The sequence below is a fragment of the Methylobacterium sp. Leaf399 genome (genome assembly GCF_001424525.1).
In the GTDB taxonomy this organism is placed as follows: domain Bacteria; phylum Pseudomonadota; class Alphaproteobacteria; order Rhizobiales; family Beijerinckiaceae; genus Methylobacterium.
This window is the reverse complement of record NZ_LMQK01000032.1, coordinates 1-219,071: the sequence shown is the minus strand read 5'-3', so window position 1 is coordinate 219,071 and position 219,071 is coordinate 1. Positions and strand designations below refer to the sequence as shown.

At 69.2% G+C, this 219,071-nt stretch carries 224 protein-coding genes, 1 tRNA gene and 3 pseudogenes (1 of these 228 running past the window's edge); 95 read left to right on the top strand and 133 right to left on the bottom strand.

Annotated elements, in window-relative coordinates:
* Nucleotides 1-568 carry the 3' portion of an EAL domain-containing protein gene (locus ASG40_RS17330; protein ID WP_156387791.1) on the top strand. It extends 251 nt beyond the left edge of the window, so the window shows 568 of its 819 coding nt (coding positions 252-819); the start codon falls outside the window, past its left edge; it ends in the stop codon at nt 566-568.
* Between the two features lie 96 nt (nt 569-664).
* On the opposite strand, the gene ASG40_RS17325 is transcribed toward ASG40_RS17330, so the two are convergent.
* From ASG40_RS17325 to ASG40_RS17315, 3 genes are all read right to left on the bottom strand, one after another.
* Nucleotides 665-1,165, bottom strand: coding sequence for a hypothetical protein (locus ASG40_RS17325; RefSeq protein ID WP_055888511.1), 501 nt, complete (start codon nt 1,163-1,165; stop codon nt 665-667).
* 124 nt (nt 1,166-1,289) lie between these two features.
* A complete protein-coding gene (locus ASG40_RS17320; protein WP_055888509.1) occupies nt 1,290-2,498 on the bottom strand; it encodes an acetyl-CoA C-acetyltransferase in 1,209 nt (402 codons plus the stop codon).
* 200 nt (nt 2,499-2,698) lie between these two features.
* Nucleotides 2,699-4,483, bottom strand: a complete 1,785-nt coding sequence (locus ASG40_RS17315; RefSeq protein WP_055888507.1) for an acyl-CoA dehydrogenase C-terminal domain-containing protein — start codon at nt 4,481-4,483, stop codon at nt 2,699-2,701.
* A 288-nt stretch (nt 4,484-4,771) separates the two neighbouring features.
* Between ASG40_RS17315 and ASG40_RS17310 the strand changes: the two genes are divergently transcribed.
* Nucleotides 4,772-8,458: a tetratricopeptide repeat protein gene (locus ASG40_RS17310; protein WP_055888505.1), complete on the top strand. Its 3,687-nt coding sequence runs from the start codon at nt 4,772-4,774 to the stop codon at nt 8,456-8,458.
* 138 nt (nt 8,459-8,596) lie between these two features.
* A complete protein-coding gene (locus ASG40_RS17305; protein ID WP_055888503.1) occupies nt 8,597-9,034 on the top strand; it encodes a DUF3429 domain-containing protein in 438 nt (145 codons plus the stop codon).
* Nucleotides 9,035-9,039: 5 nt separating this feature from the next.
* Here ASG40_RS17305 and pdeM read toward each other — a convergent pair whose 3' ends face one another.
* The 3 genes from pdeM to ASG40_RS17290 form a co-directional block, all read right to left on the bottom strand.
* Complete coding sequence (gene pdeM / locus ASG40_RS17300; protein ID WP_055888496.1) at nt 9,040-9,753, bottom strand: ligase-associated DNA damage response endonuclease PdeM; 714 nt, start codon at nt 9,751-9,753, stop codon at nt 9,040-9,042.
* A 61-nt stretch (nt 9,754-9,814) separates the two neighbouring features.
* Complete coding sequence (locus ASG40_RS17295) at nt 9,815-12,349, bottom strand: ligase-associated DNA damage response DEXH box helicase (RefSeq protein WP_055888495.1); 2,535 nt, start codon at nt 12,347-12,349, stop codon at nt 9,815-9,817.
* A complete protein-coding gene (locus tag ASG40_RS17290) occupies nt 12,342-13,304 on the bottom strand; it encodes an alpha/beta hydrolase (RefSeq protein ID WP_055888494.1) in 963 nt (320 codons plus the stop codon). The genes ASG40_RS17295 and ASG40_RS17290 overlap by 8 nt, the downstream gene beginning before the upstream one ends.
* A 230-nt stretch (nt 13,305-13,534) precedes the next feature.
* Here ASG40_RS17290 and ASG40_RS21360 point away from each other — a divergent pair, with 230 nt between their 5' ends.
* Entirely contained in the window at nt 13,535-13,864 is a 330-nt protein-coding gene (locus tag ASG40_RS21360) for a DUF6460 domain-containing protein (protein WP_055888493.1), read from the top strand.
* Between the two features lie 15 nt (nt 13,865-13,879).
* Nucleotides 13,880-15,244: an MATE family efflux transporter gene (locus tag ASG40_RS17280; RefSeq protein ID WP_055888492.1), complete on the top strand. Its 1,365-nt coding sequence runs from the start codon at nt 13,880-13,882 to the stop codon at nt 15,242-15,244.
* Here ASG40_RS17280 and ASG40_RS17275 read toward each other — a convergent pair.
* Together ASG40_RS17275 and ASG40_RS17270 are read right to left on the bottom strand one after the other, a co-directional pair.
* Nucleotides 15,210-16,232, bottom strand: coding sequence for a DUF2336 domain-containing protein (locus ASG40_RS17275; protein ID WP_055888491.1), 1,023 nt, complete (start codon nt 16,230-16,232; stop codon nt 15,210-15,212). The genes ASG40_RS17280 and ASG40_RS17275 overlap by 35 nt on opposite strands.
* 93 nt (nt 16,233-16,325) lie before the next feature.
* The gene (locus ASG40_RS17270; RefSeq protein WP_156387790.1) at nt 16,326-16,718 is read right to left on the bottom strand and encodes a hypothetical protein; all 393 of its coding nucleotides are present in this window, start codon (nt 16,716-16,718) and stop codon (nt 16,326-16,328) included.
* 309 nt (nt 16,719-17,027) lie between these two features.
* Here ASG40_RS17270 and ASG40_RS17265 point away from each other — a divergent pair, with 309 nt between their 5' ends.
* The 5 genes from ASG40_RS17265 to moaD all read left to right on the top strand — a co-directional run bounded on the left by ASG40_RS17265 (nt 17,028) and on the right by moaD (nt 21,727).
* Nucleotides 17,028-17,912 carry an HpcH/HpaI aldolase/citrate lyase family protein gene (locus ASG40_RS17265; protein ID WP_055888487.1) on the top strand — a complete coding sequence of 295 codons (885 nt, stop codon included), beginning with the start codon at nt 17,028-17,030 and terminating at the stop codon, nt 17,910-17,912.
* A 116-nt stretch (nt 17,913-18,028) separates the two neighbouring features.
* Nucleotides 18,029-18,544 carry a hypothetical protein gene (locus tag ASG40_RS17260; protein WP_055888485.1) on the top strand — a complete coding sequence of 172 codons (516 nt, stop codon included), beginning with the start codon at nt 18,029-18,031 and terminating at the stop codon, nt 18,542-18,544.
* Nucleotides 18,545-18,720: 176 nt separating this feature from the next.
* Complete coding sequence (uvrC, locus tag ASG40_RS17255) at nt 18,721-20,772, top strand: excinuclease ABC subunit UvrC (protein WP_055888483.1); 2,052 nt, start codon at nt 18,721-18,723, stop codon at nt 20,770-20,772.
* 77 nt (nt 20,773-20,849) lie between these two features.
* Nucleotides 20,850-21,449: a CDP-diacylglycerol--glycerol-3-phosphate 3-phosphatidyltransferase gene (gene pgsA, locus ASG40_RS17250; protein WP_055888481.1), complete on the top strand. Its 600-nt coding sequence runs from the start codon at nt 20,850-20,852 to the stop codon at nt 21,447-21,449.
* A 26-nt stretch (nt 21,450-21,475) separates the two neighbouring features.
* Entirely contained in the window at nt 21,476-21,727 is a 252-nt protein-coding gene (gene moaD / locus ASG40_RS17245) for a molybdopterin converting factor subunit 1 (RefSeq protein ID WP_055888479.1), read from the top strand.
* A gap of 4 nt (nt 21,728-21,731) precedes the next feature.
* Here the strand turns inward: moaD and ASG40_RS17240 are convergent, their stop codons facing one another.
* Nucleotides 21,732-22,688, bottom strand: a complete 957-nt coding sequence (locus tag ASG40_RS17240; RefSeq protein ID WP_055888477.1) for a metal ABC transporter solute-binding protein, Zn/Mn family — start codon at nt 22,686-22,688, stop codon at nt 21,732-21,734.
* Nucleotides 22,689-22,842: 154 nt separating this feature from the next.
* Between ASG40_RS17240 and ASG40_RS17235 the strand changes: the two genes are divergently transcribed.
* Together ASG40_RS17235 and ASG40_RS17230 are read left to right on the top strand one after the other, a co-directional pair.
* Nucleotides 22,843-24,621, top strand: a complete 1,779-nt coding sequence (locus ASG40_RS17235) for an ABC transporter ATP-binding protein (RefSeq protein ID WP_055888475.1) — start codon at nt 22,843-22,845, stop codon at nt 24,619-24,621.
* 153 nt (nt 24,622-24,774) lie between these two features.
* Entirely contained in the window at nt 24,775-26,070 is a 1,296-nt protein-coding gene (locus ASG40_RS17230; protein WP_055888473.1) for an alpha-hydroxy acid oxidase, read from the top strand.
* A 99-nt stretch (nt 26,071-26,169) separates the two neighbouring features.
* Here ASG40_RS17230 and ASG40_RS17225 read toward each other — a convergent pair whose 3' ends face one another.
* From ASG40_RS17225 to tesB, 5 genes are all read right to left on the bottom strand, one after another.
* Nucleotides 26,170-28,815, bottom strand: coding sequence for a DNA translocase FtsK (locus ASG40_RS17225; RefSeq protein ID WP_055888471.1), 2,646 nt, complete (start codon nt 28,813-28,815; stop codon nt 26,170-26,172).
* Nucleotides 28,816-29,017: 202 nt separating this feature from the next.
* Nucleotides 29,018-29,977, bottom strand: a complete 960-nt coding sequence (locus ASG40_RS17220; protein WP_244472456.1) for a TorF family putative porin — start codon at nt 29,975-29,977, stop codon at nt 29,018-29,020.
* 345 nt (nt 29,978-30,322) lie between these two features.
* Nucleotides 30,323-31,822 carry an ammonium transporter gene (locus tag ASG40_RS17215; protein WP_055888469.1) on the bottom strand — a complete coding sequence of 500 codons (1,500 nt, stop codon included), beginning with the start codon at nt 31,820-31,822 and terminating at the stop codon, nt 30,323-30,325.
* Nucleotides 31,823-31,925: 103 nt separating this feature from the next.
* Complete coding sequence (locus ASG40_RS17210; RefSeq protein WP_055888467.1) at nt 31,926-32,264, bottom strand: P-II family nitrogen regulator; 339 nt, start codon at nt 32,262-32,264, stop codon at nt 31,926-31,928.
* Between the two features lie 290 nt (nt 32,265-32,554).
* Nucleotides 32,555-33,424 (bottom strand): acyl-CoA thioesterase II, encoded by an 870-nt coding sequence (gene tesB / locus ASG40_RS17205; RefSeq protein ID WP_055888465.1) that lies wholly within the window; start codon nt 33,422-33,424, stop codon nt 32,555-32,557.
* Nucleotides 33,425-33,585: 161 nt separating this feature from the next.
* Between tesB and ASG40_RS17200 the strand changes: the two genes are divergently transcribed.
* Nucleotides 33,586-34,875 carry an FAD-dependent monooxygenase gene (locus ASG40_RS17200; protein ID WP_055888462.1) on the top strand — a complete coding sequence of 430 codons (1,290 nt, stop codon included), beginning with the start codon at nt 33,586-33,588 and terminating at the stop codon, nt 34,873-34,875.
* A 55-nt stretch (nt 34,876-34,930) separates the two neighbouring features.
* On the opposite strand, the gene ppa is transcribed toward ASG40_RS17200, so the two are convergent.
* From ppa to ASG40_RS17185, 3 genes are all read right to left on the bottom strand, one after another.
* Nucleotides 34,931-35,467, bottom strand: a complete 537-nt coding sequence (gene ppa / locus ASG40_RS17195; protein ID WP_055888460.1) for an inorganic diphosphatase — start codon at nt 35,465-35,467, stop codon at nt 34,931-34,933.
* A gap of 131 nt (nt 35,468-35,598) precedes the next feature.
* Nucleotides 35,599-35,913 carry a hypothetical protein gene (locus tag ASG40_RS17190; protein WP_055888458.1) on the bottom strand — a complete coding sequence of 105 codons (315 nt, stop codon included), beginning with the start codon at nt 35,911-35,913 and terminating at the stop codon, nt 35,599-35,601.
* A gap of 76 nt (nt 35,914-35,989) precedes the next feature.
* Complete coding sequence (locus tag ASG40_RS17185) at nt 35,990-36,496, bottom strand: GNAT family N-acetyltransferase (RefSeq protein ID WP_055888456.1); 507 nt, start codon at nt 36,494-36,496, stop codon at nt 35,990-35,992.
* 223 nt (nt 36,497-36,719) lie between these two features.
* On the opposite strand from ASG40_RS17185, the gene ASG40_RS17180 reads away from it, so the two are divergent.
* Nucleotides 36,720-37,445, top strand: a complete 726-nt coding sequence (locus ASG40_RS17180; RefSeq protein WP_055888454.1) for a fused DSP-PTPase phosphatase/NAD kinase-like protein — start codon at nt 36,720-36,722, stop codon at nt 37,443-37,445.
* A gap of 36 nt (nt 37,446-37,481) precedes the next feature.
* On the opposite strand, the gene ASG40_RS21930 is transcribed toward ASG40_RS17180, so the two are convergent.
* From ASG40_RS21930 to ASG40_RS17170, 3 genes are all read right to left on the bottom strand, one after another.
* A complete protein-coding gene (locus ASG40_RS21930) occupies nt 37,482-37,772 on the bottom strand; it encodes a hypothetical protein (protein ID WP_210168797.1) in 291 nt (96 codons plus the stop codon).
* Between the two features lie 325 nt (nt 37,773-38,097).
* Nucleotides 38,098-38,955 (bottom strand): prephenate dehydratase, encoded by an 858-nt coding sequence (locus tag ASG40_RS17175; RefSeq protein ID WP_055888452.1) that lies wholly within the window; start codon nt 38,953-38,955, stop codon nt 38,098-38,100.
* A gap of 5 nt (nt 38,956-38,960) precedes the next feature.
* Nucleotides 38,961-39,704 (bottom strand): 3-deoxy-manno-octulosonate cytidylyltransferase, encoded by a 744-nt coding sequence (locus tag ASG40_RS17170; RefSeq protein WP_055888450.1) that lies wholly within the window; start codon nt 39,702-39,704, stop codon nt 38,961-38,963.
* 363 nt (nt 39,705-40,067) lie between these two features.
* Between ASG40_RS17170 and ASG40_RS17165 the strand changes: the two genes are divergently transcribed.
* The 4 genes from ASG40_RS17165 to ASG40_RS17150 all read left to right on the top strand — a co-directional run bounded on the left by ASG40_RS17165 (nt 40,068) and on the right by ASG40_RS17150 (nt 44,333).
* A complete protein-coding gene (locus ASG40_RS17165) occupies nt 40,068-40,616 on the top strand; it encodes a c-type cytochrome (RefSeq protein ID WP_055888448.1) in 549 nt (182 codons plus the stop codon).
* A 207-nt stretch (nt 40,617-40,823) separates the two neighbouring features.
* Nucleotides 40,824-42,359 (top strand): phytoene desaturase family protein, encoded by a 1,536-nt coding sequence (locus tag ASG40_RS17160; RefSeq protein WP_055888446.1) that lies wholly within the window; start codon nt 40,824-40,826, stop codon nt 42,357-42,359.
* Between the two features lie 85 nt (nt 42,360-42,444).
* Nucleotides 42,445-43,203: a lysophospholipid acyltransferase family protein gene (locus ASG40_RS17155; RefSeq protein ID WP_082524129.1), complete on the top strand. Its 759-nt coding sequence runs from the start codon at nt 42,445-42,447 to the stop codon at nt 43,201-43,203.
* Nucleotides 43,203-44,333, top strand: coding sequence for a glycosyltransferase (locus ASG40_RS17150; RefSeq protein ID WP_055888437.1), 1,131 nt, complete (start codon nt 43,203-43,205; stop codon nt 44,331-44,333). Before ASG40_RS17155 ends, ASG40_RS17150 begins: the two co-directional genes overlap by 1 nt.
* Here the strand turns inward: ASG40_RS17150 and cutA are convergent.
* Nucleotides 44,312-44,656: a divalent-cation tolerance protein CutA gene (gene cutA, locus ASG40_RS17145; protein ID WP_055888434.1), complete on the bottom strand. Its 345-nt coding sequence runs from the start codon at nt 44,654-44,656 to the stop codon at nt 44,312-44,314. The two genes, ASG40_RS17150 and cutA, sit on opposite strands and share 22 nt — an antisense overlap.
* Before the next feature lie 84 nt (nt 44,657-44,740).
* Between cutA and ASG40_RS17140 the strand changes: the two genes are divergently transcribed.
* A complete protein-coding gene (locus ASG40_RS17140; protein WP_055888432.1) occupies nt 44,741-45,517 on the top strand; it encodes an NAD kinase in 777 nt (258 codons plus the stop codon).
* A gap of 19 nt (nt 45,518-45,536) precedes the next feature.
* On the opposite strand, the gene ASG40_RS17135 is transcribed toward ASG40_RS17140, so the two are convergent.
* Nucleotides 45,537-46,985: a DUF2336 domain-containing protein gene (locus ASG40_RS17135; protein WP_055888430.1), complete on the bottom strand. Its 1,449-nt coding sequence runs from the start codon at nt 46,983-46,985 to the stop codon at nt 45,537-45,539.
* Nucleotides 46,982-48,064 carry a hypothetical protein gene (locus ASG40_RS17130; protein WP_055888428.1) on the bottom strand — a complete coding sequence of 361 codons (1,083 nt, stop codon included), beginning with the start codon at nt 48,062-48,064 and terminating at the stop codon, nt 46,982-46,984. The genes ASG40_RS17135 and ASG40_RS17130 overlap by 4 nt, the downstream gene beginning before the upstream one ends.
* 173 nt (nt 48,065-48,237) lie before the next feature.
* On the opposite strand from ASG40_RS17130, the gene ASG40_RS17125 reads away from it, so the two are divergent.
* Nucleotides 48,238-48,834 carry an aldolase/citrate lyase family protein gene (locus tag ASG40_RS17125; protein ID WP_055888426.1) on the top strand — a complete coding sequence of 199 codons (597 nt, stop codon included), beginning with the start codon at nt 48,238-48,240 and terminating at the stop codon, nt 48,832-48,834.
* Here the strand turns inward: ASG40_RS17125 and ASG40_RS17120 are convergent.
* Both ASG40_RS17120 and ASG40_RS17115 read right to left on the bottom strand, forming a co-directional pair.
* Nucleotides 48,806-49,417 (bottom strand): flavin reductase family protein, encoded by a 612-nt coding sequence (locus ASG40_RS17120; protein ID WP_055888424.1) that lies wholly within the window; start codon nt 49,415-49,417, stop codon nt 48,806-48,808. The two genes, ASG40_RS17125 and ASG40_RS17120, sit on opposite strands and share 29 nt — an antisense overlap.
* Before the next feature lie 99 nt (nt 49,418-49,516).
* Complete coding sequence (locus tag ASG40_RS17115) at nt 49,517-50,080, bottom strand: nitroreductase family protein (protein WP_055888418.1); 564 nt, start codon at nt 50,078-50,080, stop codon at nt 49,517-49,519.
* Between the two features lie 260 nt (nt 50,081-50,340).
* Between ASG40_RS17115 and ASG40_RS17110 the strand changes: the two genes are divergently transcribed.
* A complete protein-coding gene (locus ASG40_RS17110; RefSeq protein ID WP_055888542.1) occupies nt 50,341-51,264 on the top strand; it encodes a hypothetical protein in 924 nt (307 codons plus the stop codon).
* 6 nt (nt 51,265-51,270) lie between these two features.
* Here the strand turns inward: ASG40_RS17110 and ASG40_RS17105 are convergent, their stop codons facing one another.
* The 3 genes from ASG40_RS17105 to thrS are packed head-to-tail and all read right to left on the bottom strand — an operon-like array spanning nt 51,271 to nt 53,856.
* Nucleotides 51,271-51,549 (bottom strand): virulence factor, encoded by a 279-nt coding sequence (locus tag ASG40_RS17105; protein WP_055888416.1) that lies wholly within the window; start codon nt 51,547-51,549, stop codon nt 51,271-51,273.
* Nucleotides 51,549-51,812 carry a DUF5397 family protein gene (locus ASG40_RS17100; protein ID WP_244480651.1) on the bottom strand — a complete coding sequence of 88 codons (264 nt, stop codon included), beginning with the start codon at nt 51,810-51,812 and terminating at the stop codon, nt 51,549-51,551. The genes ASG40_RS17105 and ASG40_RS17100 overlap by 1 nt, the downstream gene beginning before the upstream one ends.
* Before the next feature lie 16 nt (nt 51,813-51,828).
* A complete protein-coding gene (gene thrS, locus ASG40_RS17095) occupies nt 51,829-53,856 on the bottom strand; it encodes a threonine--tRNA ligase (protein WP_055888414.1) in 2,028 nt (675 codons plus the stop codon).
* A gap of 250 nt (nt 53,857-54,106) precedes the next feature.
* Between thrS and ASG40_RS17090 the strand changes: the two genes are divergently transcribed.
* The gene (locus tag ASG40_RS17090; protein WP_055888411.1) at nt 54,107-55,456 is read left to right on the top strand and encodes a 2-hydroxycarboxylate transporter family protein; all 1,350 of its coding nucleotides are present in this window, start codon (nt 54,107-54,109) and stop codon (nt 55,454-55,456) included.
* Between the two features lie 85 nt (nt 55,457-55,541).
* Here ASG40_RS17090 and yidD read toward each other — a convergent pair whose 3' ends face one another.
* A complete protein-coding gene (yidD, locus tag ASG40_RS17085) occupies nt 55,542-55,868 on the bottom strand; it encodes a membrane protein insertion efficiency factor YidD (protein WP_055888410.1) in 327 nt (108 codons plus the stop codon).
* A gap of 66 nt (nt 55,869-55,934) precedes the next feature.
* Entirely contained in the window at nt 55,935-56,381 is a 447-nt protein-coding gene (locus tag ASG40_RS17080) for an iron-sulfur cluster assembly scaffold protein (protein ID WP_055888408.1), read from the bottom strand.
* A gap of 248 nt (nt 56,382-56,629) precedes the next feature.
* Between ASG40_RS17080 and folE the strand changes: the two genes are divergently transcribed.
* The 3 genes from folE to ASG40_RS17065 are packed head-to-tail and all read left to right on the top strand — an operon-like array spanning nt 56,630 to nt 58,894.
* Nucleotides 56,630-57,427: a GTP cyclohydrolase I FolE gene (folE, locus tag ASG40_RS17075; protein WP_055888406.1), complete on the top strand. Its 798-nt coding sequence runs from the start codon at nt 56,630-56,632 to the stop codon at nt 57,425-57,427.
* A 19-nt stretch (nt 57,428-57,446) separates the two neighbouring features.
* Nucleotides 57,447-57,869: a phosphoribosyl-AMP cyclohydrolase gene (hisI, locus tag ASG40_RS17070; protein WP_055888404.1), complete on the top strand. Its 423-nt coding sequence runs from the start codon at nt 57,447-57,449 to the stop codon at nt 57,867-57,869.
* A gap of 11 nt (nt 57,870-57,880) precedes the next feature.
* A complete protein-coding gene (locus ASG40_RS17065; RefSeq protein WP_055888538.1) occupies nt 57,881-58,894 on the top strand; it encodes a patatin-like phospholipase family protein in 1,014 nt (337 codons plus the stop codon).
* A gap of 56 nt (nt 58,895-58,950) precedes the next feature.
* Here the strand turns inward: ASG40_RS17065 and bchO are convergent, their stop codons facing one another.
* The 6 genes from bchO to ASG40_RS17035 form a co-directional block, all read right to left on the bottom strand.
* The gene (gene bchO / locus ASG40_RS17060; RefSeq protein WP_055888402.1) at nt 58,951-59,865 is read right to left on the bottom strand and encodes an alpha/beta fold hydrolase BchO; all 915 of its coding nucleotides are present in this window, start codon (nt 59,863-59,865) and stop codon (nt 58,951-58,953) included.
* Nucleotides 59,862-61,661 carry a magnesium chelatase subunit D gene (locus ASG40_RS17055; RefSeq protein WP_443136631.1) on the bottom strand — a complete coding sequence of 600 codons (1,800 nt, stop codon included), beginning with the start codon at nt 61,659-61,661 and terminating at the stop codon, nt 59,862-59,864. Before ASG40_RS17055 ends, bchO begins: the two co-directional genes overlap by 4 nt.
* Before the next feature lie 5 nt (nt 61,662-61,666).
* Nucleotides 61,667-62,683 carry a magnesium chelatase ATPase subunit I gene (gene bchI, locus ASG40_RS22280; RefSeq protein ID WP_244480649.1) on the bottom strand — a complete coding sequence of 339 codons (1,017 nt, stop codon included), beginning with the start codon at nt 62,681-62,683 and terminating at the stop codon, nt 61,667-61,669.
* 321 nt (nt 62,684-63,004) lie between these two features.
* Nucleotides 63,005-64,222 carry a 5-aminolevulinate synthase gene (hemA, locus tag ASG40_RS17045; RefSeq protein WP_055888398.1) on the bottom strand — a complete coding sequence of 406 codons (1,218 nt, stop codon included), beginning with the start codon at nt 64,220-64,222 and terminating at the stop codon, nt 63,005-63,007.
* Nucleotides 64,223-64,730: 508 nt separating this feature from the next.
* A complete protein-coding gene (locus tag ASG40_RS17040) occupies nt 64,731-65,381 on the bottom strand; it encodes a hypothetical protein (protein ID WP_055888396.1) in 651 nt (216 codons plus the stop codon).
* A complete protein-coding gene (locus ASG40_RS17035; protein ID WP_055888394.1) occupies nt 65,378-66,604 on the bottom strand; it encodes a hypothetical protein in 1,227 nt (408 codons plus the stop codon). The genes ASG40_RS17040 and ASG40_RS17035 overlap by 4 nt, the downstream gene beginning before the upstream one ends.
* 276 nt (nt 66,605-66,880) lie before the next feature.
* Between ASG40_RS17035 and ASG40_RS17030 the strand changes: the two genes are divergently transcribed.
* Nucleotides 66,881-68,701, top strand: a complete 1,821-nt coding sequence (locus tag ASG40_RS17030; protein WP_055888392.1) for a cation:proton antiporter domain-containing protein — start codon at nt 66,881-66,883, stop codon at nt 68,699-68,701.
* A gap of 46 nt (nt 68,702-68,747) precedes the next feature.
* Here the strand turns inward: ASG40_RS17030 and ASG40_RS17025 are convergent, their stop codons facing one another.
* The gene (locus ASG40_RS17025) at nt 68,748-69,212 is read right to left on the bottom strand and encodes a hypothetical protein (RefSeq protein ID WP_055888390.1); all 465 of its coding nucleotides are present in this window, start codon (nt 69,210-69,212) and stop codon (nt 68,748-68,750) included.
* A 326-nt stretch (nt 69,213-69,538) separates the two neighbouring features.
* Here ASG40_RS17025 and ASG40_RS17020 point away from each other — a divergent pair, with 326 nt between their 5' ends.
* Entirely contained in the window at nt 69,539-70,714 is a 1,176-nt protein-coding gene (locus ASG40_RS17020) for a vWA domain-containing protein (protein WP_055888388.1), read from the top strand.
* An 11-nt stretch (nt 70,715-70,725) separates the two neighbouring features.
* On the top strand, nt 70,726-71,184 hold the full coding sequence (locus tag ASG40_RS17015; RefSeq protein ID WP_443136630.1) for a bleomycin resistance protein: 459 nt from the start codon (nt 70,726-70,728) through the stop codon (nt 71,182-71,184).
* On the opposite strand, the gene ASG40_RS17010 is transcribed toward ASG40_RS17015, so the two are convergent.
* Together ASG40_RS17010 and ASG40_RS17005 are read right to left on the bottom strand one after the other, a co-directional pair.
* Nucleotides 71,153-71,473, bottom strand: coding sequence for a 2Fe-2S iron-sulfur cluster-binding protein (locus ASG40_RS17010; RefSeq protein ID WP_055888384.1), 321 nt, complete (start codon nt 71,471-71,473; stop codon nt 71,153-71,155). The two genes, ASG40_RS17015 and ASG40_RS17010, sit on opposite strands and share 32 nt — an antisense overlap.
* Before the next feature lie 179 nt (nt 71,474-71,652).
* The gene (locus ASG40_RS17005; protein WP_055888382.1) at nt 71,653-71,994 is read right to left on the bottom strand and encodes an Hpt domain-containing protein; all 342 of its coding nucleotides are present in this window, start codon (nt 71,992-71,994) and stop codon (nt 71,653-71,655) included.
* 282 nt (nt 71,995-72,276) lie between these two features.
* On the opposite strand from ASG40_RS17005, the gene ASG40_RS17000 reads away from it, so the two are divergent.
* Nucleotides 72,277-79,959 carry a hypothetical protein gene (locus ASG40_RS17000; RefSeq protein WP_055888380.1) on the top strand — a complete coding sequence of 2,561 codons (7,683 nt, stop codon included), beginning with the start codon at nt 72,277-72,279 and terminating at the stop codon, nt 79,957-79,959.
* A 156-nt stretch (nt 79,960-80,115) separates the two neighbouring features.
* Here the strand turns inward: ASG40_RS17000 and ASG40_RS16995 are convergent, their stop codons facing one another.
* The 6 genes from ASG40_RS16995 to ASG40_RS16970 form a co-directional block, all read right to left on the bottom strand.
* On the bottom strand, nt 80,116-80,556 hold the full coding sequence (locus ASG40_RS16995) for a DUF1489 family protein (RefSeq protein WP_055888378.1): 441 nt from the start codon (nt 80,554-80,556) through the stop codon (nt 80,116-80,118).
* Nucleotides 80,557-80,568: 12 nt separating this feature from the next.
* Nucleotides 80,569-81,147, bottom strand: a complete 579-nt coding sequence (locus tag ASG40_RS16990) for an ABC-type transport auxiliary lipoprotein family protein (RefSeq protein WP_055888376.1) — start codon at nt 81,145-81,147, stop codon at nt 80,569-80,571.
* Nucleotides 81,148-81,258: 111 nt separating this feature from the next.
* Nucleotides 81,259-82,341: an MlaD family protein gene (locus ASG40_RS16985; RefSeq protein WP_055888374.1), complete on the bottom strand. Its 1,083-nt coding sequence runs from the start codon at nt 82,339-82,341 to the stop codon at nt 81,259-81,261.
* Between the two features lie 74 nt (nt 82,342-82,415).
* The gene (locus ASG40_RS16980; protein ID WP_244472460.1) at nt 82,416-83,135 is read right to left on the bottom strand and encodes an ABC transporter ATP-binding protein; all 720 of its coding nucleotides are present in this window, start codon (nt 83,133-83,135) and stop codon (nt 82,416-82,418) included.
* Nucleotides 83,136-83,332: 197 nt separating this feature from the next.
* Nucleotides 83,333-84,478 carry an ABC transporter permease gene (locus ASG40_RS16975; protein ID WP_055888372.1) on the bottom strand — a complete coding sequence of 382 codons (1,146 nt, stop codon included), beginning with the start codon at nt 84,476-84,478 and terminating at the stop codon, nt 83,333-83,335.
* Between the two features lie 67 nt (nt 84,479-84,545).
* Nucleotides 84,546-85,760, bottom strand: coding sequence for an MFS transporter (locus tag ASG40_RS16970; RefSeq protein WP_055888533.1), 1,215 nt, complete (start codon nt 85,758-85,760; stop codon nt 84,546-84,548).
* A 145-nt stretch (nt 85,761-85,905) separates the two neighbouring features.
* Between ASG40_RS16970 and ASG40_RS16965 the strand changes: the two genes are divergently transcribed.
* From ASG40_RS16965 to rimM, 5 genes are all read left to right on the top strand, one after another.
* A complete protein-coding gene (locus ASG40_RS16965; protein WP_055888371.1) occupies nt 85,906-86,919 on the top strand; it encodes a hypothetical protein in 1,014 nt (337 codons plus the stop codon).
* 216 nt (nt 86,920-87,135) lie between these two features.
* Nucleotides 87,136-87,354 carry a hypothetical protein gene (locus ASG40_RS16960; protein ID WP_055888369.1) on the top strand — a complete coding sequence of 73 codons (219 nt, stop codon included), beginning with the start codon at nt 87,136-87,138 and terminating at the stop codon, nt 87,352-87,354.
* Between the two features lie 24 nt (nt 87,355-87,378).
* Nucleotides 87,379-88,953 (top strand): signal recognition particle protein, encoded by a 1,575-nt coding sequence (gene ffh / locus ASG40_RS16955; protein WP_055888367.1) that lies wholly within the window; start codon nt 87,379-87,381, stop codon nt 88,951-88,953.
* A gap of 105 nt (nt 88,954-89,058) precedes the next feature.
* Complete coding sequence (gene rpsP, locus ASG40_RS16950; RefSeq protein WP_018042769.1) at nt 89,059-89,421, top strand: 30S ribosomal protein S16; 363 nt, start codon at nt 89,059-89,061, stop codon at nt 89,419-89,421.
* A gap of 196 nt (nt 89,422-89,617) precedes the next feature.
* A complete protein-coding gene (gene rimM / locus ASG40_RS16945) occupies nt 89,618-90,304 on the top strand; it encodes a ribosome maturation factor RimM (RefSeq protein ID WP_055888365.1) in 687 nt (228 codons plus the stop codon).
* 73 nt (nt 90,305-90,377) lie between these two features.
* Here rimM and ASG40_RS16940 read toward each other — a convergent pair whose 3' ends face one another.
* From ASG40_RS16940 to ASG40_RS16890, 12 genes are all read right to left on the bottom strand, one after another.
* Nucleotides 90,378-91,175 (bottom strand): bestrophin-like domain, encoded by a 798-nt coding sequence (locus ASG40_RS16940; protein ID WP_055888364.1) that lies wholly within the window; start codon nt 91,173-91,175, stop codon nt 90,378-90,380.
* Between the two features lie 79 nt (nt 91,176-91,254).
* Nucleotides 91,255-91,995, bottom strand: a complete 741-nt coding sequence (locus ASG40_RS16935) for a class I SAM-dependent methyltransferase (RefSeq protein ID WP_055888362.1) — start codon at nt 91,993-91,995, stop codon at nt 91,255-91,257.
* A gap of 106 nt (nt 91,996-92,101) precedes the next feature.
* Nucleotides 92,102-92,788: a DUF6875 domain-containing protein gene (locus tag ASG40_RS16930; RefSeq protein WP_055888360.1), complete on the bottom strand. Its 687-nt coding sequence runs from the start codon at nt 92,786-92,788 to the stop codon at nt 92,102-92,104.
* Between the two features lie 297 nt (nt 92,789-93,085).
* Nucleotides 93,086-93,328, bottom strand: coding sequence for a hypothetical protein (locus ASG40_RS16925; protein ID WP_443136629.1), 243 nt, complete (start codon nt 93,326-93,328; stop codon nt 93,086-93,088).
* A gap of 64 nt (nt 93,329-93,392) precedes the next feature.
* Entirely contained in the window at nt 93,393-94,004 is a 612-nt protein-coding gene (locus ASG40_RS16920; RefSeq protein ID WP_055888358.1) for a glutathione S-transferase family protein, read from the bottom strand.
* Nucleotides 94,005-94,051: 47 nt separating this feature from the next.
* Complete coding sequence (locus ASG40_RS16915; RefSeq protein ID WP_055888356.1) at nt 94,052-95,233, bottom strand: alpha/beta hydrolase fold domain-containing protein; 1,182 nt, start codon at nt 95,231-95,233, stop codon at nt 94,052-94,054.
* Between the two features lie 150 nt (nt 95,234-95,383).
* The gene (locus ASG40_RS21350) at nt 95,384-95,593 is read right to left on the bottom strand and encodes a hypothetical protein (RefSeq protein WP_156387786.1); all 210 of its coding nucleotides are present in this window, start codon (nt 95,591-95,593) and stop codon (nt 95,384-95,386) included.
* Between the two features lie 122 nt (nt 95,594-95,715).
* Nucleotides 95,716-96,153 (bottom strand): response regulator, encoded by a 438-nt coding sequence (locus tag ASG40_RS16910; RefSeq protein WP_055888354.1) that lies wholly within the window; start codon nt 96,151-96,153, stop codon nt 95,716-95,718.
* Between the two features lie 146 nt (nt 96,154-96,299).
* Entirely contained in the window at nt 96,300-97,193 is an 894-nt protein-coding gene (locus tag ASG40_RS16905) for a dienelactone hydrolase family protein (RefSeq protein ID WP_055888352.1), read from the bottom strand.
* 114 nt (nt 97,194-97,307) lie between these two features.
* Nucleotides 97,308-97,730, bottom strand: a complete 423-nt coding sequence (locus ASG40_RS16900; protein ID WP_156387785.1) for a hypothetical protein — start codon at nt 97,728-97,730, stop codon at nt 97,308-97,310.
* 178 nt (nt 97,731-97,908) lie between these two features.
* A complete protein-coding gene (locus ASG40_RS16895) occupies nt 97,909-98,379 on the bottom strand; it encodes a DUF192 domain-containing protein (RefSeq protein WP_055888349.1) in 471 nt (156 codons plus the stop codon).
* A gap of 24 nt (nt 98,380-98,403) precedes the next feature.
* On the bottom strand, nt 98,404-99,021 hold the full coding sequence (locus tag ASG40_RS16890) for a cold-shock protein (RefSeq protein ID WP_055888347.1): 618 nt from the start codon (nt 99,019-99,021) through the stop codon (nt 98,404-98,406).
* Between the two features lie 294 nt (nt 99,022-99,315).
* Between ASG40_RS16890 and ASG40_RS16885 the strand changes: the two genes are divergently transcribed.
* Nucleotides 99,316-100,356, top strand: a complete 1,041-nt coding sequence (locus ASG40_RS16885; protein WP_443136628.1) for a DUF1624 domain-containing protein — start codon at nt 99,316-99,318, stop codon at nt 100,354-100,356.
* A 66-nt stretch (nt 100,357-100,422) separates the two neighbouring features.
* Here the strand turns inward: ASG40_RS16885 and efp are convergent, their stop codons facing one another.
* Entirely contained in the window at nt 100,423-100,989 is a 567-nt protein-coding gene (efp, locus tag ASG40_RS16880; protein WP_055888343.1) for an elongation factor P, read from the bottom strand.
* A 220-nt stretch (nt 100,990-101,209) separates the two neighbouring features.
* Between efp and epmA the strand changes: the two genes are divergently transcribed.
* From epmA to ASG40_RS16865, 3 genes are read left to right on the top strand one after another with little or no spacing between them, the layout of a single operon-like run.
* A complete protein-coding gene (gene epmA / locus ASG40_RS16875) occupies nt 101,210-102,202 on the top strand; it encodes an EF-P lysine aminoacylase EpmA (protein WP_244475710.1) in 993 nt (330 codons plus the stop codon).
* 10 nt (nt 102,203-102,212) lie between these two features.
* Nucleotides 102,213-103,271 carry a lysine-2,3-aminomutase-like protein gene (locus ASG40_RS16870; protein ID WP_055888339.1) on the top strand — a complete coding sequence of 353 codons (1,059 nt, stop codon included), beginning with the start codon at nt 102,213-102,215 and terminating at the stop codon, nt 103,269-103,271.
* A 37-nt stretch (nt 103,272-103,308) separates the two neighbouring features.
* Nucleotides 103,309-104,136 carry a YdcF family protein gene (locus ASG40_RS16865; RefSeq protein WP_055888337.1) on the top strand — a complete coding sequence of 276 codons (828 nt, stop codon included), beginning with the start codon at nt 103,309-103,311 and terminating at the stop codon, nt 104,134-104,136.
* On the opposite strand, the gene ASG40_RS16860 is transcribed toward ASG40_RS16865, so the two are convergent.
* The 8 genes from ASG40_RS16860 to ASG40_RS16830 form a co-directional block, all read right to left on the bottom strand.
* A complete protein-coding gene (locus ASG40_RS16860; protein WP_055888335.1) occupies nt 104,076-104,387 on the bottom strand; it encodes a DUF3253 domain-containing protein in 312 nt (103 codons plus the stop codon). The two genes, ASG40_RS16865 and ASG40_RS16860, sit on opposite strands and share 61 nt — an antisense overlap.
* Nucleotides 104,388-104,397: 10 nt before the next feature.
* The gene (locus ASG40_RS16855) at nt 104,398-105,132 is read right to left on the bottom strand and encodes a DUF599 domain-containing protein (RefSeq protein WP_055888333.1); all 735 of its coding nucleotides are present in this window, start codon (nt 105,130-105,132) and stop codon (nt 104,398-104,400) included.
* A 195-nt stretch (nt 105,133-105,327) separates the two neighbouring features.
* Nucleotides 105,328-105,612: an acylphosphatase gene (locus tag ASG40_RS16850; protein ID WP_055888331.1), complete on the bottom strand. Its 285-nt coding sequence runs from the start codon at nt 105,610-105,612 to the stop codon at nt 105,328-105,330.
* Between the two features lie 28 nt (nt 105,613-105,640).
* Entirely contained in the window at nt 105,641-106,069 is a 429-nt protein-coding gene (locus ASG40_RS16845) for a gamma-glutamylcyclotransferase family protein (protein WP_055888329.1), read from the bottom strand.
* A gap of 30 nt (nt 106,070-106,099) precedes the next feature.
* Nucleotides 106,100-106,222 (bottom strand): hypothetical protein, encoded by a 123-nt coding sequence (locus ASG40_RS22450; protein WP_274533838.1) that lies wholly within the window; start codon nt 106,220-106,222, stop codon nt 106,100-106,102.
* Nucleotides 106,219-106,449 carry a hypothetical protein gene (locus ASG40_RS16840; RefSeq protein ID WP_055888327.1) on the bottom strand — a complete coding sequence of 77 codons (231 nt, stop codon included), beginning with the start codon at nt 106,447-106,449 and terminating at the stop codon, nt 106,219-106,221. Before ASG40_RS16840 ends, ASG40_RS22450 begins: the two co-directional genes overlap by 4 nt.
* 13 nt (nt 106,450-106,462) lie before the next feature.
* Entirely contained in the window at nt 106,463-108,466 is a 2,004-nt protein-coding gene (locus ASG40_RS16835) for an acetyl-CoA carboxylase biotin carboxylase subunit (protein WP_055888325.1), read from the bottom strand.
* A 236-nt stretch (nt 108,467-108,702) separates the two neighbouring features.
* Nucleotides 108,703-109,167 carry a hypothetical protein gene (locus ASG40_RS16830; RefSeq protein WP_055888324.1) on the bottom strand — a complete coding sequence of 155 codons (465 nt, stop codon included), beginning with the start codon at nt 109,165-109,167 and terminating at the stop codon, nt 108,703-108,705.
* Nucleotides 109,168-109,525: 358 nt separating this feature from the next.
* Between ASG40_RS16830 and ASG40_RS16825 the strand changes: the two genes are divergently transcribed.
* Nucleotides 109,526-110,161, top strand: coding sequence for a DUF2155 domain-containing protein (locus ASG40_RS16825; RefSeq protein ID WP_200938245.1), 636 nt, complete (start codon nt 109,526-109,528; stop codon nt 110,159-110,161).
* An 8-nt stretch (nt 110,162-110,169) separates the two neighbouring features.
* Entirely contained in the window at nt 110,170-110,802 is a 633-nt protein-coding gene (locus ASG40_RS16820) for a LysE family translocator (RefSeq protein ID WP_055888320.1), read from the top strand.
* 9 nt (nt 110,803-110,811) lie between these two features.
* On the opposite strand, the gene aat is transcribed toward ASG40_RS16820, so the two are convergent.
* The 6 genes from aat to ASG40_RS16790 form a co-directional block, all read right to left on the bottom strand.
* On the bottom strand, nt 110,812-111,492 hold the full coding sequence (gene aat / locus ASG40_RS16815) for a leucyl/phenylalanyl-tRNA--protein transferase (protein WP_055888317.1): 681 nt from the start codon (nt 111,490-111,492) through the stop codon (nt 110,812-110,814).
* Nucleotides 111,493-111,603: 111 nt separating this feature from the next.
* Nucleotides 111,604-111,942 carry a hypothetical protein gene (locus tag ASG40_RS16810; protein ID WP_156387784.1) on the bottom strand — a complete coding sequence of 113 codons (339 nt, stop codon included), beginning with the start codon at nt 111,940-111,942 and terminating at the stop codon, nt 111,604-111,606.
* A 338-nt stretch (nt 111,943-112,280) separates the two neighbouring features.
* Nucleotides 112,281-113,189 (bottom strand): response regulator transcription factor, encoded by a 909-nt coding sequence (locus ASG40_RS16805; protein ID WP_055888315.1) that lies wholly within the window; start codon nt 113,187-113,189, stop codon nt 112,281-112,283.
* Complete coding sequence (locus ASG40_RS16800) at nt 113,182-116,538, bottom strand: hybrid sensor histidine kinase/response regulator (protein WP_055888313.1); 3,357 nt, start codon at nt 116,536-116,538, stop codon at nt 113,182-113,184. The genes ASG40_RS16805 and ASG40_RS16800 overlap by 8 nt, the downstream gene beginning before the upstream one ends.
* Nucleotides 116,539-116,664: 126 nt before the next feature.
* Nucleotides 116,665-117,069, bottom strand: a complete 405-nt coding sequence (locus ASG40_RS16795; RefSeq protein ID WP_055888311.1) for a type II toxin-antitoxin system VapC family toxin — start codon at nt 117,067-117,069, stop codon at nt 116,665-116,667.
* Entirely contained in the window at nt 117,066-117,299 is a 234-nt protein-coding gene (locus ASG40_RS16790; RefSeq protein ID WP_055888309.1) for an antitoxin, read from the bottom strand. The genes ASG40_RS16795 and ASG40_RS16790 overlap by 4 nt, the downstream gene beginning before the upstream one ends.
* A 178-nt stretch (nt 117,300-117,477) precedes the next feature.
* Here ASG40_RS16790 and urtA point away from each other — a divergent pair, with 178 nt between their 5' ends.
* From urtA to ASG40_RS16745, 9 genes are all read left to right on the top strand, one after another.
* Nucleotides 117,478-118,737 (top strand): urea ABC transporter substrate-binding protein, encoded by a 1,260-nt coding sequence (gene urtA / locus ASG40_RS16785; RefSeq protein ID WP_055888307.1) that lies wholly within the window; start codon nt 117,478-117,480, stop codon nt 118,735-118,737.
* A 239-nt stretch (nt 118,738-118,976) separates the two neighbouring features.
* Nucleotides 118,977-119,903: an urea ABC transporter permease subunit UrtB gene (gene urtB, locus ASG40_RS16780; protein WP_055888305.1), complete on the top strand. Its 927-nt coding sequence runs from the start codon at nt 118,977-118,979 to the stop codon at nt 119,901-119,903.
* A 25-nt stretch (nt 119,904-119,928) separates the two neighbouring features.
* On the top strand, nt 119,929-121,089 hold the full coding sequence (urtC, locus tag ASG40_RS16775) for an urea ABC transporter permease subunit UrtC (protein ID WP_055888304.1): 1,161 nt from the start codon (nt 119,929-119,931) through the stop codon (nt 121,087-121,089).
* A 12-nt stretch (nt 121,090-121,101) separates the two neighbouring features.
* A complete protein-coding gene (gene urtD, locus ASG40_RS16770; RefSeq protein WP_055888303.1) occupies nt 121,102-121,887 on the top strand; it encodes an urea ABC transporter ATP-binding protein UrtD in 786 nt (261 codons plus the stop codon).
* 14 nt (nt 121,888-121,901) lie between these two features.
* Complete coding sequence (gene urtE / locus ASG40_RS16765; RefSeq protein WP_055888302.1) at nt 121,902-122,663, top strand: urea ABC transporter ATP-binding subunit UrtE; 762 nt, start codon at nt 121,902-121,904, stop codon at nt 122,661-122,663.
* A gap of 9 nt (nt 122,664-122,672) precedes the next feature.
* The gene (locus tag ASG40_RS16760; protein ID WP_055888300.1) at nt 122,673-123,689 is read left to right on the top strand and encodes an alpha/beta fold hydrolase; all 1,017 of its coding nucleotides are present in this window, start codon (nt 122,673-122,675) and stop codon (nt 123,687-123,689) included.
* Nucleotides 123,690-123,758: 69 nt separating this feature from the next.
* Nucleotides 123,759-124,988: a formamidase gene (fmdA, locus tag ASG40_RS16755; protein ID WP_055888298.1), complete on the top strand. Its 1,230-nt coding sequence runs from the start codon at nt 123,759-123,761 to the stop codon at nt 124,986-124,988.
* A gap of 62 nt (nt 124,989-125,050) precedes the next feature.
* A complete protein-coding gene (locus ASG40_RS16750) occupies nt 125,051-125,368 on the top strand; it encodes an FmdB family zinc ribbon protein (protein ID WP_055888296.1) in 318 nt (105 codons plus the stop codon).
* 171 nt (nt 125,369-125,539) lie between these two features.
* The gene (locus tag ASG40_RS16745; RefSeq protein WP_055888294.1) at nt 125,540-126,568 is read left to right on the top strand and encodes an aliphatic amidase; all 1,029 of its coding nucleotides are present in this window, start codon (nt 125,540-125,542) and stop codon (nt 126,566-126,568) included.
* A gap of 12 nt (nt 126,569-126,580) precedes the next feature.
* On the opposite strand, the gene ASG40_RS16740 is transcribed toward ASG40_RS16745, so the two are convergent.
* The 3 genes from ASG40_RS16740 to ASG40_RS16730 form a co-directional block, all read right to left on the bottom strand.
* Nucleotides 126,581-128,422: a hypothetical protein gene (locus tag ASG40_RS16740; protein ID WP_055888293.1), complete on the bottom strand. Its 1,842-nt coding sequence runs from the start codon at nt 128,420-128,422 to the stop codon at nt 126,581-126,583.
* 65 nt (nt 128,423-128,487) lie between these two features.
* Nucleotides 128,488-130,371, bottom strand: a complete 1,884-nt coding sequence (gene flgK / locus ASG40_RS16735; protein WP_055888291.1) for a flagellar hook-associated protein FlgK — start codon at nt 130,369-130,371, stop codon at nt 128,488-128,490.
* A gap of 148 nt (nt 130,372-130,519) precedes the next feature.
* Nucleotides 130,520-131,929 carry a flagellar hook protein FlgE gene (locus ASG40_RS16730; RefSeq protein ID WP_055888289.1) on the bottom strand — a complete coding sequence of 470 codons (1,410 nt, stop codon included), beginning with the start codon at nt 131,927-131,929 and terminating at the stop codon, nt 130,520-130,522.
* A gap of 254 nt (nt 131,930-132,183) precedes the next feature.
* Between ASG40_RS16730 and ASG40_RS16725 the strand changes: the two genes are divergently transcribed.
* Together ASG40_RS16725 and ASG40_RS16720 are read left to right on the top strand one after the other, a co-directional pair.
* Entirely contained in the window at nt 132,184-132,651 is a 468-nt protein-coding gene (locus ASG40_RS16725; RefSeq protein WP_055888287.1) for a BLUF domain-containing protein, read from the top strand.
* A gap of 73 nt (nt 132,652-132,724) precedes the next feature.
* Nucleotides 132,725-133,177: a response regulator gene (locus ASG40_RS16720; RefSeq protein ID WP_055888285.1), complete on the top strand. Its 453-nt coding sequence runs from the start codon at nt 132,725-132,727 to the stop codon at nt 133,175-133,177.
* Nucleotides 133,178-133,251: 74 nt separating this feature from the next.
* Here ASG40_RS16720 and ASG40_RS16715 read toward each other — a convergent pair whose 3' ends face one another.
* The 5 genes from ASG40_RS16715 to ASG40_RS16695 form a co-directional block, all read right to left on the bottom strand.
* Nucleotides 133,252-134,583 (bottom strand): UDP-glucose dehydrogenase family protein, encoded by a 1,332-nt coding sequence (locus ASG40_RS16715; RefSeq protein WP_055888283.1) that lies wholly within the window; start codon nt 134,581-134,583, stop codon nt 133,252-133,254.
* Nucleotides 134,584-134,867: 284 nt separating this feature from the next.
* The gene (locus ASG40_RS16710) at nt 134,868-135,773 is read right to left on the bottom strand and encodes a LysR family transcriptional regulator (protein WP_055888281.1); all 906 of its coding nucleotides are present in this window, start codon (nt 135,771-135,773) and stop codon (nt 134,868-134,870) included.
* Nucleotides 135,774-135,966: 193 nt separating this feature from the next.
* Nucleotides 135,967-136,329 (bottom strand): YciI family protein, encoded by a 363-nt coding sequence (locus ASG40_RS16705; protein ID WP_055888276.1) that lies wholly within the window; start codon nt 136,327-136,329, stop codon nt 135,967-135,969.
* Between the two features lie 64 nt (nt 136,330-136,393).
* Entirely contained in the window at nt 136,394-137,707 is a 1,314-nt protein-coding gene (locus tag ASG40_RS16700; protein WP_055888274.1) for an MFS transporter, read from the bottom strand.
* A 249-nt stretch (nt 137,708-137,956) separates the two neighbouring features.
* On the bottom strand, nt 137,957-139,486 hold the full coding sequence (locus ASG40_RS16695; RefSeq protein WP_055888272.1) for a glucosamine inositolphosphorylceramide transferase family protein: 1,530 nt from the start codon (nt 139,484-139,486) through the stop codon (nt 137,957-137,959).
* Between the two features lie 415 nt (nt 139,487-139,901).
* Here ASG40_RS16695 and ASG40_RS16690 point away from each other — a divergent pair, with 415 nt between their 5' ends.
* Nucleotides 139,902-140,099: a DUF2735 domain-containing protein gene (locus ASG40_RS16690; RefSeq protein ID WP_055888271.1), complete on the top strand. Its 198-nt coding sequence runs from the start codon at nt 139,902-139,904 to the stop codon at nt 140,097-140,099.
* Between the two features lie 63 nt (nt 140,100-140,162).
* Here ASG40_RS16690 and ASG40_RS16685 read toward each other — a convergent pair whose 3' ends face one another.
* The 7 genes from ASG40_RS16685 to ASG40_RS16655 form a co-directional block, all read right to left on the bottom strand.
* On the bottom strand, nt 140,163-140,924 hold the full coding sequence (locus tag ASG40_RS16685; protein WP_055888270.1) for an NUDIX hydrolase: 762 nt from the start codon (nt 140,922-140,924) through the stop codon (nt 140,163-140,165).
* On the bottom strand, nt 140,863-141,363 hold the full coding sequence (locus tag ASG40_RS16680; protein WP_055888527.1) for a DUF983 domain-containing protein: 501 nt from the start codon (nt 141,361-141,363) through the stop codon (nt 140,863-140,865). Before ASG40_RS16680 ends, ASG40_RS16685 begins: the two co-directional genes overlap by 62 nt.
* Nucleotides 141,364-141,407: 44 nt before the next feature.
* A complete protein-coding gene (rnr, locus tag ASG40_RS16675; RefSeq protein ID WP_055888268.1) occupies nt 141,408-143,717 on the bottom strand; it encodes a ribonuclease R in 2,310 nt (769 codons plus the stop codon).
* 124 nt (nt 143,718-143,841) lie between these two features.
* On the bottom strand, nt 143,842-144,420 hold the full coding sequence (locus ASG40_RS16670) for an NADPH-dependent FMN reductase (protein WP_055888266.1): 579 nt from the start codon (nt 144,418-144,420) through the stop codon (nt 143,842-143,844).
* A 70-nt stretch (nt 144,421-144,490) separates the two neighbouring features.
* Nucleotides 144,491-145,129 (bottom strand): VOC family protein, encoded by a 639-nt coding sequence (locus ASG40_RS16665; RefSeq protein WP_055888263.1) that lies wholly within the window; start codon nt 145,127-145,129, stop codon nt 144,491-144,493.
* Between the two features lie 292 nt (nt 145,130-145,421).
* Nucleotides 145,422-146,834, bottom strand: a complete 1,413-nt coding sequence (glnA, locus tag ASG40_RS16660) for a type I glutamate--ammonia ligase (RefSeq protein ID WP_055888261.1) — start codon at nt 146,832-146,834, stop codon at nt 145,422-145,424.
* 272 nt (nt 146,835-147,106) lie between these two features.
* On the bottom strand, nt 147,107-147,445 hold the full coding sequence (locus ASG40_RS16655; RefSeq protein WP_055888259.1) for a P-II family nitrogen regulator: 339 nt from the start codon (nt 147,443-147,445) through the stop codon (nt 147,107-147,109).
* A gap of 204 nt (nt 147,446-147,649) precedes the next feature.
* Between ASG40_RS16655 and ASG40_RS16650 the strand changes: the two genes are divergently transcribed.
* Entirely contained in the window at nt 147,650-149,158 is a 1,509-nt protein-coding gene (locus tag ASG40_RS16650) for an NAD(P)H-hydrate dehydratase (protein WP_055888257.1), read from the top strand.
* Nucleotides 149,159-149,173: 15 nt separating this feature from the next.
* Here ASG40_RS16650 and ASG40_RS16645 read toward each other — a convergent pair whose 3' ends face one another.
* Genes ASG40_RS16645 through ASG40_RS16635 form a run of 3 tightly spaced genes read right to left on the bottom strand, consistent with a single transcriptional unit; the run spans nt 149,174 to nt 151,172 of the window.
* Nucleotides 149,174-149,662: a hypothetical protein gene (locus ASG40_RS16645; RefSeq protein WP_055888255.1), complete on the bottom strand. Its 489-nt coding sequence runs from the start codon at nt 149,660-149,662 to the stop codon at nt 149,174-149,176.
* The gene (locus ASG40_RS16640; RefSeq protein ID WP_055888254.1) at nt 149,649-150,053 is read right to left on the bottom strand and encodes a rod-binding protein; all 405 of its coding nucleotides are present in this window, start codon (nt 150,051-150,053) and stop codon (nt 149,649-149,651) included. Before ASG40_RS16640 ends, ASG40_RS16645 begins: the two co-directional genes overlap by 14 nt.
* A gap of 45 nt (nt 150,054-150,098) precedes the next feature.
* Nucleotides 150,099-151,172: a flagellar basal body P-ring protein FlgI gene (locus ASG40_RS16635; RefSeq protein WP_056286497.1), complete on the bottom strand. Its 1,074-nt coding sequence runs from the start codon at nt 151,170-151,172 to the stop codon at nt 150,099-150,101.
* A gap of 301 nt (nt 151,173-151,473) precedes the next feature.
* Between ASG40_RS16635 and ASG40_RS16630 the strand changes: the two genes are divergently transcribed.
* From ASG40_RS16630 to ASG40_RS16605, 6 genes are all read left to right on the top strand, one after another.
* The gene (locus tag ASG40_RS16630) at nt 151,474-151,896 is read left to right on the top strand and encodes a flagellar assembly protein FliX (protein ID WP_055888252.1); all 423 of its coding nucleotides are present in this window, start codon (nt 151,474-151,476) and stop codon (nt 151,894-151,896) included.
* A gap of 323 nt (nt 151,897-152,219) precedes the next feature.
* Nucleotides 152,220-153,593, top strand: a complete 1,374-nt coding sequence (locus tag ASG40_RS16625; RefSeq protein WP_055888250.1) for an MBOAT family O-acyltransferase — start codon at nt 152,220-152,222, stop codon at nt 153,591-153,593.
* Nucleotides 153,594-153,602: 9 nt separating this feature from the next.
* The gene (locus ASG40_RS16620) at nt 153,603-154,628 is read left to right on the top strand and encodes a hypothetical protein (protein WP_244480648.1); all 1,026 of its coding nucleotides are present in this window, start codon (nt 153,603-153,605) and stop codon (nt 154,626-154,628) included.
* A 144-nt stretch (nt 154,629-154,772) separates the two neighbouring features.
* A complete protein-coding gene (gene dksA / locus ASG40_RS16615; RefSeq protein WP_055888248.1) occupies nt 154,773-155,192 on the top strand; it encodes an RNA polymerase-binding protein DksA in 420 nt (139 codons plus the stop codon).
* A gap of 115 nt (nt 155,193-155,307) precedes the next feature.
* The gene (locus tag ASG40_RS16610) at nt 155,308-155,706 is read left to right on the top strand and encodes a hypothetical protein (protein WP_244480647.1); all 399 of its coding nucleotides are present in this window, start codon (nt 155,308-155,310) and stop codon (nt 155,704-155,706) included.
* A 197-nt stretch (nt 155,707-155,903) separates the two neighbouring features.
* Nucleotides 155,904-159,287, top strand: a complete 3,384-nt coding sequence (locus ASG40_RS16605) for a hypothetical protein (protein WP_055888247.1) — start codon at nt 155,904-155,906, stop codon at nt 159,285-159,287.
* A 112-nt stretch (nt 159,288-159,399) separates the two neighbouring features.
* Here the strand turns inward: ASG40_RS16605 and ASG40_RS16600 are convergent, their stop codons facing one another.
* Both ASG40_RS16600 and ASG40_RS16595 read right to left on the bottom strand, forming a co-directional pair.
* Entirely contained in the window at nt 159,400-160,902 is a 1,503-nt protein-coding gene (locus ASG40_RS16600; RefSeq protein ID WP_055888245.1) for a phosphomannomutase/phosphoglucomutase, read from the bottom strand.
* Nucleotides 160,903-161,079: 177 nt separating this feature from the next.
* On the bottom strand, nt 161,080-162,111 hold the full coding sequence (locus tag ASG40_RS16595; RefSeq protein WP_338011783.1) for an ABC transporter permease: 1,032 nt from the start codon (nt 162,109-162,111) through the stop codon (nt 161,080-161,082).
* Between ASG40_RS16595 and htpG the strand changes: the two genes are divergently transcribed.
* From htpG to ASG40_RS16555, 9 genes are all read left to right on the top strand, one after another.
* A complete protein-coding gene (gene htpG, locus ASG40_RS16590; RefSeq protein WP_055888242.1) occupies nt 162,043-163,872 on the top strand; it encodes a molecular chaperone HtpG in 1,830 nt (609 codons plus the stop codon). The two genes, ASG40_RS16595 and htpG, sit on opposite strands and share 69 nt — an antisense overlap.
* 61 nt (nt 163,873-163,933) lie before the next feature.
* Nucleotides 163,934-164,989 carry a glycosyltransferase gene (locus tag ASG40_RS16585; protein WP_055888240.1) on the top strand — a complete coding sequence of 352 codons (1,056 nt, stop codon included), beginning with the start codon at nt 163,934-163,936 and terminating at the stop codon, nt 164,987-164,989.
* A 100-nt stretch (nt 164,990-165,089) separates the two neighbouring features.
* Nucleotides 165,090-165,179 (top strand) — tRNA-Ser (locus tag ASG40_RS16580).
* Nucleotides 165,180-165,204: 25 nt separating this feature from the next.
* The gene (locus ASG40_RS16575; RefSeq protein WP_244480646.1) at nt 165,205-165,912 is read left to right on the top strand and encodes a hypothetical protein; all 708 of its coding nucleotides are present in this window, start codon (nt 165,205-165,207) and stop codon (nt 165,910-165,912) included.
* A 258-nt stretch (nt 165,913-166,170) separates the two neighbouring features.
* Complete coding sequence (locus ASG40_RS16565) at nt 166,171-166,749, top strand: hypothetical protein (RefSeq protein WP_055888236.1); 579 nt, start codon at nt 166,171-166,173, stop codon at nt 166,747-166,749.
* Entirely contained in the window at nt 166,746-167,180 is a 435-nt protein-coding gene (locus ASG40_RS16560; protein ID WP_055888234.1) for a hypothetical protein, read from the top strand. The genes ASG40_RS16565 and ASG40_RS16560 overlap by 4 nt, the downstream gene beginning before the upstream one ends.
* A 171-nt stretch (nt 167,181-167,351) precedes the next feature.
* Nucleotides 167,352-167,522: a hypothetical protein gene (locus tag ASG40_RS21345; protein WP_156387783.1), complete on the top strand. Its 171-nt coding sequence runs from the start codon at nt 167,352-167,354 to the stop codon at nt 167,520-167,522.
* The gene (locus tag ASG40_RS21340; protein ID WP_156387782.1) at nt 167,522-167,812 is read left to right on the top strand and encodes a hypothetical protein; all 291 of its coding nucleotides are present in this window, start codon (nt 167,522-167,524) and stop codon (nt 167,810-167,812) included. The genes ASG40_RS21345 and ASG40_RS21340 overlap by 1 nt, the downstream gene beginning before the upstream one ends.
* 83 nt (nt 167,813-167,895) lie before the next feature.
* A complete protein-coding gene (locus ASG40_RS16555; protein ID WP_156387781.1) occupies nt 167,896-168,147 on the top strand; it encodes a hypothetical protein in 252 nt (83 codons plus the stop codon).
* 196 nt (nt 168,148-168,343) lie between these two features.
* Here the strand turns inward: ASG40_RS16555 and ASG40_RS16550 are convergent, their stop codons facing one another.
* The 5 genes from ASG40_RS16550 to ASG40_RS16530 form a co-directional block, all read right to left on the bottom strand.
* Complete coding sequence (locus ASG40_RS16550) at nt 168,344-168,799, bottom strand: hypothetical protein (protein ID WP_055888230.1); 456 nt, start codon at nt 168,797-168,799, stop codon at nt 168,344-168,346.
* Entirely contained in the window at nt 168,796-169,143 is a 348-nt protein-coding gene (locus ASG40_RS16545) for a hypothetical protein (RefSeq protein ID WP_156387780.1), read from the bottom strand. Before ASG40_RS16545 ends, ASG40_RS16550 begins: the two co-directional genes overlap by 4 nt.
* 50 nt (nt 169,144-169,193) lie before the next feature.
* Nucleotides 169,194-169,895, bottom strand: coding sequence for a hypothetical protein (locus ASG40_RS21335; RefSeq protein WP_156387779.1), 702 nt, complete (start codon nt 169,893-169,895; stop codon nt 169,194-169,196).
* Nucleotides 169,896-169,934: 39 nt separating this feature from the next.
* Nucleotides 169,935-170,819 (bottom strand): hypothetical protein, encoded by an 885-nt coding sequence (locus ASG40_RS16535; RefSeq protein WP_210168796.1) that lies wholly within the window; start codon nt 170,817-170,819, stop codon nt 169,935-169,937.
* A 278-nt stretch (nt 170,820-171,097) separates the two neighbouring features.
* Nucleotides 171,098-171,973, bottom strand: a complete 876-nt coding sequence (locus ASG40_RS16530) for a WcbI family polysaccharide biosynthesis putative acetyltransferase (RefSeq protein WP_156387778.1) — start codon at nt 171,971-171,973, stop codon at nt 171,098-171,100.
* A gap of 314 nt (nt 171,974-172,287) precedes the next feature.
* Here ASG40_RS16530 and ASG40_RS16525 point away from each other — a divergent pair, with 314 nt between their 5' ends.
* On the top strand, nt 172,288-173,439 hold the full coding sequence (locus tag ASG40_RS16525; protein WP_156387777.1) for a hypothetical protein: 1,152 nt from the start codon (nt 172,288-172,290) through the stop codon (nt 173,437-173,439).
* Between the two features lie 6 nt (nt 173,440-173,445).
* Here ASG40_RS16525 and ASG40_RS16520 read toward each other — a convergent pair whose 3' ends face one another.
* The 33 genes from ASG40_RS16520 to ASG40_RS16365 form a co-directional block, all read right to left on the bottom strand.
* Nucleotides 173,446-177,900: a hypothetical protein gene (locus ASG40_RS16520; protein WP_055888220.1), complete on the bottom strand. Its 4,455-nt coding sequence runs from the start codon at nt 177,898-177,900 to the stop codon at nt 173,446-173,448.
* 89 nt (nt 177,901-177,989) lie between these two features.
* Complete coding sequence (locus tag ASG40_RS16515) at nt 177,990-178,544, bottom strand: hypothetical protein (RefSeq protein WP_156387776.1); 555 nt, start codon at nt 178,542-178,544, stop codon at nt 177,990-177,992.
* Nucleotides 178,545-178,684: 140 nt separating this feature from the next.
* Nucleotides 178,685-180,781, bottom strand: coding sequence for a hypothetical protein (locus ASG40_RS16510; RefSeq protein WP_156387775.1), 2,097 nt, complete (start codon nt 180,779-180,781; stop codon nt 178,685-178,687).
* The gene (locus ASG40_RS16505; protein ID WP_244480645.1) at nt 180,774-181,139 is read right to left on the bottom strand and encodes a DUF6950 family protein; all 366 of its coding nucleotides are present in this window, start codon (nt 181,137-181,139) and stop codon (nt 180,774-180,776) included. The genes ASG40_RS16510 and ASG40_RS16505 overlap by 8 nt, the downstream gene beginning before the upstream one ends.
* Before the next feature lie 17 nt (nt 181,140-181,156).
* On the bottom strand, nt 181,157-181,714 hold the full coding sequence (locus ASG40_RS16500) for a hypothetical protein (protein WP_156387774.1): 558 nt from the start codon (nt 181,712-181,714) through the stop codon (nt 181,157-181,159).
* 10 nt (nt 181,715-181,724) lie between these two features.
* Entirely contained in the window at nt 181,725-183,767 is a 2,043-nt protein-coding gene (locus ASG40_RS16495) for a tape measure protein (protein WP_156387773.1), read from the bottom strand.
* A gap of 158 nt (nt 183,768-183,925) precedes the next feature.
* Nucleotides 183,926-184,507, bottom strand: coding sequence for a gene transfer agent family protein (locus ASG40_RS16490; protein ID WP_055888208.1), 582 nt, complete (start codon nt 184,505-184,507; stop codon nt 183,926-183,928).
* Nucleotide 184,508: 1 nt separating this feature from the next.
* Nucleotides 184,509-184,958, bottom strand: a complete 450-nt coding sequence (locus ASG40_RS16485) for a phage tail tube protein (protein WP_055888206.1) — start codon at nt 184,956-184,958, stop codon at nt 184,509-184,511.
* A gap of 11 nt (nt 184,959-184,969) precedes the next feature.
* Nucleotides 184,970-185,380, bottom strand: a complete 411-nt coding sequence (locus ASG40_RS16480; protein ID WP_055888204.1) for a DUF3168 domain-containing protein — start codon at nt 185,378-185,380, stop codon at nt 184,970-184,972.
* Entirely contained in the window at nt 185,377-185,838 is a 462-nt protein-coding gene (locus ASG40_RS16475; protein ID WP_055888202.1) for an HK97-gp10 family putative phage morphogenesis protein, read from the bottom strand. Before ASG40_RS16475 ends, ASG40_RS16480 begins: the two co-directional genes overlap by 4 nt.
* 144 nt (nt 185,839-185,982) lie before the next feature.
* On the bottom strand, nt 185,983-186,339 hold the full coding sequence (locus tag ASG40_RS16470) for a phage head closure protein (RefSeq protein WP_055888200.1): 357 nt from the start codon (nt 186,337-186,339) through the stop codon (nt 185,983-185,985).
* A complete protein-coding gene (locus ASG40_RS16465; protein ID WP_055888198.1) occupies nt 186,339-186,884 on the bottom strand; it encodes a hypothetical protein in 546 nt (181 codons plus the stop codon). The genes ASG40_RS16470 and ASG40_RS16465 overlap by 1 nt, the downstream gene beginning before the upstream one ends.
* Before the next feature lie 288 nt (nt 186,885-187,172).
* Complete coding sequence (locus ASG40_RS22275; protein WP_055888196.1) at nt 187,173-187,394, bottom strand: hypothetical protein; 222 nt, start codon at nt 187,392-187,394, stop codon at nt 187,173-187,175.
* A gap of 237 nt (nt 187,395-187,631) precedes the next feature.
* Nucleotides 187,632-188,102: a hypothetical protein gene (locus tag ASG40_RS21805; protein WP_055888194.1), complete on the bottom strand. Its 471-nt coding sequence runs from the start codon at nt 188,100-188,102 to the stop codon at nt 187,632-187,634.
* 18 nt (nt 188,103-188,120) lie between these two features.
* Nucleotides 188,121-188,330 carry a hypothetical protein gene (locus ASG40_RS16450; protein WP_055888192.1) on the bottom strand — a complete coding sequence of 70 codons (210 nt, stop codon included), beginning with the start codon at nt 188,328-188,330 and terminating at the stop codon, nt 188,121-188,123.
* Nucleotides 188,331-188,384: 54 nt separating this feature from the next.
* Nucleotides 188,385-189,680: a phage major capsid protein gene (locus ASG40_RS16445; protein WP_082524123.1), complete on the bottom strand. Its 1,296-nt coding sequence runs from the start codon at nt 189,678-189,680 to the stop codon at nt 188,385-188,387.
* A 32-nt stretch (nt 189,681-189,712) separates the two neighbouring features.
* Nucleotides 189,713-190,384, bottom strand: a complete 672-nt coding sequence (locus tag ASG40_RS16440) for an HK97 family phage prohead protease (protein ID WP_055888190.1) — start codon at nt 190,382-190,384, stop codon at nt 189,713-189,715.
* Between the two features lie 9 nt (nt 190,385-190,393).
* The gene (locus ASG40_RS16435; protein WP_244480644.1) at nt 190,394-191,635 is read right to left on the bottom strand and encodes a phage portal protein; all 1,242 of its coding nucleotides are present in this window, start codon (nt 191,633-191,635) and stop codon (nt 190,394-190,396) included.
* 23 nt (nt 191,636-191,658) lie between these two features.
* Nucleotides 191,659-193,224: a terminase large subunit gene (locus tag ASG40_RS16430; protein ID WP_055888187.1), complete on the bottom strand. Its 1,566-nt coding sequence runs from the start codon at nt 193,222-193,224 to the stop codon at nt 191,659-191,661.
* Entirely contained in the window at nt 193,181-193,597 is a 417-nt protein-coding gene (locus tag ASG40_RS16425) for a hypothetical protein (protein ID WP_055888185.1), read from the bottom strand. Before ASG40_RS16425 ends, ASG40_RS16430 begins: the two co-directional genes overlap by 44 nt.
* A gap of 742 nt (nt 193,598-194,339) precedes the next feature.
* Complete coding sequence (locus tag ASG40_RS16415; protein ID WP_055888183.1) at nt 194,340-194,903, bottom strand: hypothetical protein; 564 nt, start codon at nt 194,901-194,903, stop codon at nt 194,340-194,342.
* A complete protein-coding gene (locus ASG40_RS16410; protein ID WP_055888180.1) occupies nt 194,903-195,103 on the bottom strand; it encodes a hypothetical protein in 201 nt (66 codons plus the stop codon). The genes ASG40_RS16415 and ASG40_RS16410 overlap by 1 nt, the downstream gene beginning before the upstream one ends.
* The gene (locus tag ASG40_RS21330) at nt 195,100-195,423 is read right to left on the bottom strand and encodes a hypothetical protein (RefSeq protein ID WP_156387772.1); all 324 of its coding nucleotides are present in this window, start codon (nt 195,421-195,423) and stop codon (nt 195,100-195,102) included. The genes ASG40_RS16410 and ASG40_RS21330 overlap by 4 nt, the downstream gene beginning before the upstream one ends.
* Nucleotides 195,424-195,426: 3 nt before the next feature.
* On the bottom strand, nt 195,427-196,074 hold the full coding sequence (locus ASG40_RS16405) for a hypothetical protein (protein WP_156387771.1): 648 nt from the start codon (nt 196,072-196,074) through the stop codon (nt 195,427-195,429).
* The gene (locus tag ASG40_RS20780; RefSeq protein WP_082524121.1) at nt 196,016-196,960 is read right to left on the bottom strand and encodes a DUF1376 domain-containing protein; all 945 of its coding nucleotides are present in this window, start codon (nt 196,958-196,960) and stop codon (nt 196,016-196,018) included. Before ASG40_RS20780 ends, ASG40_RS16405 begins: the two co-directional genes overlap by 59 nt.
* Before the next feature lie 190 nt (nt 196,961-197,150).
* The gene (locus ASG40_RS16400) at nt 197,151-197,474 is read right to left on the bottom strand and encodes a hypothetical protein (RefSeq protein WP_055888177.1); all 324 of its coding nucleotides are present in this window, start codon (nt 197,472-197,474) and stop codon (nt 197,151-197,153) included.
* Nucleotides 197,475-197,610: 136 nt separating this feature from the next.
* The gene (locus ASG40_RS16395; RefSeq protein ID WP_055888175.1) at nt 197,611-198,294 is read right to left on the bottom strand and encodes a DNA-methyltransferase; all 684 of its coding nucleotides are present in this window, start codon (nt 198,292-198,294) and stop codon (nt 197,611-197,613) included.
* Nucleotides 198,295-198,309: 15 nt separating this feature from the next.
* Nucleotides 198,310-198,825 carry a hypothetical protein gene (locus tag ASG40_RS16390; RefSeq protein WP_055888174.1) on the bottom strand — a complete coding sequence of 172 codons (516 nt, stop codon included), beginning with the start codon at nt 198,823-198,825 and terminating at the stop codon, nt 198,310-198,312.
* Nucleotides 198,822-199,076 (bottom strand): hypothetical protein, encoded by a 255-nt coding sequence (locus tag ASG40_RS16385; protein WP_156387770.1) that lies wholly within the window; start codon nt 199,074-199,076, stop codon nt 198,822-198,824. Before ASG40_RS16385 ends, ASG40_RS16390 begins: the two co-directional genes overlap by 4 nt.
* A gap of 39 nt (nt 199,077-199,115) precedes the next feature.
* Nucleotides 199,116-199,478 (bottom strand): hypothetical protein, encoded by a 363-nt coding sequence (locus ASG40_RS16380; RefSeq protein WP_156387769.1) that lies wholly within the window; start codon nt 199,476-199,478, stop codon nt 199,116-199,118.
* A 312-nt stretch (nt 199,479-199,790) separates the two neighbouring features.
* On the bottom strand, nt 199,791-200,321 hold the full coding sequence (locus ASG40_RS16375) for a helix-turn-helix domain-containing protein (protein ID WP_055888168.1): 531 nt from the start codon (nt 200,319-200,321) through the stop codon (nt 199,791-199,793).
* Between the two features lie 198 nt (nt 200,322-200,519).
* Nucleotides 200,520-200,897 (bottom strand): DUF2312 domain-containing protein, encoded by a 378-nt coding sequence (locus ASG40_RS16370; RefSeq protein ID WP_082524119.1) that lies wholly within the window; start codon nt 200,895-200,897, stop codon nt 200,520-200,522.
* Between the two features lie 29 nt (nt 200,898-200,926).
* Nucleotides 200,927-201,202, bottom strand: a complete 276-nt coding sequence (locus ASG40_RS16365; protein ID WP_055888166.1) for a hypothetical protein — start codon at nt 201,200-201,202, stop codon at nt 200,927-200,929.
* A gap of 73 nt (nt 201,203-201,275) precedes the next feature.
* Here ASG40_RS16365 and ASG40_RS20775 point away from each other — a divergent pair, with 73 nt between their 5' ends.
* The 20 genes from ASG40_RS20775 to ASG40_RS20765 all read left to right on the top strand — a co-directional run bounded on the left by ASG40_RS20775 (nt 201,276) and on the right by ASG40_RS20765 (nt 210,080).
* Complete coding sequence (locus tag ASG40_RS20775; RefSeq protein WP_162243328.1) at nt 201,276-201,959, top strand: XRE family transcriptional regulator; 684 nt, start codon at nt 201,276-201,278, stop codon at nt 201,957-201,959.
* A gap of 87 nt (nt 201,960-202,046) precedes the next feature.
* On the top strand, nt 202,047-202,466 hold the full coding sequence (locus ASG40_RS16355; protein WP_055888162.1) for a hypothetical protein: 420 nt from the start codon (nt 202,047-202,049) through the stop codon (nt 202,464-202,466).
* Nucleotides 202,466-202,696 carry a hypothetical protein gene (locus ASG40_RS16350; protein WP_055888160.1) on the top strand — a complete coding sequence of 77 codons (231 nt, stop codon included), beginning with the start codon at nt 202,466-202,468 and terminating at the stop codon, nt 202,694-202,696. The genes ASG40_RS16355 and ASG40_RS16350 overlap by 1 nt, the downstream gene beginning before the upstream one ends.
* Nucleotides 202,696-202,818, top strand: a complete 123-nt coding sequence (locus ASG40_RS22445; protein WP_274533837.1) for a hypothetical protein — start codon at nt 202,696-202,698, stop codon at nt 202,816-202,818. The genes ASG40_RS16350 and ASG40_RS22445 overlap by 1 nt, the downstream gene beginning before the upstream one ends.
* Nucleotides 202,815-203,057, top strand: a complete 243-nt coding sequence (locus tag ASG40_RS16345; protein WP_055888158.1) for a hypothetical protein — start codon at nt 202,815-202,817, stop codon at nt 203,055-203,057. Before ASG40_RS22445 ends, ASG40_RS16345 begins: the two co-directional genes overlap by 4 nt.
* The gene (locus tag ASG40_RS16340) at nt 203,054-203,824 is read left to right on the top strand and encodes a hypothetical protein (RefSeq protein WP_055888156.1); all 771 of its coding nucleotides are present in this window, start codon (nt 203,054-203,056) and stop codon (nt 203,822-203,824) included. The genes ASG40_RS16345 and ASG40_RS16340 overlap by 4 nt, the downstream gene beginning before the upstream one ends.
* Nucleotides 203,821-204,492, top strand: a complete 672-nt coding sequence (locus tag ASG40_RS22270; RefSeq protein WP_055888154.1) for a hypothetical protein — start codon at nt 203,821-203,823, stop codon at nt 204,490-204,492. The genes ASG40_RS16340 and ASG40_RS22270 overlap by 4 nt, the downstream gene beginning before the upstream one ends.
* Nucleotides 204,489-205,064 carry a hypothetical protein gene (locus ASG40_RS16330; RefSeq protein ID WP_055888152.1) on the top strand — a complete coding sequence of 192 codons (576 nt, stop codon included), beginning with the start codon at nt 204,489-204,491 and terminating at the stop codon, nt 205,062-205,064. Before ASG40_RS22270 ends, ASG40_RS16330 begins: the two co-directional genes overlap by 4 nt.
* Nucleotides 205,061-205,309: a hypothetical protein gene (locus tag ASG40_RS16325; RefSeq protein WP_055888149.1), complete on the top strand. Its 249-nt coding sequence runs from the start codon at nt 205,061-205,063 to the stop codon at nt 205,307-205,309. The genes ASG40_RS16330 and ASG40_RS16325 overlap by 4 nt, the downstream gene beginning before the upstream one ends.
* A complete protein-coding gene (locus tag ASG40_RS16320; RefSeq protein WP_156387768.1) occupies nt 205,306-205,752 on the top strand; it encodes a hypothetical protein in 447 nt (148 codons plus the stop codon). Before ASG40_RS16325 ends, ASG40_RS16320 begins: the two co-directional genes overlap by 4 nt.
* A 187-nt stretch (nt 205,753-205,939) precedes the next feature.
* Nucleotides 205,940-206,398: a dCTP deaminase gene (gene dcd / locus ASG40_RS16315; protein ID WP_055888145.1), complete on the top strand. Its 459-nt coding sequence runs from the start codon at nt 205,940-205,942 to the stop codon at nt 206,396-206,398.
* The gene (locus ASG40_RS16310; RefSeq protein ID WP_055888143.1) at nt 206,395-206,889 is read left to right on the top strand and encodes a hypothetical protein; all 495 of its coding nucleotides are present in this window, start codon (nt 206,395-206,397) and stop codon (nt 206,887-206,889) included. The genes dcd and ASG40_RS16310 overlap by 4 nt, the downstream gene beginning before the upstream one ends.
* Entirely contained in the window at nt 206,889-207,104 is a 216-nt protein-coding gene (locus ASG40_RS21325; protein WP_156387767.1) for a hypothetical protein, read from the top strand. The genes ASG40_RS16310 and ASG40_RS21325 overlap by 1 nt, the downstream gene beginning before the upstream one ends.
* Nucleotides 207,101-207,739, top strand: a complete 639-nt coding sequence (locus tag ASG40_RS16305; protein WP_055888141.1) for a hypothetical protein — start codon at nt 207,101-207,103, stop codon at nt 207,737-207,739. Before ASG40_RS21325 ends, ASG40_RS16305 begins: the two co-directional genes overlap by 4 nt.
* On the top strand, nt 207,739-207,993 hold the full coding sequence (locus ASG40_RS16300) for a hypothetical protein (RefSeq protein ID WP_055888139.1): 255 nt from the start codon (nt 207,739-207,741) through the stop codon (nt 207,991-207,993). Before ASG40_RS16305 ends, ASG40_RS16300 begins: the two co-directional genes overlap by 1 nt.
* Nucleotides 207,990-208,451 (top strand): hypothetical protein, encoded by a 462-nt coding sequence (locus ASG40_RS16295; protein ID WP_055888137.1) that lies wholly within the window; start codon nt 207,990-207,992, stop codon nt 208,449-208,451. Before ASG40_RS16300 ends, ASG40_RS16295 begins: the two co-directional genes overlap by 4 nt.
* Nucleotides 208,452-208,654: 203 nt before the next feature.
* Nucleotides 208,655-208,900 carry a hypothetical protein gene (locus ASG40_RS21540; protein ID WP_055888135.1) on the top strand — a complete coding sequence of 82 codons (246 nt, stop codon included), beginning with the start codon at nt 208,655-208,657 and terminating at the stop codon, nt 208,898-208,900.
* On the top strand, nt 208,887-209,270 hold the full coding sequence (locus ASG40_RS16285; protein WP_055888133.1) for a hypothetical protein: 384 nt from the start codon (nt 208,887-208,889) through the stop codon (nt 209,268-209,270). Before ASG40_RS21540 ends, ASG40_RS16285 begins: the two co-directional genes overlap by 14 nt.
* A gap of 239 nt (nt 209,271-209,509) precedes the next feature.
* The gene (locus ASG40_RS16280; RefSeq protein ID WP_055888132.1) at nt 209,510-209,815 is read left to right on the top strand and encodes a hypothetical protein; all 306 of its coding nucleotides are present in this window, start codon (nt 209,510-209,512) and stop codon (nt 209,813-209,815) included.
* Nucleotides 209,808-210,080: a helix-turn-helix domain-containing protein gene (locus ASG40_RS20765; RefSeq protein WP_082524117.1), complete on the top strand. Its 273-nt coding sequence runs from the start codon at nt 209,808-209,810 to the stop codon at nt 210,078-210,080. The genes ASG40_RS16280 and ASG40_RS20765 overlap by 8 nt, the downstream gene beginning before the upstream one ends.
* On the opposite strand, the gene ASG40_RS16275 is transcribed toward ASG40_RS20765, so the two are convergent.
* Entirely contained in the window at nt 210,038-211,234 is a 1,197-nt protein-coding gene (locus tag ASG40_RS16275) for a tyrosine-type recombinase/integrase (RefSeq protein WP_055888130.1), read from the bottom strand. The genes ASG40_RS20765 and ASG40_RS16275 overlap by 43 nt on opposite strands.
* Nucleotides 211,235-211,549: 315 nt before the next feature.
* Between ASG40_RS16275 and ASG40_RS22265 the strand changes: the two genes are divergently transcribed.
* From ASG40_RS22265 to ASG40_RS22255, 4 genes and pseudogenes are all read left to right on the top strand, one after another.
* Nucleotides 211,550-212,122, top strand: a complete 573-nt coding sequence (locus tag ASG40_RS22265) for a tyrosine-type recombinase/integrase (protein WP_244480643.1) — start codon at nt 211,550-211,552, stop codon at nt 212,120-212,122.
* Between the two features lie 21 nt (nt 212,123-212,143).
* Complete coding sequence (locus tag ASG40_RS22260; protein ID WP_338011784.1) at nt 212,144-212,701, top strand: tyrosine-type recombinase/integrase; 558 nt, start codon at nt 212,144-212,146, stop codon at nt 212,699-212,701.
* A 131-nt stretch (nt 212,702-212,832) separates the two neighbouring features.
* A pseudogene (locus ASG40_RS16265) lies at nt 212,833-213,096 on the top strand (transposase); the annotation flags it as partial.
* Nucleotides 213,071-213,304 (top strand): annotated as a pseudogene (locus tag ASG40_RS22255) (IS481 family transposase); the annotation flags it as partial. The pseudogenes ASG40_RS16265 and ASG40_RS22255, both read left to right, overlap by 26 nt.
* Before the next feature lie 73 nt (nt 213,305-213,377).
* On the opposite strand, the gene ASG40_RS16260 reads toward ASG40_RS22255, so the two are convergent.
* Complete coding sequence (locus ASG40_RS16260; RefSeq protein WP_055888127.1) at nt 213,378-215,354, bottom strand: putative bifunctional diguanylate cyclase/phosphodiesterase; 1,977 nt, start codon at nt 215,352-215,354, stop codon at nt 213,378-213,380.
* A 372-nt stretch (nt 215,355-215,726) separates the two neighbouring features.
* On the opposite strand from ASG40_RS16260, the gene ASG40_RS16255 reads away from it, so the two are divergent.
* On the top strand, nt 215,727-216,812 hold the full coding sequence (locus tag ASG40_RS16255) for a class I SAM-dependent methyltransferase (RefSeq protein ID WP_244480642.1): 1,086 nt from the start codon (nt 215,727-215,729) through the stop codon (nt 216,810-216,812).
* Between the two features lie 168 nt (nt 216,813-216,980).
* Nucleotides 216,981-217,372: pseudogene (locus ASG40_RS20760) on the top strand (transposase); the annotation flags it as partial.
* Between the two features lie 330 nt (nt 217,373-217,702).
* Here ASG40_RS20760 and ASG40_RS16250 read toward each other — a convergent pair.
* On the bottom strand, nt 217,703-219,055 hold the full coding sequence (locus ASG40_RS16250) for an IS701 family transposase (RefSeq protein ID WP_055888519.1): 1,353 nt from the start codon (nt 219,053-219,055) through the stop codon (nt 217,703-217,705).
* Between the last annotated feature and the right edge of the window lie 16 nt (nt 219,056-219,071).

The window sequence follows — 219,071 nt, the reverse complement described above, 5'->3', positions numbered from 1 at the left end:
CGACGAGACCAAGCTCTCGATCAACTTCATGCCCAACGCCGTCTACGAGCCGGCGGCCTGCATCCGTTCGTCCCTGGAGGCGGCGCGCCGCTTCGGGTTCGCCCACGACCGGATCATGTTCGAGTTCACCGAGAACGAGAAATTCCGCGATACCGCCCACGTCCAGCGCATCGTCACCGAGTACCGCAAGCAGGGCTTCCTCACCGCGCTGGACGATTTCGGCGCCGGCTTCGCCGGGATGAGCCTGCTCGCCAACTTCCGGCCCGACCTCATCAAGATCGACATGGACCTCCTGCGCGGCATCGACACCGACAAGGGCCGCCAGATCATCACGGGCGGGATCATCGCCATCGCGCGCCAGCTCGGCGTGGCGGTGATCGCCGAGGGCGTCGAGACCCGGGCGGAACTCGACACCCTGCGCGAACTCGGAGCGACGCTGTTCCAGGGTTACCATTTCGCCAAGCCCCAGATCGAAGCCCTGCCGGCCGTGGCGGGGTTCGAGACGCAGGCCGCCCCGGTCCCCACGGGCTTCGAGACGCCGGCCGTGCGCGTCGCCCCGGTCCACTGAGGCGGCGCGAGGTCGCGCCGCCCGGTTCTGCGCCACCGCGGCGGGGGGGCGGCCCGGTCGTATGGTCGTCGCCGCCCGGCCGCGGGGCATCGCGGCTCAGCGGGCCGGTGCGGGAGTCGGTGCCGGGCCCGGCGCCTGCCCGGGCAGGCCCGGAGCGTCGGCCGCCGCGGCGACGGTGAGCATGTTGACGAGCTTGGTCACCGCCGCCTGCGAGATCAGCGTGATGGTCGAACCCGGATCGGCGTTGATCGCCTGGAACTTCTGGTAGATCTTGTCGTCGTAGATGCCCGAGAGATGCTTGATCTCGTCGAGGGTGAACTTGTCGGCGTATTCCTTCGACAATCCCTCGATCAGCGCGGTGCGCTGGCGGTCGAACTCGGCGCGGACCTCCTGGCGGACCTTGTCGCTCTTCTCGGCGGGCATGGCGGCCACGGTCTTCTCCAGCGCGCCGGTGAAGCCCGTCTCGAGGTTCTTGATCACGGTCTTCTGGACCAGCGCCTTGGCGGCCTCGATCCGGTCGGAGGCCTCGTCGGCGCGGGCCGCCATCGGCAGGCCGAGCAGGGCGGCCAGGGCCAGGGTGGGAAGCAGTCTCGTCATAGGGGCGTTTCCTCCGCAATGTTGGCTCGAACCGCGCCGCTCCAGGCGGCGTCGGGCGCGGGCCCGCGTCTATCAGGCTTTGGTACGGCCGGGCAGAGCGGCCGCCGGGTCGGCGGGCCGATCCTCAGACGCGCTCGATGATCGTGGCGGTGCCCATGCCGGCACCGATGCACAGGGTGACGAGCGCCCGCTCCTTGCCGGTGCGCTCGAGTTCGTCGAGCACCGTGCCGAGGATCATCGCGCCGGTGGCGCCGAGCGGATGCCCCATGGCGATGGCGCCGCCGTTGACGTTGACCTTGGCCGGATCGACGTCGAAGGCCTGGATGAAGCGCAGGACCACGGCGGCGAAGGCCTCGTTGACCTCGAACAGGTCGATGTCGGACAGGCTCAGGCCCGCGCGGGCCAGCACCTTCTTCGTCACGTCCACCGGGCCGGTGAGCATCAGGGCCGGATCGGAACCGATGTTGGCGAAGGCGCGGATGCGCGCACGCGGCCTCAGCCCGGCGCGGTCGCCCGCCTCCTTCGAGCCGAGCAGCACCGCGGCGGCACCGTCGACGATGCCCGACGAATTGCCGGCGTGGTGGACGTGCTCGACCATCTCCACGTCCGGATGGGCGTCGATGGCCACGGCGTCGAAGCCGCCCATCTGGCCCATCTGGACGAAGGAGGCCTTGAGCTGCCCCAGCGACTGCATGTCGGTGGAGGGCCGCATGTGCTCGTCGGTGGCGAGCAGGGTGATGCCGTTGATGTCCTTTACCGGCACGACCGAGTTCTTGAACAACCCGTCCGCCCAGGACTTGGCCGAGCGCTTCTGCGATTCGACGGCATAGGCGTCGCAATCGTCACGGGAAAAGCCGTACTTGGTGGCGATGAGGTCGGCCGAGACGCCCTGGGGCATGAACCACGACTTGATCGCGATCTGCGGGTCCACCGGCCAGGCGCCGCCCGAGGCGCCGAGCCCGACGCGGCTCATCGATTCGACGCCGCCGCCCACCGTCATGTCGTGCTGGCCGGCCATGACCTGGGCGGCCGCGAAGTTGATCGCGTCGAGGCCCGAGGCGCAGAACCGGTTGATCTGGATGCCCGGCACGTGGGTGCCGTAGTCGGCCACCAGCGCCGCGGCGCGGGCGATGTCGCCGCCCGCCTCGCCGACCGGATCGACGCAGCCGAGGACGACGTCGTCCACCTGTCGCGTGTCGAGGTGGTTGCGGTCCTTGAGCGCGCGCAGCGCGACCTCGGCCAGCCGCAGGGCGGTGACCTCGTGCAGCGCGCCGTCGGGCTTGCCGCGGCCGCGCGGGGTGCGGACGTGATCGTAGATGAAGGCCTCGGTCATGTGCGCGTCCCAGGTTGTCCCCGCCGACGAGCGGGCTGTGTCTTGCCGACCTGATCCCGTCGTTCCGGGGCTGCGCAGCAGAACCCGGAAGCCATCAGCCGAGGTCGTGCCTCGGTCTGAACCGACGGCTGTCATGGCGTCCGGGGTCGCTCTGCGAGCGCCCCGGAACGACCCGTGTCGAACGGCTCGGTCCGAGCGCTCTAGAACGCCTCGACCGGCAGCGCCATGGTCGTCTCGGAACCCGCCTTGATCCGCACGAGGCGCATCGCCGTCTCGGGCAGGATCCGCTCCATGTAGAAGCGGCCGGTGACGAGCTTGGCCTCCATGCGCTCGGGCGCCGAGGCCTTCGCGGCGATGGCCGCCTTGGCGATCCGGCCCCACATGTAGCCCATGGCCACGAGGCCGAGCAGGTGCATGTAGTCGGTGGCCCCCGCGCCGGCATTGTCGGGCTTGGAGAACGCGTTCTGCATGAACCACATGGTCGCGGCCTGGAGGTCGTTCAGCCCGGCCTGGAGCGGCGCGGTGAACGGCGTCATCGCTTCGTCCTCGCCGTGGTCCTTCACGAAGGTCTGGACCTCGCCGAGGAAGGCCATCATCGCGCGGCCGCCGTCCTTGGGCAGCTTGCGGCCGATGAGGTCCATCGCCTGGATGCCGTTGGCGCCCTCGTAGATCATGGCGATGCGGGCATCGCGCACGAACTGCGACATGCCCCATTCCTCGATGTAGCCGTGCCCGCCGAACATCTGCTGGGCGGCCACCGCGTTGTCGAAGCCCTTGTCGGTGAGCACGCCCTTCACCACCGGGGTCATCAGGCCCATGTGGTCCTCGGCGGCCCGGCGCTGGGCCTCGTCGTCGGACCGGTGGCCGATGTCGGCCTGCAGGGCGGTCCAGAGGATCAGCGCGCGCCCCGCCTCGTTGAAGGCGCGGATGCCCATCAGCGTGCGGCGCACGTCGGGGTGGACGATGATCGGGTCGGCCGCCTTCTCGGGCGCCTTTACCCCGGTGAGCGACCGGCCCTGGAGCCGGTCCTTCGCGTAGGCCACCGCGTTCTGGTAGGCGACCTCCGACTGGCCCAGCCCCTGGATGCCCACCGCCAGGCGCGCCTCGTTCATCATCACGAACATGGCGTTGAGGCCGCGATTCTCCTGGCCGACCAGCCAGCCCGTGGCACCGTCGTAGTTCATGACGCAGGTCGAATTGCCGTGGATGCCCATCTTGTGTTCGAGGGAGCCGCAGGAGACGCCGTTGCGCGCGCCCAGCGAGCCGTCCGCGTTGACGAGGACCTTCGGCACCACGAACAGCGAGATGCCCTTGGTGCCGGCCGGCGCGCCCTCGATCCTCGCGATGACGAGGTGGATGATGTTCTCGGCCATGTCGTGCTCGCCGGCCGAGATGAAGATCTTGGTGCCGGTGAGGCTGTAGGAGCCGTCGCCGTTGGGCACGGCCTTGGTCTTGAGGAGGCCCAGGTCCGTGCCGCAATGGGGCTCGGTGAGGTTCATGGTGCCGGTCCAGGCACCCTCGGCCATCCGGGGCAGGTAGGTCTGCTTCTGCGCGTCGGAGCCGTGGACCAGCAGGGCCGCCATCGCACCCTGCGTCAGGCCCGGGTACATCCCGAGGGCGAGGTTGGCCGACGAGGCGAACTCCTGGATCGCGCAGTTGAGCGTGTGCGGCAGCCCCTGGCCCCCGTAGGCCTCCGGTAGCGAAAGGCCCATCCAGCCGCCCTGGGCATAGGCGTCGTAGGCGGCCTTGAACCCGGTGGGCGTCGTGACGCTGCCGTCGGGATGGCGCTTGCAGCCCTCGCGGTCGCCCACCGCGTTGAGGGGGGCGAGCACCGTCTCGGCGAGCTTGGCGCCCTCGTTCAGCACCGCCTCGACCACGTCGGGCGACGCATCCGAGAAGCCGGCGAGGTTGTCGTAGCGGTGGAAGCCGAACACGTCGTACAGCAGGAACAGCGTGTCCTCGACAGGCGCCCGATAGCTCGGCATCTCGCATCCTCCAGGATCTGGGGTCGCCGTTTCGGCCCGTCGAGACCGCCGGCTCCCTCGATGGTTCATATGTAAACTATCAGACGGCACAAACGTCAAGGGGGCCGTGAACCGCTGCCGCCGGACGGGGCCGGTCGGAGCCCGCTTTCCCATTTCGGCATAGTCCTTAACTCGCTGTTTACCAAGAACGCCAAATGTCGAGCGCAATCGAACCCTTCCGTCCCCGTCGCCGCGAGGCGCCTCGGAGACGTCGGGGCGAAGTCCGGACCTCGCCGCTCAGGTTTGACGATGAAACGCAACGCGACGCTGAACCTCAAGGGCCTCGATCCGGACGTGCTCGACGCGGCCCGCGACGTGGCGCGCCGGGCCGGCATTCCCCTGGAGACCTGGATCGCCTCCGTGGTCGAGCAGGAGGCCGAGCCGCATGCGCGGCGCAAGCGCGGTCCCGGAAGCCTGCCGACCGCGACCGTCCCGTCCCCAGGTCCGGCTCCCGCAAGCCTGCCCCAGCGATTCGCCTCGTCCACCGCCGCCATCGCCGAGCCGCGCCTGCCCGCATCGCGTGTGCCCGATCCGGGCTTCGCGTTCGCTCGCGCCGCCGATGCGCCGCCGGCCCCGCTCGTCGCCGACCGTCCGGCCGAGGCGAGCAGCCTTCCCCCCGTTTCCCCGCCCGTGGAGGCACCTGCGCCCGCGGTCTCTGACGAGGCGCCCGCTTCCGTCGAAGCGGCCGTCGCCGCCCCGGCGGAGCCGCCGGTCCCGCTCGACGCCTTCGCCGCATCCCTCGCGCAGATGTTCCAGCGCCTCGACGCCATCGACAGGAAGATCGACGGCACCCACGAGGCGGCGCGCGACGCGGCCACCACGAGCGTCGCCGGCATCGAGGCGCGGCTGTCCACGGTGCTCGACGGCGGGCTTCCGCCCGTCGCCGAGATGACCGAGCGCCTCGCCACCATCGAGCGCCGGATGGCGGAGCTCGGCGAGCAGCTCGCCCAGCCGCGCGCCCTCGGCCGGCGCGGCCGGTCCGCCGCCCTCGAGATGGCCGACGCGGTGGGCGAGATCCGCCAGCGCCAGCGCGAGCTCGAGGAGCGCGGCGAGGGCCAGGCCTCCGCGCATCGCTCGGTGGCGGCGCTCCAGCACGAGGTGGCCGCCGCCATGGAGGCGACCTTCGGCGGCACGCCGTCCTCGACGATCGGCGAATTGCAGCGCGAGACGAGCCGCCTGCGCGATTCCATCGGCGGCCTCGCCACCGGCCAGGACGTCAACGCCCTCGAACAGGCGGTGCTCAGCCTCGCCAGCGGCGTCGGGCAGGCGCAGAAGCCCGCCGACCTCGCCGCGATCGTCAAGCCCATCGAGATGATCCAGGTCCAGGTCTCGCGGCTGGCCGAGGACGTCGCCGAGAACGTCCACGCCCGCGTGGCGGGGGACGTCGAGCGCCTGGCCGACCGGTTCGACCGGGTGCTGAGCGTCGCGCCCTCCGACCATGCCGACCGCGACGCCCTCGGCAGGCTGTTCGGAGAGATCGAGGAGATCCGCCACCTCATCGCGGCCCTGGCCGGCCCCGAGCGCATCCAGAGCCTCGCCCAGGGCCTTCAGGCCCTGAGCGCCCAGATCGCCAAGCTGCAGGGCGACGCCGACCAGGACGCCACCCGCATGGCCGAGATCCGGCCGCTGCTGGAGGAGATCCGCAGCGACCTCAAGGCGCCCAAGGACGACGGCATCGGTCGCCAGATCCAGGCGATGGGCGAGATGCTCGACGTCCTGCGCACCCGGCCCCTGTCCGACGCCTCCGGGTCGGATGCGATCATCGACCGGATCGACGCCCTGGCCGACAAGGTCGACCGGGTCGGCGTCAACCCGGTCGGCGACCTCATCGGCCGCCTCGAGGACCTCGGCGAGACCCTGCGCCGGCCGGCCGTCCCCGGCGGCGACCTCGCCAGCATCCATTCCATGCTCCACGACCTCGCCGACAAGGTCGACCGGGTCCAGGGCCCCGGCGCCGGCTCTTCCGGCGAAGGGCTCGACGCCCTCGAGAAGCAGATCGTCGCCCTCTCGCAGCGGATCGAGACCCGCGGCTCCGACCCGGCGATCCTCGGCCTCGAACGGTCGATGAGGGACCTCCTCGCCCAGGTCGGCACGCCCGAGGCGCCGGTGGCCGGCCGCACCGAGATCGGCTCGCTCAAGGCGGATCTGGAGGAGTTGCGGACCCATCAGGCGGCGTCCGAGCAGCGCATGCAGGCGACGCTCAACGGCGTCCATGCCGCCCTCGACCGGCTCGCGGGCCAGTTCGGCGGCCCGACCGCGCAGGCGCCTGCGGCGTCCCCTCAAGCGCCTGCGGCGTCCCCTCAAGCGCCTGCGGCGTCCCCTCAAGCGCCTGCGGCGTCCCCTCAAGCGCCCGCCGCGTCCTCTCCGGCGCCCGCCGCGCCTCAGGCCCGCATCGCCATGCCCGAGGCGCCCACGCCGGCGGCCGCACCCCGCCCGCAGGGCGCCGCGCCCAAGCGGCCGGAGCTTCCGAAGAGCGCCGTGGTGCCGACCCCGGATTCCCCCTCGGAGTGGTCGCGGGCCAAGGACGAGATCCTGGAGCCTGGCGCCGGCCGGCCGACCCGCGCACGGCCGGGCGCCACGCCGATCGAGCCCGAGCCTGAGGCGCCCGCCCCGTCGAGCAGCGAGATCAAGTCGAACTTCATCGCCGCCGCCCGCCGCGCCGCCCTCGCCGCTCAGGCCGAAGCGGCCGAGACCGCGAGCCCCAAGAGCCGCTTTCGCGAAGGCCTCGGCAGCGTCCGCCCGGCGTCGGAGGAGGCCGGCGACGTCGCCGGCGAGCCGACGCCCTCGCGCACCGGCCAGATGCGCGCGGCGATCGACAAGCGCCGCAAGCACCTGCTGCTCGGCCTCGCCGCCGTGATCCTGGCGCTGGGCGGCCTCCAGGCCATCCGCGCGTTCTCGCCGGCCCAGGCGCCGGTGCAGGAGGTCGGTGCATCGGCCGACGCGACGGCTCCCTCGAACGCCGCGCCCGTCGATGCCGGCACCAAGGCCCTCGGTTCCGACAAGCCTGTCGATGCCGAGAAGTCCGTCGCCCTCGACAAGCCGGCGGCCCTCCCCCCGGATGCCGGGCGTGCCGATCCCCTGACGACGCAGTCGATCTCGACCGCGCCCGACACCGCGGCGAGTGCGTCCCCGCCGCCCGCCGCCCCGGTCGATCCGGCCGAGGGCGCCAAGCCGGCGCCGTCGCCCGCCCGCAAGGCCGTGCCCAAGGTCGCCGACATGGGAAGCCTCGCGGGAGTGCTGAACGGCCTGCCCGCGAGCCTCGCCTCCGTGAAGAAGGCGGCCCTCGACGGCGACGGCGCCGCCATCTACGACCTTGCCGCGCGCCAGGCCGAAGGCCGCGGTGTCACCCGCGACATGGTGCTGGCGGCCAAGCTGTTCGAGAAGCTCGCCGCGGCGGGCTACGCGCCGGCGCAGTACAAGCTCGCCGGCCAGTACGAGAAGGGCCTGGGCGTCACCCGCGACATCGCCCTGGCCAAGATCTGGTACGGTCGCGCCGCCGACCAGGGCAACATCCGCTCGATGCACAACCTGGCGGTGATCTTCGCCGAGAACCCGAGCGCCACCGGCAAGCCGGATTTCGTCACGGCGGCGCAATGGTTCCGGCGCGGTGCCGATCACGGCGTGCGCGACAGCCAGTACAACCTCGCGGTGCTCCACGCCCGCGGCCTCGGGGTGCCCCAGGACCTCGTGCAATCCTACCTCTGGTTCTCCGCCGCCGCCGCCCAGGGCGACGAGGACGCCGGCAAGAAGCGCGACGATGTCGCCGGCAAGCTCGCGCCCAAGGATCTGGCCACCGCGCGCAGCCTGGCGGCCGCCTTCAAGCCAAAGGCCGTAGACCTGCCCGCCAACGAACCGCCGGCGGTCGCCGCGTCGGCGGCGATGACGCTGCTGGGAGCCCCCGCCCCCGCTCCGATCTTAGCTCCGAAGCGTAGCTGACACTGGGTCTCGGGGTGCGGCGGCGCGATCCGCCGCACCCCGGCGGCTCATGGCCGCCTTGCGGGAACCTCGATCCGCGGTGCGAATAGACCGGTCTGCCGATCCCGCAGTGGCGCGCGATCGCAGCCGGATGACACGATGCCTTTCGGAAAGCCGGTTCCCCTGATCGCCGTCGTCCTGGGCCTGGGCGGCCTGATCCCCTTCATCGGGTTCGCCGCCCTCTCCCTGAGCGGCAACGACGGCGGGCTCGGCACCATCGGCCTCTCGCCCCGACTCATCCTCTCGGCCTACGGCGCCGTCATCGCCTCGTTCCTGGGGGGCATCCGCTGGGGTGCCGCGGCGGCGCGCGAGGGCGGCAACGCCGATTACGTCATCGCCATCGTGCCGTCCCTGGTCGCCTGGGCGGCGCTCGCCATACCCGCCCCCTGGGACCTGCGGGTGCTCGGCCTGCTCGTCCTCGGCTGGGGCCTCGTCGACCAGGACCTCGTCCGGCGCGGGCTGGTGCCGCTCTGGCTCGGACGTCTCCGGCTCGTGCTGTCGAGCGTCGCCGGGGTGTCGCTGCTGGTGGCGGCCTGACGCCCCTAATCCCGCGCCAGCATCGCCTTGCCGATCGCGAAGATGCGGCCGTCGCCGAGCAGATGCGCATTAAACCCTTTCGGGAACAGCGGCTCGAAGGCCGGGTCTCGCACGTTGAGGCCGCCGGCGTAGGCGCCGAAGGCCGGCATCACCATCCGATGGCCGTCGGTGACGAAACAGCGCCGCCGCACGGCGCGCCCGCGCATGGCGACCTTGCCGCAGGGGTGGAGGTGGCCGGCGACCTCGCCCTCCTTCGCGCCCGGCAGCGGCTCGTGGCGAAGGGTCAGGCCGCCCAGTACCAGGACCTCGGCGTAGCGCCCGCCGACGCCCGATTGCACCGCCTGGTCGTGGTTCCCCGCGATCCAGACCCAGTCGCGCCCCTCCTGCAGCACGGCGATGAGGGCGCGGTCGCCCGGTTCCAGCCGCTCGGGGCCGCGCGCGTCGTGAAAGGAATCGCCCAGCGCCACGACGCAGGCCGGATCGAGCCGCGCGATCACCTCGTGCAGGCCGGCCAGGGTCTCGCGGGTGTCGTAGGGCGGCAGGAACTGCCCGGACTGGGCGGCGAAGGACGAGCCCTTCTCCAGGTGCAGGTCCGAGACCACCAGAGTGCGGTGGGCGGGCAGCCACAGGCCGCCGCACAGGTCGAGGACGAGGGTTTCGCCGGCCAAACTCAGGCCGGGGATCTTCGCGGTTCGTTCAAGTCTCTGGCCGAGCGCCAAGGCGGCATCCTTGCTGTTGTGGTCTGGCTGGTGTGGTCTCTGTGAGGCGCGCTCCACCCCGTTACCCCAGCGCCTCGTCGAGGAGCTGGGCTTCGGCTTCCGCCAGGATCTCGTCGGCCCCCTCGCCGTAGACCCGTTCGCGCCCGATCTCCAGCATGACAGAGACGGAGAGCGGCGAGACCCGGTCCAGAGCCCGGTGGACGATGCGCCCCTGAACGCGCTCCAACATCACGCCGAGGCGTACCACGTCGAGGAGTCCGGTTGCCGCATCCTGCCGCGCGGCCCGCATGAGGAGGTGGTCGGGCTGGTGCTTGCGCAGGACGTCGTAGACGAGGTCGGTGGAGATAGTGACCTGCCGGCCGGTCTTCTTCTTGCCGGGATGGCGCCGCTCGATCAGTCCGGCGATCACCGCGCACTGGCGGAAGGTGCGCTTCATCATCGCCGATTCGTCGAGCCAGGCCTCGAGGTCGTCCCCGAGCATGTCCTGCGCGAACAGGGCGTCGAGGAAGCCCGGCTCCATGGCGATGCGCTCGCTGAGATCGCGGGTCATCCAGATCGCGATGCCGTAGTCGTTGGCGGCGAACCCCAGCGGTCGCAGCCGCGCCCGCTCCATCCGCCGGGTGAGCAGCATGCCCAGGGTCTGGTGCGCCAGCCGTCCCTCGAAGGGGAACGCGGTGAGATAGTGGCGCCCGCCCCGCGCGAAGGTTTCGACCAGAAGGTCGCCCGCGCCCGGCAGCACCGAGCGGTCGCGCTGCTGGCCGAGGTAGGTCGACACCTGCGCCGGCAGCCGGTCCCAGCTCGACGGATCGGCGATGATCGCCCGCACCCGCGCCGCCAGGAAGGTCGAGAGCGGGAACTTCGAGCCGGCATAGGAGGGGATCGCCGGATCGGTGCCCGGACCGGCCCGGCTCGTCAGCGCCTCGTCCTCCGACAGGCCCTCGAAGCGCAGGACCTCGCCCGCGAACAGGAAGGTGTCGCCCGGGGTCAGGCCGTCGGCGAAATCCTCCTCGATCTCGCCGAGCACCCGTCCGGTCCTGGGCACCACCGTGCCGGGCTTGCCCCGCATGGCGCGCCCGAGGCGGACCTTCACCGTCGTCGCCTCGATGATGGTGCCGATGTTCATGCGGTACTGCTGCGCGACCCGCGCGTCGCGCACCCGCCAGAGACCGTCCGGCCCGCGAAGGATCTTGGCGAACCGCTCGTAGGCGCGAAGCGCGTAGCCGCCGGTGGCGACGTAATCGACCACGCCCTCGAAGTCCTCCCACGACAAGCCGGCATAGGGTGCGGCCGAGACGATCTCGTCGTAGAGCGACAGGGGATCGAAGGCACCCGCGCAGGCCATGCCGAGCACGTGCTGGGCGAGCACGTCGGGGGCGCCGAGCCGGGCGTCGGGGGTGTCCTGGGCGGCGGCCTCCACCGCTTCCAGCGCGGCCTGGCACTCGAGCATCTCGAACTGGTTAGCCGGCACGAGATAGGCCTTCGAGGGCTCGTCCATCCGGTGGTTGGCCCGGCCGATGCGCTGCATGATCCGGCTCGCGCCCTTGGGCGCCCCGATGTTGATCACGAGGTCGACGTCGCCCCAGTCGATGCCGAGGTCCAGTGTCGCGGTGCAGACGATGGCGCGCAGCTGCCCGGCGGCCATCGCCGCCTCCACCCGCCGCCTCTGGCTCGCGTCGAGGGAGCCGTGGTGAAGGGCGATGGGCAGCGCGTCCTCGTTGATGCGCCAGAGTTCCTGGAAGGTGTATTCGGCCTGCAGGCGGGTGTTGACGAAGACCAGCACCATCCGGTGGGTCCCGATCAGCTCGTAGATCGCCGGCATGGTCTGGAGGGCGGTGTGGCCGGCCAGCGGCAGCCGGCGCCCCGTGACGAGCATGCGCAGGTCGGGGGCGGCGCCGCCTTCGACGACGACGAGGTCGGCCATGCGCACCGCCCCCTCCCCACACGGGGGGGAAGAGCATCCCTGCGGCACCAGATACCGCCTCAGCGCGTCCGGTTCGCGCACCGTCGCCGACAGGCCGATCGCGGTGAGCCCGGGGCTCAGGCGATGCAGGCGGGCGAGGCCCAGCGACAGCAGGTCGCCGCGCTTGGAGGTGACCAGCGCGTGCAGCTCGTCGAGCACCACGCAGGCCAGGGTCGAGAACAGCTCCTCCGCCTCGCGGTGGGCGATGAGCAGGGCGAGCTGTTCCGGCGTGGTGAGCAGGATGTCGGGCGGCCGCTCGATCTGGCGGGTGCGCTTGTGCGAGGGCGTGTCGCCGGTGCGGGTCTCGACCCGCACGGCGAGGCCCATCTCGGCGATGGGGGCCTCGAGGTTGCGGGCGATGTCCACCGCCAGGGCCTTGAGCGGCGAGACGTAGAGGGTGTGCAGCCCACGCGGTTTCCGGCCCGAGGGCCGTTGCGACAGGGCGACCAGGGTCGGCAGGAACCCGGCCAGGGTCTTGCCCGCGCCGGTGGGCGCCACGAGAAGCGCCGAGCGTCCGGCCCCGGCCAGGGCGAGGAGGTCGAGCTGGTGCGGCCGCGGCTGCCAGCCGCGCGCCGCGAACCAGGCGGCGAAGCGCTCCGGCAGCCCCTCCGGCTTCGGCGGGGCGGGATCAGGCAAGCGCTGCGAGGAAGCGGTCGATCAGTTCGAGGGCCCGCTCGCTCAGGGCGCCGGGGTAGCGGATGAAGACGTGGCAGCCGCCCGGGTAGATCGCGGTGTGGCCGCCGTTGCCCGCCGCCGCCCAGCGCGAGGACATGTAGAGGGTGTCGTCGAGGAGGGGGTCGTGGGTGCCCACCGAGAACAGCGCCGGAGGCAGTCCCCTGAGGTCGGCATAGAGCGGCGAGACGTCGGGGCGACGCCGGTCGATGCCGTCGCGGACGTAGTCGTTGGCGAAGGTGGTGAGGTCGCGGGTGTTCACGACGAGGCGTTCCTCGCCCCAGTTGCGCACGCTCGGCGTCAGCCCGAGGTCGAAGAAGCCGGCGTTGAGGTTGGCGCCGCGGAAGGCGTTCGGCATGGCGTGCCTGTCGCGCAGGCGCAGCAGCGTCATCACCGCCAGGTGCGCGCCGGCGGATTCACCGCCGATCGTCAGGGCCGAGATGCCGAACTCGGCCCGGCCCGGCCCGGCCAGCCACAGGGCCGCCGCCTCGCAATCCTCGAGGGCGGCCGGATAGGGATGCTCGGGCGCGAGGCGGTACTCGACCGACAGGCAGACGAAGCCGCAGCGGTCGGCGATGCGCTCCAGCCACGGGTCCTGCTCGTCGGCCGCCCCCCAGACCCAGCCGCCCCGGTGGATGTGCAGGTAGGCGCCGCGCAGCTTGCCCCACTTCGCGGCGAGGGGGCGGATGACGCGCAGGGAGAGGGGCCCGCCCGGTCCATCGATGGTCATGACCTCGGCGCGCGCGCTGCGCGGCATCGCCGGCGAGGCCTGGGTGCCGCGGCGGCGGCGGGCGCGGACCTCGGCGATCGGCAGCGACCACGGGTCGTCCTGCGCCGCATGGGCCGCGATGACCTCGGCGTTGAGGCGCTTGGTCTCCGGATCGATCGTCGCCGGGTCGAACAGGGCGTGGTCGATCATGAAAGCGTTCGTTTCGTTGTCGGATGGCCGAGGGAGTGGGTGGGGCCGTCGCCTATGGGGAATCGCCCACGCGCGACGGCGCAGCCGTGGAGGATGCCAGTCCGGCCCTTGCCACGGAACCGCGTAACGCTCCAGTGCCGGTGCAGTTTCACACGCCTGTGGCGCGCCGGTCACGCTTCCGCCGGTTTCGCAGGGCTTCGAGGGCCCCGAACCGTTGAGGACCTGACCCGATGATCGTCGACCACGACCCGCGCCGCGAGGGCCCGGCCTATCCCGGCATCCACCCCGCCCGCCCGCGCTCCGCCCTGCACCGGTTCCTCGGCGGCTCGCCGGTGGCGGTGTTCGTCAAGCTCCTGCTCCTGTCCGTCCTGGTGGGCGCGGGCATGGCGATGCTGGGCCTGACCCCCGGGCGCCTGTTCTGGAGCGTCTACGACACGGTCCGGGACCTGATCGACCTCGGCCTCGTGACCTTCCAGGATTTCGGCGGCTGGATCCTGGCCGGGGCCGTGGTGGTGGTGCCGCTGTGGTTCCTGTCGCGGCTGCTGTCCGTCTCGAAGTAGGCCGCGAACCGCCGCATGGCCGCCTCCCTGCCGCCCACCAGCCGCAGCGTCCTCGCCCTGGCGCTGCCGATGACCCTCGCCCATGTGACGACGCCGCTGCTCGGCCTCGTCGGCGCGATGGTGATCGGGCGGCTCGGGGAGGCGGCGCTGCTCGGCGCCATGGCGCTGGGGGCGGTGATCTTCGATGCGATCTTCTGGTCGTTCGGTTCCCTGCGCATGGCCACCGCCGGGCTCACCGCCCAGGCGGTGGGGGCGCACGACCGTGACGACGTCGACCGCACCCTCGCCCGGGCGCTGGCCGCCGCGGTGCTGGTCGGGCTCGTCATCGTGCTGGCGCAGGTGCCGATCGCGGCGCTGGCCTTCCGGATCAGCGGGGCGAGCCCCGAGGTGCTGGCGGCCCTGGCGGCCTATTTCCACGTGCGCATCTTCGCCGCGCCGTTCACGCTGGCCAACTACGCCATCCTCGGGTCGGTGCTCGGGCGCGGCCGTACCGACCTCGGCCTGGTGATCCAGGTCGCGATCAACCTCGCCAACATCGCCCTGACCCTCGCCCTGGTGCTCGGCGCCGGCCTCGGGGTGACGGGGGCCGGGATCGCGACCCTCGTCGCCGAGGTCGCGGGCACGGGCCTGGGGCTCTTCGTCCTCGCCCGCCTCGGGTCGCGGCCGTTCCGCGTGCCCCTGGCGGCGATCCGCGACCCCCTGGCGCTGGCGCGCATGCTCAGCGTCAACGCCGACGTGATGATCCGCACCCTGCTCCTCGTCGGCGCGATCGTGCTGTTCTCGGCGCTGGGGGCGCGGGCCGGGGACGTGACCCTGGCGGCCAACGCCGTGTTGTGGAATCTCTTCCTCGTGGGCGGGTTCTTCCTCGACGGCTTCGCCACCGCCGCCGAGACCCTGTGCGGCCAGGCGGTGGGGGCGCGCGACGAGACGGCGTTCCGACGCGCCGCCCGCCTCAGCCTCGCCTGGTGCCTGGTGTTCGGTGCTGCGATCTCCGGCCTGTTCCTCCTTGGCGGGGAGCGCTTCATCGACGGCGTCACCACGAGCCCGGAGGTGCGCGAGGCCGCCCGGCTCTACCTCGTGCCCGCGGCCCTGGCGCCATTCGTCGCCGGCCTGCCCTTCGCCTTCGACGGGATCTACATCGGCGCCACCTGGACCCGGGCGATGCGCGACCTGATGCTGGCGGCGACCCTGGTCTATGCGGTGCTGATCGTCGCGACATGGCAGGCGGGCGGGGGCAACCTCGGCCTCTGGCTCGCCTTCTTGGGGCTCCTGGGCGCGCGCGGGATCGGGCAGGCGCTGGCCTATCCGGGCCTCGTGGCGCGCACCTTCGGCACGCCGCTCGCCGTCAGGGGCGACGGTAGCGCGCCGCGGCGGCTCTGACCTGGGCCTGGGCCGCCACCACGCTGAGGCCCTGGAAGGCCTGCATCACGTCGTGCATCATCTCCGGCGGCGGCTCGTCCGCGGTCCTGGCGGTGGTGAGGCTCGACAGGATGCGCCAGCCGAACCGGATCGAGCGCACGATCGGCAGCAGCGGCTCGTAGCTCCCGCTCTCGTAGGCATCCACCGCCATCTGGCTCGGAACGCCGGCGAGGCGCGCGAGGCCCACCAGCGCCTCCATCACCCTGCCCGCCCTGATCCAGGCGATCAGCACGCCCTCGTCGATGTCGACCCGGCGGGCCTGGGTGCTCACGAACACCTCGGCCGCCAGGAGGGCGTTGCTGCGAACCGGCGGGAGCGGCGTCGGCGTCGGCTCGGCGGCGCGCACCCTCGCGAAATTGGCCAGGCGCAGCCGCAGGTCGGCCGGCAGGTCGCCGCGGCGTGCCAGCATCTGCCCGAGGTCCGCATCGGCGAAGGCGCGGTCGCCGAGCGCCATGAACCCCTGCGGCGTGAACTGGGCGCCCGGGTTTCCGGCGACGAGGCGCACCACCTCGGGCTCCCCGCGCGCCACCAGGATGTCGGCCACGGCCGGTTTCAGCACCAGGCGCCGCGCCATGGCGAGGAGGTGGCCCTGGCCGCGCCGCGAGGCCAGGGCGGCGAGGTCGGCGTCGACCAGCCGGCGCGAGCGCGCCAGGACCGGCCGGGCCACCGCCAGCACCGCGTCGAAGGCGAGGTCCCGCACCACCCCGCGCGGGGCGTTGGGAATGTCGGCGAGCCGTTCGGACAGTTCGGCGCGCGCCGCATCCTCCATCTCGCGGGCCAGATGCAGGATCACGGCGTCGAAGGCCGCGACCTGATCTTCCGCGAGGCGGGGCGCCTCGTCGGTGAAGAGGGTGGTGAGCCCGCGCAGCAGGCCGTCACGACGACCGAGCCCGCCGCGGGCGACGGAATCCTCGATGTCGGTGAGGAGCGAAGCGAGCGCGGCCACCATGGAAGAAGCAATCCCCGCCGGAGGACCCCAGCCCTCGCTCACGGTCCTGGGCGCGCGACTTGGTCTCGAAGGTAGGAGAGTGGGCGAGAAGGATTAAGACTCTCCTGATCCCGCCGGTCGGGCCGCAGCCGGCTCTCGGACCGGGCAGCCCTCCGGGGCGATCCCGACCCTGTCCGCGTCGGCATTGGCACGGCCGTGGGCGTCGATCGCCGCCTCCATCTCGGCCAAAGCGGCCAGGAGGTGCCGGCGCGCGACGCGGTTCACGATCCCGCCCGTGTTCGTCTCGATCTCGACGACGGCGTCGGCGCGCTCGTGGACGCCGCGCCGCGCGGCCGTGACGGCGGGGTGGGGGGCGATGAAGCGCGTGGCGCCGTCGAGCCAGCGCATCAGGGCGACGGCAAGGCCCGCATCGCCCGGGGGATGAGCGACCACCCGCTCCTGCGCCCCCGAGAACGTCCCACGGATGTCTTTGCGAAGCTGCGTCACGGCCCTTGCCCCTCGGCCACGCCGCGGGCCGGCGCCCCCACGCGCCCGTCCCGGCCGGGGACGAGGCCTCGCGCCCAGGGTGTGTCGGCGTGCGAGACCCGTTCCGCTGCGGGAGGATCGGACGATGGCGGCAACCGGTTAAGGCTTCGTGCGCCCCGCCTCCCGGCGTCGGCAACCGGGGATGTCGCCCGTGTCCGGCGCCTCCGCGATGGTATCAAACCGGTGGGATCGACAGGTTTTCGCAGCTTGGCAGGGTGTCGCGGCAGGCGCTGTGCATTAAGTTCCGCGGCCTCACCAGGGGAATGCCCGATGTCCGACCTCCGCCTTCGCCGCAGCGTCCTCTACATGCCCGGCTCGAACGCCCGGGCGTTGGAGAAGGCCAAGACGCTGCAGGCGGATTCGCTGATCCTCGACCTCGAGGACGCGGTCGGGCCCGACGAGAAGGAACTGGCCCGCCAGCAGGTCTGTGCCGCGGTGGAATCGGGCGGCTACGGCGAGCGCGAACTCGTCATCCGCGTCAACGCCCCCCAGACCCCATGGGGCGAGGCCGACCTCAAGGCGGCGATCCAGGCGCGGCCCAACGCGATCCTGATGCCGAAGGTCTCCTCGCCGGCGGTGCTGGAGAGCATCGCCAACCACCTGGAGGCCCTCGACGCCCCCGAGCACATCGCCATCTGGGCGATGATCGAGACCCCGGCCGCCATCCTCAACATCCAGGAGATCGCCAAGGCCCGGCGCGACCGGCGCACCCGCCTCACCTGTTTCGTGCTCGGCACCAACGATCTGGCCAAGGACACCTGGGCCCAGCTCGTGCCCGGCCGGGTGCCGATGCTGCCCTGGATGATGCTGACCCTGGCCGCGGCCCGTGCCGAGGGCCTGACCATCCTCGACGGCGTCTGGAACGACATCGCCGACGTCGAGGGCTGCCGCGTGGAGTGCCGCCAGGCGCGCGACCTCGGGTTCGACGGCAAGACCCTGATCCACCCCAACCAGCTCGAGCCCGCCAACACCTCCTTCGCCCCCACCGAGGAGGAGGTCCGCCGCGCCCAGCTCGTGATCGACGCCTTCGACAAGCCCGAGAACGCCCGCCGCGGCGCCATCAAGGTCGAGGGCCGCATGTACGAGCGCCAGCACATCGGCATGGCGCGGCGCGCGGTGAACTGGTCGGAGGCGATCGCCGCGCGGGGGTATTGAGGGGGCCAACGCGCTCTCCCGGCCGCGGCGATCCTGCGGCGGCGGGTCCGCTCGCGGGGACCGGCTTCCTGTCGTAGGCTGACCCCTCGAGCAATGGCGGCGGAGGGCCGGACGTCGTGCGACGCCTCCTGAAATTCCTGCACACGATGGGCGCCATCGGCATGATGGGGGCGATGGCCTGCCTCGTCGTGATGCTGAGCTTCACCCCGCCCCCGGCCGCGCTGCCCGGCTACGCCCTGATGCGCGGTGCCATGGGGGCCGTCGCCACCTGGGTGTTCCTCCCGTCCATGGCGCTGACCCTGCTGGCGGGCCTGCTGGCGATCGCCCAGCGCGCCTTCCACAACGCCGGCTGGGCCTGGGCCAAGCTCGCCACCGGCGTCCTGATCTTCGAGGGCGGGCTCGTCTACATCCAGGGGCCGATGCGGCAGGAGGCCGACCTCAGTGCGGGCGCCCTCGCCGGCCGGGTCGACCCCGCGATGCTGGCCGACCTCGGCTCGGAGCGCGGCGTGCTGTGGACGCTGCTGGCGGTGGCGACGGCCAACGTGGTGCTCGGCGTCTGGCGCCCGCGGCTCGTCCGGCGGCCGGCGAGCCCGCCCGCCGACGAGCGGATCGTGGTCGAGGCCGTGCGCTAAGCATCATTCTGCGAAGTGGTCTGCGGTTCGCAGGAAAAAATGATGCCCCATCAAGGAGATTGAAGCAGGCCTTCGTGGGGCGACCCACGAAGGCCTGCTTAGGATCGAGGACGTCGGCCGGGCGTGACACGCGCCCGGCCCTTCCCTCGCTCGGCGCCGCGGCCTAAGTCTCCGGCATGAGCCGCGTGCCCGCGAAAGACCGTTCCTTCCAGAAGGACCTGCCGCCGGACGGCTTCGACGAGCGCGAGGAGGTCGACGAGCCGCCCGAGCGTGCCGACGACAGCCCCGAGATCGACTTTGATTTCGAGGAGGGCGCGGTCAAGGCCGGCACCGAGATCATCCGCCGGTTCTGGACGACGCTGCCCTCGGGGCCGGGCGTCTACCGGATGTTCGACGACAAGGGCGACGTGCTCTACGTCGGCAAGGCCAAGAACCTGAAGGCCCGCGTCGGTTCCTACGCGCGGGGCCAGGCGCATTCCAACCGCATCGCCCGGATGATCTCGCAGACGGCGGCGATGGAGTTCGTCACCACCGCCACCGAGACCGAGGCGCTGCTGCTCGAGGCCAACCTCATCAAGCAGCTCAAGCCGCGCTTCAACGTGCTGATGCGCGACGACAAGTCGTTCCCCTACATCCTGGTGACGGCGGATTCCGAGGCGCCGCAGATCGTCAAGCACCGCGGCGCGCGCCGGCGCAAGGGCAGCTACTACGGGCCCTTCGCCAGCGTCTGGGCGGTGAACCGGACGGTGAACGCGCTGCAACGCGCCTTCCTGCTGCGCACCTGCTCGGACAGCTACTACGAGAACCGCACCCGGCCCTGCCTGCTCTACCAGATCAAGCGCTGCGCCGGCCCCTGCACCGGCGAGATCGCCCTCGACGATTATGCCGGCATGGCCGAATCCGCCCGCGCCTTCCTCTCGGGCAAGTCGAACGCGGTGAAGGACCGCATGCGCGAGGAGATGCAGGCGGCCTCCGAGGCCCTCGAATTCGAGCGCGCCGCCCGCTTTCGCGACCGGATCGCCGCGCTCTCGGCGATCCAGGGGACGCAAGGCGTCAACACCCAAGGGGTCGAGGAGGCCGACGTCTTCGCGCTCGACGAACAGGCCGGCCAGTTCTGCATCGAGGTGTTCTTCTTCCGCAATTTCCAGAACTGGGGCAACCGCGCCTATTTCCCCAAGGCCGATCGGACCATGACGCCCGACGAGGTGCTCGCCTCCTTCATCGGGCAGTTCTACGACGACAAGCCCGCGCCCCGGATCGTGCTGGTCTCGCATCCGATCGAGGACGCCGAGCTGCTCGGAGCCGCCCTGTCGAGCCGCACCGAGCACCGGGTCGAGATCCACATGCCCCAGCGCGGCGAGCGCAAGAACCTCGTCCTCTACGCCCAGCGCAACGCCAAGGAGGCCCTGGCCCGCCGGCTGGCCGACACCGCTTCCCAGGGCAAGCTGCTGGTGGCGCTCGGGCAGTCGTTCGGGCTCGCCAGCAGTCCGCGCCGGGTCGAGGTCTACGACAATTCGCACATCATGGGCACGAACGCGGTCGGCGGCATGATCGTGGCCGGACCCACCGGCTTCATGAAGACCCACTACCGCACCTTCACCATCAAGTCGGAGGAAATCACCCCCGGTGACGACTACGGCATGATGCGCGAGGTGCTGCAGCGGCGCTTCAAGCGCCTCGTCAAGGAAGCGCCGCGCAACGCCGTCGAGCCCGTGGTGGCCGCCGATGCCTCCGCTCCCCCGGCCGATCTGCCCGACGAGGTCGAGACCTTCCCGGCCTGGCCGGACCTCGTCCTCGTCGACGGCGGCAAGGGCCAGCTCGACGCCGCGCGCACCGCCCTCGAGGAGATCGGCGTCACCGACGTGACGCTCGTGGGCATCGCCAAGGGCCGCGACCGCGACGCCGGCCGCGAGACCTTCTTCGTGCCGGGCAAGCCGCCGTTCAAGCTGCCGCCGCGCGACCCGACCCTGTACTTCGTGCAGCGCCTGCGCGACGAGGCCCACCGCTTCGCCATCGGCACCCACCGGGCCAAGCGCAAACGCGAACTCGTGCGCAACCCCCTCGACGAGATCGGCGGTATCGGCCCGAGCCGCAAGCGCGCCCTGCTCAACCACTTCGGGACGGTCAAGGCCATCGAGCGCGCCGCCTTCGAGGACATCGCCAAGACCCCGGGCGTCAACGCCGCCACCGCGCGGGCGGTGTACGATTTCTTCCATGCGAACGGGTGAGGATGGCGCGGCCTCGCCGCATGGGATGGCCTAGCGGACCGGTTGACCCCCGCGACCCAGCGTGGTTCACCGCGCCCATGAACGCCGTCCTCCCCCGACGCCGGTCGCCGGCCTGGAACCTGGCGAATTGCCTGACCTACGGGCGCCTGGCGGCGGTGCCCGTGATGGTCGCCCTGCTGTACTGGCCCGACGAGCCGGCGGCCCGCTTCACCGCGCTAGGCGTCTTCGTCCTGGCCGCGATCACCGACTATCTCGACGGCTACGTCGCCCGCACCTATGCCCAGAGTTCGGCGCTGGGTCGCATGCTCGACCCCATCGCCGACAAGCTCCTGGTGGCCGCCTGCCTGCTGATGCTGTCGGCGGACGGGTCGATCTCCGGCTGGACCCTGTGGGCCGCCATCGTGATCCTGTGCCGCGAGATCCTGGTGTCGGGCCTGCGGGAATACCTCGCCGAGCTCAAGGTCGGTGTACCCGTGAGCAAGGTCGCCAAGTGGAAGACCACGCTGCAGCTCGTGGCGATCGGCTTCCTGGTCGCAGGCCCCGCCGGCGAGACGCTGCTGCCCGGCACCATGGCGGCCGGGATCGGCCTGCTCTGGCTCGCCGCGGCCCTCACGCTCTACACCGGCTACGACTACATGAGAGCCGGCATCAAGCACGTGATCGACGATCCGCGCTGATCGGGGCAGGGCTGAGGAGCCGGACAATGAAGCTCGTCTATTTCGCCTGGGTGCGCGAGCGCGTCGGCAAGGCCGAGGAGATTGTGGACCTGCCCGCCGGCATCGCCACGGTCGCCGACCTCGTCGGCTGGCTGCGCGGGCGCGGCGAGGAGTATGCCGCCGCCTTCGCCGATGCCGGCGTGGTGCGGGCGGCCATCGACAAGGTCCACGCCAAGCCGGATTCCGCCCTCGCCGGGGCCAGCGAGATCGCCTTCTTCCCGCCGATGACCGGCGGCTGAGCGCTCAGGGCGGCGTCAGGGCCGAGCCGAACGCCGCCAAGTTGTTGGTCATCATGTCGATGTAGCTGGCCGCCGGCCCGTCCGGCTTCGAGAGGGCGTCCGAATAGACCTTGCCGCCGATGCGGGCGCCGCTCTCCTTGGCGATCTGCTGCATCAGGCGCGGATCGGCGATGTTCTCCAGGAAGACGGCGGGGATCTTGTCCTTGCGGATCTGGCGGATGATCCGGGCGACGTCGCGCGGGCTCGCCTCGCTGTCCGACGAGACCCCCTGGGGGGCGATGAAGCGAAGGCCGTAGGCGGCACCGAAGTAGCCGAAGGCATCGTGCGTCGTGATGACCCGACGCTGGTCGGCCGGGATCGCCGCGATCGCCGCCCTGGCCCGCGCATCGAGGGCGTCGAGCCTGACGAGATAGGCGGCGGCGTTGGCCGCATAGGCCGCGGCATGGGCGGGATCGACCCTGGCGAGCCCGTCCCGGATGTTGGCGACGTAGCGTTTGGCATTGGGAATGCTCTGCCAGGCATGCGGATCGACCGCGTGGTCTTTTCCGTGATCATGCCCGTGATCCTGATCCGCAATGGTGGCGACCCCCGTCGAGGTCGTGATCACCGGCGCCTTGCTGCCCGAGGCCTTGATCAGCCGGTCGATCCAGCCCTCGAACCCGATCCCGTTGACGAACACGATCTGCGCCTCGAGCAGGGTGCGGGCGTCGCCGGGGGCCGGATTGTAGCCGTGGGCGTCGGCATCCGGCCCCACCAGGGTCGAGACGACGACCCAGTCGCCGCCGACCTGGCGCACGAGGTCGCCGAGGATGGAGAAGGTGGCCACCGCCCGGATCGGGGCCACCTCCTGGCTCGTGGCGGACCCGAGGGCCAAAGCGGATCCGAGCCCGGAGAGCAGGACCGTCAGGAACACGATCGCGCGTGAGCGCCGGTCCGGGCGGGAGGGAAATCGGGGTCGCATGCGGGGCCTCGTCCTCAACGATCGCGACGTCTTAGTGTAACACTATCACATTGCCAATCCGCCCCATGATCTTGATCTCGGGACCGGGCACCGCCAAACAGCGGGCGACGCGGCGGCGACCGGCCTTCGCGTCGGGCACCACGAACGGATCAGCATGGCGCGTCGGCCGCTCCCGAGGGGCGATACCCTCCCCCTCCTCGGCCGCGTCTGGCGGGAATGGCTGGCGCCGCACCGGGCGACGCTGGCCGTGGTGCTGGTGCTCATCGCCGTCGTCGGCGCCGCCACCGGCCTCTATCCGGTGCTGATCAAGTCCGCCTTCGACGCCTTCGACGCCAAGGACGTCGGCGCGCTGTCCTACGGCCCGATGGTCGTGGTCGCCATCACCGCCATCCGCGGTTTCGCGCTGTTCGGGCAGACCGTGCTGACCAACCGGGTGGTGACGCGGGTGGAGGCCGACATGCAGGTGGCGCTCTATTCCCACCTGATCGAGGCGGACCTCGCCCAGCTCGGGCGCGAGAGCCCGGCCGCCTTCACGCAGCGCTTCACCACCGACTTCGCCTACATCAAGGAGGCGCTGACCCGGATCTCGACGGTGCTCCTGCGCGACATCGCCATGCTGGTGGCGCTGGTGGCGGCGCTGGTCTGGATGGACCCGGTGCTGACGCTGGTGGCGGCGGTGACGGTGCCGTTCGTGGCCGGGCCGATCGCGCGGATCGGGCGCAAGCTCAGGCGGGTCTCGACCTCGACCCAGGAGCAGATGGGAGCGGCCGCCAGCCTCATCAACGAGAGCCTGCAGGGTGCCCGCATCGCCAAGACCTACGGCCTGGAGGGCTACCTCAAGGGCCGGGCCAGGCAGGCCTTCGACGAGGTCCGCCGCCTCAAGATGAAGACCGCCAACGCCCGCGGACGGCTCGATCCGCTCCTCGAGGTCGGCGGCGGCCTGGCGGTGGCCGCCGTGCTGGTGCTCGTGGGCCAGCGCGTCATGTCCGGCGAGCGCACGGTGGGCGATTTCACAGGCTACGTCGCCGCGCTCCTGCTGGCGGCCCAGCCGGCCCGGGCGCTCGGCACCCTCAACGCCATCCTGCAGGAGGCTGCGGCCGCCCTGCAGCGCTACTTCGCCCTGATGGACGAGGCCCCGCGGGTCCGACAGGCGGCCGACGCGACGCCCCTGCGTCTGGATCGCGGCGAGATCCGGTTCGAGGGCGTGCGGTTCCGCTACCGCGACGACGCCCCGGCCCTGGAGGGGATCGACCTGACCGTGCCGGCGGGCTCGGTCACCGCGCTGGTGGGGCGCTCGGGCTCCGGCAAGTCGTCGCTGCTCAACCTGGTGCCGCGCCTCTACGACGTCACCGCCGGACACGTCGCCATCGACGGCCAGGACGTGCGCGCGGTGACGCTCGCCTCCCTGCGCGAGGCGGTGGCCGTGGTCTCGCAGGAGATCGTGCTGTTCGACGACACCATCGCGGCCAACATCGGCTTCGGCCGGGCCGGTTCGACCCGCGCCGAGATCGAGGCCGCCGCCGAAGCCGCCGCGGCGCACGGCTTCGTCTCGCGCCTGCCGGAGGGCTACGACTTCCGGGTCGGCCCCGGCGGCGGACGCCTCTCGGGCGGCGAGCGCCAGCGCATCTCGCTGGCCCGCGCCTTCCTGCGCGACGCGCCGATCCTCCTCCTCGACGAAGCCACCAGCGCCCTCGATTCGGAATCCGAGCGCCTGGTCCAGGCGGCTCTCGCCAGGCTGATGCGCGGCCGCACCACCCTGGTCATCGCCCACCGCCTCTCCACCGTGCGCGACGCCGACCTCATCGTGGTGATGGAAGCCGGCCGCGTGGTCGAGACCGGAACCCACGAGGCCCTCATGGCATCGGGCGGGGCCTACGCCCGCCTCCACCGCGTCCAGCTCACGGGCGACGCCGAGACGCTGCCCGAGCCCTGAGCGGCCCCGACCGCCGCCGGCCGCGTGCCCCGGCGGCGACGGCCGTCAATTTATTTGCGGTGCGACGTAAAAATTTTGCGCTGCGGCATAGTAGGCCGGTCATCGGTGATGATAGACGACATCATTGCCGATGACCGAACTGCGAGACCGATCATGCATGAAAATTCAGTTTCCGAGGGTAAATCCGAGTCCGAGACGTCGTTCAACCGGCGCCGATTGCTTGAGTATCTGACCGCCAGCCCGCTCCTCGCCCCGAGCGGCGCCAGGGCCGTGGCCGGATTGCTGGCGCTCGGCACATCCGAGGCCATCGCCCAGAGCTACGACGTGCTGCGGCAAGCCCCCGTCATGAACGGCGACCTCATCGCCTCGCCGGCCCAGGCGCTCAACGTGTTCGACTTCGAGCCGGTGGCCAAGAAGGAATTGCCCCCGGCCCATTACGGTTACCTCGCCAGCGGCGTCGACGCGGACAAGACCCTCAGGGCCAACCGCGACGACTTCGACAAGATCACCATCCGCACCCGCCGCCTGATCGACGTGCGCAAGATCGACACCTCGGTGAAGATCTTCGGCGAGACCTGGGCGAGCCCTATTGCGCTGGCCCCCGTGAGCAGCGTCGGCGCCTTCCATCCCGAGGCCGAGGCGGCGGCCGCCCGCGCCTGCAAGGTCAAGGGTCACCAGATGATCCTCTCGACGGTGGGCAGCACCTCGATCGAGGACGTGATCAAGGAGCGCGGCGCCCCGGTCTGGTACATGCTCTACCCCACCGACGACTGGGCGGTGACGGAACTGCTGGTGGCGCGGGCCGAGATGGCCGGCGCGCCCGCCATCGTCCTGACCGTGGACCGCCAGGGCGGCCGCAACACCGAGACCCTGTTTCGCGACCGTCGCGGCGACACCCGCACCTGCACCGATTGCCATACGCCCGGGTTCAAGAACGAGGTCAGCCGCAAGCCGATGTTCGACGGCATCGACGTGTCCAAGGTGACCAACCTCTACGGCACCGGCATGACCTGGGACTACGTGAAGCGCCTGCGCGGCATCGTGAAGGGCAAGCTCGTCCTCAAGGGCATCGTCACCCACGAGGACGCCAGGACCGCGCTGGACTACGGCGTCGACGCCATCATCGTCTCGAACCACGGCGGCCGTGCCGAGGAGAGCCTGCAGTCGACCATCGGTGTGTTGCCGGAAGTCGTCGGGGCCGTGAACGGGCGCATCCCCGTGCTGGTCGACGGCGGGTTCCGCCGCGGCACCGACGTCCTCAAGGCGCTGGCCTCGGGCGCCACCGCCGTCTGCATCGGTCGGCCCTACGTCTGGGGTCTAGCCGCCTTCGGCCAGCCCGGCGTCGAGATGGTGCTCACCATCATGCAGCGCGAGTTCGAGACCATCATGCGCCAGGTCGGTGCGACCAGGCTCGCCGAGATCACCGGCGCCAGCATCCACCGCGCCTGAGCCGACAGCGATCCCGGATCTTCGTGAGGTCCGGGACGATCGTGGGCGATCAGGCGACTTGAGCGATCAGGCGACTTGAGCGATCAGGCGACTTGGCGCTCAGGAGACCTGAGCGTCCGCTTCCACCAGGATCTCGCGCTTGCCGGCGTGATTGGCCGGCCCGACGATACCCTCGACTTCCATCTTCTCCATCAGCGAGGCGGCGCGGTTGTAGCCGATCTGCAGACGGCGCTGGATGTAGCTCGTCGAGGCCTTCTTGTCCCTGAGCACCACCGCCACGGCCTGGTCGTAGAGTTCGCCACCGGCCTCGCCGAAGCTGCCCTGGTCGAACACCGCGATGTCGGCCTCGGGCTCCCCCGGCTTGGCCGGATCGCCCGCGCCGTCGTCGGCGGTGACGGCGTCGAGGTAGGACGGCCGGCCCTGCCGCTTGAGGTGGGCGACCACGCTCTCGACTTCCGAATCCGAGCAGAACGGTCCGTGCACGCGAGTGGTGCGCCCGCCGCCGGCCATGAACAGCATGTCGCCCTGGCCGAGCAACTGCTCGGCGCCCATCTCGCCCAGAATCGTGCGGCTGTCGATCTTGCTCGTCACCTGGAAGCTCATCCGGGTCGGGAAGTTCGCCTTGATCGTGCCGGTGATGACGTCGACGGACGGGCGCTGCGTCGCCATGATCAGGTGGATGCCGGCGGCGCGCGCCATCTGGGCGAGACGCTGGATCGCGCCCTCGATGTCCTTGCCCGCCACCATCATCAGATCGGCCATCTCGTCGACCACGATCACGATGTAGGGCAGCGGGTTGAGGTCCATCTCCTCGGTCTCGTAGACGGCCTCGCCGGTGTCCCGGTCGAACCCGGTCTGGACGGTGCGGGTGAGGACCTCGTCGCGGTCGCGGGCTTCCGTCAGGCGCGCATTGAAGCCGTCGATGTTGCGCACGCCGAGCTTCGACATCTTCTTGTAGCGCTCCTCCATCTCGCGAACGGCCCACTTGAGGGCGATGACCGCCTTCTTGGGGTCCGTCACGACCGGGGAGAGCAGGTGCGGGATGCCGTCGTAGACCGAGAGTTCGAGCATCTTGGGGTCGACCATGATGAGGCGGCACTCCTCCGGCTTCATCCGGTAGAGCAGCGACAGGATCATGGTATTGATGGCCACCGACTTGCCCGAGCCGGTGGTGCCGGCCACCAGCAGGTGGGGCATCTTGGCGAGATCGGCGATGATCGGCTCGCCGCCGATGTTTTTCCCTAAGCACAGGGCGAGCTTGTGCGGCGTCTCGGCGAAGTCGGCCGAGGCCAGGAGTTCGCGCAGGTACACGGTCTCGCGCTTGTCGTTGGGCAGTTCGATGCCGATGGCATTGCGGCCGGGCACCACGGCGACGCGGGCCGAGACCGCCGACATCGAGCGGGCGATGTCGTCGGCGAGCGAGATCACCCGGCTCGACTTGGTGCCCGGCGCCGGCTCCAGCTCGTAGAGGGTCACCACCGGGCCGGGGCGCACCGCCAGGATGTCGCCGCGCACGCCGAAATCGCTCAGCGTCGCCTCCAGCAGCGTTGCGTTCTGCTCCAGCGCATCGGAGGAGATCAGGCTGGACGCCGACGGACCCTTGGGCTCGGCCAGCAGCGTCAGGGCCGGATGCGCATAGGCGCCGTTGCGCGGGGCGGGCGCTGCGGCGGCCGGGCGCACCGTCGGCGGTACCGACGACGGCGGCTGGCTGACCCGCGAGCGCACGGGCGCGGGCTTCTCGTGCAGGGGCTCGTCGACGACCGTGTCGTCGTCGCCCTCGTCGTCGTGCAGGACCGGCGGCAGGCTGGCCCTGCGCGCCGCGACCGGTGCAGGCGCCGCGGGCCGATCCGACACGTCGAAGACGGGCTCGCGCCGACCGTCGTGCCCGGCGGCTCCGGTCCAGGCCGGCTCGTCCTCGTCCGCGAAGGCCCGCTTGGCGGCGAGCGCCGGCGAGTTGCCCGTGTAGACGGCCGCCGTGGCGGCGGCGGTCCGTTGCGCCCGCCAGTCGCGCACCCAGGTCCCGATGCCCTCCCGCCCGGCCATGACGCCCTGCGCCACCGTACCCAGCGACAGGATGCCGAAGCTCGGCTCGTCGGCGGCCTCCCGCTCCGCCCGGCCGGGCTCGCGCCGCACGGGGCTGCGCACGGCCGGATAGGGCTCCTCCTCGATCTCGTCCGCCGGGCCCACCCGGCAGGCGGCGGTGAGCGCCAGGATCGCCACGACCGCGAAGCCGAAGCCGCACAGGGAGGCCGCAGCGGTCGAGACGACGCCGACCAGGGTGCGGGCGGCATGCATCAGCGCGTCGCCGGCGACCCCGCCGAGCCCGGTCGGCAGCGGCCAGCGCGTGGTCGGCGGCAGGGCGCTGGCGACGGCGCTGGCCGCGAAGAACCCGATGATCCACAGGGTGATGCGCAGGCCGCCGTTCGGCAGGTCGCGCGAGCGCATGAGGCGGATGCCCCACAGGGTCGGCGGCAGGGCGAAGGCCAGCGAGCCGAGCCCGATCAGCTGCATGGCGAGATCGGAGACCACGGCGCCGGGCGCGCCGAGCACGTTGTGGGCGGCATGGTTGGTGGCGTGGTTGAGGCTGGGGTCGTCGATCGACCAGGTGGCCAAGGCCACCGTGAGCGCCGTGGCGCCCGCGAACAGGACGAGGCCGCCGAGTTCCGTCATCCGCTTGGCCAGGAACGGACGCAGGGATTCGACGAAGGTCTCGTAGGGCGATGCGGAACGTCGGAGCGAGCGCATGCGGGACCAGACACAATGAGAACTGTCCGGTAACGCTAACGGCCGTCGAGTTAACGGCCGTTTAAGGATGCCGCCGTGGCCGCCAAATGCCTGTGGGCGGCGGCCGAACACCCGTCGCGAACCTCTGCGGCGCAATGGGACGCGCCCACGAAAAAGGGCCCCGGATCGCTCCGGAGCCCCAAGGCAGTCGCGTCGGCTGAGATCAGCGGAAGAGGTTCAGCAGGCCGCCCGGCTCGGCGTAGATGCCGGGAGCCGCGGTGGAGGTCTGGAAGGTGATCGACCCGATGAAGGAGTCGCCGCACCACTTGGAACGGCCGCCGGTCACCAGTCCGCGGAAGTCGCCCGAGACCGTGCCGCACTGGACCTGGTTCAGGTTGGTGGTGTGGTAGCGGGCGTCGAGGACGATGTTCTTGTAGGTGTAGGAGATGCCGACGTTGCCGTAGGCGTAGCTCGGCAGGTCGATCACGTTGAAGCGACCGATGGCGGGGTTGAAGCCGCTGGCCGAGTTCTTGAGGGCGCCGAGGAAGTAATGGCCGCCTTCACCCGAGATCGAGAAGCCGCCGGCATAAGCCTCGGGCAGGAAGGAGAACAGGGTCGCGGGAAGCGTGTAGGCGAGCGTGCCCGAAGCGTAGGTGCCGTTGGTGTGGGTGCCGAGGTAGTTCGGCGCGAAGAACACGTTGGCGCCGACGGTGAGCGAGTCGGTCAGGGGGTAGGTGACCTTGCCGGCGTACTCGATGAAGTCGGTGTTTTTGGTGGTGAACGGCACGCCCGGGGCGGCGAACAGCTGCGTCTCGTTGGGGTAGAAGTAGTAGATCACGCCGAAGTCGAAGGCGAGCTTGTCGAAGGTCGGGCGGATACCGGCGACGAGATCGAACTCCATGTCCGGGCGCGTCGGCAGGCGGGTCTGGTAGGTGGCGAAGCCCGTGTAGGCGAAGCCGCCGAAATACTGTGCCTCGAAGAAGGTCTGGTAGCTGCCCTGGCGATTCGACTGGGAAATACCGCGGAAGTTATAGTCCGTCTGGTAGCGCGAACCGAACGAGAAGCCGATCAACGGATCCGGAGCCTTGGCTTCGATCGGCATGACCTTGGGGGCTGCGAGATCTGCTGCATGAGCCTGGCCCAGGCTCAGCAGGGCCGCGACGGAAGCAGCAACTCCGCGCATGGACATCTTCGACTTCATAGACCTCAGCCCCTTTTTCGACGTTGACTGACGGTGCCGGAAACGGGGGGAGACAGCAAAACTAACTTTCGGGCAAATGCCCAATTCTTGGGCAGATAACCCCTCTGCATGGGGGTTCCCGCCGCGATGTTGTTTTCGCGACACAATTTCGCCGTCGGATCGCCCTCGCCGGACGCGTCTGCTCGCCGGTTCGACCGGTGGCGACTTCGCCGCGCGGCAGCGGCGGGCAATGAAAAAGGGCTCCGGTTCGATGAACCGGAGCCCTTTGACGTCGGCTCGCCGCGATCGACGGTCTCGGCGGAGACCGCCGATCCCGTCGTCGGCCGGTCAGTAGTTGTAGGCGCGCTCGCCGTGGTCGGCGATGTCGAGGCCTTCGCGCTCCTCGTCCTGGGTGACGCGCAGGCCGATGGTCAGGTCGACGAGCTTGTACAGGATCGCCGAGCCGATGCCCGACCACAGGATGGTGAAGCCCACCGCCTTGGCCTGGGCCAGCATCTGCGTGGCCATGTCGTAGCTGCCCACCACGAGCTCACCGGGCTTGGTGGTGTAGTCCGGCAGGCCCGCGCCGCCGAAGTCCTGGCTGACGAGGATGCCGGTGGCCAGGGCACCGAGGATGCCGCCGACGCAATGGACGCCGAACACGTCCAGGGAGTCGTCGTAGCCGAGCGCGTTCTTCACCGTGGAGCACATGATGAAGCAGAGCGCGCCGGCCACGAGGCCCAGCACGATCGAGCCCATCGGGCCGGCGAAGCCCGCCGCCGGCGTCACCGCGACGAGACCGGCGATGGCGCCCGAGAGCATGCCGAGCAGCGACGGCTTGCCCTTGAGCAGCCACTCCACGAACAGCCAGGAGACGGCGGCCGCGGCGGTGGCGACGAAGGTGTTGATCATGGCCAGGCCCGTGGTGCCGTTCGCCTCGAGGTTGGAGCCGGCGTTGAAGCCGAACCAACCCACCCAGAGCAGCGAGGCGCCGATGGCGGTCATGGTCAGGGAGTGGGGAGCGAGCAGGTCGCGGCCGTAGCCGATCCGCTTGCCGAGCATGATGCAGCCCACCAGGCCCGCGACGCCGGCGTTGATGTGCACGACGGTGCCGCCGGCGAAGTCGAGAGCGCCCCACTTGAAGATCATGCCGGCGTCGGCGTTGACCGCGTCGAGCGCCGCCTGGGCCGTGGCCTTGGAGGCCTCGTCCGTGGCTGCGGCCACCGCCGCGGCGGCGTTGCCGACCAGGTCCGGACCACCCCAGTACCAGACCATGTGCGCCATCGGGAAGTAGATGAGCGTGGCCCACAGGACCATGAACACGACCAGCGCCGAGAACTTCATCCGCTCGGCGAAGGCGCCGACGATGAGGCCGGGGGTGATCATCGCGAACGTCATCTGGAAGCAGATGTAGACGTATTCCGGGATGACGACGCCGTTGGAGAAGGTGGCCACCGTGGTGGTCGGGTCGACGCCCTTGAGGAAGGCCTTCGAGAAGCCGCCGACGAAGTCGTTGAGGCTGCCGCCGTTGGTGAAGGCCATGCTGTAGCCGAAGCAGACCCACAGCAGGCAGACGAGGCAGGCGATGGCGAAGACCTGCGTCAGGACCGAGAGCATGTTCTTGGTGCGCACGAGGCCGCCGTAGAACAGGGCCAGGCCCGGCAGCGTCATCAGCAGCACGAGGGCGCTCGACATGAGCATCCAGGCGGTGTCGCCCTTGTTCGGGACCGGTGCCGGCGGTGTCGCGGCCGCGGCGGGCGTCGGCGTCTGTGCGAGGGATGGCTCGATGATGAGAAGGGCCAGTGCGGCGCCTCCCATCCCGAGCGCCAGGGCATTGCGAAGTTTCATGGAAACGAGACTCCCGATCGGGGTGCGATGCTGATGTGAAGGGGTGAAGGGTGGGGGCTGCCCGCGGCGGGCCGTCCTGCCCGTGAGGGGCGGCTGCGACGTCCTAGAGGGCGTCGGCGTCGGTCTCGCCGGTGCGGATGCGGACGGCCTTCTCGAGGGGCAGCACGAAGATCTTGCCGTCGCCGATCTGGCCGGTGCGGGCGGCGGCGGCGATGGCGTCGATCACGGTTCCGGTGACGTCCGCGGAGACGGCGACCTCGATCTTGAGCTTGGGCAGGAAGCTGACCGCGTATTCGGCGCCGCGGTAGATCTCGGTGTGGCCCTTCTGCCGGCCGTAACCCTTCACCTCGGTCACGGTGAGGCCGTGGACGCCGATGCCGGTCAAGGCGTCGCGCACCTCCTCCAGCTTGAACGGCTTGATGATGGCCATCACGATTTTCATGGGCGGCGCCCCCTTGTCCGATGTTGGCCCGGACCCCCGTCCCGCTCGAGGGCGGGACCGGACGCGATCCGGACGATGTCGCGGGGGCCGGCATGGCTCCGCTCGGGCCGCCGTCATTCAAGGACTATGCCAAGCGGAACCTTTTGTGTCCGGGCGTATCTGCCCGCCCGGCAGCCTGTTCTGGCGCCCAAAGCGGCTGGGCGATGCGCCCGTGGGCGGCGCGCCGGGGGCTTCAGATCATCGAAGTCGCATATTGGCGACAAAATAGGCAAACCGGGCTGTGCGACGGCTCAGCTTTCGCTGCGGCGAGGGCGAATCATCCCCTCCTGCGCCACCGATGCCACGAGCCGGCCGTCCTGCGTGTAGATCAGCCCCCGCGCGAAACCGCGCGCACCGCCCGCACTCGGGCTGTCCTGCGCATAGAGCAGCCACTCGTCGGCGCGGAACGGCTGGTGGAACCACAGGGCATGGTCGAGGGAGGCCGACTGGATGGCCCCGTCGAACACGGTCTGGCCGTGGGCGATCAGGGTGGCGTCTAGCAGCGTCATGTCGGAGGCGTAGGCCAGCACCGCCTGATGGATCGCCGGATCGTCGGGCAGGGGAGCCACGGCGCGCAGCCAGACGTGGAAGCGCGGCTCGCGCGGTTCGCGCCGAAGATAGCGCTCGATCTCCACCGGCCGCAGCTCGATCGGGCGCTCGCGCCCGAAATAGGCCAGGACGGGGCTCGGCATGCCCCCTCCCCCCTTGGCGGCGACCTCGCGGGAATCGGGCAGGCCCTCCGGGCCGGGCACGTCCGGCATCGGCAACTGGTGGACGACGCCGGTCTCCGGGTCGTGGTAGGACACCGACATCGCGAAGATCGCCCGGCCGTGCTGCTTTGCCACGACCCGCCGGGTGGTGAAGCTGCGCCCGTCGCGGATGCGCTCGACCTCGTAGAGGATCGGCTCCTTCGGGTCGCCGCCGAGCAGGAAGTAGGCGTGCAGCGAGTGGGGCGGACGCGTCGCAGGCACGGTCCGGGTCGCCGCCACGAGGGCCTGGGCCACCACTTGGCCCCCGAACACCCGGGGCCAGCCGACGGTCGGGCTGATCCCGCGATAGGCATCCTCGGCGATCGCGTCGAGATCGAGGACGTGGAGGAGTTCGGTGACGATGCCAGTCATGCGGCCGGGGTGCCCTTCATGCGGTCGCGATCCCGTGGGAAGGTGATCCGGACCGATGGCCGCGTTGCGGCCGTTGGACGGGGGACATAGCAGTCCCGGTGCCGCGATCCAGACGGTTCGCGACACCGATGCAGGATGGGACGCAGGAAGGAATGAGCGGAATGGACGGCGTGACGACGGACCCGGCCGAGAGACGCCTGCCGCGACGGACCATCCTCGTGGCCGGCGCGGGCATCCCCGGTCTCGTCCTGGCGCTGGCCCTCAAGCAGGCGCACGGCGAATCCCTCGACGTCCTCGTCTGCGATCCCGCCCTGCCGGCGGGAGCCCACCGCCATCGCGGGCGCGCCTACGCCGTCGCCAGCGCGGGAAGGCGCCTGCTGACGCGCCTCGGGCTCTGGTCCGGGATCGCGGGTGCGGCCGAGCCGATCCGCGACATGACGATCAGCGACAGCCGCCTGTCCGACCCCGTGCGTCCTGTGTTCCTCACCTTCGCGCAGGATGCGGATGCGGGCGAGACCGCACCCTTCGCGCACATGGTCGAGGCCGAGCCCCTGGTGGCGGCGCTGCTCTCGGCCTGCGCCGCCGCCGGTGTCCGCCTCGAGGCCTCCGGCGTGGTGGAGGCGGTCCCGGCCGGGGGCGCCCTGTCGGTGCGGCGCGACGACGGCAGCGTCGTCGCCGCGTGCCTGGTGGTGGCGGCCGACGGTGCCCGCTCGCGCCTGCGCGAGGCCGCCAAGATCGGCTGGGTCGGCTGGTCGTACCCGCAGGTGGGGATCGTCGCCACGGTGGCGCACGAGCGCCCGCACCACGGCCGGGCGATCGAGCATTTCCTGCCGAGCGGCCCCTTCGCGATCCTGCCCCTCGTGGACGGCGGATCCCTCGGGCACCGCTCCTCCATCGTCTGGACGGAGCGGAGCGCGGATGCCACCGCTCTCCTGGGCGGCACGGACGAGGACACCCTGGACGAGGTCGAGCGTCGTTTCGGCGCCGGTCTCGGACGGATCGCGCTGGAAGGAGCGCCGCGCCCCTACCCCCTCGCCTTCGGCATCGCGCGGGCGTTCCAGGCGGAGCGGCTGGCGCTCCTGGGCGACGCCGCCCACGTCATCCACCCGATCGCCGGCCAGGGCCTCAACCTCGGCCTCGCCGATGTCGCCGCCCTCGCCGAGGCGGTCACCGACGCCCTGCGGCTCGGCATGGACCCCGGCGGGCGCGACGTGCTGCTGGCCTACGAGCGCAGCCGCCGGTTCGACACGCTCGCCATGGCGACCGCCACCGACGGGCTCAACCGCCTGTTCTCCAACGACATCCTGCCGCTGCGTCTCCTGCGCGACCTCGGCCTCGGCCTCGTCGACAGGCTGCCCCGCCTCAAGCGCCGGTTCATCGGCCAGGCGTCGGGCGAAGCGTCCGGCGAGGGCAAGGCCCTGCCGCGGCTCCTGCGCGGCGAGCCGCTCTGAACCCCGCGTCCGGCCGGCGAGGCCGGATGCGGACCTTTGCCCGCTCCGGGCGGCCTCAGGCCTTGCGGGCCTTCTCCCGCTCGATGCCCTCGAGGATGAGGCGGTGGGCCTCCGCCTTGTCGCCCCAGCGCAGGATCTTGACCCACTTGCCGGGCTCCAGGTCCTTGTAGTGCTCGAAGAAGTGCTGGATCTGGTGGATCGTGATGTCGGGCAGGTCGGTGTAGTTCTCGATGCGGTCGTAGCGCATGGTGAGGTTGCGCGAGGGCACCGCGATGATCTTCTCGTCCTCGCCGGCATTGTCCTCCATCACGAGGACGCCCACCGGGCGCACGCTGATGATGGCGCCGGGCGCGATGGCGCGGGTGTTGGCCACGAGCACGTCGCAGGGGTCGCCGTCGCCCGACAGGGTGTGGGGGATGAAGCCGTAGTTCCCCGGGTAGTGCATGGCGGTGTAGAGGAAGCGGTCCACCACCAGGGCGCCGGCCTCCTTGTCCATCTCGTACTTGATGGGCTCGCCGCCGATCGGCACTTCGATGATCACGTTGACGTCGTGGGGCGGGTTCTTTCCGATCGAGACGGCGTCGATGATCATGGTTCGTTATCTCCCGGGCATCGAGGGCCTGTGGCCCCGTTGCCCGTGTCTTTAAGGCGCCCGCGCCGCGAAGCAAAATCGTCCGCGGCGGTTTCCCGTGACAATCCGGGCGTTTCGACCGGAGCGAAGGGTCAGGCGCCCGGCTTGCGCCAGCGCGCGGCCAGGCGCTCCCAGGTCCGCTCGATCCAGCGGGCGGAGCGTTCGAGGGGCACCTTGAGGCCCGGGACGTCCTGGCTGATGAGGGCGAGGCCCACGGGCAGCATCCACAGCCCGAGGACCGGCAGGATCGAGAACACCCCGCCGAGTATGAACAGCGCCGCCGCGACGATCCGCACCGGACGCCGGGACGGCTCGCGCAACCAGTCGAGGCCGGCGCGCAGGCGATCCGGCAGCTTCGCGCTCAACCGGTCGACGCGGGAATCCCAATCGGCGGCCGTGACGTCCATGGTCGTTCGCTCCTCGGGCGACCGCGACAGGATGGCGGCCCCTTACGGACGTGAACGAACGAACGCGCGTCGGCGTTCAACCGAACCGATAGCCGACCTTGGGCAGGAGCGCGCCGGCCAGCCGCTCCACCGACTGCCCGACCACGATCCCGCCCTGGCCGACATAGAACGCCAGGGCCCGCTCGTTATCCGCCAGCGACCACACGCCCACCCGGCCCATGCCGCGGTCGGCCAGGTCGTTGCGGATCGCCCGGAACAGGCGCCGGCCGAGGCCGAGGCCCTGGTAGGCGGGGGTGATGTAGATCTCGTCGACCTCGCCGGCCGTGCGCAGGATGCTGCCGCGGGTCCGGCCGTAGCTGGCGTATCCGACGATGGTGTCGGCCGCCTCCACCACCACGAGCGGGCGGCCGCGCCGGGCGGCGGCGCACCACCAGGCCGGGCCGCGCCGGGCGATCATCTGCTCCAGGCAGATGCCGGGGATGATGCCGCGGTAGGCCTCGCGCCAGGTCTCGTCGAACACGTCGGAGAGACGATCCGCGTCCTCGGTGCGGGCCCGGCGGATGCTGATCGTGCTCGTGCTCATGACGTGTCCCCGCGGCGGATGGGAAGAGCGAACCGGCATCGAAGACCACGATGTCGGCAAAGACAAGGCCGGTCGCGCAAGGCAAGCCCGATGCCGGACGCGCAGCACGCGCCCGGTCCGACGTGGCACCCGTCCCCGATGCCGGCCACGTTGCCGCCCCGTTGGCCGACTGGTAGAGCCGGATGGATCGTTCCTCGAAGACCCCGGCTGGCCCCTCCCCCTCGTGTTCAAGCGCTTCCTGAAGCCAGAGACCCGCTATGCCCGGCGCATGGCGCGCATCGCCCGGTTCGAGCAGCCGATCGCAGGCCCGGTCTCGCGGGCCAAGGCCTGGGCCAACATGCTGCTGGTGGATCACGGCATCTTCAGGCTGGCCTACCTCAACCGTCACAGGCTCGGGCAAGGCAAGATCTGGCGCTCGGCGCAGCCGACCCCGCACCAGCTCGCCTGGTTCCGCCGCCAGGGCGTGAAGACCGTGGTCTCCCTGCGCGGCGGCCGCGAGCACGGCTCGTGGCCGTTGCAGCGGGAAGCCTGCGAGCGCGAGGGGCTGGTGCTGGTGGAATTCGTGCTGCGCTCGCGCGAGGCGCCCTCCCGCGAGACGATCCTGGCCGCCAAGGCCTTCTTCGACGGTATCGCCTATCCGGCGGTCATGCACTGCAAGTCCGGCGCGGACCGGGCCGGCCTCGGCTCGGTGCTCTACCTCATCCTGCACGAGGGCCGGCCGGTGGCCGAGGCGATGGGGCAGCTGTCGGCCCGCTACGGCCACTTCCGCTTCGCCAAGACCGGCATCCTCGACGCATTCTTCGACCTCTACCGGCGCGAGGGCGAGGCGAAGGGCATGGATTTCCTGACCTGGGTCGAGACCACCTACGACCCCGAGCGGCTCACCCGCGAGTTCCGGGCCGGGTTCTGGTCGGACCTCCTGGTCGACCGGGTGCTCAAGCGCGAGTAATATAAAATTGAATTTACAAAGTTAGATAATAATATTTCATTTTATGATCCAGATCCCGATATTTTCATCCCATTTATATTCTTGTTGTTTTTCTACTTTAACAATTTTATTATAATGAGTATATTCATACCCAATAGTTAATGTAGTTTCAGGAGATTCTAATATTTGATCTGATGTAATATTATGTTTCTTAAATTCTTCGATATTATCGAAAATTCTTTGCCTTTCATCTTTTGCGGGGAGCAAAAAGTTTTTTCGGAAAAGGCCTGAATAGTCGTATTTTTGGTCTCCAACTTCAACTGTAATATGTACGGTTACGTTTCTCATGTCGTGGTTGGTCGTATTTCTATAATCGATCCATGATCTAGAAATTCCATTTTCTCTTACAGATTTTAATCTAAATAAAACTGACGGCTGCATTGCTCCTTGAAATGTTTTCCAAGCTAAATGATTATTTATTAGAGAGTACATCGTTGAAATTATTGCGCCAACACTCGTAATAATTAACAAATTTATTTTGATAATATCATCAATATGAGAATTTTTATTTGATATAGTATATATAAAACATACAAAAATGGCGCATATAAATATTAATAAGGATATAACGTGAAATATCTTTGGCCCGAATCGCATCTTCGCAGTATTCCGCTTATTCGAGAATATCTACCCGCGACGCCTCGCGGAACGGATGCGCCGGATACGTCCCGATGATGCGCAGCTCCCGCGAGAAGTAGCCGAGCTCCTCCAGCGCCCTGGCGAGTCCGGCGTCGTCTGGCCGGCCGTCGACCTCGGCATAGAATTGCGTCGCCGAGAACTGGCCCTCGATCATGTAGCTCTCGAGCTTCGACATGTTGACGCCGTTGGTGGCAAAGCCCCCCAGCGCCTTGTAGAGCGCGGCCGGCAGGTTGCGCACCCGGAACACGAAGCTCGTCACCGCGGCGACATCCGCCGCCGGCGCTTCCGGCTCGGGCGAGAACACCACGAAGCGGGTGGTGTTGTGGCTCTCGTCCTCGACGTCGCGCGCCAGGATGTCGAGGCCGTAGACCTCCGCCGCCAGGGCCGGCGCCAGGGCGGCGCGGCTCGGGTCGCGCGCCTCCATCACCTCGCGGGCGGCACCCGCTGTGTCGCCTGCCACCACCGCCTTGAGCCCGAGCCGGCGGATCAGGCGCCGGCACTGGCCCAGCGCGTGGACGTGGCTGTGGACGCTGGTGAGCGCCGACACCGGCGTGCCGGGCAGCGCCATCAGCTGGAAGTGGATCGGCAGAAAGTGCTCGGCCACGATGTGGAGCGGCGAGGTCGGGATCAGGTGGTGGATGTCGGCGACCCGCCCCGCGATTGAGTTCTCGATCGGGATCATCGCGCGGGCGGCCCGCCCCTCGATCACCGCCGCGAAGGCGTCCTCGAAGCTCGGGCACGGCAGCGGCGTCCAGTCCGGATAGGCCTGCGAGCAGATGATGTGCGAGTTGGCGCCGGGCTCGCCCTGGTAGGAGATCGTCGTCTGGGTCATGCGGCTCAGTTCAGGCGGCGGGCGGTGAGGAGCGCGCGGGCGCGCTCCAGGTCGGCGGGGGTGTCGACGCCCAGGGGCAGGTCCTCGACGACGACGGCGTCGATGCGCATGCCCGCCTCGAGGGCGCGCAGCTGCTCGAGTTTCTCGCGCTGCTCCAGTTCGCCCGGCGGCAGCGCCATGAAGCGTCGCAGCGCCTTCCGGCGGTAGGCGTAGAGGCCGATGTGGTGGAACAGCGGCCCGTCGCCCCAGGGCGCCTGGGCCCTGGTGAAGTAGAGCGCGCGCAGGCGGTTGGGCCCGACGCTGTGGCCGATGAGCTTGACCACGTTGGGGTCGCGCGCCTCCTCGTCGCGGGTGATGACCGCGCAGAGGGTGGCGATGTCGACCGTGCGGTCGGCCAACGGCGTGATCGCCGCGCCGATGACCGCCGGGTCGATGGTCGGCAGGTCGCCCTGCACGTTGACGACCACGTCGTGGTTGCCCTCGGGGTCGATGATCTCCAGGGCCTCCGCCAGCCTGTCGGAGCCGGAGGGGTGGTCCGCCGCGGTGAGCACCGCGAGCCCGCCGGCCGCCTCGATCACCGCGACGATCTCCTCGGCGTCGGTGGCCACCACCACCGGACCGATCCCCGCCTCCACCGCCCGGCGCCAGACGTGGAGGATCATCGGCTCGCCGGCGATGTCGGCGAGCGGCTTGTTCGGCAGACGGGTGGCCGCCAGACGGGCGGGGATCAGGACGAGGGGATCCGACATCGATGCCCAAAAAACCCTGCGTGGCGCGGCGGCCCGCCGCGGATCGGCGACCTTCGCGGCCGACCGGTCGAAGGCGAAGCGGCGGCCCGCGCCGCGTGCTTACCAGGGGGGTCGGCACTTGTCATGGTCGGGACTCTTGTCATAGTCGGGACTCTTCCAAGCCGGGACCGCAGCGGTTTCCGGCGCTTCCTCCGTCCCGTCCCGGCAAAGCGGCGACTGCGACGCCGAGGAATTTCGATCCGGCATTGTCAAGATCGACCCCGAGCGGCTAAGCACCCTCAACCCTTTTTAAAAGTCCGGCGTGCAACGACCGCCGGACGTGCCCGCGCGCCATCGCGGCTGGTCGCACCGGAGTTGTCGAGAATGGACTCGTTCGAGCTGAACAAGGTTGCTGGCGCGGTGCTCGGCACCCTCCTGTTCGCCATGGGTTCGGGGTTCGTGGCCGAGCTGATCTACAGTTCCAAGCCCGCCGGCGGTGCGGGCTACGCCCTGCCCGAGCCCGTCGCCGCCACCGGCGCCCCTGCGGCGGCGGCCAAGGTGGAGCCGATCGCGGTTCGCCTGGCCAGCGCCAGCGCCGAGAAGGGCCAGGCCGGCAGCAAGGCCTGCCAGGCCTGCCACAGCTTCGACAAGGCCAGCGCCAACAAGGTCGGCCCCGGCCTCTGGGAGGTGGTCGATCGCAAGCTCGGTTCGCACGCCGGCTTCGAGTACTCGGCCGGCCTGAAGGAGAAGGGCGGCGTCTGGGACTACGCGCAGCTCGACGGCTTCCTCGAGAACCCGAAGGGGTACATCAAGGGGACCAAGATGGCCTACGCCGGCATCTCCTCGCCGCAGGAGCGGGCCAACGTCATCGCTTACCTGCGTACCCTCGCCGAGAGCCCCAAGCCGCTTCCGGCCGCCGAAGCCAAGCCCTGATCGCAAGCCCCGATCGCGCGACGGTCGGGCGGACCGGGCCGGGCCCGGCCGCCGCCGGCCGGATTTTCATAACCTCCGCAAGCGCGCGGCGCGGGACCGATGGACCCCGACGGGGCGCGACCGGGTAGCGCGTTGACCGTCCGGTGATCCGGCCTAGCTTGCATCCGGGCAGCGGTGGGTCATGCTGCCCGCGGGAGCGTCAAGAACATGGGTGTCGAGTCTTCGGTTGCCGTCATCGGCTCGGGGTTGGGCGGGTTGGCAGCGGCCTGCGTGAGTGCGGCGCGCGGCCATAAGGTCACGCTCTACGACAAGAACGATTGGCTCGGCGGCAAGGCGGCGGTGCTGCACGAGGGCGGCTTCCGCTTCGACATGGGGCCGACCATCCTCACCGTGCCGAAGGTGCTGGAGCGCATCTTCCAGGAGGCCGGGCGCGACATCACCGACTACCTCGACCTGCGCCGGCTCGACCCGCAGTGGCGCTGCTTCTTCGACGACAACACCCAGATCGACCTGATGGCCGACGTGCCGACCATGGCGGCGTCCATGGACCGCTTCGCGCCGGGCACCGGCTCCGGCGAGGGCTACAAGAAGTTTCTCGAAATCTCCGAGCATCTCCACGGCGTCTCCGAGAAGTTCTTCTTCTGGAAGCCGGTGGAAGACCTGTTCGACACCATCAACATTCGCGCCAACATGAATCCCGGCACCCTGCGGGACGTCCTATCCCTGCGCATGGGTTCGTCGGTGGCCGGCACCATCCGGTCCAAGGTCAAGGACGAGCGCCTGGCGCAGATGCTCGACCACTTCGTGCAATACGTCGGCTCCTCGCCCTACGGTGCCCCGGCCGTCCTCTGCGCCATCGCCCACATGCAGACCGCCGAGGGCGTCTGGTATCCGATGGGCGGCACCCGCGCGGTGGCCGAGGCCCTGGCCAAGCTCGCCGGCGAACTCGGCGCGACCCTGCGCCCCGGCGACGAGGTGACCGGCCTCGCCATCGAGAACGGCGCGGTCAAGGGCGTGAAGACCGCCACCGGCGTCACGCCGTTCGACGCCGTGATCTCCAACATGGATTCGGTCCGCACCTACCGCGAGCTGGTGGGTGGCGACGTCGGCCGATCCTACGAGAAGAAGAGTTTCGAGCCGGCCTGTTCGGGCGTGGTGCTCTACCTCGGGCTGAACAAGCGCTACGAGCACCTGAACCACCACGACTTCGTCTTCTCCCGCGATCCGGAGGAGGAGTTCGACTACATCTACCACAAGGGCGAGCCGGCCCCGGACCCCACCGCCTATCTCGCGGCCCCCTCCTCCACCGACCCGAGCGTGGCGCCCGAGGGCGGCGAGGCGCTCTACGTCCTCGTCCACACGCCCTACCTGCGGCCCCACCACGACTGGAACGCGATGTTCCCGGCCTACCGGCAGGTGATCCTCGACAAGCTCAAGCGTACCGCCGGCATGCCGGACCTGGAGGAGCGCATCGTGGTGGAGCGGCACCTGACGCCCCAGGACATCCACGAGCGCTACAAGGTCCTGAACGGCGCGATCTACGGTCTCGCCTCCCACGGCAAGTTCATGGGCGCGTTCAAGCCGGGCAACCGCTCGCGCCAGGTGCGCGGCCTCTATCTCGCCGGCGGCGCCGCCCATCCCGGCCCCGGCATGCCCATGGTGATGATGTCGGGCTGGATCGCGGCCGATGCCCTCGATACCGACATCCAGGGTGGCGCCAGGGCCGGCAAGAGCGCGGCGTGATGCGCATGTCCCGGGTTCGAGCGTGAGCCGGCGACCGGCGGCGGACGATCCGGGCGCCGCGCGTTCGGCCCTCGCCTGGGCGTTCATGGTCGCCTATTTCACCCGGTTCACCCGCCGCCACCTCAACGCGGTACGGCTGGCGGACTGGGGGCGCCCGGCGATCGCCGATCACCCCGGGCCGGTGGTGGTCTACTGCAACCACCCGGCCTGGTGGGATGCGGCCGTCGTCGTCCTCCTCGCCGACCGCTTGTTCCCCGCCCGTGTCAGCTTCGCGCCGTTCGACGCCAAGATGCTCGAGCGCTACGGCATCTTCTCCCGCATCGGCGCCTTCGCGGTGGACATCGACTCGCCGCGCGGGGCGGCCCAGTTCCTGCGCGCCGCCCGCCTGCTCCTGGCGCGGCGCGACGCCATGATGTGGATCACCGCACAGGGGCGCTTTTCCGACGTCCGGGTGCGGCCCCTCGGCCTCAAGGCCGGCGTCGCCCATGTCGCCGAGATCGCCCCGGACGCCGTCCTGGTGCCGCTCGCCCTCGAATACGCGTTCTGGGAGGAGCGGGGGGGCGAGGCCTTCGCCGCCTTCGGTGCGCCGATCCTCGCCCGCGACCTCCTCGCCCTGCCCCGGGGTCAGCGCCTGTCACGCCTGGAGGCCGACCTGATCGCGACCCTCGACCGGCTGAGCGGTGACGTGATCGCCCGCGATCCCGCCCGCTTCGACGATCTCGTGGCGGGGACGAAGGGCGTCGGGGGCGTCTACGACGGCTGGCGTCGCCTGCGCGGCCTCGTCACGGGACGCCGCTTCGACCCCGCCCACCGCGCTGCCGCGCTCGGGAAACCCGCCCCGTGATGCTCGCCCTCTCGCTGGCCGCCTTCGCCCTCGCGTTGCTTCCCGCCGTCCTCGCCGCCATCAATCTCACCCTGCTGCGGACGCCCGAGCCCGATGCGGCCAGCGGCGACCTCGTCTCGATCCTGATCCCGGCGCGCGACGAGGCGGCGACCATCGCAGGCACTGTCACCGCCGCCCTGGCCAGCACCGGCATCGCCGTCGAGGTTCTCGTCGGCGACGATCACTCCACCGACTCCACCGCCGCGATCGTGCGGGACATGGCGAACGCCGACCCGCGCCTGCGCCTCGTCGCGATCCCGGCCCTTCCCGAGGGCTGGACGGGAAAGAACCACGCCTGCGCCAAGCTCGCCGCCGAGGCCCGCGGCGACCGCCTGCTGTTCATCGATGCCGACGTGGCCCTGGCGCCGCGGGCCGCCGCCGGTCTGGCCGCACACGCCGCCCGCAGCGGCGCCGCCCTCGTCAGCGCCGTGCCGCGCCAGCGTATGGAGACGCTCGGCGAACGGCTCACCGTGCCGATGATCAACTTCCTGCTCGTCGGTTACCTGCCGATCGCGATGATGCGCGCCTCGCTGCGTCCGTCCCTCGGCGCGGCCTGCGGGCAGCTCGTCCTCGTCGACCGGTCCGTCCATGCCGCCACCGGCGGCCACGGCGCCATCCGGGCGCGGCTGCACGACGGCGTCTTCCTGCCGCGCCTCCTGCGCGAGGCCGGACACCGGACCGACCTCGTCGCCGGCCATGCGCTGGCGACCTGCCGGATGTATCGCAGCTTCAGGGAATCCTGGGCCGGGTTCTCGAAGAACGCCCACGAGGGGCTGGCCACCCCCCGGGCCCTGCCGGTCTGGACGCTGCTGCTCGCCGGGGGGCACATCCTCCCGTGGCTGCTGCTGGCCGCCGCCGCGGTGGGCGCCTCATCCGGTGCCGCCACCTTCGTGGCCTTCGCCGCCCTGCTGGTGTCCCTGGGCACCCGCATGGCGATCACGCTGGTCACCCGCGAGCCGGCGGCGACCATCCTGCTCCATCCGCTCGGCGTCACCGTGGCGCTGGCGATCCAATGGAACGTGCTCCTGCGCAAGAAGCGGGCGGGCGCCGCCCTGTGGAAGGGCCGGAGCTACCCCGTCGGCGGAGCCTGAGGCTCGTCGCCCGTCTCGGCCACGATCCAGGCCATCGTGTCCGGGTCGGCCTCCAGCACGGGCAGATGCAGGACGATCGGCGTCTCGTAGGGATGGCGCGCCTTGAGCGCCGCGGCCAGGGCGGGCCCCAGGCTCTCGCGGGTCTTGAGGATCGTCACGACCTCGTTCCCGCGCTCCACCGTGCCCTTCCACGCATAGACCGAGGTCATGCCGGGCAGCACGTTGACGCAGGCGGCGAGCCTGGCCCGGACCAGTTCCTCGCCGATGGCCAGCGCCGTGCCGGCGTCGGGGAAGGTGGTGTAGACGAGGAGCGGACGCTCCATGCTAAGAGCCTTTCGTCGGACCCGCCGATACGGCGGCCCCCGATGGAGAGGTGCGGGAAGCCCCCGCGTCAAGAAGGCGGACGCATGCTGAACCCGCGGCGCTTCCACCGGCTCGCCTTCATCGCGAGCCCGACGCCGGATGCGCGCCAGGCCGCCGCGACGCTGATGCGCCGCTACGACCACGTGGCGCCCGAGGAGGCCGATGTGGTGGTGGCCCTGGGCGGCGACGGCCTGATGCTGCAGGCGCTGCACCGCTTCATGGCCGCCGGCACCCCGATCTACGGCATGAACCGCGGCACCGTCGGCTTCCTGATGAACGAATTCCGGGAGGACGGGCTGATCGAGCGGCTGGAGGCGGCGCAGGTCAGCATCATCCATCCCCTGCTGATGGAGGCGGTGGACACCGAGGGGCGGTCGCACCGGGCGCGCGCGCTCAACGAGGTCTACATGCTGCGCCAGACCCACCAGACCGCCAAGCTGACGATCGCGGTGGACGGTCATGTCCGCCTGCCCGAACTCATCGCCGACGGCGTGCTCGTGGCGACCCCGGCCGGATCGACCGCCTACAACCTCTCCGTGGGCGGGCCGATCCTGCCGCTCAACGCCCAGCTCCTGGCCCTGACCCCGATCTCGGCGTTCCGGCCCCGGCGCTGGCGCGGGGCGCTGCTGCCTGATTACGCCCGTATCCGCATCGAGGTGATCGACGCCGAGCATCGGCCGGTCTCGGCGGTGGCCGACCACACCGAGTTCCGCCGCGTCGCCACGGTGGAGACCTGGCTCGACCAGGAGACCGACCTCGTCCTCCTGCACGACCCCGACCACAGCCTCGACGAGCGTATCCTGCGCGAGCAGTTCGGGTGAACCGGCTCCGCCGGCTCATTCAAGCGGCGAGCCGCACCCGGTCGGCGCGGTAGCTCGCCACGAGGGTGTCGGGGATCGTGTCCTCGGTGGTAGCCGTGGGGGGCGTCCGCTCGACCCCTTGCGCGAATTCCCGCATCAGCGCGTCGGACAGGCCGTCGAGGATGGCGGCCACCGATCCGGGCGCGGCCACGTCGGCGGCCACGTCGGCGGCGGGGGCTGCGGTCGCCTCCAGGTCGGCGTAGTCCGGCGCCTTGGCGATCCGGGCCTGCGCGTCGCGCCATTCGGCATCGATCACCTCGGCCTCGATACGGGCCTTCTCCTCGGCCTGGGCGACCTCGCCCAGCGCCTTGGCCACGAGGCGGGCCTCGTCGCGGGCGGCTTCGGCCTCGTAGCGCGCCAGCAGCGCCACGATGCCGGACGCCTCGGCGAAGGGCATCGCCTCGCAGGCGGTGAGCGCCCGCTCGATCATCCGCCGCGACAGTGCCGCGTCCGAGATCTCGACGCGGCCGCGGCTGGCCTCCCGCCACGCCGAGAGGGCGCCGGAGAAGGCCGGCAGCAGCGCCTCCGGCAGGCCGGCGCGGCGATGGAGGGCGGTGAATCCCGCACCCGAGGAATCGAGCATCAGCCCGGCGACGCGGTTGCCGCCGAGGCCCGTGAGATCGCAAAGGGCCGCTTCCACGAAGGCCATCCGCCCCGACAGGATCGCCCGCAGGATCAGGCCGGCGTTGAGTTCGCCCTGGCGGCGCAGGTGCGTCACGAGGCGGGCGAGGTCGATGGGGTGGGCGTCGACGCTGAAGGTGAGGGTGGCGCGCTCGCGGGCCTCGCGGCTCGCGCGCTCCGAGCGCACCGGCGTCAGCCAGCCGGAATCCACCGCGAAGGCGGCGAGCGTCTCGGCGAGGCGGGCGGTGATCGCCTGGCGCACTTCGAGGGGCAGGTCCGGCCGGGCGAGCAGCGCCTCGCGCAAGGGCGCCGCGTCGCCGTGCCGGCCCACCATGCGCAGGAGGCTCCCGGTGGTGATCTCGGCCTCGTGGTTGGTCGCGAGCGCCACCAGGGACGGCACCTCCCCGAGTTCGGCCAGGGCGCCGGCCACCGCGTAGCTGAGGCGGTCGCGCGCGGCGATCGCCGAACGGACCGTCTCGCAGCCGATGGCGATGCCGTCGACGAGGTCGGCGTCGCTCAGCACCGGCGACCGCGCCAGCACCACCGCGGCGATGTCGGCCTGGTCGGAGGCCAGGGCGATGATGAGCGCGCGCGGCGCTTCGGGCGCACTGGCGCAGGCCAGCGCCAGCGCCAGCCGAACCTGGCGCGAGGGATCGTCGAGGAGCCCGATCAGGGCGGTCCTGGCGTTCCAGGTCTCCTCCGCGTCGAGGCCGCCGTAGAGGAAGGCCCTGGCGAGATGCGTCGCCGCCTCCGCCCGCCGGGCCGTCGAATCGTCTTGGGTCCAGGCGAGGAACTGGCGGATGATCATGGACCGCTCCGGGTCGTGGAGAGGAAAGGAACGAGGCTGCCCGCCTGGCGGCTCGGCGGCACGACGAATTCGGCCGGGCGCGGCGGCGGCGCCGGTGCCCCGACGAGGGCGACGGAGACGGTCGAGACCCGCGCCGTCTCGGCCTGGACCGCGGTGGCGGCCGGCGCCGCCACCGTCTCGGTGCCGGTGCCGTCCGAGCGCGGGAAGTAGCTCGGCGCGCTGCGGGTCGCCTCGATGGTGCCGCGCGCCTGCCAGAGCTTGGCGACGCCGTCCGAGACGGCGCCCTGGCGACGGTCGGTCTGGAACATCGAGCGCAGGCCGCCGCCCTCGAGGGCGGCATAGGCGGTGGGGGCGCCGGGCAGGTCGGTGACGGTGGAAGCGGCCGGCCGTGCCGCCCCGGCCTGGCCCGCGGCCTGGGCGGTGCCCAGCAAGGCATAGAGTTCGGCGGCGCCGCGCGGCCGCCCGGTCCTGTCGTAGAACAGGGAGCGGTTGGCGGCCGCGGCCTCGGGCATGTCGAGGGCTGCGGCGCGGGCCGGGCTCGCCTGCGCCGTGCCGATGAGGGAGGCCGCCCCGCGCGCGCCGAGCACATGGGCGGCGTAGAGGTCGCCCGAGGTCGGCTCGCGCCCGAGGCTGGTGGTGAGGGCGTCGCGGTTGGCCTGGGTCAGGGCACCGGCCATGGTGGCGGCGATCCTGGGGTCGCGGCGCAGGTCGAGGATCGCCTGGCGGGCGGAGGCATCCGCCACCGCGAAGGTACCGTCGGCGCGCGCGGTGATGGCGTCGGCATAGGTGGCGAGGCCGAGCTTGGGTCCGGCGGTCTTCATGACCCCGAGCCAGGTCTGCTCGATGAACTGGAACAGGCCGGTGGCCGAGGAGGTCCCGGCCTTGGCCGAGGGATCGAGCCCGGATTCGCGCTTGGCGGTGGCCAGGAGATAGTCGAACCCCGTCCCCGAACTCTGCGCACCCTCGCGGATGGCGTCCACCACCGCGCCGCCGCCCGTCCCGGCCGTGGCGCGCGCACCGGCGTCCCGGCCGGTGCCGGTCTCCCTGGTGGTCGCGGTGGGCGTGGTGAACAGGTACATGCGCCGTCCGGGTGAGGGCGCCGCGCCGGATGGGACGCCGCGCCGGAGGGATGGCGTCGGCCCTCCCTCGGTCGCGCGATTTTGTCTTGCCTATGGTAAAGGAAGCTTGAAGGCGGCCCCGCGCCGTTCACCCTTCCCGCAGGCCGGCGCCCGCCGATGCGAGCGATTCCCTCATGCGAGCGATTCTCCTGGGCGACGCAGGCCAGGACCGGTTCGGTCCCACCGGGGTGGACTGGCCCGCCGGGGTGGACTGGCTCGCGCCGGCTCCCACGCAGGACGGCGACGGCGGGGCCCCGATCGCGACCGGTGCCGCCGGCCTCCTGCTACCGGTGCAGGACGGGCGTGACGTCGCGCGCCTCGGCGTCCGGCTGGCGGTCCATGAGGCGCGGGCCGGGCTCGGCGACGGGTCCATCCGGATCGTGGCGATGATCGCCGACGCCCGCGGCGTCCTCGGCCTGCCGAGCCTCGTCGGAGCCGGTCCGCGGCTGTCGGGCATCGCCTGGGACGCTCAGGCCCTTTGCGCCGAGATGGGGCTGCCGGCCTGTCGCGACGCGGCCGGCGGGCTCGTCGCGCCGCTCGCCCGGATCAGGGGGCTCGTGCGGATCGCGGCCGCCGCCGCCGGCATCTCGGCGATCGATACGGCCTGCCCCGACGATCCGGAGCTGGCGGGCGATGTCGCCGCCGCCAGGGCCTATGGGTTCGCGGCCAAGATCGCGGCCCGACCCGGCCAGGTCGCGGCGATCACTGCCCCGCCCCAGGCGGACGCTTGAGTTCAAACCGGCTCTCGGGCGTGACCGTGAAGTAGTCGGTATGGCCGCCGCGCATGATCGGGCCCATGGCGGCGGTGTCGACCTGGCCGTCCCTGACGAAGGCGTCGTCGATATAGACCGACACCACCTGCCCGATCACCATGAAGTGGCTGGCCTCGCCGCCCTCCAGGGGCACCAGCGGCACGGTGCGCACCCAGCGGCACTCGATCGCCGCCGGCGATTCGGCCACCCGCGGCGGCCTCACCTTTCGCGACGGGGCCGGGGTCAGGCCCGCAAAGGCGAACTCGCTGCGGCCGCGCTCCAGCGGCGCCGAGGTGGCGTTCATGGCATCGCGCAGGGCGTAGGTGGCGAGGCTGCACACGAACTCGCCGCCCTCCTCCGCGAAGGCCAGCGCGTCCTTGCGGCCGTAGGAGGAGAACATCACCATGTCCGGGTCGCTGGCGATGGCGTTGAAGTAGGAATAGGGGGCGAGGTTGAGCGCGCCCGCCTTGTCCATGGAACTGATCCAGCCGATCGGCCGCGGCGCGACGAGGGCCTTCAACGGGTTGTGGGGCAGGGTCCGGTCGGTCGAATCGTAATGCATGCGGGCCTCGGGGCTCCCACGGAAACAGGGACTTCGTGTCGCGACGTGAATTCTGCTGCAAGTCCGGTGGCTCGAAGTCCGTCGTTTCGGTGGGGACCCTCAGAGCCGGGTGACGATCGAAGCCGGATCCGGCCGCGGCCGGTCGCTCGGGATGTCCGTGGGGTGTCCGATGTGGACGAAGCCGGCCATCCGCTCCTGCGGCGCCAGCCCGAGCGCATCGAGGACGCGCCGGTCGTAGGCGAACCATTCGGTGAGCCAGGCGGTGGCGAAACCGGCCGCATTGGCCGCCACCACGAGGTTCATGGTCGCCGCCCCTGCCGAGAGCACCTGCTCCCACTCCGGGATCTTGATATGCGGCCCGGCCCGCGACACCACCGCCACGACGCAGGGGGCGTGCGACAGCCGTCTGCGTTCGAGCTCGAGGCGGCCGGCATCGGCCTGGGGATGGTCGGCGCCGTAGGCCTCGGCGATCACCTCCCCGATGCGCGCCCGCGCCTCACGCTCGATGACGATGAAGCGCCAGGGGGCGAGCTTGCCGTGGTCGGGCACCCGCGCGGCGATGGCGAGGATGGCGTCGAGCGTCTCCTCGCTCGGACCCGGTTCGGCGAGGTTCACCGGGGGCACGGAGCGGCGGGTGCGCAGGAGGTCGAGGGTGGCGGTCATCGGGGCTCTTCGCGGCTGGCGGTCGGCGGCGGCCGCCTTCGGTCCCGCCGACGGTGCGACACCCCCTATAGGCGAAGCGGCCCATCCGCCGGAATGGAGACGGACGCGGCAAAGGGTCCATAAATGCCCCCATAAATGCCCTTAAGAGTGCATGGATGCGGACGGGCGTCCACGCCGGCATCGGCTTTCGTCACGGAGCCGCCACGGTCGCGCGGCATGGCCGGTGGATGCGGGCTTTCGGGAGGCGTGGGATGAATGCGATGCGGCTGACCTGCCGTCGATCCGGACGGTGCGGTTCGATCCTCGCCGTGATCCTCACGATCGCCGGCCCGGCCCCGGTTCGGGCCGAGGAGCCCCCGGGCCGCAACCAGGGCCTGCCGACCCCGTCCATCACCGGCGGGCAACTGCCCCTCCCCTCCACCCAGGGCGAGACCGCGTTGAGTCTCACAGCGCTTCTCGCCGGGAGCGACCGGGCCCTGCGCTCGGGCCTCACCTGGCGCATCTACGAGGATCGCAGCGATGCCGGCCGGCCCGCCATCGTCGCCCGCTCCACCGACGCCGACCCGCGCTTCTCCCTCGCGCCGGGGGCCTACGTCGCCACCGTCACCTACGGCTTCGCCAGCGCCTCCAGGCGCATCGTCGTCTCCGGCGCCGCCATGACCGAGCAGGTGCGGATCAACGCCGGTGCCCTGCGGCTCTCGGGTGCCATCGGCGACGTGCGGATCGCGCCCGCCGACCTCGCCTTCTCGATCTTCGTGCCGATCGGGGCCAATTCCGAAGGGCGCCTGGTGCGCAGCGCCGTCAAGGCCGGCGACCTGATCCGCCTGCCGGAGGGGACCTATCACGTGGTCTCCACCTACGGGGAATCGAACGCGATCCAGCGGGCCGACCTCAAGGTCGACGTCGGCAAGGTCACCGACGCCACCCTCAACCACCGTGCCGCCACGGTGACCCTCAAGCTCGTGGCGGCACCCGGCGCCGAGGCCTTCGCCGGCACCGCCTTCAGCGTGCTGACCCCGGGCGGCGACACCATCCGCGAGGCGATCGGCGCCTTCCCGGCGGTGACGCTGGCGGAGGGCGACTACGTGCTGATCGCCCGCCACGACGGTCAGGTCTACACCCGCGAGTTCAAGGTCGAGAGCGGGCTGAACCGGGATATCGAGGTTCTGGCCAAGGCGGGGTGATAGCGGTCAGGATTGCACGAGCGTCGTGAAATCTGACCATTGTTCGATCCGAAAGGCACGGATGTCGCGTACCGACCGTGGAAACCAGGGAAGCGCTTTCAATGCCGTGATCGCCGAGAAGAGGACCGCGAGATCCTCGTCGGAGCTGACGTAGAGACTTCCCTGAATCCACGCAAAACCGTAACGATCGAGCGTAGAACGGATATCGGCGTAGGCCTGCGGGACACCTTTGGGGTGATGGGCTTGGGTGTCGGCGACGACCAGATCGAAGGCAATGGCGAACATCAGCCTTCGATCGGATCGTCGAGGAGGTCCTTCAGGCGGTAGTCGACCTCTTCGTTCGTCTCGACGACCCGAACCCGCATGGCTGGATCACCCGCGGACGATGTCGTTCCGACACCGACGATTTCATAGACCGGGCCGATCTCCCCGAACCGGCGCCATGTGCCGATCAGGCTCTGCGGGGACGGGCGTGATTCGATCGCGGCTTGGCTCATGTCCGGAAGGTACCAAACGCGGCCCTGAAAGACGACATCGAACAGGGGCACACGTCCAAACTTCGGCTCAGGGCGCCGGAGCCACCGCATGCCGCCCGTCGAGCGTCACGTCCTCGCTCGGCACGCTCTCGGCGACGGCATTTGCCCGCCTGCGATCCGGCGAGGTCGCCTCCGCCACGAGGTCGGCCAGCGCCTGGTCGAGGCCCACGGTCCGGGTCTGCTGGCTGCCCATGCGGCGGATCGAGACGGTGCGCTCCTCGCCCTCCTTGCGGCCCACCACCAACATCACCGGCACCTTGGCCAGCGAATGCTCGCGGACCTTGTAGTTGATCTTCTCGTTGCGCAGGTCCGCCTCCACCCGCATCCCCGCCCGGTCGAGGGCGGCGACGACCTCGCGGGCGTAGGGGTCGGCATCCTGGGTGATTGTGGCCACCACCACCTGGACCGGTGCGAGCCACAGCGGGAAATGCCCGGCGAAATGCTCGATCAGGATGCCGGTGAACCGCTCCAGCGAACCGCAGATGGCGCGGTGGACCATGACGGGCGCGGTCTTCTGGCTCTCGGCGTCGACGTAGAAGGCGCCGAACCGTTCGGGCAGGTTGAAGTCCACCTGCGTCGTGCCGCACTGCCAGTCGCGCCCGATGGCGTCGCGCAGGACGTATTCGAACTTCGGCCCGTAGAAGGCGCCCTCGCCCGGGTTGATCGACGTCTTGATCCGCCCGCCCGACTGCGCCTCGATCTGCGCCAGGACGCGGGTCATCACGTCTTCGGCGTGGTCCCACAGGGCGTCCGAGCCGACGCGCTTCTCGGGGCGTGTGGAAAGCTTCACGACGATGTCGCCGAAGCCGAAGTCGGCGTAGGTGGACAGGATCAGGTCGTTGATCGCCAGGCACTCGGCGGCGAGTTGGTCCTCGGTGCAGAAGATGTGCGCGTCGTCCTGCGTGAAGCCGCGCACCCGCATCAGGCCGTGCATGGCGCCGGACGCCTCGTAGCGGTGGACCACCCCGAACTCCGCCATGCGCAAGGGAAGGTCGCGGTAGGACTTCAGGCCGTGCTTGAAGATCATCACGTGGCCGGGGCAGTTCATCGGCTTCAGGGCGAACCAGCGCTTGTCCTCGGCCTCGTCCCCGGCCGATTGGGCCGCGAACATGTTCTCCCGGTACCAGTCCCAGTGGCCGGAGGTCTCCCACAGCGACTTGTCGAGGATCTGCGGGGCGTTGACCTCGGCGTAGTCGCCCTTCAGGCGCCGGCGCATGTAGGCGATGAGTTCCTGGAACACGGTCCAGCCCTTGGCGTGCCAGAACACGACGCCCGGCCCTTCCTCCTGGAAGTGGAACAGGTCCATCTCCCGGCCCAGGCGCCTGTGGTCGCGGCGCTCGGCCTCCTCGAGCCGATGCAGGTAGGCGTCGAGGTCCTCCTTGGTGGCCCAGGCGGTGCCGTAGATGCGCGTCAGCATCGGGTTGTTGGAATCGCCGCGCCAGTAGGCGCCCGCGACCTTCATGAGCTTGAAGGCGGTGCCGACCTTGCCCGTGGAGGTCATGTGCGGGCCGCGGCACAGGTCGAACCACTCGCCCTGCCGGTAGATCTTGAGGTCGTCGCCGGGGGGGATCGCGTCGACGAGTTCGACCTTGTAGGCCTCGCCCTTCTCCGAGAACAGGTTGCGCACGTCCTCGCGGGTCCAAATCTCCTTCGTGAACGGCGCGTCGCGCGCGATGATCTCGCGCATCTTGGCCTCGATCTTGGGAAAGTCCTCCGGCGTGAACGGCTCGGGGCGCGAAAAGTCGTAGTAGAAACCGTTCTCGATCACCGGGCCGATGGTCACCTGCGTGTCCGGCCACAGGGCCTGCACGGCCTCGGCGAGCACGTGGGCGCAGTCGTGACGGATCAGCTCCAGGCTGCGCGGGTCGGTGCGGTCGAGGAACTCGATGCGCGCGTCGCGGTCGATGGGGTCGGCGAGGTCGCAGACCCTGCCGTCCAGCGCCATGGCGACGGTGCGCTTGGCCAGGCTCTTGGCGATGCCCTCGACCACGCTGCGCCCGGTGGTGCCGGCCTCGACGTCGCGCGTATTGCCGTCGGGGAATGTCAGGATGGGCATCGGTCAGGTCTCCTGTCGCTCACTCCTGCGAACGAGGCAGGTAAGCGGAATTTTTCGGCGGTCCCGCCAAAGGGGGCGGGCCGTGCCCTTTAGACCGAAACCGGGCGGGACGAAATCACGGTGCCGCCGCCGTCGCCTGGCGCGAGGTCGGGCGCATCCCTGGGTTGACAAGCCCGGCCCGCCGCCCGCTTCGTGCCCCGCGATACCGGGGCTGTCGAGGAGAGCCCCCCGGCGGCCGGGAGGAGCCACGATGCCGAGCGAGGATCCAGCCGTGCCGGCCTCCCCCGCCGCTGCGCCGCTGCATCGGACCTGGCCGCACACGTGGTGGCGCCTCGTCGACGCCAGGATCGGCATCGTGCCGCTGCCGGTCTATGCGATCCTGGTGGTGGTGCTCGCGATCCTGACGCGCGAGGGCGAGATCAGGCCCGATGCGCCCACCATGATCGCCGTTCTGGTGCTCGGCGGCTTCACCTGCGCCGATATCGGCAAGCGCCTGCCGGCCTTCAACCGCATCGGGGCCGGGGCGATCTTCGCCACCTTCATACCCTCGGCGCTGGTCTACTACCGCCTGATCCCGCCGCAGATCGAAAAGGCGGTCATCGACTTCACCAGGTTCACGAACTTTCTCTATCTCTACATCGCCGCGATCATCGTCGGCAGCATCCTCGGGATGGACCGCGAGGTGCTGATCAAGGGCTTCCTCAAGATCTTCGCGCCGCTGGCGGCGGGCTCCGTCGCGGCGGCCCTCGTGGGCACCGCCGTCGGCACCCTTTTCGGGCTGGGCGCGCACCACACCTTCTTCTACCTCGTCGTGCCAATCATGGCCGGAGGAGTCGGCGAGGGCGCGATCCCGCTCTCGATCGGCTATGCGGCCATCCTCGGCCTGCCCCAGGGCGACGTCTTCGCCCAGGTGCTGCCGCCGGTGATACTGGCGAGCCTCACCGCCATCGTCCTCTCGGGCACCCTCAACGCGGTCGGCAAGCGCTACCCGCACCTCACCGGCGAGGGCCGCCTGCAGCCCGACCACGAGGCAGCGGCGCCGGTGGCGACGGCAGAGGCCGCGCCACCCGACGTGGCCACCATCGCGGCCGCCGGGCTCACGGCGATCACGCTCTATCTCTTGGGCGTGATGGCCCACCACCTCACCGGCCTGCCGGCGCCGGTGGCGATGCTGTTCCTGGCCGTGGTCGCCAAGCTGACGAGCGCGGTCTCGCCGCGCCTCCAGGCGGGCGGCTTCGTCGTCTACAAGTTCGTCCAGACCGGGATGACCTATCCGCTGCTCTTCGCCATCGGCGTCTCGATGACGCCCTGGGACAAGCTCACCGCCGCCTTCACCCTCCCCAACGTGGTCACCATCGTCGCCACCGTGGCGACGCTGATGGCGACGGGCTTCTTCGTGGGGCGTCGCCTCGGGATGTATCCCATCGAGGCGGCGATCGTGAACGCCTGCCACAGCGGCCAGGGCGGCACCGGCGACGTCGCCATCCTCACCGCCGCCGACCGCATGGCGCTGATGCCCTTCGCCCAGATCGCCACGCGGATCGGGGGCGCGCTCACGGTGACCGGGGCGCTGGTGGCGTTGCGGGCATTCGGGGGGTGAGGGTTTGTGACGGGCAGGACGGTATTGCTCGTCAGATCAGCGAAGTGAACCATCCGACTGTACTTCGCCGTAGAGGACAAGCACGCTAACGGCCGTCGCCGTCCTTCGCCACCACGTCTCCGGTCAATGGAGGCGGCGCCAGCACCCCGCGCCAGCGGCCATAGGCCCACGGCCGGTACCATGCGGCACGGCCCGGCAGGGTCTCCGGCACGAGGTCGATGCCGTGCGTCCCGAACGGCCCGCACCGGCAGATCCGTGAAAACCCGATCCAGCCGCCGGCCCAGAGCCCGTGTCGCTGGATCGCTTCGTCGGTGTAGGTGGAGCACGTCGGCCAATGGCGGCACTGGCGGCCGACGAGGCTCGACAGGGTGAGCTGGTAGCCCCGGATCGCCCAATGCGCGGCGCGGCGCATCGCTATCTCCTTGGCGTGGTGCGACGATATCGGAAAACCGGATTCCCCTTCATTCCGCATCGTGCTCTATTCGGCGGCTTGGCGACGGGCCTCCACCCGGTCGAGCGCATCGACCACGGCGTCGAAGGTCAGCAACGTCGAGGCGTGGCGGGCCTTGAAGTCGCGCACCGGCTCGAGGACGGCCAGATCCGCCCAGGCGCCCTCGGGCGGCGGGCCGTTCTCCTTGAGCATCCGCCGCATGGCGGTGCGGACCTCGCGCAGGGCCTCGGCCCGTTCGCCGACCACGTGGCGGGCCATGATCGAGGCCGAGGCCTGGCCCAGCGCGCAGGCCTTCACGTCGTGGGCGAAATCGGTGACGACGCCGTCGGCATCGACGGCGAGGTCGACGGTCACCGTCGAGCCGCACAGCTTCGAATGGGCGGTGGCGCTGGCGTCGGGCGCATCGAGCCGCCCGAGCCGGGGAATGTCGGCGGCGAGTTCGAGGATGCGGCGGTTGTAGATGTCGTCGAGCATGGCCTCGAACCCGTGTCCTGGCGGCGGAGCGCCCCGTCGTCGTGCCGGCCCGGTGCCGGACGAGGCCGTATCTGCACCGACCGCATTGCGCGATCCGCTGAGAACGACGATATAGTCGAGGGCGTGCCGTTTCGCGAGGATGCGGTTCGCCGATCCAGTGTCGCGCTCAACGCCATGAACCACCGCACCGTTCGGGCGTCGGCCGACCGCGAGACCGGTCGGGATGGTTCGACCGAGATGACCCGCCGATGTACGCAAAGCCCGACGCCACACCGATGACGTCCCGCATCGCGCGGGCGGGAGATGCCATGGATGCCGCGCTCAAGTCTCTCTCGTATCGCCTGAGCGAGACGCAGGGCGCCCCCGCTCCCGCCACCAACGGCCACGACCGGCGCAACGACAACGCGCCCGCCCCCGTCGAGGTGGCCCCGCTGCCGGCTTCGGCCGAGCGCGTCCCCCCCGAGATCGCCATGGTCCGGCCGAGCCGCGAGGAGGCCGAGGCGGCGGTGCGGGTGCTGTTGCGCTGGGCCGGCGACGACCCGACCCGCGAGGGCCTGCTCGACACGCCGGCGCGCGTGGCGAAGGCCTACGAGCAGATCTTCTCCGGTTACCGCCAGGACGCGGAAGTGCTGCTCGAGCGGGTGTTCGAGGAGGTCGAGGGCTATTCCGACATCGTGCTCGTGCGCGACATCCCGTTCTACTCCCATTGCGAGCACCACATGGTGCCGTTCATGGGGCTGGCCCACGTCGCCTACTACCCGAGCAAGGGCGTGGTCGGCCTCTCCAAGCTCGCCCGCGTCGTCGACACCTTCGCCAAGCGCCTGCAGACGCAGGAGACCATGACCGCCCAGATCGCCGACGTGATCGAGAGCATCCTCAAGCCCCGCGGCATCGCCATCATGGTGGAGGCCGAGCACCTGTGCATGGCCATGCGTGGCGTCCAGAAGGCGGGCGTCTCCACCATCACCACCCAGTTCCGCGGCCTGTTCAAGGGCGATGCCAACGAGCAGGTCCGCTTCCTGACCCTCGTGCGCAACAAGTCCTGAGGCGGCACCGGCCGAAGCGATGACCGTGTCCGACAGCGGCTTTTCCGCCCCCGGTTCGCGCACCGAGATCGAGGAAGGCGCGGCCTTCACGCCGCGCTTCGACGCGCAGGGCCTGATCGCCTGCATCGCCGTGGATGCCGGCGACGGCCGCGTGCTGATGATGGCGCATATGAACGCCGAGTCCCTCGCCCTCACCCTGAAGACCGGGCAGGCCTGGTACTGGTCGCGCTCGCGCGGCGAACTCTGGCACAAGGGCGCCACCAGCGGCCAGGTCCAGACGGTGGTGTCGATGCGGGTCGATTGCGACCAGGACACCCTCCTGATCACGGTCAATGTCGGGGGCGACGGCGGTTGCTGCCACACCGGGCGGCGCGACTGCTTCTACCGAACGGTTTCGGTCGATCCCAGGACCGGGCTCGCGAGCCTCGAGACCGCGCGGTGAGCTGGGATGGCGTGTCCCAGAGCGCGTTCGCCCGGGGCCGCGACCGTTTTCCGGACGGTGCCGTCGAGCCGGTGGCGGAGCGGGCGCCGCGCGGGCCCCGGATCGGGCTCGCGCTCGGCGGCGGCTCGGCCAGGGGCTGGTCGCACATCGGCGTGATCGAGGCGCTGGAGGAGGCCGGCATCCACCCGGAGGTCGTGGCCGGCTGCTCCATCGGTGCGGTGGTGGGCGGGTGCTACGCCGCCGGCAAGCTCCCCGTCCTGAAGGATTTCGCCCTGTCGCTGACGCGGCGCGGCGTGATGGGGCTCATCGACGTGCGCTTCGGCTCCGGGCTGATCGCCGGGGACCGCCTGAGACGGCGGCTCCAGCGCGATCTCGGCGAGCGCCGCATCGAGCAGCTGCCGGTTCGCTTCGCCAGCGTCGCCACCGAACTCGGTAGCGGCGAGGAGGTCTGGCTAAGGCGCGGGTCCCTGGTGGAGGCGATGCGCGCCTCCTACGCCCTGCCCGGCATCTTTCCGCCCGTGCGCCTCGAGGCGCGCCTCCTCATGGACGGCACCCTGGTGAATCCGGTGCCGGTGACGGTCGCCCGCGCGCTGGGGGCCGATCTCGTCATCTGCGTGAACCTCAACGGCGAGGCCTGCCCCGAGCCCGTCGCCGTCGATCCGCCCGCGACGCTCGTGTCCGAGGCCGGCGATACCGTCGCCCTCCATCGCGGCTGGGCGATCCTGCGCGGAATGCGCGGGGCGGGCCGCCGCATCGCCGGCCGGCGCCGACGCCCGGCCCGGGAGCCCGGCGCCCCGGGCATGGCCCGGGTCATGCTCGACGCCTTCAACATCACCCAGGACCGCATCTCGCGGGCGCGCCTGGCCAGCGACCCGCCCGACATCGCGGTCCAGCCGCGCATCGGCGGGATGGGGCTGTTCGAGTTCCATCGGGCCGAGGAGGCCATCGCCCTCGGCCGCGAGGCGGCCAGGGCCGCCCTCCCCCAGATCCGCGCGATGATGGTCTGCGCGGCGTCGCGGGTGTGATCCTCGATCTCGTCCCCTTTCCGTCGATCGCGTCGTGATGTGGAGATGGGCCTCGCTCAGCCCACGCCGATCGATCCCGCCACTTGCGCCGTCTCCCGGGCCGCCCGCAGGATGACCGCCGCCACGGTCTCCGGCGCCTCCTCGTGGGCGAGGTGGCCGAGGTTGCGCAGGAGTTCGACCCTGGCGCCGGGGATGCGCCGCTGCACGGTAAAAGCGGTCTCGGGCGAGACCGCCCTGTCGTCGCCGCCCACCACCAGCAGGGTCGGGACGGCAAGGCGCGGCAGGTCGCGGTCGAGGGCGGCCAGATCCCAGTTCGCCATCATCCCGAGCGCCCCGGCGACATGGCCGGGAAAGCGCAGCAGGCGGCGGTAGAGGGCGAGGCCGTGGGCGTCGAGCTTCGAGCCGGTGCCGCGCATCAGGCGCTCCACCGCCGCGGTGTCGGCGCTCCAGGCGAAGATTTTTGGGGTGACGGGATTGAGGAACAGCACCTTGGCGAGACTCGGGAACAGCACCGAGGCGAGGCCGGGAAAGGGCATCAGCGCACCGTTGAGGGCGACGAGGAGGTCCGGACTGGCGCCGCCCTCGAGGCTCATCCGCGCCAGGATCGCGGCGCCGGCCGAATGCCCCACCGCGATCCGGGGCGCGACATCGAGGTGGCGCAGGAGCCCGGCGAGCGCCGCTGACATGCCGGGCAGGGACAGCCGGCCCGGCGGCAGCGGGTCGGTGAATCCGTGGCCCGGCAGGTCGAGGGCGAGCACCCGGAAGTCGGCGGCCAGGAGGGGCGCCAGCGCGCGCCAGGAATGGGTGGCCGCGCCGGTGCCGTGGACGAGGAGCAGGGCCGGCGCGTCGGGTCGGCCCATCTCCTGGATGTGCCACACGAGGCCGGCGGCCTCGACGAAGCGGCTCGCGGCGCGGTTGGGCCAGTCGCCCCCGTCGCGCTCCCACTGGGGACGGTCGCTGCGGCTCGTCATCGCGTCTCCTGCGACAGCGCCTTGACGGCGCCGCTCACCTGGCTCGCGTCGGCATAGGGCAGCGCGAGGTAGCGGGCGTCCATGGCCGCGGCCAGGCGCCGGGCCACGTCCTGGGGCCGCGGGGCGGTATCGATGAAGATCGCGCGGATGCCGGTGGCCCTCAGCGCCGCGGCGGCCTTCAGCGCGTCGGCGCCGGCCTGCGCCCGGCCGGCCTCGCCGACGCGGTCGATGTTGGCGCGCCCGTCGGTGAGGATGACCACCACCGGTGTGCCCCCGCCGCGGCGCACGCCTAGCGCCACCTGCATGGCGATGTCGAGGCCGCTGGCGAGCGGCGTGCCGCCGCCGCCGGGCAGGGCCGAGAGCCCGCGCTTGGCCCGCACCAGCGAGCGCGTCGGCGGCAGCACCAGTTCGGCGCTGCGCCCGCGGAACGCCACCAGGGCGACCTTGTCGCGGCGGATGTAGGCCTCGGCCAGGAGCAGCTCGACGGCGCCCTTGGCCTCGGCCAGCCGCTCCAGGGCGGCCGAGCCGGAGGCGTCCACGGCGAAGATCGTGGTGGTCTCGGTGCGCTGCTTGAAGCGGGCGATGCGCACGTCCTGCGGGCGCACCACGAGGCGCCGCCCTTCGCGCCCGCGCATCCGTTGCCAGGGGGCGGCCGCGCGCAGGGTCTCGATGAGGTCGAGGCGGCCGCTGCGCGCGTCGCCGGGGCGGCTGCCGGCCGGGCGGCCGCTGCGGGAGGAGGCCGCCGCCGCGCCGATCCGGCCGGCCCGCGGCACCTTGGGCCTGAGCCCGCCCTCCGCGAGCTGCGCCAGCAGGCCCGGGGGGATCGCGGCCCGCGCCGCTTCGACCACGCGGTCCTCGAGCTCGGACGCGGTCCGCTCGGCGTCGGTCTCCGGCGCGGGCTGCGGCTCCTGCTGCGGGCCGTCCCCGCCCTCCTCGTCGGGTTCCTGGGAGTCGGGTTCCTGGGCGTCGGATTCTTCGGCCTCCTCCGGCGCCGTGGGCGGCAGCCGGGTCGCGCGCGGGCCGAGCACCAGCCGCGCCGCTTCGATCGTGTCGGCCTCGTCCACGGTGGAGCGTCCATCGAGGCCGGCGGCGATCCGGGCGACGCGGGCGGCCAGCAGCGGGCCGCGCAGGGACAGGACGCCGAGCGCGGCCGACGCCTGGCACAGGGCCGTCACTGCGTCCTCCCCCAGCACCGCCGCGCCCATCGGAGGACGGGGGAGCTGATCCGTGTCAGCCTCGATGTCCCTGACCGACAGATCGGTGAGGTCGATCCAGAAGGCGAGCCGTTCGGCGAGCACCGGGGAGGCCCGCTCCTCCTCGCCGATGCCCTCGTCGAGGAGGACCAGTCCGAACCGGGCCGGCCGGCTCTCGGCGAGCCCGTCGCGCTCCACCCGGACGAGGCCGGTGTCGAGGGCGGCGGCCAGGCGCGCCGCCGTGCCGGGGCTGAGGCGCTCGGCCATGGGCACGACGACGATGCCGCCGTCGGCGTCCGCGAGCAGGCCCCGTTGCGCCACCGGCCGCCCGGCGGCCAGGGTCGCGGCGAGGTCGAGGCCGCCGATCAGGCGATCGTCGGCGATGCCGCCCGGCATCTTTCGCCATGGCGCGGCCTTCGGCATGGCCGCGTGGAGGGCGGCGAGCCAGGCGTCGCGCACCGGTCCCGCGCCGGCGCGCACCAGGACGCCGCCGCAGCTGTGGGGATCGTTCGCCACGAGACGGGCGATGCGCATGGCGTCGCGCCACAGGGCCGCCGCATGGAACCCGCCCTCCCCCGCAGAGGGGGGAGGGTCCGCCGGCACCGTGTTCACAGCGGAAAGACCTCGGCCACCGCCCGCGCCACGCGCGCGGTCGAGCCGGATTCGTCCAGCGGGTTGCGGCGTAGGCGGTGGCGCAGGGCGGCCGGGGCGATGCGGACGAGATGGTCGCGGTCCACCGTCCGGGCCCCCTCGAAAGCGGCCAAAGCCCGGGCCGTGCGCATCAGGGTGAGCTCGCCGCGCAGGCCGTCGGTGCCGAGCGCGAGGCAGAGCCGGGCGGCATCCTCCAGGGTCGCATCGGGCACCTCGAGACTCGGCAGGCGCGCGCGGGCGGCGGTGAGGTCGGCCTGGATGGCGCGGTCGGCGGCCTCGTAGGCCGCGCAGAACCCGGCCGGATCGCGCTCGAAGGCGTCGCGGCGGCGCACCACGTCGATGCGGGTGGGCAGGTCGGTGGGGGTGGTGACCTCGACGGCGAGGCCGAACCGGTCGAGGAGCTGGGGCCGCAGTTCCCCCTCCTCCGGGTTGCCGCTCCCCACCAGCACGAACCGCGCCGGGTGGCGCACGCTCAGGCCCTCGCGCTCGACGGTGTTGATGCCGGAGGCGGCGACGTCGAGGAGGAGGTCGACGAGGTGGTCGTCGAGGAGGTTGACCTCGTCGATGTAGAGGAAGCCGCGGTTGGCCCGCGCCAGCAGCCCCGGCTCGAACGCCTTCTCGCCGTGCGCCAGCGCGCGTTCGAGATCGAGGGCGCCGACCACCCGGTCCTCGGTGGCGCCCAGCGGCAGGTCCACCACCGGCACCGGCACGAGGTGGGACCGGCGCTCGCCCTGGCGCGCGGCGCAATGCGGGCATGGGTCGGGGCTCTGGGCGGGATCGCAGCCGTAGGGGCAACCGACCACCGCCCTCATCTTCGGCAGCAGCGCGGCCAGCCCCCGGATCGCCGTGGACTTGCCGGTGCCACGGTCCCCGAACACGAGGACGCCGCCGACGGAGGGGTCCACGGCGGCGATCAGCAGCGCCCGCTTCATCTCGTCCTGGGCGACGATGGCGGAGAAGGGAAAGGTGGTCACGCGGGGGCACGCTTTCGTCATGGTCGGTACAGGGAATCGCACGAAGCGCGAACTCCCCTTCCCCGCGGCTGGGGAAGGTGGCCCGCGGAGCGGGTCGGATGAGGGTGGCTCCTCTCGCGGGAGGGTGCCCTCACTCCCCCATGCTCCGCAAGCGCCCAAACGCGCGCAGGCGAGCGGATGCACACAGGCCGCCGATGGCGCACCCGACCGGTCCCGGACGGCGCGGTTCCCTCCCCTGACGGCGAGGGAACACGAAAGCGGATCCCGCGATCGTTCAGTCGGTGGCGCCGAATTCCCCGACGTGCCGCCGCGGCGAGCGTCTCACTCCGCCGCCGCCCGCTCCACGCCCATGCGGCCCCAGATCGAGGTGAGCGCGCCGACGAGGTGGTCGATGTCGGCGTCCGAATGCAGCGGCGAGGGCGTGATCCGCAGGCGCTCGGTGCCGCGCGGCACGGTGGGGTAGTTGATCGGCTGCACGTAGATGCCGAACTCGTCGAGCAGCGTGTCCGAGATCGCCTTGCACAGGACGGGATCGCCGACCATCACCGGCACGATGTGGCTGTCGTTGGGGAGGTAGGGGATGTCGGCCGCGTCGAGGCGGGCGCGGACCTGTGCGACCCGCTCCTGATGCCGGATGCGCTCGACGTTGCTGCCCTTGAGGTGCCGGATGCTGGCAGCCGCACCCGCCGCGACGGCCGGCGGCAGCGAGGTGGTGAAGATGAAGCCCGAGGCGAAGCTGCGCACGAAGTCGCACAGTTTCTCGGAACCGGTGATGTAGCCGCCGTGCACCGCGAAGGCCTTGCCCAGCGTGCCCTCGATGACGTCGAGGCGGTGGGCCAGGCCCTCGCGCTCGGAGATGCCGCCGCCGCGATTCCCGTAGAGTCCGACCGCATGGACCTCGTCGAGGTAGGTGAGCGCGCCGTGGGCTTCCGCCACGTCGCAGATCTCGGCGATGGGGGCGATGTCGCCGTCCATGGAATAGACCGACTCGAAGGCCACGAGCTTGGGGCGCGAGGGATCGATCAGCCGCAGCTTGCGGTCGAGGTCTTCGGGATCGTTGTGGCGGAAAATGTGGCGCTCGGCGCGGCTCGCCTTGATGCCCTCGATCATGGAGGCGTGGTTGCCCTCGTCGGAGAGCACGACGCAGCCCGGCAGCTTGCCGGCGAGCGTGCCCAGCGCCGCCCAGTTCGAGACGTAGCCGGAGGTGAAGAGGAGGGCCGATTCCTTCTGGTGGAGGTCGGCCAGTTCCTGCTCCAGGAGCACGTGGTAGTGGTTGGTGCCCGAGATGTTGCGGGTGCCGCCAGCACCCGCGCCGCAGCGGTCGAGGGCGTCGTGCATGGCGTCGAGCACGATCGGGTTCTGGCCCATGCCGAGGTAGTCGTTCGAGCACCACACCGTCACCGGGCGCTGGCCGCCGGGCGTGTGGTGGGTGGCATGGGGGAAACGGCCGTTGTGGCGTTCGAGATCGGTGAAGACTCGGTAGCGGCCCTCGTGATGGAGACCGGCCAATGCGTCACCGAAGAATGCCTCGTAATCCATGGGCGTCCCCTTTCCCTGTCATCCGACGTTCTGTGCGGCTCGTGACAACCTAGCTTGACACTCGAAGTGACAATAATTCTAGACACGAAATTTGCCAGCACTTTTTTTCGGCCCTCGCCGACTCTTCGTGGGAGGGGGGGACGATGGGGTATGGCCGGGGTCACGCCGCGCCTGCGCACCGTGGGCACCGAACGCAAGATCAGGTCGTCGGATGCGGTCGATACCCACCTCCCCGTCATCCCGGGGCTGTGCAGCACAACCGGGAATCCATGAGTGCCGCCGACGACCGAAGAGCTGTCGGCGGCTCCGGGTTCCGTGTTCGCCTGCGGCGCCCCGGGATGACCGAGGGTGGCCGTGACCGTGGGGATCGCCGTCTCGCTTGTGTGTCGCGACCTCGGTGCGCGGTGCGACCGCAGCCGTCGAGATCCCCGCGTCACCTCAGCACCGGATCGCAATTCGAATCGGCTTCGACGGATCGGGCCGTCTCGACGATGCCGTCCCTCGAGCCCTACAGCGCCTTGCCGTCGTGCCAGACGCAGTTGGAGGCGAGGATGCCGAGGTTCACGTCGGACTTGGCCGGCTGCGGCAGGGTCTTGCCGTCCATGGCGAGGTCGATCTTGATCTCGACCTGGCCCTTCTGCTCGTTGGTCCGGCGCGAGAAGTAGCAGTACTGCTGGAAGGGCGCGTCCTCGTTGGCCTTGAAGTTCCAGCCGGTGACGATCTGCCCGTCCATGTAGGGCACCTGCTTGAACACCGTGAAGCTGGTGTTCACCGTGGCCTTCGAGGCCGGGGCGGCGTCGGCGCCGAGCTGCGCCTTGGTCGGCGTCGGGGTCGCGGCGGCCCTGGGGAGCCCGCCCTCGAGCTTCAGGGTGTTGTCGGTGAGCGTGACCTCGCCCTTGGTCTTGATGGTGACGTCGGAAAGCGCCGTCTGCATGGCGGCGGCGATCTTCTCGGCGGCCGAATCGAACTGGTTCATCGTGGCGTAGCCGTAGAAGCTGGCGCCCAGGCCCGCCCCCGCCAGCAGGCAGAAGGCGCCCGCACCGAGGGAGCGGAACAGGAAGGCGCGCGCGGCGGTCATCCGCGCCTCCGCCCTGAGGCGGCCGTTGACGCTCTGGGCGAGGACGACGTTCTCGGGCGTCCCTTGCGCGTGCAGGCTCATGCGCCCGCTCCCGCGCTGGCCGGGACCGCCGTCGGCGCGCTCGCCGCCGGCCTGCGGTCGATCGGGATCACCGCGCCGCCGGCCGCCGCCTCGCGGGCGGCGGCGGCATCACGGGCCGCCGCGGGCTTTGGCTGCTGCAGCCCCATCTCTTCGCGGATCGCGTCGGTGATCGAATCGAGCATGTAGGGCGTGGCCGCCGGGTCGACGGTGGCACCGAGGTCGTCCTCGTCCATGAAGGTCTTGCGCACCGAGACCGAGCACAGGGCGAGGATCGTCGAGGCGAAGGCGGCGCAGAGCGCAGGCACGAACACGAAGATGCGCAGGAAGGCGTGGACCTGCGCGTCGGTGACGTCGATGGGGTCGACGCCGTAGACCATGGCGGTGAAGGAGTGCAGCTGCGAGCGGTTGACCGCGTTGCGATAGGCCTGCTCGGCGTCCGCCACCTTGCGGTCGGCCGCACCCCGGTCGAGCTCGGCCCGCGCCTTGCGGGCGTCCTCGAGGGATTTCACGACGAGGCCGCGGTCGGCGCCGGCCTTGGCGACGCTGGCGTTCAGCGTGGCGGTGCGCGGATCGGTGACGCACTTCAGGTTGGAGTAGCGCTGGCCGCGGCTGTTGGTGCCGGAGATCCGCTCGCACCGCTGGGCGGGAAGGCCGGCGAGCTGGGTGGCGTTCTCGGTGGCCCGCTTCTCGATCTGGTCGAGCTCGGTGGTGTATTGCGCCACCCGGGCGTCGGCGGCGCCGATGCGGCCGTCGATGGTGCTGCGGTCGGCCTGGGCGTCCTTGAGGGCGGTCTTGGCCTTGGCCGCATCCATGAGGCGGGGGTGGAACATCATCTCGCCGAGCTGGGACACCGACTTCGTCGTCACGCCCGCCGCGAAGACGATGCCGATGATGGCCAGCACCCGCACGACGAACGAGCGCTGCGTGCGCGCCAGGATGCCCAGCGGCACGCGGCACAGCTCCACCGCCGCATAGACCAGCGGCGCCAGCAGCATGAAGTAGAAGGCGCGCGGATCACCGTCGCTGTAGTAGCCCGCGAACAGCCAGGCGCCCCACAGGGACGCCCCGATCACCATCGCCTCCACGAGGTAGGCGATGCCGACGTAGCCCCACTTGATGCGGTAGCCCTTCTCCACGTGGCGCTCGTGCCGCCACTGGTCCGTCTCGCGGATCCAGGCACGGCGCTCGCGCTGGACGTCCCTGCTCGGGGGGGTTCTCGGCATGGGGCACTCTGGTTTCGATACGCGACGGAGGCGGGTTTAACATCCGGTTAAGCAGCCGCGTTATGCGGCTATTGTGCCGTTTTTGGGCCAGCCCGCGGTCTAATCGTCGGCCTGTGGTTCCCGACGGGCCGGGATCGCCGTCGCGGAAGGCTTGCGTCCCGCATCCGCCTCGCGCAAAGCCGCGCTCGGGCGGCGCGGCCGTGGCCGGCATCGCTCCGGCCGCTCGCGGCCCGAGGACGCCACGCTCGCGGCGGCCGAGAACGGAGCCGGACTGCGATGACCGACGTCCACGCCGGCTCCTACAAGGAAGCCATCATCTTCCTCGTCACCGCCGGCGTGGTGGTGCCCCTGTTCCACCGGCTGCGCATCAGCCCGGTCCTCGGTTTCATCGGGGCGGGGGCGCTGCTGGGGCCGTTCGGCCTCGGGCGGCTGGCCGACGGCCTGCCCTGGATCGGCTACGTCACCATCGGCAACCGGGACCAGATCGCGCATCTGGCCGAGTTCGGCGTCATCTTCCTGATGTTCATGATCGGGGTGGAGCTGTCCTGGGAGCGCCTGCGCACCCTGCGCCGCCTGGTGTTCGGGCTCGGCTCGGTGCAGGTCATCGCCTCGTCGCTGGTGATCGCTGCCTGCCTGCGCGCGGTCGAGGTGCCCTTCGGCGCCGCCCTCATCGTCGGCCTGGCCCTGGCCCTGTCCTCCACCGCGGTGGTGCTGCCGGTTCTCGCCGAACAGAAGCGCCTCAACACGCCGGCCGGCCGCGCCAGCTTCGCCGTGCTGCTGTTCCAGGACCTCGCGGTGGCGCCGATGCTGTTCGCGGTGGCGGTGCTGGGCATGAAGGAGGGCGGCAACGTCGGCTCGGCCCTGGCCATCGCCCTGGGCCAGGCCGCGATCGCCCTCCTCGTCATCGTCGTGGCCGGCCGCCTCGCCCTGCGTCCGCTGTTCCAGCTCGTGGCGCGCACGCGCTCGCCGGAACTGTTCATGGCGGCCTGCCTGCTGGTCATCGTCGCCACCGCGCTCACGGCGGCGGCGAGCGGCCTGTCGATGACGCTGGGCGCCTTCATCGCCGGGCTGCTGCTCGCCGAGACCGAGTACCGCCGGGCGATCGAGGCGACGATCGACCCGTTCAAGGGGCTCCTCCTCGGGGTATTCTTCGTCTCGGTGGGCATGGGGCTCGACCCCGCCCTGCTGGTGTCGGCGCCCAAGACGATCATCGGGCTGGCCCTGTGCCTCCTGGCGATCAAGGCGGCGGTGATCGTGGCGGCGGCGCCGTTCTTCCGGGTGACGCGGGCGGTGGCGCTGGAGGCGGCGCTTCTGCTCGGCCCGGGCGGCGAATTCGCCTTCGTGCTGATCGGCGGCGCCATCGCCGGCGGCCTGGTGCCCGAGCCGGTCGGCCAGGCGGCGCTGATCGTCACCACCGTGACGATGATCGCGATCCCCGGCCTCGCGGTGGTGGCGCGCCGGCTCGGGCGGCGGCTGTCGTCGGCCCGCCTTGGCCGGGCCCGGGCCGAACCGCTGCCGGCCAAGCTGCAGAACCGGGTGATCATCGCCGGCTACGGCCGGGTCGGCCGCCTCGTCGGCGAGATGCTGGCCCGCCACAAGATCCCGTACCTCGCCCTCGACGCCGACGCCGCTCGGGTCTCGGAACAGCGGCGCCTGGGCAACCCGGTCTACTTCGGCGATTCCGCCAATCCCGAGCTGCTGCGCCGCTGCGACATCGCCTCGGCGCGGGCGCTGGTCGTCACCCTCGACAACCCGCAGGCGGTGGAGGCGGTGGTGGAGGCCGCCCGGGCCGAGCGGCGCGACATCACCATCGTGGCGCGGGCGCGCGACGCCCGCCATGCCGCCGCCCTCTACGAACTCGGGGTCGACGACGCCGTGCCCGAGACCATCGAGGCCTCGCTCCAGCTCTCCGAGGCGGTGCTCGTGGATGTCGGCGTGCCGATGGGCCTCGTGATCGCCTCGATCCACGAGCGCCGCGACGAGTACCGCGCCATGCTCAAGCGCAAGGAGACCGAGGTGCGCCCCGCCTTTCGCGCCCGCCGCACCGTCGGAAAGGGAACGCCGCCCGAGGAGGCCCCGGTCGCCGAGGCGCCGTGACGGGCCGGACAGAGAGCGGCGAGGGTCCGGTCCGGCGACGCTGCGATCAGAACAGGCGTCCCTGGCCCAGGTTCGGCGACGTGGGCGCGCCGGGCTTCGGCACCGGCGCCGCCTCGGCGCGCTCCTTCACCGACCTCGGTCCGCGACGGACGCCGACGCGCGCGCGCGGTTCGCTGCCGGTGGCGAAGCTGCAGCGGTAGACGATCTCGTCGGGGGGGCCGAGCGCGGTATCGAGGGGCACGGTGACCGTGTCGCCGGAGTAGCGCCACTTGCGGGTGCCCTTGTCCCAGTAGAGCCAGATCATCGTCGGATGGCCCTTGATCGCGAAGACGGCGGCGTTCTTGGCCAGCGCCTGGATGGTGCGCGGGTCGTACATGCCCTTGGCGCGATAGGCGTCCTGGAACGCCTGCGGCTGGCGCTCGACGAACGTGTTCTTCACGATCTGAATCGTGGCGCCCGGTTTGCCAAGAAACCGCTTGAAGTCGCTCAAAGATCGCAAGACGACCGACATGGCGTCACCCTTATCCAGGACCGTACGAGCACGGCCCTGACTTGCACGAGACTGTGCAGACGAGCTGTTCGATTCTCGTGACGCAGATGGAGGGGGGGAGAACGCTACGGCGCGGGATATCAACAGGTTTCCCGGGTTATACCCAGCTTCGTGCCGGGCATCGCAACACCGTCCTGCCCATCGAGCCCGCGTGAACGCCGATAAATTGCTTATTCAGCTTCGGAATCCCGGCCGACGACCGGCATGGGCCGGGGTGCCGAGGGGCTCGCCGCGGCGCCGTTCCGTGCCGGCTTGACGCGGCGCCCGCCTTGCCGCGTTGTCGGGCGATGCTGCTGCCGTTCTTCACAGCCCTGCGCGCCGCCCGGGTGCCCGTCACCCTGCGCGAGTACCTGACGCTTCTGGGCGCCCTCGACCGCAATCTCGCCGACCGCAGCGTCGAGACGTTCTATCTCCTGGCCCGCACCGCCCTCGTGAAGGACGAGCGTCATCTCGACCGGTTCGACCGGGTCTTCGGTACCGTCTTCAAGGGCGTCCAGTCCCTCGACGCGGCGGTGGAGGCGTCCGCCATCCCCGAGGAATGGCTGCGCAAGCTCACCGAACGCTACATGACCGACGAGGAGAAGGCGCAGCTCAAGGCGCTCGGCTGGGACAAGCTGTTCGAGACGCTGAAAGAACGCCTCGCCGAGCAGAAGGAACGTCACCAGGGCGGTTCGAAGTGGATCGGCACCGGCGGCACCTCGCCCTTCGGCGCCTACGGCTACAATCCGGAGGGCGTCCGGATCGGCCAGGACGGCAACCGCCATTTCCGGGCGGTGAAGGTGTGGGACCGGCGCGACTTCAAGGACCTCGACGACGGCGTCGAACTCGGCACCCGCAACCTGCGCGTGGCGTTGCGCCGCCTACGGAGCTTCGCCCGCACCGGAGCGGCGGAGGAACTCGACCTCGACGGCACCATCCGGGCGAGCGCCGCCAAGGGCTACCTCGACCTGAAACTGCGGCCCGAGCGCCGCAACGGCGTGAAGGTGCTGCTGTTCCTCGACGTCGGCGGTTCGATGGACCGGCACGTGGAACTGGCCGAGGAACTGTTCTCGGCGGCGCGGGCCGAGTTCAAGCACCTCCAGCACTTCTATTTCCACAATTGCCCCTACGAGCGGGTCTGGACCAACAACCGCCGCCGCCACGACGAGGGCATGCTTGTCCTCGACCTCGTCCGCACCTATCCGTCCGACTACCGCCTCGTCTTCGTCGGCGACGCTGCCATGAGCCCCTACGAGATCGCGATGCCGGGCGGCTCGGTGGAGCACTGGAACGAAGAGGCGGGCCAGGTCTGGCTGCAGCGGCTCCTCGACCACTTCCCGAAGGCCGCCTGGCTCAACCCGACGCCGCCCGAGCACTGGGCCTACACCCAGTCCACCGCCATGGTCCGGCGGCTCGTCGACGACCGGATGTTCCCCCTCACCCCTGAAGGGATCGAGGGCGCCACCAGGGTTTTGATGCGGTGACCGGCCCACCCGTGGACTCGGCCGATCCGGTGCGGTTGCTTCTGCCCGAAGGCATGTCGACCCTCGTTCCCGAGCTCGATGTTCGCGACCTCGCCGGAAGTCTCGCCTTCTGGTGCGACGGTCTCGGTTTCCGGGTCGCCTATGCCCGGCCGGAAGACGGCTTCGCCTTCCTCGAACGCGAGGGCGCACAGGTCATGCTCTGTCGCGCCAACGGTAACTGGGGCACCGCCGCGCTCGAGCCGCCGCTCGGCCGCGGCATCAACCTGCAGGTTACAGTCGCGGCAATCGCGCCGCTCCTGACACGTCTGGATACCCTGTGCTGGCCGTTGTTCCGTGCCCCTCACGAGGCCCGGTACAGAGTCGGCTCGGGCGAGGTCACCCTCCGGCAATTCCTAGTGCAGGACCCGGACGGCTACCTGCTCCGCTTCGCGCAGACCATCACCCCTGGCGAGCCGGCGTCGTCACGGTGAGCCCGTCGAGGTCGGGCTTGACGCGGATCTGACAGGAGAGGCGCGAGGTCGAGCGCACGTCGGAGGCGAAATCGAGCATGTCCTGCTCCATCGGCTCGGCCGGCCCGACGACGGCGGCCCAGTCGGCGCCGACGTAGACGTGGCAGGTGGCGCAGGCGCAGGCGCCGCCGCATTCCGCGTCGATCCCCGGGACGTTGTTGCGGATCGCCGCCTCCATCACGGTCGAACCGACCTCCGCCTCCACTGTCCTGGCCGTGCCGGCATGGTCGACGTAGGTGATCTTGGGCATCGCTGGCTCCGGGTTCGTCCACCGCATGTGTGGCCGGTCTTGTGGCGCGCGCCTGCCTTGAAGGGGCGGGCCCCTGAAAGCAAGCGTCGCGGCGGGTCCGGCCATTATTCCCTGCGCCGACGCGAGAGCGCCAGGGCGGTTCCGCCGGAATGCGCCGGCGCCCGCTTTTGCCGCACGGGTCAGCCGGCGCCGGGCCCGAGGCGGTCGATGGCCGCCAGCGTGTCGGCGACGACCCTCGCGACATCCGCAAGGCCGGGAGGTGCGGGGTCCCCGGCGCGCAGGCCCGCCTCCACCTCGGCGCAGAGCGCGGCCAGCGCGGCGGCCCCGACCCCCAGGGCCGAGCCGCGCAGGGTATGGACCAGGTCGGCCCGCGGCGCCGACGCCGGCCCGTCCTCGCGAATGCGGGGCAGGAGCACGGCGCATTGATGCGCGAACAGCGCCAGCACCTCCCGCGCCAGGTCGGCATCGCCGAAGGTCTGGGCGTCGAGATGGGCGCGGTCGATCAGGGCGGGAGACGACACGTGGGGCGATCCTGGGCCTGCGCGGGCGAACCGGGGGCGGCTGTCCACAGGCCATGCGGCGGCGGTTCGCAGGCGCTTAAGCATTGAGGCATCATGCGGATAGCCCGCTGCCGGAGTTCGGGCTTTCGTTTGGTAACCATTCCGTTAAGGTTTTTCGGGTGGTTCGCCCGGCTCGGGTATCCCGGCCCGGCGGCGAAGTCTAAACTTCCTTGGTAAATCGGTAAAAATGACTCCGCCCGCCGGTGACAGCGGTGGGTCGGGGCTCGCGTGACGAGGCGTTGGATGGCCACGGAAAAGAAGCTCAAGGATCCGGCCGAGGCGGCGCTTTCCGCGATCGAACAAGCTCTGAACCTGGACATGCTGACCCCCGAGCGGGACGACAAGCGCGTCGAGCCGCGGTTGCCCGACGTCGGCGACGGCGACGACCTCCTCGACCGCAACGGACGCCTCGCCCCCCCACGCCTCGACCTCGATCCCCCGCTGGTGTCCGACCTCGCCCAGGCCGATCGTTCGCGGCCCCGGCGCGAGGGCGGGCTCCTGCCCCCCGACCGCTCGCTGGTGGCTAACGACGACCGCCAGAACATCGGCATCCTGCAGCAGACCCTGCGGGTGCGCCCGTCCTCGAAGCCCTACCTCGTGGCAGCGATCGCGGCGATCGCCTGGATCGGGGCCCTCGTCGGCCTGGCCTGGCAGCAGTCGGGCGGCGACCTGCGCGCCTTCTTCGCCGGGATGACCGCCCTTCAGTCCGCCGTCGCCGCCACCGTGGTGGTCGGCCCCACCGTGCTGTTCCTGATCATGGCCATGCTGGCCGTGCGCGCCCAGGAGATGCGCCTCGTCGCCCGCGCCGTCGGCGAGGTCGCGATCCGTCTGGCCGAGCCCGAGAACTTCTCCACCGACGCGGTCCTGACCATGTCGCAGACCGTGCGCCGCGAAGTGGCCGCGGTGGGCGACGGCGTCGAGCGGGCGCTGGCGCGGGCCGGCGAACTCGAGACCCTGGTGCGCGGCGAGATCGCCACCCTGGAGCGGGCCTATTCCGAGAACGAGATCCGCATCCGGTCGCTGGTCGACGAACTCGTGGCGCAGCGCGAGTCCATCGTCGCCAACGCCGAGCGGGTGCGCGGCGCCATCGCCGGCTCCCACCAGAATCTCACGGCGGAACTCGACGGCGCGGCCGAGCGCATCGTCGCCGCCGTCACCGGTGCGGGCGACCGGGTCACCGGCGCCCTCGACGCGCGCGGCGAGGCCATCACCACGGCGCTGGGCGACCGCGGCGACGCCATCACGGCGGCGCTGGGCGTGGCCGGCGACAAGGTGGTCGGCCTCGTCTCGGAGCGTGGCGACGATCTCGTCCAGCGCCTGACCACCACCAGCGAGGGCGTGCGCGGCAGCCTCGCCGACGTCGGCAACGCCCTGGCGCAATCCCTGGAGAGCCGTGCCGGCGAGGTCACCCAGGCCTTCGAGCGCACCGGTGGCATCCTCACCGCGACGCTGGCCGACAACGCCGGCCAGGTCGCCAGGACCCTCGCCGAGACCGGGGCCGAGGTGATCTCGGCGCTCAACCGCCAGGGCGGCGCCGTGCGCGAGAGCTTCGAGGAATCCGCCCGCTCCCTCGAGACCACCTTCCTGTCCCGCGGCACCGAACTCACCGAGCGGTTCGCCTCCACCGGCGGCACCATCACCGCACGGTTCGCCGAGACCGGCGCCGCCCTCACCCAGGACATCGCCACCCGCGGGGCGTCCCTGCGGGCCGAGATCGAGGCGGCCGGCACCGGCGTGTCCGATCTCATCGAGACGCGCAGCCGCGACGCCCACGCCGGCCTCGTCCTGGCCGCCACCGGCATCGTCGAGACCTTCAGCACCAGCGCCGCCGGGCTGCGCGACGACCTCGTCGCCTCCGCCGAGGGCCTGGCCGCCAGCGTCGGCGCCAGGGGCGATGCCATCGCGGACCGGATCGCCGCCGTGGCCGACCGCCTGCACGAGACCGTGACCGTCCAGGGCGGCGGCCTCGAGACCCGGCTCGATGCGGCCGGCGAGCGGATCGGCAACCTCGTCCTCCTGCGGACACAGGAGGCGACCATCGCCCTCGACGGCGCCTTCACCTCCCTCGGCCAGACCTTCGAGACCCGCGCGTCGGGCACCGTCGACAGCCTGCGCTCCACCGTCGACGCGCTCGGCGCGGACATCGACGGCCGTGGCGCCAGGGTCGCCGAGATCGTCCGGCTCGGCGCCGAGGCGATCACCACCTCCGTCGGCACCAGCACGGATGAGGCGGTCAGGGCCCTGCGTCACTCCGCCGAAGCATCGGCCGCCACCGTCGGCGCCAGCACGGCGGAGGCCGTCGAGGCCCTGCGCCGCTCCGCCGAGGAGACCACCAGCGCGGTCGGCGCCAGCACCGGCGAGGCCGTCCAGACGTTCCGCCGCTCGGCCGAGGATATGACGGCCGCCGCCGCCGCCAGCGCCGACCGCGCCGCCGAAGCCATCCGCCTGTCCGCCGCCGGGGCGACCGGCGAGCTCGAGGCGCGCACGGCGGACGTCGCCGCCGTGTTCGACCGCCGCGTGGCGGCCACCGCGGACGACCTCTCCGCCAGGACCCAGGCGGCGGCCAACGCCCTGCTCGAAACGGTCCAGGGCGTCGGCGGCGAGCTCGAGCGCAGCGCCGAGACCTCCGTCGAGGCCCTGCGCCGGGCTGTGCTGGGCATCGGCGACCAGGTGACGGAGCGGACCGCGCAGGTCACCGGCGCCCTCGCGCAGGCGGCCGAAGGCCTGCGGGCCGACCTCACCCAGCGCATCTCGGAGGTGGAAACCGCCTTCGGAAGCCAGGGCCGCGGCCTCTCCGACCTCATCGCCACCCATGCCCAGGATGCGCAGGCGCAGATCGCCGGCGTCGCCCGCGACGTGGTGATGGCGGTGACGACCCATGGCGCGCGCGTCAACGACGCCCTCGTGCGCACCGGGACCACCTTCACCGAAGCCACCGAAGGCCGCGCCCGCGACATCGACGCGGTGCTCAACGACCGCCTCTCCGCCCTCATGGAGACGATCTCCCGCGGCGACATCCTGGCGGACCGGATTTCGCGGAATACGGCGTCCCTGACGCAGGTCGTGGACGGCCAGCTCGCCGAGATGGACCGCGTCATCACCGTGCAGGGCAAGGCCATGGCCGAGACCATCGCCGACCGCACGCGGGAGGCGCGCGATGTCGTCGAGGCGCAGCTCGGCGCCCTCGAGGACCGCTCCGTCAAGCGCACCGCCGAGATCGGCGAGACCTTCACGACGCTGGTGACCCACATCGACGGACATCTCGGCGCCCGCGCCACCGCGCTCAACGAAGCCCTGATCGTGCGCACGGGCGAGATGGCGCGCATTATGACCGAGGGCAGCCGCGACCTCGTCCAGGCGCTGGACGCCCGTGCCGACGGCATGGCGCAGGACATCGCCGCCCGCAGCCAGAACCTCGGCGACACCCTCGGCGTCCGTGCGGCCGAAATCGCCGAGCGGATCGAGGCGCAGACGGTCGCCCTCGCCGGCCGCCTCGACGACGGGGTCGGCCGCTTCGACACCGGCGTCCTCCAGCGCCTGGAGGCCATCGGTGCCGCCCTCGAGGAGCGCAGCCGCCTCATCGACGAGACCTTCGGCGCCCAGGCCTTCGAGGCGATCCGCCTCATCGAGAGCCGCACCCGCGCCGTCGACGACGAACTCGCCGGCCGCACCCGCGAACTCGTCGCCCTGGTCGAGCAGCGCAGCGGCGGCGCCAACGAGGCGCTCGCCGCCCAGGTCGAGGCGGTCCGTGCCGCCTTCGCGGAGCGCGCCGACGACCTCGGCACCCTCATCGACGCCCGCACCGCGGCCATGACGAGCGAACTCGACGAGAAGGGGCGCCAGGTCTTCGGCGCCCTGGGCGGCCGCATCACCGAGATCGCCCGTCTCTTCGACACCGGCAGCGCCTCGCTCGGCGCCCTCCTCGACCAGCGCGGCGAGGCCGTGCTCGGCCGCCTGCGCGAGGTCGTGGCGGAAGCCGACCGGCTCCTCGCCGAGGGCGAAGGCCGTCTCGGCAAGACCCTCGACACCCGCACCGCCGACATCAGCGCCCTCCTCGACGAAGGGGTCCGTACGGTCCACGGCCTCCTCGACGACCGCACCGGCGAGATCCGCGGCCTGCTCGACGGGCATGCCGGCGCCCTCGCCCATACCTTCGACGACCGGGCCAGCCAGATCCGGGCCCTCCTCGACGACCGCACCGGGGCGATCACCGCGACCCTCGACGACCGCACCGGCCGCATCCGCGCCCTCGTGGACGACCATTCCGAAACGCTGGCCGCGACCTTCGACGGAGGCACCGACCAGATCAGGGGCCTGCTCGACCGTCATGCCGACGGCGTGACCGCCACGCTGGGCGACGGCACCGCCCGGATCGGCGGGCTCATCGAGACCCACCGGACGGACCTCGCCGCGGCGATGGACGGCGGCGCCGGCCTCATCCGCGACCTCGTCGAGACGCATGCCACCGTCGTGGCCACCGCGCTGGGTGACAAGGCCGTCGAGATCAAGTCCGCCCTGGAGCACCACGCCGAGGAGCTGGCCACCACCCTCGACGGCCGGACGGAGAGCCTGCGCGCCATCGTGGGCGGCCATTCCGGCGCCATCGCCGCGACCTTCGGCGACGGCACCGCCGAGATCCGCAACCTGCTCGACCATCACGCGCAGGGCCTCGCCACCACGATCGCGCAGGGCGCGAGCGGCATGCGGACCCTCGTCGACGGCCAGTCCGGCGTCCTGGCCGCCACCCTGGAGGAGAGGACCGAGCAGATGCGCGGCCTCCTCGACCAGCACGGCGAGTCCCTGACGGCGACCCTCGACGACCGCACCGGCCGCCTGCGCAACCTCGTCGACGGTCATGCCCGCGCCTTCACTACCACCGTCGACGAGCGCACCGCCGAAATCCGCGGCCTGCTCCAGACGCATGCCGGCACCGTCGCGACCAGCTTGGACGACCAGACCGGCGCGATCCGGACCCTCCTCGACGGCCACGCCGGGGCGCTGACCGTCACCTTCGACGAGCGCATCGATCCGCTGCGCGACAGCCTGACCGAACGCAGCCAGCAACTCGTCTCGACCATCGAGACCGCCCTTACCCGGGCCACGGGCGCCATCGACGTGCGCAGCCAGGCGCTGCTCACCCTGTTCGACGAGCGCATCGGCGGCCTCGACGAGGTGGTCCAGGGCGGCGGCGCGCGCTTCGCCAAAACCATCGACGACCGCACCAGCGGCATTCGCGGCCTGTTCGACGAAATCCTGCGGGCCCTCGACGGACTGGTGGACGGCCGTGCCGAGGCCCTCGCCGACCGCCTCGACGCCCGCACGCAGACCCTCGCCACCCTGTTCGACGAGCGCATGCGTGCCCTCGACGCCCTGGTGGAAGAGCGGGCCTCCGACTTCGCGCGGACGATCGAGGCGCAGGGCTCGAGCCTGACCCAGACGGTCGACGCCCGCAGCGAGGCCTTCACCAGCCGCATCGACAACCGCATGAAGGTGTTCGCCAACCTCGTCGCCTCCCGTGGCGACGCCCTGGCCACGGCCTTCGACGACCGCCAGGACGCCTATTCCACCCTGGTGGATCAGGGCACGGCCACCATGCTCGCCGCCTTCGACGAGCGCGTCAGCCGCCACGCCGCCCTCGCCGAGGCCCATGCGGCGGCGCTGGGTGCCGCCCTCGACCAGCGCAACGCCGCGATCAGCACTCTCCTCGACGGACGCACCGAAGAGCTCGGGACCGCCTTCGAGCGCCGCACCGGGGCGCTGGCCACGCTCATCGAGAGCCGTGGCCAGGCCCTGTCGCGACGCCTCGCCGAGAGCGCCGAGGTCATCACCCGCGCCATCGAGGAGCGCGGCGGCGCCCTCGTCACCACCCTGGACGGCCGCGGCACCGAGGTGGTCGAGGCCCTGGGCCACCATGCCGACCGCCTGCGCGACCTCGTCGAGGGCCCGGCCGCGACCCTGGTCGGTTCGCTCAACGACAGCGGCCAGGCCATCGAGCGGGCCCTGGCCGAACACGGCCAGCCCCTGGTGGAGGCGATCCGCGAGCGGACCGAGGCGCTGGTGGCGCAATCGGATGCCTCCGCCAATGCCCTGCTCAGTGCCATCGACGGCGGCGCATCGCGTGCCATCGCGACGCTGACGGATGCCGGCGACCGCCTGCGCACCGATCTCGGCGGCGTACTCGGCCGCATCAACGGCGCCAACGAGGCCCTTCGCGACCTCGTGTCCGGTGCCGGCACCAACCTCGGGGCGATCGAGGAGGGACTCGCCGGCCGCGTCCACCAGATCGAGGCCGCCCTCACGCAGATCGCGGAGGAGACGCGCCGGGCGAGCCAGGCCGTCTCGGAGCAGGTCGACGCCCTCAAGGGGGTCGCCGAAGGCGCCCTGCGCGAGGCCGGCGAGCTGGCCGAGACCCTCGACACCCGCGCCCGGGTCCTGACCGAGCGCAGTGCCGAGCAGGTCGGCGGCCTGACGCAGGTCGCCGGGTCCCTCGAGACCATCGAGGGCCGGGTCTCCCAGGCCCTGGCCGAGCGGGCGACCGCGATCGAGGGCGTCCTGGCGCGCATCGAGGAGCGCTCCGGCACGCTGGAGGCCCAGACCGCCCGCTTCGACGCGACGGTGGAGCAGACCCTGCGCGCCGCCGAGGAACGGGCTCGCGGGATCGGTGCCGCCCTGTCGGAATCGGCCAAGAGCGCCGGCGCCGCCGTCACCGGCGATTTCGAGCGCCTGCGCGAGGGCGCCAGCAGCGAGGGCGAGCGCACCACGCGGGTCGTTCAGGCGGCCATCGCCAGCGCCTCCGAGCAGATGATGGAGGTGTTCTCCGCCGCTTCCGCGCGCTTCGGCGAATCGGTCACGGTCATGCGCGACATGGCCGCCGAGATCCGCGGCGAACTCGACGCCACCCGCGCCGACCTCAAGCGCGGCGTGCTGGAGATCCCGCGCGAGACGCAGGACGCCACCGGCGAGATGCGCCGGGTGGTCTCCGACCAGATCAAGGCGCTGAACGAACTCTCGGCCCTGGTGTCCCGCTCGAACCGCTCGGTCGACGTCGCCCAGCCGGCCCCCGCCGCCAATCCGGCCGGCGTCGCCACTGCGACCGGCACCCCCAAGGTCGCTGCGCCGTCGCCGGCTCAAGGTCTGGTGGTGCGGTCCGAGCCGGTCCAGGCCCCGCCGCCGGCCCCCGCACCGCCCGCCGTCATCGCGGTGACGCCGGCCGGTGAGGCCGGGCCCGCCCGCTCGGTGTCCACCCCGGCGACCGCCGCGCCGCGGCCGGGCGATCCCCTGCGCGTGGCCGCCCCCGGCCCGCGCAAGGAGGATGTCCGCGGCAGCCGCGACAATCGCGGTTGGCTGTCCGACCTCCTCACCCGTGCCTCGCTCGACGAGGGCAGCGAGGAGGAGATCCGCAACGCCGTGCCGGTTCCGTCCTCCGGTCGTGGACCGACGGGCCGGACGGCGGGGCTCGCCCCGGCGGCCGCTCCGCAGGGCTCCGGCTCGTCCCAGGCATCCGTCCCACCCCAGGGCCCCGTCTCGCCTCAGGTGTCCCTCGCCCCTCCCCCCGCCGCCAAGGCGGCGACCGAGCGCAAGGTCGCGACCCTCGACAGCCTGACCACCGACATCGCCAAGATGATCGATCACCGCACGGCGGTGGACCTGTGGGAGCGCTATCGCCGCGGCGAGCCGAACCTGTTCGACGCTAGGCTCTACACGCCGCAGGGTCGCCAGACCTTCGAGGAGATCCGCCGCCGCTACGGCGCGGATGCCGACTTCCACCGCACGGTGGACCGGTACGTGACCGAGTTCGAGCGGCTGCTCGGGGACGTCTCGAAGAACGACCGCGACAGCCGCCGGGCCGACGCCTATCTCACCTCCGAGACCGGCAAGGTCTACACCATGCTCGCCCACGCCAGCGGCCGCTTCGACGGAGCATAGAAGCGGGCGCCGGGCTCGACGCATCGAACCGGCCCGCAACCGCGCGGGCCGGTTCGATCGTTTAGCTCGGGTCGTCGGGGTAAGGGAGCAGACGCGCGCGGCTACCGGCGTCGGTCGAACGGACATCGCGTGAACGCCATTCCGGCGCCCGCTCCCTCAGATCAGGCCGAGGCCCGACAGTTCCCGGCGCAGGCCCTCGGGCATTTCGGCGAGGTCTCCGGCCGCGGCGTCGCCGAGGTCCGGGGGCGCGTTCCCGGCCTCCAGATAGCGCCAGCCCTGGAACGGACGGCACGGCCGCGGGCTCACCGGGACCACCGCTGCGTCCAGGACCAGGCGACAGCGTCCGATCCCGTCGGTATCGGTGAAGGGTGCGATCTCGCGGATCGTCTGGCGTCCGCTCACCGTGCCCTTGATCACCCAGTAGATCGATCCGCCGCCGGCGATCTCGGCCGCGCGCTTGGGCACCATCCGCGTCGTATGGACGGGGGCCGGATCGAGGCCGGCGGCCAGGGCGAGGGTGCGGTTGGCCGCGATCCGCCGCACGAGGTCGTCGAGGGAGGCGGGACCGACGCAGAGCTTGAGGAGATGCAGCGCCATGGCGGGCCGGTGTCAGCGCCCGCCGTTCACCCAGCGCACGATGTCGGCCAGGACCACGGCCATGGCGCGGTCGAGGCCGGCGGCGGCGCTGCCGGGGTCGACCTTCGCGATCGGCACGCGCGCCTGGAACACCTTGGCCGCCACCACGCTGCCGCTGGCGTCGGCGATGAGCTTGACCGAGAGGTCGACGACCGCCTCGCTCGATCCGGCCGCGATGTCGAAGGCGCGGATCTCGCTGATGAGCTGGTACTGGGCCGCGATCTTGTCGCCGGGCCGGCTGACGGATCGCAGGCGGCCGGAGTTCTCGAGGCTCTGGATGATGCGGGTCTGGAGCAGGCGCGGCAGCCGGTCGGACCATTGCCCGCCACCGAGGAACGAGAGCCCGCCCCCCGGTTCGCGCACGATGATGCGGTCCGCCTCGAACGGCTGCAGGCCCACCGGCTCGGCCACGACGATCGAACGGGCGGAGGCGGCGACCCGGCCCTGGCCCGGCAGGGCCATCAGGTCGAAGGTCAACGGCGCGGCCCCGCCGCAGCCGCCGAGGGCCGTGGCGAGGACGATCGCTGCAAGGGCGGGTCGCTGGAACATCATACGCGGGGAGGCCTGGACGCTATCGCAGCGCGAAACGCTGCGACCACTAAACTACGGCAACGCTCGTTTGGTGCCGTGCGCGCGGACACACCGGCACGCTCGCGGCTGCGATCAGCGGGCGCCGTTGTATTCCGGCAACGACGGCTTGCCGCCGAAGATCACCTGCGAGGGATCGCGTTCGAGGTTCTTCACCGTCCGGTTGAGGGTGTTGAGGGTGCGCTGGCCGTCGGTGGACAGGGCCTCGACCTCGCGCCGGCCGGTGCCGCTCAGGCGGTTGAAGCTGGTGGCGATGTTGGCGGTGCGCTTGTCGAGATTTTCGGACAGCGCCCGGAAGGCACGGCCGGCGTCGCGCACCGAGATGGCGGCATCGCGGACTTCCGCGAAGGTGCTCGATCCCGCCTCGCCGGAGGCGGATCCGAGGAAGCCCTGGGCACCCTTCAGCACGGCATCGACCCGGTCCGCGGAGCTGTTGAGCTTGCCCGCCAGCGAACGGGCGTCCTTGACCGCGCCCTCGATGTCGGGGCTCGCGGTGCTGAGCGCCGTCGAGAAGCGCTCGGCGTTGTCGATGACCCGGTTGAGCTTCTGGCCGTCGATCGCCTTGACGAGGGTGCTCACCGCCGGGCCGCTCTCGGCCAGGGTCTTGGAAAAAGCCTCGACGTTGGCCAGCGTGCGCGTGATGGCGCCCTCGTTGCCGGCCACGATCTTGTCGAGGCGCTGGAGCACGTCGTCGGCGCGCTGGGCGATCTGCTTGGCCGCCGTCATCATGTCCTGGATGTCGGAGCTGTCGGCGAAGATGGTGGGCATCTGGTCGCCGCTGGCCGGGGTCAGGGCCGCCGCATCGGCGTTGCCGCCGCTCAGCGACACCACGGAGACGCCGGTGAGCAGGGCCGAATCCAGCCGGGCGCGGGTGTCGGCGCGCAACGGCGTCGTGCTGTCGACCTCGGCGATCGCCACCACCCGGCGCGGGTCCTGCGGCAGCAGGCGCACGCTCATCACCTCGCCGACCTTGATGCCGTTGAAGGTCACCGTGGAGCCCTTGGCGAGGCCGCCGACGCTGCCGGAGAAGACGATGCGCACGCTTTCGCGCAGCTGGCTGCGCGATCCGCCCTGCAGCCAGAACACGAAGCCGAAGCCGGCCACGATCACCGCCAGGGTGAAGGCGCCGATGAGGGCGTAGTTCGCACGAGTCTCCATGATGTCAGTCCTGTCCGGGATCGGCGACGGATGCGCTGTGCGCCGACGCACGCCGCAGCCGGAGGGCGCAAGCGTCAGGCATGCACGCCGACCTTGTCGGTGACGATGTTGCGGGCGCGCTTGCCGTGGAAATAGGAGCGCAGCCAGGGATGGTCGCTGGCCAGCATCGCCTCGATCGGGCCCTGCGCGATGATCTGCCCGTCGCCCAGGGCCGCGATCCGGTCGCAGGCGGTATAGAGGCTGTCGAGATCGTGGGTGACCATGAAGACGGTCAGTCCCAGGGTCTGCTTGAGGGTGGCCACGAGTTCGTCGAACTCGCCGGCCCCGATCGGGTCGAGGCCGGAGGTCGGCTCGTCGAGGAACAGCACTTCCGGGTCGAGGGCGAGCGACCGGGCCAGCGCCGCACGCTTGATCATGCCGCCGGAGAGCTCCGAGGGCAATTTGTCGGCGGCGTCGGGCTTGAGGCCGACCATTTCGATCTTGAGGCGCGCGAACTCGTCGAGCAGGCGCTCGGACAGGTTCAGGTGCTCGCGCATCGGCATCTGGATGTTCTGCTTGACGGTGAGCGCTGAGAAGAGGGCGCCCTGCTGGAACAGCACGCCCCAGCGCTGCTCGATGCGCCGGCGCTGGGCGATGGAGAGCCCGTCGACGTTCTCGCCGAAGACCTCGATGGTGCCCGAGCGCTTCGGCACCAGGCCGAGAATGGTGCGGGTGAGCACCGACTTGCCCTGGCCGGACGGGCCGACGAAACCGAGGATCTCGCCGCGGTAGATGTCGAGATCGAGCCCCTTCATGACGATCTTGTCGCCGAAGCCGACGACGAGATCGCGCACGCTGATGATCACGTCGCGTGGCGGCGTGGCGCCGGGGGGATGGGGTGAGTCTGTCACGGGCGTCAGCGGGTTTCGCAAATGTCGTCACCGGTCTTGCGTCGAAAACCTGCGACGGACCAAGGGCCTGAGCGGCGTGAGGCGTCGGCGCGCCACCCTGCCTAGAAATCGATGGCCGCGAAGAAGACGGCGAAGAGACCATCAAGCACGATCACCATGAAGATTGACTTGACGACTGAGGCGGTGACGTGGCGGCCGAGGGATTCCGCCGAGCCTTCGACCGCGAACCCCTCGATGGTGGCGATGATGCCGATGATCAGCGCCATGAACGGCGCCTTGATCAGCCCCACCGCGACGTGGTGCATCGAGACCGCGGCCTGCAGGCGCGACAGGAACGCCTCGATCGTCATGCCGCCGTAGAGGGTGGCCACCAGCCCGCCTCCCGCGAGGGCGGCCAGGGAGGCGAGGAAGGCGAGGATCGGCAGGCCGATCACCAGCGCCAGGATGCGCGGGACGATCAGGATCTCGATGGGGTCGAGGCCCATGACGCGCAGCGCGTCGACCTCCTCGCGCATGCGCATCGAGCCGATCTCGGCGGTGAAGGCGCTGCCTGAGCGGCCCGCCACCATGATCGAGGTGAGCAGCACCCCGAGTTCGCGCAGGATCAGGAGGCCGATGAGGTTGACGACGAAGCTCTGGGCGCCGAACCGCTGCAGCTGGAAGATGCCTTGCTGCGCGACGATGCCGCCGACCAGGAACGAGATCAGCACGATGATCGGCACGCCGTTGAAGGCGACCTGCTGGATCTGGTTGACGAGCGCCGTGCCGCGGAAGGTGCTGGGGCGGGAGGCGACCCGCAGGCAGGCGAGCACCACCTCGCCGAGGAACGCGAGGCCGGTGACGAGGTCGGTCTTGCCCCCGACCACCCGGACGCCGAAGGCCTCGAGGAAGCTGTAGACCCGGCCGCGGCGGGCCGGCGGCACAGGGACGGGGCTGAGGATGCGCGCCTCGCGCAGGAGGATGCGGTGCTCGGGAGAGGCGCCGGCATAGACGAACGTGCCGCCCGCCGCCTCGACCTCGCCGCGGGTGCGTTCCAGCACCCAGGCCCCGAGGGTATCGAGGCGCATCACGCCGGACAGGTCGATCCGCACCGGCTGGGCGCGCGCGTCCTGCGTGATGCGGGCGGCGGCGGCCTCCACGGCCGGGGCCTCGTCGGCGGTCCAGCGACCGCTCAGCGCGACGGTCCCGCCCTCGAGGAGGGTGGCGCCGGCGCGGTCGCGCTCCTGGACGGCATCGGCGGTTCGCACAGATCGACACTCCCGTGGTGAGGCGCGACGCGCCCCCGTCCCTAGCCCCCGCCCGGGGTCTGCTGACTCACAAACGAGGCGTTGTGAAGGCTTCGCGTCCGGCCCGGCGCTGGCCGAGGCTCGCCAGCAGCAGTCCGGCCAGCGCCAGGGGCGCCATCAGCAGGAAGGCGAGGATTCCGCCGCCGGCCGCATAGGCCAGTCCGCTCATGAGGGTGGAGACGGCCGAGGCGAGGGCGTTGCAGGAACTAAAGGTGCCCTGCGCGCGGCCGCGGGCGCCCTCGGGGGCGAAGCGGGAGACGGCGGCCATGGCGCCGAGCTGCGTGGCGCCGAAGGTGAAGCCGTGCAGGAGCTGCAGGGCCAGCACCGGCCCGAGGCGATCGCCGAACAGGGCCATGCCGACGGCGCGCAGGACGGCGGCCGCCCCGCCGATCCCGATCAGCCGGAACGGCGTGCGCCAGGCCGCCGGCGCCCTGCCGATCAGCCAGAACAGGACGATCTCGGCCACGACCCCGATCGCCCAGAGCACGCCGATCCAGGGCGCCGAGATGCCGTGCGCGCCCCAGTGGATGCTGGCGAAGGCGTAGATGGCGCCGTGGCTCGCCTGGATCGCCGCGGCGGCGGCCACCGCGATCCAGAGGACGGCCGGGAGCCGCGGGCGGCCGGTCTCCCGCGTCACCGCCACCGCGACCGGCGTCGGCACGCGGGCGGCGATGGCGGTGAGCGCGGCGATGACGGCGAGCCCGGTGAGCAGCCACGGGATCGCCGGGCGCTCGCCGAAGGCGTCGAGCAGGAGGCCGCCGGCGAGGCTCGCGGCCAGGAAGCCGATCGACCCCGCCATGCGGATGCGGGCGTAGTCGAGGCGGTGGCTCGCGCGCACGGCGGCCAGGGTCAGGTAGTCGATGCTCGGCACCAGGGAGGCGCCGGCGACCGCGTTGAGCGCGATGAGGACCGCGAGGACCCACCAGCCGACGGTCGCGCCGGCCGGCATCAGGGCATAGGTCGCCGCCAGGGCGAGGCTCCCGGCCACGATCAGCCTGCGGGCGCTGAGGCCCCGGTCGATCAGGCCCATGAGCGGCGCCGTCGCCACGATCCTGATCGCGATGGGAAGGGCCAGCAGGGCGCCGATCACCCGCGCGTCGAGGCCCAGGGCATTCAGCCAGACCGGCATGAACGGCATCGCGATGCCGATCTCGACGAAGACCACCGCGTAGAGCAGCGACAGCCGCGCCGCGCCGGGCTCGGTCGAACCGGGGTCGGCGAGACGGGGAGAACGGCTTTGCACGGGCACCGGAGGCGTGGGCCCCGGCGACGGGCCGGGTTTTCAGCGTAAAGCCGTCGTTAAAGTCATCGTGTCAACCTGACGGGCCTGGACGCCGGACGACGCTTCCCGTCGCCCGTCCGGGGAGTCGGTCCGAGGACGCGTTGGCATGTCGGGTTCCCAATCACTGACGGCGATCGACGCCTCGCAGTACGAACTGATCGAAGCCACGATGGCCGAGAGTGCGCGCGGGCGCTGGTTCCTGCAGGAATACGCGCGCCGCAACCGCACCGCCGACACCGAGATGCTGCTCGGCGCGATCGAGCGCCTGGAGGGCGTCGTGGTCGCGCAGCGCGCCGCGGCGCCCGAGACCGAACGGGTCGAGCGCGTCCGCCACGACCTGATGGACATGGCCGACGCCATCGCGCGCACCAAGCTCGAGGTCGCGGCCATCGATTCGCCCGATGCCGCGCACGGCCGGCTCGGCCTCGCCCTCGACGCCATCGTGCTGGCCACGGAGCGGGCGACCTCCGACATCCTCGCCGCGGCCGAGCACGTGCAGGAGGTGGCCTGGACCCTGCGGGAATCCGGCTCCGAGACCGCGGTCTGCGACGAACTCGACCGCATGGCGACGCAGATCTACACCGCCTGCTCGTTCCAGGACCTCACCGCCCAGCGTACGGCGCGGATCGTCCACACGCTGCGCTACCTAGAGGAGCGCCTCGGCGTGATGATGGCGATCTGGGGCGACGAGGCGACGCCGCCGGCCGCCGAGGACGCGCTCGGACCCGAGGTGCTCTGCCAGAACGACGTCGACCGCTTCATCGATACGGACGCCTTCGCCGCGTCGCTCGCCGTCGCCTCCCCGCCGGCGGACCGGAAGCCCGAGCGTCCCGCGTTCGACGCCCTCGACGACGCGATCGCCTTCGAGGAGGCCCCGGCGGTCGTCGAGGCCGTTGCCGGGGCGGCCTCCGAGGAGGCGGCACCGGATGTCGGCGTCGCGCCGAGCCGGGACGATCTCGGCGCTTGGGACGAGGCCGCCATCCAGGACGATCCCGCCCCGGAGCCGGATGCCGAGGTGGCGCCCGCCGGCGGGACGGCGCCCGGCAAGACCGATATCGAGACCGCCTTCGCCGACATCGACGGCCTCACGGACGAAGAGAAGGCGGCGCTGTTTTCCTGATCCGTGCCGTCGCGAGTTCGTGGCATTCCCTTGACTTCGTGCGGTTTCCCGCATAGCCCCCGCCACTCGTAGCCGGACGATCGTCCGCCTTCGCAAGCCGCCGACCGGTCCATCGAGACCGGAGGTCAACGCCCGACAGCGCGATGCGCCCTCGGGCGGGATTTGCGTTGGCGCAACCGCAGCGTCCGGCCCCTTCGTGCGATGCCAGCGAGCCGTATGTCCGACGCCGTCCCCACCTTGAGCCTCGCCGATGCGGTGAACGATGCCTGCCCCTGGTCGGGCAAGCCGATCTCGGCGGATGCGCTCACCCTCTACAACGGCGCGGTGGTCGGCTTCTGCGACCCGGAGTGCCGGGACAAGTTCGCGCGGGCCGTGAACGCCTTCGAGGCCGCGCTCCAGGCGCGCCGCGTCACCAACGCGGGCCTCGACCAGTGACGTCGATCGCCTGAGGGAGCCCGCATGTTCGAAGGCCTGTCCGACCGGCTCTCCGGTATCCTGTCCGGTCTCACCCGCCGCGGTGCGCTCACCGAGGCGGACGTCACCGCCGCCCTGCGCGAGGTGCGCCGGGCCCTGCTCGAGGCGGACGTCGCCCTCGAGGTCGTGCGCGACTTCTCGGAGAAGGTCCGCGCCAAGGCGGTGGGCGCCGTCGTCGTCAAGTCGGTCACCCCCGGCCAGATGGTCGTCAAGATCGTCAACGACGAACTCGTGGCGATGCTGGGCTCGGACGCCGGCCTGATCGATCTGAACGCGCCCGCCCCGGTCGCCATCCTGATGGTCGGCCTGCAGGGCTCGGGCAAGACCACGACGACCGCCAAGATCGCCCGCCGCCTGGTCCAACGCGACAAGCGCAAGGTGCTGCTGGCTTCCCTCGACACCCGCCGCCCGGCGGCGATGGAACAGCTGGCGATCCTCGCCAAGCAGGTCGGCGTCGAGAGCCTGCCGATCATGGTCGGCCAGTCGGCGGTGCAGATCGCGCGGCGGGCCATGGATGCCGCGCGCCTGGGCGGCTTCGACGTGGTGATGCTCGACACCGCCGGCCGCATCACGCTGGACGAATCGCTGATGTCGGAGGCGGCCGAGGTCAAGGCCGCCACCAACCCGCACGAGGTGCTGCTGGTGGCCGATGCGCTCACCGGCCAGGACGCGGTGGTCACCGCCCGCGCCTTCGACGAGCGCCTCGGCGTCACCGGCATCGTGCTCACCCGCATGGACGGCGATTCGCGCGGCGGTGCGGCGCTCTCCATGCGCGCCGTCACCGGCAAGCCGATCAAGCTCGTCGGCACCGGCGAGAAGGTCGACGCCCTCGAGGAGTTCCACCCCTCGCGGGTGGCCAACCGCATCCTCGGCATGGGCGACATCGTCTCGCTCGTGGAGAAGGCGGCCGAGACCATCGACCACGAGCAGGCCCTGCGCACCGCCGAGAAGATGCGCAAGGGCAAGTTCGACCTCGACGACCTGTCGATGCAGCTCGGCCAGATGGAGAAGATGGGCGGCATCGGCGGCCTGATGGGCATGCTGCCCGGCATGGGCGCGATCAAGAAACAGGTCGAGGGCGCCAACCTCGACGAGACCATGTTCAAGCGCCAGCGCGCGATCATCTCCTCGATGACCGCCCAGGAGCGCAGGAATCCCGACATCCTCAAGAACTCCCGCAAGAAGCGCATCGCGGCGGGTTCGGGGACGAAGGTCGAGGAGCTCAACAAGCTCCTCAAGATGCACCGGACCATGGCCGACATGATGAAGGCGATGGGCTCGGGCAAGCGCGGCATCGGCCAGGCGCTCGGTTCGATGTTCGGCATGGGTGCAGGAGCGATGGGCGGCGGCGGGATGCCGGGCGGCATGCCCGGCCTGCCTCCGGGCATGCCCGAGCCGACGCCGGAGATGATCGCCGACATGCAGAAGCAGATGGGCGGCAAGCTGCCGCCGATGCCCCCGGGCCTCGGGGGCGGCGGAAAGATGCCGGGCCTGCCCGGTCTCGGCGCGAAGGGCGGGTTGCCGGGCCTCGGCGGCTTTCCATTCGGAAAAAAGAAATAGGGGCGAATAGGGAGTGGCGAATAGCGAATAGGGCCAATCCACGATCTATTCGCTATTCGCTAAAATTCCAATTCCAGCATACCGACACACACACAGGAGCAAGCCATGTCCCTCAAGATCCGTCTCACCCGTGGCGGCGCCAAGAAGCGCCCGTACTACCGCATCGTCGTCGCCGACGCCCGCGCGCCGCGCGACGGCCGCTTCATCGAGAAGGTCGGCGTCTACGACCCGATGAAGGCCAAGGACGATCCGGCCCGCATCGTGCTCGAGTCCGAGAAGATCCAGGCCTGGCTCGCCAAGGGCGCCCAGCCCACCGACCGCGTCCTGCGCTTCCTCGATGCCGCCGGGCTCGCCAAGCGCCCCGCGCGCAACAACCCGCAGAAGGCCGAGCCGGGCGAGAAGGCCAAGGAGCGCGCCGCCAAGCGCGCCGAGAAGGCCGCCGCCCCGGCCGAAGACGCTGCGGCATAAGGGTATGTCCCCTCCCCTCTGCGGGGAGGGATCGGGGCTGGTTTAGCTTCGCTCGACGAAGGCTCGCCCAGCCACCCCCAACCTCCCTCCTCCCCGCCGGCGGGGAGGAGAGGCGCGAGACGCCTGTCCGGCATCGGATCTTTCCGAACGCCGGCACCCCCTTTCGGTCCGACGCTCTCGAACGCGGTTTTGCACGATGGCCCGCCGCCCCACAGGATCGAACGCGTCCGGTGACGGCGGACGTCGTGCCCGGACGAGCCGGCTCGACGCGGGCACGCCCACTTCTGCACGCCCACCGAAGCCCGTCCCCGAGCCACTCCCTCCCCTCACCGATCCCACCCTCGTGCGGATGGGCGAATTCGGCCGGGCGCACGGGCTCAACGGCGAGGTCCGGCTCAAATCCTACACCGGCGATCCGCTGGCGATCGGCTCCTACGGGCCGCTGATCGGTGCCGACGGGCGCCGCATCGAACTCACCGACGTGCGTCGGGCCGGTGGCGCCTCCCCGGACCTCCTCGTGGTCCGGGTGAAATCTGTGGCCGACCGCACCGGTGCCGAGGCCCTGAACCGCCTCGCGCTCTACCTCCCCCGTGAGCGCCTGGGCGACGTCGAGGACGAGGACGAGGTCTTCACGGCCGATCTCGTCGGCCTCGACGTGGTCGATGGCGAGGGCACCGTACTCGGCACGGTCACCGACGTACCCAACTATGGCGGCGGCGACCTCCTCGAGATCAAGCCGGCGGCCGGCGGCGCCACGGCGCTTCTGCCCTTCACGAAGGCCTTCGTGCCCGTCCTCGACGTCCCGGGTGGGCGGGTGGTGATCGACCCGCCGGACGACCTGTTCGCGCCGCCCGGGCCCAAACCCGCCGACGAGCCGGATTGATCGAATCTGCTTGGGTCCCCGGTCTATCGCAGGTTTTCGCCGCAAAACCGGTGACCGCTTTTGCGAAACCTGCTCAGCCGCCCGGCCTGGCCGCCTCCATCACCGCCCGCGCCGCCTGGAGCGGAGCCGAACTCAGGGCCAAGGGGCCGTCGAAGGGCCGCTCGTGCAGGGCGACGACGCCCAGTGTCGTGACCATGGCGGTCGAGAACAGCATCAGGGCCGTCAACTGCGTCACCGGCCGGTCCATGTGCACGAACCCGATGGACAGCATGGTCAGCCCGGCCAGCACCATCAGCGTCAGCCATTTCGACTGGTCGGCGGTGGCGTCGCTCAACGACAGCCGCTCGCCCCTGGCGGTGCGCAGCCCCATCACCGCGTCGAGGAGGGCCGAGTGCGCGGCCGCCCCGGCCTCGGTGCCGTGCCGCGGGTCCGCGGCGCCCTGCATCAGGCGGCCGAGGGTCTCCCCGGCCTTCGCCGACGAGGTGGCGTCTGCCATCTTGGGCCATTCGTCGGTGATGAGGGCATCGGCGTAGGCGACGAGTTCGGCCCGCAGGTCCTTCATGTCCGACACCGCGGCGATACTGAGATCGTGGATCGCAAGGAGGCCGCTGCGTTCCGATTGCACGATCCGCGTGGCGGTGCGCTGGCGCTCCCAGGCATCGTTGGCGACGAACCCGGTGAGGAGCGCCAGGAGCACCGAGATCGCGGTGAAATAGGTCGGGACCATGCCGCCGCCGATCCTGGCCATCGCCGGCCGCGTCATCGGCAGTACCGTGAGGCCGACGATGAGCGCGCTGGCGAAGCCGAACACGGCCGCGATCCAGACGAAGATCAGCCAGACCGGCTGATCGAGCCAATACGCGAGAACCACACCTCACCTCCGCGACGATCCGTTGCGGGCTCCAGCCTTAGGCGATGGCCGCTACCGAAGGGTGAATCCCGCCATCCGCTCACGGAGCCCTGGTGCGGCTGCGGGTCGTGGAGTCCTTGCAGGGCACGATGCCGGCCGGGTCGGGACGCGCGTCCGCTGCCGGCGCCTCGAAGATCGCGAGATAGTCGCTGCCGCCCTCCAACTTCGAGAAGCCGGCCTCGCGGTAGCCGGCCGCCGCGAGTTCGCAGCGCAGCAGGGCCGGCGGCGTGCCGTGGCGGGCGGGGATGTCGTCGTCGTCGACGATCCCGATGCGGCCACCGGGCTTCATGGCGGCGGCGAGATTGTGGAGCAGCCCGTAGGGCTGGTCGATCTCGTGGTACATGTGGACCAGCACCGCCGCATCGACGGAGCCGGGCGGCAGCCGCGGGTCGTGCGACTGGCCGCGCACCACCGTGACGTTACCGAGCTTCTCGTCGCGGACCCGGCGCGACAGGTCGTCGAGGTAGGACGGGATCACGTCCTCGCCGAAGACGCGGCCCTGAGGCCCGACGATCCGGCTGAGCCGCGCCACGTAGTAGCCGCTGCCCGCGCCGATGTCCGCCACGGTCTGGCCGGGCCCGATCCCCATCAGGCGGGCGACCTGTCCGACCTCGTCGCGCTTGTCGCGGCTCGCCTCCGGCGCCCAGACAGAGGTGATGATCTCCGCCACCGGTCGGTCCGGCCGGGGGAAGGCCGAGGCCGGCAGTCCGGCCGGCCCCAGCGGCTCGGCGGCGTGGACGGGCAGAACGAGGAGGGCGAGGAGCGCGAAGGAACGGATCATGTCGCCGGCGATGGTAGCCGGTCGAGGGCCCATGGCGCCAACGCGATTCCGGGGCGTCGGCGAGACATATGGACCGGGTCCTGCGGCGGCCGCGCCCGGTCTCGCCTCAGGCCGCCTCGGGGGTGCCGTGGGCAGCGCCGAACCTGTCCTTGAGCCTCTGCTTGAGGGCGCGCAGGAGGCGTCTGCGCCCGCTCGCGCCGAAACGCGACAGGTAGAGCGGGATCATCAACGGGTTGCGCAGGACGAACGGGGCGTCCCCCTCCACCATCGTGCGGATGGCGATCAGCGGGATCGGCGAGCGGAACGAATGGAACGTCCGGTTGACCACGCCCGGCTGCGACGAGTCCGGCTCGAACAGCCCCACCATCAGGCCGTGCCAGGCCGCGCGGTACCGCACCGACCGCTGCAGCACCTGCAGCCGTGCGACGCCGTCCCGGTCGGCGTGGGCGGGAAAGGCGACGACCACGGTCCGGAACAGGCTGGTCCTGGGCGAGCACGGGATCGCCTGGAAGAGGTCGATACCCCTCAGGAGGGTGGCGCGCATCCGTCCGGCGTCGCCGGGATCCGCCGCGTAGACGCTCAGGCGCGCCAGGTTCTGCCGGACCGCAGGCGCCATGTAGGGGCAGACGTGGCCGCTGCGTCCGACATCGCGATGCGGCTGCATGACGTAGTCCTCGAACCAGGCCGCGATGCCGGACGCCGTGGGGTCGTCGGTCCGGGTCCGGAACGTCGCCCAGTCTTCCCAGGCCGCATCCGTCACGCCACCGGGCGTCTCCGTCTGGTGTTCGCCCATCGTGCCCTCGCGAGCGCATCGTGAACGGCGCCGTCCTGGTCCCGGTCGATCGTGGTCTTCGATCGCCGGGCCGATTGGCGAGCCGGTGGGTGCACGATAGCAAAACCAGATCGCCGCACAACGAAACCTCGCGCTGAGCAACCGAGAGATCGGCAATGTGCTTAACAATGTTGATTCGGTGCCGGTCGCCCTATCGAATGTTGATCTATGTTATTGGGCTACGTGAGTAGGGTATTCGGAGTGGCTCGGATGTCCACTTCGCCGTTCGGAGCTCGGCCAACCCAATACGGGAGGCCATCAAGACTTCGATCGCGCGAGGCCGCGACGGGCCGTGAGCCGCCGGATTGCATGAGCGGCGAGGAGTGCGCCGCCGTACTGCAGGAACCCGTTCTCGGCCAGATCGGCCGGCGCCATGCCCGCAGCCATAGCGAGGCGCGTCAGGCCGTTGAGGACGACGACGCCGAGGGTGAACGCGAGGACCGAGATCAGGACGGCGACGAAGTTCGGCAGGGGCGTATCGGGCATGGGTGTATAGGGCATGGGTGCGGCATCCGGCTGGCCGGTTGCCGACGGAGCAAACTCCACGCCACCGCGGCGTTGCCCGTCACGCCGCGGGCGGGCGGGTGGCGACCATCGAGGGCCGCTGGGCGAAGCCCTCGTACCAGAGCGCCGTCTTCGGCAGCCGGGCGGCCCGGGTCGGGTCGGGAAAGCGCAGGTCCAGGTAGCCGATGGCGCAGCCCAGCGTGATCACGCCGATGTCGACCCGTTCGCCCAAGCCATCGGCCTGCGCCTCGACGTCTGCCAGCACCGTGGCGATCTTGGCCTCCTGTCCCGCGATCCAGGCGGTCGAGCGCTCGGCCTCGGGCCGGGCGGTGAGTTCGTAGCGGATCAGCAGCGCGGCATCGAGGAGGCCGTCGGCGGTGGACTGAAGCGCGAGGGCGTCCCAGCGGGCCGGGCCGGCGGAGGGGAAGATGCCGCCCTCGGAGAGGGTATCCAGGTACTCGCAGATCACCCGGCTGTCGGCGAGCACGAATCCGTCGTCGTCGATCAGGGTCGGCACCTGGGCGAGGGGATGATGGCGCAGGATGGCGGCATCGCGCGTGACCGGATGGGCGGCGGTCGGCAACAGCGCGATCCGATCGGTGAGGCCGAGCTCATGGGCGACCACCATGACCTTCCGCGCGAAGGGCGAGAAATGCGAATGGAACAGCTGCATCGGGGTATCCGTGGCGATGAAATCGGACCGGGCGGTCGATCACCCGATCATCGGCGTCCGGCGGGCCGCGGTGCGGCGACCGTCTCCGGCGCAGGGGCGGGTTTGGGTGCGGGGCCGAGGCGGGGGATCTCCACCACAAGGCGCTTGACCGGCCACCCGTCAGCCCAGCGATCCATGTCGCTGAGGCGGGGATTGTTCTTGAGGGTGGCGGCGTCCGTGCCCGCGAAGGCTGCGGTGGCGGCCAGATCGAACGTCTTCCAGTACGCGAGATAATCGAGGCTGTCGGAGCGCGCGTTGTTGAGCTGGGCCACCAGCGTGGTCTGTTCGCCGGTCAGTGCCATGTCCGCCGACCAGCGGAAGGGCGGAGGGGGCTGCTTGGGGTCGCGCGGCGGCTCCGGCGGTGCCTTGATGGCGCCGCCGTCGAAGGCGGCATCGACCCCGGCCGGGGACGCCAGGGTCGCGGTGAGGGCCGGAAAACCGTGGTCGTCCGAGAGGACGCGCACGAACAGCTTGCGCTCGGGGGGAACGGAGGTCGCCTCGCGCAGGATGCGCCGGGCCGCGAGATCGGCCGCGCGGGCGTCGCGGTCCCCGATCATCGTGACCATCAGCGTCTGGGCCGGCAGCGCGGCGAGATCCTTCAGGGGAACGCCGCGGGAGCGGGCGTCGCTGGCGATGCCGCCGGGCATGACGACGAAGACCAACTTGGGCACGGGCAGGCCTTCCGCCGCCGCTTCGGCCGCCAGGGTGGCGGCGATGGGCGCGCCCGCGAGATGGCCGAGGACCGCGACGCGGTTCAGGTCGGGCTTGGCGTCGCCGTCCTGAGCGATCTCGGCGAAGGCGGCCTTGGCGGACTTGATGGCGTTGGCGGTGGCATCGGCAGGCCGGGTGCGATTGACCTCTTGGAAGCGCGGGAACACCACGAGGAAGCCCTTGCGGGCGAGATGGTCGATCCAGGCGCCGTAGACCTGCGGGTTCGGTGCCCCCCAGGCATGCAGGACGATCGCCACGGGGCGGCCCTCGGCCGGCGCCGGTCCGGCCTTGTGAAAGACGTAGCTGGCCGACCCGATGCGGCCGACCGCACGTTTCACGACGGTGGCGCTCCGGTCACCGTTTGCGCCGGGGCCTTCGATCGGCTGGACCGGAGGCGCCGCGGCCTTCGCCGCAGCCACGAGCGACAGCGTCACGGCACATACGGCGGCGACCGTGCCGAGGCTTTTCATCAGGGGCATCCGGAACTCGGCGGTGACGGCGGATCGGGCGAAGCGACCTCGTTCTCTTATCAGAGATTCAGCGGCGGCAAGGCAGCCGCACCGTCACCACCGGACAACAAGGAGGGCCGGCCGATGCCAGGAATAACGAATTCCGGCTGCCTGTTGCCCTCAACCCTCACCCTTGTGAACGTTTCGCTGCTCGTCGATCCGTCTCGCCAGCGCAAGCAAATCGCTGGGTTGCCCTGCCCCGGTCACATCGCCGTAGAGACCCTTTAATTCCTCGCCGAGCTTCGCGACGAGCTTTGTCGACGAAAAGCCGGTGTGAAACGAATCACTGTCTTGGGATATAGCCGGGCGTTGATAATCGACGGTGATCATGGTGTGATCTGTTCACGTTCAGGCTTCATCACCGCGCGAGACATGACGCGCAATGACTCGGTCAACGCATCCGTCGAGCCAAGTTTCCCCTAAGATCCTGAATTTTATCGCCCACAATGACGTCAGGCCGGCCGGGAATCTCCCACCAGCGCCGGTCGGTCCGGCGTGCCGGGGCGCGGCGGCGCGTTCTCCTCGACCCACGACAGAATGTCGGCCGCACGCCAGGGCTTGGGAATGAAGGTGGCCGAGACCCGGAGGTCGCTGGGCTGGTCGCCGGCATCGCCGGAGGTCAGCAGGACGCGGACGCGTGGCCAGGTCACGCCGATGATCCGTGCCAGTTCGAAGCCGCCAATCGGACCGGGCGTGCGCACGTCCGAGAAGACGACGCTGACTTCGTCGGCACGATCGTTCAGGATGGCGAGGGCGTGTTCCGCCGTCTCGGCCTCGATCACGTCGAAGCCGGTCTCCTCGAGGAGGGTCGCGGCCAGGAAGCGCTCGTCGGGTTCGTCCTCCACGACCAGGATCATCGGCTTACGGGCCGTCGAACTTACAGCACTCATCTGCGTCGAACGCCCCCGACGGCGAAAAGATCGGCCGATCCTTTCGTAACTCTCGAGACCCGTTAAGGCTTCATTATGTCAATCCTGCGGACCATCGGTCGCGCAGGGTTTGTATGGAAGCCGGGTCGGCCGATTCTCCAGCGCGGTCAGCCCGCACCGTTCGCCTTGAGGAAGGCCAGTGCGCGCGCCCAGCCATCCTCGGCTGCGGCCTTGCGGTAGCTCGGCCGATAGTCCGCGTGGAACCCGTGCGGTGCGTCTGGATAGACCACCAGCTCGACCGACTTGCCGGCCGCCTTGGCCTTGTCACGGGCCTCCTCGATGCTCGCCACGGGAATACCGGTATCGGCGCTGCCGTAGAGGGCGAGGATGGGGGACTGGATCTCGGTGACGACATCGCCGGCGGTCCTGGGCTGGATCGACGTGCGCTCGCCCCCGAGCTGCCCGTACCAGGCCACGGCCGCCTTGAGGTCGCGACGGTGGGCGGCATAGAGCCAGACGGCGCGCCCGCCCCGGCACCAGCCCATGGCCGAGAGCCGGTCCGGATCGCCCTTGGCGGCGGAGGTCGCCCAGGCGGCCGTGGCGTCGAGATCGGCGATCCACTGGGCGTCCGGCGTCTTCGAGATCACCTCGCGGATGATCGTCTGGGCATCCGTCATCGTCGCGAGATCGCCCTGACGGGCGTAGAGTTCCGGCGCCACGGCGCAATAGCCGGCCTTGGCGAGACGGCGGCAGATGTCCTTGATGTAGGCGTGGACCCCGAAGATCTCCTCGATGACGAGGACCACCGGGAACGGACCGCTCCCCTCCGGCACCGCGCGGTATCCGGGCATCGGCCCGTCCACGGTCGGAATGGCCACCTCGCCGGCTTCGATCCCCACCGAATCGGTGGTGACGACCTGAGCCTCCACCGAGGTCGTCGCCAGGGTCAGCCCCGTCATCAGGCTCGTCATGACGAACCCGCGCCGCGAGAACGGAGGAGTCAGCAGGCCCTCGTGACCTTCGGGGGCGTCGCTTCGGTGAGCCGTCTCGTCGTGCTGCATGAGATCCTCGCCAGTCTCGCAATCCTCACCGGACTTGCCCGACGCGAAGGACCATCGGGCACCGGCCCCGTCAACCGCCGGTCGGGGCCGCACGGGCGCGGTCCCTGCCGCCGGTCAGCGGCCCGCGACCGCGACCCTGCGTCTGTCGCCGGTCTCGTCGCGACGCCATGCCACGTCGCTCGGCAGAGGGCCGGGCGGCTTGCGCCCGCCATGGCGCCGACGCGACACGATCTCGCCCAGCGACGTGAACCCCAGGTCGACGATGTCGCGTCCGCTTCCGAACCTCGGACCGAAGCCGATTGCGAACGACCGCATCAGATCAGGATCTGCGGCGACCCCGTAGCGGCCGAGGGCCACCATGAAGGCGTCCCGCAACGGTCCCGGCTCGCACCAGCTCTTCTCCGCCAGATGCAACGGCCACTCCCAGAGCTCGCCGTCCCGGCGCCGATCGATACCCGCCCGGTCGATGACGTATCCGGTGCGCGGATGCTCGATCCCCTCGGCGGTCACGCGCCACTCCCCGTTGGCGTAGAGCACCTCCGTGCACGGCACGGCATCGCAAGCCGGCTCGACATCACAATCGACCATGGTGGCCTCCCGCCGCGAGACCGGGCCGCCGTCTCGGCGGGACCGGAACATTACGGGAACGATGATCGCAAAGGGGACTCCCGTCAACCGGCGTCGTTCACTTTTCGTTCGTCGTCATGCGCGGCGATCAGCGCGGCTTGAACAGCGGATGCTGCACCCGGTCGCCGGCCTTGATGCCGAGGCGGGCGGCTGTGCCGGCGTTCAGTTCGAGGACGGCGAGGACCGGTTCCCCGGAGGGGATCACGCGGGTCGACTGCGGTTCGGTGTCGGCGGCGATTCGCGCGATGGTGCCGTCCGCCCGGATGAACAGCATGTCGAGGGACAGGTAGGTGTTCTTCATCCACATGGCGACCGGGGCGACCTTCTCGAAGTCGAACAGCATGCCGTGGTCCGCCGCCATCGTGCGGCGGAACATCAGCCCGCGCGAGCGGGCCTCGTCGTCGCGCATGACCTCGACGGCAAAGCCGTGGCTGGCGCCGCGGGCCGCGATGGTGAGCGGCTCGGTCTGGGTCTGTGCCGCCGCCGACACCTGGAGGAGAACCAGGGCGAGGAAGGCTGCGGCGAACCGCTGCCAGGGGCGGGAGCGGAAAACGGACATGTGCATCGCTACGGTTCTGCCGCGTCAGTGGGAGGCGGGCAACGCACCGTCGAGAAGGCGGACTTCGGCCGCCATCACACCCTTCGATCCGTCGCCGTACCGGACGAGAACGGTCTCGCCGGGTTTGAGTTCGGCGATCCCGTAGCGGCGCAGGGTCTCCATGTGCACGAAGATGTCCGGGGTGCCGTCGCCGCGGCTGAGGAAGCCGAACCCGCGCAGGCGGTTGAACCACTTCACCACCGCCGTCTCGAGGCCGCTGGTGGGCGTCACGCTCACATGGGTGCGCGGCATCGGCAGTTCGGAGGGGTGGGTCGCCGTCGACTGATCGAGGGACATCACGCGGAAGGCCTGCCAGCCGCGGGCGCGCCGGGTCGCCTCGACGACGACGCGCGCACCCTCGCTCGCGCCCTGGTGCCCGTCCCGGCGCAGGCAGGTGATATGCAGCAGCACGTCCGGGGTCCCGTCGTCGGGCACGATGAAGCCGAAGCCCTTGGCGACGTCGAACCACTTGATGCGGCCGGCGACCTCGATGAGATCGAGGGGGCGAAGCTCCTCGGACGACAGGCCGTCGGCGATTCGGGCGTCGTCGGACGATGCGGCTGGGTGCGACCCGTGGAGGCCCGATCCGAAGACGTCCGACATTGTAAGCAACCCACACCGAATCACGCTGCGCGATCCGCAATCAAGATTAACAAAGTCGTGACTCGGCGGAAGCCCGTTTGCCCGCCAGCACTGCCTCCCGATCGCGCAATCTCCGCCGACCCGGCAAAGGCGCAACAGGTGGCGATCGCACATGCCCCTGCCCTGCCCGGGGGAAGCCGCTGATCGGACTCGGGAAATCTCAACCCGCGCTCCTGCGGGGCCGGAAAGGGTCGACGGCCGCCTGCGACGCCGTGGCTGCCGGCGGCCGTGACAGGTCGCCCGGACCGCCGATCGATGCTAGGGGCCGCGGCCATGCAGAGCGCCGAGACCACCCCGCCCGCCGCCGTTCCGCCGGGGCGGCGATTCGCTGCCCTCGACGCCGCCCGGGGTGCGGCCCTCGTCGCCATGGCCGCTTATCACCTGGCCTGGGACCTCGGCCATCTCGGCCTCACGCCGGAGAACTATGCGCTCACCCCGCCCGGCAAGGCGGCCGCGCACGGCATCGCCGGCACGTTCCTGTTCCTCGTGGGCATCGGGCTCGTCCTGATGCGGGGACGGGGCGAGGCCGCGACGGAGGCCATCCGCCGGCGGCGTTTCCTGATGCGGCTCCTGCGGATCGGCGGAGCGGCCCTGGCGATCACCGCGGCCACGCGGATCGCCTTCCCCGACAGTTACATCTTCTTCGGAATCCTGCACTGCATCGCCCTGTCGAGCGTGCTGGCGGTGCCGTTCCTGCGCGCGCCGGCGCTCGTGTCCGCACTGGGGGCGGTCGCGGTCCTGGCGGCCCCCCACCTGGTGCAGGCCGAGGTCCTTCCGCCGGTAAGGGTCTTCGACGATCCCGTCCTCGCCTTCCTGGGGCTGGGTCGCGGCGTTCCGCAGACCAACGACTACGTGCCGCTGTTTCCCTGGTTCGGGCTGGTGCTGGCCGGGATCGCCGCCGCCCGCCTCGCCGGCCCCGCCGCTGTGCGTTCCTCGCTCCCGGAATGGGCCGCGACGGGCCGCGCGATGCGCGGCCTGGCGATGGCCGGGCGCCACAGTCTGTCGATCTACCTCGTCCACCAACCGGTGCTGCTCGGCCTCCTCACCGGCGTCGTCGCGCTGAGCGGCCAGCACCCGCGCGCCGGAGAAGCGGAGTTCCGCCGGGTCTACGCGCGCAACTGCACGGAGACCGGCGGCGAGGCCGGGCCGTGCCGGATCGCGGCACGCTGCGTCGTCGTCGGCTTTCGCCGGGAGGGGTTGTGGGCCGAGGCGGGCCGCTCGTTCACGCCGGCCGACCGCGCCCGCGCGCAGGCCCTGTCGCAGGCCTGCTACGAGGCGGCGGCATCCCCTCCCTGATCCGGGAAGGGCCGTGCCTGATCCGGGAAGGGCCGTGCCTGATCCGGGAAGGGCCGTGCGGGGACGTCAGTCCTTGGCGCGTTCCACGTAGGAGCCGTCTTCGGTCATGATGACCACCCGGGTGCCGGCCGCGATATGCGGCGGCACGGCGGTGCGCACGCCATTCGACAGGATCGCCGGCTTGTAGGACGAGGAGGCGGTCTGGCCCTTCATGGCCGGCTCGGTCTCGGCGATCTCCAGCACCACGCGCTGGGGCAATTCGATGGTGAGCGGCACCCCGTTGTGGGAGGAGAGCTTCACCGTCATGTTCTCCTGGAGGTAGGGGGCGGCATCGCCGACCACGTCTTTGGGCACCGCGACCTGCTCGTAGGTCTCGGGGTTCATGAAGTGGTAGCCCTCGCCGTCCTCGTACATGAAGGTGTGGTCGCGATCCTCCACGAAGGCGCGCTCCACCGACTCGGTGGTGCGGTAGCGCTCCGAGATCTTCACGCCGTCGGTGATGCGGCGCATGTCGAGCTGCGTCACCGGCGTGCCCTTGCCGGGGTGGATGTTCTCGATCGTCAGGATGACGTAGAGCTTGCCGTCCTTGTCGACGACGTTGCCCTTGCGGAGCGAAGAGGCGATCACCTTCACGGGGTCTGGTCCTGTCTGTACGAAAATGCTGCGCACGCCCCGTCGGGTCCGGCCCGCGGGAACGGCATCTGTGGTTCGCCACTACTCCATCCGCGCCGTGGTTGCCAGTCGCCGCTGCGTCAGCGCGTCCCGGCGACGTCGATCCACGGCGCGCGACGTCGTGAGCGCGCCCTCGCCCTGGTGGACGCCCCAGGTCCACGCCGACCGTCGCCCGGTCCTGATGATGCGCAACCGCGTGGTCGCGGCCATGCGTGCGCATCTGTCGGCGCATGATTTCGTGGAGGTCGAGACGGCGGCCCTGCAGGTTTCGCCCGGCAACGAGACGCATCTGCACGCCTTCTCGACGCAGATCGTGGCGCCGGACGGCTCCCTTGCCCCACTCCATCTCCACACCTCGCCCGAGTTCGCCTGCAAGAAGCTGCTCGCGGCCGGCGAGACGCGGCTCTTCACCCTCGCGCGGGTGTTCCGCAACGGCGAACGCAGCGCCCTCCACCATCCCGAGTTCACGATGCTCGAATGGTATCGTGCCGAGGCCGGCTACACCGTGCTGATGGAGGATTGCGCCGCCCTCCTCGCTGAGGCCGCGCATGCCGCCGGCACGCGACACCTCGAGTTTCGCGGGCGCCGGTCCGATCCGTTCGCTCCCTTCGAGCGGCTGACCCTCGCCGAGGCCTTCTCGCGGTTTGCGGACATCGACCTCCTGGCGACGATGGACCGGGATGGCGCCACCGACCGCGCCGCCATGGCCGAGGCGGTGGCCGGTGCGGGACTGCGGGTCGCGCCCGACGATACCTGGTCGGACCTCTTCGGCCGCGTCCTCGTCGCGACAATCGAGCCGCACCTCGGCATCGGCCGGCCGACGGTCCTGCACGCCTATCCGGCCAGCGAGGCGGCGCTGGCGCGCCGTAGCCCGGACGACCCGCGCGTGGCGGAACGGTTCGAACTCTATGCCTGCGGAGTCGAACTCGCCAACGGGTTCGGCGAACTCACCGATCCGGCAGAGCAGCGCCGCCGCTTCGAGGGCGAGATGGCCGAGAAGGCGCGCCTTTACGGGCGGACCTATCCCATCGACGAGGATTTCCTGGCCGCCCTCGCCCTGATGCCGGAGGCGAGCGGGATCGCCCTCGGCCTCGACCGGCTGGTGATGCTGCTCGCCGGTGCCCCGCGCATCGAGGACGTGGTCTGGACGCCGGTCGCCATGGGTGTCCCATGATGGGCGCCCCATGCTGACCCGCACCTTGCGCAGCCCGGCCGATCTCGTCGCGGCCGGCCTCGCCGCCGCGACCGACATGGCCGCCCTCGAATCCGTGGCCGCGCGCTATGCCATCGGCGTGACGCCCGACATGGCCGAGTTGATCGCGCCCTTCGACCCCGCCGACCCGATCGGCCTGCAGTTCCTGCCGCAGGGCCCCGAATTGGAGACGCGGGCCGAGGAGCGGGCCGACCCGATCGCCGATGCCGCCCACAGCCCGCTGCCCGGCCTCGTCCATCGCTATCCCGACCGGGTGCTGCTGAAGCCGCTCCACGTCTGCCCGGTCTATTGCCGGTTCTGCTTCCGCCGCGAGATGGTCGGCCCCGGCGGCCTCGGCAGCCTGACGGAGGCGGAGCTGAACGCTGTCTTCGCCTATATCGCCGCCCGGCCCGAGATCTGGGAGGTGATCGTCACCGGCGGCGATCCCTTCGCCCTGTCGCCCCGCCGCCTGGAGCGGATCGCCGCCGGCCTTCGCGCGATCGGGCACGTCCGTGTCCTGCGCTTCCATACCCGCGTGCCGGTGGTCGATCCGGCTGCGGTCGATGCCGACCTCGTGGCGGCGCTGAAGCGTTTCGGGCGTGCGGTGTTCGTGGCCCTGCACGCCAACCATCCGCGCGAGTTCACGCAGGCGGCCCGCGCCGCCTGTGACCGGCTCGTCGACGCCGGCATCCCGCTGGTGAGCCAGAGCGTGCTGCTGCGCGGCGTCAACGACGATGCCGCCACGCTGGAGGCGCTGATGCGGACGTTCGTCGAGAACCGCATCAAGCCCTACTACCTGCATCACGGCGACCTCGCGCCGGGCACGGCGCACCTGCGCACCGATCTCACGCAGGGCCGGGCGCTGATGGAGGCCCTGCGCGGACGCCTCTCGGGCCTGGCGCAGCCCACCTACGTCCTCGACATTCCCGGCGGCCACGGCAAGGTGCCGGTGGGTCCGGCCTATCTCGGCGCGGACGGCGCCGGATGGCGGGTCCGGGATCCGCAAGGGGTCGAGCACGCCTACCCGCCCCGCCCCGGCGATCCCGCCTGACGGCGCACTCCTTCCCACCATCGGACCGGCCCGCGCGATGTTCTTCCCGCTTTCGAAGCTCGTCTTCTTCCTGATCACGCCCTCGAACTTCCTGGTTCTCCTCGGCTGCCTCGGGGTGCTGCTGGCGCTGGCGACACGCCTGCGCCGGATCGGGCTGGGGCTCGCGACGGCGGGCCTCGTCGGCCTCGCGGTCGCGGGGTTCTCGCCGCTCGCCACCTGGATCGCCCTGCCCCTCGAGGACCGTTTCCCGGCCTTCGCCGACGACGGCGGCCCGGTCGCCGGGATCGTGGTGCTCGGCGGTGCCGTCGAGACGGGCCTGACCATGGGCCGTGGGCAGATGATGACGAACGACGCCGGCGAGCGGCAGGTCGCGATGGCCGACCTCGCCAGGCGATACCCGGGCGCCCGGCTCGTGTTCTCCGGCGGCAGCGGCAGTCTGGCGGGGGAGACCACCTCCGAGGCCGAGGTGGTCGGGCGCTTCGCCGATACCCTTTCCCTGCCCCGCACTCGCCTGATCCAGGAGGACCGCTCGCGCAACACCCGCGAGAACGCCGCCTTCACCGCCGACAAGGTCCAGCCGAAACCCGGCGAGCGCTGGTTGCTCGTCACCTCCGCCTGGCACATGCCGCGGGCGATGGGGTGCTTCCGCAAGGCCGGTTTCGACGTCGTGGCCTATCCGGTCGACTACCGCACCGGCGCGCGGGGGGATGCGGCCCGCTTCAACAGCTTCGCCTCCACCGGGCTCCTCGTCCTCGACCTCATGGCCAAGGAGTGGGTCGGCCTCCTCGCCTACCGCCTGGCCGGCTACACCGACGACTGGTTCCCGGCCCCCTCCCCGTCCGCGACGGGCAGCCCGAGCCGGTAGATTCCGCGAAAATCGTCCGGATCGTCCACGGGCCGGCCCTTGCGCAGGATCGCGATGCAGCCTTGCTTGACGAGGGCCACCGCCGCCCGGCGCACCGGCTGCATCAAGGGGCTCCAGCCCTCCGGATGCGGACCGCCGAGGGCACGCGCCACCTCGGAGGGACAGACGGTCTTGTCGGCGCCGCGCGTCTCGACCATGGCCAGGATCGTCTCGGTGATGAGCGCGTCGCTCGGACGGACCGGCTTCGTCATAGGAGCATGGTCATAAGGGCATGTCCTCGTCCGCCAGGAGGGCGGCACGGATATCGGAGGCGAACTGCCGCCGCCACATCACATAGACCGCACCGGCGGTCGTCGCCATGAGCACCCAGGGCCCCACGAACCAGCCGAGGTAGGCCAGTGCGAACAGGAAGGCGCGCTGCCCGCGGGCGAAGTGCCCGCCCGCGGCGATGTTCATCGCCGCCGCCCGGCGGGCCGCCCGCTCCATCTCGGCCTCCCCGGCGCCCGAACCCTTCGTCGGGATCGCGCCGATGAGGATCGCGCCGTAGTTGAAGAGGCGATAGGCCCAGGCGAACTTGAAGAAGGCGTAGACGAAGACGACCGCCAGCCCCGCCACCTTGATCTCCCAGGTGACGCGGCTGGCCACCGCGCCGAACGGCAGCGCCCCGAACAGGGTGAGCACGTCGTCGCTCGAGCGCGACAGGGTGAGGACGCCGCCCAGCGCGATCAGCGAGGTGGACGCGAAGAAGGCGGTGCCGTTCTGCAGCGAGGCGTTGATGGTGGTGTCCACCACCCGGTTGTCGCGGGTGACGATCTGCCGGGACCAGACCTCGCGCTGGCCGTTCATGAACTGGCTGAGGCTGGTGCGCCGCCCACGCATCCGGCCGACGGCCAGGCCGTAGCCGAGCCACATCGCGACGAAGACGATCAGGGCGGCCAGATCGAGGTGCGAGAAGTCCGCCGGGAGCGACACGGTGGAGAGGGTCTGGGACGCCATGGTCTCCTCGTCTGTCCGCGTCCGCGGCGGGTGGCACGAGACGCCGTGGGACGATGCGCCGGACGGGTGCCGCGACAATGCCGGCCTGTTCTGCGTGCGGATTCGGCCGAGGTCCAGGTCCGGGGCGCGCTCCGTCGCGCATGCCAGCCGTGTGTCCGATACGAACCCCTCCACCCGACGTCGTGTTCGCCGACGTCAGTCGGACAGGATCGAAAATCCCTCTGCGGACGGCATGGACTCGACCTCGGCGACGACGATGTCGTTGACCCGCGCGCCCGGCGGGCCGCGCCGGCAGGCCTCGATCATGGTCGATACGCCCTCGGCCGGACCGGAGAACAGGGCCTCCACCGTGCCGTCCACGCGGTTGCGCACATGGCCCGACAGGGCGCGGCGCAGCGCTTCGTCCCTGGTCCAATACCGGTATCCGACGCCCTGCACCCGACCCCGGATCACGACCTGCACCGTTCTCGTCTGCGTCATCGTCCCTCGATTTTCCCGGCCGATCGCGTCAGCGCGCCCGGCGCTGCCATCCGTGCATCTCCCGGAGGTAGGCCGCCGGCAGTTGCGCGGCGACCGCCGCCGCCAGGACCGCTTCGAGATAGCCGGGCCGCGGGATCCCCGCCACCGCGTTGCCGCCGAGGTAGATCAGCGCCCGCTTGATGCCGCCCGTCGTCACCACCGGCTGGGACGCCTTGACGTAGAGCCCGCCCGACACGCCCTCGTAGCGGTCCAGCGCCGGCATGTCGGCGAGCTTGAGGTCCCACAGCACGCCCCACACCGTGGCGGCGGGGTCGCGCACCACCGAGGCGTAGCCCTCGCGCATGATGATGAAGCGGTGCCGGTTGAGCCGCCCCAGTCCGATCAGGATCGAGCCCGGGCAGCGCAGGGCCATGGCGCCGGCGTCCATGTTGGCGCCGTAGGCGAAATAGAGGGGCATTGCGTGCTGAAGGATAAGGTCTTGTCTGCGTTACTTGCCGCCCTGCTCGTCCGAGCGGCGTATCGCCCGCTCATTAGCGAGCACGGCCAGATAGGCCGCGGCTAGGACCACCGCCGGGATCACGAAGGTGACGAAGATCTCGCCGGTGTTCATGACTTCAGGCTCCGCAACGCGCGTCTCGCGAGAATATGTAGGCCCGCACCGGCACAAAACCAAACGCCGGCGAAGAACGCCGTGGCGAGGCTCGGAGCCGGGGCCACGGCGATGCCGAAGCTGACCGCCGTGACCGGCGTGACGACGCCGATCACGATGAAGGCCACGGCGATGTTGTTGATCCCCGTGGCCAGCAATTTGGTCTGCTCGTTGTGCGTCGTGTTCACGCCTCGCGCGATCTCACGCGAACTCGAGGATCACCGCGTCCACCGCCAGGCTGTCGCCTTCCTTCGCCGAGATCTTCGAGACGGTGGCGTCGCGCTCGGCGCGCAGCACGTTCTCCATCTTCATGGCCTCGACGATGGCCAGCGCCTCGCCGTTCTTCACCTCCTGGCCTTCCGTCACCAGGATCGCCTTCACGAGCCCCGGCATCGGGCAGAGCACCTGCTTGCCGGAGCCGGCGTTCTCCTTGACCGGCATCAGGGCGGCGAGTTCGGCCTCGCGGCGGGTGTAGACGCGAGCCTCGGCCGCCGCGCCCGCGTGCTGGAGCGAGACGCCGTTGAGAAGGCCGCGCACCTGGATCGCCACCGCGTGGCCGCCGATCTCGCCGGACCAGACCGGCTCGCCCGGGCGCCAGTCGCTGACCACGTTCAGGATGCTGCCGTCCTCGGCCGTCACCGCCAGCGCCTCGCCGATGGTGTCGACGGTCACCGGGTAGGCCTGGCCCGCCAGGATCACGACGCGGTCGCGCTCGAAGTGGAGCAGGCTCGGATCGCGCATCTGGCCGGAGATGCCGCGCTTGCGCTGGTTGAGCTTGTGGTCGATGGCCGCCGCCGCGGCCGCCATCCGCTGCGCGATCTCGCCCGCGGGCTCCGGGGCGACGAAGCCCTCGGGGAACTCCTCGGCGATGAAGCCGGTGGAGAGGTTGCCCGAACGCCAGCGCGGATGCGCCATCAGGGCGGCGAGGAACGGGATGTTGTGGCGGATGCCGTCGATGGCGAAGGCATCCAGCGCCTGGGCCTGCGCGTCGATCGCCTGCTCGCGGGTCGGCGCCCAGGTCACCAGCTTGGCGATCATCGGATCGTAGTGGATCGCGATCTCGCCGCCCTCCTCGACGCCGGTGTCGTTGCGCACGATCGCCTCGCCGAACCGCCCTTCCGCCGGCGGGCGGTAGGTGGTCAGGCGCCCGATCGAGGGCAGGAAGTTGCGGGTCGGGTCCTCAGCGTAGACGCGGCTCTCCACGGCCCAGCCGTCGAGCTTGACCTGGTCCTGCGTCAGGGGCAGCGCCTCGCCGTAGGCCGAGCGGATCATCATCTCGACGAGGTCGACGCCGGTGATCATCTCGGTGACGGGATGCTCCACCTGCAGGCGGGTGTTCATCTCGAGGAAGTAGAAGGACTTGTCCTGGCCGGCGACGAATTCGACCGTGCCGGCCGAATCGTAGGCGACCGCACGCGCCAGGGCCACGGCCTGCTCGCCCATCTTCCTGCGGGTCTCCTCGTCGAGGAGCGGCGAGGGCGCCTCCTCGATCACCTTCTGGTTGCGGCGCTGGATCGAACACTCGCGCTCGCCGAGATAGATCACGTTGCCGTGCTTGTCGCCGATCACCTGGATCTCGATGTGGCGCGGATCGGTGATGAACTTCTCGACGAACACCCGGTCGTCGCCGAAGGAGGACGCGGCCTCCGACTTGGCGCGGGCGAACCCCTCGGCGACCTCGCCCGAGGAGTGGGCGATGCGCATGCCCTTGCCGCCGCCGCCGGCCGAGGCCTTGATCATGACGGGGTAGCCGATCTCGTCGGCGATGGTGACGGCGTGCTCCGGGCTCTCGATCACGCCGAGGAAGCCCGGCACCGTGGAGACGTTGGCGGCCGAGGCCGCCTTCTTCGACTCGATCTTGTCGCCCATGGCGGCGATGGCGCCGGGGTTGGGTCCGATGAAGACGATGCCGGCCGCCTCGAGCGCCCGCGGAAACGCCTCGCGCTCGGACAGGAAGCCGTAGCCGGGGTGGACCGCCTGCGCCCCGGTCCGCTTGCAGGCGTCGACGATCTTGTCGATCACGAGGTAGGATTGCGCCGCCGCGGCCGGGCCGATGTTCACGGCCTCGTCGGCCATGGCGACGTGGACCGCGTCGCGGTCAGCGTCGGAATAGACGGCCACCGTCTTGATGCCCATCCGCCGGGCGGTCTTGATGATGCGACACGCGATCTCGCCGCGATTGGCAATCAGGATCTTCTCGAACATCGGTCCGGGCACTCTGGGTCGGTCGGGATCACGGGACGGGACGAGCCGCCCAAGCTTGCCTCCGTTAAAGCAGTTGTGCTGCTTCGGAAAGCTGATGGTCGCATCCGCTGCGTGTTTCCTGAGGGCCGTCCGGGCTTCGGGTCGTGTCACCTCGCGTGCGCGATCTCGTTCGTCGACGCCGGGGGGCGGGGCCTATCGGGGGCGCCTTCGCGTCGGGCGCCGCATCCGTTCCGGCTTCAAGCGGCGAGGGCCTGCGGGGCGGTCGCCTCGTCGGCCTGGCGGGTCCCGCCCGCGAGGGCCTTCGCGGCCTGCGCCTTGGCAGCCAGCGCGAAGGCGATGAAGTGCTCGTCGCTGGCCTGCGCCTCCTGGACGACGCTCAGGGCGATCCGCGCCGCCAGGGGGGTCGGGCCGGAACCGGCGCCGAGGGAGGCGGCAAGCCAACGGGCGATGCCGGCATCGATGTAGCCGGTCGGGCGCTCGCCCCAGACGGCGAAGTCGACGACGAGGGCGGTGAGGAGGTCGCCGAAGGCGGGATCGGCGTCGACGGAGGCGCGGTCGAGGGCGATGAGCATGTCGGCCTCGTCGCGGCAGGCGATGCCGTCGACGAGGATCTCCCCGGCCAGGAGGCGGACGTCCCCGGCGTCGAGGCGACCCTCGGCGACGACACGGTTACAGAAAAGCTGAAGAGAAGCGTTGATCATTGGTTGATGCTCCTGCGGCTCTACTTGGGGCCGCTCGATGTTTCCGTCTGTTTTCGACTATGCAGGACGGCATCGTTCCATCGGTTAACATCGAGATCTGAACGCGCGTTCAGGTTAAAGCGTGCTCACGAAGCAGCCTTTCGAAGATGTGACCGCGAACGGGTGGAGCCGCCGTCGCCGTGGCGGCGGGCGGCTCGCCGGCGCCGCCGCTTTTTCAACATCGTTTGCCTGTCTATCGCGGCGGGATATGGGGTGTTTCGCCGGGTCGGAGTGCTCCGGCCCACCCGCTTCGTTCCAGTAGACCGCGCCCGCGAGACCGTGCCGAATGCCCCCTGCATCCCGCCTGCGCACCGTCCTCATGCGTGCCGTCCTTCCGGGCCTCCTCGCCGCCGCGCCGCTCGGATCCGCGTTCGCGGACAAGATCAAGAACCCGACGGCGGTGTTCTCGGGCCTCGACAAGGTCACCGGCCGGATCGTCTCCTTCGAAGTGGCGGTGGACGAGACCGTGCAGTTCGGCGCCCTGCAGCTGACCCCGCGGGTCTGCTACAGCCGGCCGCCCACCGAGAGCCCCAAGACCACGGCCTTCCTCGAGGTCGACGAGGTGACCCTCGACAACAAGTACCGGCGCATCTTCACGGGCTGGCAGTTCGCCGCGAGCCCGGGCCTGCATGCCATCGAGCACCCGATCTACGACGTCTGGCTCGTCGATTGTAAGGGCGGCACCGACATCATCGCTGAGGCGCGCGAGCAGGAGGACGTGCCGGTCCTGGCCGCCAAGTCCGAAAAGACCAAGCGGCCGACCCGCCGCGACGACCCGACCCGCACCGCCCAGCAGGTCAACCCGCGGGGCCAGGTCGACGTCGAGGGCCCCCGCGGCGTGCCGGTACAGCCGCGCCAGAAGCCATCGCGAAAATTCTTCCCCAACAACGAGGGGCCCGCCCCGGCGCCACCGCCGCAGCAGCCCCAGTCGATCTTCGATTCCCTGTTCCGGTAGGAGCTCCCATGCCCGAGGCGGCGACGATCCTTGCCTTCGCGGCGGTCTCCCTCGGCATGGTCCTGACGCCGGGACCGAACATGGCCTACCTCGTCTCGCGTTCGATCTGCCAGGGCCGCCTCGCGGGGTTGGTCTCCCTGGCCGGCGTCGCCTGCGGTTTCGTGGTCTACATGCTGTGCGCGGCCTTCGGGATCACCGCCCTCGTTCTGGCGGTCCCCTATGCCTACGACGGCCTGCGCCTGGCGGGCGCGCTCTACCTCGGCTGGCTGGCCTGGTCGGCCCTTCGCCCCGGCGGGCGCTCGCCCTTCGCGATCAGGGACCTGCCCGCCGACAGCAGGACGAAGCTCTTCACGATGGGCTTCGTCACGAACCTGCTCAACCCCAAGATCGCCATGCTCTATCTCGCGCTGCTGCCGCAGTTCGTGACATCGGAGCACGGCCATATCCTGTCGCAGACGCTCGTGCTGGGTACGGTGCAGATCGTCGTCAGCGTCGGCGTGAACGCGATGATCGCGCTGGCGGCGGGGTCGATCGCCGGTTTCCTCGCCACCCGGCCGGGATGGCTGAACGTCCAACGCTGGCTGATGGGCGGTGTCCTCGGAGGCCTCAGCCTGCGGATGGCGTTCGACACCGGTCGCTGAGCGGGCCTGTCATCCTTCGAGGGCGGCAAGCACCTGCGCGCCGCGGCTCGGCTCGCCGACCGGCCAGACGTCCCAGGCGGCCGGCATGACGATCGCCTCGGCGAGACGACGCTTGTAGACGTGGCGCGGCACCTCCGTCACGCCGAACTGCAGCAGGTGGTCGGTGACGAACTGGGTGTCGGCGAGGCGGTAGCCCCCGGCCCTGAGGCGGGCCACGAGGTGGACGAGGGCGACCTTCGAGGCGTCGCGCTCCACGTGGAACATGCTCTCCCCGAAGAAAGCGGCGCCCAGCGACACGCCGTAGAGCCCGCCGACGAGGCGACCCTCGGCATAGACCTCGACGGTGTGGGCATGGCCCTGATCGAACAGCGCGCCGTAGAGGTCGCGGATGCGGCCGTTGATCCAGGTGCGCTCCGCATCGCGCCGGGGTGCCGCGCAGCCCGCGATCACACCCTCGAAGTCGCGGTCGACCCGGACCTCGAACACGTCGCTGCGCACCGTGCGGGCGAGGCGCCGGCCCACATGGAAACCGTCGAGGGGCAGGACCCCCCGCGCACGCGGCTCGACCCAGTAGATGGCCGGGTCGTCGGCGTCCTCCGCCATCGGGAAGATGCCGGCCGCGTAGGCCTTGAGCAGGATTTCGGGCGTGATCTCCACGCGGTCGCCATCGTCCGAAGGTCGGTCGTGCATCGTCCGATCCTGCCCCGGCCTCGGCCGGATGGCCAGTGCCGGCACTGGCCGCCACATGCGAAAACGGCGGGGCTCTCGCCCCGCCGCCGCTTCACATCGTTCTCGCAAGACTTAGAACTGGGGGCCGCCCGAAGTGGTTCCGAGGTTCGGCACGGCCCGGTTGATCTGCTCGGCGTTGCCGCCCTTGGCCGAATCCTCGACGATCGCCTCGCTGTTGGAGCGGTAGGGTCCGTCGATCACGGTGCCGGTGGCGTCGGGATCGACGAGGACCGGGCGGTCGGCGTTGCGGTAGACGCCGTAGGTCGAGGGGTTGTCGATGGGGCCGCGCGTGGTCTGCCCGGCCTGCGGGACAGCGCGCTCGGGCTGGCCGACGTTGCCGGACGGCGACTGCGCCAGGGCGGCGGTGGCGCTCAGGGTCGCGGCGACGAGGGCGAGAGTGATGGTACGCATGGTGGGTGTGACGTCCTTTAGAAAATGATCGTGCCGTCCGACCGGCATCGGTGCCGTCGGCATGGGGTGAGAAGTCGGCTCCTCCCGCCGCGTTCCCGTCGATCCTTCGTCGGCAATCCGTCGCACCCGACGGGTCTTGCGAACGCGGGATCGTCACCCGGTGTGCGATGCACCATCGCGCCGAGGCCGAAATGCCGAGACAAATCGGCTGCCCGTGCCCTCGCGAGGCGAGCAAACGTGCAAAGAGGGCTTCGCGACCGATCGATGGTGCACAATCTTGATGTGCGCTCGCGCACCAACCGTGGCTGGTGCCGGCCGTTGCACCGGGCTTCGGCGGCCTATTCGAGATCCTGAAGGCACCGTGCGGCGATCAGCGAAGCGGCGGTGCGGTTCTCCACCCCGAGCTTGGCGTAGATCCCTTCCAGGTGCTTGGTCACGGTGCGCGGGCTCAATCCCAGGATCTCGCCGATATCGCGGCTCGCCTTGCCGCGCGAGAGCCAGAGCAGCACCTCCGCCTCCCGGTTGGTGATCGGCAGGCGGCGGCTCAGGCGCTCCAGGCCGGCGGCGGTGCCGTCGCGCGTCAGCCGCAGCAGGATCTCGGCCCCGGTGCTGCCGATGAAGCTCAAGGAATGGGTGGCGCCGGCCCGGTCATGGAGCGCGAACGAGCCGGCCTTGCCCCCCGACAGGCAGCCGGTGAGCCAGGCCCGGGCGGCGGCGGAAAGGCCGAGGGGCCCGGCTTCGGGCGCGATCTCGGCGAGCAGTCGGGCCGCCTGGGGAGTCGACCACAGCACGGCTCCGGCCGGGTCGACGGCGAACAGCGTCCGGCCGGTGGTGTCGAGGGCGGCCCGCGCCGATTGGGCGGAGCGGGCACCGGCCAGATGCACCCGGATGCGGGCCAGGATCTCGTCGGGGGCGATGGGCTTGGTCACGTAGTCGACGCCGCCGGCGTCGAGCCCCTTCACGATGTGTTCGGTCTCCGACAGGCCGGTCATGAAGATCACCGGCACATGGGCGAGGTGGCGCTTGGCCTTGAGCCGGCGGCAGGTCTCGAACCCGTCCATGCCGGGCATCACCGCATCGAGCAGGATGACGTCGGGGGTGATCTCGTCGACGAGGGCCAGGGCGAGGTCGCCGGCCACCGCCACCAGCACGGTGGCGCCCGACCGCTCGATCGCCTCGGTGAGGAAGCTCAGGGTCTCGGGCGAGTCGTCGACCACGAGGACGATGTCGCGCTGCGGCTCAGCCATCGCGGGCGAGCCCTTCGAGCACGCTCATGTAGCGGCGCAGGTCGTAGGCGGCGACGAGGCCGCGCATCCGCGCCACGAAGGCGGTCGGCGCCGCCTCCTCGGCCGCGATCTGGTCGAGCTTGGCCTCGATGCCGCGAATATGCCCGATGCGCCCGAGCCGGAGGAGGTCGGCGACGTGCTCGCGCCGGGGCGCCGCTTCGGAAAGCGGGACGGCCGCGGCCGGCGTCTCGGGTGCCTGGGGCCGGTCGAGGCCGAGCAGGACGCAGACCCGCTCGACGAAGTCCCGCAGGTCGAAGGGTTTGGCGATGATGTCGTCGTGGGGAGCGTCGTCGCCCCGGTTCGGGGCGATCTCGTGGACGTTGGCCGACATCATCGCGATGCGGGCGGTGTGGCCCGTCTCGCGCAGGGTGCGCGCCAGCGCCCAGCCGCTCATGCCCGGCATCGCGATGTCGAGGAGGAACAGGTCGGGCCGGTGCGAGGCGGAAAGGCGCAGGCAGGCCGGGCCGTCGGCGGCGTCGATCACGGTGAGGCCCAAGGGTTCGAGGATCTCGTGCATGAGCCCGCGATGGGCGGCATCGTCGTCCACCACCATCACCATGCGCCCGCCCCCCACCGAGCCGCGCGCGCGGGTGGCCTGGACCGGCCCCACGGCGGGACGCGAGACCGAGCCGAGCATCAGGCGCACCCGCGCCTGGGTGCCCTGCCCGACCGTGCTCGCGATGGTGATCTCGCCGCCCATCACCTGCGCCAGCAGATGCGCGATGGTGAGCCCGAGGCCGGTCCCCGGCGTCGCCCGTGCCGCCGGGGTCGAGCCGCGCTCGAACGGCTCGAAGATCCGCTGCAGGTCCGCCTCGGGGATGCCGAGCCCGGTGTCGCGGATCGTGAACACCGCGACCTCGTTGCGGTAGCTCAGATCGAGGACGACCTCGCCGGTGGCCGTGAACTTGATGGCGTTGGAGAGGAGGTTGAGCAGGATCTGGCGCAGGCGCTTCTCGTCGGTGGCCACCACCGCGGGCAGGTTGGCGGGTCGCGTGAAGCGGAAGGCGAGGCCGGCTTCGCTCGCCTGGAGGCTGATCATGTCGACGATCTGGTCGAGGAAATCGGACAGCCGGATCTCGTTGCGGTGGACCTGCAGCCGCCCGGCCTCCATCCGCGAGATGTCGAGGAGGCCGTCGATGAGCCCCGAGAGATGCTGCGCGCTGCGGCGGATGACGCGGATGCCGTTCTGGCGCGAGGCCGGGATCTCGGGGTCGCCCTCGATGAGCTGGGCATAGCCGAGCACGGCGTTGAGCGGCGTGCGCAACTCGTGGCTGATGCCGACCACGTAGCGGCTCTTCGCGAGATTGGCGGCCTCGGCGATCTCCTTGGCCTCCTGCAGCTTGGCGTCGGTGACCTTGTGGGCCTCGATCTCGGATTCGTACAGGGCGGTCTGGCGGGCGGTCTCGCCCTGTGCCACCCGGCGGCTCTCCTGGGCCAGCACGAACAGCCAGGCCACCACCCCGAGGATGACGACGAGGATCAGGAACACGCTGGTCAGGGCCGTCGCCAGGGCCTCGCGGTGCTGGGGGTTCTCGGCCGCCGCCCCGGCGTGGACGATGCCGAGGATCAGCGCGATCACCGCCACCAGGGTCGCCATCAGCGCGAGGTAGCGCCCGAGCGGCGCCCCGATCCAGGCCGCGGTGCGGCTCGGCAGCACCGTCGCCAGGGCCGCCTGGGCCTGGGCGTCGAGGCGGCCGTGCGGCTTGCACAGGTCGCCGCAGCGCGCGTCCAGCGAACAGCACAGCGAGCAGATCGCGCCGCCGTAGGCCGGGCAATGGGCCATGTCCTCGGTGTCGAAGGGATGGTCGCAGACCTGGCAGGTGATGGTCGAGGCGCCGCCCCAGTCGGTCTTCGCGCTGCGCGCCAGGTAGTAGCGCCCGCCCGTGGCGTAGGCGATCAGCGGCGCGCCGGCGAAGGCGGTGGCGAGCGCCAGGACCGGCGCGAACGGCTGCGGCCCCTCCCCCATCCACCCGGCATAGGCCGCGCAACCGGCGAGGATCGCGGCGGCCATCGCCCCGGTCCCGACCGGGTTGATCGCGTAGAGGTGGGCGCGCTTGAACTCGATGCCCGGCGGCGACAGGCCGAGCGGCTTGTTGACGGCGAGATCCGCCGAGAGCGCGCCGACCCAGGCCGAGACGACGACGGCGTAGAGCGAGAGCGTGCTGGCGATGGTCTTGTCGATGCCGAGCTCCATCAGGAGGAGCGCGATGGCGACGTTGAAGACCAGCCACACCACCCGCCCCGGATGCGAATGGGTGAGCCGGGAGAAGAAGTTCGACCACGCGATGGAGCCGGCGTAGGCGTTGGTCACGTTGATCTTGAGCTGCGAGATGACGACGAACAGCGCCATCAGCGCCACCGCCGCCTCTCGCGAGGGCACCACGTAGCCGAAGGCGATGGCGTACATCCGGGTCGGGTCGCTCGCCTGCTCGGCCGGCACGCCGTGGCCGAGGGCGAGCACGGCGAGGAACGACCCGAGCAGGATCTTGAGCATGCCGGGCAGGATCCAGCCGGCCCCGGCGCCGAGCACCGCCGCCCACCAGCGCCCGCGATGCGCCGCCGTCCGTTCGGGCACGAACCGCAGGAAGTCGACCTGTTCGCCCACCTGCGCCAGCAGGGCGAGGAGGATGCCCACGGCAAAGCCGAAGGCGGCCGGATCGAAACCGTCGGCCCGGCCGGAGGTGCCGGCATAGCCGGTCCAGGCCTCGAACGAGCCGCCGCCCTTGGCCGCGATGAAGGCGAGGGGCAGCAGGTTGAGGACGATCCAGATCGGCTGCGTCCAGATCTGGAAGCGGCTGATCAGGCTGATCCCGTAGATCACCAGCGGGATCGCGGCGAGCGCGCTGACGACGTATCCGATCGACAGCGGCAGGCCGAAGGCGAGATTGAGCGCCAGCGCCATGATCGACGCCTCGATGGCGAAGAACAGGAACGTGAAGCTCGCGTAGATCAGCGAGGTGATGGTGGAGCCGATGTAGCCGAAGCCCGCCCCGCGGGTCAGCAGGTCGATGTCGACTCCGAAGCGGGCGGCATAGACGCTGATGGGGGCGGCCGTGGCGAAGATCACGAGGCCGGCGACGAGGACGGCCGCCACGGTGTTGGTGAAGCCCGTGGCCAGCACCAGGGTGCCGCCGATCGCCTCCAGCGCCAGGAACGAGAGCGAGCCCAGCGCCGTCTGCGCCACCTGGAACCCCGACCAGCGCCGCGCCGACTTGGCGGTGAAGCGGAGCGCATAGTCCTCCAGCGTCTCGTCGGCGACGAAGCGGTTGTAGTCGCGGCGGATGGGGACGATGCGCTGCCGGGCGGTCATGGGGTCGGCTTCATTGCGCCGGGAAAGAAATCCAGCGCCGCGATAAAAATCGAGCCTGGTCGGTTCACGTGATGTCCCCTCCTGAGCAAGGATCGTGCACGCGGCCTATCGCAGCCGTCGATCCGGTCAGGTCAACCAATCCTCGATCTTCAGATCTCGGACACGCTCGAATTCGCGCCTGTTGTTGGTGACGAGCACGAGGTCCAGCGATAGGCATTGCGCTGCGATCAGGAGATCGTTCGCGCCGATCATCAGGCCTCGCCGTTCGAGATCCGACCAGATATCGCCATAGGTCTTCGCGGCCGGCGGCTCGAAAGCGAGAACCGGTAGCGCGCCGAGGATGCGCTCGGCCGATTCGGCGAGCTTGATGGATGCGCGTTTGGCGACCCCGTAGCGAATCTCCGCCGCCACGATGACGCTCGTGCACACCCGATCGTCACCGGCCTGTGCGATCCGCCTCAGGACGGGGCTCTGTCCACGATCGTTGATCAGGCTGGACATGATGTTGGTGTCCAGCAGGAACCGGCTCACAGATCGACCCGATCGACCTCGAGATCCGCGATGACATCGAGCCGATCCTCGGCATCGAGCGGAGCGAGGCCGGACAAAGCGGCGGACAACGAAACGTCGTCGAAAGGCTCGATGAAGAGCCGTCCTCCTTCCCGACGCAGCATGGCCCGCTTCCCGGGAAGCTCGAATTCGCGCGGGATGCGAAGGGCCTGACTCCGGCCGTTGCGGAAAAGGCTGACGATACGTTCCATGGTCGGAGCATATGGCCTATGCCGCGACCTATGTCACCTCCCGCAGGCCCCGCTCGCGGAAGCGACCTACGCAAAACAGCGTATATGCTGCGGCGCGTCATGCGGCCTAGCCTTTGCTTCGTCGGGTCGCGGCCAGTGTCACGAGCCGCGCGCTGAACGAAGAGGGGTCGAGGTCACGATGGCAGACGAGACGAACACCGGTTTGCAATCGGCGCTGCGGCGCAGGCTCCTGATGGGTCTGGCCGGCGCTCCGGCCCTGGCCCTGCTGCCGCGACTGGCGTTCGCCGCCGGCCCGCCGACCGCGATGGTCAACACCAGCGGCCTCGCGGTCACCGACACGGAAGTGACGGTGGGCATCCTGCACTCGGCCACCGGCACCATGGCGATCTCCGAGACCGGCTCGATCCAGGCCGAGAAGCTCGCCATCGAGGAGATCAACGCCGCCGGCGGCGTGCTCGGCCGCAAGATCAAGATCATCCAGGAGGACGGCGCCTCCGACTGGCCGACCTTCGCCGAGAAGGCCAAGAAGCTCCTCGTCAACGACCATTGCGCCGCCGTGATGGGTTGCTGGACCTCGGCCTCGCGCAAGGCTGCGCTGCCGGTGTTCGAGCAGTACAACGGCCTCCTGTACTATCCGACCTTCTACGAGGGCCTGGAGCAGTCCAAGAACGTCATCTACACCGGCCAGGAGGCGACGCAGCAGATCCTCGCCTCGCTCAACTGGGTCGCCAAGGAGAAGGGCGCCAAGACGTTCTTCTTCATCGGCTCGGACTACATCTGGCCGCGGACCTCGAACAAGATCGCCCGCAAGCACATCGAGAACGTGCTCAAGACCAAGGTCGTCGGCGAGGAATATTTCCCGCTCGGTCATACCCAGTTCAATTCGGTCATCAACAAGCTCAAGCTGACCAAGCCCGACGTGATCTTCACCGACGTCGTCGGTGGCTCCAACGTGGCGTTCTACAAGCAGCTCAAGGCGGCCGGCATCGACCTCTCGAAGCAGACCCTGCTGACCATCTCGGTGACCGAGGACGAGATCGACGGCATCGGCGGCGAGAACATCGCCGGCGCCTATTCGTGCATGAAGTACTTCCAGTCGCTCAAGAACCCGAACAACGAGAAGTTCGTCGCCGCCTTCAAGAAGATGTGGGGCGAGAAGACCGTGATCGGCGACGTCACCCAGGCGGCCTACCTCGGGCCCTACCTGTGGAAGATGACCTGCGAGAAGGCCAACTCCTTCGACGTCGACAAGCTCGCCGTGGCCTCGGCCGACATCGAGTTCAAGGAAGCGCCGGAAGGCTACGTCAAGATCCACCCCAACCATCACCTGTGGTCGAAGACCCGCGTCGCCAGGGCCCTGCCCAGCGGCCAGTTCGAGGTCGTCTACGAAAGCCCCGACCTCATCGAGCCCAACCCCTTCCCCAAGGGCTACCAGTAGTCGGCGCGCGATTTGCAACGGCCGGCGGGCCCCGTAGGGCTCGCCGGCCTCGATCCGACCCTTGGCCTCATCCCGAAGTCCCCGCGGAGCGGGGCTCGAAGGAGGGTTCGGGAGACGATCGCGCGTGCCGGAGGTCTCCCTCGAGGCCTCCGCTTCGCTCTGGCGCCTCGGGCTGAGGCAGCGGTCGGGGCAGACGACAAAGACAATCCGCGCCGGCTAGATGAATCGGAGATCGGGCGATGTTCGGTGATTACTCACTCGCGGACCTGAGCGCGATCTTCGCGATGCAGGGCTTTGCCGGCCTGATCCTGTTCTCGGTCTACCTGCTGATGGCGCTCGGGCTCGCGATCATCTTCGGGCAGATGGGCGTCATCAACATGGCGCACGGCGAGTTCATGATTCTGGGTGCCTACGTCACCTACCTCTGCTCGACCTTCTTCCAGACCTACCTGCCCGGCCTGTTCGCCGCCTACTTCTTCGTGGCGATGGCGCTCGCCTTCCTCGCCTCCGGGGCGCTGGGGATGCTGGTGGAGTGGAGCCTGATCCGCCACCTCTACAAGCGTCCGCTCGATACCCTGCTCGCCACCTGGGGCCTGTCGCTGATCCTGCAGCAGACCTACCGCACGGTGTTCGGGGCCCGCGAGGTCGGCGTGGAACTGCCGTCCTGGCTGATCGGCTCGGTGCAGGTCACCGACACCATCGAGGTGCCGATCAACGGCATCTTCGTCATGGCCGTCACCACCCTCATCACGCTCGGCGTCGCGGCCCTGATGTACCGCTCGCGCTTCGGCGCCCAGGTCCGCGCCGTGGTGCAGAACCGGGCCATGGCCGGCGCGGTGGGCATCGACACCGAGAAGGTCGATCGCCTCACCTTCGGCCTGGGCTGCGGCATCGCCGGCATCGCCGGCTCCGCCTTCACCATGGTGGGGTCCACCGGGCCGACATCGGGCCAGCTCTACATCGTCGACACCTTCCTCATCGTCGTGTTCGGGGGGGCTGCGAGCCTGCTCGGCACCATCGCCTCGGCGTTCTCGATCTCGCAGACCCAGTCGACGCTGGAGTTCTTCCTGTCCGGCTCCACCGCCAAGGTCATCACGCTGCTCGCCGTCGTCGGCATCCTGATGCTGCGGCCGCAGGGCCTCTTCACCCTCAAGGTCCGGCGCTGAGGAGGCGAGGATGGAGCACACACCGATGGCACACCGATCCGCCGCCGCCGAGAGCGTCCACGACAACCCGTTCATGAAGCCGATGGAGTGGGTGAGCCTGGCACTGCTCGCCGCGGTGATCCTCGTCGTCCTGCCGATGCTGCTCGACGCCTTCCGGCTCAACCTCGTTGGCAAGTACCTCACCTACGCCTTCGTGGCGCTCGGCCTCGTCATCTGCTGGGGCTTCGGCGGCATCCTCTCGCTCGGCCAGGGCTGCTTCTTCGGTCTGGGCGGCTACTGCATGGCCATGTACCTCAAGCTCGAGGCATCCAGCGTCGAGAACACCAAGATCCAGTCGACGCCGGGCATCCCCGACTTCATGGACTGGAACCAGATCACCGAGCTCCCCTGGATCTGGAAGCCGTTCCAGAGCCTGCCCCTCACCCTCTTCCTGGTGGTGGCGCTGCCCGCGTTCTTCGCCTTCGTGATCGGCACGGCGATGTTCCGGCGCCGGGTCGGCGGCACCTATTTCGCCATCATCACCCAGGCCATCGCGGCGATCCTCACCATCCTGATCGTCGGCCAGCAGGGCTACACCGGCGGCATCAACGGCATCACCGACCTGCGCACCCTCAACGGCTGGGACATCCGCACCGACAGCGCCCACAACATCCTCTACTTCGTCAACGGCGGGCTGCTGATCGGCTGCATCCTGTTCGCGCAATACGTGAAGAAATCGAAGCTCGGGCGCATCCTCGTCGCCATGCGCGACAAGGAGGACCGGGTCCGGTTCTCCGGCTACCAGGTCGCCAGCTTCAAGACCTTCGCGTTCTGCATGGCCGCCGTGTTCGCCGCCATCGGGGGGGCGATGTTCACCCTCCAGGTCGGGTTCATGTCGCCCTCCTTCGTGGGCATCGTGCCCTCCATCGAGATGGTCATCTACGCCGCCGTGGGCGGGCGCCTGTCGCTGTTCGGCGCAGTCTGGGGCACGCTGCTCGTCAACTGGGCCAAGACCAGCTTCTCCGAGAGCTTCCCCGAGCTCTGGCTGTTCGGCCTGGGCGCCCTGTTCATCGCCGTGGTCCTGGCCTTCCCCAACGGTCTGGCGGGCATCTACCGCACCTACGTCGAACCGCGCCTCACCCGGAAGGTGAAGGCCCTCGCGCCGGCCGAGGCCCGTGCCCTGCCCCACGGCACCCCGGCCGAATAGGAGCCCCCGTCCATGAACGCCGCCATGCTGCATGCGCCCCTCATCGGCGAGAGCCCGGACGCCCCGAAGTTTCTCCTCGCGGTGGAATCCCTCACCGTGTCCTTCGACGGGTTCAAGGCGGTCAACGACGTCTCGTTCTACGTCGATCCCAACGAGATCCGGGTGATCATCGGTCCCAACGGTGCCGGCAAGACCACGGTGCTCGACCTGATCTGCGGGCGCACCAAGGCCAGCACCGGCTCGATCAAGTACAAGGGCCAGGAACTCACCAAGCTCTCCGAGAGCGCCATCGTCCAGGCCGGGGTCGGCCGCAAGTTCCAGACCCCGTCGATCTACGACGACCTCTCGGTGTTCGAGAACCTGGAGATCTCGTTCCCGCGCGGGCGTTCGGTGTTCGGGGCGCTCACCTTCAAGCGCGACGCCGAGGTCCGCGACCGCATCGAGGAGGTCGCGAGCATGATCTTCCTCAAGGACCAGCTCACCGAGCGGGCCGAGTTCCTCAGCCACGGCCAGAAGCAATGGCTCGAGATCGGCATGCTGCTGATCCAGGACCCCGAACTCCTGATGCTCGACGAGCCGGTGGCCGGCATGAGCGTCGGCGAGCGCATCAAGACCGCCGAGCTCCTCAACCAGATCATCGTCGGGCGCTCGGTGCTGGTGATCGAGCACGACATGAAGTTCGTCGAGGACATCGCCCATCGGGTCACCGTGCTCCACCAGGGCAAGGTGCTGTCGGAGGGGTCGATGGAGCGGGTCAAGAACGACCCCAAGGTCATCGAAGTCTATCTCGGCCACTGAAGGATTTTTTCGCGATGCTTCAGACCGCTCCTCGTCCCGCGCAGGCCGCTCCGGTGCCGCCGTCCCTCGCCGCCGGCGTCACGCCGATGCTATCGGTGGAAAACCTCCACTCGGCCTACGGCCAGAGCGAGGTCCTGCACGGGCTCGATTTCTCGGTGGCGCCCGGCGAGATCGTCGCCGTGATGGGCCGCAACGGCATGGGCAAGACCACGCTCATGAAGACGCTGATGGGCATCGTACCGGTGAAGTCCGGTGCGATCCGGGTCGCGGGCGAGGACGTCTCCACCCTCAAGAGCCACCAGCGGGTGGCCAAGGGCCTCGCCTACGTGCCGCAGGGGCGGATGATCTTCTCGACCATGACGGTGCAGGAGAACATCGAGACAGGCCTCACCGTCACCAACGAGCGCAAGGTGCCGCAGGACCTCTACGCGATGTTCCCGGTGCTGCTGGAGATGAAGGGCCGGCGCGGCGGCAACCTCTCGGGCGGCCAGCAGCAGCAGCTCGCCATCGCCCGCGCCCTGGCGAGCCGGCCCAAGGTGTTGCTCCTCGACGAGCCGACCGAGGGTATCCAACCCTCGATCATCCGCGAGATGGGGCGGACGTTGCGCAAGATCCGCGACGACCGCGGGCTGTCCATCGTCGTCTCGGAGCAGGTGCTGAGCTTCGCCCTCGACGTCGCCGACCGGGTACTCGTCGTGGAGAACGGCGCCATCGTCCACGAGGCGATGCGGGCCGACGTCGACGAAGCCAAGGTGGCGCGCTTCCTGTCGGTCTGAGGGAAATCCATGAGCGATTACGCGATCTTCGACCTCGGTGATTTCGTTCTCCAGTGCCAGAAGACCCTTCGCGGAGCCAAGCTCGCCTTCAAGACCTTCGGTACGCTCAACGCCGCCAAGGACAACGCCATCGTCTACCCGACATGGTACTCCGGCCAGCACTACGAGAACGAATGGCTGATCGGGCCGGGCAAGGCCCTGGACCCGGAAAAGTATTTCATCATCGTCCCGAACATGTTCGGCAACGGCTTGTCCTCGTCGCCGAGCAACACGCCGCCGCCCTGGAACGGGCCGCGCTTTCCCAACGTCACGGCCTACGACAACGTGCGTGCGCAGCACCGGCTGGTGACCGAGGTGTTCGGCATCGAAAAGCTGGTCCTCGTCACCGGCTGGTCGATGGGCGCGCTCCAGACCTATCATTGGGCGGCGATGTATCCCGACATGGTGCCGCGCATCCTGCCGTTTCAGGGTTCGGCCAAGTGCTCGCGGCATAACTTCGTGTTCCTGGAGGGGGCCAAGGCCGCGCTCCAGGCCGATGCCGCCTTCAAGGACGGATGGTACGAGACGCCGCCGACGCGGGGCCTGCGCGCCTTCGGCCGGGTCTATGCCGGCTGGGGTCTGTCGCAGACCTTCTACCGGATCGAGGCCGACCGGACCCACATGGGTTACGCCTCGCTGGAGGACTTCCTCGTCGGGTTCTGGGAGGGCCTGTTCTACACGCGGGACGCCAACAACCTGCTTGCCATGCTGTGGACATGGCAGAACGGCGACATCAGCGCCAACGAGATCTTCAATGGGGATCTCAAGGCCGCTTTCGGGGCGATCACGGCGGACGCGATCCTGATGCCGGCCTCCACCGACCTCTACTTTCCACCCGCCGACAACGAAATCGAAGCCGCGCTGATGCCGAAGGCGGAGTTGCGCGTGGTCGAGACGTGGTGGGGCCATTTCGCCGGCGGCCCCGGTACGAGCCCCGACGACATCAAGGTCCTGGACGACGCGCTGAAGGAACTGCTCGCGCGCTGACGCCGGACACACGCCGTCCAAGGCCGCCGAGCGGCCTGGATCCAGGGATCACCAGGGAGACGAACGCGCATGGCCGAGACGCTCATCAAGGTCGACCTCACCCAGTCGGCCTACGACAACGACATGGTGCACAACCGCTGGCACCCCGACATCCCCATGGTGGCGATGGTCAAGCCCGGCGACGACTTCATCGTCGAGACCTACGATTGGACCGGCGGCTTCATCAAGAACAACGATTCGGCCGACGACGTGCGCGACATCGACCTGTCGATCGTGCACTTCCTCTCCGGCCCCATCGGCGTCGAGGGCGCCGAGCCCGGCGACCTCCTGGTGGTCGACCTGTTGGACATCGGCGCCAAGCCCGAGAGCCAGTGGGGCTTCAACGGGTTCTTCTCCAAGAACAACGGCGGCGGCTTCCTCGACGAGCATTTTCCGCAGGCCCAGAAGTCGATCTGGGACTTCGAGGGCATGTTCACGAAGTCGCGCCACATCCCCGGCGTGCGCTTCCCCGGCCTGATCCATCCAGGCCTGATCGGCTGCCTGCCCGACCCCAAGATGCTCGAGACCTGGAACACCCGCGAGAAGGCGCTGTTCGACACCAATCCCACCCGCGTTCCCGCGCTGGCCACCCTCCCCTTCGGTCCCACCGCCCACATGGGCCGGCTCAAGGGCGAGGCGAAGGACAAGGCCGCCGCGACGGGCGCCCGCACGGTCCCGGGGCGCGAGCACGGCGGCAATTGCGACATCAAGGATCTGTCGCGCGGCTCGAAGATCTACTTCCCCGTCTACGTGCCGGGCGCGGGCCTCTCCATGGGCGACCTGCACTTCAGCCAGGGCGACGGCGAGATCACCTTCTGCGGTGCCATCGAGATGGCTGGCTGGGTCCACCTCAAGGTCAGCCTGATCAAGGACGGCATGGCGAAGTATGGGATCAAGAACCCGATCTTCAAGCCCTCGCCGATCACCCCGAAATTCGACGACCACCTCATCTTCGAGGGTGTCTCGGTCGACGAATACGGTAAGCAGCATTACCTCGACGTCACGGTGGCCTACCGCCAGGCCTGCCTCAACGCGATCGAATACCTGAAGAAGTTCGGCTACTCGGGCGCCCAGGCCTATTCGATCCTCGGCACCGCCCCGGTGCAGGGCCACATCTCCGGCGTCGTCGACATCCCCAACGCATGCGCCACCCTGTGGATTCCCACGGGCATCTTCGACTTCGACATCAACCCCGGTGCGGACGGGCCGATCAAGCACATCGATGGATCGATCCAGATGCCGCTCTCGCCGGATTTGTAGTCTCCTGGCTTGCCGTTCTTTCCGGGCGGCAAACCGTGACCACTTTGCATGAAAGCACGGATATGCCCGTCTACGATTACGCTTGCGATAGCTGCGGCCCGTTCACGGTGCTGCGCCCGATGGCGCAGTTCCGCGATCCGCACGATTGCCCCGACTGCGGGTCGTCGTGCGGACGCGCCTTCCTCACCGCGCCCAACCTCGCCTCCATGGATGCGGGCAAGCGCAAGGCGCATGCGACCAACGAGCGGAGCGCCCACGCGCCCCGCCGCTCGTCGGGCCACGGGGCCGGCTGCGGCTGTTGCGGCGGCGCTGCCAGGACCAAGCAACCGGCGGCCGCGAAAAGCTTCCCCCACGCGCGGCCGTGGATGATCAGCCACTGACGCGAAAGTGGCCCCCCTCCTCACCTCTGCGGTGAGACGATGGAGGTGGGGGTGGCGGGGTGACCCTGCCGCACTGAAAGCGGAACCGCCCCCACCCCTGCCCTCTCCCCGCCAGGGAATGGGGAATGCGTCGGGCTTTCCGAAACGCGCGATGACAGAAGGAGCACCGTCATGATGCACGGCGACATTTCCTCGAGCAACGACGGCGTCGGCGTGGCCGTCGTCAACTACAAGATGCCCCGTCTCCACACGAAGGCGGAGGTCCTCGAGAACGCGAAGAAGATCGCCGACATGGTCGTCGGCATGAAGTCCGGCCTGCCGGGTATGGACCTCGTGATCTTCCCCGAATACTCGACCCACGGCATCATGTACGACGGCGCCGAGATGTACGAGACCGCCTCGGCCGTGCCCGGCGAGGAGACGGCGATCTTCGCCGAGGCCTGTCGCAAGGCGCGCGTCTGGGGCGTGTTCTCGCTCACCGGCGAGCGCCACGAGGAGCATCCCAACAAGGCGCCCTACAACACCCTCATCCTGATGAACGACCAGGGCGAGATCGTGCAGAAGTATCGCAAGATCATGCCCTGGACACCAATCGAGGGCTGGTATCCGGGCGATCGTACCTATGTCTCGGACGGGCCGAAGGGTCTCAAGATCAGCCTCATCATCTGCGACGACGGCAACTACCCGGAGATCTGGCGCGACTGCGCCATGCGCGGGGCCGAGCTCATCATCCGCTGCCAGGGCTACATGTATCCGGCCAAGGAGCAGCAGATCCTGATGTCGAAGGCGATGGCCTTCGCCAACAACTGCTACGTTGCCGTGGCCAACGCGGCGGGTTTCGACGGCGTCTACACCTACTTCGGCCACTCCGCGATCATCGGGTTCGACGGCCGGACGCTCGGCGAATGCGGCACGGAGGAGATGGGCATCCAATACGCCTCGCTCTCGAAGTTCCTGATCCGCGATGCGCGCACGCACATGCAGTCCGAGAACCACCTCTTCAAGCTCCTGCACCGCGGCTACACGGGCATGATCAACTCGAAGGAGAACGAGCACGGCAAGGCCGAATGCCCCTACGACTTCTACCGTCGCTGGATCGAGGACCCGGAGGGCACCCGCGAGGCGGTCCACGCCGTCACCCGGCCCGGCGTCGGGACCGAGGAATGCCCGATCGCGGGTATCCCGACGACGCCGCGCTGACCCGCTGCGGCGTCAGCTCATGTAGTTGACCAGGGTGAGTTTCGAGAGGGTCGAGGTGACCTGGTAGCTCGCCTGCAGCTGGGTCTGGAGCGCCAGGAGCTTGGCCGTCACCTCGTTGACGTCGACGGTGTCGAGGCCGTCGAGGGTGTCCTGCAGGACGGCGCGGGTGGCGCCGTTCTCGGCCTTGGCGTCCTGCATGTTGCGGGCGGCGAGGCTGAGGTCGCTCGCGATGCTCTCGATGCTGCCCGCCGCCCGGTCGGACGCCAGGACCGTGCGCGAGCGCTCGGCCAGGGCCTGGTAGCGGGCATTGTCGGGCGTGCCGGCGGAGGTGTCGGTGAAGCGTTCGGCCGCCAGGGCGGCGATCCCCGCCAGGACGGCCCGGATCGGCGCCTCGTTGGCCTGGGCGCCGATGCCGACCCTGCGGCTGGCGTCGACCTGGACCGCGGCGGTGGTGCGCGGGTCGGCGGAAGTGTCGTCGCCGGTGTACCAGATCACGGTCTTGGCCGCCGCCGTCGCGGGTTCCGAGACGAAGCCGCCGTTGGCGGTGTCGACCCTGCGCGGAGCGAAGGCCGTCTGCTTCGAGCCGGCGAAGAAGTCCTGGGCCGCGATCGTCGAGGAGGACGCGGCCAGGGTGGTGGCCGCGCTGGTCTCCAGGGCGTTCGCGAGCGCCGCCTGCATATTCTGCGCGGTCACCGCCGGGTCGGCATCGATCCGGAACTGCCCGCTGCCGCCGGTCGAGGTGGTCGACTTGGCGGTCAGCGTGATGGTGGTGGTGGTGCCGTCGCGCATGCCCAGCGCCACCGTCACCGTGTCCCCGTCGACCGGGCGCGTCGTGCCGGAGACGGAGAGCGCGACGCTGGCGGGCGCACCGCCGGAGAAGGCGAGGTCCACGCCGGGAGGGGTCCCGCTCTGGGCCGCGGCCACGGCCTTGCCCGACAGGCTAACCGAGAGGTTGGCGGCGGCCTCGCCCGAGGAAGTGCCGATGGCGAACTCGTTGGTGCCCGGCGTCGGGGTGGTGCGCGCGGTGTAATCCACAAGCACCTGGCTGCCGTCGGGCTGGTTGACGCTCACGCGCACCAGGTCGCCGTCCTTGGGCTGGCTCGAAAAGCTCGGGGTCACGGTGGGGGCCACCGCCGCGGTGCGCGTCGCCTGGATCGCGGCCGGGCGCGAACTCGTCACCGACCCGATGAAGAAGCCGAAGTTGGCGCGGTCGGCGGCGGCCTTGCCGCCGTCGCCGGCGACGGTGGCGGCTTCCGACAGCGTCACGCTGCCCGGGCCGGCGCTGCCCACGGCGAGGCCGCCCCGGCCGGGGCTGAGGGCGCCGTCGGCGGCCTTGCGCTCGGCGATGACGTCCCGGAGGCCGTCGCGGCCGAGCACGGGGTCGCCGTCGAGGATCGCGGCGCTGGCGGCCACCGGCGGCCGATCGGTCTCGCGTCCGCCGAACAGGTAGCGGCCGGCCGCCTGCTGGTTGAGCGCGTCGAGGGCCGCGTCGAGATTGCTGCGGGCGATCTTGGTGGCGGTGTCCACCGACGGGCCGGTGCCGAAGGTGCCCGCCGCGGCGAGGGAGGCGCGCACGCCGTCCCCCAGCGTCGCGACCTGGGTGACGCTGGTGGTGGCGAGGTTGACGCGCGTGGTGGCGCCGGCGATGGCCGCGTCGTAGCCGTCCAGCGCCGAGAGGGTGGCATGGGCCGAGAGGCTGGTGGTGCGGGCGGACCCGAGGCCGCCGTAGCTGTCGGCGGTCTGCTGGGTGGCGAGCTGCGTCGAGAGGCCGTCGAGGCGGTTCTTGATCGACACCAGGTTGGCGGCGTTCCGGTCCGAGACGTAGGTGCCGGCGGTGAAGGGCGAGATGGACATGGCGGGCCTCGGATGCGGTCACGGATGGGATGAGCCGGCGGAACGGGGGCACGCCCCGCAGCGCGCTAGATCCGCATCAGGGTGTCGAGCATGTCCCGGGCGGCGGTGAGCACCCGGGCGTTGGCGGTGTAGGCGGTCTGGAGCTGGATGAGGGTCGACATCTCGTCGTCGATCTTGACGCCGGATTTCGACGCGAAGCGGCTCTGGGCGGTGGAGAGCGCGATGGTCTGGCCCTCGTCGAGGTCCTTGGCATTGGCCGCCCCCGCCCCTTGCGCGTCGACGATGCGCTGCGCGAACCCCTGGACGCTGTCGACGAAGGGCGCATTGATGCCGCCGATGCCGCTGGCTGCCGAGAAGGTGCGGTTGGTGCGTGTCAGGGCGTCGTAGAGGAAATCGGGGCGGGTGGTGTCGCCGTTCTGGGTGGTGGGGCTGGTGTTGACGAGGGTGGCGGTGGATTGCGCCACCGACGGGTTGATGGCGATGCGCTGGGCGAAGCCGGTGAGCTGGCTGCCCCCGTCGATCGATCCGGTGAAGAGCTTGCCCGATTTGGCGCCGTCGACGAACAGCGCGAACTGCGGCTGGCCGGTCTGGGTGTCTGCGCCGCTGCGCGGCACCGTCACGCTGGCGCTCGTGGCGAGCAGGGTCGGCGCGTTCGCGGCCGGATCGCTCAGGATGCGCAAGGCCCCGGCCCCGGCGCCGGGCTGGGCGGTGACGGAATAGGTCGGGCTCAAGAGGCCCGCGAGCGTGTCGGCGACGCTCGGGTCGCCCGGTCTGGTGGGCAGGCTGAAGCCGATCACCGTCGCGGACGGGTCGCTGGTGTCGGACGCGCTCACGGCGGGCGCCGGCCGCAGGTTCGAGGGCACCAGGATCAGGTTGCGCTGCGTGCCCGCCGCGTCCCGGACGCTCAGGGTGATCGCGTTGCCGGCGCTCAGGCCGGTCAGGTCGATGTCGAAGCCCGAGGCGGTGCCCGCGGTGACGGCCGTCCCGGTGGCCTGCCGGTCGGAGAAGCTGCGCGAGAGCCCGGCGGCGAGATCGTCGAGCTGGCGCTGTGCCTGGGGCAGGATGGTGTCGCGCAGCTCGATCCCCGCCGCCAGGGAGCCCGAGCCGATGCCGCCGTCGGCGATGAGGTCGATGCCCGCCCCCCCCGGCTGGCGGGCGATGATGGTGCCGACCCCGCGCTTGGCCGGATCGGTGGAATAGCTCGCCTCCGGGGTCATCGCCGGGCGCTGGTCGAAGCTCAGGGTGGTGGCCACCGCCCGTTCCACCAGGGTCAGCCCGGAGCCGGTGACGATGGTGGCCGAGCCGTCGCGCTGGGGAACCGTCTTGACGTCGAGGAAGCTCGCGAGGGTCGTGACCTTCTGGTCGCGCTGGTCGAGGAGGTCGGCCTTGGCGGAATCGTCGCCCGAGGCGACGATCTTGGTGTTGAGGTTTGCGATCGCGCTGAGGAGGTCGTTGACGTCGCGAACCTCGGTGGCGAGCTGGGACTCGGCGGCGCCGCGCAGGTTCTGCACGCCCTGCGCGATGCCGCCGATCTTCGCGGCGAGACTCGATGCCCGGTCGACCACCGTCGAACGGGCCGGCGGTGAGGTCGGATCGGCGGCCAGCCCCTGGAGCGCCTGGGCGAAGCCGTTGACGACGCCGTCGAGGGCGGTGGCGCTACCCGGCTGTCCGTAGAGCTTGTCGAGCTGGCCGCGCACGTCGGCGATCCGGCCGGTGTAGGCGGAGCCCGAGGTCTCCAGGCGCAGCTGTGTCTGGGCCGCCTCGTCGAGGGTGCGGTTGATCAGGCCGGTGGCGACGCCCGAATTGCCGACGCCGTCGCTGACCGTGGACAACGTCCGCTTGACGTAGCCGGCGGTCCCGACGTTGGCGATGTTCTGGGAGACGACGCCGATGGCGGCCTGGGTCACCCGCAGGCCGGCGGTGGCCGTGTTCAGGGCGTTGGTGGCCATCTCGTCCCTCCGTTCTCGGTCGTCGAGGCCTTGACCGGATAGGATATCCGGCCCGAGTCTCTAAGAAATTGCCCTCGCACCGGGCATCTGCCGAAAATCCGATCCGTGTTCCGGCCCGGTGCTCGGGCCGGCAGACCCTTTTCGGCGATCAGCGAATGATATTGATCAGCGCCGACATCATGTCCTGAGCGGTGGACATGACCTTGGTGTTGGCCGAATACGCCTGTTGGGTTACGATCATCTTCGAAAATTCGCTCGCAATGTCCGTATTCGACTGCTCGATGGTGCCGCCGATGACCGTCGATCCCTTCAGGCCCACCAGGGGCGGGCCCGAGTCGATGGTCTGCTCGTAGTTGCCGCCGGAATCCGACTTCAGCCCGTCGGAGTTGGTGAACTGCACGACGTTGATCTTGGCCAGGGACAGGGTGCTGCCGTTGCTGTAGGTGCCCGCGATCGTGCCGTCCTCGGTCACTTCGGTGCTGATGAGCGAGCCCGAGGCATAGCCGTCCTGCTGCTGGGTGTTGGTCGTCACCCGCCCGTCGGACGTGTTGTACTGGGTCAGCCCGCCGCTGCCGAAGCGCAGGGTGAGGTCGTTGAGGTTGATCCCGTCGATGGTCACGTCGGGAACCGTGATCGAGGTTGCGGCCGGTGCGGTGAGCTGGCCGCTGGCGTTGAAGCCGAAGGCGGTGCCGGCGTTGGTCCAGGGCGACTGGTTGAGGCCCGCTGTGCTGTTGTTGGCGTAGAACAGGTTCCAGACGTCGTCGGTGGCGGCCGCGGTCCCGGTGGCGGGCTCGCCCGTCTGCACCTTGGCCCAGCGCGTCGCCAGGCTCACCGGGCCGCCGCTGGCCGAGTACAGGGTCATGGTCGGGCCGACCACGCTGTTGTTGACGAAGCTCTGGGCGTCGCCCGCGGCCACGCTCGCGGTCCCGGTGCCGCTGAGGATGCGCGGGTCGCGCTGGTTGGGGGCGGTCCCGAACGGCGCCAGGAGCTCCGAACCGGGCAAGGCGGCCGAGGCGTTGGTGGTCGCCGGCACCTTCGGCAGGTTGGCCGAATAGGTGATCGTGCTGGTCGGCTGTGCCGCCAGGAGGGCGTTCGAGATCTTGATCGGCCCCTCGGAGGAGGCCTGGCCGGTGGCGGGGTCGAGGGTCGAGCCCTTGAGGTAGGAGCCCGCGCCGTTGACGAGGTAGCCGTCCTTGTCGGGGGCGAAGTCGCCGCGCCGGGTGAATTTCTCGGCGGTCGAGAAGGTCGGCTGCCCGTTGGCGTCGCTGGTCTTGGATTGGACCGTGAAGAAGCCGTCGCCGTTGAGGGCGATGTTGGTGCCGACGTTGGTGGCGTTGAGGCCGCCCTGGATCGTGGTGGTCAGGCGCGAATCGGCCAGGACCGAGCCCGCCACCTGGCGGCCGGGCTGCTGTTCGGCGATGAGATCGACGAAGTTCGTGTCGATCCGCTTGTAGCCGGTCGTCTGCGAGTTCGCGATGTTGCCCGAAATGTTGTTGAGCGAGAACGACTGGGCTTTCAGGCCGGATACGGCCGTCTGCAGGGCGGTGAAGACATCCATGGCCGGCAAAACCTCTCGCGCATGACCGTTCGTCGGGGAGCGGCCGAAGCGCGGACCGATCCCGGGACCAGCCGGCGCAAGCCTCGTGCCGAGACCAAGCCATTGAAATGATTGACGATCACGGCTGGCGGGGCGGCAGAAAACGCCGGTCCGCGGCCCGGTCCCGGCAGGATTTGCCGGTCTTTGAGCGCGTTTACGCGGCGTTATGGCCGATGGCTGTAGCGTTCCCGGCGGTGACCACTGGACCAGGTTCGATGAAAAACAAGCGGACGACCCTCGTCCACCTCATCTACTTCTCGCGGCTGAACCTGGCCGCCGATGCACTGACGCGCTCTCGCGAACTCGGCGAGATCACCCGTCAGGCGCAGAAGAAGAACGAGTTCTCGGTCATCACGAGCTTTCTGATCGTCGAGCAGAACTTCGCTGCCCAGATCATCGAAGGCGAGCGGATGTCGGTCAACGACACCTTCGGGCGCATCAACGTCGATACGCGCCACCGCGACGTCCAGATCGTCGAATGGCGGGAGATCGTGAAGCGGGAGTTCGTGAACTCCTTTTCCACCTGCGTGCGCAACCCCGCCAACGACGCCCTGTTCCAGAAGGCCAACCTCCTGCCGATGTTCCAGCGCGGCACGCCGCGCGCGATCTCGATCCAGTCCCTCGCCCTCGCGCTCCAGACCGAGTCGATGTCGAAGCAGGGCATCGATCACCTCTTCGTATGACCACGAACACCGCCGTCATCCGATATCCTGACTCCGATCTTCGGGGCCGTGACCACCTCGAGTCCAAGACGCCATGAGCGAGACGCCCCCGATTCTCATCGTCGACGACCAGGAGAAGCTTCTCCGCCTGGTCATCCTGCTCATGAACCGCCTCGGGTTTCCGGACGTCGAGGGGGTGACCGACGGATTGGAGGCCCTCGAGCGGCTTCGGCAGCGCAAGTACGCCCTCGTCATCGCCGACCTCGACATGGAGCCGATGGACGGTCTCTCGCTCCTGCGCGAGATCCGGGGGGACGACGCCCTGATGAACACCCCCTTCATTCTCACCGAGGCCTCGTTCGAGTTCGAGGACATCAACCTCGCTCACCAGGCCGGCGCGGACGCCTTCATCCTCAAGCCGTTCGACATGTCGGTGCTCAAGTCCAAGCTCAAGCAGGTGATCAACCGCAAGCCGCGCAAGCGCGAGGCGCCGCTCGCGGCCGAATCGACCCTCAGCGTCGACTTTCCGATGCTCGGCAAGTTCTGAGGCCGGCGAGTTCTGAGGCCGGCCAATTCAGAGGTCGGCGGTTACCGGCACCTGCGCCGCGGGCGGCGGCCGCATCACCCGGCGGCGTCGACCGTCGTATCCGACGTGATGCCGATGCCGGTGTAGCGGAAGCCCTGCTGCATCGCCTCGGCCGGCGTGTAGACGTTGCGCAGGTCCACGAGCACCGGGGCGGCCATGATCTCGCGCAGGCGGGCGAGATCCAGCGCCCGGAAGGCGTTCCATTCCGTCACGATGACCACGGCGTCCGCACCCTCGGCACAGGTATAGGCATCCTGCGCGTAGGTGACGTTCGACAGCATCAGGCCGGCCTGCTCCATGCCCTCCGGATCGTAGGCGACGATGCGCGCGCCGCCGTCCTGGAGGGCGGTGATGATCGACAGGGACGGCGCATCGCGCATGTCGTCGGTGTTGGGCTTGAAGGTGAGGCCGAGGATGGCGATCGTCTTGCCCCGCACCGAGCCGCCACAGGCCGCCACCACGCGCCGGGCCATTGCCCGCTTGCGCTGGTCGTTGACCGAGACCACCGTCTCCACGAGGCGCACGGGGGTGCCGGCGTCCTGCGCGGTCTTGACGAGGGCCAGGGTGTCCTTGGGAAAGCACGAGCCGCCGTAACCCGGGCCGGCATGGAGGAACTTGCCCCCGATGCGGTTGTCGAGGCCGATGCCGCGGGCGACCTCCTGGACATTGGCGCCGACCTGCTCGCACAGGTCCGCGATCTCGTTGATGAAGGTGATCTTGGTGGCGAGGAAGGCGTTGGCGGCGTATTTCGTCAGTTCGGCGGTGCGGCGGCCGGTGACCAGGATCGGCGCCTGGTTGAGGTAGAGCGGCCGATAGACCTTGGCCATGAGCTCGGTGGCGCGCGGATCCTCGCTGCCGATGACGATACGGTCGGGGCGCTTGAAGTCCTCGATCGCCGCGCCTTCGCGCAGGAACTCCGGGTTGGAGACGACGGAGACGTCCGCCTCGGGCCGCGCCTCGCGGATGATGCGCTCGACCTCGTCGCCGGTGCCCACCGGTACCGTCGATTTGGTGACCACCACCGTGTAGCCGGTGAGCGATGCCGCGATCTCGCGGGCGGCCGCGAAGACGTAGGTGAGGTCGGCGAAACCGTCGCCGCGGCGCGAGGGCGTGCCCACCGCGATGAAGACCGCATCGGCCTGCTCCACCGCCGGCGCGAAGTCCGTGGTGAAGCTGAGGCGGCCCTGGCGCACGTTGTCGGCCACCAGCGCCTCCAGCCCGGGCTCGTAGATCGGCATGCGGCCGGCCTTCAGGGCCTCGATCTTGGCCGGGTCCTTGTCGACGCAGATCACGTCGTGTCCGAAATCGGCAAAGCAGGTTCCCGAGACGAGGCCGACGTAGCCGGACCCTACGATAGCGATGCGCATCCGTTGTGACCCTCTGGTTCCTGTTCGCAGCCGGCCTCGTCGACGCGCGCACCGGTCCGGCGCGTGGTCCGCCGATGGGTGCGGACTGCCACGGGACGGCAGGGCCGTTCCCCGACGACTCGGGCATGCCGCTTCGCGCCTTGATAGGCCGCGCCATCGGACCTGTCACCAGCACCCACGTCATGGCAAGGACTTAGACCGGGCGGCATCGGTCCGGGACGGGGTGGACATCGGCGGGTTCCGCCCTTGGGCCCCGCCGTCCGCGGGATCGGGACGGTCGCGCATCAGTCGACGGTACCGTGGATGTCGAAGGCGGCCTCGATGCGCCGGGCCAAGAGGTGGGTCGGGCCGTCGAGATGCGCGCGCGACCGCTGCATCAGGCGGGCGGTCTGGGTAACGGCGCCGGCTTCGGTGAGCGGCATGAAGGCGAGGACGCCGCGGCGGATCTCGTCGCAGACGTCCGGCAGGTTGACGAAGGCGATGTGCGGCGCCGTCATCGCCAGGCGTTTCATCAATTCGATGGAATTGGTCTCCACCGCCGGCGTGAGGGCGAGCCCTGGCGGCACCAGGTCGTCGAGGATCTCGCGCAGGGTCATGGACGGGTCGGCGACCACCAGCGGATAGGCGAGGCAGTCCGCCAGCCGCAGGCGGTCGCGCCCGTTCAAGGGGTGCGTCGGCGCCATCACAGCCCCGAGGTGATGCTCGAAGGCGGCGATGCAGGTCAGGCGCGGATGCGACGGCAACCGGTAGGCCAGCGCCAGGTCCGCCTCGCCGGCCAGGAGTGCCGCGACGATGCCCTCGGCCGGCAGGACGAGCACCGTGACCACGATGTCGGGATGGATCTCGCGGAACTCGCGGATCACGTCGGCGAGCAATCCGGCGGCGAGGCCGGCCATGGTGGCGATCGTCACCCGTCCGCGGCTGAGCCCCTTGAGGGCGGCGGCCTGGGCCAGCGCCTGCTCGTGGCCGCGCAGGGTGTCGCGCACGTGGCGGATCAGGATCTCGCCGGTGGCGGTGAGGCGCAGGCCCCGCGGCATCCGCTCGAACAGCGGCGTGCCCATCTGCGCCTCGAGGGCGAGGATCTGGCGGTTGATCGCGCTCGAGGCCACGTCCAGGCGCGCCGCCGCGGCGCGGATCGAGCCGCTGCGTGCGACCTCGTCGAGATAGCCCAGCAGGCGATGGTGCAGCATCGGGCCCCCGGTCGTGCATCGGCGCGTTCGCGGCCGCTCGGCCGCTCCGGCGAGCCCCCGTTGCACGGACCTTGCCATCCCCTTCGGCCATCCCTTCGACCGGGCTATCGCCCGGCGCTGCCTATTGTGGGATCAGACCGGCCGGACGTGTTTCACGTGAAATAAATCCTATACGCCGCCGCGCCACGGCCGATCAGGGGAGAAAGTCCGAAGGCTCGAACAGCGGCCGGATCTCGATGACGCTGGGGCCGAGCATCGGGTTGGGGCACCGCTTCACCCATTCCACCGCCTGGTCCAGGTCGTCGACCTCCCACAGCCAGAAACCGGCGACGAGGTCGTGCGGCCCGGGGAACGGCCCGTCGACGACGGTGCGATCCGCCCCGTCGAACGCCACCCTCTTGCCCCTGGAGGTCGGGCGGAGGCCCTCCCCCGCCTTCAGGATGCCGGCCGCAATTAGTTCGGTGTTGTAGCGTCCCATCGCCTCGAGGAGGTCGGGCGAGGGCATGACGCCAGCCTCGCTCTCGGTGGTCGCCTTGACCAGAACCATCACCCGCATTCCGCCCTCCCCGGCACGATCTCTCTTCGTCGCGCGGGGAGGATAGCACCGACCGGGCGAGGCCCTATTCCGCGGGCGTCGCCACCGGCCGTCGGCCGCCGTCCTTCGTGCCCGACGAGGTCGGCGGGGCGTAGCCGTAGGTCTCGGGCATCGCGACGAGGTAGAGCACGAAGCCCGCCGCGGCGATGCCCGCCAGCACCAGGAAGGCGGTGGAATAGCCCGCCGAGACGATGATGAGGCCGGCCAGCGTCGCCGAGAACGAGGCGCCGAGCCCCTGCGTGGTGGCGACCGCACCCTGCGAGACGTTGAAGCGCCCGGTGCCGCGGGTGAGGTCGGCGACCACGATAGGAAACAGCGCCCCGTAGATGCCGGCCCCGACCCCGTCGAGGAGCTGGACGCCGACGAGGTAGTAGGGGTTGTCCGAGACGGTATAGAGCGCGCCGCGCAGGGCGAGGACGCCGAACGCCACGAGGAAGATCGGCTTGCGCCCGATGGCGTCCGCCTTGGCGCCGACGAAGACGGCGACCGGCACCATCACGAATTGCGCCGCCACGATGCAGACGGAGATCAGCGACGTCGCGCTCTCCTTGCCGGCGAGCTTGGTCAGCAGTTGCCCGACCGAGGTCAGCATCGCCGCGTTAGAGAGGTGGAAGATCGCCGCCAGCACCGCGAACAGCATCAGGTAGCGGTTCTGCAGCAGGGCGCCGATGCCGGAGGCCTGCTCGTCCGATTGTCCGGCCTTCTCGTCGAGGCCGCGGGCGAGATCGTCGTCGATGGCGTCGGCCGGCACCATCAGCATCGCGCCGACGCTGAGGACCGCCAGCACCGCCATCAGCCAGAACACCACGATCGGCCCGAAGAAGTAGGCGGTCGAGCCGGCGATGGCCGCCGAGACCGCGTTGCCGGCGTGGTTGAAGCCCTCGTTGCGGCCGATGCGCTTGGCGAACATCTTCGGGCCGACGACGCCCAGCGTGATCGCGGCTAGCGCGGGCGGGAACACCGCCCCGGCGATGCCGGCCACCGATTGGGTGGCGGCCACGACGTAGAAGTTCGACACGAAGGGCAGTGTCAGGCAGCTCGCCGTCACCGCCAGGGCGCCGGCGATGACGATGGCGCGCTTGTGGCTGCTGCGGTCGATCAGGGCGCCGGCCGGCGTCTGCGCGATGAGGCCGGCGATGCCGGCGATGGTCATGATCAGGCCCGTGGTCGCCTCGTTCCAGCCCTGGTCGGGGCCGCGCACGGCGATGAGGTAGATGGCCAGATAGGGGCCGAGGCCGTCGCGCACGTCGGCGAGGAAGAAGTTGAGGGCGTCGAGGCCGCGCAGGGACCGGGCCGAGGGCGTGCGGACGTGCTGATCGGAGGAAGGCTGTGCCGTCATCGGTGGTCCTGACGTGATCGGCCGTGGGGCGGGCCCGATGACGGCCCCGTCCGAAAGCGGGCTCTCGGAGCAGGCGTGGTCGGTTGGGCCGGACCGGCGGTTCGGGAAGGCTGATGAACACCGAACGGACCGGCAGCCTGGGCCCCGTGTCGTTTCGACGTTCCGCAACCGCACCGCGAGCGCCTTGGTTCCCGCATCGAATCGTCGGTCGATACAATTCTTCGTCGAGGTCCGGATGAAGAGCCGGCTTCAACCGTGCCCGCGGATGGGCCAGCGCGGGGCGCGACCGGAGCCGTCGATGAATTCGAACCGCTCGGACCGGTTGAGGGTGTGGAAGCGCTTGCCGCGCCAGCCGGGCCCGGCCCGGACGGTCGTCTCGACGGTCTGGCCGAATCCGTCGTCGTCGAGGCGGTCGATCCGGGCCAGCGCCAGGGCCTCGCCGTAACCGCGCCGTCCGTCCTGCACCGGGCGGATCAGGACGCCGTCGCGGGCGACGATGTGGCCGGCCGGGCGGGCCGAGGCGATGTCGATGAGCACCGGGTTGTGGGCATGCGCGGTCCAGGGCCCCCGGAAATCCGGGGCGGACCACAGATGCAGGGCGTCGGAATAGGAACCGCGCACCGGGCCGCCGTCGTGGTCGGCGTGGACGTCGCGCACGGTGGCGAACATCCACCAGCGCCCGGCGTGTTCGAGCAGGGTCACGTCGCCGGCGGTCAGGCCGGAGAGCAGGGTCGCCTCCTTCACCCAGCCGCCGGGAAAGGCGGTGGCGCGGTAGAGGTCGACGGTGCCGTTGGCCGAGCCCTCCGGGATCATCCAGACCTGCCCGTCGCGGGCGAACACGAACGGGTAGGAGAGGTGGTAGGGCTCGTCGAGGACCGGGACCGGCGTACCCACCGGACCGTTCTCGCCGAACGCCACCGCCGAGATGATCGCCTTGCCGCGGGCGTGCTCGTAATCCTCCACGAACAGCACCGTGCGGCCGCCGTGGTCGATGGCGAAGGGGTCGGCGTAGAAGCGGTGGCCGTCGTCGGGCAGGTCGTGCCAGCCGGTCCCCGGCAGTGCCCTGAGGTCGACGAGGTCGGGCCCGGTCAGGTGACGCCAGCCGACACGCCAGTGCGGCGCCCGGTAGCACAGGTGGTAGATCCGCCGCAGTACCGCCCAGGCCAGCATCCGCGTCGCGCGCCGGGCGAGGGCCGGCAGCCCGAGGTCGGGCGGCGGCGGCGGGGTGGGCACAACGGCCCCGCCCTGCGGCATGGCGGGCTCGTGCTGCGACACCGCCGCCACGATGAGCGTCGTGACGCGGGCGAGGGCGTCTTCGAAGGAGATCAGCGCGGCACCGATCGATTCGGTGCCGAGCCGGGCCGCGACGTGGGTGCGGCCGTCCTCCGCCAGGGTCGCCACCGGCATCCGTCCGTCGAGGAGACAGGCGAGCAGGCCCTCTTCGCCGGCGACCCCGTCGAAGCGCAGCGTCCAGACCCGCGGGGCGGCGCCGGCGACGACATCGCCGCACAGGTCGATCACGAGGTCGGGCGTCGCGTCGCGCGGTGCCGGATAGGCCCTGAGCGCGTCCGGTGGCAGCGGGGCCGAGGGGCCGTTCGCCGGCACGCGCCCGATGAGCGCTTCGAGGCGGAACAGCAGGGCCGCGTTGTCCGGCAGGCCGCCGGGGCCGGGCGAGGCATCGAGGTCGAGCGCGATGCCGGGCAGCCGCATCAGACGCGTCATCAGCGTCGCGTGCCAGCGGCGTGGGGCGCGACCGTCGAGACGGAGTCTCAGATCCATGTCTGTCTCAAGTGCATGTCTGTCTCGAATGCATCTCTTGCACCGGCTCCGGGACGGCGAACCCGACCTGTCCCTACGCCCCCCGCCCTTGCGAAAGACTTGCGGCCGGAGCGATGACCACGCCGGACGAAGCCCTCGCTCCTCGAGGGTGCGCGTAGATCCTTTTGCATCGCAATATCGATCTCGTCGCGTGTCTGCCGCTTTTTCTCGCATCGCTAAAAGGTGATGGAAATATGCGCATCGTTAAACTGTGATCAAACTCGCGCTCTACGGCCTGATTTAAAATACGGCATGCTCATAATGATCGCACTCATCGGAATAGATGGAAGTAAACCGTGCAATCGGGGTCAGAATTGGGCTATGATGACGTCATATCGAGCGCCATACGCTCCGGCGCCATAGAGAGACAGCACCGATGACGATCAGCAATACGCGCGAAACCGCCAAGATCTACGCCTTCGTGCCGCGGACGCGGGCAACCGGCTCGGGGCAGCCGTCCGGCCTCAAGCCCGGATCCGCCCAGGACGCCCAGCAGGTGCCGGTCTGCGACTTCAGCGGCAGCTGGTACCATGCGGCTGCGATCCAGGACGCGCCTCAGCCGCGCCGGTCCTGATCCGCGAGCCCGAACGGCGATCGAGCGCGTGGCGCAGCCTGCCGGCCCGCTGCCGGCCGCCCGTCAGAGGAGCACGCGCTGCCGCTGGCCCCGACGCTCGAAATAGAACGGGATCGGCAGATAGGGCGCGAAGCCGCCGGCGACCTGCGCTTCCAGGTCGCCGAGAATGACGTCGGTGATGCGCGGCAGGTCGAGCTTGCGCGCCTGGGACAGGTTCACCCAGACGAGTTCGACGAGTTCGGAGTCGGGTGTCACCACGCCGGGCGTCTCGCCCGCCACCGCCGTGCGGTCGATGGCGAAGAAGCGGGTGTCGAACCGGCGCGGCCGCCCCGGCGGGGTGATGGCCCGGGCGACGAGATGCATCGCCTCCAGGTCGGGCAGGACGCCGTTGTCCCGGAACGCCGCCCAGGGGCCGTCCGGTACGTCCTCGGGCGCGCCGTAGTCGCGGGTGCCCAGGAGCAGGCCCGTCTCCTCGTAGGTCTCGCGGATCGCCGCCAGGGCGAGGGATCGGCCGAGATGATGGGGCGGGCGCACCACCTGGGCCGTCAGGGCGGCCTCGGCCCTGGCCGAGAGCGCGCCGGCCACCGGCATGTGCCGGTCCCAAGTCTCGATACGCCCGCCGGGGAAGACGAATTTGCCCGGCATGAACGCGAGGCCGGCGTGCCTCCGGCCCATCAGCACCTTGGGCGTGCGGCCCTTGCGGTCCACGAGGATGAGGGTGGCGGCGTTGCGCGGCCGCGCGGCTGGCGGGCGCCCGCCCCGCTCAGGCGTGGCCGAGGCCGGGGGTTCTGTCGTCGCCGGGTCCGCGCCGGAAATCGGGTCCATGCTGCAGGTCCTCGGGCCGCACCGCCGCCTCGGCGCGGGGCAGCGGTAGCGTGGCGAAGCCATGCATGCCAAGCGCATATTGCAGGCCCACCACGGCGCCCTTCACCGGCTGCAGCAGCGCCATCGCCATGATCAGGGTGACGATGGGCCAGAAGCTCAGCTGGAACCACAAGGGCACGTCGTATTCGGTCTCCATCTTCAGGAGCGCGTAGCCGACGATGTGCCCGACGATGAAGATCACGATGTAGGGCGGCAGGTCGTCGGCCCGGTGGTGATGCATTTCCAGCCCGCAGGCCTCGCACTCGGGCCGCACCTTCAGGAAGCGGCCGAAGATCTTGCCCTCGCCGCAATGCGGGCACCGGCCGAGGAAGCCGGTCGCCATGGAGCGGACCAGTCCTTTTCTGACGGTCGGAGCGGTCGTCGCACTTGGCGTCGTCATATCGTCGTCCTGAACGGCCATGCGACGAGCTTACCCCGTTCGCCTCAGCGGCGCGAGCCGCGGTGGCGCGACCCGGTGTTGCGGATGCCGCCGGGCCGGCCGGGGACGCCGGCCCGGCGGACCGGCCGCGAGCCCGGCGCGGTGGCGCGCTTGTCCTCGCGGGCGCGGCCCTCCGACAGCAGTTCGAAGCGCAGGGCGCCGGCCACGGCGGCGGCCTCCACCAGCCTCACCTCGACGGGATCGCCCAGGCGATGGGTCTCCCCGCTGCGCTCGCCCACCAGGGCATGGCGCGATTCGTCGTGGCGGTAGTAATCGGCCCCGAGGGTCGAGATCGGCACGAAGCCGTCGGCTCCGGTGTCGTCGAGCTTGATGAAGAGCCCGGAGCGCGTGACCCCTGAGATCCGCCCGGTGAAGGTGGCCCCGACCTTGTCGGCGAGGTGGTGCGCGATCAGCCGGTCGATGGTCTCGCGCTCGGCCGCCATCGCCCGGCGCTCGGCCGCGGAGATCTGCTCGCCGATCTGGTCGAGGGCGCCGATCGTGACGTCGGACGACAGGCCGTCGCTCCCGAGCCGGCAGGCGGTGATCAGCGCGCGGTGGACGATGAGATCGGCGTAGCGCCGGATCGGCGAGGTGAAATGGGCGTAGCGGCGCAGGTTCAGCCCGAAGTGCCCGAGGTTCTGGCTCGCGTAGACCGCCTGCGCCTGGCTGCGCAGCACCACCTCGTTGATGAACAGCGCGTGCTCGGTCTCGGCCACCAGGCCGAGGATGCGGTTGAACAGGGCCGGGCGCAGGGCGCCTTCCTTGGGCAGCTTGATGCCGATGGAGGCCAGCACTTCGCCCAGAGCCCGCATCTTCTCCAGGGCCGGTTCGTCGTGGACGCGGTAGATCAGCGGTTGACGGGCCTGTTCCAGGGTCTCGGCGGCGGCGACGTTGGCGAGGATCATGAACTCCTCGATCAGCCGGTGGGCGTCGAGGCGGGCGGGCACCACGACGCGGTCGACGGCGCCGTCGGCGGTCAGCAGCACCTTGCGCTCGGGCAGGTCGAGGGCGAGCGGCCCCCTCGCCTCGCGGGCCTTCACGAGGGCCGCGTAGGCGCCCCAGAGCGGACGCAGGGCGGTGTCGAGGAGCGGCGCCGTGGTGTCGTCGGGGTGCCCGTCGATGGCGGCCTGCGCCTGCGCGTAGGCGAGTTTGGCCGTCGAGCGCATCATCACGCGGTGGAAGGTGTGGCGGCGCTTCACCCCGTCGGCGCCGATCACCATGCGCACCGCCAGCGCCGGGCGGTCCTCGCCCTGGCGCAGGGAGCAGAGGTCGTTGGAGATGCGCTCGGGCAGCATCGGCACCACCCGGTCGGGGAAGTAGACCGAGTTGCCGCGCATCAGCGCCTCGCGGTCGAGCGCGGTGCCGGCGCGGACGTAGGCCGCCACATCGGCGATGGCGACGGTGACGACGAACCCCTGCGGATTGTCCGGGTCGTCGTCGGGCACCGCCATCACGGCGTCGTCGTGGTCCTTGGCGTCGGGCGGATCGATGGTCAGCAGCGGCCGGTCGCGCCAGTCCTCGCGGCCCTTCAGGCCGGCGGCCTTCACCGCGTCGGCCTCCGCCAGGGTGTCGGCTGCGAACACGTGCGGGATGTGGTGGAGGTGGAGCGCGATCAGGCTCACCGCCTTCTCGGAGCCCAGCGACCCCAGGCGCTCGCGCACCCGCCCCTGCGGCAGGCCGAACCGGGTCTCGCGGGTGAGCGTGACGCTGACGAGGTCGCCGTCGCGCGCCGTGCCCTCCTCTCCGGCGGGGATCGCGATCTCGCGCCCCTGCGCCCGCTTCTCCACGGGCACGATGCGGCCGCCGTCCCGGCCGGTGCGGTAGACGCCGATGACGTCGGCCTTGTTCTTGCCGATGACCTTGACGATGCGGCCGGCGTAGCGGCCGCGGTCGCCCTCTTCCTGCTCGACGCGCAGGAGCGCGCGGTCGCCGATCCCCGGCGCCGGCCGTCCGGGCTTGCGGCCGCCGCGGGGGATCTCGACGCGGATCTTCGGGGGCGGGCCCTTGGCGTGGTCCCATTCGGCGGGCATCGCGACGAACTCGCCGTCGCGGTCGCGGCCGGTGATGTCGGCCAGCACCACCGGCGGCAGGCGCCCGGCGGGCGTGAGGCCGCCGCGCCCGCCCTCGACCTCGCCGTCCTCCTCGATCTCCTTGAGCAGCCGCTTCAGCTCGATCTTGGCCGCACCCTTGATGCCGAAGGCCTGGGCGATCTCGCGCTTGCCGACCTTTTCGGACGACCCGGCGATGAAGGCGAGCACCTGTTCGCGCGAGGGAAAGGCGGGCCCGTTCGGGTTGGGGTGGATGCGCTTGGCCAAGGATGGGGGCTCGCTGCGCCGGACGAGGCGCGCAAAGAATAGGTGAGCCGATGGGACACCATTCGACTCGTCCACGCAACATGGGAACGCTGGCCGTCCCGGGCAATGTCGACGCGGGCGCGTCTCAATACGGCGTCCCACCCGCACGCTTCTGCTTCAGTGCCTCGGCGTACCAGACCAGTTCGTCGAGAAAGCGCGCGGCCGCCCGGCCGAGCCACTCCTCCTTCGCCGCGCCGTCCGCGTCGAGGGCCTTGCCGATCCGCGGGATCGGCAGCAGCGAGGGGATGCTCGGGGTGCCGAGCTCGCACAGCATGGCGCGCAATTGCATCGCCGCCCGCACGCCGCCGTACTGGCCGGCCGAGTAGCAGCAGATCGCCGACGGTCGCCAGGCGTATTCCTCGAGGAAGTGGTCGAGGGTGTTGGACAGGGCCGGCGGAATGGAATGGTTGTACTCGGCCGAGACCACCAGGAAGGCATCCGAGCGCCGGTAGAGGACGGCGAGATCCTCCAGCACCCCGGGCGCCTCGCCCTTGGGGTACTCCTTGTACATCCGGTCGAGGAGCGGGAGCTGCAGCACGGCCGGGTCGACCAGCGGCGCCTCGTATCCGCGCGCCTCGAGCTGCGCGATCAGGAAGCGGGCGGCGCGCAGGCCCTGCCGGTCCGAGCGGACGGAGCCGAGGATGACGGGGATCGTGAGGGTCATGGGCGTCTCCCGAGATGGCGCGGCGAGCCTGGCGGATTTGCCCGGCCATCGCCCGTTTCCGCCCGCATCCTTACCACAGGGTCCGAAGACCGGCCGGCGTCGCGACGACGGCCTCGTAGCGCAGCTGCGGACCCGCCCGGATCGCGATCGGCGAGGCGAGGCCGAGCTCGCGATGCAGGCGTTCGACCTGCGCGGGGTCGGGGTGTTCGACGACGAAGGCGGACAGGCGGGCACCGGCGTCCGGCATGGCGGCGGCCGGGGAGCCGCGCGCGCCCCAGTCGATCAGGCAGGGCGCCAGCCCGTCGAGGGGAAGCGCACCGTCGTCCCTGACGCCGAAGGACCAGACCCGGTCGCCCCGCGAGACGCGCCGCGGGCGTCCCAGCAGGGGTGCCATCCGGTCCAGCGCCGGTCCGAGGTCGGACGTTCGCGCGACCCAGGTCCGGAGCCGGCGGCCGGCGTCCCAGTCGCGCCGGACCCGGTCCGCATCGTCGAGGCCGAACCAGCGCGGACGGTCCGGGCGGGCGGCCTGCGGATCGACCGCGATGATCTCGAGGAAGACGTCGTCGCCGAGGCGGAGCAGGTGATTGACCGTGCCCATCTCCGGGTGCCGGCCGCCGAAGGGCATGTCGAGGCCGAGGGCGTCGCGAACGTGCGCCACCCCCTCCCGCAGGGTCGGGGCGATGATCGTGAGATGGTCGAGATGGAGCATGCGGATGACCGGCCACGGGGCGGTTGCGGGCGACGGGGCGTCCCGCAGGACGATCTCCGGTCGTCCGACCGGCCGCTCATGGCGAGCGAGCGTCGACCCGGTTTACCGCCGCTTCCGGCGGCCCGCCACCCGGCCGGGTTCCTGCCGTCGCCGACCGGCCGCGAGCCGGGCCGCAGGCGTCCCTGGCCGGGCCTGTCGCCGAACGCGAAGCGCCGGAGCCTCGTTGGAGGCCCCGGCGCCACGTCGCATCGTCGACGATCGCATCGGATCCGGGCGTCGCGCCCGGAACCGATTACTGCGAGTAATACATCATGAACTCGACCGGATGCGGGGTCATCTCGTAGCGCATCACTTCCGTCATCTTCAGCTCGATGAACGAATCGATGAAGTCGTCGTTGAAGACGCCGCCCGACTTGAGGAAGGTGCGGTCCTTGTCGAGGTTGGACAGGGCTTCACGCAAGCTGCCGCACACGGTGGGGATCTTCTTCAGTTCGCGCGGGGGCAGATCGTAGAGGTCCTTGTCCATGGCCGCACCCGGATCGATCTTGTTCACGATCCCGTCGAGGCCGGCCATCAGCAGGGCCGCGAAGGCGAGGTAGGGGTTGGCCATCGGATCGGGGAAACGGACCTCGACGCGCTTGGCCTTGGGGTTGTTGGTCCACGGGATGCGGCAGGAGGCGGAGCGGTTGCGGGCCGAATAGGCCAGCAGCACGGGCGCCTCGTAGCCGGGCACCAGGCGCTTGTAGGAGTTGGTGGAGGGGTTGGTGAAGGCGTTGAGCGCCTTGGCGTGGCGGATCGTGCCTCCGATGAACCACAGGCACTCCTGGCTCAGATCGGCGTATTTGTTGCCGGCGAAGACCGGCTTGCCGTCCTTCCAGATCGACTGGTGGACGTGCATCCCCGAGCCGTTGTCGCCGTAGACGGGCTTGGGCATGAAGGTCGCGGTCTTGCCGTAGCTCTGCGCGACGTTGTGGATGCAGTACTTGTAGATCTGCATGTGGTCGGCGAGCAGGGTCAGCGTGTCGAACTTCATGCCGAGCTCGTGCTGGGCGCTCGCCACCTCGTGGTGGTGCTTCTCCACCGTGACGCCCATGGACTGCATCGCCGCCAGCATCTCGCCGCGCATGTCCTGCGCCGAATCCTGCGGCGGCACCGGGAAGTAGCCGCCCTTGGTCTGGACGCGGTGGCCGAGGTTGCCGCCCTCGTAGTCGGTCATGCCGTTGATCGGCAGTTCGACCGAATCGAGCTTGAAGCCGGTGTTGTAGGGCTCGGCCGCGAACTTCACGTCGTCGAACACGAAGAACTCGGCCTCGGGGCCGACGTAGATGGTGTCGCCGATGCCGGTGGACTTGAGGTAGGCTTCGGCCTTCTTGGCGATGCTGCGCGGATCGCGCGAATAGGGCTCCCCGGTGCCGGGCTCGAGCACGTCGCAGACGATCGACATGGTGGAGGCCGAGAAGAACGGGTCCATGCAGGCGGTGGCCGGGTCGGGCATCAGCAGCATGTCGGACTCGTTGATCGCCTTCCAGCCGGCGATGGACGAGCCGTCGAACATCGTGCCTTCGGCAAAGATCTCGTCGTCGACGAGGGAGACGTCGAAGGTGACGTGCTGCCACTTGCCCCGCGGGTCGGTGAAACGGAAGTCGACGTATTTGACGTCGTTGTCCTTGATCTCTCTGAGGACGTCGGCAGCTTTCTTGGCCATTCCTTGAAGCCTCCTTGCTCGCTCGGCATTCAGCCGTGGTTATTTCACGGGCCGTTCGCACGCCCCGCGGTCGAGAGGTGTCGTGTACAGGAAAAGCGCCGACGCGGCGATGACGCCGAACGGACCTTTTCCGAGCACCGTTGGGATTTTCTCAAGCTCCGGCGGGCATTTCCGGGCGCCCGGGCCCCGGGCCGGCAGGCGCGTTCTCGTATGACGGCGGCCCTTCGCGCAAGCCCCGGACGCGAACCGTGGCGCGGGACGGCGGCGGGCCGTCAGATCGCGTCGCCGCCGGTCTCGCCGGTGCGGATGCGGATCGCCTCTTCGATCGAGGAGACGAAGATCTTGCCGTCGCCGATGCGGCCGGTCTGGGCCGACTTGCGGATCGCCTCCACGGCGCCTTCCACCAGCGAATCCGCCAGCACGATCTCGAGCTTCACCTTGGGCAGGAAGTCGACCACGTATTCGGCGCCGCGATAGAGCTCGGTATGGCCCTTCTGGCGGCCGAAGCCCTTGGCCTCGATCACGGTGATGCCCTGCAGGCCGACCTCCTGAAGCGCCTCCTTCACCTCGTCGAGCTTGAAGGGCTTGATGATCGCTTCGATCTTCTTCATGCCGAACGGGCCTGACCTGCTTGTGACGGAACGGTATTTTCTAGCACCGAGACCCCGGGGGCGCCACGGCGTTGGCGACCGGATTTTTCCTAAAACCGCCCACCCTCTGTGCAAACGATGCAAATCGTTGCGGCAGCCGGCGACGCCGATCCCGTTTCGTGGGCAGAACCGGGCGCCGGCAGGCAACATATCGGGAGAGGCTGGATGAGCGACGCGCACCTGATGACCGTGGCGGGGATGCGGGCCTGCGATGCCCATGCCATCGCCGGCGGCATCACCGGCTTCACCCTGATGCGCCATGCCGGCGGCGCGATCGCCGATCGCGCCCGCGCGCTCGTCCCCGACGACCACCCGATCCTCGTCCTGTGCGGGCCCGGCAACAACGGCGGCGACGGTTTCGTGGCCGCGCAGGAGCTCGTCGAATCCGGCTACCGGGTCGCGCTGCACCTGCTCGGCACCGTCGAATCGCTCGCAGGCGACGCGGCGCTGGCCGCCGCCGCTTGGTCGGGCGGCGCCGATCCCTTGGAGGCGATGGGCGATCCGGCCGCCTACGGCCTCGTGGTCGATGCCCTCTTCGGTGCGGGCCTCGCCCGCGACGTCGAGGGTGTGGCCGCCTCCGCCATCGCTGCGGTGAACGCCTCCGGCGTCCCGGTCCTGTCCGTCGACGTGCCCAGCGGCGTCGACGGCGATACCGGGGCGGTGCGCGGCCTCGCCGTGCAGGCCACCGAGACCGTGACCTTCGTGGCCCTCAAGCCGGGCCACCTGCTCGAACCCGGCCGGTCCCTGTGCGGGACGGTCCATGTGGCCGCCATCGGCAGCGGGCGCGCCGCCCATGCCGAAGGGCTCGCCCGGTCGGGCCCGGCCATGGTCCGCAACGGGCCGGAGCTGTGGCTGGCGCACCTGCCGCGGCTGACGGCGTCGAGCCACAAGTACACCCGCGGCCATGCGGTGGTGCTGTCCGGCCCCGCCTATCGCACCGGGGCGGCGCGTCTGGCCGCCAGGGCGGCCCTTCGCGTCGGGGCCGGCCTCGTCACCCTCGCCTCGCCGACCTCGGCGCTGCCCGAGAACGCGGCCCACCTCACCGCGATCATGCTGCGCGCCAGCGACACGGCCGACGATCTCGACGACCTCCTCGTCGACGAGCGCCTCAACGTCGTCCTGGCGGGGCCAGGCCTCGGTATCGGCGAGGCCACCCGCGATCTCGTCGCGGTGGCGGCCGCCGTCGGGCGCGGCCTCGTCCTCGATGCCGATGCGCTCACGAGCTTCAAGGGACAGGCGGCCTTGCTGGGCGCCCATGTGGCCGACGGCGGCGGGACCGCCGTGCTCACCCCCCACGAGGGCGAGTTCGAGCGCCTGTTCGCCGACACCGACGCGCTCGAGGAGGGCCTGTCCAAGCTCGACCGGACGCGCCGGGCGGCGGCCCTCGTCGGCGCCGTCGTGGTGCTGAAGGGGGCCGACACGGTGGTGGCCGCCCCCGACGGACGGGTGGCGATCAACGACCACGCCAGCGCGCATCTGGGCACCGCCGGCTCGGGCGACGTGCTCGGCGGCCTCGTCGCCGGGCTGCTGGCGCAGGGGATGCCGGCCTTCGAGGCGGCGGCCGCCGCCGTCTGGCTGCACGGCGACGCCGGGCTGCGGTTCGGGCCCGGCCTCATCGCCGAGGACCTGCCCGAGATGCTGCCGACGGTGCTGGCCGCCCTCGCGGGGGAATGACCCCTGAACGACCCGCTAAAGGTTGCGCGACAGCATCAGCGGCTGGCTGCGGGCGGCACCGGCGCGGCCGTAGGGCGAGGGCGCGTTCGACGGCATGCCGTAGACGGTGGCCACCCGCGACCGGCTCATCTCGGTGGCCAGGGTCTTGACGAGGCCCTCCGCCACCGAGCGGGCGGTGGCGAGCACGATCTGGTTGGTCTCGACCACCCCGGTGAAGCGCCGGTGCGCGGCCTTGAGGCCCTCGATCCCCTCGGGCGCGAAGCGTGCCAGCGCGATGGCGTTGGCTTTGGCCGCCTCGAGCCCCTGGAGGTAGGCGCCCATCAGCGCGGTCTTGCGCTCGACCGCGCCGAGGCCGTCGCGCAGGCGGCCCTGGCGGACCAGGGCGGTCTCGGCGTCGAGCACGGCTTCCAGCGCCTGGAGATCGGCCATCACCTGCGCCACCAGGGCGATGGCGCCCTGCCGGTCGCCGATCCGGACCGTGCGGGCGTCGTCAGGCTGCGCCACGGGAGGCCTCCTGCATGCGCATCATCTCGCGAAACACCTGGTCGCCGATGCCGACGCCGCCGCTCTTCACGATCTGGCCGGCGTATTCCTTGGTCAGCATCGAGCGGTAGACGCCGCCGCCGGTGCCGTTCTCGCCCAGCGGCCCGTCGGTACCCTCCGAGGCGGTGAGCTTGTCGAGGGTGTTCTCCAGGAACATCGTCTCGAACTCGGTGGCGGTCTTGCGCGCCTTGGCGGCCGACTTGCCATCAAGGGCCGACTTGCCATCGAGGGCCGATTGCGATTCGGCGAGGCTTTTCGCCTTGCCGTTGCCGCTCAGGCCCGCGGCCAGGTCGCCGACGATGGCTTTGCCGACGCCGATGGCGGCCGAGACCGCGAAGGGGGCGAGGATCATGACGGTGACCTGCGGTGGACGGGAAAAGGGACGGTCGTCATCGGCTCACATCACCTCGATGTCGGCCTGGAGGGCGCCGGCGGTCTTGATCGCCTGAAGGATCGAGATGAGGTCGCGCGGGCCGATGCCCAGGGCGTTGAGGCCGTCCACCAGCTCGCGCAGGGTGACGCCCTCCTTGACCAGGGCGAGCTTGTTGCCGTCGCCGGTGTCGACCCGCACCCCGGTGCGCGGCACCACCACGGTCTGGCCCTGGCTGAGGGGGGCCGGCTGGCTCACCTGCGGCTGCTCGGTGATGGTGACGGTGAGGTTGCCCTGGGCGATCGCCACCGTGGAGACGCGCACGTCGCGGCCCATCACGATGATGCCCGAGCGCTCGTCCACCACCACCCGCGCGGTCTGGTCGGGCTCGACCTTGAGCTGCTCGATCTCGGTGACGAGGCGGATCATGTTGCCGGTGTACTTGGCCGGGATCTGCAGGGTCACGGTGGCCGGGTCGGTGGGCTCGGCGGTGTCGGCGCCCATGAAGTCGTTGATGGCCGCCGCGATCCGCTTCGAGGTGGTGAAGTCGGGGTTGCGCAGGGACAGGCGCAGGGTGCGCATGTCGTTCATCTTGAACGCCATCTCGCGCTCGATCATGGCGCCGTTGGGCACCCGCCCGTTGGTGGGCACGCCGCGGGTGATCTTGGCCGCGTCCCCTTCCGCCGAGAACCCGGCGATGGCCACCGACCCTTGTGCCAGGGCATAGACCTCGCCGTCGGCGCCCAGCAGCGGCGTCACCAGCAGGGTGCCGCCCTGGAGCGACTTGGCGTCTCCCAGCGACGACACCGTGATGTCGATGCGGTTGCCCTGCGTGGCGAAGGGCGGCAGGCTCGCCGTCACCATCACCGCGGCGAGGTTCTGCGTGCGCATGGTGGCGCCGCGGGTGTTGACGCCGAGGCGCTCCAGCATCGACTGGAGGGACTGGCGGGTGAAGGGGATGTTGTTGAGGGTGTCGCCGGTGCCGTTGAGGCCGACGACGATGCCGTAGCCCACGAGCTGGTTCTGGCGCACCCCCTCGATCGAGGCGAGGTCCTTGACCCGCGACAGGGCGGAGGCGGAATCCGCCAGCCCCAGCAGCATGGCGACCGCCAAGCCGAAGAAGCGGATGAGGGAACGGGACGTCGTGGTGGCCATGGTGCCTGACGCGGGTTGAGCGGGTCGCCCGGTCCAGTCTGCCAGGAGCATGCCAACCGCCGGGTTAATCCATCCCCTTGAAAGAGAACGATTTCTTCCGTCCGCTCCTTTCCCGGCGAAAGCAGGCCCCCTCGCCTTTCCTGCCGACCCGGCAGCTTCTGCCGGGTCGTTTACGACCGGTTAACCATGCCGCGCCGATGGTGACCCCCAGAGACGGGGCGTGCGCCCCGCGAGGACCGGCTGACCCATGCGTGTCGACACCCGCTTCGTCGCCCAGGCTGCGGGGCCCGCCGCGAACGGGCGCCGGCCGGAGGCCGCGGCCTTCGCCCTCGGCGGATCGCAGCCCGCGGCCCCCTCGGTGGGAACCCCGCCCGCGGCCTCGCTGGCCGGGCTCGACGCGATCCTCACCCTCCAGGGCCAGACCGAGACGCCGATGGAGCGCCGCCGCCGCTCGACCCGGCGCGGCCACGACCTCCTCGACGGCCTCGACCGCCTCAAGGCGGCGCTCCTGACGGGCCGGGTCTCGACCCGCGACCTCCAGGCCATCGCCGGCCGCCTCTCCGACCGGGCGGCCTCGAGCGGCGATCCCCGCCTCGACGGCCTCGTGGCCGACATCGAGCTGCGGGCGGCGGTGGAATTGGCCAAGCTGCAGATGGGGCGCGGGGTCTGATCCACGTTTCGGTTGATCGCCTGCGTGTCGGGCGAGAACTCCCACCCACTCACCTCATCCTGAGGCGCCCGCGGAAGCGGGCCTCGAAGGAGTCCTCCAGAGAGAGGTGCGGTCTCTGGAGAGCACCGACAAGCCAGCCGGAAGACCATCGAACCGCACAAGGATGACGGGTTCAAAGGCCGGCTCGATCGATCGTTCCGTGTCGCCCCGAGGACGAAGCCCTCGCCGGTTCGGTCTCCGCGCCGTTGACGCCCGGCCCGTGATCTTCGACAAGGCGCGCGATGCGAACCGGCGGCCGACCGGCGCGCCCGCCTTCGGCCCCGATGCTGTTCAACGCGTTTCCCTTTCTCCTCGCCTTCCTGCCGGCCGCGCTGATCCTGCACGGGCTCGCCGCCCGCTTCCGGCCCGAGTGGCGGCTTCCCGTCCTCCTCGTCCTCTCGTTCGTGTTCTACGGCTGGTGGGACGTGCGGTTCGTGCCGCTGCTGGCCGGCTCGATCGGCGTGAACTGGCTCGTGGCGCGGCTCTTTCTGCGGAGCGGCGCGGGATGGCTGATCGCGCTCGCCATCGGGGCCAACCTCGTCGTCCTGGCGTCGTTCAAGTACCTGAACTTCTTCGCCGGTCTGGCGAACCTCGTCCCGGGCGTGGCGCTGCCGCAGGCCGATCTCGTCCTGCCGCTGGGGATCTCGTTCTTCACCTTCCACCACGTGATGTACCTGGTGGACCTGCGCGCCGGCCGGGCGCCGCCCTACGGCCTCGTGCGCTACGCCCTCTACATCGCCTTCTTCCCGCAGGTGCTGGCCGGCCCCCTCGTGCGCTGGCGCGAGATCATGCACCAGTTCGACGAGGCGCCCTATGCGCGCCCCGACGCCGCCGAACGGTTCGGGCGCGGCATCCTGCTCCTCTGCGTCGGCCTCTCGAAGAAGGTCTTCCTGGGCGATCCCCTGGGCGCCGTGGTCAACCCGGTGTTCCAGGCGGCCGCCGCGGGGCAGGCCGTCACCATGGCCGAGGCCTGGCAGGCGGCGCTCGGCTTCACCTTCCAGATCTACTTCGATTTTTCCGGCTACACCGACATGGCGCTCGGCATCGCGCTGCTGTTCGGCATCGTGCTGCCGCAGAACTTCGACGCGCCCTACCGCGCCGCTTCGCTCCAGGATTTCTGGCGGCGCTGGCACATGACCCTGTCGCGGTTCCTGCGCGACTACCTCTACATTCCCCTCGGCGGCAACCGGTATGGCCTTACCGTGCAGTTCGGCGCCCTGTTCGCCACGATGACGCTGGGCGGCCTCTGGCACGGGGCCGGCCTCACCTTCGTCGCCTGGGGCGCCGCCCACGGCGTCGGGCTCGGCGTGGCCCTGCTCTGGCGCCGGGCCGGGCTGCCGATGCCGGCGCTGCTCGGCTGGGCGCTCACCTTCCTCTTCGTCGTGGTCACCTGGGTGTTGTTTCGCGCCACCAGCTTCGAGGCGGTGGCGGCGATCTACAGGGGGATGGTGGGTCTCGCCCCGCAGGGCTCGGGCTTTCGCTGGCGAACCCTGGTCCTGGCCGCGGCGGTGGCCATGCTCGGCCCCACCGCCTGGGTCGCGGTGCAGCGGGTCCAGCCCTCCCGCCTCGCCGCGATCCTGAGCGCGCTGCTGTTCGTGGTCCTCCTCCTGAAGATCGGGGACGATGCGAACTACGACTTCATCTACTTCCAGTTCTGAGCGATGGCCGTGACGTGGCGCGCCTTCGCGGGATGGTTCGGCGGCGCCGCCGCCGCGATCCTGTCCGGCTACCTGCTTCTCGCCTTCCTGGTCGATCCCTACGACAGCGGCCGTTCGCCGGTCTCCACGGGGGTCGGCGTGCGCCCGCAGGGGCCGCGCACGGCCGTGGCGAGCCGCGGGCGCGACACCGCCTTCGCCGGGGCGGTGATCGGCAACTCTCACATCCAGCTCGTCTCGCCCGAGCGCTTGGGCGAGGCCACCGGCATCCCGTTCGTCCAGCTCTCGGTGCCGGCGACGAGCCCGGCCGAGCAGTTCGCGATTCTCGCCTGGTACCTGCGCCACCACCCGCAACCGGAGGCGATCGTCATCGCGCCCGACGAGTACTGGTGCACCGACGACCCGGCCCTGCCCAACCCGAAGTCGTTCCCGTTCTGGCTCCTGTCCGACTCCGCCACGGCCTACCTGCGCGGGCTCCTGCGGTTCTCGGTGGCGCAGGAGGTGGTCAACCGCCTCGGCCGCGCGCTGGCGCGCGATCCGGCCCGCGCGCCGCCGGACGGCTGGTCGGACTACGAGCCCGAGTACCTCGGGCTCGCCGCGGGCGATGCCCGGCAGGCCGCGGCGCAGGCGGCCCAGCGCGATACCCCCGCCCCGCAGACCCCCGACCCCGGCCGGGCCGGGCCCGGCTTCCCGGCCGCCGAGCGTTTCGCGCATCTGGCCGGCGGCCTGCCCGCGAGGACCGCCCTCGTCGTGGTGTTCCCGCCGATCGCGCCCGCCGCCCTGGCGCGGCCCGGCACCGCCCGCCATGCGGCGGAGGCGGCCTGCAAGGCGGCGATCGCGGCGGCGGCCCGCGTCCACCCCCGCACAGCCGTCCTCGACTGGCGCCGGCCCCGGCCGGACCTCGACGATCCGTCCCAGTTCTTCGACGCTGGGCACTACCGCCACCCGGTGGCGCGACGCCTCGCCGATGCCGTGGGCGCGGAAATCCGCCGTTTGGTCGCCCGCAAGGAGGGTGGCGGCCCCCCGGCACAGCCGTGACGGGTTTGCCGCAGGGGGCGTCTCATCGGCCCCGACGGGGAGGTTGAGACAAAGCAGTGCGTTGTGGTGGAGGCAGGGCTCCATTATAGGCTCGCGAAACATCGCCGCAGACCGGCCGCGACGGGTTGGCGAAGGGTTGTCAGGATGGCGAAAGTCACGATCGAGGACGGTTACGTACCCACCGAAGCCGAGCCGTTCATGAACGACCGGCAACGGGAATATTTTCGTCGCAAGCTGCTCGGGTGGAAAAGCGAGATCCTGCGCGAGGCGCAGGACACGCTGGTCGCTCTCCAGAGCGAGAACGAGAACCACCCCGACCTCGCCGACCGCGCTTCCTCTGAGACGGACAGGGCGATCGAGCTGAGGGCGCGCGACCGCCAGCGCAAGCTCACCGGCAAGATCGACTCGGCGCTGTCGCGCCTCGAAGACGGCACCTACGGCTATTGCGAGGAAACGGGCGAGCCGATCTCCCTCAAGCGTCTCGACGCCAGGCCCATCGCCACGCTGTCCCTCGAAGCCCAGGAGCGTCACGAGCGCCGGGAGCGGGTCTACCGCGACGATTGAACCGGACCCGTCCCGTGGATCGGTGCGGGTGGGGCTGGAACGCGAGACCTGCGGCGGACTATGTGCATGGCCAGCCACAAGGACCCGCATACGGGTCCGGCCAGGAGGACACGCCATGACGCTCAGCCCGATCCGCCTCAGCGGCTTTCTCGCCATCGCCCTCCTCGGGCCGGCCTCGGCGCAGCCCGTGGCTCCGCCAGCCGAGGGGTCCGCGGCCCAGCAACTCGACCTGCCCAAGCTCGATCCCAAGCGCAACAATGCGGTCCGGCTCGCGGGACTGGTCGGGTTCGTCAATGAATCCTGTCCCGACCTGAAGCCCGATTACGAGCGGTTCAAGCAGGTGCTGTCCCGCCTCGGCGTCGATCCGGCCGACCTCGAAGGCAACGAACTGCGCCTGCACGCGATGTCCTACATCGAGGCCTATCGGAAGGACGTGCCGGCCAATTGCGCCCGCGCCGTGCAGAACTTCGGCGAAGCCGGCACCACCGTTCCCGGCCTGATCGGCAAGCGCTGAGGCCGGCGCCGGCGGCGCTTTCGGCGGGTCCGTTCACCGTGTCGACGTCGTCTGGCCGGGCGACGCGATTTCGAGACGCCGCCGGATGTCGGCGTTAGGCGCCCGTTAGCCTCGATCGGGGAGAGTCCCTTCCAGAGTGTGGCGTAAGGCGGCGTGTCTCCGGTGGGGGCCGTCGCCATCGGGTTTGGCGTTCAGCGATGGGTCTCGGTGCCGGTATCGCGACAGGACGGGGGCGGCTTTGCGCCGTTGTCCTCCTCGCGATTCTCGCCGCCTTCTCGCGGGGGGGGGATGCCGAGGCCGCCAAGCTCCTGGCGGTGAAGGGCCAGCAGGCCGACCGCTACGGCCGGATCGTCCTCACCTTCGACAGCCAGGTCGCCGTGAAGGCCACCGTCTCCGGCTCCGTGATGGTGGTGCGCTTCGGGGAGGCGAGCCCGTCGGGCCCCGAGCGCATCGCCGCCGAGATGCAGGATTACGTGACGGCGGTGCGTCGCGACCCCGACGGGACCGGCATGCGCATCGCCCTGCAGCGCCCGTTCCGCCTCAACGTACAGAGCGCGGGCGAGCAGGTGTTCATCGATCTTCTCACCGAGGCCTGGTCGGGCCTGCCGCCGCCGCTGCCGCCCGAGACGGTGGCCGAGCTGTTCCGACGCACCAAGGCCGCCGAAGCGGCCCTGCGCGCCGCCATGCCCCCGCCCGAGCCGCGGCGCCTCGTCCTCGAACTGTCCCATCTGCCCACGGTCACCCGCCTCAGCCTGCGCCTGCCGCCGGAGGCCGCGCCGCGTTTCGAGCGCATCGGCGAGGCTGAAACCCGCCTGTCGATCCCCGGGGCCTGGCGCATCGACGATGTCGCCGCGCGGGGCCGCACCAAGCCGGCCATCGAGGCGCTGGCGGTGGAGACCGACGTGACCGGCGCCCGCCTCCGGGTGACCCCGGCCGCCGGCTGGAGCGTGCGCACCGACCGCGACGAGGACGGCGTCACCCTCGACGTCGTGCGCACCGATCCGTCGGAGCCGGCCAGGTCCATCGCCATCGCCAATCCCCTCGTCACGGCCAAGGCCGCCGCCCAGGCTCCCTCGCCCGCGGCCCAGGCTCCCTCGCCCGCCGCGGTCAGCGCCGGGGCCCAGCCGCCCGCACAGAAACCCGCCGACGAGATGCGCCCCGTGCCGGCGCCGAGCCCCGTGGCGGTGGTGCGGCCCGATGGCCCCGGCCTCGCCTTTCCGTTCAAGCGGCTGCCCCCGGCCGCCCTGTTCGAGCGGGCCGGGATCGCGACCTTGGTGTTCGAGACGACCGAGCCGGTGCCAGCGCCCGCGACGGAGCCGCCGTTCGTGAGCGTCGGCCCTCCCCTGCGCACCGCCGGCGTCATCGCCTTGCGCTTTTCGGTCCCCCGAGACCGCCTCCTCGACCTCGTCCCGATGGGGAGCCCCGAGGCGCCCACCGGCTGGGAACTGGTGGCGGGGGAGAACCTGTCGGCCAGCGAGAACCTCCAGGTCACGCGAAGATCCGAATCCGTCGGACGACTCGCCGTGGCCGTCAACCTGCCCCGCCCCGGCAGCGCCACCTGGCTCGACCTCGACGGCGAGCGGGTCGCCGTGGTCACCGGCCACGGGCCGAGACCCGCCAGCATCCCCAAGCGCCAGCTGTTCGTGGACTTCGAGATCCTGCAGAGCCGCCAGGGCGTCGCCGTCCTCGCCCAGGCGGACGACCTCCTGGTGCGCCCCGACATCGACGGCGTCGCCATCGCCAGGGAATCCGGCATGGCCGTTTCCGGGGTGGCGCGGGCCCTCGATCCGGTCCTGGCCGCGGTCAACGACCTGGCGGTCGAGCGCGGGCCGTGGGAGGCCTCGCGCAGCGCGGGCGTCAGGGACCTCCTCGTCGAGCAGTCGCAGGCCGCCGCCGGCGCCGCCAGGCCCGCCCGCGGGCCCCTGCGCCTCGTCCTCGCCAAGACCCTTCTCGCCAACCGCTTCGACCTCGAGGCCCTGGGCGTCCTCGGCGTGGCTGCGGCCGAGGACCCGGTGATCGCCGGGCAGCGCGACGTCGCGATCCTCACCGGGATCGCCCTGGCGCGGACCGATCGCGCCGCCGAGGCGCGGCGCATCTTCGGGGCCGAGGCGTTCAAGCGCGATCCCGAGGCGCGGCTCTGGTCCGCCTTCCTCGACGCCAAGGCGGGCCGCTGGAAGGAGGCCGATGCCGGTTTCCGGGCCACTGCCGACGTCCTCGATCGCTATCCCGACGACCTCCAGGCGCAGTTGCGCGCCGGCGCGGCCGAGGCCGCCGTGGAGACCGGCGACTGGGAGACCGCCTCGCGCCAGCTCACCACCGCCGCGGCGCGGGCGGCGGACCGCCTGATCCAGGACCGGATCGTGCTGCTGCGCGCCCGCGTCGACGAGGTCACCGGCCAGACCGCCGCCGCCTTCTCCGCCTACGAGCGGCTGGTGGACGCGGCCGTCGAGCCCGTCGCCGCCGAGGCGACCCTGCGCGCCGCCGTCCTCGGCCAGGCGCTGGGCAAAATGCCGACGCCCGAGGCCATCGAGCGCCTGGAGCGGCTGCTCCTGACCTGGCGCGGCGGCGACGTCCAGTTCCAGACTATCGCGACCCTGAGCCAGCTCTACAGCCAGGCCCGCCAGTGGCGCCAAGCCTTCCTGGCCGCGCGCCGGGCCGAAGCGCTCGCGCCGGATTCCCCCCTCGCCCGCACCCTGCACGCCTCGGCCCAGGCGCTGTTCGACGACCTCTTCCTCGGCGAGCGGGCCTCCCTCGTCTCGGGGGTGGAGGCGCTGGCCCTGTATTTCGACTTCAAGGAGTTCGCCCCCATCGGCCGGCGCGGCGACGAGATCGTGCGCCGCCTCGCCGACCGGCTGGTTCAGCTCGACCTGCTCGATTCCGCGGGCGAACTGCTGCAGCACCAGGTCGACCACCGCCTGACCGGTGCGGCCCGCGCCGGCGTGGCCGCGCGCCTCGCTTCGATCCGGATCATGGACGAGAAGCCCCTCCTCGCCCTCAAGGTCATCGACGCCACCTACGCGCCCGAGCTGCCCGAGGACCTGCGCCGCGCCAGGGCGCTCCTGCGCGCCCGCGCCCTCTCCGACCTGTCGCGGACCGACCTCGCCCTCGAGACGATCGAAGGCGAGACCGGGCCCGACGCCTCGCGCCTGCGCGCCGACATCCTGTGGAGCGGGCGGCGCTGGCGCGAGGCCGGCGAGGCGCACGAGGCCCTGGTCGGCGAGGCCTGGCGCGCGCGCACGCCTTTGGAGGACGCCATGCGCGCCGACGTGATCCGCGCCGCCGTCGCCTACGGCCTGGCCGGGGAGACCCTGGGGATCGAGCGCCTGCGCGCCAAGTTCGCCGGTGCGATGGCCGAGAGCGCGGACGCCCGCACCTTCGCGCTGCTCACCCAGCCGAACGCCGTGCGGAGCCAGGGCTTCCGCGAGGTGGCGCAGAAGGCCACCAGCGCCGAGACCCTCAAGGCCTTCCTCAAGGAATACCGCAAGCGCTACCCCGACACCGCGGTCCCGCCGCGCGGCCAGCGCGACGGCGAGGCCCGCGCCGCCGTCCAGGGCGAGGCCCCCGCGGTGCCGCCCGGTTGAGCCAAGCAGGTTTCGCAAGAGTGGTCACCGGTTTTGCGTCGAAAACCAGCGACAGACCAAAGACCTCGGCAGGGTGAAGCGTTGGCCTGCCAACGCGAATCTTCTGAGCTGCTCAGATCGTCTGGTTGTAGGCGCCCACCTGCGGGTTCTCGCGCAGCACCGCGTCCACCGCCTGGAACATGGCGTGCAGGCGCTCCTTCGAGGCGGGGCTCTCGATCACCACCACCAGTTCCGGCTTGTTGGAGGAGGCCCGCACCAGGCCCCAGGTTCCGTCCTCGGTGGTGATGCGCACCCCGTTGACGGTGACGAGCTCGGTGATCCGCGAGCCGGCGATCGGCTCGCCAGCGTCCTTCATCGCGCGGAAACGCTCGGTGACGCGCTCGACGACGCCGTACTTGGCCTCGTCGTCGCAATGGGGCGACATCGTCGGCGACCCCCAGGTCTTGGGCAGCGCCCGGTAGAGGTCGGCCATCGAGCGGTCGGGATTGCGGTCGAGCATCTCGATCACCGCGATGGCGGTGAGGAGACCGTCGTCGTAGCCCCGCCCGATCGGCTCGTTGAAGAAGAAGTGGCCGGATTTCTCGAACCCCGCCAGGGCACCGAGTTCGTTGACCCGGCGCTTGATGTAGGAATGGCCGGTCTTCCAGTAATCCGTCTTGACGGCCAGCGCCTGGAGCTCGGGGTCGGTGAGGTAGAGGCCGGTCGATTTCACGTCGACCACGAAGGTGGCGCCGGGGTGGAGCTTGCCGAGGTCGCGCGCCAGCATCACCCCGATCTTGTCGGCGAAGATCTCCTCGCCCTCGTCGTCGACCACGCCGCAGCGATCGCCGTCCCCGTCGAAGCCGAGGCCGACGTCGGCACCGGTCTCCTTCACCTTGGCGGCGATGGCATGGAGCATCTCCATGTCTTCCGGGTTCGGGTTGTAGCGCGGGAAGGTATAGTCGGGCTCGACGTCGAGGGGGATCACCTCGACGCCCAAGGCCTCCAGCAGTTTCGGAGCGAAGGCCCCCGCCGTGCCGTTGCCGCAGGCCGCCACTACCTTGAGCTTGCGCGAGATCGGCTTGGCGCGCGCCTGGAGGTCGGCGAGATAGCTGCGCGCGAAACCCTCCACGAACTCGTAGGCGCCCCCGTCGCGGTACCGATAGGTGCCGCCCAGCACGATCTCCTTCAGGCGCCCCATCTCCTCCGGGCCGAAGGTCATCGGGCGGTTGGCGCCCATCTTCACGCCGGTCCAGCCGTTGTCGTTGTGCGAAGCTGTCACCATCGCGACACAGGGGCAATCGAGGGCGAACTGCCCGAAGTACGCCATCGGCGACAGGGCGAGGCCGATGTCCTTCACGCGCAGACCGGCAGCCTGCATGCCGGCGATGAGGGCGAGCTTGATCGAGGAGGAATAGGCCCGGAAATCGTGGCCGGTGACGATGTCGGGCCGCACGCCCATCTCGTGGACCAGCGTCCCGATCCCGAGACCGAGGGCCTGGACCCCCATCAGGTTGATCTCTTCGGGGAACAGCCACCGCGCGTCGTACTCGCGAAAGCCGGTCGGCTTCACCAGGGGCAACTGCTCGAAGGCGAAGGTGTTGGGCGTCAGCGCAGCGGACGGTTTGGGAAACATCGCAATGGCCCTCTGGCTCGTCTCTGTCGTCGATCGCCACTCACGGACCGGGCCCTACAGGAACCGTACCGTGAGGGAAAGGACGGTCGGAGCCCGCGGTAGCGCCGGGGCGCCCCGGTGCCGTCCGGGGCCGTGCCTCGCGACCCGCGGGGGGATCGGCCGGCCGCGTCGAACCACCTATCTCTTGCGAACCACGAATCGCTCGAGCATGAGGCCGAGCGTCAGCGACACGCACACCCAAAGAACCATATACGTGTAATCCACGCTGAAGCCGATGTTCGGCTCATACGCCAATCGCATCCACTCGATGATCTGTACGAGTGGATTGTATTTCATGATGGCGTATATTTTTTCCGGCAAAAGGCTGGGGAGGAAGAAGACTCCGCTGGTCGCGTACATGATGATGCTGAACAGGACGTAGCCCATCGCCCAGGCGGGGAAGAACGACACAATGCCGACGTTGATCGTACCGATGCCGATGCCGAGCATGATCGCCATGGTGTAGGCCTGGACGGCGACGAACGGATCGGCCGGCCGTGGATCGTATCCGAGCGCGATCAGGATCGCGAAAACAATGAGAAGTCCCAGGAATCCCGTCACGATCTCAACGACGATACGGGCGAACAGGACGTCGATCAGCTTGACCTGGGGATAATAGGTCAACGGCTTGTTCATCATGACCGACTTCATGACCTCGCGCGAGATGTACTGGAACATCAGGCAGGGTACCGCACCGGACGCGATGAACATCGTGACCGGGAGGCTCATCGGCGAGGGCATGTGACGGAACGTATAGATCGCCACCAGCATGAAGATGTGGACCACCGGCCACAGCACCACGATGAAATAGCCGAAATGCGAGCCGCCGAACCGGGTGCGCATGTCGCGCAGCATCAGGGCGCGCATGACGTGGAGGTAGACCTCGCGGTTGCTGCGCCGGGCGCCGCCGATCGTGCTGTCGGGAACCATGGGGCCTTTTTGTCCGGGGGGCGGCTCGTACCCGTTGCGGTGGCTCACGAAGGCGACCGAAATGTGATGCCCGCCCGGCGGGCGACCCCGGTCCAGGCGCTGCGGCATTGAATTCGCCCGGCCACGTTGGCATATCGCGCCCGACCCTGAGGGTGGTGAGGAGACCGAATTTTGAATGAGAGCGTGGAGCGGCACGAATTCGGTGCCGAAGTCGGGCGGTTGTTGGATCTCGTCGTCCACGCCCTGTATTCCGATCGCGAGATCTTCCTGCGCGAACTGGTGGCCAATGCCGCCGATGCCATGGATCGCCGCCGCTTCGAGGCCCTGACCGATTCGGCGTCCGCGCTTCCGGCCGATGCCAAGATCAGGATCGTCCCCGACAAGGACGGGCGGACCCTGACGATCTCGGACGCGGGTCTCGGCATGTCGAAGCTGGATCTGACGCAGAATCTCGGCACCATCGCCCGCTCGGGAACCCGCGCCTTCAGCCAGTCCCTGGCGCAGGCCCCGGCCGAGGACAAGCCCAGCCTGATCGGCCAGTTCGGCGTCGGCTTCTACTCGGCGTTCATGGTCGCCGATCGGGTGAGCGTGACCTCCCGGCGCGTGGGCGCCGACGAGGCCTGGACCTGGGCGTCCGAGGGCCAGGGCAGCTTCACCCTCGAGGCCTCCACCCGCTCCGAGCCGGGCACCGACATCGTGCTGCATCTCAAGGCCGATGCCGACGAATACCTCGAAAGCTACCGGCTCGACCACGTCGTGCGCAAATGGGCCGACCACATCACCGTGCCGATCGCCATCGTCAGCGAGGGCAAGGAGGAGGCGGCCAACCAGGGCACGGCCCTGTGGCGCAAACCGAAATCGGAGGTCAGCGAAGAGCAGTACGCCGAGTTCTATCGGCACGTCGGCTTCAACTTCGATGCGCCTTGGGCGACGCTGCACTGGCGGGCCGAAGGCGCGATGGAGTTCGCCGCCCTGCTCTTCGTACCCGGCATGAAGCCGTTCCAGGCGGTGGAGGGCGAGCGCGCCAGCAAGGTGCGCCTGCATGTGCGCCGGATGTTCATCACCGACGAAGCCGAACTGCTCCCGAGCTGGCTGCGCTTCGTGCAGGGTGTCGTCGACACGGAGGACCTGCCCCTCAACGTTTCCCGCGAGATGCTTCAGGCGACCCCGGTGCTCGCCAAGATCCGCCGGGCCGTCACCGGCAAGGTCCTGTCCGAGCTGACGAGCCGGTCCAAGGATGCCGAGGGCTATGCCGGCTTCTGGGAGAACTTCGGCCCGGTCCTCAAGGAGGGCATCTACGAGGACCAGGAACGCCGGGACGAGATCGCGCCGCTGCTGCGGTTTCGCTCCTCGGCGATGGAGGGTTGGACCTCCCTGACCGACTACGTCGCACGCATGAAGGACGGGCAGGAGGCGATCTACTATCTGGTCGCCGACGACGCCGATGCCCTGGCGAACTCGCCTCAGCTCGAGGGGTTTCGCGCCCGCGGGGTCGAGGTGCTGCTGCTGTCGGACCACGTCGATGCGTTCTGGCCGGAATCCCTCGGTCGCTTCGCGGACAAGCCGCTGCAATCCGTCACGAAGGGGACGATCGACCTCGCGGCCTTTGCCGGTGCAGAGGCGCAGGAGAGCGTCGGTTCGGTCGAGGGACTGGTGGCGGCCCTCAAGCAAAGCCTGGGCGCTGATGTGTCGGACGTGCGCGCCACGGACCGGCTCGTCGAAAGCGCGGTCGTGCTTTCGGCGTCGGGGACGGGGCCGGACCTGCAGATGCAGCGGTTGCTGCGCCGGGCCGGTCGCGGTGCCGGCGGGCTGCCGGTGCTCGAGATCAACCCGCGCCACCCCCTCATCCGGACGCTCGCCGAACGGATCGCGGGCGGCGGCGAGGTGGGAGAGGCCGCCGGCACGCTCCTCGACCTCGCCCGGATTCAGGACGGCGACACCCCGCGCGATCCGGTGGCCTTCGCCCGACGGGTCGCGGCTGCCCTCGCCGCCGACCGGTGAACTGCCGGGCGCGGCGCCTCGCGGTTCGGCCCGGCCGCCGACGGGCGTCGGTGGCTGGCCGATGAAGGTGCTGGTGCCGACCGTCTACGACACCCGGGGCGGATCGACCCGGGTGTTGCTGGCGAGCGCGGCGGCGTTGCGCGCCGAGCATCGGGTGGTGGTCCGGGCGCCCCTCGCCGAAGCGGACGATCCGGCCCCTGCCCTGTTCCCGAGCCGGCCCCTCGTCGGCCTGTGGCGCAAGCTCGCCGTGCTGCCGCGGCTCGGCCGTCTCGTCCTGCGCGAGGCCGTGGCCCTGCGGCGTCTCCGGCCGGACCTCGTTCACGTCCACGACGAACCCTCCCTCTACGTCTACGGCCTCGCCGCCCGGCTGGTGCGCCCGCGCCCCCGGATCCTCTGGCATCTCCACCTCGACCCCTCGCGCGGGAGGCTGGCGGCCCTTCGGGGGCGTCTCGCAGACGCCTGCATCACCATCTCCTCCCACATCTCCGCGCCGACGGGACTGCCGGCGAGCCTGATCCGCAACCCCCTCACGCTCCCCGACGCGATACCGGAGGCGGCGCACGATCCCTTGTCCTCCATGGCCGTGGTCGGAGCGATCTACCCGCAGAAGGGGCAGGATCTCGCGATCCACGCTCTGGCGGCCCTGAGGCGGGACCCGGCGGGCGGGGGCGCCCGTCTGACCCTGATCGGGCCGGAACTCGATGCCGCCTATGCGGCGCGCCTCCGGGCGACGATCCATGCGCTCGGATTGACTGCCGCTGTGGACTTCGCCGGCCCCCGCGCGCCCGCCCGCGCCTTCGAGGGTGTCGGGCTCGCCCTGTTCCCTTCCCGGTCCGAGATCCAGCCCCTGGCGCTGGCCGAAGCCCTCGCCCGCGGACTCCCGGTCGTGGCGTCCGACATCCCGGCCCACCGCGTCATGATTGCGGAAACCGGCGGAGACCCCCGCGGCCTCTGCCGGGAGGATGCCGAGGCGATGGCCTCGGCGCTTCTGGATGCGGCTTCGGCGGCACCGCCCGCCGGGCTCGCTCAGCGCGTCCGGGACCTCTATTCCCCCCACACCTTCGCGACGGACCTCCTCGCCCTCTACCGCACGATCGCCCCTCGGGCCCGGTCGTGACGGCTCTCCGGGCCGGCGTCACGCGCGACCCGTCTTTTTGCGACTTGTGAGGCAAAGACCCTTCGTGCTAGGCACCGCCGGTCTCAGAGAGACACCTCGCGGAGAGGTGGCGGAGTGGTCGATCGCACCGCACTCGAAATGCGGCATGCCTGCAAGGGCATCGGGGGTTCGAATCCCCCCCTCTCCGCCAGTTATCACTGAAATCTAAGGGGAATTTGGCGCTTTCGCAGCCCAACCCCACCATCTACCCCACCAGCCGTCAGATATCGGCGCCGACCGCCGCGCCCACAATCGCCGCCCTCTACGTCCAGCCGGACGGCTGCTATGCCGACCTCCCCGGCGTCGAGGTGTGGGACCAGGCGCGCGATGCTCGGACCTACGCCGGGCCGCATCCGGTGGTCGCGCACCCGCCCTGTCAGCGATGGGGCCGCTTCTGGCATGGCAGCACGCGCAAGCCGCATCAGTACCTGCTAGGCGACGACGAGGGCTGCTTTGCCGCATCTCTTACTGCGGTGCGTCGGTGGGGCGGTGTCCTTGAGCATCCGGCCGACAGCCACGCCTGGGCAGCCTACGGCCTCAACCGCCCGCAGCGGATCGGCAGATGGATCGCTGCCGACTTTGAGGGTGGCTGGACCTGTCACGTCGAGCAGGGGCACTACGGGCACTTCTCGCGCAAGCCGACGTGGCTCTATGCGGTCGGCGTCGACCTCCCCGACCTGATCTGGGGCGCCGGCCCGCAGCGCCTGCACCCGATCGCCCTTGAGCGTCATGGCTACGCCAAGGCCCGCCGGATCGGCATGGCCGCGATGATCGGCGGCAAGGACAAGACCCGGATACGCGAGGCCACCCCGCCCGCCTTCCGCGACGTGCTGATCGGGATCGCCCGGTCCCTCCCCTCCCCCAGCATCTCGGGAGGGAACTGAGATGGGCGAGCTTGAGGACTACCGCACGCCGGAAGGCTACGGGACGACCGCGGGCCGGTGCCTGACGTCTGCCGAGATGGAGGCTTTGGTAGCCCCCTGGCGCGAGGCGGTGCGCGCCCTTGCGGACGCTTTGGCCGACGAGGTCGAGTCCCAGGTCGGGCGAGAACTACGGGCGAATGATCTGCCGAGGGAATGGCATGTCGCCCAACGGCTGCTATCCGCTCCCCTCCCCGCCCTCCCCCGCTCGGAGGCGTGCTGATGGGCGAGCTTGAGAACTACCGCACGCCGGACGGCGACGCCGATACCCTGCAAGCCGATCTGAGCGAGCTTCTAGCCATGCTTGGGATGGGAGATCATGCCCGCCCGCAATCGCCGCACGAGGTGTTTCAGGAGGCGTTGACGGAGCTTCGAAAACGGCTTGCCCCGCGCGCCCCAACGCTTTCCGGCCCGCGACGTGAGAAAGCCCACGCCATTGCCGAGGCAGCGGCGAACAGGTGGGGCAAGTTTGATGATCGTTCCGGCGTCGGCTGGCTGGTCGATCAGATCATATTCCTCAAGACCGAGGATGACGACCGTATGGTCGCGTGGGCGAACCGTTCGGTCGAGCAGGTCCAAGACAGTTGCTTCACCGAGGTCGACCGGCTGCGCGCCGGTATAGCCGACGTCCTAGCGGTCTGTGAAAGCGACGCCCGCGATCAAGACCACAACGGCGGCACGACGAGCGATAAGCGACTGAAGGCGTACACCGAAGGCCGAGGAACGGCCTGCCGAGGCATTGCGGCTCAATTGCGCGCGCTTGTTGATCCCTCCCCCTCCCCCGAAAGGACAGACCCATGACCAGGAGTGATGCAGCCGCGCTTGATCGGGATGCCGTCGTGAAGCCGGTGGCCTTGGCCCTTAGCGCCGAAATCCGCCGCCTGTTCGGCCGCGCCATCGAAGAGGACGGGCGGATGTGCGACGCTCAAGACCCGGTTGATGACCTCTGCGACGAGGTCGTTTCCAGGGTGCTGGCCGCCTTCGCTGCTCTGACGGGTGACGACCCGCTGCGGGATATGTCGCGCCTGCGGCATGTCAAAAGTGGCGGGCAATACACGGTACTCGCTCGCGATGCGCAGATCCAGACAAGCGCGCCGCTGGCCGACTATGCCCACGTCGTCGTCTATCGAGGCGACAACGGCATGACGTGGGTGCGGCCGGTATCCGAGATGGACGATGGTCGGTTTGAGCCGGTCGCTCCCCCTTCCTCTCTCTGCCAGGGAGGGGCTTGAGGCGATGGGGACTTGGTCTGACACCGCCTACCGCGTCATCGCAGAGGTAACCCCTCCCCTAGCTCTCCCCGTCCTTTGAGACGGAGGGGGGGCTTGCGAATAACAACGAATACTATTGACGCCCCAAGTCATCATCCGTATAACTCAACTAAGGAAATAGGAAAGACGGTGATGACCAAGCAGAACCCCAAGCAAGACCCCCAGGACCACGCCGAGCCCGGCACCTGGAACCGGGAGGTCGACCGGCAGACCCGCCGGATCATCTCCCGGATCGGCAAGACCGAGCGCCCCGCCTACCGCGGCGGCCGGGAATACGCGATGCTACCGGAGGAGAGGGTGTGATGGGCGAGACCAAAACGATGCGGTGCGACGCTTGTCGGCATTGGGGAAATGAAGTGACGCACGTCGAGCTTGGCTTCATGCTTAGAGAATGCAACGCGGTCCCGATGCTATGGGATGCCACCGAGTACAAAAGGGCCGACGATGAAGACCCCTGTAGTTATGGCAGGGTGCTCTTAGACGAGTACAAAAACACCATGGCGTTTGTTCAGGACGGCTCTGACTACAAGGCTTTGGTCTATACAAAGCCGGAATTCTTCTGCGCCAATTTTGAGCCCGCAACAGAAGCATGACGATGATCGCCGACGCCCTCGCCGAGCCCTGAGCCCCCATGTCGATCACCCCACCCCTACGCATCCGGCCGACCGGAGAGGGCATGAAGTTTTCCGACTTAGAATTTAAGCCGCATCGCCGGGCCGCCCGCCACCCCGGCAAGACGCACGCTCGCGCCGTCTTCCCTAACGGAGAAACGGTCAGTGTCGTGTTCACCCCAAGCGATCCTAGCGGCCCCAACGATGAGCCCTACGAAGTTCTGTCGTCAAACATCGACGGCGAAAGCGGGGACGGCATTTTCTACTGCGCCACACCGGACGACGTGCAGACGATCATGGATCGGACAGCGGACTGACTGGAAAACGACCGTTTACCACGAGGACGAACCCGGCCGCCGCTCCGAGACCAAGCGCGTCTCACGCGATGAGGCCGTGCGGATTGCCCAGGCGATCGCGCGGGCGTTGACGGAGTTCTGTGCGGAAAATGCAAAGAAGCCCGGCCCGCCGTGATGGCGAGTCGGGCTCTGGTAGAACGGGAATAGTGGGTGAGGGTCAGCGTTCGGCAATCTCAAACTCCACGGTCAACCCTCCCGGCTCGATGGGCCAAATGTAGCGGTGCACGGCGTTGCAGGCGTACCAGGGGAACGTCTGAAAGATCGCCTTGCCCGGCACGAAGTAGGCCGGCACCTCAAAGGTCTGGATGATCGTCTGCGGCTCGCCGAGAGGGGCCGGCGCCGTCTCGAAGTCCACGTCTTCGACCAGCTTGCGGTGATTGGCCGAGTCGAACATCTGCCGATCCGAGTGGATCTTGCAGGACCGCATGTAGGTCAGGACCGTGCGGATTTGCAGGCGCCCGCCGATCTCCACCGTGGGTGTCAGCACCTCGACGCTATCGACCCGGATGGGTGAGCGCCGGTCCGCGAGGTAGTAGCTCGTGAGCGTTGCCACAGTCAGGATAGCGCCACTGATGAGCGCGAGGCTCAGGTAGGCGATGCAGCGCCAGATCATCGCGGCATATTCCTGAAAAAGGAGAAGGCATCCCACCCGAACTTCGCGGTCGTGACCGCGTAGCCGATCAGCATCACCGCCACGCCGCCGACCCAGGCGAGCACCTTGCCGGCGGTGCGGCTCGACACGACGAACTCAATCGTCGCGTCGAGGTTCTTTAGCTCCTTGTCGCTCTTGCCTTCGAGCCACTTCCGGGTGTGCTCGGGCAGGTCGGCGTAGGTCTTCGGGGCGGGCTTCTGAAGCACGTCGAGCGCCGCCGCATACTTGGCCTCGAACATTTTCAAATGGGCTTGGAAGGCAGCCTCCCTCGCCTCCTGCGCAATGGCCGATCGGTTGTCATCCATGGCTACTCACAACACGAGCGGACGGGCAGAGGCGGCGTTCGACCACCGGATCAGCGATCGGTCATCGGAGCGTGAGGCAGCTTCTGGATCACCGGGGCCAGGGTGTTCGCCTCGGTCGCAGCGTCTTCGAGGTTGAGCTTGCGGAACACGATCTTGGCCAAACCCGACTCGCCGCCGGCCGCCTCAATGGCCTTGGCCGGGGCTGCATCGACCGCGTACTGGATCGCCTTGGCGATGACCTCGGAGCCGACGTTGATGGACAGCTTACCGTCCTTCACCGCGCCGGGCACCGCGTTGATGGCGTACTCAGTGACGGCGTTGGCCATCTGCTCCACGCGGCGCTGCGTCAGGAACAGGGCGGCCCACGGGTAGGTCTTGCGCAGGGCTGCGATGAGGTAGGCGCCCACGGCCGGGATAATGGCGGTGAGCATGATCTCGCGCACAAGGGCGAGCCAGGGCGCGGCGGTGAGTTCGACGGTGGTGGGCGAGGCCGCTATCGTTTGCGCCATGGCTGCGGCAGGCAGTAGCAAGAGGGCGGCGAGCGCGAGAACGGCCAGACGTCCGCGCCGTGCCTGCCGAACAATGCCCAGCACCGCCAGTGTGGTGCCCATGGCTATAGCGCCGAGAAAGGCCAGCCCCACCGCGAGGGCGTGCGCACCACCTCCTGGTTCATGGGAAATTGTCGCGCCGGCCAGAGCGGGAGAGGCGAGGACACAGACAAGTGCCAGCGCCGCGAGAACGATGCGGATCATGGTGGGTCTCACGATGTGGGGGAGGATCTGAGGGTTGGCTCAGCCGAACCAGGGCCGCGACAGCCACGAGGCCAGCCGCGAGCCCCAGGATGGAGCAGAGACGACGGCGGGCGGTGGCAGGACAGGCGCGGGCGGTCGCGGGGCCGGGATGTCCGGCGGCGCCGGCAGAGGCGTCGCCGGGACCGACGACGAAATAGTCGGCATGGGAGCCGGCGGGATCAGAACGGGCGGCGGCGAGGGCAGCGGCGTCACGGTGACAGGGGGCGTGGGGACGGCGACAGAGACCCCGCCGGGCCTGTAGCCGGCGGCCACGAGCCCATTGCGGAACGCCCTGGCATGGCCGCCGATCTCTCCCGCGCGGTCCTGGCCGTTGATGATGCGGCGGGCACCGGTCCAGTCGGCCTTGCCCGGCCCGAAATAGTCGGCGAGCTTGCGGCCCGTGAACCAGCCCTCGCGCGTGCCGACGAAGAGGATGGCCGCCGCGATGTCGGGGTGCATCGCGAGATCCGGCGTCGCCTCCAAGTCCTGGCTGCGGTCGATCAAGCCGAGATCGCGCAAGCGGCTGGTGGCCCGGCGATAGTTAGACCGGCCCGTTAGCTGGACGTAGCCGCGCCCGCAGAACTTGGCGCCATCGCCCGGCGAGAGGTTGCCCAACTCGCGGGCCTTGGCCGGGCGCTCGCCCGTGATGTCGTACATCCGGGTGTAGTAGAGCGGCCCGCCCATCTCCTTGATCGGGAGCATCGACCAAGCCGTCTCCACAGGAGCGGTGCCGAGGCAGTATGCGAGGTGATCCAGCGGCGTGTCGGGCGGGCAGGCGTCGAGGATGGCTTCCATCCCCGTCACTTGGCTTGCCGTCAGGCGAGCAGGGAACGGGTCCAAGCGCACAGCCGCGAAGAACGCGGCCCGGTCAAGGGCAGCAGCCATAGGGTCGTCTCCGATGTCGGTGGTGGTCGTGGCTCGGGCCGGGTGGCGAGCAGGCGTGGGAAGGCGTAGAAGTTTTCTCGGCGCATGTGCGGCCCGAGGCGCTGACACGCTTCGGTGGCCGTAGCCTCTGCGGGGATGGGCGGCTCTGTCAGGGGCCGCCTTTTCTCGTTCCGAAGCTCGGGCCGGATGGCGCGCGAGTGGTAGGCGGGCATAGGCAAGTAGGCCCGCGATGCGGACCCGTCGTCGTGGGACGAACTAAATGGGGAGCCTTGCGGGCGTCAGGTCAGCTTGGCGAGCAGCTTCCGGGCAGCCTGGAAATGGGTCGACTTTTCCAGTTCCGCGAGGCCGATCCTGGCATAGATCGCATATGACCGATCCACGAACTCGGGCAACGTCATCGGCCCGAGTCCCTTACCGATCGGCGGCACGAACACCATCGGCGTCTCGTAAGGGAGCCGCAGCGCCTCGCGGATTTCCGGGTAGATTGGCCAGCACGCGCTGTTGGCCAAAGGATTGCCCACCATCTCGACCGGTAGCCGGTAGTGCCGCAGGTTGAAGTACGCCGCGATGGCCTCTGCATACTCACCGAACACGACGCCGGTCGGGTGGTTGGCCGTGAGCAGGCAAAGCCGGTGACGGACAAGCTCGATGTAGCGGTCCGCGAACTTGATCTGATTGTCCTCGTCGCGGCGCCGAAGCTCTCGCTCGGCCTCGGCGTAGGCGTCGAGATACCCCAGCGCCTCGTAGGTTCGGCCGTTGAAGAGGCTCACGCACTCAGCTGCCGGCAGGCTGTTGGTGAAGCCGATCATGGCGATGCGACTGTGATAGTCGCCGAGCGCACCGGGCATACGGCCGGCAAAGCTCCCCGCGTAGCAGAGGTCCGGGTGCAAGCCGCCGAAGTAGACGTTGGTCGTCAGGTGCAGCTTGTCTCCAAGCTCACCACGCAATTTCGCGGTCTCAAACAGAGGATAGTTCGGGCCGAACCTGTAGGAGATGATGGCGTCGTAGTCTTCCGGCGCCTTCGTTATGGCCGCCATCACGGCGGCAGCTGAAGTGGCCACGTTGATGTCGGCCACACCCTTGACCTGGACCGCGGGGGCGCAGCGCAGCGCGGCACCGATCGGCACGGCATGGCAGTTCGCGACGATGGCCACTCGGAACTTGTCCGCGCCGATCACGGCAGGGGCTGCGAGTGTAGGTGACCCTGTCGTCATGTGCGCTCCGGTCGGCAAGGCTCCGCGTCAGCCGCCGGCATGCCTCCAACTTAGATGGACTTTCGGCCGCAAGGGGTATCTGAGCGGTGCCGATCAGGCAAACCACGGCAGTCGGGGCCAACATGGACCGTCGATCTCTCCTCCGTCTTCTCGGCCTCGCGCCGGTCGTCTCGTGGTCTGCCGCGCTCGCCGAGACCCAACAAGCCCTACGGCCCGCGTCGCCCGTCGTCCTCGCCCCCGATCCGCGAGTGGACGTGACTATCAGCAATGGCCAGTCCTGGCGCACGATGACGCTGCCGATCAACACCGTCCCTGGGCTGCGGGACGCCGGAGATCCGCGCGACGCCGTGACCCTGGCGCGCAAGCAAGGGCCGATCTCGACCATCGGCAAAGCCTTCGAGACCTCGGCCATCGTCGATCTCGCCGGCCTTACCCTGTCGAGGGGCGCCAACATCGGCTACGTCGCGGCAGAGGCGCTTGCCAGCCTCAGACGGCGCGACAAGGGCAAGCAGCGCGCAATCCTAGAGTATTGCCACGCCTACCCGGGCTTCACCTGGGCGCAGCTACGGCCGGGCACCGAGCCTTGGGCGCAGGGCCTGATCATGCATGCCGCGGCCCGGGAGATGGCCAAGAAGTACGGCAAGACCGCCTGGTTCCGGGCCGTTGGCTGGACCCACGGCGGGGCGACAGACGCCAGCCGTGAGAACTACTATCAGAGCCTCACCGAGATGGTGGCGGCCTACGACGCGCTCGCCCTCAACGGCCCCGGCGGCGACCCGCTGCACTTTTTCGTCGACCAAACGGCGGCCAGCACCAAGCAGGGCCAAGCGCAGAACTCGTATCTCGATCAGGTCCGGTTCGCCGTCGCCAATGCGTCGCGGGTCCATCTGATCGGTCCACGCTACCCCTATGCCTTTGGTGACGAGATCCACCACAACGCGGCCGGCACGGTGCGGATTGGTGAGCTCGAAGGGCTGGTCAAGCACAAGGTGCTGGACCTCGGGCAGAAATGGGATTGCGCCCGGATCACCGCCGTCGCCGCCGAGAAGGGCGGCTTCACCCTGGCGGTGACCCGGCCGCCGGGCTTCGGCGACCTCGCCGTCGACACCGCGGCGATCGAGGCCGCCGCCGACAAGGGCTTCGCGCTCAGGGTCGGAGGTGCGTCCCTGCCGATCGCCAGCGTGACCGTCTCTGCCAATCTCGTCCGGGTCGTGCCCGTCACGATGCCCGCCGCCGGCACGCCGGTCGAGGTCTCCTACGCCTTCTACGGCCGGCCCGACGTTCCGCCCGGAACCCACGCGGGAGCCTGGGGCAACGTCAAGCGCGTCGGCCCACCCTCACTCTACTTCCCCAGCGAGACCGTCGACACTTGGCTGTGCGCCTACAAGGCGCCGATCACCGTGTGAGACGGGCTACGGCACGCTGAACGCGAGGACCGGCGCCACCGCCGTCAGCACGTCCGACCACACGCGGCCTGTCAGATCGTTGGGGAGCCCGCCGGCATAGGTCTGCGCGCTCGACAGGGCGGCCACGGTGCCATTGATGACGTTGGCCCCGGTGCCCGAGCCGATCATCGCAGCCATGTTGTGGCTGGTCAGGGTCGACAGGGTGCGCGGCTGGATCGCCCCGTTGGGCAGGGAAGCGAACCAGTAGACCCCCGGCTCCAAGACCGTGTTGGCGGTCAGGGCTGCCGTCGCCGTCGTGGCGACATCCCCAGCAATCGGGGTGGCTGTACGGCCGAGAACGGTGGACGGTCGACCTGCGCTGTTGGCGTAGATGCCAGCGTGCATGGACGTACCGGCAACCGCCGTCACGATGCGGGCGGCGAGCGCCGACACCGTTACGAGCGTGTCGATGACGACGGGGAAGACGTAGACGATGTCTGCCGCTGCCGCGAGTGGGGTCGGCGCGAAGACGACATCGCGCGGCGGGTAGAACTTACCCGAGACGTAGCCAGGGTGCCGCGACGGGCTGGTCCGGCGCCACGTACCGTCAACGCGGGAGAATGGGCCGACGTCGCTGAGACACAGGCTGCCGTTGGGAGCGGCAACGGTCGGTCTCGCGGTGCTCCGAAGAATGCGCGGGCCGCTCTCCCCGACCTCAAGGCCAGGCAGGCGCATCAGCGGCACGCCATCGACCGGGGTTTCTACCGGCGCCCATTCGATCTGGCCCGTAGCGAGAGCGCGGAAAACCCACTTGGACGCCACGTCATACCGCGCGACGAGGCCGCCACGCCCGCTTGCATCACAGACAAGCAGGAAGGGATTGAGGTCGCCGGCCTGGTGCAGGGCCTTGGCGTAGGCGATGGCGACCGCCGACCCGCCAGTTGCCGCAAGCCGGTCGACGTACTTGCGAGCCATCTTACCGTTGATGAACTCCCAGGTGATGTCGACATTATCGCCGACGATCGGGTCTTTCGTGCCGTTGCCCGCGTCGAACAGGATCGAGTTGCCGCGCGCCGGGTAGGTGTAGGTCTCCGTGCCGGGGTTCACGACGTCGTCGGCAGAGAGGACCGTGAAGATGTTGCCGCGCGCGGTCCGCTCGGCCCCTTCATTGCTGCCGTGCAGAACCATGTCCCTGCCGGTGCCGGCCGGGCTCGCTTTGTTGGCCTGGATGCACAGGAAGTGATTGTTGTCTGAGTTCTTGATGATGTAGGCGTCGCCGTTCTGGAACACGCTCGACCAGTCCACGAAGCGATTGAACGACGTGTTGGCGACGCTGTCGCCGTCGATGATCATGGCCGCGCCGGTCGTGGTGAGCGCGCGGTGCTGGCACATCGAGAAGACGTTGCGCTGCGGATCGCGGGCAACGGCAAGCTGCGCCACGACGCCGACGTAGAGGCCGGTGATCGTCGGGTTGTGGAAGTACAGGTACTCGTAGATCCCGTAGTTTCGCGACAGCACCTCAAGCTGCGTCCCGCCGCCCAGGATGTGGACGTTGCGCATTCCGCCGCCGGTCATCTTCTGGGCGTTGGCGCCCTCGGGCGACGTGAAGCGGAACACGGTGCCGCCTGCCGCGCCAGCCCAGGTGACGAGCGTGCCGGTCAAGGCGCCAAACGCGCCCGCGTCCTGCGACAGGTTTGCGCCCAGCCCGTAGAGAGTCATGTTCGGGACGTTGACGAGGATCGTGCTGGTGACCTTGTGGCTGGCCATCAGGCGCAGGCCGTTGGCGCCGTTGTTGGCGCATGCCTGGATCGCCGCGTTGATGGCTGCGGTGTCGTCAGCAACGCCGTCGCCGACCGCCCCCCAGTCGCGCACAGAAGGAAAGCGCCCTAGGAAGTTGGCGATGGTGGCGGGTGTGGCTGTGGGGAAGGGCTTGGCGGTAGTAAGCGAAGCGTCGCCGCCGGCCGCGGTGACCTTGCCCGCCAAGTCGTCAAACGAGGCCACGCCGCCGGCCACGCCGACGTTCTTGGTCGCCGCGTTGCCGAGCCCAAGCTGGTCGAGGTTGGCGTCGAGGTTGACGACACTTGGGGCTGCGTTGCCATCCCAGCCCGCATCAACAGCATTGGTCGCTGCCATAAGGGCGACGGTGGGATTGCGCACGAACCGCCCATCGGAGCCGAGGACGCCGAAGCTGTCGCCCTTGACGAAAACCGCACTGTCCGAGCGGTCGAGATCCATTGCGACGTTGATCTGGCCGCGCGTCTTAACCCGCCCCCACTCGCCCGGCCGGATGTCCTCGTAGGCGACCCCGGCGAAGAACGACGCCGGGTCCGCATCCGTCATCACGCGGCAGCTACGATCGGTGGTGCCAGTGGCCACAGCGCGCTTGCGGCGAATGGTGGTCGCGCCGGTGTTGAGGAGTTGCGCCTCCTGGTCCCTGAAGCGCGGGCGGTAGCGCTCGGTGACCCACATCAGTGATGCGGAGGCGTTCGCGCCGAGGACGCCGTTGATCTGCGCCAGGATGGTCGCGTTGCTCTGCGCGCGGTGATCCTGGTTGAACGTCACCGTCGCCGTGACGCCGTTGGCTGTGACGGTCAGCGCCTTGCTGGTGGTGCGGCAGTCGCCGAGCCGGTAGCCGAGCGAGGTGATGTTCTGGTCGAGCGCGGGGCCAACCAGGTGCTCGCCGACGTCCCAGGTGCCGTAGACGGCGCCCTGAAGGCCACCGCCGCCGCGGTCGACGACGACGGTCCCGAGGATCGCGGAAACAGCCGTGCCGGTGACGGTCACGGCGCTGTTGCTGGCCGTGCTGGCGCTGGTGATGCGCAGCGCGCGCGCGCCATCGTCGATGACGACGAATGGGACGGGCGTGTTGCCCGAGCCCGAGATTTTCCACTCGGCGCGATCCGCGACCTGGTCTTCCAGCGCCACCGTCGACCAGGGCTGCGCGCCGATGACGATCGGGCCAGAGAGTTCGCAGCCGTCAAGTTCGCACACGTCGTCGACGCGCGAACCCAGGCTGTCGAGCCAGAGAGACGCGCCGAGCGCGGACGGGGTGCGCTGGACCTGTGTGGCCAAGCGGCAGTCGCGCAGGATCAGCTTCGAGGCGCGGGCGAAATTCGCGTTGTTGTGCGCATAGAAGCCGATCTCGTTCTTGGAGCGGAAGAGGCTGCGCTCGAAGGTCCAAAGCTGGCCCGAGGCAGTACCCATGCCCCAGGCGTGCTCTGCCGACCAGACGTCGGCCGGGTTGCCGCCGATGGAGGTCTGATAGGCACGCGCGCCATCGTTGCCGAGGTGGAGGAATTCGCAGTCCTCGACGCGATAGACGATGTCGGGGTTGGTGCCGGACAGGTCGGGATGGCAGGCATACCGGCCGTTCCGCACCCACACCGAGAGCCCGCGCAGCCGCGACGTCCGGTTCATGCGGAACGCCGAGTTCAGGGTGACCAGAGGCAGCCCCGTGTCGTCGGGCTGGTTGGCGTAAATGATCGCCTTGCCGACGCCTGCGCCGAGGATGTCGACGTGATCGGGGAGCGTCCACTCCACGTCGGGATAGGTGCCGGCGGCGACCTTGAGCAGGTAGCGGCGCACCGCGGAGGACTGCCCGAACGCGGCGATGTTGATGCTGGCTTGGGCGGGGCTCAGGAAGTCGCCCGTGCCATCCCGCCGGATCTGGTAGGTCTTGGCGTAATCGAACCGCCAATCAAGCTGTTGCAACGCCTCGGAGACCGACGTGCGACGGGTCCGGTCGAACCCTAGAAGGGCGTTTTCGTCGCCGGCCGTGGTGTAGGCGCCGGCCACACCCGTCTGGATGCGGGCGGTGATTGCGGCGAGCGTGAAGAAATCCGCCTGAGGCTGAGCGGCGGCGGTCTGGTTGATGGCGAAGGGCGAGAGCGCGATCTCGTCGCCGGTCGCCTGGAACGTCAGATCGACGAGGATCTGCGTCGGGGCCGTGCGGGTCTCCGTATAGCTGAGAAGCTGCACGCTGCGGACGGTTGACGGAGTGACCGTATTAACGCCCACCTGAAGATCGCGGGCGAAGCTGGCGTTGACGTTGAACACCAACAGCATACGCAGGATGCGCCCGCCGAGGCTCACCACGCGCGAGGTGTCAATGCCGATACGATACTCGACGAGCGCACCGGCACCCGTGCTGCCCTGCGGGATGAAGGCGCCCATCGTGCGCCCGTCGGCGATCGTGGACGGAAAAGCGCCGACCGCCGGGTTAAGTTGGGGGACGGGGACAATCGACGAGTAGATTTCGCCGAAACCTGACCGGAGTGCTGCCGCGGCGGCCTGCAACTCCGCAAGCGACTCCGATCCTTCGCCTGTTCCAGCGAGTGCTTCGAGATTGGCGATCGCGTCGAGGATGAACCGCTGAAGCGCACGGATCTGCGCCTTGTCCGGCTTCTTGGCGCCGGACAGCACGTTGAGCGGATCGACGAAATCCGCCCACACGGTCTCAGGCAGAAACGGCGGTGCAGCCATGGGGTGGGTCTCGCGATGTCAGGGGGACAGGCGCGCACCAGCGACCGGCGGTTGGCCGGGTCGAAAACAGGGTGCGGAATGGCAGAGGGTTAGAAAGCTTCGACGAACTCGATCGTCGGGGTGGCGAAGCGGTTGAGCGACAGGCTCAAGGCGCCGCTTTCATCGGAGGCGAGGCGCATCCGGCAGACGGGCTTTTCAAACTCCAGGGCGGTGCCGGCGGGCCATGCCGCCGCGGTCCAGGGGCCGATCCGCACCGTCCAAATGCCCGCGCCGTCCCATGCGACGAGATCGGCGATCTCGTGGAGTCGGCCGCCAGACATGGAAAAGCGCATCCCCGGCAAGAGCCGCAGACCGACCGCGAGGCTGATGCGGATCTGCGTGGCGTTCATTGGGACGGCATCGGTCAGAGTGGCGCCGCTGTAGCTCTGGGCGTAGCCGGTCCCATCTGAGTGCAGAGTGCCGTCCGAATGAGGGATGCCATTGCCGGGCGCCACCAAGCCGGCGCGGTTGGATGGGCCGCGCCCGTCGCAGGCCGGAACGAGGATCACGGCGGCCCTGCCGCCCGCCTTCATCCAGCGCCACGCCAGGACAGCGTCTTGCCGGTCCTGCGGGCCATAGCGGCGATCGGCTATGGGCACCGTCATGGTCCCAACCCACCGCGAGGCCGGGGAGACGACGACCTGTTCCTGGCCAGTCAGGGATTGCCCGCCGGATCGAGATGAACCGCGGGGTTCGAGCAACACTTCCGAGAACCGAAGGGCCGGCGGCCATGCGCGATCAGCCATCAGGTTACCGTCACCGTGATCGGGCCGGCTGTGCTCGTGGCATCGCCGAAGCCGCTGCGATTGTAGGCGCGGACCCAGTAGCGATAGGTGCCGGGCGGCCTGCCGCTGTCCGTGCCGTCGAAGGATTGCGACGCCGAACCATTCACGGTGCGGATTGCGGTCGCGTCGGCGAAAGTCGTGGTGGTGCCGCGGAAAATTTTGGCCGACCCGAAGTTAGCGGCGTTCGGGGCCGTGAAGGCGTAGGAGGCTTGCCCCGCGCCGCCGTTGACCACGAAAGCCGTCGGAGCGCCCGTCGAGGTCGTGTCCGCAATGGCCGTGATCGTCGCCGGATCGGTGGCAGTCCACGCGCTCTGTGCGGCCCGGCCGTAGCTCGCGATTGCGCCCTGCGCCTCGTATGCCTGCCCGTCCGTCAGGACCGAGGAGACGACACGCCCCCGGCTTTCACCGTCCGACACCATGTCGACCCAGTCGGTGGCGCCGACAGCGCGGTAGCGCCCGATTAACGCGAGGTCGGCACGCGACGGCTCGTCGGAGGTCAAGACCAGGAACGTGGCGTTGGTCTCACCGCTCACGGTGCGCCGCTCGATCTCGGCCGCGAGATCAACGGGCGGCGCAGGCGCGGTGGCCAGGGCGTCGGTGTTTGGTAGCGCCGGCTCAATCCCCTCCTCAGTCGCCGCATCGAAATTGTAGCAGGCTGGGTCGAGCGAGGTCAGGTCGTAGGTGCAGGTCGAGCCGTCCCCGGATGCCACCGCGCGTTCCACCGTGAAGATGGCGTCGATGCCGTACCGGGTTAGCACGAGGCGAATGGTGTCCTCGAACAGCGCCGGAAGCCCTGACCGATCCGTGACCATTCCGGTGATGCGATAGTCGGGGTTGCTCTTGGCCGTGTGGATCTTGGCGAGGCGGCGAAGCTGGTTGTGATCCTGCACCCACGGGCGAGCGAAGTCGGCCTCTAGGATCTCGCCGGCCTCCTCCTGTGCGTCCAGATCCTCCCACGGGTCGCCCTCCACCACCTGGTAGTCGTGGGCCGGCGACACGAAGCTGACCTTGAGGCGGTTGAACGTGGCGCGCTTGCGCGATCCGACCTCGATCGTCAGCGACAGGATCTGCGGATCGGTCAGCGTGACCTCTGGCGCCACGTAGACGCCGCCACTGATGCCGACCTTACCCTCGGGCGTGAGGAACAGGCGCCCATCGCGGGCGTCGAGCATCCCTTGCAGGGCGTCGGCCGGCTCGTCGGTGAGGTCGAAGGCCCCGCCGATGTAGTAGCGCGGCCTCAGGGCGCCCGACGCCTTGGTGATCGTCTGGAAATCCAGAATGGCAGCGGCCGAGAACGAGGCGTCGTCGATGAGATCGGCCGGCACCTTCATCCCCCACTTGGGGTCCGTGAGGTGGTCGCGGATGCAGAGTGACGCGAGATCGGACCAGCCCCAGGTGGCCGGGTCTTGGGTCTGGGCGACGTCGTTGACGTTGCGCACCCGCGATGCGCGGATCAGCACGCGATGCTCGGGCCACGTCCCCGAGGGGAAGACCTTGGTGAATTGCTTTTCTGCCGGGGCGGTGGCGCGCATCACGCTGTAGGCAGCGCCGGACAAGCGATCGTCCGCGGTCCAGTAGCCCAACTCCTGCAAGAGGGTCGATGCCGCTTGGCTGGGCGCGCCGAGGTGGCCTTCAAGGACCACCGCGCTCAGGTAGGGGAAGATGCCTGACGGGCCGCCGAGGCTACCCGGCACGAGGGCTGTGCGGACATCCTCCAGCCAGTAGCCCTCGAAAGACGCGATTGGTCCCTCGCAGTGATAGATGGCATTGTAGAAGCGCCCGCCCGACGAACGGTACTCGACCTTCGGCCCGGCCAGCATGACCGTCCCATAGGCTTTGCGACGAGGCGGCAAGGGCTGGCGCGACGAGAACTGCTGCGACGCGACTTTGGCCTTGGTGTCGGGCGTAGTGAGCGCGGACAGCAGAAGCGAGCCGCCCACGAGGGCAGTCGTCCCGACGATCGTTGCCAGGGACACGCCAGCGATGCCGACCGTCGTTGCGACCGCTGCCGAGGTTCCGACCGCACTCAGGATCGCAAGGCCAACCGCCTCAACCACGCGAAAGGCTCCAGGCGACGAGCATGCGAAAATCCTCAATCACGACGCCGCCCTCGGATTTGGCCGCCCATTGCCCGTCGAAGCGGATCGCGGAAACGGTGTTGCCGGCAGCGTCGATCACCACACCGACGTCGCCGTTCTGCGGGTCGCGGGTGGTGTTGAAGCCAGCGACCGCCATGCAGACCCGCCACATGATCTCGTAGCCGCCGAACCGCGCGATCTGACGGGCGGCCCCGAACGCGCTGGCGTAGGTGCCACGCAGAGCCGCGGCCGGATCGGTGCCGGTTTCGGCCTTGACCCAGTCAGCGACCCACATCGCGCAGTCGGCCCCGGCGGCTCGGTCGAACGGCGTGGCCATACCCTCGCGCAGGTGGGCTAGTAGCCGGGCCATTTTTCGTTCGCCTGCACGAGCCGGGAAATCTGGTCGGCGCCCCCATCCCCAGGGTAGAGCCGGCGCTGTGAGGCGGCATTGAGATAGCCGAACGGCGAGCGACGGCGGTTGTGCAGAAGCGTCACCGTCGTCACTGTGATCGTCGCGGCGTCGCCCTGATCCTGAATGGACATGCGGTCCATCAGCCCGGCGAAAATCGCAAACGGCGCGTCGAGCAACTGCATCTCATCGTCGTAGTGCTGGTCGAAGATCCGCACCGGGCGGCCTTTGACCTCGCTGGAGGCCGACAGCGTCTTGGCGATCAGGCCGGGGTCGACACCCGATAGGGTCAGGGTCGGGCCGCCGTTGCTCGGAACCACCGCGCGGTCGATGTCCGAGATTTGGCCAAGCTCGCCGAGGCCGGACCAGACGCTGCCATCCGCGGTGCGAAGCGGGCCGGCAGCTTGATGCACGCGGATCGTTTCACTCGCGAAGTCCAGTCGCACGAGCCGCATGGCCCGCACGACATTGCCCCGCTGCAAGGCGGCGATGCTTTCCGGCATCCGGGGCATGTCAATGGTTCTCTTTCCAGTCTGCAAACTGCTGGCCGATGGTGCGGCGGTTCTCGGCGTCGCGGGCGGCCAGCATGTTCGCCAATTTGGCCTCCATGCCGGGCTGCGCGTACCGAGCGTCGATGGACGTCGGGCCGATCACGATGGAAGCGCCGCCGCCCATCCGGCGAGCCGGCACGATGCGGCCGGGCTGGGTCGGAACGAACGTCTCTCGGCCGCTCTCGCCGACCGTGTAGGCCGACCCGACCTTCACCGGACCGCCTGCGGCGCGGCCTGTCGGATTGAGCCCCCCGCCGCCGAAGAGCGAGCCAAGCAGCCCGGTTCCGGCGCCCGTCTTCGAAAAAAGGCTGTCGAAGACGCTGTCGATACCCTTCGAGGCCAGCGATTTGATGAGGCGGTCCATGACCACCGTCAGCTTCTCGCCCTCAAGGATGGCATCCTTGAACCCATCGGAAAGCACGGCACCGGCCTGCCGTGATGCGCTCTCGAACGAACGCTGTTTCTCTTCGGCCGTGTCGAGCGCGACCTTGGCATTCGCGTAGGCGACCGAAAGCCCGTCGATCTTGGTGCGCAGTTCGTCCGTGACGGGGACGTTGGCTTTCTTGGCCGCTTCCAAGAGCTTGAACGAGCCCTCAGCTTTGGCGACCTCGAACGCGGATTTGCCGATGGCCTCGCGCTCGCTATCGAAGGCGCGGGTACGCTTGCCGATCGCCTCGACCTCGCGCTGATAGTCGCTGACCTTCTCTGCGCTGCTCTTGCCGCCGCCCCCGCCGCCGGCCTTCTTGTCCTTCTCGCCGGGGACTTTGAAATCCTTGAGGGAAATGGTCTTCGGCGTCAGCGCCTTCGCGTCGATCGCAGCGACCTGATCGAAAATGCTGTCGCCGGTGGGCTTGGTCGCCTTCGGCGCAGGCTGATTGGCCTTCATGGCCGCGCGCAGCTTGTCGATGCCCTCGATGGCGCCGCCGCTCACGGCCTCGCGACCCTTCCCGACGCCGCGGTTGGCCGTCGAGTTCATCAGGTCTTCGACCCGCTTGACCTCCTTCGGGTCCGCGAACCGCTTGGCGAGATCGGCGAAAGCAGGCAGGCTTCCGAAGGTCGTCGCATACGCTTGCGCCGTCGCGGCGAACGACGAGGCCAGCTTGCTCAGCGCCTCGACTGCGGCGGGCACCTGTGCGGCGATGCCTTGGATGCCAGAGGCGAGGTTCGTGAACGCCTGCGCGGCGTTGTCCGAGGCGCCTGTGCTCTCGACGAACTTCCCGACGAGGTCGGTCAGCGCGTTGCGCAGTCGGGTGAGGCCCTGTTCGGATGTCTCCTTCGTGGTGGCCGACAGCTTCTCAAGGGTTCCCTGCCCGGCGAGAACGCCGCGGAAGAATGCCTCCGAAGAGACCTTCCCATCCTTGACGAGGGTCGTGAGCGTAGCGACCGAACCGCCGGCTTCCTTGATGCCTGCCGCCGCCGCCTGGAGGAGCGGACGGGCGCCGTCGATCAGCGAGTTGAACTCTTCCGCCTGGATCTTGCCGCCGCCGAGGGCCTGTGCAAGCTGGAGGAGCGCGCCGGACGACTCCTGCGCCGACGTGCCGTTGACCTTCAGAGCCAAGGCCGTCGCGTTGGTGAAGCTCAGAAGCTCGGCGCTGCTGGCGTTCAGCTCCTTCTGCGAACCGGATACGCGGCCATAGAGCGTGGCCAAGGCTTCGAGGGGGGCGCCCTGCTTCTGAGCGATGTCGAAGAGGCTCTGATAGGTGCTGGCGAGCTTTGCGCCCTCCAGGCCGCCGACCTTCAACTGGTTCTGGATCTTGGTGAAGCTGTCCGACAGTTCGGTGAGCTTGCCGATCGACACGCCTGCGAGCGCGCCCGCCAGTCCCGCTCGGATGCTGCCGCCGACGCGGGACATCGCGCTCTCAATCCGAGCCGTGCCGCGGGAAACCGACTGTTCGACATCGCGCATGGCCGTATCGGCCACGGTGCGCGAACGGGCCATCTCGCGCTCGAATTTCTTGATGTTCGCCTCAAGGGAGACGACAAGGCGCTCAAGGTCAGTTGCCAAGGGGCGGCCTCGCGGAGGGTGTATGCGGAGATTGTTCGCGTTGACGATGCTGGCCCTGATGGGCGTCGTCGTCTGGCAACTTGTGAGGCTGGCCTACCCGAACGAGCCGGGCGCCGTGGTCGCTTCTAGCGCTTACCAGCAGGCGGATAAGGGCGGGCCTACTCAGGCGCGGACGCCTCACCTTCCGGCGTCGCGCTGATCCAGTTCCAGAGCGCGTCCTCCTCATTGGCCGAGAGAGGATCGACGGCGTTCGGGTCGTTGGCGCGGTTGTGGCCGTCGAGGTAGGCCGAGAACTGCCAGAGAGACATGGACCGCACATCGGCGACCGATAGCTTCATCGCCGCTGCCGAGGCGTAGAAGGCCAGGAACGGCATCTTGCCGTTGTCCATCGGCGGCACGTCCTTGCCCTTGCTGGCGGGCAACCGCTCGTCTTCGGCACCTTCCAGGGCGGCGGCCATGATGAGCGTCGCCGTGGCGATCACCCGCACGGTCGGCATGTCGTCGAGGCCGCGGGCAATGCGGGAGGCTTCCGTCACGGCCATGCCGCCGCCGATCAGGCCAGCGCGCACGATCTCGCGTGTGTGCCGAAACGTGTGGTCGGTGCTCGAAAACAGCCGATACAGGTGCTCGGGAGCGCCGACGTCCGTTTCCTCTTGCAGGCTTTCCAGATCGCCGATTCCGAGCCGAAACCGATAAGTCTCGTCGCCCAACTCAAGGTCGACGCTACCGTTACGGCTCATGCTAGGCGACCGCCGGGGTGAACGGGAACGAGCCGGTGGACTGCATCTCGATCGACACGGTGCAGCGTTCGCCGCGGGTCGCGCCGATCTCGAACGAGGTCAGGTGAAACAGGCCGGTGTAGTTGCCGCCACCGAGCGCGGCAGTGCCGGCGATGTCGACACGGACTTTGACCGGAAGGTCGCTCTCGTAGGCCGCCCGCCAGCGCGCGATGCTCTCGCGGGCCATGACGCCCTCACCGGAGATGGAGGCCGACTTCGACACCACATCGCGTTCGACGAACGCCGCGGCGTCCTCGTTCTCGCAGTCGGGCACGGTCGTGTCGTTGGTCTCCTTCGTGAAGGAAACGGACCGCTCGGTGAGGCCGCACGGCGCGACGAACGTGTTGGGTACGGTTGCGCTCTCCAGTTTCACGGACACGCCGGAAAACGGGACGGTGGTTGCCTGTGCCATGATCTAGTTCCTCAGCCGGCCGTAGTGCGCTCGACCAGAGCGCGGAAGGTCATTCGAGCGCGAACGAGATTGCCGTCAGCGTCGTCGATGTTGGTGTCTCGGTGGGCGATCTCGATCAGCGCCCAAGGCTCGGGGAGCGTGAGATTGGCATAATGGAGCGCGTCGCGGACAAGGCCGGCGATGCGGGACGCTTCGGGCTTGCCGACCGCCTCGGACCAGACGTCGAGGTCGGCGAAGACCTCCAGCCCGTCTATACAATCGGCGCCGTCTTCGACGCCCTGGAAGCCCCGGAGGTGAAGGTAGGGACGCGCCTGTCCGAGGTTTACCCGGTCGAGGATGCGGTTCGACAGCGCCGTGGCAACGGCAGGCGTGCCCTTGAGTTTGGCGACGATCGCGCCCTGCAAGGCGAGTTCTGCGCTCATGAGGATGCGGCCTCTCTGGCGGCCTTCTTCGTGGCTCGCGTGATCCGCGCCTTGACGCGCTTCCGGTACGCTCTGGCCACCGGGTAGAAGAAGGGCGCAGGCTTGGCGCCAGGGTTCTGCGAGCCCTCGAAAAGCCCCTTATTCTCGTGCGGCGCGGTGCCGAACTCGACGAGATGGGCGTAGCGGACTTTCGAGTTGCCGGCCGAGACCACCACCGTCAGTTCGGGGTCGCTCGCCTGCCCAGTGGTTCGACCGCCTTGGGAGTATTTCGGGGCCGCGCCGCCGGACGTGGCGACGATGCTGGCGGCAAGCGCCCCGGTGCGCTTCGGGGCCAGCCGCTTCTGCGCAGCTACGATCTCGTCAGCGCCTTGCCGGACGGCTTTTCCGATCGCCTCGCGCGTCTTCGGCGATAGGGCCGCCAGCTTCTTCAGCAGCCGTTCCCGTCCGTCGATCGCCATCAAGGATCTCCACCGCGTTGACCGCCAGAGCGGCCTCAACCTGGGCTTGCGGCAGACGCTTTTCCTCGCCGGCCTTGTGGACGATCACGACCGCGGCGCTCGGCCGAAAGTCGAAGTCGCGGGTGAACCGAACGCGCTGAGCCATCAGGCTACCTCTCCCGCTACGCAGACCAGGGTCCACCACTGCCGCTTGCGGTCCATGTCCTCGGAGGCGCGCACCGCGTAGACGGTGCCAGTGCGGACATCGACCGCCCGCCAATCTGTGCCGATCGTGCGCGTCTTGCTGTCGTAGTGGACGATCATCGTGACCGGCTGCTGGCCCTGAAGGCGCGCGGCCAAGACCGTTTCCGAGCCCGGCTTCATGATGAAAAGCGCAGGACGGGTGAATTGGGGGGCGAACTCGCCCGTGACGTCGTTGCCGTACTCGTCGGCAACCGTCCCGCGCGCCTCGAAGCGCACGCGCTCGCGCATCATGCCGGGGTCGACCGCGAGCGCAGCCATCAGGCGGCGTAAACCCGATAGGGGTGAGCGAGGCTCACGACCGTCTGGTGGGTGTGGAAGTTCACCGGCTCGACTTGGAACTGCGCCATCAGGTTCACCATCACGCGGACGGCCTGTAGGAGGGGCGCAGGCGGCCCCTCGTAGCCAGCGCGGTACTGGACGCGGATCGCCTCGCAATCGGCGCGCACGGACGGCCAGGAGCCATTGAGAGCGCATTGCAGCGTCCCCGTGCGATCAAGGCGGTACGCATCAGGGTCAAGCGTCCGCTCGACACCGTTCGGATCGTCGTATTTTACGGACAGCACTTCGAGGATTGGCGGGCACGGAAGGCGGATGCCGAAATCGAAGTGAGAAGCCGTGACCTCCAGCGTTTGCTCGCCGATAGATCGGCCAAGCCAGCCAGCCGGACCGTCAATTGTGGCCTGCGCCGCCGCGATCCACGCCTCGAACTCGCCGTCACGGTCGGTGTCCTCGTAGCGGCAGGCGCGCTTTGCCTCTTCCACCGTCAGAAGCGGCTCGGGCGGCGTGATGACGGTGACGGTCATGCGCTCAGTTCCCGATTGCGCGAACGGTGATGGACACGCCGGCAGGGGCAGTCTGAAAGGGGCCGAGGCTTAGCAGGAGCGTGGCCCGTGAGACCTTGCCGAGGACGGTGCAGCCGGTGAGGGTTTGGGCCGTGACGCCGCCGGCAATCATCTGGTCGCCGCTCCAACCGTCGATGACTTGAAGGTCGGGCGCTGCCGTGAAGGCCGGCGAGAAGGTGAACGTCGCGATCCCGCTGGCGTTAGTCGTGGCGGTGTAGCGTTCGACGCGCTTGGGGGTGCCTGCCGGGCCTACAGCGCCAGTTGCGCCCGGTGCCCCGGTGGCACCCGTGGCGCCAACAGCACCCGCTGCGCCCGCAGGACCAGCGACTCCTGCGGAACCAGCATTTCCAGTCGCTCCGACCGGCCCAGCAGGACCAGTTGCCCCCGTTGGGCCAGCGGCGCCGGTCGCGCCTGGATTTCCTTGATTGCCTTGGGGGCCAGCCGGCCCGGCACTACCAGGAACGCCCGCATCGCCCTTGTCCCCTTTCAGTCCCTGGGCTCCCGCGCTTCCCGTAGCGCCTGGATCGCCTTTAGGGCCTGTCTGTCCGATGGGTCCGGCTGGTCCTGAAGCGCCAGTGTCACCCTTCGCTCCCGACTGCCCCGCCGCTCCCGGGTCGCCTTTGACGCCTTGGAGTCCGGCATCGCCCTTATCTCCCTTTGGCCCCGCCGGGCCGGCTCCGATTAAAGACGCTCCAGGGCTGCGAACCGTCACGTTCCGCCCCCATAGATCAGATCGAGCGGGGCGAACTCGGTGGGCAGCGGCACGCCGGGCATGGGCACAGCCATCGCCGACATGAAAATGGGATACTGCGTCGAGAACGCGCCGACGAAGGCCGGAGGAAACAGCCAACCCATCTTCGGAGTGACCGGACGAAACGGCCCCGATGTCGTCCCGCGCAGCCGCACGTAACAGGCGTTCGGATTGACGACGAGGAAGGTGGTCGTCTGGTAGCCGGCGCCGCCCTCGGCAAAAAAGGTTGCCGGGACATCGAACTGCGTTGCAGTCGCGGCGACCGGCACCTGAAGCGGGTCCGTGATGCGCCGGAAAGCATAGGTGCCCGAGCCGGGGAGCCGCTGAGCGCCCATCGCCTCCTGCATCGACGCCGACACGCCCTGAAGGGCGGTCACGACATCGCGCAGGGCGACGACGTTAGGCGTCTTGTCGTCGTAGTAGGCCATAGCCGGGCGCTCCCGAGGTCAGCCCTTGCGGCTTGTGCGGCCGAGGTCGAGCGATTTGTTCGCAACAGGAGGGGCGGCCTTGTTGAGCACAGGCGGCGCGGCCTTAGCGACAGCCACCTTGCGAACGGCGCCAAGCCTCTCAAGGCGATTGAAGTCGTCTTGTTCGAAGTCGTGCTCGCTGCCTTCGGTGAGCCCGTCGAGGGGCTTGAGCAGAACGGCTTTGACCATCGGATTATCTCCATTCAGCCGATGAAGCGGGCGGCCGAAACCGCCCGCTCATTCTCAGGCGACGCGGCCGAGGTCGCCGTAGACGATCGCCTGCGGGCGGTAGATGGCCAGTGCGAGACGCTGCTCGGCGCGGATCGTCACCTTGTTGCGGACGAAGTTGTCCTGATCCTCGGTCGAGACCTCGACCGTCGCGTCCTGGCGATCAAAGATCTGAGCCGCGAGGTTGAAGGCTCCGACGAGCGCCTTGTCGACGCCCATGGCCTGCGTGGCCACGACGGGGAGACCCCAGAGGGTCGGCGAGATCGTGCCCTGGGGGTTGCCGATCAGATAGCGACCGTCGCCATCCTTCTGCATCTCGATCGCGGCCCAGTCGATCGGGTTCATCACGATCCCGTTCGGGGGGTATTCGGCGAGCGCGGCCTGAAGGATCATCAGGCGAAGGATATCGACTTGGCTGGTGGCCACGAGGCTGCCGGGCGCCGCATAAGCGGTGGCGGCAGTCACGAGGCCGGTCAGGTTCTGCCCGACGCCCGAGCCGTTGAGGAGTTGGCCTTCCTCAACGAACTGAAGACCGAAGCGAAGGCGCTGGTCGATCATGGAGCGCAGGCCCGGCGCGTCGGCCAGGATCTGCACCGAGGCGCGCATCCAGTGAGCCATGGTGCGAACCGGAGCGGTCGCCTCATCGGTCTGGAGTTCGGACTGGGGCTTGAGGGCGCCTTCCGCCACCATCGCGGCGGCGTTGGTGAACAGCTTCTCGCGATCGTACTCGATCAGGTTGCTGCTGGTGGTGCCCGGCGCGAGAAGCGCACGAACGGTCATGCGCCGCTGAGGGATTTCGACCTGCATTCCAAGCCGATCCCGGTCGACCAGGCCGCCGACGGAGCCCGCAGCGTCGGTGGTCAGGGACGAGATGTCCTTCACCTCGACGATGTGGCGACCGCGGGGGCGGGTCTGGCCGGCGAATGCCTTGAAGCCCTCGTCCTCGATGACGCGCTCGCCAGCCGAACGGGCGGGCTCGGCGCTTTCACGGCGACGGGCCATCTTCTGCTCCATCTCGTCGAGACGAGACTTCGCTTCGTTCATGCCGGCAATGGCCTGATCGGCCAGTTCCTTCGTGGTCGTGGTGGCGCTGGCGCCCTTCTCGGCCTCGGCAAGCGCCTTCTCGGCGATCTCCTTGACCTTGTCGTGCTTCGTCTCGAAGTCGCGCTTGACCTCAGCGGCCATCTCGGCGGCCGACTTGGTGCCGCCGCCGCCCTCGTTTGGGCGGTCAAACACAATGCGGGGGCCGATGGCGGCGGAAGCGAGGAACGCAATTCCGCCCGCCGCGATGATGCGGTGGTGCTTAGACATTGGGGGAGCCTTTCAAGGCGATAGGGTGCGGGTCAGTGCCCGAGGAGGGCCGCCAGGAAGGCAGCGCCGTCGTCAGCCGCGTTGGCAGGTTCCCCCTGCCCCTTCAGGTGGAGGCGCGCGGCGCGCTCCGCCTGCGAGTTCGAGAAGCCCAGCCCCTTGAGCCAGACTTCGAACTCTCGCTCTGTCAGCCGGTCCCCGGCCTTCAGCTTCTCGGAAAGGTCGTGAGCGGCTTTTGCAGCCTTGACGCTCTGAACGACCGCATTCTCGTTCGCGCCGACCGACACGACGCTGACCTCGACGAGGTCCAGCTTTTCGAGCGTCCAAACGCCCGTGTCGGTGTCGACACTGTAAGCTTTGATGCTGTAGCCGATCGACAAACCGTCGATGTCGCCAGCCTTGAGCAGCGCATGGGCCTCGCGCCCGCGCTGAACGTCCATATTCAGTTTGCCGCGGAGCAAAAGGCCGCGATCGTCCTCGGACGCATCGACCCACTTGCCGATTGGCTGGCTCGGATCGTGCTGCCAAAACAGCTTCGGCATCGTACCGCGCGATTTGTGAACAGCGAGGGTGTCGGCATAGGCGCCCGGCGCGATCACATCGCCGTAGGCATCCGGCTCGCCGCCGAAGGTCGAGCCGTAGCCCTCGAACTCGCCGCCGTCTTTCAGGGCTTTGATTTCGAGGACGGGCGCGGTGCGCTTATTCATTGCAAAATCCTAAGCGGTCGGCGCGGCCGGCGGCCTGATGGCGCTTGCAAGCGGCACGTCCTGCATCTGAACCGTGACGACGTCGCCGCCCTCGACCGGCGGCAGGTTTTCGAGCGCGCGGCACTCGTTGCGCGTAGCGATGCCCATGCGGATCGCCTTCTCGTAAGCGTCGTAACGGCTAGCCGTGTCGCCGCGCAGAAGCCCTTCGAAGTTGAACTCAATTGAGAGGCCCTGAGAGCGACGCTCGGCGAGGGGCACAAGCTGCTTCAAAAGCGCCTGTTCGATACGCTTCAAGCGCTTGCGAAGCGTAAACTTCTGAAAGCCGAGGACGTCGACCTCTTTGCCTGTGCCCCAGTTCGAGGACTTATCGCCGAACCCAACCATTGCCGGGGGCACGCCGAACAAGCGGCAGATCTGCTCACCGCTAAACTTTCGGCTTTCCAGCATTTCCGCGTCGTGCGGGTTGATGCTCAACTGGTTCCAGGCGAGGCCGCCATCCAGAAGCATTGGGACGCCGCGCTTCAGGCTCCCCATATACTTTTCCTGAAGGTGCTGTTCCAGTTCGTCACGCTGGGCCTTCGTCAGCTTGATTTCGGGCGGCGTGGATAGGGTGCCGCTCGGGTTGACCCCATTCGTGAACATCGCGCCGGCCGCGTTCTCGGCCGCGAGTGCGTCTTCGAATACTCCGCGGCTGACCGACAGCGTGGAAGCCCCCGAAAGAGCGTCGCCCATCGACCCGCGAATATGCAGAACATCCGAGCCGGGCTTGACTATCCGACGACCGTTCTCTGTCCACTCGTATTCGATCTCGCCATCATCGTTGCGGCGAGCCTTCACAAGGTCTGGACGGATCGGATGCAGCGCGTTGAGAACACCACCAGCGCGGCGCTCCATCAGGGCGTAAGCGTTGCCCTGCAATTCGATGCCGGCCGCCATATACTCCCAAAAATCGACCGCAGTCTGATCGAAGTTCGGGCTGTCGTGCAGGACAAAATAGAGCGGATGATCGCGCGCAACCGTGCGGATGCCGCGCGAGTCCGTCCGGTAGACCATAAGCGGTAGGGACGCGATCGTGCCGGCAATAAGCTGCACGCAAGCCCAAGTGGCCGAGAGGCCAACAGCCGCTCCGAGGCTTCCCGCGCGATGATCCCGATAGTCGGCAAGCGTGACCTGGTTCGTAACGAAGTTGTTGCCGTTCTCGGTCGAGGCAAGCCCGCGCCGAGAAACCTCAACATCCTTCGTTTCGATCAAGCCGAGTGCTCGCTTAAGCCAATTCATGCATAGCTCGCGATCCAGTCAGCGGGGTCGAACGGAGGCGCTTCGCTATGGGTTGCCGCCGTCGCCATTGCCATCGCGAGCGCCACCATGCCGTCGATGCGGCCTCGGCTGCGCGACTTGGACAGCTTGCGATTGCCTGCCGGGTCCGTCTGAACCACGGCGTTGGCAGCGCACATCGTCAGAACCGGATGGGCGCCGTGCGCGATCTTCTCGTTCAGAAGCGAAGCCTCAAGCTCCCGCAAGGCGGGGCTCATCGACACGAACCCCTGCCCGAACTCGACGAACCGCGCCAACTCCTCTTCCGTGAAGCCGGCTTTCTCTAGCCAGGGCTTCAGATGCTTGAAGTTCCACCGATCGAAGGCGATTGAGCGCACGTCGTAGAGGTCGAAGACCTCGCGCAGGCGATAGGCCACCCACTCATAGTCGATTGAGCGGCCCGGCACCGTTGTCAGGTGGCCTTGGCTCGCCCAGGTGTCGTAGGGCACCCGGTCCTTGCGAGACCGATCACGCAAGCCTTCTGCCGGCAACCAGAACGTCGGCCGGACGTGCCAAACGCCGGCATCAGGCGCGACCAGAACGAGCGCCGTAAGGTCGTTCGTCTCCGAAAGGTCCAGGCCACCATAGACCGGCAACCCCTTGAAGTCCGCGAGGCCGTCGCCCGTGTTCGCAAGCCAGATCGGCCGGGCGATGAAAGGCGCCTGCGCTTCCACGCGACGGTTCAAAACCAGGTTTTCGTACTCGGGCTGACGTGAGGGCATCCGCTTGGCATCGGCCGCCATCGCCAGCACTTCGGCCTTGTTCATGAACTCGTCGAACGCCGGATTAGCGGCGCGGATCGCTTCCTCCGAGAACGGGTCTAGCTCCATTGCTGCGGTCTGAAACCGCAGGACAGTGCGCGGATCGGCGCCGGTCATGGCGTCGTCGATCAGCACGGAAAGCAAGTCTGCCTCTGTCGGGGCCTGGGTTGAGATGACGATCGACAGCGGCTCGTCCTGCGCAGCCGTCGCGGTCTCAAGGGCCTCGTAGAGTTCCGACTTCGGCCCCTTCACCTGTCCAAGCTCGTCGTGAACGATAAGGACCGGGCTCAATCCGTATGCAGTGGAAGCGTCCGCCGAGAGCGCGCGGTAGAGAGTGCCGAGTTCCGCGCAATGCAGTTGCTTGGCGGTGTCTCGCACATTGACGTAAGCCGACAACTCGGGAGAAAGCCGCACCATCTTCGCGGCTAGGGCGAAAAGAATGGCCGCCTGATCTCGTGACTGTGCGGCGCTGAATAACTGCGAGTTCGGCCGCATCTCCGGGCCGCATAAATGCAGCAGCAGGATCATGGCCGACTCGGTTGTCTTCGCGTTCTTTCTGCCGCGGCTGATGATGGCGCGTCGCGTGCCGTGCGGGTTGTCGTAGATCGCCCTGAAGTCGTCCTTCATGAACGGAGCGAGGCGCAAAGGCTTTCCGACGTTGCGGCCCTCAGGAACCCGAAGCTTTTCCTCGACCCACCTGATGTTGCGCTCGGCGCGGGTCTCAGCTTTCCCAGGGCTTGCGCGCCGCGCCTGGGCCTTTCGCATTGCCGCGGTGGTTCGTGTTGGAGTGCGGGGAGATGCGGAGCTTTGTGGAGAGGGTTGCAACGGCGCGGCTCTCTCGTTCCTGCATCTTCAGCAGCCGGTCATAATCCTTGACCGCAAGGTCCGGGTCAGACGTGGCGCGCTCGATGAGTTGGCCGATGCGACGGGCGTTGATGACGTGCCGACAATACTGCGTCAGCAGAGGCGCATTCGACGGCGAGAGCCAGTCGGCCGCTTCGGTGCTTACTGCGGCGGCCCAAACCTCGACCTCTTCGTCTGTGAGGTCGTGCGGGGGGCGCTGGCGCTCTACGCGATCGAGAACCGCAGTCGCCGCCGTCGTCAAGGACGCGGCCGATTGAAAGCCACGCTTGCCCATGGTTTTCTCGTTTACTCACGGTTTGTCGGGAAAGAGATTGGGCGCCGGTCCGGAAGAATTGACCTTCCAGACTTTTGACACCCCCCCCCTCTAAGCTGTATCGGCCTTATTACCTATAACAAAGCTTGTTGTAAGTAACACTTCTACACTTCGTCACCACTCTCAGCGCGAGTGGACGCGCTGAGCCGCCTGATCTCCTGCGCTGCCAGCCTCATAAGCTCGGCGGATGGCAAGCAATTCCATTCGATCAGACGCTCCACCTCGGCATGCATAAGGATCAGCAACTGCACCTGGTTTAGGTCGGCCATCCGTCCTCACCAACGATCTGCCTTGCCTGCCCGCCGCGCTCGATCCGCTGCTCGTCGATGTCATGGCAATCGGCACAGGAGGAGGCCAACGGGCTACCGAAGAACAACGCCTCGTCGCCCTGGTGCCGCTCCTTGTGATGGACCACCGTCGCAGGGACAGGGCGATCCTCTGTGCTGCACCGCTCGCACAATGGGACGCGGGCTAACTGCTCTGCCCTTGCTGCCTGCCACCGTGCCGTGCCGTAGAGTTTGCGCCAAGGCTTGTTCTGGCGGCGCCGGGCATCGTGCTCTCTGTTGCGCTCTCGCTTGTCGAGCGGTTTAGGCATCAGGTCGCCCGAGACACAAAAGGCCAGCCCTTGCGGACCAGCCCCGTGGACGCAATGCGCCCGATAACGTCGTGACCATCCGCCAAGTTGCGCGCCATGTCAAGCGCCTCACTTCCAAAGCCGATGAAGGGCATTCAGCCCGACCCGCAACGAACCACGCACCTCGTCCAGGCGAGGATAGCTGTCGAGGGTGCAGACGAGGGTCAGAGCTTGGTAGGCAGCGCGGCCCTCGCCTGTCTCCTCAAGCGCCCTCATGGCCGCATCCCAATCCTTGCGCAGGGCGACCAGTTGCTCGGGTGGTCTTTCCGTGGCCGTAGAGCGACCGCCAGCGCCATCGAGCGTCTGGGGGGCAATCCTATAGCTCACGCCCTCGCAATCGCGCCCGTGGGCCTCGTGAAGCAATTTCCAACGCTCTCCCGCCGCGTACTGGTCGATGTCGACGGCGCGTTCGATGAGAAGCCGACCCAGAGCGTCCCCTAGTTTGGGCTCGTCAGGATCGGTGTGGCCGCGTCGATGAGGCTGCGATCTGACTGTCGTCATGATGGCGGCCTCGGTCTCCTCGTTCCGGCCGACAACAGTCGTGGGTCGTTGGGCGCGACCGTTCGGCTCCCGCCGCGGCGCGCTGATCTGCTTGAGGTGGCGCAGCTTCTCAGGGGTGTTGGCGTAGGCCATCAGGCTTGTCCCCTCGTATCCATCGTCTCTCGGGCAATCGCGGTGGCGATCAGCCATTCGCCGAATTCGAGGGCTGCGGCGTAAGACAGCGAGGATTGCTCCTCGCCTTTGCCAACCATCGTGAGCAGGACACCCTCGCCATCGTCGTCGGCGCAGATGTCGGCAGAGCCGCGCTCGCCTTGGTGGATGGAGCGGGTCATGACGGAAACTCGCGAGCGCCATCGTCCAAGGCGGGATGATGCCTTGAATAGAAGTCGACGATCTTGGCGACCCGTCGCATTGTGTCGGGATCGGTTTCCCAGCCTCCCCGCTCCATCGCGCTCGCATACCGCTTCGGGGCGCCCTCGGGCTTCATGCGGACGTGGATACGGAAGGCCGGCGCTTCTTCTTGATCAACGCAATCACGCCGGCACCGCAGCGCGTCTTCTGCGAAACCTTTATTCGGATGCTCAACCCCAACACGCCGATATTCCGGCGCATACGGGTACACGTTCGCCCACCACTCTCTCACCTCAGCCATGGGTCACGCCTCCTGTCGTCCATCGTGGGTGGTGGGATGACGGCGGGAAGCGCGCTCGGCACGATCAGCGGCGAGGCGTTCGGCCAATTCGCGGCGAGCGGCGGCACGTTCAGCCGCGTCCGATCCGACCGGCTCCTCGCCGATCTTCATTCCCATCTTCGTGCTGGCGACCGCGTCCTTGACGAAGTCGCGGTAGGCCGCCTGGATCTCGTCTTGCTCGGCGGCGGTCGGCGTCCGATAGACCTCGACGCTCAGCATGGCTTCGAGGCGATACCTCTCGGCCTTCGCCGCGATCATGTCCGGCGCGTTCCGGCACTCGTGCGCGATCTCTGCGGGCGTGGGGGCATAGACCCGGTTGCCGAGGCGGCCATCTAGAAACCGCGCGCAAACGTCCTCGATCAGGACCTGCGGATAGGGCGCCAGCACCATCGCGTAGCCGTCGAGGATTGCGCTTGCCGATTGCCCGTCCACCTGTGTCGAGGCCATCAGCCCCTTCACCATGCCGACCATGCGCTTGATCGCGGCGGGTTCAGCGGGCGCCAGGTAGCGGTTCAGCGCCTCCACCCGGCGGCTCACAGACCGACGCTCGCCCTCAGTGAGCGCCAGCCGGTCCGGGATAGCGTCGTGGCGGAAACTCTCGGTCTCGCGCATCAAAGGCCAGACGCGGCGCATGGCCGCCTCGATGACCGTATCCGCCGGCGCCAGCGTCCGGCCCGACGTCACCGCTGAAAGGGCCTTGGTCATCGTCGCCTCCGTTCAGGATGTGATGGTTTTCGGCAGAAAGGCGCAGGAAGCTCTCTGCGGAGGAGGGTGGGCGGCCATTCATCGGGCCAGCCCGCGCTCCTGCCGAGGGCCTCCGGCGTCCGATTTCGCGCAGGCGATTTCGGAGTGTTGCTGGCCAGTCGAGCTTGCGGCCCTTCGCGCCTGGCACACCGATCCAAAAATCTCGAAACTCAGCGAGCGCTTCGGCCGCTTCCTCGCCGCGAAGCCCCATCTCCGCGCAAACGGCCACGGCTTCATCGGACGACACGAAGTCAGCCGGGATACGATGCCCCCTGCCGCCAGCCCCCTTGGGGGCCAAAGACCCGCCAGGGTCTTGGGGGTTTTCTTTCTTCTCTTGTGTCTGGTGTAAGGTGTTAGGTGGTAGAGCGTTCGCTATGGCGTTCGCTGTAGCATTCGCTAAGCCTGTTTCCTTTGTTTTCAGAGACTTAGCTTTCCCGCCCTCCGATCCTGCGGCGCGGTTTTTGTCCGACTTCCGGGAGACATATTCGTGCTCTTTTGCGAGCCGACCCTGTGTCCAGAAGCCCCCCTCACTCACCCAAAATGCCATGATGGCGGGCTTGAGACCGGCCCATTTCTTCGCCGTGATGCCGAGCATCCTGGCGAGCTTCACGTCGTCGTCGGGCAGCCGGCATCCGGGCGAACGCCATGCCAGCATAATCAGCGTCAGGTAGGCGCCATGCTCTTCAAGGCTGAGGTGCGGGGTGTCGTTGCGGTAAGCGTCCACGCACAGCGGCAGGTATGGGAACTTGCTCATGGCCTCGCCGCCTTCCGAAGAGTGACGACGTACTGCCCAGCCACGCACGCGAGGTTTGCGATGGCCATGGTGATGTTCAGGCTGAGGAGAGTCAGCGCTCTATCTGCTGACGGGCCGCCAGAAAAAACATCTGGAATGAGCCAGCCTGCGCAGAGGGCGTTGAATGCCGCCGCGAATGCATTGCAGACAATCATGCCGCCACCTCGCGCGAGAACAGATCCACACCCGCCGCCCGGCTCGGCCCATCACCCCCGGCAATCGCCCTGATGGCGTCAGCACGGGCCTTGATGGAAGTCCGGCAGTCCATGTCCCGGCAGGACCAGAGAATGCCGTCACGGCTCATCGTGTCGAAGCCAAAGCACCCCGCCGCGATCTCACAGCAGTGGCCGCAGTCGTGCTCAAGGGCGCGCATCGCAGCGCGCTGGCTGGCGTGGCCAATGGCAGAGGGCTCGCCGTTGTACAGGAGGCCAGTCGCAGGGTGAGGCTGGCGGAAGTCGATGTCGGGGCGGCTCATGAGGGCTCACCCTCCCCGATCCATTGGAGAAGGACAGACCAAGCGCCATGCGTCGGGCCAAGGTCTGAGGCGATGCGCCAGCCGGCAGCCTCAAAGGCGGGCACGTCGGCGTGGCGGGAATAGCGGAACCAGGAGATCATATCGCGAGCGCCTCCTGAACAGGCGCGGACGGGCGCTCAACAAATAGATCTGGCCGAGAAAGCGCATCCGCGATGCGGCGGCAGGCAATGTCGAAGTAGGGTTCATGCAACTCAATGCCGATGAAGCCGAGCCCCATCTTCGCGGCAGCGACGCCAGTTGTGCCCGACCCCATGAAGGGATCGCAGATGATCCTCGGACAGCCGATCTGCTGGATCGACCACTTCATGACTTCGACCGGCTTCTGCGTCGGGTGCTGAGCGCCCTCCATGAGCAGGGCGACACGGTTTAGCGTGAAGATACGAAGGGCTGCCTGCTCGCTCGTCCAAGCGAGTTCGCCGTCAGACTGGTTGATGCGCTGGCCCTTGTCCCAAACCAGCCAGCGCATCGACGGCGGTAGGAAGTCAGCGAAGTAATTCCCGCCCCAAATGCACTGACGATCTGAGACGCCGAGGATCTGCTGGAAGATTTTTTCTGCCGGCCGGACGCCATCCCAGCCGATGAAATCGTAAGCCTTCCGTCCCCCATGCTTGCCGCTCGACTTCGCCTGCCCGTCTTTTCCAATCCCGTAAGGCGGATCGGTCACGACCGCGTCGACCTTGCCGATCGTCGGCAGGATCTCCCGGCAATCGCCCAAATGGAGGGTCACGCCCTCGGCTAGATGCTCGACGCGATGGGTCATGCGGTTGCCCTCGGCTCAGCCATTGATCGTCTCCGCAGCGAACCGGGCGAGGAGTGCGGCCTCGGCGCGGTTGTGGTCGGCCTTGCGGCGAAACCGATCGGCGGACGCGGGGAACAGGCGGATGGCCTCGCCGCGCGATAGTTCCTTGGCGCCCTCCCCGCCCTTGAGGCGGAAGTGCGAGCGCCAGGTCTTCGGATGCACGAGATGCATCGGGACGTGGCAGCACTGGACGGTGGCCTTGGCTGCCGAGAATGCCGCGCCGAAGTTGAAGGCGCTTGCCGCACCCATCTTGCGCCGCTTGCCATCAGGGCCGGGGATGCTCGGCATTGCGTTGACGATCTCAACGACGGCCAGAGCCGGGGCGAACGCCCGGAGGCACCGCTCCAATTCGAGGACGTTGACCTCTCCGTTGACGGTCGGCATGTCCTCGACGGCAAGCCGCTCGGGATGGGCGGGGAAGTAGAACGCCACGGCCCCCGTCAGGCCGGGGTCGATGGCGCAGAGGCAGAGGTCGGCGTCGGACCCGCTCATGCCGCCGGCCCTCGCGTTTCACCGCGCAGGCCGGATAGCCCGAGAGCCTGATTGCAGGCCGCGAACAGCCGCTCGACACGCGCGGCGTGACGGGCGACGCAAGCGAGCTTCATGGTCCGAGCCGGATGCTCGCCGGGGTCGATCAGATAGCGGGAGACCGTGGTCTCGTGCCTGCCAAGAGCGCGACCGATGGCAAAGCGGGACAACCCCTGCGCTTCCATCTCGCGCATACGGCGGACTTCGCTGGTCATGACAGGGCGGCAGGGTCCGGTCATTTCCACTGATCCCCGTCAAGCCATGGGGCGATGACGAGCGCGAGCCGATCCGCCCGCGTCAGCACCCACCGGGCGATGATCGTGCGCGTCCTGTAGGCCCAGGGCCGCTTCGCAGGCGGCGAGCCGGGCGAGGAGGGCGTCTCGTGTAACAACGGCGTTCTCCAATGCTTGACGGTCGCGCGCGGCGGCGCTGCGAATTTGGTCCATGGTGTCGGCGTCGATCCGGCGGGCCTCGCCGTACCAAAGGCGCTTGCAGAGCCCCGCCGGCAGGCCGGTGGCGCGAGCGGCGCGGTAGATGGCGGCCTTCACGCTCTCGCCGGGCACAGCCGGTTCGGCGAGGACGCGCATCAGCGATGCGGCTTCAGAGAGAGCGGCCATCGGGCGCCCCTTTTCCGAGATCTGAGAACGTCTGTCCGACACGTGCGAAATCCTCTGTGCTCAAGTGATCCTTGAGAGCGGAGGGAGTTTCGCGGTGACAGACAGGAGGGAGATGCGGCTCGGACGATTGATCTTGGAGCAGATTGAGGGAGATGCCCACTTCGAGGAGCGCATGTCCCTGGCTAGACATGGATCGCGACGCTACAGGCCCGGCAAGGCGTGTAATCGGCCGTCCATCGACGAGAAGCCCATGAGTGCCGGCAAGCACGACCGGGCGGCCCGTCAGTTGATATTGGATTTGCGGTGCGGACCTCATACCGAGAGGTCTTTCAGTCTGGGCCAAGAGGCGGCCCACAAAACGGAAGCGGCAAGAGCCTCGTCTTCGGGGACGATCAGGCCCAAGGCCGCAATCACAGCGTCAACACGGCGGCAACCGTGAATTATCGAAGTGTGATCGCGATCCCCGACGTGACGGGCGACCTGCTTGAGGCTGTAGCGCCCCAGCCGATTGAGCATCCAGCAGGCGATGTGTCGGGCCTTGCTGGCGGTAACCGCACGGCTTGGGCCACGGATCGTCAGGGCCGAAACGCCAGACACATCGGAGACAACGCGGACGATGCGGCGACCATCGTGAGACGGCAGCGCCTCTTGCGGCAGGGCCTCGGCCATGGCCTTCGCCAGGGCTTCGCGGTCAATGGTGGCCGCAAGATAATCAGCTTCGGCAATGCTCAGAGGCGCCACGTAGGGCCGGGCCTCTACGATCTTGCCATCGGGGCCGCGCCGGGGCGTGACGACCACCGGGGCGAATGCCTTCGCTCGCAGCGCCGCCGCATGGGCGCGCATCTCAGCGACATCGCCGGGTCCGTATTGACGGAAGGGGAGAGGGGCGCCGGCCATCGGTCAGCCCCCCAACAGCGAGTGGCAGAGCCCAACGATCCCACCAGCCGCTATCGTCAGCAGGCCGATGATGAGGGCGAGGTCAGACAGCGGCATCCCGTTGTCGTTGGCAGCGCGGGTGATGTGGGGGATGTGAGACATGGTTCAGGCCGCCTGCGTCTGAGGACGGCGAACCAGCGACCAGTCGAGGGCGCCAGAGTTGGCATCGGACGTGCTACGCGGGTGCGCCTGCACGGAGCCCTGGATCTGCTCAACGTCATCGGCGGCGTCGGCCATGCCGAGGGTGGAGAGGTAGAGCGCGAGGACGGCGTTGTGCTCGGCGAGCGCGGACGGCTCTTTGCGCCGGATGCGCAGGCAGTCCTTCATCACCTTCACGTCGAAGCCGGCAGACTTGGCTTCCGCAAACAGGTCTCGCTTGTCGTCGTTCAGGCCGGCAATCTCGCCCTCAAGGCGCTCGGCGCGCTCGATCAACTGCTGCAGATGAGAGCGGGCGTTCTCGCTGGCATCGGTCGTTTCGGCCATGGGTCGTTCTCCCGGCGAGAGGTTGCGGGCTACGGATGCGCGGAATGAAAGTGCTCGGCCTTCGACGGGACCGGAGCCTCGGGCAGCGTGATGTCCGGGTGCAGGGCCTTGAGGACGTCCAGCGTCACTTCCGGCGCCACGACGGCGGCCTCGGCCAGGACAGGCGTCCAATATCGAAGCGGGATGCGGCCCCGCATCTTCATGTCGTGACCGCGGGCGCAGGGGTTTGCGGAGAAGCCGCAGACCTTGCCGAACTTGGTCGGACCACCGAGGCGGTCGATGATTTTGGGGACCGTGAGTTCCATGACGTATGAATTACGCGCTACGCGTAGGGCGGTCAACCCCCTACGCGTTCACTCCGGTGATAAAAGCGACGCCATGAAGACCGTCGCCGAACGCCTCAAATGGGCAAGAGATAAAGCCGGGTTCGCGGACGCAGCCGACGCGATTGAGCGCCTGGGCTTCGTCTCATCGACCTACTACGGCCACGAGAACGGTGATCGAGTGCCGCGCGCCGACAAAATCAGAGAGTACGCTCGGTTGTACAACGTGCCGTATGTCTGGCTGCTCGAAGGCGGCGCGGAACCAAATCCCGGCGCCGAACATACTTATGTTACCGAAAATGCCAGCAAGCCAATGCAACGGCAGCTCTACGCCGAAGCCGAACTGCTGCCTGTATACGGACTTGCGACGGGCGGGCCTGTTGGCCACGCGGACTTTAATGGCGACGTGGTGGACAGGATTGCAAGGCCGCCCATGCTGACGAGCGTCCATAACGCCTATGCAGTCTATGTCTCTGGCGACAGCATGGAACCACGCTACCTGGCGGGAGAAACCGTCTATGTCCACCCTGGAAAGCCCGTGCGCAAAGGGCACTTCGTGGTGGTTCAGGTCGCCGGGGACGGCGCAGGCGAACCGCCTCGGGGCTACGTAAAGCGGTTTGTCGGCTGGTCCGGCGACCGGCTGATCCTCGCGCAGTTCAACCCCGCCGGAGAAATTGAGTTCGACCGGGATGAAGTGGTGTCAGTCCACCGTATCGTGCTTTCGGGCGAAGACGCGTAACGCGTAATTTTTCTCCCGATTACGCGTTGACATCCTACGCGTAAGGCGTAATCTCTCTCCATCGCCACCCGGTGATGGAGCCGCGCAGTGACCTCTTTCTCCCCGTTTTCTCTAGTCGGCGCCGACACGGTTCGCACCGTCCTCAGCACCACCGGCCCCGTGACCAAGCGCGACAGGCTCTATCAGCTTGACGCTGCCGCGACCGAAGTCGCCCGTTGCCAGACCGTGTATCGCGACCTCGTTCGCCGGGTTGCTCAGGGCAACATCCACGACGTCACCACCGCCCGCATCCATGCCGCTGCCGAGCGCCTTGCCGCCGCCATGGCGTTGCAGGGCGAGATCGAGGGCATCCTGCTCGACGCTGACCAGTCCCTCGACATGAGCCAAGCCGAGGACCGCGTCACGGCGCTGCAAATCGCGCTGGATCGGTTCGACGCGGTTTGTCCCGCCGACCGTGAGCACGTCCTCACCAGCCACGACTACGGCATTTCGGCGAGGGCTCGTTGATGCCCGCCACCCGCACCACCCGCTCCGAGGACGAGGCTGTCCTCTCCGAGCATCACGGCGTCTGCCGCGCCTCCGATGAGGCCCTGATGCAGGCCGCCTTCAACCGCTTCGGCTGGCGGATGCTCTCCGACGACGCCGCCATGTGGCTGGCTGATCGGTACGAGGCCGCAGAGGCCCGCCGGAACGAGATCAACGAGAGCAACCGCCAGATCAGAGGGCAAGCAGCGTGATGTCCAGCTACCTCGCATCCCAAACCCCAGCCGCCCTGACCTTCGGCCCCATGGTTTTCATCACCGTCTGCGCGGCCGTCGTCATGGTGGCTCGCATGATGATCTTGGGGGTTGGCAAGTGACTGGCCTCTCCCTCCAACCCGCCTACGGCCTGCCGACCCGCTTCATCGTCCGCGATGGCGTGATCGTCGGCTACCTCTACGCCCCTTCCGCTGGGGACGGGTACGAGGTCTGGCCTTCGTATCGGCAGGCGACCCCGATGCTCGACGTAGGCCCGGCCACGTTCGCGAGCTTCGCCACTGAGGTCGAGGCTCTGGCCTTCCTCGGGATCGAAACCCAACCCGAAAGCATCGCGGCATGAACGCGCCCGTTCGCATTCCCGGCCAGCCTGCGCCCATCGGCGACAACGCCGGTCCGGTCGAGCCTACGCCGTTCGACCTGTCCGCACAGGAGATCGGCGACCTCTACGAGGAGGCCCGCAACTTTCTCGACGGCGAGCCGATCCAGACGCAGGCGATGGCCGAGGCTGTCGGCAAGCTCATGGCCAGCATCCGCGACGCCGCCAAGGTCGCCGACCAGCGCCGAGAGGCTGAGAACAAGCCCTTCAACGAAGGCAAAGCCGAGGTTCAGGCCCGCTACAACACGCTGATCGGCGAGACAAAGACGGTCACGGGTAAGGCGGTTCTCGCGCTCAACGCCTGCGACAAGGCCCTGGCGCCGTTCCTAGCCGCACGGGAAGCCGAGAAGCGCCGTGTCGAGGCCGAGGCGCGCGAAGCTGCCCGCGTGGCCGAGGAAGCCGCTAGGGCCGCCTTCCAGGCAAGTCGCGTCGATGACCTGGCCGCCCGCGAGGAAGCCGAGCGCCTTGCCGCCACCGCTCGTGATGCGGAGGCCGCCGCCCGCCGGGCCGAGAAGGACCGTGCCACCGTCAAGGGCACCGGCCGCGCCATCGGAGTGCGCAAGACCTACGCCGCCGAGGTCGTGGACACCCAGGCTTTCGCCCGCTGGGTCTGGGCCAACCGTCAGGACGCTCTCACCGGCTGGCTCAAGAGCCTAGCCGATCAGCTTTGCTCGCAAGGCGTGCGGGACATGCCCGGCGTCAAGATCACCGAGGGAGTGCGCGCGCAATGAGTGCCGACGACGCAATTCGCACTGTCCTCCGTCAGTACGACGAGGACTTCAACGACAAGGGCACGGTCTGGCGCGTTCAGGGCACCGCCGTGATCTCTCACAAAGCCTTGGAGCGGATCGCCGCTAAGGCCGGTATCAAATACGCCTCGCCGACCATCATCCGCGCCGAGCGCGACGAGGCCGTGCTTCTGGTCAGTGGCACGCTAGGCGACCGCATGGAGTGGTCGATCGGCGAGGCTCTGGTCAACGTGAACTATCGCGTGTCCGGCAAGCAGGCGGGATACGTCTGGGCCATGGCCGAAAAGCGGGCAAAGGATCGCGTGATCCTCAAGCTTGTGAGCCTTCATGGCCTCGCCTTCTCCGAGGAGGAGGCTGACGAGTTCAAGGGTGGCGACCGCCAGCAAGCGTCAACGCCAGCGACGCCAAGCCCGCAGGGCGGCAACGGCACGCCTTTCGACGACGACACCGCGGCTGTCGACTACGCCGCCAGCGTCTTCCGCAAGATCGCGACCTCGCACGATCCCATCGCTCTCAAGACGTGGTGGGGATCGCCCAAAGAGAAGCAGGCTCGTCGCGACTTCGGCCTGACGATTGAGGACGTGAAGGAAATGAAGGACGCCCTCATGGCGCGCCTCATGGCCCTTGGCGATGAAAGGCAAGCCGCATGAACGCCGCCGTCCTCGCCTCCTACGTCAAGATGTCGACCCTCGTGGACGGCACGATGCGGATCGTTCTCGACGTGGACCCGAAGTCCGCGCCGGATGCCTTCACGCTTCTCGGCAGCCCCGGCACGCCGATCGCCATTGCCAGGATCACCGACGCCGCAGCGGTCGCCCACGATCGCCAGCGTCACGAGACGCCCGACGCTTTGTCGGGCCAGGACGGGGCCGCAGGGGTGCCCGCGCATCCCAGCCGGCCGGCAGCGGCCCCGTCCGATCGGAAGGCGCTGCCTATTGCAAGCAAGGTCGCCCTGCGGTGCCAAGACCCCGATTTCGCTGGGTTCCTGCGCACCGACCCATCCGGCTTTGCCATGGAGTGGGAGCGAACGAAGAGGATTGTCGGCGAGCGCAGCGACGCTGAGACCGCAGAGGCTTTCGTCAAGCGGTGGTGCGGCGTCGAGCGCAAGCGCGACATCGCCACGGACGACAACGCGCTTCGGCTTTGGCGCGAGATGGATCGCGATTTTCAGCAGTGGGCTGGATCGCGTGAACTTGCCCGGCGGACGGGGAAAGCAGCATGAGCAATCGGAGCGAGTTCATTGAAGCCGCCACCGCAGCGGCTTTCAAGACCGAAGATGGGCGCACGATCCTCCATTGCTTCGGAGGCATGTGCGGCGCGGACTGGGATTTAGCCGATGTCATCGCCGAGATCGAAGGTGCCGACATCGTTTGGTGGGACGGGCATTTTCTAGACCACGATCTCCGGGTCGCGACGGGCCGTCGTCGGTGGAGCTTCAACGTCAAGGCCCCGGAGGGCTTGGCATGAAGCCCGAACCCCGCCGTGCGGTGCCAATGAAGGTCCAAAGAGATTGCGCCCTCGCCCTCTGCGCCAGCCTCATGCGCAAGCTCGGGATGATCCCGGTCGAGGTCACGCCGCAGTTTGAGCTTGACCACGTTCCGGCGTTGGCCCTGCGCGAGATCGACCCTGTGACGGGCCAGCACCGTCCGCACCAGCACGACCCGGCGCACCTCGTTTGGATGAGGAAGGAAGCCCACGCCGCGAAGACCTTCGGCACGGGCGCCACGACGCGCGGCGCGGACGCTGGCGACATCGCCCACAACCGCCGCCTTACGGCCAAGGAGGAGGCGTTCCGCAGCCGCCTTCTGGCGAAGACGACCGGCGCACCACTGCCGCCCGTCAAGCCGAAGCACCGTTTCCCGCCCGGCCGCAAGCTGCCGAGCAGCAAGAACATTGGAGCGCGCCCATGACCAGACAATGCCGCCGCATGGGGCCAAGGCTGACCGCCATCCAGCAACGCCTCGCCGTCCCTAAGGCCAACGCCCATCGGAACGAGGAGCCGAGGCCCATCACGCTCCCGAGCGCCTTCGGTGAGCCCTACGCATACGCTGACGGAGCGATCATCCGTGACGGCGAGCGTCAGCCTGTGAGGGCGTCATGATCCTCCCCGACTGGATGATCCGCGAGCGCGGAATGGTGACGCCCTACGTGGGCCGCACCGTGCACGAGACCGGGCTTAGCTTCGGCGAGAGCCACGGCGGGTACGACGTGCGGATCAAGCAGGGAATGGTCCTGTGGAAGGGTGAATTCCGCCTCGCCTCGACGGTCGAGCACTTCGACATGCCGGCCGACGTGATGGCCTTCGTCCTCGATAAGTCGACGTTGGCCCGCCAGGGCGTGAGCCTGTTCAACACCTGTCTTGAGCCGTCTTGGCGGGGGCACCTTACCCTCGAAATCGTCTGCCACGCGCCCGGCCCGGTGATCCTGCGAGCCGGCCAGCCCATTGCGCAGATCGTCTTCCACCAGATGGCCGCGCCTCCCGAGCGTGGATACGCGGGAAAATACCAAGGGCAACCCAACGAACCGGTGCCTGCCCGGTTTGAGCCCTCCCCATGACCCCACCCCTGACCGCCTCCTCCGCAACCATGGAGACCGATGTGCAACTCACTCCGATCGAAGAGTTGGCCAAGGCCGCGCTCGAATTGGCCTCGTATGCCTCTTATGCCGAGATGGTCGGCGCCATCGGGCACAACCGTGATCAGATCCGCAAATGGTGCGACGAGGTATACCGGATACGAGAGACCGTTGTTTCTCCCGGCCTGGCTGACGACCCCTACTTTCCCGCCGCTCTCGCCGCCGCCCCCACCCCCTCCGATCCCGAGCGCGTCCGACACGACGGGGACGGGTGGGACGAGGTCGAAGTGGCTGCGCGCTGCATCGCCGCTCGCAGGAAAGGCGGTGCCTACTGCGACGGAGGACGGGTCACGGACGCTGAGTGGAGGGCCGAGATCCCCGCCGCCGAGGCTTCGATCTTCGCGCTGCGCTCCCGAAGCTACCTGAAATGGGCCGCACCCGTCACCGCCCCGCAGGCCGAGGGGGACGCGTGATGAGCATGGTCCTCCCGACGAAAACCCCTGAAGAAACGCGCGACGCCATAGTCGAGTGGCTAAAAAGCGAAGCAGAATTCCATCGTGACACTGCTCGCTTTTGTTCTGGCAAGCGTAGCCAAACCGCCCGTATCGCTGAGGCCGATTTAATACACAGCCTCGCCGAGAGCCTTACAAAGTATCGCACGCTGGCTGAAATGGAGCCTCGCCCATGACCGCCCCCACGGACGATCTGCGCGATGCGGTGGACCTGCCGACACAAGCCCTCGACGCACTGGAATACCCAGAGAGTGACGTCCTGCGGCCAGCAAGGGAGTTGGGCGCCCGTGCGATCCGCACTCTCCTCGCCGACCTCACCAAGCTCAAGGCCGAGCGCGACGAGGCGGTGAAGTGCGCGGAAGCCATTTGCAACAGCTACGCCCAAGAGAACCAACAGCTATCGGCCCGCGCCCTCGCCGCAGAGGCCCACCGCGACGCACTGGCCGCCGAGGTCGAGGGGATGCGGGCGGCGCTGGATCTGATCGTCGGCGAAGCCGAGCGGTACACCTGCTTTCGCAGTGGAGACCCGCACGCGCCTGACGAGGCCGTTCTTAGCGTGTCCGTTCCGCTTGGGCTCGCTCGGAAACTCGCCGCCGCCCCCACCCCCTCCGATCCCGAGCGCGTCCGACACGACGGGGACGGGTGGCCCGCGAGCTATCAAGAGACCTTCGACGCCATCGGTAAGGCCGTGACGGTCCATCCTGACGGCATGATCGGCATTTCGTTCAAGGCGTTCTACCGGGCGCTCTCGTATCCCGACGCGCCCCCTCCCGCACCCGTCACCGCCCCGCAGGCCGAGGAGGGCTCGTGATGACCGCCCCCACGGACGATCTGCGCGATGCGGTGGCACTAACCCGCACGCAATTCATCATCGCCATGGCGGTCGAGATCGGCAAGAGCGGCAACCTGCCCGCAGGCGAACCTCTGCGGCTGGCGAGCCGGGCCTATCACGCCTTCGAGGATGACACCGGAGCTAGCTTTGGCGACCCAGAACACGCCTGGGACCAAGACGCAGCCCGCATTATCGCCCGTGAATACGAAACGGCCCACTGGGAGGATGCATGAACACGTACCCTGACCCGGTTCAGCGGGCGGCCAAAGAGTTTGAGCGGGCGATTGAGAAAGCAGTTCAAAGGACGATCCAATCGTTTGACGGTCAAATCAAATCCCTCCTCGCCGACCTCACCAAGCTCAAGGCCGAGCGCGACGAGGCGGTGGCGCTCCGAGATGCTGCGGAGGCCGAAGGGCTGAGACTCCTGGCGGCGCAGAGGCAGAGCATCCCGGCTGTGGCTGCGGTCGTTGCCGGGGCCGAAGCCGCCGCTGCCCGCGCCCTCGCCGCAGAGGCCCACCGCGACGCACTGGCCGCCGAGGTCGAGGGGATGCGGGCGGCGCTGAAACTCTGCGTCGAAGCCTTGTCAGTGGCCCACGCGGCGTTGCCTTCGCACGACATGGATAGGCGGATCGCAGCCGGCCAAGCTCTATCCGACGCTCGTTTTGCCCTCACCCGAAAGGCCCAGCCATGACCCTCACCGAGGACGACCTCAAGGCCCTGTCGGATGCGGCTACGCAGGGTCACCTAGAGCCTTGTGAGTTCGTGCGACCAGATGGAAGCGTCCATGTTTTCTCGTCAGAGAGACACTGGTCTGTGCTTGTATCGCGTCCCATAGGTGGCTGCTCCAACCCAAAGAAGGATATTTCTCAAGACGAGGCGGCGGCTACGGCCGCATTGGCAGCGACTCTGATCAACGCCCTTCGCTCCGACACCCTCGTCCACATCGACCGCGTCTCTGCGGCCCGGCGGGAGGGTGCGGAGGAGATCGAGAGGCTGAGGGCGGCGCTGACAAAAGCCCGCCCGCTGGTGGCGGACCGCGTCGCCGCACAGTCGGGCCGGATCTGCGACGGAGAGTACCTGTCCATCTTGGAGGCGGTCGACGCCGCCCTCACCCAGGAGCCCACCCATGGCAACCGCTGACGAACTGCGCGCCTTGCTGGCGCGGGTGGAGGGGGCGACGGGGCCTGATCGCCGCCTCGACTACGAGGTGTTCGTAGCCTTCGCCGTTCAAGGTCACGCGAACCCTTGGGACCCGGAGCAAGGGCACTTCTACACCGTCTCTATCGACGATGCGCTGGCACTCATCGAACGGGTTCTCCCCAGTGCTTCAGTTGAAATGGAGATAGACCCCAGTTGGAGCGCGCGGCGCGCCTGCGTTGTGGTCGACGATGGCGCTGCGGCGAGAGGGTGGAGCGGCCCTCGCACGTCTGCACCCCTCGCCATCCTCGCCGCGCTCCTGAAGGCTCTCCTCGCACAGTCCGACCCCCAGGAGGCCAACCATGGCGGGTAGGGGCAAGGGGCTGACGGAGGCGAGGAAACTGACGAAGGCCGAACGCGCTGCTCTCGCTTGGCTCAAGGCGAACGAGCCGGTCAGCGCATTCCCGTGCTCTGGCCCATGCACGCTTTCCATGGCGAAGCGCCTCGGGAAGGTCGGCTTGGTTGAACACGCCGGCTTCGATCCAGGCCGATTTGGCTTCGTGAGCATGGTCGTCTCTGCCGCCGGCCGCGTGGCCCTACAGGAGGGACGGGATGTCTGACCGCGATCTCAGCATGGAGATGCTGCGCCTCATTGGCGAGATCCACCCGACCGCCTTCACGGGCGACATGAGCGCGCTGGCGCAGGCCACGGCCTCGACAGCCGACACGTTCGGCGGGCTGTTCGCAATGCTGCGGCGGCACGCCCCCAACGAGGCGACCGCACAAGCCGCGATGAAGCTGATGGTCGCCAGGGCGCTGAAGTTTGCCGAGGGCGCCCAAGTCGACGCTGACGCGCTCCGCGGGCAGGTTGCCCCGGCCTATCGCGAGGGACGGACGGGAGGGCGGCAAGATGGATAGATATTCCCAGACCGAAGCCGCCACCAAGGCGCACGGAACCCGGCGCGGGCAGCAAGTCGCCCGTCGTCCACTCGCGCCAGGCGCCCTCGCCTTCCGGGTGCCGGAAGCTGCTATGATGTTCGGCCTTTCGAGGTCGAAGGTGTGGGCGATGATCGCGGCCGGCGACCTCCCCGCTCGCAAGATCGGCGCGGCCACCGTGATCCTGCGCCAGGACATTGAAAGCTATTTGGCCGGGACGGCACCGAGAACGAAGTCGGCCCAATGATCCATCATCACCCGGCGCTTGGCCAGCGCGTCCCCTCGGCGATAGGCGCGCTCGGTTTCGTCTCCGGTGAGATGGGCCAGGGCCGCCTCTGCTACCTCGCCCGAGAGGTCGGTGGCCTCGTCGACCCAATCGCGGAACGCGCTGCGGAACCCGTGCACGGTGTACTCGTCACGCTTCATTCGGCGCAACAGCATGGCAAGCGCCATGTCGCTCAAGGCAGTGCCCTTTGCGCTCGGGAACACCAGGGCGCCCGGATCGGGCTTGTCGGGGCGGATGCTCGTCAGGATGTCGATGGCGGCGCGGACCAGCGGCACGCGATGCTCACGGGCAGCTTTCATGCGCTGCGCCGGCACGACCCACAAGGCGGCGCTAAGGTCGACCTCGCCCCACGTCATGCCGCGCACCTCGCCGGACCGCGCCGCCGTCAGGATGGCGAGGCGCAGCGCCAGGGAGGAATAGCCGGATCGCGTCAGGAGACCGCCGTAGAAGGCCGGCACGTCCGCGTAGGGCATGGCGGCGTGATGGCCGCGCGACAGCTTCTTGGATCGAGGGAGGAGTTTGTCGAGGTGGCCTCGCCAGCGCGCCGGGTTCTCACCCTGCCGACGACCGGCCGCGCGGGCGGCGTCAAGCACCGCCTCGATACGGCCTCGGACGCGCCTCGCGGTTTCGGGCTTGGCCTGCCAGAGCGGGCGCAGCACGACGAGCACGTCGTCGGTCTCTACGGATGCGACGGGCATGGTCCAGAGGCGAGCGGCCTGGACCTCAAGCGTCTGCCGCCACTGCGCCCGGTGCTTGGCGTTGCGCCACGACGCCTCGCGGTCGGCCATAAAGACCAGGGCGACATCGGCGAAGGTAACGGGAGCGGCTGGCGGTGGAGCGGCGCGGGCCGCCTCCCGCTCGGCAACCGGGTCGACGCCGGCCGCGATCTGGCCTCGTGCCGCGGCGGCGAGGTCGCGAGCCTGCGCCAGGGGCACGGACAGCACCGGACCCAGGCCCATCTCCCGGCGCTTGCCGGCGAGGCGATAGAGCATCACCCATCGCTTGGCACCGCTCGGGTCCACGACGAGGTAGAGGCCGCCGCCATCCGCGTGCCGGCCGGGGGTCGCGAGGGTCTGCACCTTGCGGGCCGACAGCCGATTGATCTCTCTCGCCATCCGCTACCCTACCAACAACCCCACCAACGGACCCCGATTGCCAAATCAGGGAATGGCAGGCTGTGGACTGTGTGGCGGCTAAAACCCTGTTGTGGCAAGGTAACGCGAAGCACGGAGCGATAAAAAATGGACCGGCTTGGACAGCACTTCGACGGACCCCCTCTCCGCCAGCTATTAGTTTGAGGCGGTTTCGCCCGGACTTTAGAGCGCTGGAATTACTCAGCTTTTCCTGCCAAGTCGGTTGACACGGTCTCGCTCGATCCCACCTGATACCCTTTCACTCGCTGGGGTGAATGCTGGGGGTTGGGCGGACACATGGCACGCGCGGTCAACAAGCTCACGGCTCTGGGCTTATCCAAGAAGAAAGAACCGGGTCGCTACGGCGACGGTGCCGGGCTGTATCTCGTCATCGATCCAAACGGCTCCCGTCGCTGGATCATGATTTTCCGGCACGGGGGCAAGCAGCGGGAGATGGGGCTTGGCAGCGCCAACGTGATCTCGCTCGCTGATGCCCGCCGCAAGCGCGACGAGACGCACCGGCTCATCGCCGAGGGCCGAGACCCCATCGCAGAGAAGCGGAAGCCGGACCCCGCGACGGTCAAGGCCATGACCTTCGGCGCTTTCGCGGATCAGCTTCTTCCTGAGATCGTGAAGGGATTCGAGAACCCGAAGCACGCAGCGCAGTGGACCAGTTCGCTGAAGACCTACGCGGAAGCGTTGAGGCCAAAGCCGGTGGCGGACATCACCACCGACGACGTTCTGTCTGTCCTTACACCCATCTGGCACGAGAAGGGTGAAACCGCTTCCCGCGTAAGGGGACGGATCGAACGCATCTTGGACGCAGCCAAGGTCAAGGGACTACGAACGGGAGAGAATCCGGCCCGGTAGCGCGGGCACCTCGACCAGCTTCTGTCCAAGCGCCGGAAACTCCAAAAGGGGCACCACACCGCCCTCCCCTTTGAGGAGGTTCCAGCCTTCATCGCCGAGCTTCGTAAGCGCTCGGCTGTCTCGGCCCTGGCGTTAGAATTCGCGATCCTCACGGCGGGTCGGGTCTCGGAAGTGGTGGAGTGCCCGTGGTCGGAGATCGACCGTGCGAAGAAGGTTTGGACGATCCCGGCAAGCCGAATGAAAGCGAAGCGCGATCACATCGTGCCTCTCACCCCGCGCATGCTTGAAATCCTCGACGCGGTAGGGCCGTTGCGCCGGGGCGTCTACGTGTTCCCGACCTTCCGGGCGGACAAGCACCTGAGCGACATGGCCTTCAGCGCATTGTTGAAGCGAATGGGCGTGAAGGCAACAACCCACGGGTTCCGGTCATCTTTTCGGGACTGGGCCGGCGATGCGACAGAGTTCCCACGGGAGGTCGCGGAGTTGGCCCTGGCACATTCGGTTGGAGATGCCACGGAAGCTGTGAAAAGGCGTCGAAGGTTCACCTCTCCCAGGATTGGGCTTAATACCTTCAAATAAAAGCTAAATTTCGCTTTGGCGTGGGGTCACGATCGGCGCCGATCGTGACCCCACCCCGATCTCGATTTTCGCAGATCAGAGAGTACGTTAGCAAAGTTTTTGCCGGGGTCATGCTTCGAAGCCGATTCACAGACAAAGCCTATGATGCCAGGTCCCGCCGGCACGAATGCCGGGCGCGCGGAATCGTGCCGCGCATCGCGCGCAGAGGTATCGTGAGCCGCGAGAAACTCGGTCGCCACCGCTGAGTCGTGGAGCGTACCCACGCCTGGTTCAACCGCTTCCGGCGCCTGCCCGTTCGTTACGAGCGACGCGCCGACATCCACGAAGCCTTCACCAGACTCGCGGCCAGCCTCATCACCCTCAATCCGATCAAACGGCTTTGTCAGGCGCTCTGAGGACGTGACGGTCAAGCGCTACCACGATGACAGCCACGAGCAGCTCCGCGTCCATCTGGCCGACTTCGTCAGCGCCTCGAACTTCGGCCGCCCCCTGAAGACTCTACGTGGTCTCACGCCCGACGAGGGTATCTGCACAGCATGGGCCGCCGAGCCCGGTCGCTTCAGGTCAAACCCGCTCCACCAAATGCCTGGACCAAACATCTAGCGGAGACACGACATCGACGTGATCAGCAAATTGTTCGGATGACAAGGTACGAATTTAGCAGCCGAAAGGGCGGTCACACCACTGCGTAATTTTTGGCGATCTGCAGGATAAGTTCTTGCTTCAACATCGGACGCCCAAGGTGGTAGCCCTGCAATAGGTCGACGCCGAAGGAGGCGACGAGTTCGACTTGGTCCGCTTCCTCGACGCCCTCCACGATCGTTCGCTGCGCGCAGCTACTGACGAGGTCGATAATGTTTTTCAGAAGCTTTGCGCCCCGTGGGGTATCGCAACTCTGAACGAAAAATCGATCGATTTTCACCATGTCGAAGCGCAACTCGCTGAGACATGTCAGGCCGGCAAACCCAGTTCCGAAATCGTCGAGCCAAACGCGAATCCCGATCGCGGACAGCTGTTCCATCAGCAGGGCGACCCGAGGGTTTCCGCTGATCTGGCCACCCTCGGTGATCTCGAGGGCTAAGCGGGAGGGCGCGATCCCGGCGGCCTGGACAATCGCGACAATGACGCCCACGAAGTTTGGGTCCTCGATTTGCCGCCAGGAGACGTTGACGCTGACGACCGGAAGCGAGGGTTCGCTGGCCAGAAGATCGCAGGCCTCGCGCAGCATCCATTCGCCGAGTTCGAGGATGACACCCGTCCGCTCGGCCACTGGGATAAAAGTGTCCGGCGAGATCGCCCGACCTTGTGGGTCCTTGAGGCGCATCAGGGCTTCCGCGCCCCAAATCAGGCCGGACGTCACGTCGACGATGGGCTGAAATGCCGCCGAGATGCGCTGGTCCGTGACGGCCGAGCGCAGCATCTCAGCCGTGAGGGTGTCGCCCGCGTCGGATTCCAACATCCGCCGGTCAAAGATCCGGACGCAGTTACGCCCCTCATCCTTCGCCACATAGAGTGCGATATCTGCCGCCGTGACCGTCCGTTCGGGTTTGTCGCCGGCAACATCCCCCGAAAAAGCCGCGCCGATGCTGACCGTGATTGCCGAGAGGTGATCGCGGCGCGCCGTATGGCCAATCTGCAAGCTCTCGACCGCCAGGCGGATCTCCTCGGCGAACGCGGCGACCTGTTCCATCGAATCGGCCGCAAAAAGGGCGGCGAACTCCTCGCCGCCGAAGCGGCCGAGGGCGTAGCGTCGAGGCTCGGCCATACTCGACATCGCGCGACTGATCCCGGCCAAGCAGCGATCACCCTGCTGATGCCCGTATCGGTCGTTGTAATATTTAAAGTAATCGACGTCGATCAGAATAACGCCGAACGCTTGGTTCGACTCTTTGCTGTCGAGCCAAAGATTTCGCAGGATGTCGTCGATCGCCCGGCGGTTCGCCAAGCCGGTCAAGGCGTCTGTCGTCGACAGCCTAACCAGCTCTTCGCCACGTTTCACGATCTCCTGCTGACGCAACTCTGCCCGACATGCATTCAGGTGAACGCGATAGCGCTCGCGATTGTACTTATAGTTCAGAAAAACGGTCAACATGAAGCTAAATATGTATAGCGACCCAAAACAGATAATATAAGTACTATCGCCGACAAACATCAGCGCCCAAATCAGGAAAACTGCGGATATCAGACCCGATGATAGAAGCGCGAACTCAAAGCTGAGATTGAAAAAAAGATTGGCAACGAGCATAAATATCAGCCCGTAGCCGGCATAATACAGCGTTGCCGTTGTTTCTTTGCTCTGAGAGGCGAGGAGCAGCCACGCGGTGAAGCCGATGACGATTCCGATCGCGCATTGAAATTCGAGGATGCGCGTTCCCACGCCGCGCCCAACCTGCATTCCGATCGCGACCACGTAGACCGCACCTACGGCTAAACGGAGCGGCAGGATGTAGGGGAGCATGTCGTGGATGAGCAGGGCGTCCATCGCCCCGAACGCGACGTACAACATGCCGACGAACTGGCACGCCCTTGTGAGCTCCAAGCGCAGGGCTTTCGAGTGTTGCACCTCGAAGGCCGCATCGAGCTGAGGCGAGCGACGCTCGAACCAACGCTTTCCGAGTTCCTGGTCGAGCAGATCTAGCGTTGCTGTGGCCATCGTTCTGGCGCCTCCCACACGGTGGTAGCAGCGCAGATTTCCTAAAACCCTAAAGGAATGAAAGCAGACGCCTACCATTCGGGCGCCGATCGTCCATGCGCTGGCTCGGTCCACAACCTTCGAGCATCGCGTCTTTACGCCGCGAGAGCCTGCGTGAAGCACGCATTACCTGCGCGTCTACGCCCGGAAACCGAGCCCGGTGAGCCGTTTACAGGGGGTAGGCACGGCGGCATCCAACTGCCAACGGGTTCGCCCCCCAGCTCGCACGCACCTCCAAAAATTTTAAGCAATGGGAAAGTTTGCACCGCACTCTGGACAAGCCGTAACCCCTGGTTAACCTTAACTTGCGCGCCCGGAATTCTCCGAGCGTTGGTGCGCAAGGGCGTTGAAAATATGGCTAGCGGGGGACTTTCGCTTGTTGGTGAACGCAATCGCCTGAGCAACTTCAGATCTCTGGAGGGTGGCTTACGGCAGGTTGTCGATAATAAATATTCGCTTTTACTGCCGGAAGCGCTTTATCCCGTTGTAGCTGACGATGTCGGTCGGGCCTTGAACAATATTATCGATCTTGCAGATCCCGGCGACTACACGGCACTGACAGATACGCTCATAGACCTTTTAAGCATTTTAAAGGAAACTTTCAGCGATCTGACGTGGCGCGAGGCGGTGCTGCCGGCTGCTCGTTCTCATGCTATCGCAGATCTGGTCCACGAATGTCCTTTTACATGGCACTCATTCTCGAAGCCGCGCGGGTACCCCGGCGATGCCGGGCTTATCGACTTCGTGTATCGCCATCCGGCAGCGAGACCTGCGCAGGAAGCAGCTACGAAAGCTGGTCGCACGGTCATGACTTTCACCGTCGATGTGACGGCCTGTGAGGCGGTTCGCCACAGACGCTCCATCCTGGCCGCGAAGATCGACGAAGCAGCCGCCCGCCGCGAGATGCCCTCGATCCTGTCTCTGGCCAGCGGCCATCTTCGGGAGGCGGAATTAAGTATCGCCTTGAAGGAGGGGCGCGTCGGACGGCTGCTCGCCGTTGACCAGGACGCCGAAAGCCTGGCTACGGTCGAAGGATATTGCCGCTCGGTCTCGCGCGCGATCGAGCCGCGGCAGGCGACCGTCCGTCAGATCCTGGCGGGCAGGACTGATCTGGGGCGGTTTGATCTCGTCTATGCCGCCGGGTTGTACGATTACCTCGATGCCAGGGTGGCGGCGCGCCTTACGCGAGTCCTGTTCGATCATCTGAAAGAGGGCGGCAGACTTCTAATCCCGAATTTCTTGTGGGGTGTCCGTGAAGAGGCCTACATGGAAGTGTTCATGGACTGGCACCTTCTCTACCGCACGCCTGACGAGATCCAGGGCTTCGCACAGGAAATTGCACCGACTGCGATCCGGAACACGCGATATACGCAAGATGATGCTGGCACAATTGGTTATTTAGAGATCGAACGGATCTAATTGGTGCTTAGAAATTCTGGTTACGTTTGGCGACACCTTATGGATATCAACGGATACGCCCTCGCTTTTTCGTTCCGCCGGACTTTATTGGGCCCCGTACGATAACGTCCGGCAGGGGTTGAGTGGCGGTGATTCCAGAAGGGTACCGAAGCCTGACCTGGAAGTGCCATGTGGACCCCGGCCACTCGCCGGCAGCATAGCCGCGCCGACCTGCGCTACGAAACCGACCTGACGGATGGTGAACGGGCCGTAATCGCGCCGCTGATGCGGAGCCGGCCTCGTGCGGTCGTCCGCCTGTCTGGACGATGCGAAAGATTCTGAACGCTATTTTCTACGTGCTGCGCGGCGGCATCGCGTGGCGGATGATCCCGAAGGACTTGCCTCCGCGCAGCACGACGTTCGGCTCCTTTGCGCGCTGGCGCGACGACGGTCTGTTCGGCCGGATCAACCATCACCTCGTCATGGCGGACCGCGAGCGGGTCGGTCGAAGCGACTCGTCGACCGCCGCATCAGCCGCAACCGTCGCCTTTGGAAAGACCCGGAGGCGACCCTCGCCTCGGCCCAGGCCTTCCTCTACGCCGCCGCCGTCATGATCCTCGTCCGAAGGCTCGGCCGAGCGTCATGACTTATCGGACAGACTCTGAGCTCGATTTTGGCCATTTAGGCCGCCTGGCACAGGGCGTAGGCCCAGGGTGGTGGAAGACGGAACCGACGTTTCCTGCGGTCGCGCCTGCGGCCTGACATATCTGTCGGGCGACGAGCACGATNATCTCGTCAGACGAGAGTTTGGGCGCGGGATCGACGGCGCTCGACATGGAATGGCGTCCGGTGCGGTTGACTGGCGGGCAGCGTTTAAGGGGGGCGCCCCCCCTGAGCTCGATTTTGGCCATTTAGGCCGCCTGGCACAGGGCGTAGGCCCAGGGTGGTGGAAGACGGAACCGACGTTTCCTGCGGTCGCGCCTGCGGCCTGACATCGAAGAAGCTTCCTCGCGCCAGATGGTTCGACGGACGGCTGCGAGAGCATCGGAGAAGGTCGGCTGCGATTTGGGGTACCACGCTGTCGCCGCGACCTGCCGCCTCTCACGTGCGGAGAGCCGCGTGGCGAGCAGGGTGACGATGGAGAACAGGGCGAGCAGGCAGGGGGTCGTACGAGCGATGGCCTTGTCGGACCATTGACGCTGTGTCTCGACGCCGAGATGGGCACGCGCTTCCTGGAACGTGACCTCGACCTGCCAGCGTCGGACGAACCACGTCACGATCTGCGTAGGGTCTCGTGCGGTGTCGGTGCAGAGCAGCCCTTGCGGCTCGAAGCGGTTCTCGGGATCGCGGATCAGAACCCAGCGGATCGGCACTGCTGGTAGACCGGAATGATGCCAGACGGCGGTGGCCGTGGCGATCTCGATCCTGCGCTCGCCCATGCCGTACCAGCCCGGCACGCGCACCTGCTGCYAGATGGTACCCGGGTCGGTCAGGATCTTGGACAAGGTTGGCCGCCGCACACCCTTCTTACGCGGGCGCCCGATCGTACCGGGAAGCCTTGGAGGCGCTGGATCGTAGAGTGCCGCATCCAGGCGCAGGCGGGTGATGGCGGTGACGCCGCCGCGGCGTAGAGCATCGAGAAACAGTAAGGCCGAGAAGGCGCTATCGCCGACCAGCACGAGATCGCGCCCCGGCAGCCAGCGTCGCACCTGCAAGGCCATCTGCCGTCCGACATCGAGCAGGGTCTTGTGCCGATGACCGCGTTCCCGGCAGGCGCGCTCCGAGGGGACGAGGGCGGTCAGAAACGGCAATGCCCAGACCCGACCAGCCCAGGGGATGGGTGCGAGCAGCATCAGGCTCATCCAGCGCAGGCCGCTCGTCTTGACGAAATGGGCACCGGACGAACGCACCGGATCACGGTAGATCCCGCGGGCCTGGATGCGGCGGCCCCAGCGCCGCTCGATCGTGTCGTCGAGCGCCAGCACCACGGGGCCGTGTGGGACGAAGGCCTCGACGAGCAGCCGAAGCAGCATGTGGGCTCCAGCATGGGGGGACCATGCGGTTCGGCTGAGCACCCGGTGGGTGTTCACGAAATGGCGGTCCCGCGCCCGGMCCATGATCCGCAGCACGCTCGCTACCGTGCGCCGGCCCGGACAGAGGATCGCACCGATCAGCAGGGCCTGAGCGTGCCGCCACGACCGGTGGACGAACAGCGGAGCGAAGGACAGGATGATCCCGGCGAAGCGGGCAGGCAGGTGCGGCATGAGGCGTCTCTGGCGA

What these genes read in the sequence shown, in the direction of transcription:
- ASG40_RS16665 (WP_055888263.1), bottom strand. Translation starts at nt 145,129, where the DNA reads ATGCTCCATCTCGACCATCTCACGATCATCGCCCCGACCCTGCGGGAG.
- rpsP (WP_018042769.1), top strand. Translation starts at nt 89,059, where the DNA reads ATGTCCCTCAAGATCCGTCTCACCCGTGGCGGCGCCAAGAAGCGCCCG.
- ASG40_RS16985 (WP_055888374.1), bottom strand. Translation starts at nt 82,341, where the DNA reads ATGGAGACTCGTGCGAACTACGCCCTCATCGGCGCCTTCACCCTGGCG.
- ASG40_RS16750 (WP_055888296.1), top strand. Translation starts at nt 125,051, where the DNA reads ATGCCCGTCTACGATTACGCTTGCGATAGCTGCGGCCCGTTCACGGTG.
- ASG40_RS16505 (WP_244480645.1), bottom strand. Translation starts at nt 181,139, where the DNA reads ATGGCCACGCCGTTCGACCGAGCCGCCGGGGCCGACTGCGCGATGTGG.
- ASG40_RS17150 (WP_055888437.1), top strand. Translation starts at nt 43,203, where the DNA reads ATGCTCGCCCTCTCGCTGGCCGCCTTCGCCCTCGCGTTGCTTCCCGCC.
- ASG40_RS16320 (WP_156387768.1), top strand. Translation starts at nt 205,306, where the DNA reads ATGAAGCCCGAACCCCGCCGTGCGGTGCCAATGAAGGTCCAAAGAGAT.
- glnA (WP_055888261.1), bottom strand. Translation starts at nt 146,834, where the DNA reads ATGGCCAAGAAAGCTGCCGACGTCCTCAGAGAGATCAAGGACAACGAC.
- ASG40_RS16275 (WP_055888130.1), bottom strand. Translation starts at nt 211,234, where the DNA reads ATGGCGAGAGAGATCAATCGGCTGTCGGCCCGCAAGGTGCAGACCCTC.
- ASG40_RS17210 (WP_055888467.1), bottom strand. Translation starts at nt 32,264, where the DNA reads ATGAAAATCGTGATGGCCATCATCAAGCCGTTCAAGCTGGAGGAGGTG.
- ASG40_RS17160 (WP_055888446.1), top strand. Translation starts at nt 40,824, where the DNA reads ATGGGTGTCGAGTCTTCGGTTGCCGTCATCGGCTCGGGGTTGGGCGGG.
- ASG40_RS17040 (WP_055888396.1), bottom strand. Translation starts at nt 65,381, where the DNA reads ATGAGCCTGCACGCGCAAGGGACGCCCGAGAACGTCGTCCTCGCCCAG.
- ASG40_RS16920 (WP_055888358.1), bottom strand. Translation starts at nt 94,004, where the DNA reads ATGCAGCTGTTCCATTCGCATTTCTCGCCCTTCGCGCGGAAGGTCATG.
- ASG40_RS16470 (WP_055888200.1), bottom strand. Translation starts at nt 186,339, where the DNA reads ATGGCTGCGCTCGCGGTCGACCCCGGCATGATGCGCGAGCGCGTGCGC.
- ASG40_RS16715 (WP_055888283.1), bottom strand. Translation starts at nt 134,583, where the DNA reads ATGCGCATCGCTATCGTAGGGTCCGGCTACGTCGGCCTCGTCTCGGGA.
- ASG40_RS16375 (WP_055888168.1), bottom strand. Translation starts at nt 200,321, where the DNA reads ATGCGCGCCCATGCGGCGGCGCTGCGAGCGAAGGCATTCGCCCCGGTG.
- ASG40_RS22270 (WP_055888154.1), top strand. Translation starts at nt 203,821, where the DNA reads ATGAGTGCCGACGACGCAATTCGCACTGTCCTCCGTCAGTACGACGAG.
- ASG40_RS16990 (WP_055888376.1), bottom strand. Translation starts at nt 81,147, where the DNA reads ATGATGTTCCAGCGACCCGCCCTTGCAGCGATCGTCCTCGCCACGGCC.
- ASG40_RS16625 (WP_055888250.1), top strand. Translation starts at nt 152,220, where the DNA reads ATGCTGTTCAACGCGTTTCCCTTTCTCCTCGCCTTCCTGCCGGCCGCG.
- ASG40_RS16330 (WP_055888152.1), top strand. Translation starts at nt 204,489, where the DNA reads ATGAACGCCGCCGTCCTCGCCTCCTACGTCAAGATGTCGACCCTCGTG.
- ASG40_RS16825 (WP_200938245.1), top strand. Translation starts at nt 109,526, where the DNA reads ATGCGTGCCGTCCTTCCGGGCCTCCTCGCCGCCGCGCCGCTCGGATCC.
- ASG40_RS16500 (WP_156387774.1), bottom strand. Translation starts at nt 181,714, where the DNA reads ATGCCGGAAAGCATCGCCGCCTTGCAGCGGGGCAATGTCGTGCGGGCC.
- epmA (WP_244475710.1), top strand. Translation starts at nt 101,210, where the DNA reads ATGATGCGCAACCGCGTGGTCGCGGCCATGCGTGCGCATCTGTCGGCG.
- hisI (WP_055888404.1), top strand. Translation starts at nt 57,447, where the DNA reads ATGACCGTGTCCGACAGCGGCTTTTCCGCCCCCGGTTCGCGCACCGAG.
- ASG40_RS16740 (WP_055888293.1), bottom strand. Translation starts at nt 128,422, where the DNA reads ATGTCCATCTCGCCCTTCACCGCCGGCACCTACGTCTCGGACCGGAAC.
- ASG40_RS17315 (WP_055888507.1), bottom strand. Translation starts at nt 4,483, where the DNA reads ATGCCGAGCTATCGGGCGCCTGTCGAGGACACGCTGTTCCTGCTGTAC.
- ASG40_RS16585 (WP_055888240.1), top strand. Translation starts at nt 163,934, where the DNA reads ATGAAGGTGCTGGTGCCGACCGTCTACGACACCCGGGGCGGATCGACC.
- ASG40_RS17185 (WP_055888456.1), bottom strand. Translation starts at nt 36,496, where the DNA reads ATGAGCACGAGCACGATCAGCATCCGCCGGGCCCGCACCGAGGACGCG.
- ASG40_RS16300 (WP_055888139.1), top strand. Translation starts at nt 207,739, where the DNA reads ATGACCGCCCCCACGGACGATCTGCGCGATGCGGTGGCACTAACCCGC.
- ASG40_RS17265 (WP_055888487.1), top strand. Translation starts at nt 17,028, where the DNA reads ATGTCCGACCTCCGCCTTCGCCGCAGCGTCCTCTACATGCCCGGCTCG.
- ASG40_RS16310 (WP_055888143.1), top strand. Translation starts at nt 206,395, where the DNA reads ATGACCCCACCCCTGACCGCCTCCTCCGCAACCATGGAGACCGATGTG.
- ASG40_RS16890 (WP_055888347.1), bottom strand. Translation starts at nt 99,021, where the DNA reads ATGTCGGACGTCTTCGGATCGGGCCTCCACGGGTCGCACCCAGCCGCA.
- ASG40_RS17155 (WP_082524129.1), top strand. Translation starts at nt 42,445, where the DNA reads ATGGTCGCCTATTTCACCCGGTTCACCCGCCGCCACCTCAACGCGGTA.
- ASG40_RS16685 (WP_055888270.1), bottom strand. Translation starts at nt 140,924, where the DNA reads ATGGACCCGATTTCCGGCGCGGACCCGGCGACGACAGAACCCCCGGCC.
- ASG40_RS16870 (WP_055888339.1), top strand. Translation starts at nt 102,213, where the DNA reads ATGCTGACCCGCACCTTGCGCAGCCCGGCCGATCTCGTCGCGGCCGGC.
- ASG40_RS17080 (WP_055888408.1), bottom strand. Translation starts at nt 56,381, where the DNA reads ATGCTCGACGACATCTACAACCGCCGCATCCTCGAACTCGCCGCCGAC.
- ASG40_RS16520 (WP_055888220.1), bottom strand. Translation starts at nt 177,900, where the DNA reads ATGGCTGCACCGCCGTTTCTGCCTGAGACCGTGTGGGCGGATTTCGTC.
- ASG40_RS20765 (WP_082524117.1), top strand. Translation starts at nt 209,808, where the DNA reads ATGGATAGATATTCCCAGACCGAAGCCGCCACCAAGGCGCACGGAACC.
- ASG40_RS16380 (WP_156387769.1), bottom strand. Translation starts at nt 199,478, where the DNA reads ATGGCCGCTCTCTCTGAAGCCGCATCGCTGATGCGCGTCCTCGCCGAA.
- ASG40_RS16730 (WP_055888289.1), bottom strand. Translation starts at nt 131,929, where the DNA reads ATGGATGTCTTCACCGCCCTGCAGACGGCCGTATCCGGCCTGAAAGCC.
- ASG40_RS17310 (WP_055888505.1), top strand. Translation starts at nt 4,772, where the DNA reads ATGAAACGCAACGCGACGCTGAACCTCAAGGGCCTCGATCCGGACGTG.
- ASG40_RS21325 (WP_156387767.1), top strand. Translation starts at nt 206,889, where the DNA reads ATGAGCATGGTCCTCCCGACGAAAACCCCTGAAGAAACGCGCGACGCC.
- ASG40_RS21350 (WP_156387786.1), bottom strand. Translation starts at nt 95,593, where the DNA reads ATGATCACCGTCGATTATCAACGCCCGGCTATATCCCAAGACAGTGAT.
- flgK (WP_055888291.1), bottom strand. Translation starts at nt 130,371, where the DNA reads ATGGCCACCAACGCCCTGAACACGGCCACCGCCGGCCTGCGGGTGACC.
- ASG40_RS16680 (WP_055888527.1), bottom strand. Translation starts at nt 141,363, where the DNA reads ATGACGACGCCAAGTGCGACGACCGCTCCGACCGTCAGAAAAGGACTG.
- ASG40_RS17115 (WP_055888418.1), bottom strand. Translation starts at nt 50,080, where the DNA reads ATGACCGCCACCCTCGACCTCCTGCGCACCCGCCGCTCCGTGCCCCCG.
- hemA (WP_055888398.1), bottom strand. Translation starts at nt 64,222, where the DNA reads ATGGATTACGAGGCATTCTTCGGTGACGCATTGGCCGGTCTCCATCAC.
- moaD (WP_055888479.1), top strand. Translation starts at nt 21,476, where the DNA reads ATGAAGCTCGTCTATTTCGCCTGGGTGCGCGAGCGCGTCGGCAAGGCC.
- ASG40_RS16555 (WP_156387781.1), top strand. Translation starts at nt 167,896, where the DNA reads ATGAAGTTTTCCGACTTAGAATTTAAGCCGCATCGCCGGGCCGCCCGC.
- ASG40_RS16415 (WP_055888183.1), bottom strand. Translation starts at nt 194,903, where the DNA reads ATGGCCTACGCCAACACCCCTGAGAAGCTGCGCCACCTCAAGCAGATC.
- ASG40_RS21340 (WP_156387782.1), top strand. Translation starts at nt 167,522, where the DNA reads ATGGGCGAGACCAAAACGATGCGGTGCGACGCTTGTCGGCATTGGGGA.
- urtB (WP_055888305.1), top strand. Translation starts at nt 118,977, where the DNA reads ATGTTCGGTGATTACTCACTCGCGGACCTGAGCGCGATCTTCGCGATG.
- ASG40_RS16670 (WP_055888266.1), bottom strand. Translation starts at nt 144,420, where the DNA reads ATGACCCTCACGATCCCCGTCATCCTCGGCTCCGTCCGCTCGGACCGG.
- ASG40_RS16790 (WP_055888309.1), bottom strand. Translation starts at nt 117,299, where the DNA reads ATGGAACGTATCGTCAGCCTTTTCCGCAACGGCCGGAGTCAGGCCCTT.
- ASG40_RS16385 (WP_156387770.1), bottom strand. Translation starts at nt 199,076, where the DNA reads ATGACCAGCGAAGTCCGCCGTATGCGCGAGATGGAAGCGCAGGGGTTG.
- ASG40_RS16285 (WP_055888133.1), top strand. Translation starts at nt 208,887, where the DNA reads ATGGCAACCGCTGACGAACTGCGCGCCTTGCTGGCGCGGGTGGAGGGG.
- ASG40_RS16260 (WP_055888127.1), bottom strand. Translation starts at nt 215,354, where the DNA reads ATGGCCACAGCAACGCTAGATCTGCTCGACCAGGAACTCGGAAAGCGT.
- ASG40_RS16640 (WP_055888254.1), bottom strand. Translation starts at nt 150,053, where the DNA reads ATGATCCTCGCCCCCTTCGCGGTCTCGGCCGCCATCGGCGTCGGCAAA.
- ASG40_RS16725 (WP_055888287.1), top strand. Translation starts at nt 132,184, where the DNA reads ATGAAAAACAAGCGGACGACCCTCGTCCACCTCATCTACTTCTCGCGG.
- ASG40_RS17225 (WP_055888471.1), bottom strand. Translation starts at nt 28,815, where the DNA reads ATGCGCTCGCTCCGACGTTCCGCATCGCCCTACGAGACCTTCGTCGAA.
- ASG40_RS21330 (WP_156387772.1), bottom strand. Translation starts at nt 195,423, where the DNA reads ATGGCTGAGGTGAGAGAGTGGTGGGCGAACGTGTACCCGTATGCGCCG.
- ASG40_RS17165 (WP_055888448.1), top strand. Translation starts at nt 40,068, where the DNA reads ATGGACTCGTTCGAGCTGAACAAGGTTGCTGGCGCGGTGCTCGGCACC.
- ASG40_RS16535 (WP_210168796.1), bottom strand. Translation starts at nt 170,819, where the DNA reads ATGGCTGCTGCCCTTGACCGGGCCGCGTTCTTCGCGGCTGTGCGCTTG.
- ASG40_RS16930 (WP_055888360.1), bottom strand. Translation starts at nt 92,788, where the DNA reads ATGGGCGAACACCAGACGGAGACGCCCGGTGGCGTGACGGATGCGGCC.
- ASG40_RS16860 (WP_055888335.1), bottom strand. Translation starts at nt 104,387, where the DNA reads ATGACGAAGCCGGTCCGTCCGAGCGACGCGCTCATCACCGAGACGATC.
- ASG40_RS17090 (WP_055888411.1), top strand. Translation starts at nt 54,107, where the DNA reads ATGCCGAGCGAGGATCCAGCCGTGCCGGCCTCCCCCGCCGCTGCGCCG.
- ASG40_RS16600 (WP_055888245.1), bottom strand. Translation starts at nt 160,902, where the DNA reads ATGTTTCCCAAACCGTCCGCTGCGCTGACGCCCAACACCTTCGCCTTC.
- ASG40_RS16550 (WP_055888230.1), bottom strand. Translation starts at nt 168,799, where the DNA reads ATGATCTGGCGCTGCATCGCCTACCTGAGCCTCGCGCTCATCAGTGGC.
- ASG40_RS21805 (WP_055888194.1), bottom strand. Translation starts at nt 188,102, where the DNA reads ATGGCCTACTACGACGACAAGACGCCTAACGTCGTCGCCCTGCGCGAT.
- ASG40_RS16465 (WP_055888198.1), bottom strand. Translation starts at nt 186,884, where the DNA reads ATGACCGTCACCGTCATCACGCCGCCCGAGCCGCTTCTGACGGTGGAA.
- ASG40_RS16440 (WP_055888190.1), bottom strand. Translation starts at nt 190,384, where the DNA reads ATGAATAAGCGCACCGCGCCCGTCCTCGAAATCAAAGCCCTGAAAGAC.
- ASG40_RS17140 (WP_055888432.1), top strand. Translation starts at nt 44,741, where the DNA reads ATGCTGAACCCGCGGCGCTTCCACCGGCTCGCCTTCATCGCGAGCCCG.
- ASG40_RS17305 (WP_055888503.1), top strand. Translation starts at nt 8,597, where the DNA reads ATGCCTTTCGGAAAGCCGGTTCCCCTGATCGCCGTCGTCCTGGGCCTG.
- ASG40_RS20780 (WP_082524121.1), bottom strand. Translation starts at nt 196,960, where the DNA reads ATGAGCAAGTTCCCATACCTGCCGCTGTGCGTGGACGCTTACCGCAAC.
- ASG40_RS16340 (WP_055888156.1), top strand. Translation starts at nt 203,054, where the DNA reads ATGAACGCGCCCGTTCGCATTCCCGGCCAGCCTGCGCCCATCGGCGAC.
- ASG40_RS16605 (WP_055888247.1), top strand. Translation starts at nt 155,904, where the DNA reads ATGGGTCTCGGTGCCGGTATCGCGACAGGACGGGGGCGGCTTTGCGCC.
- ASG40_RS16695 (WP_055888272.1), bottom strand. Translation starts at nt 139,486, where the DNA reads ATGGATCTGAGACTCCGTCTCGACGGTCGCGCCCCACGCCGCTGGCAC.
- ASG40_RS16325 (WP_055888149.1), top strand. Translation starts at nt 205,061, where the DNA reads ATGAGCAATCGGAGCGAGTTCATTGAAGCCGCCACCGCAGCGGCTTTC.
- ASG40_RS17290 (WP_055888494.1), bottom strand. Translation starts at nt 13,304, where the DNA reads ATGATCGACCACGCCCTGTTCGACCCGGCGACGATCGATCCGGAGACC.
- ASG40_RS16905 (WP_055888352.1), bottom strand. Translation starts at nt 97,193, where the DNA reads ATGCAGCACGACGAGACGGCTCACCGAAGCGACGCCCCCGAAGGTCAC.
- ASG40_RS16445 (WP_082524123.1), bottom strand. Translation starts at nt 189,680, where the DNA reads ATGTCTAAGCACCACCGCATCATCGCGGCGGGCGGAATTGCGTTCCTC.
- ASG40_RS17000 (WP_055888380.1), top strand. Translation starts at nt 72,277, where the DNA reads ATGGCCACGGAAAAGAAGCTCAAGGATCCGGCCGAGGCGGCGCTTTCC.
- ASG40_RS17020 (WP_055888388.1), top strand. Translation starts at nt 69,539, where the DNA reads ATGCTGCTGCCGTTCTTCACAGCCCTGCGCGCCGCCCGGGTGCCCGTC.
- urtA (WP_055888307.1), top strand. Translation starts at nt 117,478, where the DNA reads ATGGCAGACGAGACGAACACCGGTTTGCAATCGGCGCTGCGGCGCAGG.
- ASG40_RS16305 (WP_055888141.1), top strand. Translation starts at nt 207,101, where the DNA reads ATGACCGCCCCCACGGACGATCTGCGCGATGCGGTGGACCTGCCGACA.
- ASG40_RS16400 (WP_055888177.1), bottom strand. Translation starts at nt 197,474, where the DNA reads ATGAGCCGCCCCGACATCGACTTCCGCCAGCCTCACCCTGCGACTGGC.
- ASG40_RS17280 (WP_055888492.1), top strand. Translation starts at nt 13,880, where the DNA reads ATGGCCGCCTCCCTGCCGCCCACCAGCCGCAGCGTCCTCGCCCTGGCG.
- ASG40_RS16405 (WP_156387771.1), bottom strand. Translation starts at nt 196,074, where the DNA reads ATGCGCGAGACCGAGAGTTTCCGCCACGACGCTATCCCGGACCGGCTG.
- ASG40_RS16425 (WP_055888185.1), bottom strand. Translation starts at nt 193,597, where the DNA reads ATGGGCAAGCGTGGCTTTCAATCGGCCGCGTCCTTGACGACGGCGGCG.
- ASG40_RS16610 (WP_244480647.1), top strand. Translation starts at nt 155,308, where the DNA reads ATGACGCTCAGCCCGATCCGCCTCAGCGGCTTTCTCGCCATCGCCCTC.
- ASG40_RS16705 (WP_055888276.1), bottom strand. Translation starts at nt 136,329, where the DNA reads ATGCGGGTGATGGTTCTGGTCAAGGCGACCACCGAGAGCGAGGCTGGC.
- ASG40_RS16365 (WP_055888166.1), bottom strand. Translation starts at nt 201,202, where the DNA reads ATGGAACTCACGGTCCCCAAAATCATCGACCGCCTCGGTGGTCCGACC.
- ppa (WP_055888460.1), bottom strand. Translation starts at nt 35,467, where the DNA reads ATGATCATCGACGCCGTCTCGATCGGAAAGAACCCGCCCCACGACGTC.
- bchO (WP_055888402.1), bottom strand. Translation starts at nt 59,865, where the DNA reads ATGACGAGCCGCAGCGACCGTCCCCAGTGGGAGCGCGACGGGGGCGAC.
- ASG40_RS20775 (WP_162243328.1), top strand. Translation starts at nt 201,276, where the DNA reads ATGAAGACCGTCGCCGAACGCCTCAAATGGGCAAGAGATAAAGCCGGG.
- ASG40_RS16545 (WP_156387780.1), bottom strand. Translation starts at nt 169,143, where the DNA reads ATGGATGACAACCGATCGGCCATTGCGCAGGAGGCGAGGGAGGCTGCC.
- ASG40_RS16845 (WP_055888329.1), bottom strand. Translation starts at nt 106,069, where the DNA reads ATGCCCCTCTATTTCGCCTACGGCGCCAACATGGACGCCGGCGCCATG.
- ASG40_RS16280 (WP_055888132.1), top strand. Translation starts at nt 209,510, where the DNA reads ATGTCTGACCGCGATCTCAGCATGGAGATGCTGCGCCTCATTGGCGAG.
- ASG40_RS16810 (WP_156387784.1), bottom strand. Translation starts at nt 111,942, where the DNA reads ATGCGTACCATCACTCTCGCCCTCGTCGCCGCGACCCTGAGCGCCACC.
- ASG40_RS16800 (WP_055888313.1), bottom strand. Translation starts at nt 116,538, where the DNA reads ATGACCGCCCGGCAGCGCATCGTCCCCATCCGCCGCGACTACAACCGC.
- pgsA (WP_055888481.1), top strand. Translation starts at nt 20,850, where the DNA reads ATGAACGCCGTCCTCCCCCGACGCCGGTCGCCGGCCTGGAACCTGGCG.
- ASG40_RS16910 (WP_055888354.1), bottom strand. Translation starts at nt 96,153, where the DNA reads ATGAGTGCTGTAAGTTCGACGGCCCGTAAGCCGATGATCCTGGTCGTG.
- ASG40_RS17120 (WP_055888424.1), bottom strand. Translation starts at nt 49,417, where the DNA reads ATGCATTACGATTCGACCGACCGGACCCTGCCCCACAACCCGTTGAAG.
- ASG40_RS21345 (WP_156387783.1), top strand. Translation starts at nt 167,352, where the DNA reads ATGACCAAGCAGAACCCCAAGCAAGACCCCCAGGACCACGCCGAGCCC.
- ASG40_RS17175 (WP_055888452.1), bottom strand. Translation starts at nt 38,955, where the DNA reads ATGACCCAGACGACGATCTCCTACCAGGGCGAGCCCGGCGCCAACTCG.
- ASG40_RS22445 (WP_274533837.1), top strand. Translation starts at nt 202,696, where the DNA reads ATGTCCAGCTACCTCGCATCCCAAACCCCAGCCGCCCTGACCTTCGGC.
- ASG40_RS16690 (WP_055888271.1), top strand. Translation starts at nt 139,902, where the DNA reads ATGACGATCAGCAATACGCGCGAAACCGCCAAGATCTACGCCTTCGTG.
- ASG40_RS17190 (WP_055888458.1), bottom strand. Translation starts at nt 35,913, where the DNA reads ATGGACGTCACGGCCGCCGATTGGGATTCCCGCGTCGACCGGTTGAGC.
- ASG40_RS16965 (WP_055888371.1), top strand. Translation starts at nt 85,906, where the DNA reads ATGTCGGGTTCCCAATCACTGACGGCGATCGACGCCTCGCAGTACGAA.
- ASG40_RS16925 (WP_443136629.1), bottom strand. Translation starts at nt 93,328, where the DNA reads ATGCCCTATACACCCATGCCCGATACGCCCCTGCCGAACTTCGTCGCC.
- ASG40_RS16450 (WP_055888192.1), bottom strand. Translation starts at nt 188,330, where the DNA reads ATGGTCAAAGCCGTTCTGCTCAAGCCCCTCGACGGGCTCACCGAAGGC.
- ASG40_RS16820 (WP_055888320.1), top strand. Translation starts at nt 110,170, where the DNA reads ATGCCCGAGGCGGCGACGATCCTTGCCTTCGCGGCGGTCTCCCTCGGC.
- urtD (WP_055888303.1), top strand. Translation starts at nt 121,102, where the DNA reads ATGAACGCCGCCATGCTGCATGCGCCCCTCATCGGCGAGAGCCCGGAC.
- ASG40_RS16855 (WP_055888333.1), bottom strand. Translation starts at nt 105,132, where the DNA reads ATGGCGTCCCAGACCCTCTCCACCGTGTCGCTCCCGGCGGACTTCTCG.
- yidD (WP_055888410.1), bottom strand. Translation starts at nt 55,868, where the DNA reads ATGCGCCGCGCCGCGCATTGGGCGATCCGGGGCTACCAGCTCACCCTG.
- ASG40_RS17125 (WP_055888426.1), top strand. Translation starts at nt 48,238, where the DNA reads ATGCGAGCGATTCTCCTGGGCGACGCAGGCCAGGACCGGTTCGGTCCC.
- ASG40_RS16995 (WP_055888378.1), bottom strand. Translation starts at nt 80,556, where the DNA reads ATGGCGCTGCATCTCCTCAAGCTCTGCGTCGGTCCCGCCTCCCTCGAC.
- folE (WP_055888406.1), top strand. Translation starts at nt 56,630, where the DNA reads ATGTACGCAAAGCCCGACGCCACACCGATGACGTCCCGCATCGCGCGG.
- ASG40_RS16935 (WP_055888362.1), bottom strand. Translation starts at nt 91,995, where the DNA reads ATGATCCGTTCCTTCGCGCTCCTCGCCCTCCTCGTTCTGCCCGTCCAC.
- ASG40_RS16745 (WP_055888294.1), top strand. Translation starts at nt 125,540, where the DNA reads ATGATGCACGGCGACATTTCCTCGAGCAACGACGGCGTCGGCGTGGCC.
- ASG40_RS22450 (WP_274533838.1), bottom strand. Translation starts at nt 106,222, where the DNA reads ATGAACACCGGCGAGATCTTCGTCACCTTCGTGATCCCGGCGGTGGTC.
- ASG40_RS16480 (WP_055888204.1), bottom strand. Translation starts at nt 185,380, where the DNA reads ATGAGCGCAGAACTCGCCTTGCAGGGCGCGATCGTCGCCAAACTCAAG.
- ASG40_RS16560 (WP_055888234.1), top strand. Translation starts at nt 166,746, where the DNA reads ATGACCAGGAGTGATGCAGCCGCGCTTGATCGGGATGCCGTCGTGAAG.
- ASG40_RS16710 (WP_055888281.1), bottom strand. Translation starts at nt 135,773, where the DNA reads ATGCTGCACCATCGCCTGCTGGGCTATCTCGACGAGGTCGCACGCAGC.
- fmdA (WP_055888298.1), top strand. Translation starts at nt 123,759, where the DNA reads ATGGCCGAGACGCTCATCAAGGTCGACCTCACCCAGTCGGCCTACGAC.
- ASG40_RS22265 (WP_244480643.1), top strand. Translation starts at nt 211,550, where the DNA reads ATGGCACGCGCGGTCAACAAGCTCACGGCTCTGGGCTTATCCAAGAAG.
- ASG40_RS16650 (WP_055888257.1), top strand. Translation starts at nt 147,650, where the DNA reads ATGAGCGACGCGCACCTGATGACCGTGGCGGGGATGCGGGCCTGCGAT.
- ASG40_RS17025 (WP_055888390.1), bottom strand. Translation starts at nt 69,212, where the DNA reads ATGTCGGTCGTCTTGCGATCTTTGAGCGACTTCAAGCGGTTTCTTGGC.
- tesB (WP_055888465.1), bottom strand. Translation starts at nt 33,424, where the DNA reads ATGACTGGCATCGTCACCGAACTCCTCCACGTCCTCGATCTCGACGCG.
- ASG40_RS22275 (WP_055888196.1), bottom strand. Translation starts at nt 187,394, where the DNA reads ATGCGGGCGTTCCTGGTAGTGCCGGGCCGGCTGGCCCCCAAGGCAATC.
- ASG40_RS16515 (WP_156387776.1), bottom strand. Translation starts at nt 178,544, where the DNA reads ATGACGGTGCCCATAGCCGATCGCCGCTATGGCCCGCAGGACCGGCAA.
- ASG40_RS16390 (WP_055888174.1), bottom strand. Translation starts at nt 198,825, where the DNA reads ATGAGCGGGTCCGACGCCGACCTCTGCCTCTGCGCCATCGACCCCGGC.
- ASG40_RS16430 (WP_055888187.1), bottom strand. Translation starts at nt 193,224, where the DNA reads ATGCGAAAGGCCCAGGCGCGGCGCGCAAGCCCTGGGAAAGCTGAGACC.
- aat (WP_055888317.1), bottom strand. Translation starts at nt 111,492, where the DNA reads ATGCACGACCGACCTTCGGACGATGGCGACCGCGTGGAGATCACGCCC.
- cutA (WP_055888434.1), bottom strand. Translation starts at nt 44,656, where the DNA reads ATGGAGCGTCCGCTCCTCGTCTACACCACCTTCCCCGACGCCGGCACG.
- ASG40_RS17010 (WP_055888384.1), bottom strand. Translation starts at nt 71,473, where the DNA reads ATGCCCAAGATCACCTACGTCGACCATGCCGGCACGGCCAGGACAGTG.
- uvrC (WP_055888483.1), top strand. Translation starts at nt 18,721, where the DNA reads ATGAGCCGCGTGCCCGCGAAAGACCGTTCCTTCCAGAAGGACCTGCCG.
- urtE (WP_055888302.1), top strand. Translation starts at nt 121,902, where the DNA reads ATGCTTCAGACCGCTCCTCGTCCCGCGCAGGCCGCTCCGGTGCCGCCG.
- ASG40_RS16630 (WP_055888252.1), top strand. Translation starts at nt 151,474, where the DNA reads ATGCGTGTCGACACCCGCTTCGTCGCCCAGGCTGCGGGGCCCGCCGCG.
- ASG40_RS17170 (WP_055888450.1), bottom strand. Translation starts at nt 39,704, where the DNA reads ATGTCGGATCCCCTCGTCCTGATCCCCGCCCGTCTGGCGGCCACCCGT.
- ASG40_RS17325 (WP_055888511.1), bottom strand. Translation starts at nt 1,165, where the DNA reads ATGACGAGACTGCTTCCCACCCTGGCCCTGGCCGCCCTGCTCGGCCTG.
- thrS (WP_055888414.1), bottom strand. Translation starts at nt 53,856, where the DNA reads ATGCCCATCCTGACATTCCCCGACGGCAATACGCGCGACGTCGAGGCC.
- ASG40_RS16960 (WP_055888369.1), top strand. Translation starts at nt 87,136, where the DNA reads ATGTCCGACGCCGTCCCCACCTTGAGCCTCGCCGATGCGGTGAACGAT.
- ASG40_RS16295 (WP_055888137.1), top strand. Translation starts at nt 207,990, where the DNA reads ATGAACACGTACCCTGACCCGGTTCAGCGGGCGGCCAAAGAGTTTGAG.
- ASG40_RS16760 (WP_055888300.1), top strand. Translation starts at nt 122,673, where the DNA reads ATGAGCGATTACGCGATCTTCGACCTCGGTGATTTCGTTCTCCAGTGC.
- ASG40_RS16350 (WP_055888160.1), top strand. Translation starts at nt 202,466, where the DNA reads ATGCCCGCCACCCGCACCACCCGCTCCGAGGACGAGGCTGTCCTCTCC.
- ASG40_RS16980 (WP_244472460.1), bottom strand. Translation starts at nt 83,135, where the DNA reads ATGAAGGGGCTCGATCTCGACATCTACCGCGGCGAGATCCTCGGTTTC.
- urtC (WP_055888304.1), top strand. Translation starts at nt 119,929, where the DNA reads ATGGCACACCGATCCGCCGCCGCCGAGAGCGTCCACGACAACCCGTTC.
- ASG40_RS16700 (WP_055888274.1), bottom strand. Translation starts at nt 137,707, where the DNA reads ATGACGGCACAGCCTTCCTCCGATCAGCACGTCCGCACGCCCTCGGCC.
- ASG40_RS17320 (WP_055888509.1), bottom strand. Translation starts at nt 2,498, where the DNA reads ATGACCGAGGCCTTCATCTACGATCACGTCCGCACCCCGCGCGGCCGC.
- ASG40_RS16895 (WP_055888349.1), bottom strand. Translation starts at nt 98,379, where the DNA reads ATGTCCGTTTTCCGCTCCCGCCCCTGGCAGCGGTTCGCCGCAGCCTTC.
- ASG40_RS17235 (WP_055888475.1), top strand. Translation starts at nt 22,843, where the DNA reads ATGGCGCGTCGGCCGCTCCCGAGGGGCGATACCCTCCCCCTCCTCGGC.
- ASG40_RS17230 (WP_055888473.1), top strand. Translation starts at nt 24,775, where the DNA reads ATGCATGAAAATTCAGTTTCCGAGGGTAAATCCGAGTCCGAGACGTCG.
- rimM (WP_055888365.1), top strand. Translation starts at nt 89,618, where the DNA reads ATGGCCCGCCGCCCCACAGGATCGAACGCGTCCGGTGACGGCGGACGT.
- dksA (WP_055888248.1), top strand. Translation starts at nt 154,773, where the DNA reads ATGGCGAAAGTCACGATCGAGGACGGTTACGTACCCACCGAAGCCGAG.
- ASG40_RS17200 (WP_055888462.1), top strand. Translation starts at nt 33,586, where the DNA reads ATGGACGGCGTGACGACGGACCCGGCCGAGAGACGCCTGCCGCGACGG.
- ASG40_RS17275 (WP_055888491.1), bottom strand. Translation starts at nt 16,232, where the DNA reads ATGGTGGCCGCGCTCGCTTCGCTCCTCACCGACATCGAGGATTCCGTC.
- ASG40_RS17105 (WP_055888416.1), bottom strand. Translation starts at nt 51,549, where the DNA reads ATGTTCGCCATTGCCTTCGATCTGGTCGTCGCCGACACCCAAGCCCAT.
- ASG40_RS16410 (WP_055888180.1), bottom strand. Translation starts at nt 195,103, where the DNA reads ATGACCCGCTCCATCCACCAAGGCGAGCGCGGCTCTGCCGACATCTGC.
- ASG40_RS16830 (WP_055888324.1), bottom strand. Translation starts at nt 109,167, where the DNA reads ATGATCAACGCTTCTCTTCAGCTTTTCTGTAACCGTGTCGTCGCCGAG.
- ASG40_RS16655 (WP_055888259.1), bottom strand. Translation starts at nt 147,445, where the DNA reads ATGAAGAAGATCGAAGCGATCATCAAGCCCTTCAAGCTCGACGAGGTG.
- ASG40_RS16490 (WP_055888208.1), bottom strand. Translation starts at nt 184,507, where the DNA reads ATGAGCCGTAACGGTAGCGTCGACCTTGAGTTGGGCGACGAGACTTAT.
- ASG40_RS21360 (WP_055888493.1), top strand. Translation starts at nt 13,535, where the DNA reads ATGATCGTCGACCACGACCCGCGCCGCGAGGGCCCGGCCTATCCCGGC.
- ASG40_RS16485 (WP_055888206.1), bottom strand. Translation starts at nt 184,958, where the DNA reads ATGGCACAGGCAACCACCGTCCCGTTTTCCGGCGTGTCCGTGAAACTG.
- ASG40_RS16850 (WP_055888331.1), bottom strand. Translation starts at nt 105,612, where the DNA reads ATGACGCAGACGAGAACGGTGCAGGTCGTGATCCGGGGTCGGGTGCAG.
- ASG40_RS17130 (WP_055888428.1), bottom strand. Translation starts at nt 48,064, where the DNA reads ATGTACCTGTTCACCACGCCCACCGCGACCACCAGGGAGACCGGCACC.
- ASG40_RS16475 (WP_055888202.1), bottom strand. Translation starts at nt 185,838, where the DNA reads ATGGCGATCGACGGACGGGAACGGCTGCTGAAGAAGCTGGCGGCCCTA.
- ASG40_RS16635 (WP_056286497.1), bottom strand. Translation starts at nt 151,172, where the DNA reads ATGCTGCTGGGGCTGGCGGATTCCGCCTCCGCCCTGTCGCGGGTCAAG.
- ASG40_RS16395 (WP_055888175.1), bottom strand. Translation starts at nt 198,294, where the DNA reads ATGACCCATCGCGTCGAGCATCTAGCCGAGGGCGTGACCCTCCATTTG.
- ASG40_RS21930 (WP_210168797.1), bottom strand. Translation starts at nt 37,772, where the DNA reads ATGAGAAACGTAACCGTACATATTACAGTTGAAGTTGGAGACCAAAAA.
- ASG40_RS17215 (WP_055888469.1), bottom strand. Translation starts at nt 31,822, where the DNA reads ATGAAACTTCGCAATGCCCTGGCGCTCGGGATGGGAGGCGCCGCACTG.
- ASG40_RS16805 (WP_055888315.1), bottom strand. Translation starts at nt 113,189, where the DNA reads ATGGCTGAGCCGCAGCGCGACATCGTCCTCGTGGTCGACGACTCGCCC.
- ASG40_RS21335 (WP_156387779.1), bottom strand. Translation starts at nt 169,895, where the DNA reads ATGATCCGCATCGTTCTCGCGGCGCTGGCACTTGTCTGTGTCCTCGCC.
- ASG40_RS16835 (WP_055888325.1), bottom strand. Translation starts at nt 108,466, where the DNA reads ATGTTCGAGAAGATCCTGATTGCCAATCGCGGCGAGATCGCGTGTCGC.
- ASG40_RS17240 (WP_055888477.1), bottom strand. Translation starts at nt 22,688, where the DNA reads ATGCGACCCCGATTTCCCTCCCGCCCGGACCGGCGCTCACGCGCGATC.
- ASG40_RS16720 (WP_055888285.1), top strand. Translation starts at nt 132,725, where the DNA reads ATGAGCGAGACGCCCCCGATTCTCATCGTCGACGACCAGGAGAAGCTT.
- ASG40_RS17030 (WP_055888392.1), top strand. Translation starts at nt 66,881, where the DNA reads ATGACCGACGTCCACGCCGGCTCCTACAAGGAAGCCATCATCTTCCTC.
- ASG40_RS17135 (WP_055888430.1), bottom strand. Translation starts at nt 46,985, where the DNA reads ATGATCATCCGCCAGTTCCTCGCCTGGACCCAAGACGATTCGACGGCC.
- ASG40_RS16865 (WP_055888337.1), top strand. Translation starts at nt 103,309, where the DNA reads ATGTTCTTCCCGCTTTCGAAGCTCGTCTTCTTCCTGATCACGCCCTCG.
- ASG40_RS17110 (WP_055888542.1), top strand. Translation starts at nt 50,341, where the DNA reads ATGCGGCTGACCTGCCGTCGATCCGGACGGTGCGGTTCGATCCTCGCC.
- dcd (WP_055888145.1), top strand. Translation starts at nt 205,940, where the DNA reads ATGATCCTCCCCGACTGGATGATCCGCGAGCGCGGAATGGTGACGCCC.
- ASG40_RS16885 (WP_443136628.1), top strand. Translation starts at nt 99,316, where the DNA reads ATGCTAGGGGCCGCGGCCATGCAGAGCGCCGAGACCACCCCGCCCGCC.
- ASG40_RS17035 (WP_055888394.1), bottom strand. Translation starts at nt 66,604, where the DNA reads ATGCCGAGAACCCCCCCGAGCAGGGACGTCCAGCGCGAGCGCCGTGCC.
- ffh (WP_055888367.1), top strand. Translation starts at nt 87,379, where the DNA reads ATGTTCGAAGGCCTGTCCGACCGGCTCTCCGGTATCCTGTCCGGTCTC.
- ASG40_RS16565 (WP_055888236.1), top strand. Translation starts at nt 166,171, where the DNA reads ATGGGCGAGCTTGAGAACTACCGCACGCCGGACGGCGACGCCGATACC.
- ASG40_RS17220 (WP_244472456.1), bottom strand. Translation starts at nt 29,977, where the DNA reads ATGCGCGGAGTTGCTGCTTCCGTCGCGGCCCTGCTGAGCCTGGGCCAG.
- ASG40_RS16915 (WP_055888356.1), bottom strand. Translation starts at nt 95,233, where the DNA reads ATGCCCCTGATGAAAAGCCTCGGCACGGTCGCCGCCGTATGTGCCGTG.
- ASG40_RS16370 (WP_082524119.1), bottom strand. Translation starts at nt 200,897, where the DNA reads ATGGCCGAAACGACCGATGCCAGCGAGAACGCCCGCTCTCATCTGCAG.